Origin of the sequence: Myxococcus sp. CA033 (genome assembly GCF_013336625.1) — a bacterium.
GTDB lineage: Bacteria > Myxococcota > Myxococcia > Myxococcales > Myxococcaceae > Myxococcus > Myxococcus llanfairpwllgwyngyllgogerychwyrndrobwllllantysiliogogogochensis.
This window is the reverse complement of the sequence record NZ_JABUMU010000001.1, coordinates 572378-803063: the sequence shown is the minus strand read 5'-3', so window position 1 is coordinate 803063 and position 230686 is coordinate 572378. Positions and strand designations below refer to the sequence as shown.

The following is a 230686-nucleotide window of genomic DNA, read 5'->3' as shown; positions in this document are numbered from 1 at the left end:
GCTGCGGCTGGAGCGGGAGGAGCTGGACCTGGCCGCGCTCACGCGGGAGCTGGTGCCGCGCTACGCGGAGGAGCTGTCGCGAGCGGGGTGCTCGTTGCGGCTGGAGGCGCCGGGGCCCGCGACGGGCAGTTGGGACCGGCTGCGTGTCGAGCAGGTGCTCCAGAACCTGCTGTCCAACGCCATCAAGTATGGCCGGGGCCACCCCATCGAGGTGAGCGTGGGCGCGGACGCGGAGCGCGCCTGGCTGTCCGTGCGGGACGAGGGCGTGGGCATCGCCCTGGAGGCGCAGCCGCGCCTGTTCCATCGCTTCGAGCGGCTGGCCAGCGAGCGGCACTACGGCGGCCTGGGGCTGGGCCTGTGGATTGTCCGGCAGATTGTCGACGCCATGGGCGGGCGCATCCTCGTGCGCAGCGCGCCCGGTCAGGGCTCCACCTTCACGGTGGAGCTGCCGCGCCAGCCGCCGGAATGAGGTGCGAGCGCGCGCCCGAGGACACCACCCAGAGCTGATGGGAGGTGCGGGTGATGGCCACGTGCAGGCGGCGGCGGGACTCGTCATCCACGGGCCAGGCGCGCGCGGTGACGTCCGGGAGGATGACGTAGTCGAACTCCAGGCCCTTCACGCTGCCCACGTCCGTGACGTCCACGCCGGGCTCGAAGGAGAACTCACCGTCCTTCACCCGGCGCGCCCACGCCTGGTCCGCGACGACGCGATAGACGGCGTCGGCCGACTCGGGGCTGCTGGCGATGACGCCCACGGAGGCATGGGGCTCGCGTGAGACGAGGTCCCTCAGGGCCTCGCCGACGAAGAGTTGGGCCTGGGCCTCGACGGGGAAGTGGTGGAAGCCCACCGGCGCGCCCGCGCGGGGCGGCTGCGCGGTCGACTCCGCCGGAGCCTGGGTGCCGAGCACCTGTCGCGCCAGCTCGACGACGGACGCCGGACAGCGGTAGGAGACCTGCAGCCGGCAGGTGGACGCGTCGCGGATGCCCAGTTCGTCGAGCGCCTCGGGCCAGCCCGCGAAGCCCGCCTCGGTCTGCTGCATCTCATCGCCCGCGAGCGTGCAACTGCGGCCCTTGCCCAGCAGCTTGCGCACGACGAACAGCTCGAAGAGGGAGAAGTCCTCCGCCTCGTCCAGGACCATGTGGGCCAGTCGCTCCAGGCCGAGCGGACCCTGCTGGGCCTTGAGGAACATGAGGATGGGCAGGTCCTCCAGGTCCACCGTGCCGGCCAGGGCGTAGGGCGTGTCGTCCTCGAGCGCCTTGCCGTCCACGGTGATGAGTCGCTCCGGGTCGGTGATGTCCTTGAGCTCCTTCTCCAGCGGTGTGGAGCGCTGCAGGCGCGTGTGCTCCAGCACCTCGTCGATGACGGTGCGCGGCAGTTCGCCCTTCGCCTTGTTCACCACGTCTTCGACGAAGTGCCGGTCCAGGTACGCGTCCGCCAGGCGCCGGTGCAGCCGCTCCAGCGTGGTGCCCGCCTGTGTCTTGGGCGCGCCGATGCGGCCGAGCAGCAGTCGCCGCAGCGCGGGGTGGCGCTTGAAGCGCGACACGAGCGGCGGTGTCTCAGGGCTCAGCTTGATGCCCGGCAGATTGAACGCGGAGCGCGCCGTGGCCAGGAGCCAGTGGTCCAGCGTATCCACCGAGACGCGGCCCAGGCCCAGGGGCGCGAGCAGTCGGCGCGACAGTCGGGCCAGGCCCTCTTCGGGGACGATGAGCTTCATCCGCGCCTGCGGGTACTTCGCCGGGTCGTCGAAGGCAATCTTCGCCAGCCGGTGCAGGGCCACCGTCGTCTTCCCACTGCCCGCGCTGCCCAGCACCAGCAGCGGGTGCGAGGCGTCCACGCTGACGGCCTCGTACTGCTCGGCGTCCAGGAGGGCGGTGACACCGAAGGCATCCTCCGCGCGCCGTGCGCCCTTGCCCGTCCCCAGGGCTCCGGGCCGAGCGGCCGACCCCGCGCCACCCGCTCGCAGCGCGGTGACGTCTCGGCCCACGCCATGCCACGTGCCGTCCTGCGCGCGCTCCAGCACGAGGGCGCCGGAGATGATGCGCGTCAGCACTCCTCGCTCGATGACGACGAGGCGGCGCACCTCGACGGTGCCCTCGGCCAGCCGCTCGCCGAACTGTTCCTCGTACGCGTCGCCCTCCTCGTACGAATAGAAGACGCGGGCGATGGGGGCGAAGCGCCAGTCGATGACGCGCACTCCGGCGCTCACATCCGCGAAGGTGGTGCGCCCGAGCAGATAGTCGCGCGGACCGGCGTCGCCAGCCAGGCGCAGGTGCGCGAAGTAGGGGGCCTGGGCGTCCGGGAGCTGCGCGCTCTCCTGCCGGTCCAGCAGGGCCCGCGTCTGGTCCATCTGGAAGAAGAGGTGGGGAAGGTCGGCCTCGGCCGCGCTCGCCGCCTCGTCGCGGAGCGCCTGGAGCTGCGCGACGAGCCCCCGGTCCTCCTGCGCCCGTCCGGCCTTGCGACGCGCGGCCTCCAGCGTCGCCTGGACGCGCGTCAGCAGCGCCTCCTCCTCGGCGATGATGGCCCGGACGTCTTCGGAGAGGTGTCCCTGCGCATGCGTCATGGGCGCCAAGGTGAACCGCGCGAAGGGGCACGTCAACCCGTTGGTTTTCCTGGCGGAAGTGCTACTTTGAATGGCGGTCGGAAGGAGTGGGCATGCGGCGCTTCAACCCTCGCCTGGCGCTGCTGGTGCTGGCCTTCCTGTCGTGCGCGTCCGCCAGTCCGCGCACCGTCCTCCACCAGAAACAGTCGCCCTATACGCTCGTCGCGGTGACGCAGGACGCGGAGGGCCGGCGCTACCTCCAATTCGACGAGTCGGGCGCGCTCCAGAGTGTCGTGTGGCCGGGGCAGCCGTTGAAGCTGGAGCTGGGCTACACGCGCATGGCCATGGTGGGGCTGGCCTTCGTCCCCCGTCCCCAGCGCATCCTCGTCGTCGGGCTGGGCGGAGGCGCCATGCCCATGTTCCTGCGCGCGGTGCTGCCCGAGGCGCACATCGACGTGGTGGACATCGACCCGGATGTGGTGGACGTGGCGCGGCGTTTCTTCGGCTTCACCGAGGACGCGCGACTGAAGGCGCATGTGGCGGACGGCCGGGCCTTCATCGAGGCGAAGCGCCCCGCGTATGACCTCGTCTTCCTGGACGCGTACGGCCCCGACAGCATCCCCGAGCACCTGGGCACGGTGGAGTTTCTCGCCGCGGTGCGCGCGCGTCTGACGGCGCGTGGGGTGGTGGTGGGCAACGTCTGGGAGGACCCGCCCAATCCGCTCTTCTCCTCCATGCTGCGCACGTGGCAGGCGGGCTTCCGCCAGCTCTACACCTTCGAGGTGGAGGACCACGCCAACCGCATCTTCGTGGGTGTGCCGTCCGCCGAAAAGCAGTCACGCGAGGCCCTGGCGTCCCGCGCCCAGAAGCTGGAGCGGGAGCGAGGCGTGCCCTTCGACTTGAGCGCGATGGTGCTGGAAGGCTTCGCCGACGTCACCGGGCGCAAGGAATTGTCAGGACAGGTGTTGAAGGACAAACGCCAGGCGCCCCCGGCTCCGGCCCCCTGACGCGCGGAGGGGAGCCCGTCGATTGCGCTCTGATGATGCGCGCGGGATAGACTCCTGTCGCCTCACGGCGTGTCGTGTACCCGTTTCGTTTCGGAGGATGCGATGTCCCCGTCTCACGTCGGGCCGCCCGCGCTGTCGCGTCGGGGCCTGCTCAAACGAGGGGTGTTCGGAGGCGCGCTGCTCGCGCTGGGGGGCAGCGGAGTCCTCGTCCTGCGGGAAGGGCTGTCATTGCCCCTGCCCGAGGAAGGGCTGCTCGTCCTCGGGCCGCGCGAGTACGCCACGTTCCAGGCCCTGGCCCGCCGTGCGTTCCAGCCGCGTGAAGGCTGGCCAGACGCGGACACGGTGCGCGTGGCCTTCCTGGCGGACAGGCTGCTCGCGCGGGGAGACCCCTCCATCGCGCGGGAGGTCCGGGACGTGCTGGGAATCTTCGACAACGCGCTGGCGGGGCTGCTCTTCGCGGGTGGTGTCACGCCCTTCTCGCGGCTGGCTCCCGAGGCGCAGGACGCCGTGCTGGAGGACTGGCGGACGTCGAGGCTGGTGTTTCGTCGCGGCGCCTTTCACGCGCTGCGCTCGCTGGCCCATGCCGCTTATTACTCACATCCGGCGGCCATCGCGGCCACGGGTTATGTGGTGCCACAGGGCTTCCATGTCGCGGACGCTCCGGTGTGGCGGGGGCCTGGAGACGGCTCCTTCGCGGGCAGCGGAGGGTCCACGCCATGAGCGGCCGCATCAGGACGGGAGACGAGCTGACCGAGGACCAGACGCTCACGTGTGATGTCTGCGTGGTGGGCAGCGGCGCGGGCGGCGGGGTGCTCGGGCTGGAGCTGGCGAAGCGCGGGCTGGACGTGGTGATGCTGGAGGAGGGCGGCTACCACACGCGTCGCGACTTCGACCTGAACGAGGCGAAGGCGTACTCGACCTTCTACCAGGAGGCTGGAAACCGGGCGACGGATGACCTGTCCATCGGCATCTTCCAGGGGCGCACCGTGGGCGGGGGCACCGCCATCAACTGGTGCGCCTGCTTCCGCACGCCGCCGGAAATCCTCGAGCGCTGGCGCGACACGCACGGGGTGAAGGGCCTGGATGCCGCCACGCTCGCGCCGCACTGGGACTGGCTGGAAGAGCGGCTGAACATCCGCGAATGGCCCATTGAGCAGTCCAATCGCAACAACCGGATTCTGTGGGAGGGATTGGGCGCGCTGGGCTACAGCCGGGGCACGGTGAAGCGCAACGTCCGCTCGTGCGCGTCGCTGGGCGCGTGTGGCCTGGGCTGCCCCACCAACGCCAAGCAGTCCATGCTGGTGACGCTCATCCCGGAGGCGGTGGAGAAGGGGATGCGGCTGTTCGCCAATGTCAGCGCGCGGCGACTGGAGACCCAGGGCGGGCGCGTGGTGGCCGTCCACGCGGAGGTGCTCAATCCGGGCACGGACCGACCCTCCGGCAAGCGGCTCACCGTGAAAGCGAAGGTGACGGCCGTGTGCGGCGGCGCCATCAACTCCCCGGGCTTGTTGCTGCGCAGCGGACTCACCGGCCGGGGCCGCGTGGGCAAGCGCCTCTTCCTGCACCCGGTGGTCGTCTCCAATGCCCACTTCCGGGAGCCCGTGGAGGCGTATACCGGCGCGCCGCTCACCGTGTACTCGCGGCAGTTCATCGACCGGGGGCAGGGCAGGCTGGGGTGGCTCTTGGAGGTGCCTCCGCTGCTTCCCATCCTGAGCTCTCTGGCGTTGACCGGCCTGGGCCCGGCGCACCAGGACCAGATGGCGCGGCTGCCGTATGCCAATGCGCTCATCTCCATCTGTCTGGATGGCGTACATCCGGGCGACGAGGGCGGCACGGTGGCCCTGCGCGGCGAGGGGGAGTACACGCGCTTCAAGGTGAACTACCCGCTCAACGACTTTCACTGGGAAGCCTTTCGCGAGGCCCTCAAGGTGTCCGCGCGCATCCAGTTCGCCGCTGGTGCCGAGCAGGTGTCGAGTCCACACTCGCGGCCCGTGGTGATGCGCAGCGAGAAGGACCTCGGCTTGCTGGACGACGCGCCCTATGGCCCGCTCCAGCTCTCGGTCCTCAGCGCGCACCAGATGGGCGGTTGCTCCATGGGCGGCAGCCCGGAGACGAGCGTGGTGGACAGCACGCTGCGCTATTGGGACGCGGACAACCTCTTCGTCGTGGATGGCTCCGTCTTCCCCACCGCGCTGGGTGTCAACCCCATGGAGTCCATCCTCGGCGTCGCCCACTGGGGAAGTCAGCACGTGGCCGCGGCTGTGTAACAGTTCATGACGGAACGATGATGGTGTTCATGCCATCAGTTGGTCTATGGAGCACTCGTTGTCTCCCAGGCGCGCATGCCTGTCCTTGCGCGCCGTCCCCCACGAGTCCATTTCATATGAGCTCCCAGATTCTGTCTCGGTCTTCTCCGCGTGCTCGGAGGATGACGGCGGCCGTCGTCGTCCTTTCCGCCGTGCTTGGCGCCTGTTCGACGCTGCCGCAGCGTGGCCAGGTCGTGATGCGCGACGTGTCCTTCCCGCTGCGGGATTTCCGCATGCCCTCGGGGCTGCGCGTGGTGGTGGAGCAGGACACGCGCGCGCCGGTGGTGGCGGTGGTGGCCCTGGTGGGCACGGGCGGCTCCAGCGACCCGGTGGGCAAGGAAGGCCTGGCGCACGTCGTGGAGCACCTGGCGTTCCGCTCGCGTCACGCGGGGAGCCCGTCGGTGTGGACGCGCCTGGAGGACGTGGGCGCCGGCCAGTTCAATGCCTTCACCAGCCTGGACCACACGCTCTACCAGACGCTGGCGCCCAAGGAGTCGCTGGCCGCGCTGCTGAAGATGGAGGGGCAGCGGATGTCCGCTCCGCTCGCCGGTGTCACGCCGGAGGTCTTCGCGGTGGAGCGCGAGGTGGTGCGCAACGAGCTGCGCCAGCGCAACGAGACGGGCTACGTGGGCCAGGTCTTCAGCTGGATGCACGCCGCCGCCTATCCGGCGGAGCACCCGTACTCGCGGCCCATCATCGGCACGCACGAGTCGCTCACGGCGCTCGCCCTGGCGGACGCCCAGCGCTTCGCGCGCAACCACTACCGTCCGGACAACATCACCCTGGTCATCGCCGGGGACGTGGACCTGGCCGCCGTGGAGGCGGTGCTGATGCAGAACCTGCCCCCCGCGTGGGTGGGCACTGGCGCGCCGCTGGCCGTGGGCACTCGCATGCCGCAGGTGACGGAGCCTCCGCTGAAGGCCGCCTCGCCGTCGATTCCGGAGTTCAAGGCATCCGTCGGCTCGCCCGAGCTGTACCTGTCCTGGGTGTTGCCGCGCTCCTTCGACGAGGCCAGCGCCATCCATGACTTCGTCCGGGTGAACCTGAACCGGAACCTGCAGGGGGCCATGCGCAATGACGGCGACATCGCCGGCATCGGCACGCAGGTGGTGGCTGGCACGCGCTCGTCGCTGCTGGTGGTTCGCGTGGCGCTCACCACGGGAGAGCACCCGCGCAAGTCCGCGGACAAGGTGCTGGACCAGGTCCACGAGACGTGGACGCAGACCATCAATGCCGGAGCGGTGCTCGGCCGCGAGTTCGACTTCCAGTCCATGCGCCGCAACGTCATCACCGGCATGGTGCTGGAGTCCGAGGACCTGATGGCGCGCACCGTCCGCCGCGCGGAGTTGACGCACTTCATGCTCGATGTGCGCGGCTACACCCGCTCGCAGATGGCGCTGATGACCATCGATGGCGGCAAGGTGACGGACTTCGCCTACAAGTGGCTCCAGCGAGACAGGGCTCGCATCATCCTGGTGCGGCCGGGTGAGAGCGCTGGCGTCTCGGTGGTGGCGCCCCCGCCCCTGCCGGTGGAGTACTCCACCCTGACGGCCGAGCAGCGCATCACCCCGTCCATGCTGACGGCCCTGTCCGCGCCCGTGCAGACGCTGAAGCTCGACAACGGCATGGAGGTGCTGCTCGCGCCGAGGCCGGGGCTGCCCGTGGTGCGGGTGGGCGCGGTGCTGGGCGGTGGCTCCACGTACGGTGCCCGTGCGGGCGCGGCGGCGCTGGCCGACTACGGCTCCTTCCGCGAGTCGTGGTTCGAGGGCCATGCCAGCCACTGGGGCCTGCACGTGTGGGACTCCATGCGCAGGGACCACCAGCGCATCGAGGTGTCGGGCACCGCCGGCAACGTCGGCAACATGCTGGCGATGCTGTCCGAGCAGCTGTCCACCACGAGGACCTCTCTGGACGCGGTGAAGTACCTGCAGGAGCAGGTGGTGCCGTGGCGCCGCGCGGTGGATGCGCACCCGGAAGTCCGGGCGGAGCGCGAGCTGATGAAGGCCCTCTACGGGGCGCACGCCTACTCACGGGACGCCACGGGTGAGGAGATGGCGCAGGTGACCTGGGACGAGGTCCAGTCCTGGATTGGGGATGTGTACCGCCCCGCCAACACGGTGGTGGTCATCGCCGGTGAGTTCGACGTGAAGACGGTGGAGCCCCTGGTGCGCGAGTACCTGGGCGGCTGGAAGCACGGGCCGGCCACGGCGGTGAGCGTGCCCGCGGCGCCGTCGCTGCCCGAGCCCTCCGCGAAGGCTCGCACGCTCGTCACGCCCCGCCCGGGTGCGAGCCAGGGCCACCTGCAGCTGGCCTGCCGGTTGCCTACGGCCACCCCCGAGGCGGAGGCGCGCTATTCGCTGATGGCGGAGCTGGTGTCGGCGTATGCGTTCAACGAGCTGCGCTCGCAGCAGGGTGCCTCCTACGGCTTCAGCGCGAGTACGTGGCTGGCCCGCGGCGGCGCCTCCCACCTGGTGGTGGAGGGCGTGGTGGACGCGCAGCGCATGGCGGAGGGAGCGAAGTCCGTGCAGGCCATGCTCTCCAACTTCGCCACGAACGTGGACGAGCGGGAGCTTTCGCGGGCCCGCACGCGGCTGCTCGCGAGGCAGGCGGTGTCGTACATCTCCTCGGAGGCATGGGTGCAGGCGCTGCTGGACGCGCGCGTGCGCGGCTTCCCGCCGGAGTCGCTGGCACAGCGTCCCGCCCATCTCCAGGCCGTGACGTCCGCCGCGCTGAAGCAGGAGTTCGACGGTTGCTTGAAGCGGCTGGTGGTCGGGGTGGTCGCCGACGAGGGCCAGGCCCGCACCGCGCTCCAGGCGCTGTCGGTGCCGTAATTGCCTGGCTGCTCCCTTGCCTGGCGCGCGGTCGGCCAGGCGAGGGGGCCGTGCGGCGCGTCCTTCCGCTCCGGCGCTGACTACCTTGCCCCGACGGAGCATCCGTCGAGGAGGAGGGCAGGCATGCGGTGGCAGGGAGGACGTCGCAGCTCCAATGTGGAAGACCGGCGGGGCAGTGGAATCGGACGTCCGCTGGCGGTGGGCGGTGGTGCCGCCTCGCTGGTGGTGGCGCTGCTGGTGATGCTGCTGGGAGGAGACCCGTCGGTCATCTCCTCGACCAACTCCGGGGGCGGCCAGGGGACCTCTCGCGACTACGGCACGGGAGGCTCGGGTGTGCCCGAGGACCCGCGTCAGGCGGAGCTCAAGGACTTCGTGTCCGTCATCCTCGCGGACACGGAGGACACGTGGCCGGGCCTGTTGGAGCCGCGAGGCGTGAGCTACGTGGACCCCCGGCTGGTGCTCTTCTCCGGTGCGGTGCGGTCCGCATGCGGGCTCCAGGAGAGCGCGGTGGGGCCGTTCTACTGCCCGCCGGACCAGCGCGTGTATCTGGACCTCGACTTCTTCGACGAACTGGACCGTCGCTTCGGCGCGCCGGGTGACTTCGCCCAGGCCTACGTGGTGGCGCACGAGGTGGGCCACCACGTGCAGAACCTGCTGGGCATCTCCGAGCAGGTGCAGGCCGCACGGCGCAGGGCCTCTCCCGAGGACGCCAACGCGCTGTCGGTGCTCCAGGAGCTCCAGGCGGACTGCTTCGCCGGCATCTGGGCCCACCATGCACAGAAGGAGCGCCAGGTGCTGGAGGCGGGGGACGTGGAGGAGGGGCTGGGCGCGGCGACCGCCATTGGCGACGACACGCTCCAGCGTCGTACCCGGGGCTACGTCGTCCCCGAGTCCTTCACCCACGGCTCCTCGGAGCAACGCGTCTCGTGGTTCAAGCGAGGCCTGTCGCAGGGCACCCTGGAGGCGTGTGACACGTTCTCCGAGGCGTCCACGCCGTCGCGCCGTCGTCGCTGACTCACCGGGACGATTGGCGTCCAGACCCCTTCCCGCGCTTGAATGGCCCCCCCGTGGAACGGATCCGCGGCCAGCGATGTCGGAGGGGGCGTGCCTTCAATTCAAGCCAGATGGTCCGCGGGACTGCTCCTGGGCCTGCTGTTGGCCGCTCCAGCGGAGGCCCGCTTCGGCAAGCGCTCCAAGCCGAGCGAGTCGACGTCGGACACCCACGAGGCCACCGCCATCGGCAAGGAAGACGATGCCGATGACGACGACAAGGACTCCGACTCCGACTCCGACGATGAGTCCTCCGACTCGGGGAGCGACGACTCGCTGGATGACCTGGGCAACGAGGTGGTGGGGAGCGTGGTGGGGTGGATGCTCCAGGGCATGGTCCATGCGATTGCCAACACGGGCACCCACCTGAACCAGCAGGTCGACGCGAACCTTCCTCCGGGCGTGGCCACCACCGAGCTGAGCACGGAGCGTCGGCACGCGGTGCCGGTGTCCTTCCGCATGGGCGCGCAGAACCTGCTCTGGCGGGGTGACGCGAAGGGCGCCGACATGTTCGTGGGGTTGGAGTTTCGCCGCTTCGGCGTGGAGGGCCACGTGCTGCGGCTGTCGTTGCCCACCGATGACGGGACGGAGGGGAGGGACAGGCTCACGCTGGTGGAGGCGCACGTGACGCATGCGTTCCTCGTGCGCGAGCACCTGCGGCTGCGCGCGGAGGCCGGCGTGAGCACGGCGTATGCGCCGGATGTGATGCTCGTCGGACCCAGCGTGGGGGGGTCCTTCGAGGCCTGCGTGCTGGGCCCCCTGGACCTGGAAGCGCGCACGCAGCTCACGCCGTGGCCATACCTCCAGCTCGACGGCACGGTGGGGCTGGCCCTGCACCTGGGGAGCCTCATGCTGCGAGGCGGCTGGCGAGGCGTGTACCTGGATGACCAGGGCACGGTCGACGGCGTGGCCCACCAGGACCGGCTCCATGGTCCGTACCTGGGCGCGGGCCTCACCTTCTAGCGACGTCCCTTCACCTTCCACCAGAGCATTCCGAGGAAGCCTTCCGGCGGTGGCTCTGGCGGGAGCAGTGACTCCTCGTCGTCGCTGCGCGGCCTCGGTGGCGGCGAGTCACGGCGCGGCGACGGTGAGGGCAGGGGCTCCGTGCTGTGAAGCCCTCGCGAGGCGCGGTCCAGTGCCTCCGAGAAGGATCGCCTTGTCACGTCTCGTGCCTCGATACGCTCGGGGCCGGAGACGCGCTCCAGGGCGCGGACCCGGAGGACGCCATCAGCGCCTTCGACACGGCGAAGGCCACCGACGCGTCCGATGGGTCCCCGGGGTTTTCGTCCGTGATGCATGCCGGACCTCTCGCGGATGGAGCGGAGTCGTGTGGCTCAGGGCTGGCCTTCGGCGGAGAGGGCCGTCTTGCGCGGGATGAACTCCTCGCGGCGCAGCAGCAGCCTCGCGTCGTTCTTGGGGAGGATGCGCAGCTGGAAGCGCCGCTGGTAGGAGTCCCCGGAGGAGAAGACGCCCTTGTCGCTCACCAGCAGCAGCGCGGTGGGGACGGACAGCTTGGGCGCGCGGTGCCCGTAGAAATGCACCACGACGTGGTAGGGGCCGGGGGCCACCTTGCGCGCGTGGTACAGCTCCGGGCCCAGGCCATCGGTGATGTCCCAGTAGAGCTGGCCACCCAGCCGGGTCTCCTTGTGCTGGTAGAAGCAGCGCTCGCCGTTGGGTTCGATGACCCACAGGTCGATGTCCGTCATGTCCGAGTTCCAGTGGGTGGTGAGCTGGTAGTCGATGGGCGTGGGGGACATGCCGCCGTACCAGACCGTGCTGGCCTCCTGGATTTCGCCAATGCGCGTCTTCAGCACGGACGCGAAGGACTCCGCGCGGGGATGTCGTGCCAGCGCGGAGAGCAGGCGCCCGTAGTGATACGCCGCGACCAGACGCAGCTCCACGGGGTGTCGCCACTGGCCTCCCGCGAGGACGATTTCGTAGTTGCGCGCGGCGTCGGCGTAGCGCCCGGAGGCATCCAGCGCGAGGGCTTCCTCCAGGAAGGCCTGTCCCTCGAAGGGGCGGTTGAGGCGGACGTGCTCGAACAGCTCCGCCGCGGCGGGGAACTGTCCCATGGCCAGCAGGCCGTAGCCGACCAGACGCAGGGCCTCCGCGTCCTTGGGCCTGAGCTCCACGGGCGAGGACAGGGCGCGCAGCGCGCCCCCGGTGTCTCCGGCGAAGGCGCGCTGGCGAGCGATGCCTTCGTACAGCGTCACGTCGTCGCGGTTCTCACGGCGTGCCTTGCGGTAGGCCAGCTCCGCCGTGAGCCGGGGCTCTCCACCCGCGTAGGGCTCGTCCCGCAGGGGCTGACGCTTCATCAGGGGCGCCAGGGCGGAGCGATGCTCCGTCAGGGACCGCACCACGGCGAGCCCGGACTTGGGCACAGCGTCCATGCCGAGGCCCTGGAGCTTGTCCTTGCGCTGGTCCTGCTCGCGCTTGCGCAGCGTCTCCAGCGCATCCAGCTCCACGCTCTCGTTCTGGATGGCGAAGCGCTCGTAGTCCGCCGTGGACTCGAGCACGAGCATGGACGCGCGCGCGTTGGCCAGCCGGTAGTGCTGACTGAGCGCCACCACCATCCGGTCCAGTCGCACGTCGTCCAGGGATACCATCCGGGTGACGAAGAGGTCGGCCCAGGCGCGCGGCGCGAAGGTGCTGTTGTCTTCGGTGGACAGTGGCACGCTGAGCGTCTGCTCCACGTCGCCCGCGCGTGTCGCCACCACCAGCTCCGGGGTGCCCTTCTCCGGCAGCCGTCCGGCCACCAGCAGCTCCTGGCCGGGGAACACGAGGTGGGGCCGTCCCGCGACGACCAGGTCCTTCACGGCGGCGCCCTTCACCTCCACGCGGGTGAGGACCACGGACATGGCGCGGTGGGCCTTCGCCGCGGCATCCACCTGTGCGCCGGAGAGCACCGTCACGCTCCGGCCACCGCTGGCCCGGGAGAGCGCGTCGAATAGCTCCGTGTTCACCGCCGACTCGCCGAAGCGGTACGTCACCCAGCGCAGGGCCTCCGTGCTGCCGTGGCGGGAGATGAGGGACTCGATGGTGCTCTGGCCCCAGGTGACGTTGCCGTCCGACAGGAGGAAGGCCGTCACGCGCTCGCCGGGCTTCGCCGGCTTGAGCCACTCACCGGCGGCCCGGTCCAGCTCCGTCAGCATGCCATCCACGTGGGAGGCGCCTTCCAGGTAGACACGCTCCAGCTCGGAGAACGTCTCCTGGCGCCGGGCGGAGTCATTGGTCCGCCAGCCCGTTCCGTGCAGCCACCGGGGCCGCACGTCGAAGAGGAGGACGGCGTACTCCTTCAGCGTGGAGTCCTTCTCCAGGAGCGCGCGAAGGGTGGCGGCCTGGAGCGCCCAGGCGTTGCCGTCCTCCGTGGCCAGCGACGTGTCCACCACGAGCACGGCGCGACCGGTGGGCGGCCCCTCCGCTTCCGACGTCAGGCGCGCGGGCAGGCGCACGCGGGCATGGAACGCGTGACCCGGAAGGCCCGCATCGTCCCGGCCCACCAGGACATCCGCTTCGGCGTTCTTCGGCGTGAGGGCCACCGACAGCGCGCCGTCGCCCGTGAGCTTGGGCAAATCGTAGGTACGCCACGCGCCCAGCTCCCGGGGCTTCTCCTTCGTGTCGGGTGCCACCAGCACGTCTTGCGTGTGACGCGGGTCCACGTGAACGCGCGCGGACACCTGGAGGTCCTTGCCCGCGCCGACGGGCAGGGGCCACGTGTAGCGCAGGCGCTGGCCGTCATGGAGCAGCGTCTGCTCATAGGCGATGACCACGCGCTTCAGGGAGCGGGGCGGCAGCGGGAAGACGCGCGCGCTGAAGGTGGAAGCCCCGGCCCACTCCAGCAGCGCCGGGTCGACGTTGTTGCGGACGATGTCCTCGTAGACCTCGCGCGCGCGCTTCTGCTCGACGACCCGGGCCTCCTGGGGGGCGCCCCACGAGCGCTTGGCACCCGGAGGGCTGGGGGGCGCGGCGGCGGTCAGTTGCTCCACGTTCGAGGTGCCGTCGCCCAGGGGCGGCAGCAGGTCCGACGACTGGAAGAGGGACGGGGCATTCACCGCCACGGAGCCTGAGTAGAGCGCGAAGCCCGCCACGGACGCGCCTCCGGGCAGCGGGTAGTAGAAGGTGCCTTCCAGGCTGTGGTTCGTGTCGTTCTCGAAGAGGTGGTCCACCACCGTGCGCGCGCGGGCGCCCTGGATGTACGTCACCACCCGAATCGCACGCGTCTTCAGCGGCTGATAGCGGCCGGACTCGTCGCGCACCAGCACCTTGGCGGCGCGAGGCGCGGTGTCCACCTTGGGCAGCACGGGGGTCGGCAGGTTCGCGGCGGGCTCCGGGCCATCCTTCATCCGCTTCGCTGGCGAGCCCGGAGCTCCTCCTCCCGCTCTATCCGGACCGCCCTTGATGATCTGGATGACCTCCCTCCGGCGCATGTCCATTTCGCCCGCCGACGAGGCGGCCCTGGCGGCTTCTTCCATGGCGGCATCAGCCGGTCGAGGGGGCGAGGCGGAGGGCGCGGGCGGTGGAGGTGGAGGCGGTATGTCCCCGTGGGGTGCGTCCCGCTCCGCCTCGACCGCCGGGAGACCTTCCACCGGCTCCAGCTCCCCCGTGGGGCTCGGGACACCCTGAGCAGACGCCTGGGCATTCTGGAGCAGCTGCTCCAGGTCCTGCTCACTGAGGGTCCGCGGGTCCGCAACGGCATCGCGAAGCTCCGCGACGTCCACCTCTCCGAGGTCGGGAACGCCGGCGACGGTGACAGGCACCGCGAGGCCCGCCTTGAGGAAGCTCTCGGGGGCGACCGGTTGCTTCGGCGCGGCGGCCACGGGAGGTGCCGTCGAGCCCCGGTCACATCCGGCGATGGCAAGGGACAGCAACAGCACGGCGGTAGAGAGGCGCGTGAGGTGCATTCCGGGGGACGTTAGCCCAAGACGAAGCGCTCCGTGCATGCCCCCAGGGAGGAGGCCCTCAGTCCAGATAACCCCAGCGGTCTTCCTCGAAGACATAGAAGGGACGTCCGAAGGGAATCCGGTCCGTCCAGCCGAGCACGTGTCGCCCGTTGCTCACGTCGTACGTGAAGCTGAAATGGGGCCCGCCGTGTTTCGCCGGGGGCAGCTCGGGGAGGAACTCGGGAACGAGCTCCGCGAGGGTCTGGGGCAGCTGGCCATGTCGCGCCTGGAAGGCCCGGCAGGCCGTGATGAGGCGTTCGGCGTTGCGCTGGGCTCGCTCGCTCCCCGCGCGGTCAGGTCGCAGGACGACGAACACGGTCACCGCCAGGGCCGCCGCGTTCTGGACGAGCCGGCTGGCGCTGTCGCGGAACTGGCGAAGGGTCCTGCCGAGATACCTGGCCATGCATCCTCCCGATGGCCTCGCATCATCGCTCAGGTCCGCGCCGACCTGGGCCGACACTGCCTATCTTTCACGGAGAGACAGGAGGCCGTGATGCCAGACATCGACGAGCGACAGCGAGGAAGCGAGCCCTTGGGGGATTGGAGGGACCGCGAGTCAGGCTATGAGGACGAGGTGCCCGGCCATACACCCGGCGTGGCCGAGGGAGACGACGACGCGGCACCCCATCGCGCGCACCCTTTTCCAGACCCGGACAAGACACCCGGCTGCGCGGAAGGTTGACCGCTCGGTGGTCCCCGACGGCGCATGAGTCGCTTGGATTTGCCGTGCCAGCCTGACAATGTCCGCGCGAATTCATTCGCGACGAGGGCGCGCTGACATGGGGACGGAAGTTCAGCCAGTGCAGGAAGCGGAAAAGGTGGCGCCCGCTTCGGGAGGCCCCTCCCCCCAGGTTGACGTAGCCGCCGCCGAAAAGGTGTCCGTCGGGACGCGTCTGCTCGCGGTGCTGGGAGGGTGGCACGTCCGGCTGGGCCTGACGTTCCTCTGGTTCGCGCTGCTGTTCGCGGCCTTCCAGCCCGGACTGCTGTCCAGCGACTCACTCGACATGCTGTACCAGGGGCGAACGGGGAATTATTCGGACTGGCATTCGCCCTTCTTCGCCTTCGTCCTGGGCAAGACCTTCCTGCTGACCGGCTCGACGTGGCTGGTGCTCGCCTTCCAACTGGTGGGACTGGCGCTGGGCCCGCTCCTGTTGCTCGGGGGCCTGACCGGGCGACGAGGGCTGGCCGCGCTCGCGTTGCTGGTCGTCTACTGGTTCATTCCCAGCAACTGGGCGGTGGGAGTGACGCTCTGGAAGGACACGTTCAACGGGGTGGCCCTGCTGTGGGCGGTGGTGTTTCTCGCCTGGAGGCGACCCGGCTGGGCCTTTGCCTTCATGGTCGCGGCGACGTTGACGCGCCACAACGCCATCACCGCCAGCATGCTGCTGGTGCCCATGGTGGTGGCGCGCGTGCCCTTGCTGATGAAGGGCAGGGTGCGGCCGGTGCTCGCCAGCGTGGGACTCCTCGCGGTGCTGGCCTCGGCGCCAGGCATCCTCAATCGCGCCGTGGACGCGAAGAAGGACTGGATTGGGGGCGCGCTGTTGGTGTTCGACGTGGTGGGCGTCTACGCGCATGAGCCCGCGGCGATGGAGGGCTCGCCGCTCGTGGCGTTGTGGAAGTGGGATGCGACGCGGATTGCCCATATCTACCATCGGCGCTCGTTGGCCCCGATTCTGTGGGGAGACCCTGAGCGGGGCGCCATCTCCGTGGGGGCGTTCCGCGCGGCGAAGGAGCCCCTGACGCGGGAGTGGCTGCGGGTCGTGCGTGCCTACCCGGGTGCCTATCTGCGGCATCGCTGGGCGGCCTATGTCGCGAACCTCGGCATGGAGGACTTCGCCGGGAACTACTACCGGGAGGAGGGGGGCTTCTTCCAGAGCATCGACAAGAACGACCTGGGCCTGACGCTGCGCAAGCACACGCTGCTTCATCGGGGCTGGGCGGCCATGCGGGCTGCCTGTCCCGATATCTTCATCCGCGGCGGGTCCTGGCTGGTGCTGACCGTGGCGCTGGCCGTCGTGGGCTGGCGGCGTCGCGCGCGCGACGGCGGGTTGATGTTCTGCGTGGCCGCGTCCGGAGTCACCTACGCGCTGGCGTATTTCCCCGTCAGCGTGAGCGCGGAGTTCCGCTTCTACTTCTGGACAGTCATCGCCACGTTCGCCGCCGGGGCCTTGTGGCTGGCCCAGCCTCCGTCGCGCCAGACGTGACGGCGTGTGTGGGGCTTCGGGACGACTTCCCAGGGAGACCCGGACTCGCAGTGTCGCGCCCTGCGGGGGCAGTGGTCCCGACTGAATAGCCGGGAGGGGGCCCCGTCAGACTGTACAGAACGCGGCGCAACCCGCTGCGAAGGAGGTCGTCATGTACAGCAAGCTGATGCGAGTCCTGGTGGTGTGCTCCCTCACGGTGGCTTCTCCTGTCCTCGCGCAGTCGGTGCATGGTGCCTCCCCTGTCACGACCCCGGGCGTCACCGAGTGGGTTCGCGACCAGCGCCTGGATTCGCGTTCGAACTCGGAGCGTGCGCGGATGGAGCGCGACCGGGCGGAGCGGGAGCGGCAGGCGCGGCTGGAGCGCGACCGGGCGGAGCGGGAGCGGCAGGCGCGGCTGGAGCGCGAGCGGGTGCAGCGCGAGCGTGAGCGGCAGGCCCGGGTGGAGCGTGAGCGCATCGAACGTGAGCGGGCTCGAATCGAGCGCGAGCGTCTGGTTCGGCTGGAGCGTGAGCGGGCGGAGCGCGAGCGTCAGGCGCGGGTGGAGCGGGAGCGCCGTGAGCGGGCGGAGTGCGCGCGCTACGGGCATGCGCGCTGCGGCGCATACTCCCGGCATGGTTAGGTGGCACCGCGTCATGAAGACCGAGGGTTGAAGTCACGAGCCCTCGGTTGACGCACGGAAGGAGCAGGCGTCTGCTTGCCCCATGTCAGACCCTGCTTCTTCCGCGCCAGTGCAACTCGCCGATGCCCGCCCGGTGGACACCTCCGAGCGGGTGACGCTGCTGGATGCGCTGCGCGGGTTCGCCCTGTGCGGCGTCTTCGTTTCCAATAGCGTCTCCTGGTTCAGTGGTCGGGTGATGATGCCCCGAGAGCAGGCGCAGGCCCTGGCGGCGCCGCTCCTCGAGACGGTGGCCACGGGCCTCTACCAGTTCTTCGTGAACCAGAAGTTCGTGACGCTGTTCTCGTTCCTCTTCGGCCTGGGCTTCAGCATCCAGCTCGCCCGAGCCGAGGCGCGAGGCTCCTCGATTGTCCGGCTCTATGCGCGACGCCTGCTGGTGCTGCTCGCGATAGGGCTGACGCACCAGTATGCCATCTGGTGCGGAGACATCCTCCACACCTACGCGATGGTGGGCTTCGCGCTGCTGTTGTTCCGGAACCGCTCCAACACGACGGTGCTCATCTGGGCCGTGGCGTTGATGGCGGTGGTGCCGCTGTTGATTCCGGCCCTGGAGCGCTTCGTCCCCATCTGGCTGCACGGCGCGGAGGCGGCGGGCGAGGCGGCGAAGGCGGCGCGAGCCTTGGAGACGGCGTCGCGCACGAGGCTGTTGGAGGCACTCTCCAGCGACTCGTTCTGGACGGCGCTCGTGGGCACCGCCCGCTTCAACAACGAGTCCTACCTTCGCATCAACCGGCTCGTCTGGATGAGCCTCATCCTGGGGCGGTTCCTCTTCGGACTGCTCGCGGGGCGCCTCCTGTTGCTCCAGGACCTGGACGGCAATCGCCGCCTGCACCACCGGCTGTTGTTCTGGGGATTGTTCCTGGGCGTGATTGGCAATGGGCTGGGCCTGGTCCTCTGGCGGCTGCGCGCGATGGGAATGGGCGACTTCGTGAGCCGCGACTGGATGATGGTGCTGACGGTGGTCCAGGAGCTGGGCTGCTTGACGCTGGCCGCGGCCTACGTCGCCCTGTTCGCGCTGCTGTCCCGCCGTGGCTGGGTTCAGCGCGTCTTCAACGTGCTGATGCCCGTGGGCCGGATGGCGCTCTCGAACTACCTGCTGCAGTCGGTGGTGAGCGTCTGGGTCTACAACGGCTGGGGTCTGGGGCTCATCGGAAAGCTGCCACCTTCACGGAGCATCCTGCTGGCACTGGGCATCTTCGCGGTGCAGATTGTCCTCAGCCACCTCTGGCTGGCCCGCTTCCGCTTCGGTCCCGCCGAGTGGCTGTGGCGCTCGCTCACCTATGGTCGGGCCCAGCCCATGCGACTGCCCGCGGGGCACGGCGAGGTGGGGGCGGCGCCTTCTTGAGCGGACCGGGTGGGACTCGGGGCATTCGGGGCGGGTGGAGACATGCTGCTATCGTGTCGGGGCCACCCGTCCTCCCGTCGCCACAGCCAGGCCCGCTCCATGAGAGACGCTCACCCGCGACGCTGCCGGAGCCCGTGACACATCTCATCGTCCCGGCGGCAGGGGGGCTTCTGGCGGGGCGGTTACGGAGAGGTGCGGTGGAGGGCGTGGTGACGCGAGGCGCTTTCCTGGCGCGTCCGGGAGTTCCCGGCGTGCCCTGACGTGGAGGTCGTGCCATGACGCTGCGAACGCGAGACGTGGTGCTGCTGCTGTCTGTCGTGGGGCTCGTTGCGTGTGGAGGCTCGGTGGAGGGGCCTTCCTCGCCTCCGCCCGAATCGCCGGGAGTCATTGAGGCCGCCGTCGTGCCACCCTGCACGGGGACCAATGCGTGGGCCACGATGGGGCATGACGCACGTCGCTCCTTCACCTCGGATGGTTGTGCGTGGCATCCCTTGCGCAAGCTCTGGGAGTTCGCGCCCACCGCGGGGACGGGGCGCTCCGTGCAAGGCGTGGAGCGGGCGGTGGCGGACACCGACGGCGTCTACCTGGCATGGAATTCCAATCCCAACTACGTCGGCTCTGGTGGCAGCCCCGCCCTGGAGAAAATCGCCCCGGCAACGGGCGCCAGCGTGTGGAGCGTCGACCGGCAGCTCAATGACAACCGGGGACATTGGCCCTCCTTCTTCGCGTATGAAAAGCTTGTCGGCGGCGGTGTCTATGAGGCACGCGACGGTGTCGTCCGCAACGACGACGGTATCCGGACCTGGAGCAAGCAGTTCGGCGCCAATTACTACTCGGGTGGCACCACACCGTACGCGGAACAGGAGCAGGCGAACAACGACAGCTGGGGCCAGTCGCTGTCGGACGGCACGCGCCTGTGGGTCTACAACCAGCTCCACTACCACGGCCCCAAGCTGGGCCTGCGCTCGCTGGACAAGCGTGGCAACCTGCTGCTCGAGCTGAACACCTACGGTTACTACGGCGGCACGCGCGTCTTTCCGCAGCACCAGTGGGACACGGCGGAAGACCGCCTGGGCTCCATCGCCACCGACAACGGCTTCATCTACCTGGCCGCCATCTACAACTTCCAGTGCTCCACGAACTGCGACGCGAACGAGCCCCGTCCCTTCGCCTCGGGCCTGTTCGGCTGGGACCTGGCCACGGGGACGCCTCGCTGGCCTCGAGTCGCGCTGGAGCCCGCCAGCAACATCAGCGTGTCGGGCAATCGCATCTACCTGCTGGAGCGCGACCTGGGCACTGGCACGGTGACGTTCAACATCCGCAACGCGGGCTACAATGGCGCGAGTCTCTTCCGGTCCCCGCCGTTTCCCAGCTCGCAAGTCACCGGCTATCAGGCGCCCGTGCTGGTGGCGGGCCGGGCCATCGTCGCCGCGCAGGAGAGCTCCGGTCCCAACGCCGGCACCGTGCTCTATTCCTTCGATGCCCTCTCCGGTGGCACGCCGCTGACGGCGACTCTTCCGGGCGTCTACGATGTCATCGTTCCCTACTACGGACGTGACCTCCTGGATTTTTCCACGACGCCCTTCGCGGGCAAGCGCAGCACCTCCATCTCCGCGGCCTCGGGGACGAAGGATGCGTCCGGTGTGAGCATCCCCACGCTCGTCATCACCTCGCGTATGGGTTTGCACGTCGTCGCCGTCTCGACGCTCTCCTCGCTGTGGAGCGCCACCAAGCTGGCCCTGGTGGGGACGTCGGATGGCGGCTCGCTCAGGGACCCTGTCATCGTGAAGGACCGGGTCTATGTGGTGGACCGGAACAAGGTATACGCCCTGGGGCTGTAGCCGAGGCGATGTCGCCCGGACGGATGAGAGGAAGCACGATGCGACGGTGGGTGTTGCTGGTGTTCTGTGTCTCCACGCGCGTGTGGGCGCAGGACTATCGGGCTTGCAAGGAGCTGTTCGTGTCCCCGCTGGCGGCGAAGGTCGGGACGACGAACTCCAGTGGCGCGTCCTGGGACGAGGGCTCCGCGCCGGACCCGGAGCTGTCGGCGATGGCCGTCGACGTCGAGGGGGCTTCGCCCACCGTCATCGGTCCGAAGCAGGAGGACGCCGGCACCCTGCTGTGGAACAGCCTCTTCCTGGAAGAGACGCGTTCGGGAGCGTGGCTGCCCGTGGGAGTGGGCGGCTCGCTGAGCCTGCTGCTCACCGACTCGGACGAGGGCATGTCGGACTTCATCGGGGCCTTCACCGTCACGGTGCCGGAGTCGCTCGCGAGCGCGGGCATGGCGTTCCTCACGGTGCCCTCCAGTGGCGCGCAGCAGGTGCCGCTCGCGCTGCGCATCTCCGCCTCCGATGGCAAGCGGCCGTGCGCGGGGCTGGAGAAGGCGGGGCCGGCCCGCTACGAGCTGCCCACGCCTTCGTTCACCGCGCGGGTGGACTCGGCCCTGTTGGAGAAGCTTCGCGGGGCCCAGCGCTGCAAGGCCGGGAGCACCCAGGCCGAGTGCAAGGCGGAGAGCTACGAGGTGCTCTACACGCAGGAGTTGCTCAAGGACACCTGGGTGACGCTGGTGTCCGGGGGGCCGTTCGACGGCAACCCGGGCAAGGTCTTCGCCGTGGCGCTGGGCATCGAGCCCGCGCGTCGACAGGTGGCGCACGTGGGGCGCTGTGACGCGGTGAAGAAGGCGCCCTCGCTGGGTGACGCGCTGGTCTGCCAGTTGGGCACCAAGGGAACGGTCATCTCCGTGGAGAAGGGCAAGGCCCGGACGCGGCCCGCCACCGCTCGGGAGCTGGAGGCGTTGAAGGACGACGCGCCAGCGCCTGCTCCCGCGCAGTGATGTCTTCGAGGTGAGTGCCGGACACGACGGCCGGAGCGAGTGGCTCCGGTCGTCAACGCTCCGTCAGGGTTCAGACGGGCTTCAGGCTTGTGGCCGCATCGTGGCGAGCACCGCGCCGATGCCGATGAGCGCGATGCCTGACAGTCGCTCGCGCCAGACGAGGGCGCGTGGTGAGCTGGACACCCGTCCGCCCGCGACACCCAGCCAGGCGTAGACGGCGAGCACGGGCACCTCCACCACGATGCAGGAGATTCCGTACACGGCGAACTGCAAGCCCGCCCGTGGGCCCGGGTGGATGAACTGCGGAAGCAGCGAGCCGAAGAACAGGATGGACTTGGGGTTGGCGAGTTGTTTGGCGAACCCCTGCACGAAGGCCCCGCGCCACAGGGGTGGCTTCGGACGCTGCTCCAGCGTGAGAGCGTGCTTCGCGGCGAGCAGCGTCCTCACGCCGAGGTAGACGAGGTAGGCCGCGCCCGCATAGCGGATGCCGTAGAAGGCGAAGGGGGAGGCGGCCAGCGCCGCGCCCAGGCCGGCGACGGAGATGAGGAAGTACACGGCATTGCCCGCCTGGATGCCCAGCGCGGCGCTCATTCCCGTGCGAAAGCCTCGCGACATCGCTTGGGAGACCACCAGCAACACGGCGGGGCCCGGGGTGATGGCGAAGAGGGTCATGGTCAGCGTGAAGGTGGCCCAGAGGGTGAGGTCCATGGAGTGGCCGCGTGACCGGAAGACGCTCCGGCCCGGACGAGGCCACCCTACGGACGGGACGGTGTCACGGCAAATGACGCGTGCGTGACGCCCGAAGGGCGGGCTCCACGGTGACACAGGGCCGGCATGCCACCGTCCTTGAAGCGGCGTCGGAATGACGACGTTTCACGGAGTGTCATCCACGGATGACCTGAATCGCCGCGGCGAAATCCCGGCGTTGAATCAAGCCGCACTCATGGTCTGCTCCGGCTTCGGATGAGGCCTGGGCTCGTCATGAGGAGCGTCACACGTGAAGAAGACGTACGTTGGGAGCTGTCACTGTGGGGCGGTCCGTTATGAAGCGGACGTCGACCTGAGCCAGGGCACCTACAAGTGCAACTGTTCCATCTGCACCAAGGCGCGGCTGTGGCACGCCATCATCGGGCCGGAGGACTTCCGTCTCCTGGCCGGTGAGTCCTCGCTCTCCGAGTACCAGTTCCACACCAAGCAGCTCCATCACCTGTTCTGCAAGCACTGCGGCGTTCATTCCTTCGGCTGGGGTGACGACGCGGACCTGGGGAAGTTCTACACCATCAAGGTCAACTGCCTCGACGACGTGGACCTCGACGAGCTGCTGCGCTCCCCCATCACCTACGTCAACAAACGGGACAACGACTTCAAGAAGCCGCCGGCCGAGGTCCGTCACCTCTGAACCTGCTGGCTCGAACGGAACGCTGCGCATGAAGCTCTATGACGAACTGGCGGAGTGGTGGCCCCTGGTCTCTCCTCCGAGCGACTACGAAGAGGAGGCGTCCGAGTACCGCCGCTTGCTTCGTGCCGGCGCGACGGGCCCCTTGGTGACGGTGCTGGAGCTGGGCAGTGGTGGTGGCAACAACGCCAGCTTCCTCAAGCGCGACTTCCGGCTCACGCTGGTGGAGCCCTCGGAGGGCATGCGCAAGCACAGCCGCGAGCTCAATCCCGAGTGCGAACATCTGCCCGGTGACATGCGGACCGTGCGCCTGGGTCGCGAGTTCGACGCCGTGTTCATCCATGACGCCGTCGAATACATGACGACGGAGACGGACCTGCGCTCGGCGCTGGAGACGGCGGCGATGCACCTGCGCCCAGGTGGAGTCGTCCTGGTGGCGCCGGATGCGACGCAGGAGAGCTTCGTGCCGGGCTCGAGCACGGAAGGGGGCGACGAGCCCGAGGCTCCGGGCCGGGGCTCGCGCTCCCTGCGCTACCTCATGTGGACGCTGCCGCCGAAGCCGGGGAGCAACACTTCGGAGACCCACTTCGCGATGTTGCTGAAGGAGCGTGACGGCAGCGTCCGCTCCGTCCACGACGTGCACCTGAATGGCCTCTTTTCGAGGGCGACGTGGCTGCGCCTCTTCGACGAGGTGGGGCTCGACGCCTGCCTGGAGACGCGCACCCTGGAGGGCGCGCCGTACGACACCTTCGTCGCCGTGAAGCGTCGCGAGTCGCGCGAGGCCTCGTCCTCGCCCGGAGTTGGCTCACGGCGCGGGACGTGAGGACGGGGGCATGAAGACCTCTTCGTCGTAGCGAAGCCGGAAGGTACGTCGAGAGAACTTCCAGTGTCCGTCCTGCTTCACGAACTGGTCGGAGTAGGTGCCGACAATCCTCCGGTCCAGCCCGGTTTGTTTGAAGCGCAGGACTTCGTCCAGGGTAGACCTCGCGGTGGCTCGCTCCGGGCTCTCGACGTGGACGACGATGGGGGTCACGCTCTGGACCCGCAGGTCGATTCTCTCGGCATTGCCGGCCATGCCCTTTCGGATGGCGTCGCGTCCCTCGAACGTCCAACCCAGCGGCGGGGGAGCGAGGACCTCCCACACCGCGTCCTTCGCGAACATCTCCTCCGTCGCGGCCCAGTCCTGGTGATTCGCCGCGTCCGCGAAGCGCTCGATGAGCGAGCGCAGGGCGAGGTGGTCGATGGGGTACGCCTCGACATTCGAGACGCCCGCGGTGGCGATGCGCGAGGACATGGCCGAGCCCTCGTGGGTGCTCGCGCAGCCGAGCAGGGTGAGCAACGACGCCGCGAGCGGCGCGAGTTTGTGCGTGTGCATGGAGAGTGTCCTCGGGTCGGTGCGAAAGCCCCGGGGTGGAGCGCGAGGGTGACCCGGACCTCGCGATATCGGGGCAGGCACGGCGGAATATGTGAGGGGGCATCGATTCGGTCGAACGCGTTGTTCCCGTCAGATTGTTAAGGCAGGCTGAATCGATGCCGAGCCCGCTCGTCGAGACCCGACATCTGCTCCTGCTCTCCGCGCTCGAAGAGGTGGGCAGCCTCAACGCGGCCGCACGCAAGCTGCACCTGTCCCCATCGGCGCTCAGCCAGCAGCTCCGGGAGCTGGAGGACCGGCTCGGAGGCGCGCTGTTTCATCGGCAGTGGAGGCGCCTGGTCCTGACGGCGGCGGGCCAGCGGCTCACGGAGGCCGCGCGCTCCGTGCTGGGGGAACTCACGCGCGCCGAGGCCGAGACGCGCGAACTCCTGCGCGGCGCGAGTGGCACGCTGCGAGTGGCGACGGTGTGTCTCCAGTCCTATCGCTGGCTTCCGGAGCTACTGAAGTCCTTCTCGCGGGACTGGCCCGGGACGGAAGTCACTGTGGTGACGGAGGCGGGGGTGGCGCCCGCCGAGTGGTTGCTCGCGCGCAAGCTCGATGTTGCGCTCGTGGCGGGGGAGGTCCGAAAGAGCCCCCGCATCCGCATGGAGCCGCTGTTCCGGGACGAACTCGTCGCGCTGGTGGGACGGGAGCACCCCTGGGCTTCCTCGCGTCAGCGGCAGATCGACGTGCGGACCTTCGCGGACCAGCACCTGTGGCTCGATGAGGGCGCGCTCCGAGCCGATGCACCCCTGGGGAGAGCGCTCGCGAAGGCGGGGGGCCTCTCGCCTCGCAAGGTGACGCTCATCCCGATGACGGGGGGCCTCCCTGTCGAGATGGTGCGTGCGAACCTGGGGGTCACCGTGCTGCCTCGGTGGGCCGTGGCGCCCCAACTGGACGATGGCGGCTTGCGGGCCTTCCGTATCGGCCCGCGTGGGCTCTGGCTGGACTGGGCCGTGGCCACCCGGGAGGGAGAAACGGAGCCCGCGCTCACCGCTTTCGTGGCGGCCCTGCGCGCGCACCACCCGGGGCCTCGGGGCCGGCAGATCCACCGGCGGTGATACATGGCTGAGACAAGTCACTGAAATCACGAGAAAGTGAAACCTTCTCGCAACACGGAACTCCCTCGTGGCGATAATCCCGAAGCGCGCCGTTCACGCTCTCCATCGGGATCCCCCACCATGGCCTCCAAGATCAGCGACCCGCCTCGTCCACTCCCTACCGCGACGACGCGAACCCCGGCCGCGAAGGCTCCCCAGCCCTCGGAGACGAACAAGGTCAAGACGCCCGACCTGAAGTGGAACAAGGACTGCTTCGAGCCGGGCAACGCCCAGCCGCTGCCGCTCCCCAAGCCCCCGGTGTCGCTGCCCCTGCCGCTGCCCAAGCCTCCGTCGCAGCTGCCGACGGACCCGAAGCCGCTGCCGCTGCCCCAGTTGCCGACGGACCCGAAGCCGCTGCCGACGGACCCGAAGCCACTGCCGCTGCCTCAGTTGCCGACGGACCCGAAGCCGCTGCCGCTGCCCCAGTTGCCGACGGATCCGAAGCCGCTGCCCACGGACCCGAAGCCGCTGCCGCTGCCCCAGTTGCCGACGGACCCGAAGCCTCTGCCGACGGACCCGCAGCTGCCGACGGACCCGAAGCCTCTGCCGCTTCCCGAGCCCGGCCCCGTGGAGCCCACGCCCGAGCCGAAGCCCGAGCCCTCCATCACCGACTCGGACCCGATGACGCACATCGCGTACCTCGCCTCGGACGAGCTCCAGGGCCGGGACAGCCCGTCGGCGGGACTCGACGCGGCCTCCGCGTACGTTCAGGCGCACGTCGAGAAGTACGGCCTCGTCGGCCCCAACTCGAACAACGCGGAGAACCCCTTCCAGCAGAAGTTCGACGTGTTCTCCTTCGTCGGCAAGCCGGAGACGTCGGCGACGGGTGACGCCGGGGAGCACGACCACGCGGCGCACAAGGAGTTCGGCCACCAGCTCTTCCAGGAGGGGTTCTACCTGGAGGACGGGATGCCCCGCGAGACGCTGGAGATGCTCAACAAGAAGTACGAGAGCACGATGAAGGCGGAAGGGCAGCCGCTCGCGCCCGCTCGCAGCGGAGACCTGCGCAGCGTCGAGGAGCTGCGCGCGCTGGCCACGGCGTCTGGCCAGGCGGTGAACACGATGGCGCTGCTGCCCGGCACCGGGCCGCACAAGGACGAGGTCATCGTGGTGATGGCCCACCTGGACCACGTGGGCACGGACCGTCGCGGCAACGTCCACAACGGCGCGGACGACAACGCGTCTGGCAGCGCGGTGCTGATGGCGGCGGTGCCGGAGCTGGCCGAGGCGCAGAAGCGCGGCGAACTGGACCGCTCCATCCTCTTCATCTGGACGGGCGCCGAGGAGAAGGGGCTGGTCGGCTCGCAGTACTTCGTCGACCACCCGATTCCGGGGCTGAGCACGGAGCAGATCTCCGGCGTCGTCAACGTGGACATGGTGGGTCGCTGGGATGACCAGCGCCTGTCCGTCGTGGACACCGACCGCAGGGGCCAGGCGAACTACTTCCGCGACGTGGTGGACCAGGCCAACGCGCAGCTCGCGGACCCGTTCGACCGCATCAACCGCGACATCAACGTGTACCGCGACCGCCAGGACGGCGCCGTCTTCGGCCGCAAGGGCGAGGACGTCCTCTTCCTCTTCGAGGGCCTGTCCAATCCCAAGGGTGGCGGCGACCTCATCCCCGAGTACCATGAGCCCGAGGACGACATCGACCTCATCCTCCGCGACAACGGCGGCGAGAAGCCGCGCCGGGTCAAGGACCTGATGGTCAACGTCATCGAGCTGGCCGCCAACCGCACCACCGCCAAGGAGTAGCGCCCGCTCGGGCGTGAAGGCGCCGGCCTCGAAGTCCTCGGGGCCCGGCGCACACTCCAGGGGGCTTGTTCCCAGGCCATCACCCGCCGAGACTCGAAGCCATGTCCGCAGGTACTCCTCCGCCGCGTCCGTGGTTCGCCTTCTCCGTCGACCTGTCCCCCGCGACGGCGCGTGAGCGCCTTCCAGGTCTCCCCTCCGCGCCCACGTTGCCTGATGGCGAGCCGGCCGAGGCGCTGGACGTGGACGTCGTCTACGACGTGCCCTCGCTGGCCTGGGGCGGCAAGGTGGCCCGGCTGGTGGACGCCCCGGGCAAGACGCTCCCCGGGCTGCTGCGGCGCGTTTCGCCGGAGACGTGGGACGCCGTGAGTCGCCTGGAGTCGGTGCTCGCCGAGGCCACCGCGTCGCGGCCCGTCAAGGTGCGCACCGCCACCGGCGCCGTGCTCTCCGCCCACGCCTTCACCGCTCCGGCGCGAAGCGGCCCTCCCGCCACGGGCCCCATCAGCGAGGCCTTCCTCGTCACCGTGGCCCTGGCCGCCGAGCGCACCGGCCTCCCCGCCGACTACGTGGAGCGCCTCCAGGCCGAGGCCCACATCGTGGGAACGCTCCAACAGGCGAAGGCGGACGCACGCTCCGTCCCAGGCCCGTCCGCGAAGAAGCCTTGATCGCAACTTTCTGGAAAAAGGCGGGGCGATGACGCAACCCGGTGTCGCCTCCGACCGACCATAGCTCTACCAGGGCCTCACTCCGTTCCTCCCCTGGGCGGCCCAAGGATGCCTTCCGCATGACGACGCTGCGACCCACTGCTCGTGCCAGCACCCCGTCCCCCGCCACGGTCGCCACGGCGGACGCCGCGCCCACCAACGTCGTGGCGCCCAAGGGGGGCAGCTGGAACCGCTCCACCGCTCGCGAGGTCCCCATCGCCGAACTCCAGGCGAAGTTCGGCTGGACCGAGCAGAGCTGGGAGACCGGGCTGCTGAAGGCGGCGGATGCGGCGGGTACCAAGACGCGCGGTGGCAACGGCCAGGTGTCCGCAGCGGAAATCCAGGCCTACCTCTCCGCGCCCACGGACGGTAAATACCTCACTTCCACGGCGCTCCAGCAGGGTCGCTCCGCGGTGGAGGCGAAGGTCGCCAAGGGCGGCGGCACGCCCGTGGACGTCGACGCTTTCGACACCAAGTGGCAGGACGGGCTCGCCAAGCGCGCCGACCTCCTGGGTGGCAACAGCGATGGCAAGGTCAGCCAGGATGAGCTGGCGGCCTACATCCAGAAGTCCAAGGCCAACCAGGTGGACGGCACGCGGTGGGTGCCGGACCAGCAGATGGCCGTCATCCAGAGCCGCGTCGCCGAGTCCGCCGGAGAGGTAGACCCGCTGCGTCCCACGGGCGGCGAGGGCAAGGGGATGGAGCTGGTGAAGCAGTACTCGCGACTGACGCTGGATGAGGGGAAGAACCTCCCCACCTTCGTGAGCTACATGCTGTCCGCCGCCGACATCAAGGAGACGCCCGCCGAGGTGAACCGCACGAAGAGCTCCTTCGTGAGGGACCCGCTGCTGGGCGCCAACGGCGTCTCGGACTCCGACTACGACCACACGGGCTTCGACCGTGGGCACATGAAGCCCGCCGATGACTCTCCCAACCAGGAGGCGATGAACGAGAGTCACCAGATGACCAACATCGCCCCCCAGTACGGCAACCACAATCAGCAGGTGTGGAAGACGCTGGAGCAGGCCGTGACGGGTCTGGTGAAGGAGACCGGGGGCAAGGCGCACATCATGACCGGCAACCTGTTCCTGGACGCGGACGGCAAGCCGCTGCCTCAGGAGTCGGTGCAGACGACGGGCGCCAAGGACCGCAAGATTGGCGTGCCCACGCACAACTTCAAGACGGTGCTGCTGGAGCTGCCCAACGGCAACGTGACGATGTTCGCGTACATGGTGCCCAACGTGAAGGACGGGCCCTCGAAGAAGGACGCCATCATCCCGCTGCTGGAGTCCTCGCGCGTGCCGGTGGACCAGCTCGAGAAGCTGCTGGGTCAGGACCTGTACGCGCAGCTTCCCAAGAGCGTGCAGGCGAAGCTGGAGAAGGACACGTCGGCCCCTGGCGCCTTCCAGCTCCAGGGCAGCAAGTACGAGTCCGCCACGCTGCTCACGAAGCGGTAGTCCCTCCCGAGCACCGGGCCCTCTCTCACGGGCCCAGTGGCGCGCTGTCTCCGCCCTCAGGGCGCGGGCAGTGAGATGTAGTGCCTGCCCAGCTCGTTCAGGACGCCGGGCGCGCCCAGGAGGCTCGCGAAGCACGGGTCATGGGTCCACCGTCCGGTGAACCACGCGTAGCGGAACACGTCCGCCCGGCGCTCGCAGACGGCCACCATCTCCGTCATCTGCGCCTTCGCCTTGGCGACCGAGTCAATCTGCGCGCCATCCTGTTGCTGGTGGCAGTTGGCGAACTCGGTGACCCAGAACGGTTTGCCGTACTTCGTGAGCCGGTTGAGCTGGCCGTCGAGTCCGTAGTCGTACCAGTGGAACGCCAGGTAATCGATGCGGGGCTCACGGTTGGCGTTCTCCGCGCGGTAGGCGGCGTAGAACGCATCCAGCCAGACCACCGGGTCCGAGTACCCCGACATCGTTCCCCAGTTCATCGCCGGGCCCACCAGCTTCACGCCCGTGTTGGCGGCGACGCTCTCGTACCGGGGCCACAGCCGCGCGGCGGCCTGCGGCGACATGTTCGCCTGATCCGTCAGGTTGGGCTCGTTGAGCAGCAGCAGGTATTCGATGTGGGGATTGTCCCGGAGCATCGTCTCGGTGCCCGCGGCGTCGAATTCGCCGTTCCAGAGCATCGGGATGAAGTCCATGCCGTAGCGGGTGCGGAAGTCCGTGGGCACGTTGGTATGGGGACGGGGGCTCCAGTTGTACCACCAGCTCACGCCCGGAGAGACGGCCGCCAGGTCCTCGGGCGTCGCCAGGTCGAAGGCGATGCCGCGCTTGGCGCTCTTGATGAGCGGAGGCGTCTGGGTGCCCGCATCGTCCGTGGAAGGGCGGCCGGGTTTGATGGGGTCCGCCGGGTCGCAACCCAGGAGCAGGAACAACGCGATGTAGGATGGCGCGAGCCAGCGTCTCATGTGCCGTCACCTCCGCCCGCGAGGGCGCGTGGAGACGGTCATCCTAGTGCGAGGAATGGCGCGGTGCGGCTCTTCGATGACGCGGCGACCTGGGCGGGTGTGCCGGCCGCGACGATGTGGCCGCCTTCATCCCCGGCGCCGGGCCCCAGGTCGATGACCCAGTCGCTCGCGACGACGACGCGCATGTCGTGCTCCACGAGGATGACGGTGTTGCCCGCCTCGACGAGTCCATCCAACTGCGCCATGAGCTTGTCCACGTCCGCGGGGTGCAGGCCGGTGGTGGGCTCATCCAGGACGTAGAGGGTGTGGCCTCGCTGGGTGCGTTGCAGCTCCGTGGCCAGCTTGATGCGCTGGGCCTCGCCGCCGGACAGCTCCGTCGCGGGCTGGCCCAGGCGCAGGTAGCCCAGGCCCACCTCGCGCAGGACGCCCAACGCGCGCTGCACGTGGGGCTCCTCGGTGAAGAACGCATGGGCGGTGTCCACCGTCATGCCCAGCACGTCGGCGATGTTCTTCCCCCGGTAGCGAATCTCCAGCGTCTTCGCGTTGTAGCGGGCTCCATGGCAGGTGGGGCAGGGCGCATAGACGCTGGGCAGGAACAGCAGCTCCACGCTCACGAAGCCCTCGCCCTCGCACGTCTCACAGCGGCCCTTGGCCACGTTGAACGAGAAGCGCCCGACGTCGTACTTGCGAGACCTCGCGGCCGGCGTCGCGGCGAAGAGCTTGCGGACGTGGTCGAACAGGCCCGTGTACGTCGCGAGGTTGGAGCGTGGCGTGCGGCCAATCGGCTTCTGGTCCACCCGCACCATCCGGTGGATGTCCTCCAGTCCCTCGGTGATCTTCCCGCCCGTGGTCAGGACGAGGGTGCGCTCCAGCGGCTCGCCGTCCTCCTCTTCCTCGGGAGGCTCGTGGCCCAGGTGCGCGGCCACCAGCTCTACCAACACCTGACTCACCAGGCTCGACTTGCCGGAGCCGGAGATGCCCGTCACGGTGGTGAAGACGCCCAGCGGAAAGTCGGCGCTCAGCCCCTGCAGGTTGTTGCGGGAGACGCTTCGCAGGCGCAGCCACCCCTTGGGAGTGCGCGGGGGGCGGGGACGAGAGGGCTCGGCTCCGAAGAGGTAGCGCCGCGTCTGGGACGCCTCCACGCCCTTGAGCCCGTCCAACGGACCGCTGTAGAGGACCTCTCCGCCTTGCTCTCCGGCGGCCGGGCCCACGTCGATGACCCAGTCCGCGTGGCGGATGACGTCCATCTCGTGCTCCACCACGAAGAGCGAGTTGCCGGAGCCCTTCAGCGCGTCGAGCGCCCTGAGCAGCGCCTGGGTGTCCGCGGGGTGCAGGCCCGCGGAGGGCTCGTCCAGCACGTACACCACGCCAAACAGGTTGGAGCGCACCTGGGTGGCCAGCCTGAGCCGCTGCAGCTCACCCGGGGAGAGCGTGGGCGTGCCGCGCTCCAGTGAGAGATAGCCAAGGCCCAGCTCCAGCAGGACGTGCAGTCGCTCCACCAGGTCCTTCGCGATGCGCTCCGTGACGAGCGCCTTCTCGGGGTGCTCTCGCGTGAGCTTCTTCAGGGGCGACGCCGTCCCCTCCGCGTAGGGCTGGAGCAGGGTGGCGACACGCTTGAGCGGCAGGCGCGACAGCTCTCCGTAATCCAATCCCGCGAAGGTGACGGACAGGGACTCAGGGCGCAGCCGCTTGCCGTGGCAGACGCGACACTCGCCGCTCTCCATGTAGCGCGACACCCGCTTCTTGATGAGCGGGCTCTGCGTCGTGGCGAAGGTCTGCAACACGTAGCGCCGGGCGCCGGTGAAGGTCCCCATGTAGCTGGGCGCCGTCTTGCGCTTGAGCGCCTGACGCGTCTCCGCGGGAGTGAAGCCCGCGTACACCGGGACGGTGGGCTGCTCGTCCGTGAAGAGAATCCAGTCGCGGTCCTTCTTGGGCAGGTCCCTCCAGGGCGTGTCCACGTCGTAGCCAAGCGACACCAGGATGTCGCGCAGGTTCTGCCCGTGCCACGCGGGCGGCCACCCGGCGATGGCTCGCTCCCGGATGGTGAGCGAGTCGTCCGGCACCAGGGTCCGCTCCGTCACCTCGTAGACGCGGCCCAGGCCGTGGCAGTTCGGGCACGCTCCCGCCGGAGTGTTCGGGGAGAAGGCATCGGAGTCGAGATGCGGCTGATGCGGCGGGTAGGTGCCGGCGCGCGAGTACAACAGGCGCAGGGAGTTCGACAGCGTCGTCACGCTGCCCACCGACGAGCGTGTCGTGGGGGCGCCCCGGTGTTGCTGAAGCGCGACTGCGGGGGGAAGACCCTCGATCGAGTCCACCTCGGGGATGCCTGCCTGGTCGATGAGGCGCCGAGCGTACGGGGCCACGGACTCGAAGTAGCGCCGCTGGGCCTCCGCGTAGAGCGTCCCGAATGCCAGGGAGGACTTGCCGGAGCCGGAGACGCCCGTGAAGACGACCAGCGCGTCGCGGGGCAGGTCCACGTCCACGTGCTTCAGGTTGTGCTCGCGGGCACCCCGGACGCGGACGAAGCCCGTCCGGGTGTCACCGGACGGTCCTGCGAGGTGAAGACGGCGGGGTCGGCTCATGAGGGACGCTCCTCCGGGCGTCCTACCGAATCTGGTGCCGGGAGGCGCGGAGGAACAGGCTCCGACCGACGGAGCCCGTGCTCGAGTCTCTGCGCGGGCCGCCGGGAACGTGCGCCCTAGCCATGCCGGGGGCGGTCGACGGCGTTCCTCCACCGCCCTATCACCCAGCGGACAAAGATGGCGCCCAGCGCCAGGGCTCCCGAGGCCATGACCGCGCGGATAGGCATGAAGATGAGGGCGATGGCGGCCTGGGCATCCTCGCCCACATGGCTCCAGACCAGAGTCTGTCCGGCGAGGAGCAGCACGGGCGCGCTGACGGCGCCGGTGAGAAGCCCCCAGGTCACCGGAGGAGTCCTGGGCACTCCGTAGGCAACGACGACACCCACGGTGACGAAGCAGACCAGCGGGACGGCGACATACGGGGCGAGCATGAACATGGCGCCCTGGTTCTGAGGACCGATGTCCGAGAAGAGGCGGGCCAGCTCCGCGCCCAGTGGATTGACGATGACGCTGAAGAGCGCGGCGGCGGCCAGTGCGAGCAGCGATTTCATGGGTCCCCCTTCTTCCTTCGGGCGACAGCCACCGTACCGGGCTCCCATGAATTCCGTTGGGAACTAATCGAGCCTCGGTCAATCACTCCCTGTTATCGATGACGCCGGGGAGGAGGGCGCTCGTGGGGCCACGGCTCCTGACGGAGCCGCCTGCCGTCAGTCGAGCAGCTGCATCAGGTCCGCGCGGGTGATGGCGCCGCCACCGGAGGCTCCACCCAGCGCGGACTCGAACAGCGCGCGCTTCTTGTCCTGGAGCGTGAGGATCTTCTCCTCCACCGTGCCCTGGGACACCAGCCGGTACACCATGACGGGGCGCTGCTGGCCGATGCGATGCGCGCGGTCCGCGGCCTGGTTCTCCACGGAGGGATTCCACCACGGGTCCACCAGGAACACGTGGTCCGCCGCCGTGAGATTCAAGCCCGTGGCGCCCGCCTTGAGCGAGATGAGCATCACCGGCGGACCCTTGGGGTCCTGGAAGGACTCCGCCACGGCGCCGCGATTGGACGTGCTTCCGTCCAGTCGGATGAAGCCGATGTCCGCTTCTTTCAGCGCCGGCTCGATGAGGTCCAGCATGGACGTCCACTGCGAGAAGACGAGCGCCTTGTGTCCGTCCTCCACCGCCGTGCCGAGCGCCTCCAGGAGCGCCTGGACCTTGGACGACGTCTTCGCGTGTTGCCCCGGGACGAGCGCGGGATGACACGCGGCCTGACGCAGCCGCAGCAGGGCCTCCAGCGCCTTGAGCACGCTGCCGCCCGCCTCCAACTGGGACACCACCTCCTCGCGGGTGGCGGAGTACACCGCGTCGTAGACGGCGCGCTCGTGCTCGCTGAGCGTGACGTGACGCACGGACTCCGTGCGCGGAGGAAGCTCCGGGGCCACGTCCCGCTTGAGCCTGCGCAGCACGAACGGACGGATGCGCGCGCGCAGTCGCTCGGCGGCGCCCTTGTGGTTGTCACCGACGGGACGGGCCCAGCGCTCCTCGAACTCCTTGCGCCCGCCGAGCAGTCCCTGGTTGGTGAAGTGCATCAGGCTCCAGAGCTCCTCGAGCCGGTTCTCGATGGGCGTGCCGCTGAGCGCCAGGCGGAAGGTCGCCTCCAGCCCGTACGCCGCGCGAGCCACCTGGCTGTCGGGATTCTTGATGGCCTGGGCCTCGTCGAGCACGACCATGTCCCACGTCTTCGCGCCGAGGACTTCCGCGTCCAGCCGCATCAGCGCGTAGGTGGTGAGCGTCACGTCGGCCGTCTCGTCCAGCGAGCGTCCGGGGCCGTGGTACACGGACACCTTCAACGAGGGACGGAAGCGCTTCACCTCCGCGTGCCAGTTGGGGAGCACGCTGGTGGGCGCGACGACGAGCGTGCCCTTGCCCACCATGCAGATGGTCTGCAGCGTCTTGCCCAGACCCATGTCGTCCGCGAGCACGCCGCCCAGGCCCGCCTGACGCAAGAACGTGAGCCAGCTCACGCCCTGGAGCTGGTAGGGCCGCAGCGTTGCGGTGAGGTCCGCCGGGAGCCTCGGGTCGGGGAGCTTCTCGAAGCCCTGCACCAAGGGCGCCAGCCGCTCCAGGCCGGGTGGGGACGGGTGCTCCAGCGCCTCGCACAGGTCCGTGAGCTGGGGGATGGCGTGGTTGGCGAGCCGTCCATCCGAGCCGCGCGCCGCCAAGAGGTCCGTCACTCGCTGGCCATGTGACTTCAGCCACGCGGTGGGAAGCGGCGCCCAGCCACCACCCTGCAGCGGCACCAGGCCGAGTCCTTCTTCCCACGCCTTCATCACCGCGCCCGCGTCCACCGTGCGCGGCGCATCCGGTCCCGCGCCCTCCACCTGGAAGTCGAACGAGAAGTCCACGCGTGGGGCACCCGCCTCGGTGGTCCCCGCCTTCACGTCGAGCATGGGGCGCAGCTTCACGTCGGGGCTGACGAAGCGCGCCGCATCTCCGGTGAGCCCACCCCGCCAGCGCCGCAGCTTGTCGGCGAGCTGCAAGGCCTCCTGGCCCTGCACCGTCACCCGGCGACCGGGGACCATGTTCAGCTCGTCGCGCAGGCCGTGGATGAGCTGCTGCTCCGCGGGCTCGTTGCGCACGGGCACCGCGCCGGTGAGGTACACCATGCGCCCGTTGTCGATGCGCACCGTGGGCGGTGAGCCGTACACGAGCGTGGGCAGCACGGAGAGCCCCGTGCCAAGCGGGTCCAGCTCCAGCGAGATTCGCGGCTTGAGCGTGCGGTCGATGCGCGGCAGCCGCTGGCTCTTCACGTCCACGGGCAGACGCCGCGCCATCTCCGGCAGCACCTTGCCGGTGAGGTCGCCCATCTGGTCGGGCGAGAAGACGCGCTCCTGGGGCAGGTTCTCCCATCGCGAGCCGGTGAGCGACTGCTCGCCCATGCGGAAGAGGATGCCACCGCCCACCGCCACGCCGGGGCTGACGACTTCGGTGGCGCGTGGGTCGCGGTCCACCTTCAGCACTGTCTGCTCGCCCCGGTCCTCCACGGTGACGCGAGGCAGGAGCAGCTCGCTGGATATCGAAACCAGGTTACCGTCGAAGAGCACCGTGCGCGCGGGCTCCAGCGCGCGCAGCAGCGCCTCCAGTCGCTCGGGTGGCAGGGCGCCGCGCGTGGGCTTCGCGAGCAGTGCGTCAGCGACGCGGTCGCACGGCTCCACCTGGATGCGAGCGGCCTCCACGGGGTTCGTCAGCAGCGAGGAGAGGCTGCGCGCCAGGAGTCGGGCCGTGTTGTCGGGCCGGACCACCAGGCGCTCGAGCTGGAGGCCCCCGTCCACGCGCTTGAAGCGGTACACCATCCGCTCCGGCTTGGGCGCTGTGCCGGGACGCGGGGCGGAGGGGGCTGTTGCGCGCGTGGGCGCGGAAACGGGTGGACGCGCGGGCGCGGCGGGGCGGGCTGGCGCGGCCTTCTGCGAGGAGTGGTGGAGGAAGAGGGCGGCGGCGACCACATGCTCACAGGGGTCCACCTTCCCCTTGCAGTCGCACTCCCAGATTTCGTCCTCGGGATAGAGGACGGTCGTCACTGGCGCGGGACGGCCGGTGGCGCGCACGCGCAGCACCGTCTCCTCTTCACCGACGGACTGCACCGAGACGGCGCCAGCACGAGCGAGGCCCATGCCGGCGGACCAGGTCTCCTGGCGCGCTTCCTCCTGGATGGCTTCGAGCAGGTCGGCGGTCGCGGACATACGAGGACCGCCTCCCTAGCTCCGTTGGAGGACCCGGCGCAATGCTCGCCTGCGCCGGGCCTGTAGGCGCGTGGCTACGGGTAGGTGTCCAGGTACGCGCGGTGGCTGTTGGAGAACTCGAAGTTGGTGAACTTGTCCCAGTTGATGGACCAGGTCATCAGGCCCTTGAAGCCGGGGTAGCCCGCGGTGTTGCGCAGGACGTACGTGCCTCCGAAGGACTGGCCCTTGAGGAGGTAGTCGAGCGCCTTGTGTACGTTGGCCGGAGTGGTGTACCCGCCGCCCGCCGCCTGCGGGGAGGAGGGCAGGCCGATGAGAATCTGGTCGGGCCGGAGCGCGGGGAACATCGCGCTGGCGTTGCCGCCGACGGGGAAGCCTCGCAGGAGCATCTCCGCCATCGCGACATGGAAGTCCGGCGTGCTCTGCGCGTAGGCCCGGCCGTCGAGCGCGGTGACAGTCCCGGTGTTGTAGTGCTGCACGTGCAGGTACGTCAGTCTGTCGCGCAGCGCGTGGATGACGGGCAGGTACGCGCCCCAGGGGCCGCCGTATGCGGCCATGCCACCCTGCACATAGGCCGTCTCCGGCGCCATGGTCAGGATGAAGCCGGAGCCATTCTGGTTGAGCAACTGGCGCGTGGCCTGGATGAGGTTGGAGTTGCGCGGCGTGGTGGGATTGCGGAAGTCGGTGTCTCCGCCATTGAGCGACAGCGAGCTGCCCTCCAGGTCCAGGTCGAACCCGTCGAAGCCGTAGGTGTCGATGAGGCCCTGCATGGTGGTGACGAAGTTCTGCCGGGCGGCGGCGTCATCCAGGTGCACCGTGCCATTGGCTCCGCCGATGGAGATGAGCACCTTGCGCCCCTGGCTCTTGAGCAGGGCGACGTCCGCCTTGAAGTCCGCGACGCTGGAGTTGTACGGCGTGAAGGCCATGTTGCCGGAGCCGGCGCCGCCCACGGGCTCGGCGAACGCGACCTGGATGACGTTGAACTTCGCGGAGATGTCGCGCAGCCGGATGTTCGTCGACCCGTTGTCGAAGTTGTGCCAGTAGCCGACCAGAATCTTGTTCCCCACCGGCTGCGTGCCCGTCGTCGTCGCGGAGATGCTGTTGCTCGCGGTGGAGCGGTTGCCCGCCGCATCGCGGGCCTTCACGGTGAAGGTGTACGTCGTGTTCGCGGCCAGCCCCGTCACCGTGACGCTGGTGGCACCGGCGGTGGTGACGGACGCGGACGCGCCTCCATTGACGAACACCTCGTAGCCGGTGACACCCACGTTGTCCGTGGACGCGCCCCAGGACAGCGACACGCTGCTGCTGCTCACGCTGGTGGAGGCGAGGTTGGCGGGAGTGGAGGGCGCCACCGTGTCGTTCGCCGGGCGGGGTGACGTCGTCACGCTGTGCGCGGTGCTCGCGGAGGAGCGGTTGCCTGCGGCATCACGGGCCTTCACGGTGAAGGTGTACGTGGTGTTCTCCGCGAGGCCCGTCACGGTGACGATGGTGGCACCGGACGTGGACGCGGACGCGGCGGCGCCGCCGTTGGTGAAGACCTCGTAACCGGTGACGCCCACGTTGTCCGTGGATGTGCCCCAGGACAGCGACACGCTGTCGAAGGTCTTCGCCGTGGACGTGAGCGAAGGTGGCGTGGAAGGGGCCTGGGTGTCGGGTGGTGGATTCCCCGTACGCTCCAGCCACAGGGCCAGGACGTTGGGGGGCTCCCAGCCCACGAGGGAGAAATGGGACTGACGGCAGTCGTAGGCCTTGCCTCCATAGGAGGCGATGTCGCCCACGGTGTACTGCGTATTGGGGGCCCAGGCCCCTCGGTCCGCCGCGAAGGCGGAAGCGGGAAGCAGGGTGCTGAGCAGGGTGACGAAGGCCACCAGGGCGATGAGTGCCGCCCGGGGGAGGTGTCCTGGAAGCTGCATGGAGTCTGCCTTTCGGCTGGGAGAGAACGAAGAGAGCGGACCGCCCCATTTTTCGGGTCAATCCCTTCTTTTCGTTCTCTTCCCTCACGCCGCGCGGGGCCTCGTGGTTATCCCTGAGGCGTGAGGGGCTTGCCGGCTTCCTGGAGGTGGTCCCGCATGCGCGCGTTGGCGTCCTTCTGCTCGGGTGTGGGCCCGGTGTCGAAGTCCGACAGCTCGTACACGCGGCGCAGCTCCAGTTCGACTTCGCCGCGCCCGTCGATGGAGGGCCAGCGCTTCAGCCACTCGATGGCTTCTTCCTTCGACCGCACGTCAATCATGGTGAAGCCCGCGATGAGTTCCTTCGTCTCCGCGAAGGGCCCGTCCAACACCCGGGGCTGCCCGCCCGAGAACTTCACGCGCGCACCCTGGGCGCTCGGATGGAGTCCCTCACCGGCGACGAGGATGCCGGCCTTCATCAGCTCCTCGTTGTATTTCCCCATCGCCGCGAGCAGTGCCGCGTCCGGCACCTCACCGGCCTCCGTGCTCGCGTCGGCCTTGCGCAGAATCAAGAATCGCATCGTCGTCGGTTCCCTCGTGGCGGGACGGTGGGGCTGTCGGGCCTTCCGTCTCGGGTGGTGCTGGAAGAACGAACGGACGTTGGTGAAATCGACACGCGCTGGCGCCCCTCGCTTCAGGGGAGGGATGCGCTCCTCGCCACCGGACCGGGCGAGCGACCGGCTCCATGATTTCTGGCGCCGCACGCCCCAATTTCCAGAGAAGGACGCGGGGCGGCCTGTCATTTCACGGGGTTGAAGGCGGCGCACAGAAAATTAAAAGGCCGTGTCGATCTCCCGCGAGCCTGTTCGACGAAGAAGTAGAGCCCGGGACAACGGGCACGAACGAACCTCGGGAACCCGAAGGAGTACGACATGCGATTCATGGTGCTGGTCAAGGCGACGAAGGACTCGGAAGCCGGAAAGATGCCGGACGAGAAGCTGCTGACCGCGATGGGGAAGTACAACGAGGAGCTGGTGAAGGCGGGGGTGCTGCTCGCGGGCGAGGGACTCCACCCCAGCGCCAGGGGTGCGCGGGTGCGCTTCTCTGGAACGAGCCGGACCGTGGTGGATGGCCCCTTCACGGAGACGAAGGAGCTGGTGGCCGGCTTCTGGCTGTTCCAGGTGAAGTCGAAGGAAGAGGCCATCGAGTGGGTGAAGCGCTGCCCGAACCCGATGTACGGCGAATCGGAGATTGAAATCCGCCAGGTCTTCGAGATGGAGGACTTCGGTGCCGAGCTCACGCCCGAGCTGCGTGCGCAGGATGCGCGTCTGCGTGAGCAGGCCGCGAAGAGCTAGGCACCCCGCACCGCTTCCCCACACCCCCGCTGGACACGCACGAGGCCCCACTTTGATGGGGGCTCATGCGAGACATTCTATTCCCCGGTGTGAATGGCATGGTCCGTGCCGCCGGGAAAGCCTGTCGCGAGAGCCCTCGGCTTGAGCGATGGATGTGTTTTAAATCATTGATGCCACTCCGTCAGGTCTTGTATGGCCATGGAGGGGAGACGTGTGTCTGGAGGGGTTCGCGTGCGTGTGTATTCCGCGGCGTGCTCATTCCCTCGCCGTGGCGTTCTCGAGGAATTCCTCCCAGCGCTGACGAGAGCGAACGCGCGCGGTGAGTGATTCATTTTCGCGGGTGCGTATTCCCGCGAGTCTGTTTGTTCCTGATTGCGTGTCGCATGTGGTGGGTTTGAGAGGCAATGTCAGACCCCTGATGCACAACGCACGTGGCTCATTCATCTCCATGCGGTTCTTGAATTGTGAGGGTTCAGAATGTCCCCGTCATTTCATCAGGGTTCCGGGTCGCTGACTCAGGTCCTGGAGCAGATTCGTCGTTGCGCGGCGAGTGTCACGCGGTATCCGCTCGACATCCTCACGGCGGAGGCCCAGCTCGAGGATGAGCTGGGTATCGACTCGGTGAAGCTCGCTGAGATTGCCGCGGTCGTCGCGCGGGAGTTCAACCTCGCGGCCGACCGACTGCCGCGCGGAGCGAAGGCGCGCACGCTGGGCGCCATCTCCGAGCGCGTGGTGGAGTTGCTGGCGGAAGGGGCGCCCGCGTCGGTCGTCGCGCCGATTCCACCAGTGGCCACTGCTCCCGTCGCGGCGCCCGCTCCCGTTGCTGTCTCTCCTCGGGTGGTTTCCCCCGCGCCCAGGGAGTCGTCGGACCTAGAGTCCCAGGTGCGGTCCGTGTTCGCGCGGGTGACGCGCTATCCGGTGGAGTTGTTGACCTTGGAGGCGGACCTGGAGGACGAGCTCGGCATCGACTCCGTCAAGCAGGCGGAGGTGCTGGCCGTGCTCGTCAAGGAGCTGGGGCTGGAGGTGGGCCCCAAGCCCTCCCAGCGACTGCGGACGCTCTCCGCCATCTGCGAGGCGATTCGTGCGTCGCGAGGGACGGTGACCGCTCCTCGTCACCCGGTAGAGGAGTCCGTGCGGGCCTCGCCGCCGCCTGTCGTGGCTCGGCTTCCGTTCGAGGGGAAGGTCGCGCTCATCACGGGCTCGGGCAAGGGCATTGGCAAGGTGGTCGCCATGCGGCTGGCCAGCGCGGGGGCGACGGTGGTCGTGAACTCGTTCCACTCCCGGGACGAAGGGGAGCGGACGGCCCAGGAGATTGTCGCGGCGGGAGGCAAGGCGCTGCACCTGTGGGGGTCCGTCGCGCAGGAGGAGCACCTGGAGCGGTTGTTCTCCTCCATCGAGGAGCGGCTCGGTGGATTGGACTTCCTGGTGTGCAACGCGTCCAACGGCCTGATTGGACCGTTCGACCGGATTGCGCCGCGCGACTGGGACAAGGCGTTCCGCACGTGCGTCACCGGCACCTACGAGTGCGCCATGCGGGCGCGTCCGCTGATGGCGCGGCGAGGAGGCGGGGCCATCGTCACGATGTCCACGTCCATGTCCCAGCGGTACATGCATGACCTGGGCTGCCAGGGCGTGGTGAAGGCGGGCGTCGAGTCCCTCACGCGCTACCTGGCCGCGGAGCTGGCGCCCGAGGGCATTCGCACCAACTGCGTGTCGGCGGGGCCGGTGCACGGTGAGCTGCTGGGAATGTTCCCCAACGCCCCTGGCCGCGTCTCGCGCTGGGAGGCGGCGACGCCCGGCGGGCAGCTCTGCACGGCGGACGACGTGGCCGACGTGACGGAGCTTTTGCTCGGACCGAAGACGCAGCGGGTGAACGGGGCCATCTGGGTGGTGGACGGCGGGCTCTCCGGCACGGTGGACGGCCTGTTGCCCGTCGGCCGGCAGCCCTCCAACGGACACGATGTACGGGCGCTGCTCGCCCTCGACTCCTGAACACCTTCGACGGGGAGAACGCCATGGGTTACTTCGCTGTCCCGTACGTCATCCACTTCGATGACACGATGGCCTACGGGAGCCATCACTTCCTCACCAACTTCAAGTTCCAGTGCGCGGGGCGCGAGCACCTGCTGTTCAGCCCGCACTTCTTCGAGGTGCCCGAGTTCCGTCGGGACTTCGACCGGGTGCTCCTGCTCACGTACGAGGGGTACTCGCGCAACCTCGCGCCCGCGAACCTGGGTGACAGGTTGGTGGTGCTGACCTCGTTCGAGGAGCGGGGCGAGGTGTCGGTCCGCTTCTGCTTCCGGACGTTGAAGCAGGACGGCACGCCCGTGGCCTGCGGCTACCAAACGGTGCTCTGCGCCGACAAGGAGACCGGAGCCCTGTGCCCGTTCCCTGAATCGTTTCGTCCGTGCTTCGAGTCGCTGGCTGGCATGTTCGAGCCCGCAGCGGCGATGAGCTTCCGTGAGCGCGCGCTCAAGGGAGGCTCCGCCATCGCGGAGCTGTTCTCGGAAGGCGTCCGGGGGCTGGCGAAGCAGTTGCTCGCGGACGCGGCCACGTTGGGGGCGGCCCGCCTGGTGGATATCGCGCCAGCAACTCCAGAAGGTTGGAAGGAAGCGCCGACGTTGGGGCTCCTCGCTGGACCGGTCACGGTGGGTGCGGCCCGCTCGATGGACGTCGCGCTGGCGTCCCATGGGGCTGCTCCGACGGCTCGGACGGAAGTGCCGACGGCGGGGCTCCGCACTGGTCAGGCCGCGTCAGGCTCTGTCCGCCCGATGGACGTTGCGCTGGCGCCTCATGGGGCTGCTCCGGCGGCTCGGAAGGAAGCGCCGACGCTGGGGCTCCTCACTGGCTCGGCCGCGTCGGGCTCTGTCCGCTCGATGGACGTCGCACTGGCATCCGAGAGGTTCGCTACAGAGGGGCGGAAGGAAGTGCCGCCCTTGACGCTCCCCACGGGGGCCACCGCGTTCCTCTTCGCCGGGCAGGGCTCCTTCGAGCCTGGGTTGTTCGCTCGACTGAGGCTCTTGCAGCCGGAGCTGCGCGACGAACTCGCGGCGGTTGAGGAGGCGGCGAGGCGTCACGGGTTCGACGCGGGGCCCCTGCTCGCGGCGCGCGACGCGGACGAGGTGCGGCGTGCGCTGGAGAAATCGCCCCGGTTGGACCAGCTCGGCATCTTCCTGGCGGGGGTGCTCGGTGCCCGGTGGCTGATGCGCGAGGGGCGGAGCCCCGACATCTTCGTCGGGCACAGCTTCGGGGAGATTGCCGCGATGACCGCGGCCGGAGCGCTGGACCTGCGTGGGGGCGCGGAGGTGGTGTGTCTGCGCAGCCAGGCGCTCCAGATGGTGTCGGACGACCTGGGCACGCTCGCCGCTCTCGCGCTGGGAGAGGCGGAGACCGCGCGCGCCATCAGCGATTGTGGTGCGGCCGGGCTGGTCATCGCGGGACGCAACCACGCGAAGCAGACCGTCGTGGCGGGGGCTCGCGCGGAACTCGAGCGACTTCGGTCCTGGTTGGAGCAGCAGGGTCAGGGGTTCACCTTCGTCGTCAGTCGGTATCCGTTCCACCATCCAGGGCTACGGCTCGCGGCGGAGGCATTTCGCACCGCGCTCGCACGCGTCGCGATGAAGGCGCCCCGCGGGCCCATCTATTCGCCGATTGAGCGACGTGTGTATGCGGGCGCACCGGGCGAGCTGGCGGAGGCCCTCGCGTCACATCTGATGCATCCGTTCGACTTCCTGGGCGCGGTGGAGTGGTTGTCGCGCTCGGGCTGCACCCGCTTCCTGGACTGCGGAACGGAGGGGCGACTGGCGCGCATCGTTCAGCGCATCCTGCCCTCGGCATCCGTCACCGAGGTCAGCGCTATTTCCGGAATGCTGCCTTCCGAGGGGGCTCCCGTGGAGCAGGCAGGTGCTCGGGGTCAGGCGCTGATGCCTCTCTCGGAGGCTGCTGCCATGGGGCAAGCCCATGCAGGTGGAGAGGCGCGGATGCCTCCTTCGGAGGGGACTCCTGTGGAGCAGGCTGGTCGTCGTGGCGAGGCGCTGATGCCACCCTCGGGGGCTGCTCCCTCGGCGCAGACCCGTGCGCGAGGTGAGGCGCGGATGCCTCCCTCGGAGGTTGCTGCCATGGAACAGGCCCAAGGGCGCGGCGAGGCCGCAGGGGAAGACCCGGCGATTGCCATCGTCTCCCTCGGGTGTTTGTTCCCAGGCGGCGCGACGGACCCGGAGGCGTACTGGCGCAACATCCGGCAGGGCGTGAGTGGCATCGTCGATCCGGGCGCCAACGAGCCTTCCTTGATGACGGACTTCGTCGGACCCACGGGGACGCCGGACCGAGCCTACACACTGCTCACGGGCGCGGTTCGAGACGCTGACCTGGTGGCACCGCGAGGCATCGATTCGGTGCGCTTCCAGCGGTACGTCCGGGAACAGAAGCTCCTGGCCATCGCGCTCGCACAGGGGATGGTGGGGCTGGAGGAGTTCGCCGCGCGCTCACCCGCACGCATCCAGTGCCTGCTCGGCTCCACAGCGGAAGGGTCCTCCGAGTACGACGCGGCACTCAGCCTGGAAGCGGGCGAGTCCCTTCTCCGCGCGAAGGGGATGCTGGGGCCGGACCTCGCGTTGCTGGCGCAGGCGGCTCGCTCGGTGATGGGCGTGACGGCCCGGTCCTCCGAACTCGCGCCACATCCGACCCTCCAGACGGTGGTGACGGATGTGGTCGGGCGCGGAGTCTCCACGGTGTTGCTCGATGCCGCGTGTGCATCATCGCTCTACGCCATCGCGCTGGGGATGAAGTCGCTTCAGCAAGGGGATGCGGACCTCGTCCTCGCCGGTGGCGTCTTCTCGCCGGGACCCGGCAACAGCTGCCTCTTCTCCCAGTTCAATGGACTCTCCGCGACGGGGAGCCGCCCATTCGACGAGCGCGCGGATGGCGTCATCTTCGGCGAAGGCGCGGGCGTGGTGGGCCTGATGCGTCTGTCGGATGCGCTCTCGGCGGGACTCCAGGTCCGCGCCATCGTCCGGGGCACGGGGCTCTCCAGTGATGGTCGCAGCAGCTCCGCGAACGTCCCGCGCGTCGAGGGACAGGTGGCGGCGATGACCGCCTGCTACACGACGGCCGACATCGACCCCGCGACCATCCAGTACCTGGAGGCACACGGCACGGCCACGCCAGCGGGTGACGCCACCGAGCTGAAGTCGATTGCGCGCGTCTTCGGAGGCAAGCGCCAGGGCATCCAGCTCGCCAGCGTCAAGGCGCTGATTGGCCATGTGGGCTGGGCGGCGGGAGCGGCCTCGGTCATCAAGCTGTGCAAGGCGCTGGAACATCGACTCATCCCCAGGCAGGCGAACTTCGAGCGACCCGGCGCGGAGCTGCGCGCACTGGGCCCCGACTTCGAGGTGAGCCTGAGTGAGAAGCCCTGGCCGGAGAACGGAGCGCATCCGCGCCGCGCCGCCACGAATGGCTTCGGCTTCGGGGGAACGAACGCGCATCTGGTGCTCGAGGAGTACCGAAGCGGGCCCGTCGTCCCGAGGTTCCCTGCGCGTGCTGGCAAGCGGAGCGAGCTGGTGGTGGTGGCCGCCGAAGGAGTGTTCCCGGACTCGAACGGCGTGGCGCGAGTCGGTGTGCCATCCGAGGTTGGTACTCGCTTCAACGGAGGGGATTTCCGTCTGCCGTCGTCAGTGCGGCTGTTGCCGGATATCTCCGAAGACATGGACCTGACGCAGGCGCTCGCGCTCACCGCGGCCAGCGCGCTCGTCCAGAAACTGGCGGGCTTCGATGGGCTGCGCACGGGAACGGCCATCGTGCTGGGGCTTGAAGGAAAGACCCGGCGAGGGGTGGAAGCCATTCAGCGCGTGCTGGCCGCCTCCACGCGCCGCAAGCTGCGAGAGCGTGTCCTCCAGGCTCCCGGGCAGGCCGCGTTGCTACCGTTGGCGGAGCGCTTCCATGACGTGGTGACGGGAACGCTGCGTCCCTCGGGGCCCTACACGCTGCAAGGGATGATGGCGAACGTCACGCCGGGACGGGTGGCGGGGGCGCTGGACGTCAAGGGGCCCAACTTCGTGGTGGATGCCGGAGGCGCTTCATTGGCCGCCGCGTTGAAGGCCGCGCGCGGAGTGCTGGAGACGGGCTTCGAGCTGGTGCTCGTGGGCGGCGCGCACGTCCTTCGGCCTGGGGCTGTCGCCAGTGGGTCCCAGCCAGAGGAGGGCCTGACGTTGCTCGCGGTGACCACCGCCGAGAAGGCCGCCCAGCGAGGGCTCAAGGTGTTGTGCCGCCTCCGGATGTCGGAGGCCACGGACTCGAGAGAAGATGCAGGCCAGTCGTTGCCACCGCATTCGGCACGAGAGGCCCTGGCGGTCCTGCGCGCCGTGCAGACAGCCGCGGAGGGACGCCCCACCACGCTGCGCTTCCATCCCGAAGCCGCGAGCGGTGCCCGCCTGGAGCTTCAGCTCCTTCCGGAAGCGTCCATCCACCCCGTGGAGTCCAAAGCCGAGGCGCATCTGCCTCTGGCACAACCGCCCCCGAAGCCTGGTGAGGTGGCGACTGACGAGTCGACGAGTGGTTTCGACCACAGCGCGCCGATTGGGTACTACACGCCAGTGCTCGTCGAGCAGCAGGTCCGGTCGACGCGGCCCGTGCGGCTCGAAGGGCGTCGGGTCCTCTTCATCGCTGGGGACGAAGCGCAGGCTCACGAGTTGGAGGCGCAGGCGCGCCGACTGTGTGGGCCCGAGTACTTCGTGCTCTTCGCGGGCGCCTCGGAAGCAACGGGGCGGGTTCGCGGCATCGACCTGACACGCGAAGAGACGGCCGACGCGGCACTGGAAGCGCTGGGTTTCTCGCCCCAGCTCATCCTCGCGGTCAGTCGAATCGAGCCGGACGCGAGCGAGGCCGAGGTGGTCTCCGACACGGCGCTGAGCCATGAGGCGCTGGAGTTGCTCTTCCTCGCGGCGCGGCGCTCCTACGAAGGACTCCTCGCCGGTGAGGTGGAACTCGCGAGCCTGTGCGTGGGAGGCGTGGGCCCTCGGCGTGTCCTGCACCCGGTGACGGGACTGTTCGCGGGAATGCTCAAGTCGATTGCTCGCGAGGTGCCGGCGCGAAACGTCCGGGCCATCGCCACCTCCCAGAGAACGTTGCCGGAAGCCCTGGCGCAGGCCCTGTCCGAACTGGTCTCGGACGCAGAGGGCGGTCCGTCGGTGGAGGTCTGCTTCGACGGCGTGACTCGCTGTGTCCGGAGACTCCGTCCGTCGGCCACGCCCGCGAAGGGCGCTTCCACGCTCGATGCCAGCTCCGTGGTCCTGCTGACTGGCGGCGGGCGAGGTGTCACGGCGGTGCTCGCCGGAGCGCTCTTGAAGCGGTACGGATGCACGGTGGTGCTCCTGGGACGAAGCGACCCGGAGGCCGCTCCCGAGCGAGTGCTCCACGCCTTGGAGGAACAGCTCCCCGTCGTGGAGCGGGAGTTCTACGCCTCGGAGCTCGCGGCGAAGCCGGGCACGCGGATGCCTGAGCTGCGAGCGCGCTTCGAACGGCACCTCGCGGTCCGGGAGCTGCGCTCCACCCTGGTGGGCCTCGCGCGGCTGCCAGGCCGGATGGTCTACCGCGTCGCGGACGTCACGAGTCCCGGCGACGTCGCGCGGGTGATGGACGAACTCACGCGAGAGCACGGGCGTCTGGACTTGGTGGTCCATGGGGCGGGTACGCAGACGTCCAAGAAGCTGAACCGTCGGCGCCTCGCGGAGCTGCGGACGAACCTGGACACCAAGCTGCTCGGGCTCCGCAACCTGCACGCCGCCTGCGCGAGCCGCTTCGCGCGTCCCGTGCCGTTCCATGTCCTCACGTCCGCATTCAGCTTCATCGGCAATGACGGACAGGCGGACTACGGAGCGGCGAACGAGGCCCTGGACCGGCTGTGTGCCTGGTCCAGCGACGCCCATCCCGACGTGCCCTGGTGCAGCGTGGGGTGGCTGGCCTGGGATGGCATCGGAATGACCCGAGGCTCCGAGTACCGCGTGCTAGGCGCCAGCCGGAGGCTGCGTGGGATTCGCGCGGAGGAGGGCGAGGCACTGTTCCTCCAACTCCTCGAAGGCCCCCTGCGTGAGTCCATCCACGTGCAGCTCACAGAGAGCGAGCGTTCCTACTACGGCCTGGAGTTGCTGCCCGCGGAGCCCCTGCCGGCGACGGAGCCGTCCGCCGTGCTGAAGGACCTCATGGTCGATGCCGCGAGCGTGCCATGCCTGGAGGACCATCTGGTCCGAGGCACGCCCACGCTGCCCGGAGCCTGGGCGTTGGACTTGATGCTGCGGGCCGCGTTGGGAGACGGACGACCGGAGCTGCGCACCGTCACCATCGAGGATGTGAGGTTCTCCCGCTTCATCCGCGTGAAGCCCGGTGGACATCAGGCCCTGCGGGCCGAGTGCACCCAGCTCACCGACGAGCCCGGTCGTCACTGCGTGCGAGTGAAGCTGCTGGGCGACATCGTCCATGCCTCAGGCGTGGTGCTCGAACGAGACCTCGTCTTCGCGCAAGCCCGCTTCACACTGTCGGCCCAGCCGCCCCGAGGCACCCCGGGGCTCGATGCGGCGACACCCTCGGGGCGTGGGCTGTCCGCGGAGGATCCCCACTGCGCGCGGGGAGGGCCCATCGAGCTGTCGAAGATGTTCGACTGCCTGGAGGACATCCGCCTGGAGCGCTCGGCGCGCTTCGCGAGCGTGGGGCTGCCAGCGCGGCGAGAAGACGCGGGGACCGCTGTGCCCGCGCTCGTCCTGGACGCGGCGCTGCGCCTGAGCGCGATGCACGTGGATGGTGTGTCGAGCGCCGTCTTCGCGCCCATCCAGTTCGAACGAGCCACCTTCGACCGGGGACTGGTGGGCAAGACGGATGCACCGCTGCGACTGTCATTGAAGGCGCTGAGTCCCCGGCTGGACGGGGACATCCTCCAATGCGGCACCGTCGCGGCGGTCGACGAGGCGGGACGACTGCGAATGCTGCTCGAGGGCGGCCTCGCGCGTCCCATGGCTTGAACCCTCTCTCCATCGGGTGAACACAATGCACTCCACCGCACTTTCGACGGCGACCCTGCCCATCGATGACCCCAAGCCGCTTCGCGCGGAGCTTCGCCGGGTGATGCCTCCCGAGTCCTTCGAGCCTCAGCCCCACCGGGGCGTCATCGCACTGGCGCTGGTGCCGGTGATGATGGCCCTGATGGGGCTGTTGGGCTGGGGCGGCCTTCCCTGGTGGCTCTGTCTGCCGCTCTCGTTCCTGCTCGGGCAGATGGTCACCACCGTGGGGCTGGCCGCGCACGAGGCGCTGCACCACGCTGTCTTTCGCAGCCGGCGCTGGGAGGAGGTGCTCGGGTGGGCGGGCTTCAGCCCGTTCCTCGTCACGCCCGGCAACTGGCGCGCCTGGCACGTCCAGGCGCACCACAGCGCCGCGAACATCCACCAGAGGGATCCGGACATCCTCCCGCGTCAGCAGGACCTGGACACCCAGCGGTTCGCGCGCCTGTTCCACGCGATTTCACCGGGCTCGGGCACCTGGGTCAGCTACATCAGCTTCGGCCTGTTCTTCACCGCGCAGGGACAGGCGTTCCTGTGGCACCACATCAACCAGCCCCAGCTCCAGCACGTGCGCATGAATCGCACGAAGGAGCGGCTCCTCACAGTGCTCGTGACAGGGGGTTGGTTCGCGCTGGGCTGGGCCATGGGGCCGCGAGGGGCGCTGTTCGCGCTCGTCATTCCCCTCATCGTCGCCAACGTCACGCTGATGATCTACATCGCCACCAACCACTGGCTGCTGCCGGCGTCCGAGGACCGCGACAACCCCTTCGTGAACACCGCCAGCGTGGAGACGCACCCGGTGATGAACTGGGCCCATCTCAACTTCAGCTATCACCAGGAGCACCACATCTTCCCGGCCATGAGCCCGCGCTTCGCACCGCTGTTGCGTCAGCGACTGCGGGAACTCCATCCGGGAGCCTCCGCCGTCTTCCCCCACGTCCACGCCTTGCGCACCCTGTACTCGCGCCCGGCGCTCTATTCGCCCACCGAGGGGACGATGCTCGTGGGCAGGGACGGAACGCCCGCGGTGAGCACGGACGAGCTTCGAAGGCGGCTCGAAGCCCCCCGGGGTGTCGCGTCGTGAGCCGCGATACCCTGGTATCTCCGATACAATAGAATCGCGAGATACGATTTGCCGGTCCGGGAGTGGGGGGCGTTGACGGGCTTTGACTCGGGGCTGCCCTTTTCGCGCAACCAGACGGACAGCAGGACTCGATTGTTGGCGTCGGGGTCCTTGGACTCGCCGGAGCCCCTTGCCTGGGGCGCCCGGCGAGGTCGAGTTCACCATCCCTCGAAATCTGTCCACGACTCCGCCCCCCGCAGCCGGCATGGGAGGGCACTTGCCTGCCCGGTCGGGTGCTGGCCTGCTGGCATGCGAAAATCATCGCGAGGGAAGCGACGGCCCCGCGCACCAGGCATCCGAGGGCCCAGCCTCCTCTGGCTCACACGTGGGAGATGCACCACATGGCAGGACTGTTCGACCCCCTGGAACTCCGTGAGAATGTCGTCGCGCGCAACCGAATCTGGCTCGCGCCGCTCACGAACCAGCAGAGCCACGCCGATGGCACGCTGTCGGATGCTGAACTCCACTTCCTGTCCCTGCGCGCGGACGGAGGCTTCGGGCTGGTGGAGACGTGCGCGGCGCATGTGGAGCAGGACGGCAAGGCATGGCCCGGCGAGCTGGGAGTTCACGACGATGCGATGTTGCCGGGCCTGCGCCGTCTGGCCGCGCGGATCCACCAAGGGGGCGCGCTCCTGTCCGCGCAGCTCTTCCACGGAGGACTGCGCGCGGACCCCGCCGTCAGCGGGCTGGAGCGCTGGAGCGCGAGCGCGCACACCGACGCGGCGGACCGGTGCCGGGAGGGAACCGAAGAGGACATCCAGGGCGCCATCCGTGCCTTCGCGAACGCGGCGAGCCGCTGTGCCCAGGCGGGCTTCGACGGCGTGGAACTCCACGGCGCGCATGGCTATCTGCTGTCGCAGTTCCTGAGCACCGTCTACAACCGACGTGAGGACCGCTGGGGCGGCTCTCTGGAGAATCGCTCGCGACTCATCCGCGAGACGGTGGCCGCCGTCCGGCGCGCGGTGCCCGAGCGCGTGCTCGCCGTCCGGCTGTCGCCCGAGGACTTCGGGCAGGCCAAGGGCCTGGACCTGGATGAGACGCTGGAGGTCGCGCGGATGCTCGCGGACGGCGGCATGGACGTCCTCCACCTGTCGCTCTGGCGCTCGGCGCTCAACACGAACAAGCGGCCTCAGGAGCACGCGACGGCGCTCTTCCGCGCGGCGGTGCCCTCGCGGGTGAAGATTGTCGTGGCGGGCGCCATCTGGACGAAGGAGGACGCCGAGGCGCAACTGGCGCTCGGCGCGGACGCAGTGGCCCTCGGCCGCTCCGCCATCGCCAACCACGACTGGCCCGAGCGCGTCCGGCGGGGCGATGCCATCCAACGCCCACCCTTCCCTGGAGCCGTGTTGCGTGCGGAGGGCGCGTCAGCGGGCTTCGTCGACTACCTGCGCGGCTGGAAGAACTTCGTCGTCCCCTGAGGGCGGCACCGTCCGGGAGCGCACGGGACGGGGCTCAGGAGGGGCCGGGTCACCTGGAACCCAGCACTTTTGTGGCCTTGTTACTTTAAATATGTGACGAGGACGTGCGTCTTAATGCGCGTCCGACACCTTGAGGGTGTGGGGCTCAACTTCTCACCACTTCTTTTCGGGACCCTCGTCATGAAAAGCCGCACCCAGATGATGCTGTGCTCTCTGTCCTTTGCGCTCGTTGCTTCTCCGGCCCTGGCTGGCGAGACCTTCCAGATGCAGGATGACTCCGCTCAGGAGGGTTACTCCGAGGAAGGTTATGCCAGCGAGGAGTCGGCGGCGGACGACTCTGGGGGCGGCAAGGGCTTCGCGCTGGGACTGAGCTTGGGGTACGGCGCGCCCTACGGCGAGCTGGGCTCGGTTCAAGCGGACGACGACGATACCAACAAGGTGAGTGACCTGGTCACGGGCGTCATCCCGATTCAGTTGGAGGCCGGTTACTTCTTCAACCCCAACGTATACCTGGGCGCGACCTTCCAGTACGGCATCGCGAGCTTCAATGACGAGAACGCCAATTGCGAGGACCAGGGCGCCGTCAGCGTGAGCTGCAGCGCGAGCCAGCTCCGCCTGGGCGTCAACGTGGCCTATCACTTCAATGTCACGCCCAAGATCGACCCCTGGGTGAGCGTGGGTGTCGGCTATGAGTTCCTCAACACGGCCGTCAAGGGCGAGCAGGATGGTGAGTCCATCACCGCCAAGCTCTCCGTGAAGGGCTTCGAGTTCGTCGCCGCCCAGGTGGGCCTTGACTACCGCATCTCCCCCAAGTTCTCGGTGGGTCCGTTCGCGACCGTGACCGCGGGCCAGTACTCCTCCACCTCGGTGTCCATTGACTCGAGCGTGGAAATCCCTGGCAGCGACGAGCTCGATGAGACCGAGGATTTTGAGACGAAGAAGATCCACGGCTTCATCTACGGCGGCGTCCGCGCGCAGTACCGCTTCTAGTCGTCAGGTGTGAGACGTCGGGCCGGGACTCACCGGCCCGACGTTCCCCTGTTCGGGACGCGGCCTCAGATGTACTCGTCGAGCCAGTCGAACATGCGGTGATTGGCGACGGCCTGAGCGCCCTCCTGGCAGTGCAACAGTCCGGTGTCCTCCTCCGTGAAGAGCAGGTAGTCCTTGGGGCACGTCAGCGCGTCGTAGAGCTGCTTCGCCTGTCCCCCCGAGTACGCCTCCGCGGTGCCGTCCATGACGAGCGTGCGGCAGCGGATGCGGTGGACCACGGGCTCGTTGTTGAACTCCCGCAGCTTGAAGAGCAGGTCCGACGGTGAGCTGGCGCCGTGCTTGGACATGGCGTCGCGCATGTACCAGCGGTACAGGAACACCTGCGACATGAGCTCGTAGAGGGCCGCGTCGAACGCCGCCGGGTCCGTGTCGAGCAGCTTCATGATTTCAGGGAAGTAGCCGTTGAACTGGTCGAACTGCGACTGGCCCCAGTTGAGGACGCCCGGGTTGGGGATGAGAATCTTGAGGCGCCGCTCGAACGCCGCCGCGCGTGGCACCAGCGCTCCGCCCATGCTCCAGCCCAGCAGCGCGAGCCTCCGGGAGTCCACGCCGGAGATGCGCACGGCGAAGTTGATGACGGGGGTGATGACCTTTTCCCAGTCGGGACGGAACGGCAGGTGTTGCTCCCGGATGGCCATGCCCTGTCCTGGCGCATGGACGATGAGGCAGTGGTAGCCCCGCTCCAGGGCGGCATCAATCACATACTTGGACTCCTCCGGCCACGCGTCGCGTCCCTGCTGGAAGATGAGCAGTGGCGCGGGCCCCCGCGTATGGGGGGCGCGGAAGAAGTAGCCGGGGAGGGTGGTGTTCTCGTAGGGAATCCGCACGGGAGTCGCCGGAATCCGCAGCAGCGTCAGCGCCTTGTCGTAGGCGTCCACGGACTTCCGCCCCGTGGCCAGCACGCTGGGGTGACCCGGCTCCGGGTGGTGAATCAGCGCGGCGCGGTAGTAATTGGCCGCGCGCAGGTAGGCGTGGCCCGCGCTGCGGGAGTGGTGGCGGGCGAGGCTCGCATCCCCCATGGCCCTCAGGCGGTCCGCCGTGCTCACCCACTCGGTGGGCCAGCTCCATTCGTCCTCGGGGTGGATGCGGCTCGCGGTGTCCAGCACCTCTCCGATATCCGCCTGGGCGCTGTAAGTCGCGGCCAGGAAATGCAGGAGCTGGTTCTCCATGACGGGGTCCGACAGCAATCCCAGCTCATACCAGGGCCGCGAGGGCTCCTGGGCGCCGGGGGCCGGGGCCGCGCCGGGTGAGGGTGCCGCGAGTGAGGATGGCGCGCGCATGAGCGCGAGACCTCCGGTGAGACCCAGGCTCGCGTGGAGCAGGGAACGGCGATTCAGGGTGAAACCCATGGTGTGCTGCCTCCTGATGAGGGATTGAAGGCTCGAACACCGCGGGTCTTTATTTCTGTCATCGCGGCCTTCAAATCACAGACACCGAGAGGGCCAGGCCTGCTGAAGACAGACGAAGGGCCGCGCGCCTGAAGCACGAGAGGGCAAGGCCGGGCGTCAGGTCTCGCGCGTGCCCGGCGAACCGCGGGCACACCGAGAGCCTCGTGCAGAAGCACGTACGAAACCGGGAAGGACACGGGGGGCCCGTGCCTTCCGAGGATGGGTCAATCGTCTGATTGAATCGTGCGATTGGTTCGCGTGATTGTCAAGGGGAGTGGCGCTTCGCGCGGGCCGGGCTCACTTCCATGCGCCCGAGGCCGCGGCCTGCGCGGCGTAGGTCTCGAAGGACTTGGGCGCGTGGCCGGTGACGGCGCGCACGGTGTCGGTGGGCGTGGCGTCGCCTCTCTTGAGCAGGGCGCCATACGCCTTGATTTCGCCCTGGATGGCCTCGTCGGGTCGGCCCAGGGCCCGCTGCTCGGAGAGATAGGTGTCGGCGTCTCCGGCGAAGCGCACCTGTCGTCCGGCGGCGCGGCCGATGATGGCCGAGGCTTCGCCAAAGCTCAGCGCGCGAGGTCCGCTCACGTCGTAGCTCTGGCCTTCGTGGCCGTCCTTCGTCAGCGCCACGGTCACCACGGCGGCGATGTCGTCGGCGTCGACGAAGGCCTGCTTCGTCTCCCCGACGGGGAGGGTGATGCGTCCGGCGAGGACCGCGGGCTTGAAGAAGCCCTCGTCGAAGTTCTGGTTGAACCAGTCCGGGCGGACGAGGGTCCAGTCCACGCCCGAGCCGCGCACCAGGCGCTCGGCGGACATGAGGCGCTCGTCTCCCATGATTTCGATGCCCTGACTCGACAGCAGGACGATGCGGCGGATGCCCTTGGACACGGCCAGGGACACGAAGGCGGGGTCGATGGGTTGCTCGTGTGGCGCCATGAGGTACATGCGCGACGCCGGGCCCACGGCCTGTTCCCAGGTGCCGGGGTCCTTCCAGTCGAAGCGCACGTCCGCGTGTCTCGACGCGGCCCTTACCGAGTGACCTTGTGATTGGAGGAGCCGGGTGACGCGTCGTCCGGTGGTCCCGCTCGCGCCCAGGATGAGGATGCTCGAAGTGGTCATGGCGCGACGCAAACACGCGCACCTCACCCGGCTGGGGAAAATGCTCGGCGTCCGTGCGGATACTCAACACGTCCCGAGCATTCCCGGCGCCGGAGTGTTCGCTGTCCGTCGTCGCGCCAGCCTCACGCAAGTGCCCGGAGGCTGGCGCCAGGCGTCAACTACGGCGTGGTGAACTGTTTCAGCCAGTCCAGGTTGGTCCGCAGCGACCAGGGCGCGGAGCCGGTGCGCCAGGTCGAGTCGAGGAACAGCCCGGTGCAGCCTCCCGAGCGCATGTAGCAGTGGTCCGCGTTGAGGTCGCCGAGCTGGATGTCCTTGATGATGTACCAGCCGCTGTTGTTGCTCGCGAAGCAGGACGTCGCCAGGGGGCAGGACTGGCCCGTCGTCTCCGTGTTTTGAGAGCGGACGGAGGACTCGGTGGGGCCGACGAAGATGTCCTGCTCGCCGTTCACGATGCGCAGGCGGCTGCTCGGCAGCGCCCGGTTGCCATTGGCCACGCAGGAGCGCAGGTTGTAGATGGAGTATTGGACGCCGGCGCCCAGTCCATACGCGGCCTGGACTCGCGAGTCATGGTTCTTGGCGAGGATGGCCATGATGGAGCCCTGGCTGAAGCCCGCCACGACGATGCCCTTGGAGCAGTCCGCCTTGGCGCGAGCACACAGCGTGCCGACGGCGCTGGTGGCCCGGCTCCCGTCATAGATGCACTTGGAGCGGGTGGTCATCGACGAGCAGGTGCCGAACGTCGCGTTGTCGTACTCCACGGTGGCGGCGACATAGCCGCGCGACGCCATCTCCTCCACGGCGGCCAGCGCCGAGGAGTGCTCGTACGGCTCCGTGGTGCCCACCGTGTAGATGAACACCGGGTACTTGCCCGAGGCCGACGGCTCCTGGCCGCGCAGGTTGTACGTGGAACTGCACAGCGACGTGCCGCCGCCCCGGTATGTCGCCGTGAAGCTGCTCAGGGACTGCGCTCCTGCGGTGGTCGTCCAGGCCAGGGTCAGGAGCAATCCGAGACGGAAGGTCAGCTCTCTCTGATTCATGACTTCTCCTCGTGGGTGACGTGGGACTTCATGCCCGGGGCATGAGGCACCCGGACCGACGTGAGCCGACGCTGCATTCACAGGCGGCCCCGTTCTCACGATTAAGACTCCGAGGATGTCTTCTCGTCTATCTGATTTTTCGTACTGTTAGGTTTTTCCTCGTTTTGTTCCGCGACGCGAAACATGGTTGTCATTGTTTCGCGGGGCGGAATGTCATTCGAGGTGTTCAAGCTCCAAGGGGGCAGGGCCCACGGCGATGGCGAGGAACTCCGGGAGGCTGTCGAACTCCCGGGACAGGGTGGTTCCGCACCGCGGACAGAAGGGGAAGGTGGCGCGGCCGCCGTTGGCACTCCAGGCAGTGACATAGGGAAGGCGCGATGGGCGGGGAGTCATGATAGACGCGGCGCCCCATGTCTCCTGTGCTCTTGTCTTTGTCGTTGTTTTTCACCCTGGGGCAGGCTCCCGAATCACCCCCGGCGGAGCGGCCCTTCCAGGCGCGACTCTCCTTTCTCGCGGGTGACGAGGATGTCGACACCGCGGGCTCGTCCGCCCTGTGGAACGCGGCGCTGGACGCACACACTCCCGAGCTGACCTCGGGTCTGCGCGCCGAGGCGGCGCTGTCGTTCTTCCTCTCGTCGAGTGGTGCCAGTCGGGGGGCCACCTTCGTGGACAATGGCAGTGCCTTCCGCCTGCGCTACCGGCCTTCCAGTTGGGCCGCCGATGAAGGCCTGGCGCTGGGGGTCTATCCGCTGAGCTCCATCCGGCTGTACCTGGGCTCGACGTACCCCGTGACGTGGGGGCGGGAGGCCTTCCCGCGCCGCCCGGGGAGCGAGCCGGCGCTGGAGCTACGGCTCGCGCGGCGGCAGTGGGGCGTGTTCGCGGCGCTCAAATCGGCGGTCGTCAACGAGGTGCTGGGGGACTCGGGGCGCTACTACGCGCTGCTCGCGGGTGGCTTCGTGGACGTGTCGCCCCAACTCCAGTTGGAGCTGAAGGGCATGTCCTGGAACCAGGGGGAGAATCCGACCGCCGCGGCGAGCGGGGCGGAGCTTCCCATGACCATGAGGGGAGCCTCACTTCGGGCCTTGTGGCACCACGGCGAGCCCATCGGGAGCAACGTGGACCTGTCGCTCTATCGAGGCGACCCTGTCTTCTTTGAACGGTTCTTCACGGCCGGGACGTATTCCGCCGGGTTCGCCGCCTCGGTCTCCCTGGAAGGCAGCCTGGTGTCGCAGGACCTCCTGGATCCGGAGGTGTGGCCGGCTCAGCGGCGTCGTACCCAGAGCGCCAGCGCCGCGGCCCTGGAGGTTCGGGTGCGGCACGACTTCCTGCGGGTGTACGGACTGGCCTACTACCGGACTCCGAGCTTCATTCAACTGGACGCTCCGTGGGTCTTCCCGAACGAGGCCTTTCGTCGCTCCGCGAAGCCCCGGGCGGAAGTCTCGGGTTCGCTGGGCGCCGACTACCACCTCGAGCGCTGGGGCCTGACGCCAGGATTCCTTGCCCGGCTCACGCTGCCCGCGGTGCTCAATGCAGGGGGACTCCTGGGGCCGAGCCAGTCCAATCATCTGCTGCTCCGAGGGCCCCATCAGATAAGCGTCCTCCCGGCAGGCGAGGACCGGATGACGGTGCTGACGTTGAAGGCCACGACCCGGTGGGACCTGGGCTCGCTGGCGGGCGTCGTGGCGGAGGTCTCCTACGCGAATGACCCGAACAAGGTGGAGTTCACCGACGACGTGACCGGCGTGGCGGTGCCTGTCTTCAAGGATGCGAGCACCTTCGGAGCGACGGTGATGCTCCAGGCTCGTTACTGAGCGAGGCGAGTGTTTGCGCGGTGTTCTGGAAATCCAGACGAGATGAACACCGCGCTCTCGGGTCGCGAGAAATACTTTCCTGGTGATTGATACATGTGACTGGGTGGGTGTTTCACTCGGGTTCCGTGGCCCTGGATGTGTGCCTCATGTTCCTCTGTGAGACATGCGTACCCTTCTGTGCATGCTCATCGCGGTTCCCTTGTTGGCGGGTTGTGGTGGTGACGACGGCGAGTCGTGTGGTGATAACGAGTCGCCCGAGACGTACAAGTCGGCCAAGCGGGTGCACTGTTCTGGCACCAGCGACGCGGACGTGGCGTGTTGTGGCTATATGGGCGACACGTGCAACTACACGCTGTGTCGCAAGAGTGTCTGTGGGGACTGGACCGAGGAGTCCTGGACCTGCCACTGAGCGCAAAGGCTCTCAGGCGCAGCCGGCTTCAAACCCGGGGGGAGTAAACAGGCTCATCCCTGTCGTGTGTCACGCGGGGATGAACCCCGCGCTCCCCTCGGGTGTCCCGACTCGCGAGGAGCGGGACGTCTGCCCGGGTGCAGCGCGGGGTCCTGAGACAGCCTTCAGTTGCGACGCTTGGTCGCGAGGAACTCCGCGGCCCAACGCTTCACGGTGTCCGCCGCGTCGGCGCCCTCGGCCGGGCGCAGGGTGGGGAGGATGGACGGTGCGGAAGGGCCCTCTTCACCCTGGGGGCCCACGGACTGCGTCTGGCCCTTCTTGCGGACCCACACGCGGGGACCGCTCGGAGCGGGAGTCGCGGTGCTCGCGGGGGTCGCCGCCGAGCTGTCCGAGCGACGACGGCGAGACAGGATGACATCCGGAATGGAGTGGGGCGCGGCGTGCTCGACCCAGGCGGCATGGAGCCGACCGGTGGCCACCATCTGCCGACGCTTCTGGTAGTGCGCCGAGCAGTAGCCGAGCGTGCGGACGGGCTGTCGACAACCGATGACGGCGCAGGCGACAGGCTGCTCGACGACGGCCTGCACCTGGGGGGGAGGCTGTGGCGCGGGGGCCTTGCGCTGCTGTACGGGCGGGGCGGAGTAGGGCTGGCCGCTCAGTCGCTCGGACAGGCGGCGCATGGCCGTCATCAGCGGGGCGAACGACTCCTGCACGGCGCCGTGCACGATGGCCTGGAAGGCCTCATCCAGTGACGGCGTCGCCGAGGAAGCGCCGCGCGCGGGAAGAGAGCGAGGGGTTCGGGGGGAGGGGGTGACGCGACGGGCTCTGGGCATGTGGAGCCCGGCGTAGCACGGCTCAGGTTGTTCGACCATCCGTGAATCCAACCCCCGCCCCCTGGGGGGTTGTCCGGGCGAGGAGCCAGGCTGATTTCAGGATGCGTCGTGGATGCGTTCACCCCGTGGAGCGAGCTGTGTGTCCGCTCCAGGTCAGGGTTGAGCAGGCGGGTTGCTGACGACATGCGTCGAGCCCCCCGCGCTAGCTGGCCTGCTTTTCCCCGGGGGCCGTGAGGTTCCACGACTCCTGGAGCGACTGGGGGATGCGGAAGGATACCCGGCTGCCACCCGTCTCGGAGGAGTGCAGCCCCTCCAGCAGTTCGCGAGACAGGGAGGCGGAGATCTTCGCCGCGAGGCCCGATTGGTCCTGCGCCTCGTCCGACAGGGAGAACATCCACCGCATCGGCCCCAGCAGATGGCGCGTCCAGTCCGACTTCTCCAGCCCGACGGCGTCGGCCACCGCCTCGCTGCACAGCTCACGCATCATCGCCACCGCGATGCCGTCCATCATCGTGCCGGGGATGCGCGTCTTCAAATAGTCGACGAGCGCCTTGGTCAGCGCGACCCCCTCCACCGAGGGTTTCACCTGACGCTGCTGGATGGCCTCCCAGAGTTGCTGGGCATCTTCCAGGTCTCGGGGCAACAGCGTGGGGTGGATGCCCAGGAAGTGCCCAATCACTCGCCAGCAGTGGAAGTAGGCGTCCTCTTCCTGCGGGGTGAAGTCGAGCTGGAGCCGGGTCAGGACCCGGGGGACCAGGGCCAGCGTCAAGAGCGTCGCGACATGGTCCTCCTGATTGGCCGGAGTCCCCCACTCGGACGCCTGCCACCTGGCATCTCCGCCGACGTGGTAGCGGATGGTGGCATGCAGCAGGCGGATCTTCTGCGCCGTGCGCACCCCGAAGCCCTTCGGCCCCAAGCCACCCTCGCCCATGACATCCAGGACGAATTGCGCCGTCTCGATGATGCGACGATGCACGTGCTTGTCGATACCGCCCGTCCAGGTCAGCACCTTGGCCGCCTTGGCCCAGGCGTAGCAACAGGGCAGGGACCACGTGAAATAGGCCAGGGTCATCTGCATGCCATAGCGCTGGAAGAGCCGCTGGCCCAGAAGGACCTTCTCCGCATCGGCCCACTCGGGCCAGTCATCCGTCTGATTCAGGTACGACTCCACGGCGTCTGGCATCTCCCCTGGAACGAGGTGCACATTCGACTGGATGCTCTGGAGGATGCGGTTGACGGTCGCCACCTCGTTGTTGGCGAAGACCTCCTGGATGACCGCGTCCGCCACGGGCTCGCCCATGAAACGAAAGGGTTCGAGCACCTCATCTGTCCAGCGGCCACGGGATGCGGAATTTGAAGACATGGGGGCTTCAGTGAATCCAGGCACGAGAATGGGATTGCCCATCCCGGTGCTCAGGGATGGGCAAACGAGCGTCCCACGTTGTCCCCGCGAGTGTCGAGGCACGAGGGTCGTCGGCCGTCGGCGTGGTTGCCCCGCCCGGAGCCCGAGCCCACGCACGTCGTGCGCTCCATGGGAGGCAGTGTGCGGCGACTACCGCGTGAGGTTCACGTTGTACGAGCCGTCGCCCGACGTGGCGGTGCCCGTCACCGTGGTGGTGCCGACCTTGCGGCGCACCTTGCCGGTGCCGTCGTCCTCGATTTCACCGGCGAGGGTCAGGTTGAGGGTGACCTCGCCCTCCAGGTCACCGGTCATCTGGAAGGGGCCCGTGAGCGCGCCGGAGAAGGTGCCGTTGGGGATGTTGCGAAGCTGGAGGTTCAGCTCCGGCTGGGTCGCCGTATCGGTGGTCGACGCGTAGGTGATGTTCACCGGCTCCTCGTCTTCGCCCACGACAATCTCGCCGTCGGAGTAGGTGGCCATTCCCACGCGCAGTCGCATCCCCTTGTTGTTGGAGGCCCCCTGGTCCACCTGTCCGGAGATGAGGAGCGTCCCGGACACGTTGCCGGGTGCTGACTGGGCCGGGATGTTGGCGCTCGAAGCGGCGTTGAAGCCGGCGAAGCCGAGCTGCAGGGCTTTGCTGACGGACTCATCGAGTCCCAGGTATGCGCGTCGGGCCTGTTCGTCGGAGCTCACCTCGTCATCACCACAGGCTGTCAGGCCAGCGGACATGAAGAGAGTGAATGCGACAGTGGTCACGACACGAGAGATGAATGGGTTCATTCCGTCTGTCTAATCCAGACACCTCACGCTATACCACTCGCTCCGCGATACGAATAAAGCGGGGCCCTGTGTGTGGCCGAACGGCGGTACGGAGGGTCCATTTCCGTGTACAGCCTCAGGGATGAGGACGCATGTCTCAGGGCCAGTGGCAGCGGATGCTCTTGGCATCAGTGCAACGCGCCATCGAGCGAAGCCTGACACCTGATGATAGGGACGACGTCTATTGGCGCGGCGAGGTACACGAACAGCCGCGACAGCCGTATCCGGACACCGCGAGGCAAGCTGTGGCACCTCGCCGGTGGTGAACCCGCTGCTCATCAGGAAACACCGCGGCCTGACCCATGTCGGTGGTCATGCCGATGCGCCCCCTGGGAGCCCCCGTGCGTGCTGTTCGAGGAGAGGGCCTTCCTATCTCGTCTCGCGCCCCGTCCTGTCCCGTTCTAGAGAACCGTCCATGTCCCTGCCGCTGCCGCCCTACCTTCAGGCTGCCCCCATCGCCGGCCTGCCCGTCGCCCACCGCTGGGGTCCGGGCGAGGCGATGTCGGCCTTCGGTAGCACCCACCGCACGGTCGAGGGCCACCTCGCGCATCTGTCCTTCCGGGCCCTCCTGGGCTTGGCCGCCGCGTTAGGCGAATGGATGCACCGCCGCTTCGAGCACCTTCACGACGACCACGAGATGCGGCTGGCGGTTGAGGCCATGTGGGCCGCGTCCATCGACATCCGCTACTTGAAGGTGGACGCGATGCAGTTCCCGCAGGACACGGCCAGCGCCATCCACGGGCCACTGCAGGCGCTCAAGTGGGAGTTCGTGAACGCCGCCGACATCTACGGCGAACTCGATTTCGGGCTTGTGCGCTACCTCCGCGGCGACGCCAACCTCGTCAACTTCACGCTTCCGGACAACAAGGCCTTCCAGGCCTGGTTCAAGGCGGTGCTGCCGCGCCTGGCGCCACTGTCCGCCCCGTCGGCCCGCGATGCGGCCCACGGCGACCCGGACGACGCCTCCGACGGACAGGCCGGCACGGACCCTCTGCTGTGGGGAACGCCAGTGCCCCGCGAGGCCTTCGCCCCGGCTTTTCCGCTGGCCACGGCCGACCGCGTCGCGCTCATCGACACGCTGCTCGCCTCCGTGTCCGCCACGCCCAACCCGTTCCTGCGCACACCGGCGGAACTGGCGGCGGCCGGTTTCCACGGTGCCCCCTACCGCTACACGGGCCCGTGAGGATGCCGGCACGGCGCGCGCCCACCGACGAGGCGGGCAGCGCGCAGCCACGCCTGCGATTCCTGTGGGACGAGTGGCATGTCACCGCGCACTTCCTCGACATCGACGACGCCCTGCTCGCGCGGGTGGTGCCGCTGTGCCCGCGGCCCCAGCAGGCGCTGATGCTGCCTGGGGGACGGGCGCTGGACCTTCCCGGCTCGGTGGGGATGCACTCAAGGGGAGCGGTACCTGCGCGGCCCCTCCGTGTTCTGCCAGCCCACGTCGCGCCGGAGGCCCGAGAGAGCGCGGTGCAGCAGATCGAGCGGCAGATACCCCTCCAGCACCACGTGGCTCCAGCCAACGCCGCCCGAGGGGGCACGCTGAGGGCACATGGGGGGAGGAAAAAGAAAAGCCCAGCAACCCCTAAGGATTGCTGGGCTCTCAATGGCGAGGAGTACGGGACTTGAACCCGTGGCCTCCGGCGTGACAGGCCGGCGTTCTAACCAACTGAACTAACTCCCCATAACCTTGGGCGGAACAGGGATTGAACCTGTGACCCTCGCCTTGTAAGGGCGACGCTCTGCCGCTGAGCTATCCGCCCGCAGGCGTGTTCCGCGTTGCGACGAGCGGGCTTTTATAAGTGGCTCACTCCACTGTCAAGCACCTGTTTCGAAGACCCAGGATCTTCCGTCACCGGCCGCGCGGAGCGTGAAAACGCTCGTGCGGCCGGTGACTTAGGGGCCTAGGGGACGGGCGCGACGTCCACTGTGCCCAGGTTCTCCGGGGCCACGCCGTTGGCTGAGCCGCCCTCGCCAGGATTGGGTTGCCAGTCGCCGTAGCAGTACGGGCCGGTGCCCACCCGGAAGCGCCACAGGTAGCCGTGGTTCAGGGCGGCGTTCACCGGAAGGTCCGCCTTGTACTCGTCGTCGTTGCCGCCATCGCTCTGAACCGTGCCAGCCACCCAGGTCCAGGCCGGGCTCACACCCGGGTCCTGTGTCTTGGGGCCGTGGCCCAGCTCCGCCGACAGGGTGGTGGCCGGAGGAGGGGCGTTGGTGACGCCGTCCTCGTAGATGAATCCGTACATGGTTCGGTTGCCGCTCAAATCACTGAGCTTCAGCGGCCACTGGAGCCGGCAGTAGTCGATGCCGGCGTGGTTTCCGACGGTGAGGGCGTGTTGCTGGCCCAGCGTGTAGCCCCCCACGTCGCTGCCGTCCTTGTCGCAATAGGTCCACGTGGAGCCATCCGTGCTGTAGCGCAGGCTCACGGCGCGACTCGTCGTGTAGGCCGGACGCAGCTCGGTGGTGAATTCATCCGTGTCCGCCTCACCCGAGGCCTCTCCGGCGTACGTCGCCGGCTTCCAGGTGAACGACGCCGAGGTGGTGGAGGCGTCCACGTCCGCGTTGCCCAGGCCGACCTGCACCTGAAGCCCCGTGCCCGCACCGGGGCCGTTGGTGACTCCGGGGATGCGCACGCGGCCCGTCACCGTGACGGCATCGCCGCTGCCCACCGTCGTCCCGCTCACGCTCTGCAGCCGGCAGACGCCCGTGGCCGCCGCCTGCACCGTCAACGTGCCCGCGTCCGCGATGTCGAAGTCGTCATCCGTCCCGTCCGCATCGCAGTACACGTAGGGGCCGGTGCCAAGCTTCACGCGGTAGGCGAACCGGAAGCTGCCCGCCGTGCCTGGGTTGGGCAGGGTGGCCCGGTACTCGTCGTTCTGGGTGTTGCCCGTGTCGGCGCCATGTGTCGCGGCCGTCCACTGCCAGCCTCCGCTCGTGTGGGCGCTGCCGGCCGGCCCGTAGCCCAGCTCCGCGACGATGCCCGCACCGGCGCCCGCGCCCGGCGTCACGCCGGCCTCGTGCACCTGGACCGCGATGACCTTCGAGGCTGCCTCACCAATGGTGTAGGCCTCGACAGGGGGCGCGGCTTGCGTCTCACCGCCCAGGCGGCACCAGTCCACCTGCGGCGGCACCACCGCGGCCACCGTCAGGACCGACGCCTGCGCCGTCTGGTAGCCGTTGGCGCTGCCGTCCCGGTCGCAATAGGCCCAGGCCCCGGTCTGATACCGGAAGCGCACGGCCACCGCGTAGGTGCCCTCCGTGGCGGGCGCCGTCAGCGACGTCTCATAGGCGTCCTGCGCTCCGCTGTCCGTCTCGCCCGAGAAGCTCGCGGCCTTCCAGTTCCAGCCCGTCCCCGTCGCCGGGTCCGAACTCGCCGGGCCATACCCCACTTCCGAGGTGATTCCCGCGCCCGCCGCGCCGCTGGTGACGTCCGTCACCGTCGTCACGAGCACCTTGCCGTGCACCACCTGCGTGGCGCCGCCCGGCGTCGCGCTCAACGTGGCCGGACCCACCAACTGGCACGCGTCCACGGCCACGGGCTTCACTTCCAGGCCACCGGCCTGGGCGAGCGTGAAGCCGTTGCCGAGGCCGTCCGCGTCGCAGTAGCGGTACGCGCCTCCATTCACGTTGAAGCGGATGGCGAACTTGTAGCGGCCCACCGTCCCCGGGTTGGGCAGGGCGGCCTTCCACTCGTCGTTGCTCCCGCCTCCGCCTGACTCGCGGTTGAAGCTCGCGCCCGTGGAGGTCCACTGCCAGCTCGCCGTCTCCGGCGCGTCCGCCTCCGGGCCGTAGCCCACCTGTCCCTGGATGCCCGTGCCCGCGCCCGTGCCCGGCGTGACACCCTCCATGTAGACCTGGGCATAGATTTCCTTCGTCGCCTGGCCCACGCGGTACACCTCGCTTGGCGGAGGCTCGATGGCCTCACCGCCGAGCTTGCACCAGCCGATGGAGATGTCCTGCGCCGCGCTCACGGTGAGCGTGCCCATCTTCGTCGGGTCGAAGCCCGTGGGGCCGCCGCTGTTGCCGTCCGAGTCGCACAGCAGATACGCACCGTCGTTCACCTTGAAGCGGTAGGCGAAGCGGTAGCTGCCCAGCGTGCCCGGGTTGGGCAGTGTGGCCTCGAACTGGTCGTTGTTGCCGACCTCGTCCTTGTACGCAGCCGTCGTCGTCCAGTTCCACTGCGCCGACGTGGCGGGGTCCTCCGCTGCGGGCCCCCAGCCCACCTGGCCCACGAGTCCCGTGCCCGCGCCGGCGCCGCTCGTCACGCCCTGCACGAACACCTGCGCCACCACCTTGCGGTTGGCCACCGCGTCCGTCGCATACGTCACCGTCTCCGGCGTGTCGTTCCCATTCGTGCCCAGCTTGCAGTAGCCGATGACCTTGGGGACCACCACTTCGCCCGCGACCGTGAGCTGGCCGAGCTGCGCGAGCTCGAAGTCCTGGCCGCCGTCATCCACGCCGTTGCCGTCGCAGACCCGGATGGGACCGCCGTTGGCGCTGAAGCGCACCGCATAGCGGTAGTCGCCATTGAGGCCGGGGTTGGGCAGCGTGCCCTTCCACTCGTCGTTGACCTCGAAGTTGTCCTTGGCCCAGGCCAGCGGCGTGGCCCAGTTCCACAAGGGAGAGGTGCGTGGGTCCTCCCCCGCGGGACCCCAGCCGAGCTGGCCGGAGATGCCCGGGCCCGCGCCCACCTTGTCCGTCACGCCCGGCATGTGGACCTGGGCGAAGACCGTCTTGAGTCCCGACGTCTGCGTGGTCTGGTAGTTGATGACCTCGGGGGCCTTCTGGTCCTCGCCAATCTTGCACCAGCTCACGGGCGGCTTCGGCGCCTCGGTGCCCACGGTGAGCGTGCCCAGCTTCGCCAGGCTGAAGGTCAGCTCGCCCTCGACGCTGTCGTTGACGCCGTCCGCGTCGCACACGCGCCAGGCGTTCTCACTGATGCTGAAGCGGAAGGCGAGCTTGTACGTGCCCACCGTGCCCGGGTTGGGCAGGTCCGCTTCCCACTCGTCGTTGTTGCCGTGCTCGGCCTTGTAGACGGCGGGGACCCACGTCCACGCGGCGGAGTTTCGAGGGTCCGAGTCCACCGGCCCCATGCCCAACTGCGCGACCAGTCCCGAGCCCGCGCCGGCGCCCTGGGTGATGCCCGCCGCGTACACCTGGCCCGCAACCTTGATCAGCGTCGAGTCCGTGGGGCGGTAGAACAGCTCCGGGTTGGCGCGGTTCCCGTCGGGACCCAGCTTGCAGTAGTCCACGCGCGGCCGGGTGATGAACACGCGGCGCAGCATGTCCTCCGTCACGCCGTTGGCGGTGCCATCGCCATCCGCCATCACCCACGTCTTCCCGCCGTCGATGGAGAAGCGGATGGTGATGACCCACTCGCGGCTCTCTCCGCCGATGGCCGGCTGCAACAGCACGTTGCCCTTGTAGATGTCCGCTTCACCGCTGTCGGAGTCGCCCTCGTACGTGGCCTCCTCCCAGGTGTAGCTCTCCGTCTTGAGCAGCTCGCCGTTCGCCGGAGCAAAGCCCACCTGCGCGCGCACGCCGCCGCCCTGACCCACGCCTCGGGTGAGGCCGGCCACGGTGATGGCGCCTCGCACCAGCACGCCCACCGGCTGCCCGCCGCTCACCGCGTCGGTGTTGCCGTTGATGATTTCGGCCTGGTCGATGTTCGCTGTCGGGGGCCCCTCGTAGAGGAAGCCCTTCACCAGCACGCCATAGGCGCCGTCCGGGTTCACCACGCGCACATCCACCTGCGCGGTGCTCGCGGAAGGGGAGTAGCCGTAGATGCGGAAGGCGTTGACCACGACGACGCGCAGGGCTTCCTGGTTGCCGAGGTAGAGCTTCGCGCCCGGCTCGAAGCCGGAGCCATAGACGTTGATGAGCGTGTTGCCCGCGATGGGGCCACCGGTGGGGGTGATTTCCCTCACGGTGGGCGGGGTGAGCGAGGGGGGCTGGCCGCCCTCCGGGTCATCACCACAGGCCACGACGAGCAACGACAACACGAGAAGAAGGGACCGCGGACAACGCGACGACATCGGCCATCACCCCTTGACGCCGCCAGCGGTCAACCCGCCGACGAGGTGCTTCTGGAGAGCGAAGAACAACGCCATGACCGGCGCGGAGACAATCAACGCGCAGGCGGCGAACTTGCCCCATTCCACCTTGTACTCGCCCACGTACCGCTGGAGGGCGACGGGCAGGGTGAAGCGGGTCGGGTCATTGATCAGCGTGGCGGCGAGGACGAACTCGTTCCACGCCGTCATGAAGGAGAACAGCGCCGTCACGGCCAGCGCGGGGCGGGCCAGCGGCAATACCACCTTGATGAACACCTGGAAGGGCGAGGCTCCGTCCATCACCGCCGCTTCCTCCAACTCGCGCGGCAGCGTGTCGAAGTAGCCCTTCAGCATCCAGATACAGAAGGGCAGGGCGGTGGTGGCGTACACCAGCACCAGCCCGGTGAGGCTGTCGAGCAGCCGCAGCTTCTGGAGGATGCCGTAGATGGGCACCAGCATCAGCGTCGCCGGGAACATCTGGGTGACGAGCAGGGCCTGCATGCCGCCCTCCTTGCCCGGGAACTTGAAGCGCGACAGCGCATAGGCCGCCGTCACCGCGAGCGTCAGCCCCACCACCGTCGTGGCGCCGGAGACGATGAAGCTCGACAGCACCTGCCGGCCGAACACCCAGCGCCCCTGCGCATCCGAGCCGAGCAGCACGTCCCGGAAGTGGTCGAACGTCACCGCGTCCGGGAACGGGTTGGCGGTGAGCGACAGGCCGTCCGACGGCGACAGCGCCATCTTCACCACCCACAGCACCGGGTAGAGCGTCACCATGCACATCAGGCTCAGCCCCATGTGGATGACGGCCATCTTCAAGCCGGAGGGCTTCTTCATGACGCCTCCTCGGGCTTCATCAGGCGCCGGGTGAAGACGGACCAGCCCATCAGCACCACGAAGATGAGGACCGAGTACGCCGCCGCGAAGCCGTACTGCTCATTGCGCTGGAAGGCCCAGCGGAACGCCTCCGACACCAGGATGTCCGTGGCGCCGCCCGGCTCGCCTCCGGACACCAGGTAGATGATGTTGAACATGTTGAACGTCCACACGCTGCCCAGGATGACGGCGGGCAACATCGCGGGCTTGAGCAGGGGCAGGGTGATGCGCCGGAACTGCGTCCACTTGCTCGCCCCGTCCACCTCCGCCGCCTCGTACAACTCCGGGGGGATGGACTGCAGCGCGCCCAGCGCCACCACCATCATGAACGGGAATCCCAGCCACGTGTTGGTCGCCACGTTGGCCGCGAAGGCCGTGGAGAAGCGGGTGAACCAGCTCACCGGCTCCAGGCCCAGCGCGACGAGCAGGCCGTTGATGGCGCCGAACTGCCGGTGGAACATCCCCTTCCACATCAGCGCGGTGATGTAGTTGGGCACCGCCCACGGGATGATGAGCAGCACCCGGTACATGCCCCGCATCTTGAGCAGCGGGTCCTTGAGCACCAGCGCCAGCCCCAGGCCGATGCTCACGTGCAGCACCACGTTCACCACCGCCCACAAGAGCGTCACCGCGAGCGTGAAGTAGAACGAGAGCGGCTCGGTGATGCTGTAGCCACGGCTGGCCAGGATGTCGACGAAGTTGGCCAGGCCCACGAAGGTGTACTGCCCCGCGTCGTGGTGGAACAGCGACAGCGACAGGCCCACCACGAAGGGGATGAACACCAGCACCAGCAGACCCGCCGCCGCGGGCGCGACATACGCCACCGCGCGCGACACATCCGGATAGCGCTGACGGAATGTCTGGCTCTGTGCCGGCCGCCGCAGCACCCACGCCGTGCCTCCGCCCAGGACCATCACTCCGGCGAGACCCAGCCAGGGCATGGGGCTGGCGTCGGGCGGGCGCTCCCGGTGCAGTGCCCGGTAGCGACGGTCCGCGAGTGCACCCGCGTCCTCGGGCCGGGTTCCGCCCTGGAGCACCGCGCGCAACGTCAGCTTCATCGGCTCCCACACGCGGGCCATCTCCAGCGTGTTGGGCATGGGCGTGGCGTCCTTCGCCGCCTCGCGGAAGGAGGAGATGAGCGTGTCGTCCTTCACTTCCTGGAGCTGGTACGCGGCCACGTCCGCCGGAATCTGCCGGCCCACCGTGGTGCGCACCCGCGACGCCTCGCCCAGCGACAGGAAGCGCGCCAGCTCGTGCGCCCGCGCGGCCTGCTCCGTGCGCGAGGAGACGAACGCCGCCTCCACGCCGAGGAAGGGCTTCATCGGCGTGCCTGTCTCGCTCACCGTGGGCAGCGCCACCACGCGGTACTGAACGGACGGTGCGATTTCTCCCGCGAACCAGGGGCCGCTGATGGTCATCGCCACGCGGCCGTCGTTGAAGAGCGTCTTCACCAGCGCGCCAGACACCTCCTGGGGCATCATCCGCTCGTCCTGGAGCCGCTTCACGAAGGCCAGCGAGCGCGCCATCCCCGGCGTGTCGAAGCTCGCGCGGCCCGTGGCGTCGAAGAGCGGCCCGTCGAAGCCGAAAAGGAATGGCGCGTGGAAGTAGAAGTCTCCGCTCTCGTACGCCAGCCCGAAGCGCCCCTCTTCGGGCTTCGACAGGGTGGGCAGGAGCGCCAGCAGCTCCGCGGTGGTGGCGGGCGGGCGCGGCACCAGCTTCGTATTCACATAGAGCGCCAGCGACTTGAGCGACATCGGATAGCCGTACACCTGGCCATCCACCTCCAGCGCCTCCACCGTGTTGGCGAAGTAGTCGGCCCGGACGAGGGTCGCCGTCGTGGGCGCCAGCAGGTTCTGTCCCTGGAAGTTGCGCAGCCGCTCGTGGTTGAAGATGAAGACGTCGGGCCCCGCGCCGTGGGGAATGGCGTTGGTCAGCTTGGCCGCGTAGGCGTCATAGGGCAGGGCGAGCATGTCCACCCGCACGCCCGTCTTCTCGGTGAAGAGGCTGGTCGCCTGGAGGAGCGCGGCCTCTTCGCCACCCCGGTACGCGTGCCACAGCTTGAGGGGTGCTGTCTGGGGCTCCGCCGCGTGCGCGCTCCACGCCGTCGCGAGCAGCACCAGCGCCAGCAGCCTCTTCAAGACGCCACCTCGAGCGACTCGCGGTCCACCGGGTGGCGCAGGGCCACGGACCCATCCTCGGTGAAGACGTGCAGCGCGTCCGCCACCGGCGACAACGACACCCTGTCCCCCACCGAGACCTGGGAGCCCTTGTCGAAGCGCGCGGCCACCAGGCCCGCCTCCGTGCTGACGAAGGCATAGCCGTCGAAGCCCAGCCGCTCCACCGCGTCCACCGTGCCCGTCAGGGGCCCCAGCGCCGCCACGCGCAGGTCCTGGGGCCGCAGGCCCACCAGGAGGTTCGTCGCACCCGGGGCGAGGTCCGAGGGGGACAGCAGCGTGAAGCCCTTGCCCACCAGGTTCGCGCCGTCGCGTCGGGCCTCCAGGAAGTTCATCGCGGGCGAGCCGAGGAAGCCCGCGACGAAGCGGTTCGCCGGGCGGTTGTAGAGCTCCAACGGCGGCCCCACCTGCTGCAACACGCCCGCGTTGAAGACCGCCACCCGGGTGGCCAGCGTCATCGCCTCCACCTGGTCGTGGGTGACGTAGATCATCGTCGCGCCCAGCCGGCGGTGCAGCCGCGCCAGCTCCCCGCGCATCTGCACGCGCAGGGCGGTGTCCAGGTTGGACAGGGGCTCGTCGAAGAGGAAGACCTTCGGGCGCCGGACGATGGCTCGCCCCATGGCCACCCGCTGACGTTGTCCACCCGACAGCGCCTTGGGCTTGCGCTCCAGCAGGTGGCCCAGCTCCAGCATCGTCGCGACTTCAGCCACCCGGGAGGCGATCTCCGCCGGGGGGAACTTCCTCAGCGTCAGGCCAAAGGCCAGGTTCTCCCGCACCGTCATGTGCGGGTAGAGCGCGTACGACTGGAACACCATCGCCACGTCGCGATCCCTCGGGGGCACGTCGTTGACGCGCGCCCCGCCGATCCGCACCTCGCCCGAGTCCACCTGCTCCAGCCCCGCGATGAGCCGCAGGAGTGTCGTCTTTCCACAACCCGACGGCCCCACCATGACCAGGAACTCGCCCTGTCCCACCTGAAGGTCCACGCCCTTCACGATGAGGTTCGGGCCAAACGACTTCTTGATTCCGCTCAAGGTGACTTCGGACAAGACGCGCTCGAAAATGAGGGGAGAGAACGGCGGGGCACATTACCCGGAGCGTCGCGCTTTCCCCAAACCTCGCCGGTTGGGCGCGGTGCGTTATTCTCGCGCCGGGCCATCCGGAAGTTTCCGGGGTCCGTAGAGGGACAACTGGGGTGGCCGCCTTGTCAGCCCCAGAAGGCGCTTGTTATGGAAGCTGACATCCGGTCCGTCGAGGTCTACCCCACCGTATGAGCACTCCCCGTTGGTCCCTCTCGAGGGGCGCGACCCTGGTCGCTTTTCTGTTCGCCGTCGGTTGCAGCGAGAGCGACTACGTCCGGCTCTACCACAGCGAGGCCCGCGCCCCGAGCTACACCGTCGAGGACGTCGAGTCGATGAAGCACATGGGCGCGACGTTCACCGACCAGGGGGTCAACTTCGCCCTCTACTCGGAGAACGCGACGCGGCTGGAGCTGCTCCTGTTCGATGATCCGGAGAGCAACCGGCCCTCGCGCACCTATGAGCTGACGCGCTACGGGGACGTGTGGAACGTCTACGTGGAGGGCGTGGGCCTGGGGCAGCACTACGGCTTCCGGGCCTGGGGTCCCAACTGGGAGTTCGATCAACGCTGGTTCCCCGGCTCCATCCACGGCTTCCGCGCGGACGCGGACGTGGACGGCAACCGCTTCAACCCGAACAAGCTGCTGACGGACCCCTACTCGAAGGCGCTGCACCGGGACCACGACTGGAGCAAGGGCAGCACCGCCAGCGGGCCGGCGCGCACGGAGGTGACGTACGCGGCCTCCGCCAAGAGCGTCCTCGTCCAGAGCGACTACCAGTGGGGCGACGGGGAGCGGCAGTGGCGGGACAACCGCCAGAACGAGCAGTGGGCGGGACACAAGTGGCAGGACCTCATCGTCTACGAGGTCCACGCCAAGGGCTTCACCGCGGACCCCGCCAGCGGCGTGCGCTTCCCCGGCACCTACCGGGGCCTGGGCGAGAAGGCCGACTACTTCAAGGACCTGGGCATCACCGCCGTGGAACTGCTCCCCATCCACGAGAAGCCGCTGGACGGCGGGTACTGGGGCTACCAGACCATCAACTTCTTCGCGCCCGAGCTGTCCTACGCCGCCTTCAAGCGGCCGAACGAGGTCGTCGACGAGTTCAAGTGGATGGTGGAGGAGCTGCACAAGCGCGACATCGAGGTCATCGTCGACGTCGTCTACAACCACACCGGCGAGGGCGGCCTCTGGCGCGAGAAGCTGGAGTCGGACGACGTGCTGCCCGGTGAGCCGCTGGACTCGTTGGACCCGGCGGAGGTCGCCGGCGTGTACTCGTTCCGCGGCATCGACAATCAGGCGTACTACGGGCTCAACGGGGACCGGCGCACGTACTGGAACAACACGGGCGTGGGCAACCAGACGCGGCCCAACCACCGCCCCATGCGCAAGCTCATCATCGACAGCCTGCGCTTCTATGTCGAAGAGCTGCACGTGGATGGCTTCCGCTTCGACCTGGCGCCGATCCTGGGCGAGAGGGATCAGGACTACAACCGCTGGGACGACCCGAAGAACACGGTGCTTCAGGAGATCGTCGATGACCCGGTGCTCCAGCGCTACAACACGCGCATCATCGCGGAGCCCTGGAGCGCGGGCGGCTGGTACTGCATGCCCATGGGCGAGTTCCCCAACTCGCTCACCCAGCCCGGCAACGGCTGGTACGAGTGGAACGGCCGCTTCCGCGACTGGTGGCGCGCGTTCATCAACCGCGACGACTGGAAGCTCAACTCCAACGAGGGCTCGCTGTGCGGCAGGCCGGGCTCCGCGGACGGCGCCTTCCTGATGTACGGCAGCAAGGAGTGGTACTCGCGCAACGGCCGGCGCCCATACCACTCGATGAACTTCATCACCGTGCACGACGGCTTCACGATGTATGACTTGTTCACGTACGAGGTGAAGCAGAACAAGTGCGGCCCGCTCAACCCGGTGTGCTGCGACACGCCCAACAGCCCCTTCTGCGACAAGGTGAGCGGCGAGGACCACAACCGCTCGCGCAACTGGGGCCCGGTGGGTGACACGCGCGGGGAGAGCATGCGCCGGCAGATGATGCGCAACGCCTTCATGGCGATGATGATCAGCCACGGCACGCCCATGATTCTGGGCGGCGACGAGTGGATGCGCACGCAGTTGGGCAACAACAACGCCTACTCCACGCGCGCGGACAACCCCTTCAACTGGTACCAGTGGGGCGCCTACCTGGCGCGCGACGAGCGGCACCGGATGTACGAGTTCGTCAAGGCCGCCATCCGCCTGCGCAAGGAGCACGCCTACGCCTTTGCGCCGCCCGACTACGAGAAGGGCTCGCCCCTGGTGTGGAAGAGCGCCCAGAACACCGAGGAGGTGGGCTGGGACACCAAGCAGTTGATGATGCACTACCCCGACACGTCGTTCGGCCCGGAGCTGGTGGTGCTCATCAACATGGAGCCGCGCGCGGTGGAGTTCACCCTGCCGCCGGGGCGCCAGTGGAAGCGGCTCATCGACACCCAGGCGTACTTCGACAGTCCCGAGTACCTGTCCGCCACGGGCCTGGAGCCCCGTGTCACCGGCAACTCCTGGCTGGACGCGCCGTCCCCCGTGACGGGGGTGACCTACGGGGTGCCCGAGCGCACCATCGTCGTCCTGCGCGCGGAGTAGGGGCAGGCAGGCGAGGTGCGCTATAAGCGGGGCCCGTCCATGCGAGTCCTGCCAGCGCGCCTCGGCGCCCTCCTGCTGCTCTTCATCCCGCTCGTCACCCTGGCCGACGCGTCGAGAGATCGCTTCGGCGCCGCGGGTTACTTCCGCATCATGACCCGCCCGGATTTCTCGGGCGGCTCCGGCCAGCTCGGGTACTACTGGCTGTACGGCCGGCTCCTCAACGAGAGCCCCTACGGCGAGCTGAACCTGAGGCTGGACGTGCTCCAGTCCGCGCCGGGAACCGACGAGGCCTGGGCGGAGGTGCACACGCGCTTCTCCGGCACCTCGTTCCGCTCCGCGGACCCGGGCAACGGCTCCTTCGTCAACTTCCGCGCGGACTACCTGTTCGTGCGCGCCGGCAACATCCTGCTCGACAGGGTGACATGGCAGCTCGGCACGCTCGAGGACCGCTGGAATGACTTGCACATCTACGACCAGCGACCGGCGACGCTGCTCTGGGACACCGTGGGCCTGTCCGGCACGTACCAGGGAGACCGCTACGACGTACTGCTGGCGGTGGGTGACAGCGGCTACACGCTGCGGCCCCAGAAGTACAACACGGTGCTCACCGGTGCCGCGTCCTTCCGCTACCGCCTGATTCCGGGGCACCTGGAGCTGGGGGTGCGCGGGCAGCTCGGCTACGAGCCAGACGTGCGGGGCAATCGCAACGCGCTCTACGCGTCGCCCAACACCAACTACGAAGACTACGTGCGGCGCGAGGTGGTGCAGCGCTACTTCGAGCAGAACCCGGGTCAGGCGGACTACGAGGTGGGCAACCTGACTCCGCGCAGCGCGCTGTCGTACCGGGCCATGGGCTACGTGGGCTTCGGCAACCTGGGGCCGCTCATCTGGGACAACCTGTACCTCACCTTCGAGCGCAAGCACCCGGACCAGTCCTACACGGAGCGCGTCCGCGACAGGGAGTTCTCGGTCTTCATCGCGGACCAGACCGACGAGCGCTACGAGGCGGCGCTGGGCAACGAGGCCTACATCAAGCTCATCCCCGACAAGCTGGAGGCCCTGTGGGGCGTCTGGGTGGGGTACGCGTTCAACGAGGACAACGCCATCAAGCCCGGCGACGACGACCGCCTCATCGCGTCCACGGTGCTGCGGCTCCAGTACTTCCTCACCGAGCGCGTCCATCTCCTCGTGGAGACGAGCATCGCCACGGAGCGCAGCAAGAACGGCAACCTGTATCGCAACCACGTGGACTCGGTGTTCACCAACTCCGGGGGCGTGCCGGACTCGCGCGGCCTGGAGTACGGCGACAGCGACACGCGCAACACGTGGCAGGGCAAGGTGGGTGTCGTCCTCAATCCAACGGGACGAGGCATCTACGCGCGCCCCAGCTTGCGGCTGCTGTATGGCTTGCAGCACTCCTCGCAGCACGCGGCGTTCGGCAACTCCTTCGTGGATAGCCTGGACCAGTACAACACGTACATCGGCCCCGAGCGCCACTGGCACTCGGTGGTCGCCATCGAGGCCGAAGGATGGTTCTGAGACAGCGGTGGGTGGTCGTCCTCTTCCTGGCGCTCATGGCGTCGGGCTGCCTGAAGCGGCAGGGGCCGCCGGTGCTGGCGCCCGAGGGCACCGTGGTGGCGGTGGCCTATATCCGGGACGACGCGCAGCGACGCGGCACCGTGGCGCAGGTCCCCGAAGGCGTCCGTCAGCGCGTTCTGGAGGCGCTGGCCAAACGCAACCTCCAGGTGCAGGAGGTGCCCTACGAGCGGTACGCCACTGACTTCGCGAAGGTGACGGATTCGCAGCGCCGCTTCGCGATGCTCAAGGCTCAGGCCCCGGAGGCTCCGCTGCTGCTGCTGGTGGAGACGCGGGTGTCGTTCTTCGGCCAGGTGGGTGGGCGCTTCTCCTGGGACGTGTATGTGAAGACGACGGCGAACCGCGCCACGTCCACGCTGGAGCCGACCAGTGATTTGCAGGACTACGGCGCCGCGCTCCAGTTCGACCAGCAGCGCGAGGACGACGCGCAGAACGAGGTGTCCCGGCAGATTTCGGGGCAGGCCGCCGCGCTGTTCGACTCGTTCCTCGCCTCGCCCATGCTGGTGCCGAACACGGAAGGGGGCCCTGGCGTGGTGCCCGGCCTGGACGCGCCGGCAGGCGAGGGAATCGAGCCGGGCAAGAGCACGCCGACGGAGCTTCCGCCTCCCGGGCCCGAGGCCCCTCCCGTGCCGCCTCCCTCTCCCGCGCCGTACAGGGGCCTGTGGACGCCTCCGGCCGGAGACGCCATCTACTTCGTGATGGTGGACCGCTTCTCCAACGGGGACGCGGGCAATGACGGGACGGTGGATGCGAAGGACGCGCAGGCCTTTCACGGCGGAGACCTGCGGGGTGTCATCGACCGACTGGACGGGCTGAAGTCGCTCGGTGTCCGCACGGTGTGGCTTTCACCCGTCTTCCAGATGCGGACGGAGAAGTTCTACGGCTATGGCGCCTTTCACGGGTACTGGGTGGAGGACTTCGGGCGGGTGGAGCCGCGCTTCGGTGACGAGGCCCTGCTGACGCGGCTGTCGGACGAGCTGCGCCGCCGGGACATGCGGCTGGTGCTGGACGTGGTGCTCAACCACGTGGGCCCGGAGACGCGGCTCACGCGCGAGAAGCCCGAGTGGTTCCACGGCCTGGGGCCCATCGACAACTGGAATGACTCGCGCGAGCTGGTGATGCGCGACGTGCACGGGCTGCCGGACCTGGCGGTGGAGCAGGAGGCGGTCTACGCGCACCTGCTGTCGAAGTCGCTGAAGTGGGTGGACGCGGTGAAGCCCGCGGGCTTCCGCCTGGACGCCGTCAAGCACCTGCCGATGGACTTCTGGGCCCGCTACAACGACGACCTGCGCGCGCACGCGGGCAACGACTTCCTCCTCCTGGGTGAGCTGCTGGACGGCGACCCGGTGCTGCTGTCGCGGGTGATGAAGGAGGGCCGCTTCGGGACGATGTTCGACTTCCCGCTGGCCTTCGCGCTGGTGGATGTCTTCTGTCGGGGCCGCTCGCCGGCGCATCTGGGCGCGGTCCTCTTCAACGACCGGCTGAACCCGGCGCCCGGCTCCCTGGTGACGCTGCTGGACAACCACGATTTGCCCCGCGTCATGAGCGAGTGCGGCGGCGACGTGGAGAAGGTGAAGCGGGCGCTGGCGGTGCAGCTCACCGCGCGGGGTGTGCCGGCGCTGACGTACGGCATCGAGGAGGGGCTCACCGGCGCGAAGGAGCCGGAGAATCGGGGCGACATGCGCTTCACGCCGGACCACCCGCTGCGTGCGTGGATTGGTCGGCTGTTGGAAGCGCGGCGGGGCAGTGAGGCCCTCCAGCGTGGCGAGACCTTGGTGCTCGCCGCCCGGGAGGACCTCTTCGCCTATGCCCGTGTGACTCCCGACGAAGCCGTGTTCATCGGCATCAACTCCGGGACGAAGCCCCGGGATGTGTTCCTGCCGGAGGCGCTGGGCGAGGCGGGCCAGGGCGTGGACCCGCTGACGGGCTCGCAGGGCATGCTGGGGCGGCTCGCCGAGTCCGCGTATTTCCACGTCACGAATCCGCCCGGTCAGGTGACGCTGCGTCGGCTGAAGCCGCGCACGCCGGGTGGTTTCGCGGCGCTCGCCCAGCAGGCGCGGGCCTGGTCGCGCGGCGAAGGCGAGCGGCGCACCGTGGTGCTCGCGACGGGCGGTGCGTCCGTGCGCGTGGTGGGCGGCGGGCCGGAGCTGGGCGGGTGGAAGGCCGAGCGCTCGCTGCGCCCCGAGGCCGGCGCGGTGACACTGTCGCTGCCCGTGGGGGGCGTCTTCGAGTACAAGCTCGTCCGCGACGACGGCCCGGGGAAGTTCTCCTGGGAAGCGGGACCCAACCGTCTGCTCTACGTTCCCCAGTCGGATGAGTCCGACGTCGCGAGCCAGGAGCCCCTTCGCGTGGAAGTGGCCTGGGAGCAGCGCCCCGCTGCCGCGGCACCGTGGTCCCTCATCCGTCCCATCCTTCTCCGCTCCCGACCGGAGCTTTGACCCAGAGCCCGAAGTGAACGACCGACTCCTCCGCGCCGCACGCCGCCAGCCCACCGACACCACGCCCGTGTGGCTCATGCGTCAGGCGGGCCGCTACCTGCCCGAGTACCGGGCCATCCGCGGCAACATCGCCTTCCTGGACCTGTGCAAGCACCCGGACCTGGCCGCCGAAGTGACGGTGCAGCCGGTGACACGGCTGGGCGTGGACGCGGCCATCATCTTCTCCGACATCCTGATTCCCGTGGAGGCGATGGGAATCACGCTGGAGCTGGGGGACAAGGGCCCGCACTTCCCGGAGCCCGTGCGCACCGCGGCGGACATCGACAGGCTGGGCGTGCCGGACCCGGTGGAGGGCACGGGCTTCGTGGCGGAGGCCATCCGCCGCACGCGCAAGGCGCTCAATGACTCCGTGCCCGTCATCGGCTTCGCGGGCGCGCCCTTCACGCTGGCCGCGTACATGGTGGAGGGCGGCGGCTCCAAGAGCTACATCCTCATCAAGCGGCTGATGTTCGAGCAGCCCGCACTCGCGCACCGCCTGTTCGGCAAGCTCACCGACACGCTCATCCCCTACCTCAAGATGCAGGTGGAGGCGGGCGCGAGCATCGTCCAGATTTTCGACTCGTGGGGCGGTGAGCTGTCGCCGTGGGACTACGAGCGCTTCTGTCTGCCCTACCTGACGCGCATGGTGTCCGAGCTGAAGGCCACCGGCGTGCCCGTCATCGTGTTCGGCGTGGGCATGTCCACGCACCTGCCGCTGCTCCAGCGCACCGGCGCGGACGTGGTGGGCCTGGACTGGACGCTGCCCATGGACGAGGGCCGGCGCGTGCTGGGGCCGGACATCGCCGTCCAGGGCAATCTGGACCCGCTGCACCTGTTCCTTCCGCGTGAGGAATTGGATGGGCGCGTCAAAGACATCCTCCTGCGCGCGGGCCCCGTGGGGCACATCTTCAACCTGGGCCACGGCATCCTCCCGCCCACGGACCCCGAGGCCGCGAAGTTCGCCGTGGAGGCCGTGCACCGCCACGGCTTCGCGCTTCGTCAGGGAACGCTGACGCCGTAAAGCTTCAGGGCCGCTGCGCGCCGTCTGGGAATGCGCGCGGCCCGACGTAACCTTTCACGCCACACGGAGCTCGACTCTTGTGGCGTGAAAGGTCTCTGCGCGAGGCATTGAGCGGTGCGTCATCCCCGCAATGTCTTTGTTTGGTTTTGGGCACGAGCATTGCTCCCTCGCCGGCCGCAGCCCGCCATTCATTCACTCATCTCGATTCTGACCTCTTCGACCCGGACCGGTGCGGCTGAACCCGCGGCACCACGAGGAGCGTATGCAACATCGTCACTCACACCCCCGAACCACCCTTGGCTCAGCCATCACCTTGTTGGCCCTGATGGCCTTCACCTGGAGCGGCACCGCCCAGGCGCAGACCTTCACCCACGGCGTCGCGGACGGCTTCGTGCTGCCCACCGAGCCGGTGTCGCCCAGCACGGGCATGCTCAACTACATCGCGGCGAACTACACCTTCCCCGGCTCGCGTGCCTTCGACGACACGAGCATCGACCGGTGGTTCGCCACCACCTTCACCAACCTGCGTCGCAATGGCCCCATCTGTGGCGCCACCCTGCGCATGTCGGTGCGCAACCTGGGCAGCAATGACTCCATGGGTCTGCTGTTCATGGGCCCCGCGGGCACGCAGGTCGCCACCGGCTTTGGCGACTCCCTGACGAACCTGGGCATCGCCTTTGGCGCCACGGGCACCATCAACCTCAACCTGGCGGCGCTCCCCGGCGCGGTCAACCTCATCCCCACCCTCAACGCGCAGGGTTTCGTGGATGTCATCGTCCAGGACGACTCCGCGGTGGACTTCGTCTCGCTCACCATCACCCAGTGCCGCGTGGACGTGTACTCCAAGGACAACGGCAGCGACTTCGGCCTCACGCCGACGGTGGACCCCATCTGGATCAGCCCCGACATCCGCGTCTGCCAGACGGCCGGCTGCGTGGGCCACCAGAACCCGGAGTTCGGCCAGACGAACTTCGTCTACGTGACGCTGCGCAACAACGGTCCGCTCGTGCCCCCGGGCAACCCGGCGAGTGGCACGCTGCTCGTCTATTACACCGGCTCCGGTGGCGCGGCCGTGTGGCCCACGGACTGGGCGCCCATTGGCACCATCGCCGTCAGCATCCCCGCGGGCGCCACGCAGGAGTTCATGGTGCCCTGGACGGGCGTGCCGGCGCCGGGCCACTACTGCCTGCTGTCGCGGTGGGTGTCGACGCAGGACCCGATGACGCTGGTGGAGGTTGCGGGCTCCAACACGCTCAACAACACGCGTTGGAACAACAACCTGGCGTGGAAGAACATCAACGTGGTGAACCTGACGCCGTTCGCGCCCGCGAGCGAGTACGACTTCCGTCTGCGCAACCTGCTGCGTGACGCCCACGGCACGGCGGCCCTGGAGGTTCGCATTCCGGACCGCACCGGCGGCCCGTCCTTCCTGGAGCGCGGCCAGCTCTTCCTGACCCTGCCCGAGGAGCTGTGGGCGCGCTGGCAGCACCAGGGCACGGGCTTCGAGGTGGTGGGCGAGCGCCAGGTGCGCATCGTCAACCCGAACGGCGCGCGGCTGGAGGGCCTGATTCTGGACCCGAACGGCGCTCACCATGTCGGCGTGCGCTTCGTCGCGCAGGTGACTGATGCGGACCAGGGCAAGTTCGCGGTGGACCTGGTCCAGCACTCGGCCAGCGAGGAGAAGCCGGACAAGGTCGAAGAGGCGGGTGGCGTGCGCTTCGACATCACCGTGGGTCCGCAGTCGGACACCGGCGCGGGCACCAACGCGAAGAAGTAGGTGAACGGGGCCCGGCCCCGTGAGTAGCAGGACGAGGGGGTGGAGGTGCCCGTCATGGGTCCTTCGCCCCCTCGCTCTATTGGGGGCCGGACGCGCCTCGCGACAAGTGCTCGCGGATTGACTCTTGAGTCAATCGCGGGTTGACGCGGCGCATCACCGCCCGTTAGATGGGCCTCACTCGTCGTCGCAGGAGGGTGAGGCACACATGGCAAGCGAGAAGCGTAACGGTCACCGCAGGGTGGCCATCGTCCGCGGCCTGCGGACCCCATTCGTCAAGGCGGGCACTGTCTTCGCCGGGCTCACCGCGTTGGACCTGGGCCGCATGGTGGTCCAGGAGCTGGTGCAGCGCTCGGACCTGGACCCGAACGTCATCGACCAGTTGGTGTTCGGCACGGTGATTCCGTCGCTGACCGCGCCGTCCATCGCCCGCGAAGTCGTCATCGCCGCGGGCCTGCCGATGAAGATTGAAGCGGCGACGGTGACGAAGGCCTGCGCGACGTCCATCCAGGCGATGACGACGGCGGCCAACTCGATTGCGGTGGGCGAGGTGGACGTGGCCATCGCCGGCGGCACCGAGGCGATGTCGGACGCACCCGTGTTCACCAGCCGGCCCCTGGCGCATGCGCTGGCGGCGGCCTCCAAGGGGCGCTCGCTGCCAGAGAAGCTCAGGCCCTTCCAGAAGCTCAAGGCGACAGATCTGGTGCCGGTGCCGCCCGCCATCGCCGAGTACTCCACGGGCCTGTCCATGGGCGAGAGCGCGGAGAAGATGGCCAAGGAGAACGGCATCTCCCGCGACGAGCAGGACCGGATTGCATGGGCGTCGCACCGCAACGCGGCGGCGGCCTGGAAGGACGGGCGCTTCGACAACGAGGTGATGCACGTCTCGGTGCCGCCCCAGTACGAGCAGACGGTGACTCGCGACAACATCATCCGCGAGGACTCCTCGCTGGAGGCGCTGGGCAAGCTCAAGCCGGTGTTCGACCGCAAGTATGGCACCGTCACCGCGGGCAACGCGTCGCCGCTCACGGATGGCGCCGCCGCGCTGCTGTTGATGAGCGAGGAGCGGGCGAGGGCGTTGGGGTACGAGCCGCTGGGCTACCTGCGCTCGCACGCGTACGCGGCCACGGACCCGGGAGACCAGCTGTTGCAGGGGCCGGTGTACGCGGTGCCCACGGCGCTCAAGCGCGCGGGAATGAAGCTTTCGGACATCGACCTGGTGGAGATGCACGAGGCCTTCGCCGCGCAGGTGGGCAGCAACCTCCAGGCGCTCGCGTCCAAGGCGTTCGCGAAGAAGGCGGGCTGGAGCGAGCCGGTGGGGGAGATTGACCGCGAGCGGCTCAACGTCACGGGCGGCTCCATCGCCATTGGCCATCCCTTCGGGGCCACGGGGGCGCGCATCGTCACGCAGGCCCTCAACGAGCTGAAGCGTCGGAACAAGAACACGGTGATGTGCACCGTCTGCGCCGCCGGCGGCCTGGGCGCCGTGGTGGTCCTGGAGCGTGCGTGATGGCCATCAAGCTTGAAGAGCTGGAGGCGAAGCAGGGCTTCTCCCTCACCGTGGAGGACGGCGTCGCCGTCGTCTCGTTCGATTTGCCGGACTCGGCCGTCAACACGCTGTCCCCCGAGGTGGGCGCGGCCTTCACGCTCCTGCTGGAGGAGGTGGAGCGCGAGGCCCAGGTGAAGGCGGTGGTCTTCATCTCCGGCAAGAAGGACAGTTTCGTCGCCGGGGCGAAGATCGACTACCTGCAGACGCTCAAGACGGCGGAGGACGCCACCGCCATGAGCCAGCAGGGGCAGGTGGGCTTCGACCGGCTGGAGGCGTTCCCCAAGCCCGTTGTCGCGGCCATCCACGGCGCGTGTCTGGGCGGAGGCCTGGAGTGGGCGCTGGCGTGCCACTACCGCATCGCCACGGACAGCCCCAGGACGACGCTCGGCCTGCCGGAGGTGCAGCTCGGCTTGATTCCGGGCGCCGGCGGCACGCAGCGGCTGCCCGCGCTCATCGGTGTGCAGGCGGCGCTGGACCTCATCCTCACCGGGAAGAGCGTCAAGCCGTCCAAGGCGAAGAAGCTGGGCATCGTCGACGAGGTGGTGCCCACGCCCATCCTCCGCGCCATCGCGCTCCAGCGCGCCCGGGAGCTGGCCGCGGGCACGCTTACGCCCGAGCGCGCGCACGGCCAGGGCTTCAAGGCGGTGGGGCAGAAGAAGGGCGTCGCGGGCTTCTTCCAGGGACTTGCGAACAAGGAGCTGTGGGCGGAGGTCGCCCTGGAGGACAACCCGCTGGGCCGCAAGGTCCTCTTCGACCAGGCGCGCAAGCAGCTGAGGAAGAAGACGCGCGGCAAGTACCCGGCGCCGGAGAAGGCGTTGCAAGTCATTCGCGTGGGCCTGGAGTCCGGGCGCAAGGCGGGCCTGGAGGCGGAGGCGAAGGCGTTCGGCGAGCTGGTGATGTCGGACGTGTCGAAGCGGCTGGTGGAGGTCTTCTTCGCGACCACGGCGCTGAAGAAGGAGAACGGCACGGCGGACGCCAGCGTGAAGCCGCGCGAGGTGAAGAAGGTGGCCGTGCTGGGCGGCGGGCTGATGGGTGGAGGCATCGCCTACGTGGCCGGTGTGCTCCAGGGCGCGCAGGTGCGGGTGAAGGACAAGGACGACGCGGGGGCCAGCCGCGCGATGAAGCAGGTGCAGGGCATCCTGGACGAGCGGGTGAAGCGGCGCTCGCTCACCTGGCGCGAGGCGGCGGCGAAGCAGGCGCGGATTACGGCCGGCACCGACTACAGCGGCTTCAAGGCGGCGGACCTGGTCATCGAGGCGGTGTTCGAGGACCTGAAGCTCAAGCACCGCATGCTCGCGGAGGTGGAGGCCGTCACCGGCCCCGACGCCATCTTCGCGTCCAACACCTCCAGCATCCCGATTACCGAGCTGGCCAAGGGCAGCCAGCGGCCCGCGCAGGTCATCGGCATGCATTACTTCAGCCCGGTCAACAAGATGCCGCTGCTGGAGATCATCACCCACGCGGGCACCGCGGACTGGGTGACGGCCACCTGCGTGGAGGTAGGGCGCAAGCAGGGCAAGACGGTCATCGTCGTGAACGACGGTCCGGGCTTCTACACCTCGCGCATCCTCGCGCCGTACATGAACGAGGCCGCGCACCTGCTGGCCGAGGGCGCGGACATCGCCGCGCTGGACAAGGCGCTGGTGGAGTTCGGCTTCCCGGTGGGGCCGATGACGCTGTTGGACGAGGTGGGCATCGACGTGGCCCACAAGGTGGGGCCCATCATGGAGGCGGCCTTCGGCAAGCGCATGGCGGCGCCGAAGTCGCTGGATGGCGTGGTGGCCGATGGCCGGCTGGGCCGCAAGAGCCAGAAGGGCTTCTACCTCTACGAGAACGGCAAGAAGAAGGAGGTGGACCCCACCGTCTACGGGCTCCTGCCGCACGGCAAGGAGCGCAAGTCGTTCGATGCCTCGGAGATGGCGGAGCGACTGGTGTTCCAGATGGTGAACGAGGCCATCCGCTGCCTGGGTGAAGGCATCCTGCGCAGCGCGCGCGACGGCGACGTGGGCGCCATCTTCGGCCTGGGCTTCCCGCCGTTCCTCGGGGGCCCGTTCCACTTCGCTGACAGCAAGGGGCCCGCGGAGTTGCTGCGGAAGCTGGAGCACTACCAGGACAAGCTCGGTGAGCGCTTCACGCCCGCGCCGCTCCTGGTGGAGATGGTGAAGGCAGGCAAGACGTTCTACCCGCGCTGAGCGCGAGGTGACCGGGGTGGGGGGCGCGACTTCCCACCCCGGTGCTTGACCGGGGCGGTGTTCTAGGAACAGCCTGCCGCCCGCATGGCCCGCTCCGCGTCCCGCACCATCGCCCTGGTTGTCCTCGTCGCAGTCCTGCTCTGCGGCGCAGCCGCGGCGGCGGGGGCGTGGCGCTACTTCCACAAGAATCCGCAGAACCCCGTCGTCCGGTTGGACGAGTACGTCACCATGGGTTGGGTGGCGTGGGATTCGAGCTGGTACATGCGGATTGCCCAGGAGGGCTACCAGTACACGCCGGGCGAGCAGAGCTCGGTGGCCTTCTTCCCGCTCTATCCGCTGGTCATCCGCGCGGTGGAGACACTGGGGCCCAACGTCTATCAGGCAGGGGTGCTGATAACCCTGCTGTGTGGCCCGCTGGCGCTGCTCATGTTCACGCGCTGGGCGAAGCTGCTGACGGATGACGACACGGCGCTGAAGGCCGGGCTGTTGATGGCGCTGTATCCCTTCACCATGTACTTCTACGGCGCCATGTACTCGGACGCGCTGTTCGTCCTGCTGGTGGTGTCGTCCTTCCTGCTCCTGGAGAAGGGGCACCTGGCTCCGGCGGTGCTGGTGGCGGCCGTGGCCACGGCGGCGCGGCCGGTGGCGCCCGCGGTGGTGCTGGGGCTGCTCGTGCGGCGGCTGGAGTGGAAACACGCGCGGGGCGAGAAGTGGGGCGTGGTGGACTTCATGCCGGTGCTCTCGGGCCTGGGCTTCGGTTGCTACATGCTCTACCTGTGGCACCAGTTCGGAGACCCGCTCGCCTTCGTGAAGGTGCAGGGCGCGGCGGGCTGGTCGCAGCAACCCGGCTGGCACACGTGGCTCAAGGTGGGCTGGTTCGAGCGCGTGGTGCTCAACCCCACCGACAAGCGCGAGGCCTTCCGACTGGCCGCGCACGCGTTCTTCACCTTCCTGGCGCTCGCGTTGGTGTGGCCCACGCGCAAGCTTTTGGGGTGGGGCTACGCGGTGTATGTGCTGGCGATTGTCGGCCTGCCTGCATGGTCCACGAAGGACTTCATGGGCATGGGGCGGTATCTGCTGTCCTCGTTCCCGGTCTTCCTCACGGGCGCGCTCTTGTTGAGGCAGCGGCCGCGCGTGCTTCAAGGGGCGCTCGCGGTGGGCGCGGTGTCGCTGCTCGTCCTGTCGTGGGCCTTTGGCGCGGACTACTACATCTCATGAGCACGCTCCTCGAGCAGGCCCTCGCGCTGTACGCCGGACTCCCCGCCGCCGAGCGTTTCCATGTGCATGCGCGGGCGTCCTCCGCGCCGCTGCTCGCGGTGGCCGAGCGGGTGTCGGGTGGCATCGTGGCGGACATCGGCTGTGGACACGGCCTGCTCTCCGCGCTGCTGGCGTTGGCGGAGCCGAGTCGCACGGTGCACGGTGTGGACCCGGACCCCCGAAAGGTGACGTGGGCGCGCGAGGCGCTGTCGGGGTTGCCGCAAGTGAAGCTCGCGGAGGGGACGGTGGAGGACGTGCTGGCCCCCGCGCTGCCGCGCGCGTGTGACACGGCGGTGGTGTGTGACGTGCTCTACCTGCTGCCCGACGCGAAGTGGCCCGCGTTCCTTCGCACGGTGCATGGCCTGCTCAAGCCGGGAGGACGCTTCCTGTTGAAGGAGGTGGAAGGGGACGGCTCCTGGAAGCACCGCAAGGCGCTGGCGCAGGAGTGGGTGATGGTGTCGCTGCTGCGGCGCACGAAGGCGAGCGGTGGAATGGTGCTCAAGCCTCGCGCGGAGATGATGGCCCTGCTCCAGGACGCGGGCTTCACCGTGCGCGAGGTGGTGGACCTGGGGCGCGGCTACACGACGCCTCACGTGCTGTACGTCGCGGAGGCGAGTGCTCCGTAGGTCGTGCCGTGACGACGCGAGGCGGCCGCCTTCTGTCGTGCGCCAGGCGAGCGACGCGAACGTTGTGCCGCGATTCAATGCGGGCCGAACTCGGTCGTGCGCGCCATGGCGCCGAGGCGAGTGACGCGAGGCGGGTTGCCTTCGCTCGTGTGCTCTACGCCGCGGAGGCGAGCGTCCCGTAGCTGTGGAGCTGGATGCCTCGCTCGTCGAGGCGCGCCCTCACGCGAGGACTGGTGAGCGCCGCCAGCTCCGCCTGCCAGCCATAACGCCACGCCGGGTCCTCTGGCACCTGCGGCGCGCCCTCACCGGGATGGCAGCCCAGCTCGAAGTCACCCGAGGGCAGGGCGTCCAGCGCGGCGAGCAGCGCGGCCTCGTCCAGTCGCCCCGCCTCGAAGACGCCTCCCGCGCTCACCCGTCGCACGCCTTGGGGCGCACGAGGCGCGGTGCGCGCCAGCACCGTCAACAGCGTCGTCTTCAGCGCGGGCCCAGGCGTTCGCAGCCACGACACGCGGGGCAGGGCGTCCGGCCAGCGCACGGGGAGCTTCTCGCGCGCGGCCAGTGACTCCACGAGCGGCCGGATGCCCGGCAGCACATGCAGGTGCTGGTGCCCGTCCAGATGGTCCACCGCCACGCCCAGCTCGCGCGCTCGCTGAAGCTGCGCGTCAAGCTCCAGCGCCACTTCCTCGCGTCGCACCTTCCCCAGGAGCCAGTCCCGCGCGAAGTCCGCCCAGCTCCCCCGCAGCCTGCCTCCAGGGGCCACCGTGCTCACCGCCTCCGCGGGCGCGGCCGGAGCCAGCCGCGTGGACAGCGCCAGGTGCAGCCCCACCGCGAGCCCCTGCGCCTTCGCGCGGGAAGCGGCCTCGCTGGCCGTGGGCCCCATGGCCAGCAACGTGGCACTGGTGACGATGCCCTCGCGGTGCGCTCGGAGGATGCCCGCGTCCAGCGACGGGTGCAGCCCCAGGTCGTCCGCATTCACCACCAGGCGCGTGGGGCGCGAAGTCACGGCCCGCTCAGCCCCGCGCCGTACGGCCGCCCGAGGACACCGTGCGCAGCGGCTGCACCGACGGAGGCAGGCGCACCGGCTGCGTGGGCGGCGTCGGCGTGCGCGTCTCCGGGTACAGCTTCACCAGCTCCTTCACCATCTTCACGATGACCGAGGGTGAGGCCAGCGTGGACACGCCACGGGTGCGCGGGAAGTAGTCCACGCCCATCTGGAACACGCGGAAGCCCTTGCGAATGGCCTTCACCACCAGCTCCGCGTCGATGAACGAGCCCTGGCTCTTGAGCTCCATCGACTCCAGCACCCGGCGGTGCATCACCTTGAAGCTGAAGTTGACGTCCTTGATCTGGATGTCGAACAGCGCCCGGATGAGCATGTTGTAGACGAACGAGTAGACGATGCGCTTGGGCCCCTCGCTCGTGCGGTCGAACCGGAAGGCGCAAATCATGTCCGCCTCCAGGTACTCCAGCAGGTGCAGCGAGCGCTCCAGCTCCCGCAGGTCCCACGGCAGGTCGATGTCCGAGTAGACGACGATGTCCTTCGTCGACGCCGCGAGGCCCGTGCGCATCGCCCCGCCCAACTTCAGATTCACCGGATGGGTGATGACCCGCAGCTGCGGAATCCGCTGCGCCATGGCCTCCGCCAGCTCCTGCGTCCGGTCCGTCGACGCGTCGTTGACGACGATGATTTCAAAGTCGTCCGTCAGTTGCGGCAGCACCTCCATGGCCCTCCCCACCGCCCGTTCGACGTAGTCCTCCTCGTTCCAGGCGGGAAGGAAGAGGCTGATGCTGGGGTACTTGGCCACGGAGGACCTCGGGGTACGGGGGGACTGCTCGGGCGGTTCGGTACCAAGCCCTGGGTCCTAAATCAATCATGGGGCTCCCACCCGAGAGCACCTGTGTGGTACCGTGGAGTTACCATTTTCCGGGGATACTGTGACCCTCAGGCCCTGCACCTTGTTGGTGGTGGACGAAGCGGAGTCAACCCTGGCCCGGCTGGCGCGGGCGCTCGGGCCGGAGGACTTCTGCCTCCGGCTGGCCTCCCCAGGGCCCGAGGTAGGCCGGCTGGCGCGAGAGGTGGACCTGGTGGTGTGGGTCGCCCGCTCGGCTGGCGAGCCGTCATCCCTGGAGTGGCTCGACAAGTTGCTGGCCCTGGAAGGACCGCCAGGTCCCCCCGTCGTGCTCCTGGCGGACAGGGAAACCCGGGGCGTCTGGTTGGGTGCGCTCGCCCAGGGAATTGAGGTCGTCTTTGACCCATGGGATGCGGAAGAACTGCGGGCCCGGGTGGAAAAAAGCCTGCGGACCCAGGCCCGGCTGACCCAGCTATCCAACCAGGTGGGTGAGCTGCAGCGGCTGTCCTCGACGGACGGGCTGACGGGGGTCCACAACCACCGCCATTTCCAGGAGCGGCTGCGCGAGGAGTTCCGCCGGGCACAGCGTTACGACGACCCGCTGGCACTCATCCTGTTGGACCTGGACCACTTCAAGCAGGTGAACGACAGGCACGGCCATACCGCGGGGGACGGAGTGCTCCGGGAGGTGGCCGCCGCCCTCCAGCGCAGCGTGCGCGAGACGGACCTGGTGGCTCGGTACGGGGGCGAGGAGTTCGCTGTCCTGCTGCCTCGCACCCACCTGACGGGTGCCCTGTCCGTCGCGGAGCGTGTCCGCCGGGATTTGGCGACCCTGCGGGTAGGGCCGGATGGAGCACTTCTGGTGACGGCCTCGCTGGGCGTCTCCAGTTTTCCCCACCGCACCGTCCTCAGCCCCGAGCAGCTGCTGCTCACCGCCGACGAGGCCCTCTACCGGGCCAAGGACGAGGGGAGGGATCGCATCTGTCTCCACTCTCAAATGTCCCTCTTGCCGCCCTCCTCCTCGCAGGGCGACTGACCTGGGTCAAAGACCCTGGGTTGGTATTGACCCATGAATAGGGGATGAGTCTAAGATGACCCCGGCCCTCGATTGTCGGGGAGTCGAATCATCTCGTGATTCCATGGGTTTGCAGTGCCCCACCGGCTGGCAAACGCATTGCAAATGTCATGGGACGGAAAGAATCCCATGGGACCCCTCGCCGCACAGCTCCCGAAGCCCGAAGCCGCCCCGCGCGGCCGGCTGCTGCTCGTGGACGACGAGGAGAACATCCTCAAGTCCATCCGCCGGGTGCTGCGTCGGGGTGACTGGGATATCGAAACCGCGACGGACGCCGAGCAGGCGCTGAGGACGGTGGAGGAGTTCCGTCCCGAGGTCGTCATCTCCGACTTCCGCATGCCGGGGATGAACGGGGTGGAGTTCCTGACGCGGGTGAAGCAGCAGGAGCCGCGCGCCCAGCGCATCATGCTCACCGGGCAAGCGGACCAGCAGGCCATTGAAGAGGCCATCAACCGCTCCGAAATCTTCCGCTTCATCTCCAAGCCCTGGAACGACAGCCACCTGGTGCTGACGGTGAAGAGCGCGTTCGAGCAGTACGCGCTGCAGGCGGAGAACGAGCGGCTGTACCGGGTGACGCAGGCGCAGAACGCGGAGCTGAAGCTGCTCAACGCGGACCTGGAGGAACGCGTCGCGCAGCGCACGCGGATGCTCAGCCAGGCCAAGCGCGAGTGGGAGCTGTCGTTCGACTGCATGGAGACGCCGCTGTGTGTCGTCCGCGGTCGCGACTTCGCGGTGCGGCGGGCGAACCTGGCGTACGCGCATGTGGCCGGGCGCTCCATCGAACAGATTCCGTCGGACGTCGCCTGCTATCGCTACCTCTTCGGCCGCAACGAGCCGTGCACGGGCTGCCCGCTGCCGGCGGCGATGGAGAGTGGCAAGGGCGCGCGCGGTGAGGTGCAGCAGGGGGGCAGGACGTACGTGGTGGCCGCGTACCCCATGGCCGGGGATGAGCGGGTGGTGTGCACGTATCGCGACGTCACCGAGGAGCAGGCGATGACGCGCCGGCTCATCGAGACGGAGAAGATGGCGGCGGTGGGGCAGCTGGCGGGGGGCGTGGCGCATGAAATCAACAATCCGCTGGGCGGCATCCTGGCGTTCGCGCAGCTCATGTCGCGCGACGCGGGCCGTGACGACGCGGACCTGGAATCGCTGGGACTGATTGAAGAGAGCGCGCTGCGCTGCAAGCGCATCGTCGAGAGCCTGCTGAAGTTCAGCCGGCACAGCCGCGTGGAGGACCGGCGGCTGTTCGACCTGTCGCGCTGCGTGGAGGACGCCGCGGTGCTCTTCCGCGCGCAAATCAAGGCCACGCCTCGCGCGGAGCTGTCCCTGGGTTTGAAGGAAGGGCTCCCCAAGGTGTACGGGGACCCCGGCACGCTCGCGCAGGTGGTGCTCAACCTGCTCCAGAATGGCCTTCAGGCGCTGCCCCGGCGCGAAGGAAAGCTGACGCTGGAGACGGGCCGCGAGGGAGACCGCTGCTTCTTCGCGGTGTCCGACACCGGCTGCGGAATCGAGGAGCGGCACCTGCCGCGCATCTTCGAGCCCTCCTTCACCACCAAACCCCCCGGTGAGGGCACCGGGCTGGGTCTGTCCATCGCGTACCGCATCGTCCAGGACCACGGGGGCAGCTTCCACGTCGACACCCAGGTGGGCGCCGGCTCCCGTTTCACCGTCTTCCTGCCCATTCCCCTGCAGCTCGAGAGGTTGCCGTGAACCAAGTCAAGCGCGCCAAAGTCCTCGTCGTGGATGACGACTCCGTCGTCCTCAAGGCCGTGACGCAGATTCTCCAGCGCGAGGGCCACCCGGTGGTGGCCATTGATGACGCGGTGGAAGGTCTGACGGCGGCCAAGGACCCGTCCATCGACGTCGTCGTCCTCGACATCAAGATGCCGAACCTGTCCGGCATGGACCTGCTCCGCGGAATCAAGGCGGACCGTCCGGACGTGGAGGTCATCATGATGACGGCCTTCGCCACCGTGGAGACGGCGGTGGAGGCGGTGAAGGCGGGGGCGTACGACTACCTCACCAAGCCCTTCGAGAACATCGACGAGGTGAGCCTCACGGTGGCCAAGGCGGCCGAGCGCAAGGCGCTCAAGGACCGCACCCGCGCGCTGGAAGAGGCGCTCACCGTGCGCAGCCAGTTCGAGGACCTCATCGGCCAGTCGCCGCAGATGCGCTCGGTCTTCAAGCTGGTGGAGACCGTCAGCCACTCCACCGCCACGGTGCTCATCCAGGGCGAGAGCGGCACGGGCAAGGAGCTGGTGGCGCGCGCCATCCACTACCGCAGCTCGCGCAAGGACAAGCCCTTCGTCGCCGTCAACTGCTCGGCGCTCACGGAGACGCTGCTGGAGAGCGAGCTGTTCGGCCACATCAAGGGCAGCTTCACCGGCGCCACGGGCAACAAGAAGGGCCTGTTTGAAGCGGCCGACGGCGGCACCATCTTCCTGGATGAGATTGGCGATGTGCCTCCCGCCACCCAGGTGCGCCTCTTGCGCGTGCTGCAGGAGGGTGAAGTCAAGCGCGTGGGCGCCAACGAGCCCGTCAAGGTGGACGTGCGCGTCATCGCCGCCACCCACGTGGACCTGTCCCGCGCCAAGGAGCAGGGCAAGTTCCGCGAGGACCTCTTTTATCGCCTCAACGTCATCACCATCGACCTGCCGCCCCTGCGCGACAGGCCGCAGGACGTGCCGCTGCTCGCGCACCACTTCCTGAAGCTGTACGCCTCCAAGGCGGACAAGAAGGTGGCGGGCATCTCCCCGCGCGCCATGGAGGCCCTCACCTGCAACCGGTGGACGGGCAACGTGCGCGAGCTGGAGAACGTCATCGAGCGCGCGGTGGTGCTCACCAGCAACGAGGTCATCGACGTGGAGGACCTGCCGCCCGGCTTCCAGTCGGCGCCGCAGGCCGACTCGGCGGTGGAGGTCTTCTCGCTGGCGCACCTGCCGTACGCCCAGGCCAAGCGCCTGGCGATGCGCGCCTTCGAGCGCCGCTACCTGTCCGCGCTCCTGGAGAAGAACAACCAGAACGTCTCCAGCGCCGCGCGCGCCGCGGGCGTGGACCGCTCCAACTTCCGCCGCCTGCTCAAGCAGTACGAAGTCGCCGGCCGCTCCATGAAGCCGCGCGTCCTCAAGGACGACGACGTCGACGGAGTGGAGACGTTGGAAGCAGCCTCCTAGTTCATCCCTCCTCGCCAGGCTCGCGGACTCGCTCCGCGAGCTGGCGTTGGATGGCTTCGTAGCGCTCGGCCAGCTCCGCCTCGTGCCCGTTGCGGGTGGGGGTGTAGAAGCTCCGGGCGCGCAGGGCCTCGGGCAGGTAGTCCTCCGGGACGTAGTTGCCCTCGAAGTTGTGCGGGTACTTGTAGCCGCCCCCGTAGCCCAGGGACTTCATCAGCTTCGTGGGCGCGTTGCGCAGGTGCAGGGGCACCGGCAGCGCGCCCTCCTTCGTCACGGCCTCGCGCACGGCGGTGTACGCGGCGATGACCGCGTTCGACTTGGGCGCCAGCGCCAGGTACGTCACGGCCTGGGTGAGGGGCAGGGTGCCCTCCGGCAGGCCCACGAACTGGAAGGCTCGCAGCGCGTCCACCGCCACGCTCAACGCGCGTGGGTCCGCGTTGCCGATGTCCTCCGAGGCGAAGATGACCATGCGCCGGAGGACGAAGATGGGGTCCTCGCCCGCCTCCAGCATGCGCACCATCCAGTACAGCGCGCCGTCCACGTCGCTGCCGCGCATGGATTTGATGAAGGCGCTGATGACGTTGTAGTGCTCCTCGCCGCCCTTGTCGTAGAGCAGCGTCTTCTGCTGGAGGGCCTCCTCGGCGACCTTGCGGTCCACCTTCTCTCCGCCGTGGGCCGCGGCCACCTCCAGGCCGGTGAGGGCCTTGCGGGCGTCTCCGCCGGCCGTGCTCGCGAGGAAGCTCAGCGCCTCGTCCTCCACCACCACCTTGCCGCCCAGGCCGCGTGCGTCCGCGACGGCCCGGCGCAGCAGCGGCACCAGCTCCTCCTCCTCCAGGCCGCGCAGGGTGACGACGCGGCAGCGGGACAGGAGCGCGGCGTTGACCTCGAACGACGGGTTCTCCGTGGTGGCGCCGATGAGCGTCACGGTGCCCTTCTCCACGTGGGGCAACAGGGCGTCCTGCTGCGACTTGTTGAAGCGGTGGATTTCGTCGATGAACAAGAAGGTGCGCTGGCGATGCAGGTTCCACCGCTCCTGGGCGCGGGCCACCGTCTCGCGGATGTCCTTCACGCCGGCGAGGACGGCGGACACCGAGTCGAAGGCGGCGCCGGTGGAGCGGGCCACCAGCCCCGCGAGCGTCGTCTTGCCGGTGCCCGGAGGCCCCCAGAGGATGAGGCTGGGGACCTGGTCGCTCTCGATGGCCCGGCGCAGGAAGCGGCCCTCTCCGGTGATGTGCTCCTGGCCGACGAACTCGTCGAGGGCGCGTGGACGCATCCGCTCCGCGAGCGGGGCCCGACGGGCCTGCTCCTTCTGGCCGGCATGTTCGAAGAGGTCCATGGAAGCTCCAAACCTAGCGCCCCGAAGGGCTCCTCGCCGGGGCGTCTGTCCGATGGGAGAGCCCTTGCGCAAATCAGGGGAGCGCCCGGGTGCCCGCCTGGATTAAAAAGCCTCCCGCGTGCAGACCCTCGTCATCGTCGCGAAGAAGGACAACCCGGAGGCGGTGGCGCTGGCGGCCCGTATCCGCGAGCACTACCCGCATCTCACCGTGCTGGGGGACCGCTCCCTGGCCCATGTCCTGGGGTGGCCTCGGGTGGAGGACCGGGAGCTGGCGGCCCGAGCGGACCTGACGGTGGTGCTGGGAGGTGACGGCACCCTCATCTACGCGGCGCGGCTCCTGGGAGGGCGCGGCGTCCCCATCCTGGGCGTCAACCTGGGCAGCCTGGGCTTCATGACGGAGGTTCCCGTGGAGGAGCTGTTCTCCACGCTGGAGGAGGTGCAGGCCGGCCGCTTCCAGGTGGACTCGCGCATGAAGCTGACGTGCCGGCTCATCCGCAACGGCAGCGTGCTCATCGAGGACGAAATCCTCAACGACGTGGTCATCAACAAGGGCGCCCTGGCGCGCATCGCCGACCACGAGACGTCCATCGATGGGGTGCCCATCACCACGTACAAGGCGGACGGCGTCATCCTCGCCACGCCCACGGGCTCCACGGCCTACTCGCTGTCGGCCGGTGGCCCCATCGTCCACCCGTCGGTGGACTGCACGGTGCTGTCGCCCATCTGCTCGCACGCGCTCACCCAGCGCTCCATCGTCGTGCCGGCGGACCGGACCATCCGAATCACGCTGCGCAGCGAGACGGCGGACACGTACCTCACGCTGGATGGGCAGACGGGCCACGGCCTGCAGGGCGGCGACTGCATCGAGGTGGTGCGCTCCGCCAACCGCGTCAACCTGGTGCGAAACCCCCGCGTGGCCTACTTCTCCATCCTTCGCCAGAAGCTCCACTGGGGCGAGCGCTGAAGGGCCTCCGCGCCACGTGTTCCTGATTCTCTCGAAGGTGCTGGACCTCTTCCTGGCACCGCTCACCTGGGCGTTGCTGCTCCTGCTCGTCAGCGGCCTTGTTCGCCGCGGGCCCCGGCTCTCCCGAGGGCTCGCCGCCGCGGGACTGCTGGTGCTCTACCTCTTCTCCACCGAGGCGGTGTCCACGCTCCTGACGTACGCGGCGGAGTCGGGCGCACAAGACACGTCCGTGCCGGGCGTGACGTACGACGCCGTCATCGTCCTGGGCGGAGGGTTGGACCCGTCCGCCACGGAGCGCTCGGGCCGCATCGAGTTCAACGCCGCGTCGGAGCGCGTGCTGAAGGGCTTCGAACTCGTGCGCGAGGGGCGCGCGAGTCACGTCTTCATCTCGGGAGGCTCGTTGGACCCGCGTCCCCAGGCGGTGGTGGAGGCGGACGTGCTGTCGCGCCTGCTCCAGGAATGGGGCGTGCCCTCGGAGCGCATCGTCACCGAGGGCAGGAGCCGGAACACGCGGGAGAACGCGCTGGAGTCCGAGCGCATCATTCGCGAGCGGGGCTGGAAGCGGCTGCTGCTGGTGACGAGCGCGGCGCACATGCCTCGCGCCGCGGGCTGCTTCGCCGCGGTGGGCCTGCGGCCGGACACGCTGCCGGTGGACGCGCGGATGCCGGCCACGCGCCCGGGGCGATTGAGCTGGGTGCCTCGGGCGTCCTCCTTGTCGCAGAGCACCGACGTGCTGCGCGAGCTGGCGGGGCGAATCGTGTATCGGCTGCGAGGGTGGACGACGCCGTGACGGTGGCGTCGTCGTCCTGAGGGCTCAGCTCGCCGCGCGGTGCAGGGGCAGGTCTTCCACGGGCGCGGTGCGCAGGACGGCGTCCTCTCGCAGCCAGGCGAGCGTCGTCAGCCGGTCCTCGTCGAGGATGCGCTGGGTGGTGATGCGGTCCGGGTAGCAGCGCATGAACATGTTCGTGAAGTGCGAGCCGTAGTGGATGTACTCGTCGGGCCCGGGCGTCATCAGGGGGCGGACGCACGCCTCGAAGTGGGGCTCGTGGAAGTAGGCCATCGCGAAGCGCTCGCGCGTGTTGAGCGCCACCTTGTGCGGCGTCGACAGGAGATATCCCCGCGTGAGGAACTGGAGGATGTCGCCCGGGAACACCGTCAGGACATCGGGCACGGGCTTCACGAAGGTCCACGGCTCGTCGTGCTCGTACATGCCCGCGGAGCTCTCACCTGGCAGCCAGTTGCGGCGGCGCTTCTCTCCCTCGACGGGCGGGCGGATGTAGAGCCCTCCCACGTCGTCCTGCGCGGCGATGACCAGCAGCCCGTAGTCGGTGTGCGCGCCGATGCCGCGCGTCGCCGTGGCGGAGCGGGCGGGGAAGCGCAGCACGCGCATGTGGTGCCAGCCATCCCGCGTCAGCGCCGTGAGGGCGCCCACCTCCAGCCCCAGGCCCAGCGCGACCAGTCGCAACAGGCGCTCTCCCGTGGAGCCGAGCTCGTCGGTGTGGTCCTTCATGTCGCGGCGGTACGTCTCGTCCGGCCAGGGCGCGGGGCCATGGCAGGGCCAGCGCGCCTGCACGCGCGCATCCGTGAGGGGCACGTCCTTGCAGACGGTGAAGATCTCCGAGTAGTCCGCCTCGCCCGCCGTCAGCTCCTCGCCGGAGGCGACGTAGCCGCTGTACGTCGAATCACTCACGCACCGGGCCTTGTCCTCCAGGGGTTGGCGGAAGAAGCGGCGGCTCGACTCGAAGGCGCGTTGGGCCTTCTCCGACTGGGCCTCACTCATCCGGAGCTGGAAGATGCCGTCGCGTCGCCAGGCTCGAATCAGGGTGAGCCCGAGCGCGACGTCGGACTCGCTTCCACTCACGGATTGCGGCAATTGAAACGTCTCCAACTCGGCCATGGGAACTCCCGCGTGGGGGTGGTGGGGAGCTCTCCCGGGCCGGGTTTGTCTCGTCGGAGATGAAGGGGTGCTCCGCCGGCGCGCGAGTGGAGCAATCCCTCGCGTTCATTGCCAGACACGGGGCGAAATGCACCCAGGTTTCAAGCGGTCGGATTGTCTGAAACTGGATGCGAGGGCGTGCGAATTCCAGCCAGGGCTATTTCAGCGGAGGTGCGGGTCTGCGCGCATCCGGGGCGAGCGCGCTTCCGCCCAGGCGGGTGATGCGGCCTTCGGGCTTCGCGCGTGGCGCGGGCTTGCCTGACTTGAACGCGTCCGCGAGCACGTCCAGCGGCGAGCGTCCGTCCTTCAGCGCGGGCGTGGTGGGCTGGCCCTTGAGCACGTCGTAGCCATCCTTGCCGCTGGTGAGGAAGCTCAGCGTGGCGAGCCGGTACGTGGCCTCGGCGTCCAGCGGCTTGCCGTGGACCTTCACGTCCACCACGCGCGCTCCGGCGGGCTTGCGCGGGTCGAACGTGAAGCGCATGCCGGAGACCTGGAGGAAGCGGCCCGGCCTCGAGTCCTCGCGAGCCAGGCTGACGCCATTCTCCAGGGCCGCGCGCAGCGTGGCGCCTCGGAGCTCCACCACCACGAGCTCGTCCGTGTAGGGCATCAGCGAGTGCAAATCCCGGCGCGTCATGACACCCGCGGGCAGCACGGTGTCCGCGCGCAGCGCGCCCCCGTTGACGACGGCCACGTCCGCGCCCGCGGCCTCGCGGAAGGCGTCCGCGACGAATGAGCCCAGGTTCGTCTCCCGCGTGCGCACCTGCGTGCTACGCGCGTCCAGGGCCACCGGCGTGCGGCCCACGGGCTCCGCCAGCCGGGCGAACAGCGGCCCGTAGGCCTTCATCGCCTCGTTGAACTCCGCGTCCTCCGGCACCTTCTTCGTGACGGGAATCCGCGTCCAGGACACCTTGCGCACCGTGCCCGTCGCGGGGTCCACGTCCAGCGAGAGCCGGCCCAGCTCCACGGCCTCCGCGGGCACCTTGAAGATGGGCGTGCCCGTGGTGCGGTCCGCCGCGCCCACGTGGTCATGCCCGCCCAGAATCACGTCCACCTTCACGCACTTCGCCAACTGCCGGTCCTGCTCCAGCGGCAGGTGCGTCAGCCCCACGACGACCTTGGCCCCGGCCTCGCGCAGCTTCGCCACCGCGTCCTTCGCCGCCGCGCAGATGTCGCCAAACTGGGTGTCCGGTCCCGCCTTCGTCGAGGTCTTCGTCTCGGTCAGCACCACGCCGAACAGGCCCACGGGGATGCCCCCCAGCTCGCGGACCTCGTAGGCCTTCACGCCCTCGAACAGCGCGCCCGTCTTCGCGTCCGTCACGTTGGCGCCCAGCCACGGGAAGCGCGACTGGCGGATGCGCTCGCGCAGCACGTCGTCGCCGAAGTCGAACTCGTGGTTGCCCAGCACCGCGACATCCAGGCCCAGCGCGTTCCACGCATCCACCATGTGCCGGCCCTTGAGCTGCTTGCCGTCCACGTCGAGCAGCGACTCCACCGACGGTGACAGCGTGTCGCCTCCCAACAGCGTCAGCACATGCGGAGCAGGGGACTCCTTCAGCACCTGCTTGCGCAGCGTGGCCACCCGCGCCAGCCCTCCCCGGTCGCCATGCTCCTGGGGCTGAACCTGGTACACGTCCGCCAGGTGGAGGAACGTCAGTCGCGTCGTGCCCTTGGGCGCCGTGGGGACGGCGGCCCGCGAGTGGCTCGGAGTCAGTGCCAGGAACAGCGCGAGCGGCAGGAGCAGGGCCCCACGTCGGGCCAGCGCTGTCGAGGTCGTCATCGCGAGTCGTTCTCCAGGGGCGCCCGCACGGCGCCGGGGCTCGCGGAAGTAGCGCACTCACGAGGCGAAGGCGAGCACCCCCGCCTTCAAGCCCCGTCTTGATTCGACGTCATCCCTGGAAAACGTGAAACGCTGCTGCGGCGTGTCATGACCGAAAGTTACAGGAATCACACGTAGGCGGTTTGCTCGCACTTCACTGCGGTTGCTAGGACCCGCCTTGACCACAAGAGGAGGTTGTCACCATGCGACACAACGTGTTGAGCGCGTTGCTGCTGGCCGGTTTGTTCGGCTGCGGCGAGGCCGCGCTCGAGAAGCAACAGGGCTCCGGTCAGGAGACAGCGCAGGTCGTCCAGCAGCTCACGTCATCGACGCGGCCGGGCATGGGAGCCACTGTCTATTCGGGTGGTACGACGTTCCGCACCTGGGCGCCGCTGGCCAGTCGCGTCTTCGTGGCGGGCGACTTCAGCAGTTGGGGTTGGGTGGAGCTGGGCAACGAGTTCAACGGCAACTTCTCCGCCGACGTCGCGGGCGCGGTGAAGGGGCAGAAGTACAAGTTCGTGACGCGCAACCAGTGGGGCAGCGACGCGTGGCGCGCGGACCCGCGCTCGGCGTGGCAGGAGAACTCCACGGGCGCCAGCATCATCTATGACCACGGCGAGTACTGGTGGAACGCGCAGCAGTTCAGCACGCCGGCCTTCAACGACATGGTCATCTACGAGATGCACGTGGGCACGTTCCACGACTCTCCGGGCTTCGGGCCGGGCAACTGGAACAGCGCCATCGCCAAGCTCGACTACCTGCGAGACTTGGGCGTCAACATGGTGAAGGTGATGCCGGCGTATGAGTTCGCCGGGGACTTCTCCTGGGGCTACAACGCGGCCTTCCCGTTCGCGCCGGAGAGCGCGTACGGCTCGCCCAACGACATGAAGCACTTCGTGGACGAGGCGCACTACCGGGGCATCGGCGTCATCTTCGACGTGGTGCACAACCACTACGGGCCCAGTGACCTGCCCATGTGGTGCTTCAGCGGCGACTGCCTGGGCAACGGCGGCGAGTACTTCTTCACCGACAACCGCAAGGTGACGCCGTGGGGCGACACGCGTCCGGACTACGGCCGTCCCGAGGTGCGTGCGTACATCCGCGACTCGATGATGAACCTGCTGGACAACTTCCGCGCGGATGGTCTGCGCTGGGACGCCACGAAGTACATGCGCACGATTGACGGCTCGGGTGACATCCCGTCGGCGTGGCAGGTGTTCCGTTCCATCAACCGCGAAATCAACGCGAACAAGCCCTGGAAGATTTCCATCGCCGAGGACTTCGGCGGCGGTGACTCCATCACCAACGATGCGACGAGCGACTTCGCGGGCGGCGCGGGCTTCGACGCGCAGTGGACGGCGGAGTTCGTGCACCCCCTGCGCACGGCGGCCATCGAGCAGAACGACGCCAACCGGAACATGCTCGCGGTGCGTGACGCGATTACCCAGCGCTTCAGCGGCCGCTCTCACGCGCGCGTCATCTACACGGAGAGCCACGACGAGGTGGCCAACGGCCATGCGCGCGTGCCGGAGGAAATCTGGCCGGGCAACGCGGGGAGCTGGGCGGCGAAGAAGCGCTCCACGCTCGTCGCGGGGATTACGTTCACCTCGCCGGGCATCCCGATGATGTTCCAGGGGCAGGAGTTCCTGGAGGATGGCTACTTCGCGGACGGGGACCCGCTGGACTGGGGCAAGCTGACCCCCTATGGCGGCATCAAGACGCTGTACCGCGACCTCATCCGCCTGCGCCGCAACTGGAACAACAACACGCGCGGCCTGCGCGGTGGCAACGTCAACGTCCACCACGTCAACAACACCAACAAGGTGCTCGCGTATCACCGCTGGGACAGCGGTGGCGGAGGGGATGACGTCGTCATCGTCGCCAACTTCAGCGGCACCTCCTACTCCAGCTACAACATCGGCTTCCCCCGGGCGGGGACGTGGTACCTGCGCTTCAACAGCGACTGGAACGGGTACTCGTCCGACTTCGGCAACACCCCGTCGGCGAACACCTCCACGAACAGCGGCGCCAAGGACGGCATGGCCCAAAACGCGAACTTCGCCATTGGCCCGTACTCGCTGCTCATCTTCTCGCAGTAACGGGTGACTGGGACGTGGGCGCCCGTTGCCTCACCGGGCGGGCGCCCGGTCCTCAGACGGTGTAGCGACGGCCTTGCTGCAGCGGCTCGATGACGCTGGCCGCGGTGTCGAAGTCGTCGGGGTAGTGGATGAGGCGCATGCGCGCGCGCAGTCCTTCGGGCAGCGCGGCGAGCTTTTCGTAGGGCGTGTGCACGCCGTAGTTCGTCTCGTGGATGACCAGGTCCGCGCGTGACAGCCAGTCGATGAGGCCCTCGTCGAAGGCGGTGTCCGCGCTGTAGCCCAGGCAGCGGCCTCCCGCGTGGATGCGCAGCGCGGTGGTGGGCACGTGGTGGTACGTCATCCGGGCTTCGATGAGGAAGGGCCCGTGCCGCACGGCCGACTCGGTGGAGAGCGGCGTGTGCTCGAAGTAGTCCTCGAAGTGCTTCGGGTTGGGAGGCTCTCCCCGCTTCTCGATGAGGCACTCCATGCCCGCGGCCAGGTGGCCCTCCCAGAGCCGTTCGGCCACGTCCGGATGGGTGAGCAGCTCCAGCTTCTTCTTGAGCACGAAGAAGGAGAAGTAGCCCAGGCCCTCCAGGCCGGAGGCGTGGTCCGCGTGCAGGTGCGTGAGGGCCACGGCGCTGACGCGGTCCACGTCGAGCGGGACGCCGGAGGACAGGGCCGCCTCGCGCATCATCTTCCGGATGGGGTGCGGACAGTCCACGAGGAGCACCTGGTCCTCCGCCTCCACCGCCAGACACGAGGAATAGTAGAGGGCGGAGAAGGCGTCACCGACGCCCAGGGGAGTGAAGGACAGGCTCATGGCTGGCTCCGGAGGGACGGGTCGAGTCGCTCGCGCAGCTTCGCCGCGACCGAGGGAGGACAGAAGGCCGAAACGTCCTCGCCCCGGGCGACGCGCTGCTTGAGGCCGCTGCTGCTCACCTCGGCGAGGTGGGCCTCGGCGGGGAGGAAGAGGGTGGAGATTTCGGGGGCGAGCGCGCGGTTGTTCTGGGCGAGCTCCGTCTCGAACTGCGCATCGGTGGCCCCGCGCACGCCGCGCAGGAGCACGCTTGCGCCGATGGCCCGCGCGTAGTCGACGATGAGGCCTTGCGTCCACGCCACCGTGACGTTGGGGTGCATGGCCACGGCCTCGCGCACCAGCGCCATGCGCTCGTCCTGGGAGAGCAGGGTGTTCTTGGCGGGGTTGATGGCCACCACGACGACGACGTGGCCGAACAATCGCGCGGCCTGTCGCACGACGGACAGGTGTCCCGCCGTGACGGGGTCGAAGCTGCCCGCATAGACGGCGATGGTCACGACGACACCTCGGGTGTCCCGGGCGTTGGCTCCCGGGACGGGTGGAAGGCGAGTGCCACGTAGAGCGTTCCCGCGAGGCAGAGCAGCGCGGACAGGGCGAAGTGTCCGGGGTAGCCCAGGGCCTGCGCGCTGAAGCCGCTGACGGCCGCCGCCGCGCCGGTGGCGAGCACCACCAGCGAGGCCTGCACGGTGTAGTCGGTGGCGGCGTGCTCGGGCCTGCATGCGTCCATCATCGCGGTGAAGACGGTGGCGGTGGCCATGCCGCTGGCCACGTGCTCCACGGCGCACACGGCGGTGAGCCAGGGCAGCGACGAGGGGAAGCTGGCGACGAGCGCGTACAGCAGCACCGCCGTGGCCTGGATGACGCCGAAGAGCAGCAGCGCCCTGCGCCGTCCGAGCTTCACCACGAGGCTGCCGCCGATGAGCGCGCCCAGGAGCCCCGCCGTGAAGCCCACGCCTCCCAGCAGCCACGCGATGTCCGTCAGTGTCAGGCCCCGGTCCACCAGGAAGGTGCGCAGCATGCCCGTGGCCAGCGCCTCGCCCGCCTTGTAGACGACGAGCAGGATGAGCCACGTCGCGGCGCCCGGGCGTCGCCACCACCATTCGAGGCCCAGGCTCGCGCGGGGGGCGGGCACGGTGGGCGGCTCGCGGTAGAGGGCCACGGGCACGGTGGCGACGAGCAACGTCAGGCCGAGGGCCAGGAGCGTGGGGCGCCAGCCCGCCTTGTCGAACACGGCGAGCATGACGCCGCCGCCCAGAATCATGCCCACGCGATAGGCGGCCACCTGGATGCCGTTGCCCCAGCCGCGCTCGGAGGGCGAAAGCAGTGTCACCGCGAGCCCATCGGTCGCCACGTCCTGTGTCGCCGCCAGCAGGTTGACGCCGAGCACCGCCGCGAGCAGCAGGCGCGTGTCCACCGTGGAGTCGGGCAGGGCGAGCGACAGCAACAGGCCCGCGCTGAGGCACTGCAACGGGAGGATGTAGCCGCGACGCAGCCCCCAGCGCGCGGAGCCATGCCGGTCCATGAAGGGGGCCCAGAGGAACTTCAGGGCCCATGGCAGCGCGAGCAGATGGGCCAGGCCGATGGCCGGAAGCGACAGGCCCTGGTGGCGCAGCAGCACCGGGAGCGCCTGTGTGAAGAAGCCGAACGGCAGGCCCTGCGAGAGATAGAGGCTCGAGAGGAGGCCCAGCTTCGTGGAGGTCTTCATGCGCCCTCCCTCGCCGCAGAGGTGTCCAGGAGGCCCGCGGCCATGTGCTTCACGGTGCTCGCGGCGGAGCCCGCCGGCACCAGGCCGGGAGAGCTGGCCGAGAGGACGAAGTAGCCCTGCACCGCCGCGAAGAGTCCCGCCGCCAGCGCCCGCGCCTTGCGCTTTCCCACCAGCATCGCCACCAGCGACTCGAGCTGCTCCAGGTCCGCGCGCACCACCTGCTCGTAGGCGGCGCGGACCTCCGGCTGACGAATCGCCTCCGCGCTGATGGTGACCCAGCCCGCCACCGCGCTCGTGTCCGCGTCCGCGCCCGTCGCGAGGAAGGCGTCCAGGAAGGCGTCGATACGGCCGCGCGCATCGTCGGCTCCAAGCCGCTCGAAGCGCTTCGCCACCCGCTCCCGCGCGCGCGCCGCGAGCTGCTGCACCAGCACGAGCAGAATCTCCTGCTTGTCGCTGAAGTGGTAGTGCACCAGCCCCGGACTCAGGCCCGCCGCCTTCGCGATTTCGTTGACGGAGGCCCGCTCATAGCCGCGCTCCGACATGACCCGCAGCAGGCCCGAGACGATTTGCTGTCGGCGCTCCTCGGTGTTGGACGGACGGGGCATGATGGCCTTGTTTATTGGTTGTGTGACCAACTTATAAACAGGCGGAGTCGTGGTGTCAATCGCTCCTGGGGCGGCGGGGGGAGGTCAGCCCTGGGGGCCGAGGTCCGGGTGGGTCGTGCTGACGGCGGTCCTCCGTCCCGAGACGAGGGCCTCGATTCCGACGGCGACGAGCCCCGGTACCTCCAGCGTGGGCAGGTGGCTGACGGCGGGCAGCCTCATGACGTGGAACCACGGATGGGTGGCGGCGAAGGCCACCTGGGTCTCCAGGTAGTCGTGCGTGTCCGGCTGCGAGTACAGGTGCAGCGTCGGCGTCGCGGGGCTCAGTCCGGCGAGTGCGCGAAGCGGTGAGCCCTCCCGCGAGTAGGCGGCGGCGATTTCGCGCGCGGCCCGGGCCCACATCTCCTCGGAGAACTCGAGCATGTCCTCATGGACGGCGCGCAGGACGTCCTTGTTCTCCACGCCCCGGGTCCACTGCTGGAACAGCTCGTCGCGCGTGCGTCCCCAGCGCTCCGACATCAGGCCCCGAAGCGTCGCCAGGAAGGGCGGGGGCGGCTCGGTGACAATCCAGTCCAGCACCACGAGCTGGGGGATTCGCTCCGCGCCCAGCTCGCGCCGCAGCTCCAGCGCCAGGAAGCCCGCATGGGAGATGGCCACCGGCACCACCTGCCGCGCGCCGCTGGCGTCAATCACGGCGAGCAGGTCCTCGAGCACGGTGTCGCTGTCGAAGTCTTCGTCACCGTGTTCGGATTCTCCGTGGCCGCGCAGGTCCACGCAGAGCACCCGGTGTCGCTCGGCACAGAGGGTGACGAGAGGACTGAAGATGTCGCGGCGGGTGCACCAGCCGGGAATGAAGAGCAGCGTGAGCGCTCCCTGGCCGACGTCGTCGTAGCGAATGCGGGCACCACCGGTGGAGCGCACCTCGGGCATGTCTCCCCCTGTCGAACGAGGCTTCTTTCCTCAGGTGGACATGCGCCGGGGGCGTGGCAGCAGGCGGGCGGGGAAGGGATGGAGGCCCGGGCCGCTCGGACTTGCCGGGGCGTCCCGTCAGAACGTCAGCAGCGTCGTCACCTTGTCGCGCCCCAGGCGCTGGGGGCCCTCGAGGAAGTCGAGGCTGATGAGGAAGCTGAAGCCCACCAGCTCTCCGCCCAGTCGCTTCACCAGCTTCGCGGTGGCCTCCGCCGTGCCACCGGTGGCGAGCACGTCATCCACCACCAGCACGCGCTCGCCCTGGAGGATGGCGTCCTCGTGCATCTCCACGCCATCCGCGCCGTACTCCAACGAGTAGCGCTCCACGATGGAGCGGTGGGGCAGCTTGCCCGGCTTGCGCGCCGGGACGAAGCCCGAGCCCAGCGCGAGGGCGATGGGCGCTCCGAGGAGGAAGCCGCGGGCCTCCACGCCGACGACCTTGGTGATGTGCTGGCCCCGGAACGGCGCGGCCATGGCGTTGATGACCCGGCCGAACAGGCGCGGGTCCGCGAGCACGGGGGTGATGTCCTTGAAGACGATGCCCGGCTTGGGGAAGTCCGGCACGTCGCGCAGGCGGGCATTCAGGTCTGCGACGAGGGTGGTGTCGGTGATGCTCGCGGCGGGCAGGCTCATTCGAAGACCTCCGGGTTGACGCAGTGGGGTGGCCGCCGTCCCTCCAGCGCGGCCAGCAGGTTGTCCACCGCCATGGAGGCCATGCGCCCCCGCGTCGCATGTGACGCGCTGGCGATGTGCGGCGCCAGCAGGACGTTGGGCAGGGTCATCAGCGGGCTGTCCGGGGGAAGGGGCTCGGGCTCCGTCACGTCCAGGGCCGCGCCTCCCAGCCTTCCCTCGCGAAGGGCCTCGACGAGGGCGTCCTGGTCGATGACTCCGCCTCGCGCCGTGTTGACGAGCAGCGCCCCCGGCTTCATCGCCGCCAGCTCCGCGCGTCCCACCCAGTGCTTCGTCGCGGGAGTCAACGGGACATGCAGGGTGAGGATGTCCGCTTCGGCCAGGAGCGTGGCCTTGTCCACCTGGCGGGCGCCCGTCTGGGCCTCCAGCGCCGGTTTTGGCTCGCGGCTGACGTACAGGATGCGCATCCCGAAGCCCCGGGCCCGCCGGGCCACCGCCGAGCCGATGGCCCCCGGGCCGACGATACCCAGGGTGGCGCCGTACACATCCGTCCCCAGGAGGAGGGTGGGGCTCCAGGTCTTCCACTTGCCCGCTCGGACGAAGGCGTCCGCCTCCGCCACGCGCCGGGCCAGCCCCAGAATCAGGGCGAAGGCGAAGTCCGCGGAGGTCTCCGTGAGGGCGCCTGGGGTATTTCCCACCGCCACGCGCCGCCCGGTGCAGGCGGGAACGTCGATATTGTCGTAGCCCACGGCCACGTTGCTGACCGCCCGGAGGTTCGGGGCGCAGTCAAGCAGGCGAGCGTCCACCCGGTCCGTCAGCAAGGTGACGAGCCCCTCGCAGAGGGCCGCCTGGGCCATCAAAGTGTCACGGGAAGGTGGCAGTTCCTCCTCCCAGACGGACAGGTCCACGAGCCTGCTCAGTCGGCCGAGGGCCTCTCCAGGGAGCTGGCGGGTCACGAAGACACGGGGGCGGACGGTCCGGGCCATGGCGAGCGTTGATGGTCTCATAGCCTGATGTCGGTGGCTGCTTCCGCTGGCCGACTCATCCACATTTCCCGCGAGCGGGAGCCCTCTTGCTGTGCTAGTGGCAGGGGTTCCCCGGCGCTTAGGAGCCAGGGGCCTGTGCCAGCCGTGCAATCCACCGCCGACATCCGAGACGCCCTCCCTCCTCAGGACACCCAGTGGCTCAGGGCCCTGAAGGCTGAAGTCCAACCCACCATCTTCAAGAAGGGCCGAGAGGTGGCGGAGTCCCGCCGCGTCTTCGGGCTCCAACGTGAAGGGGACCACATCCGCGCGCAGGTCGCCTCCTCCACGGGCGAGCGCTATGAAGTCGTGCTCGCGCTCGGAGATGGTCGAGCCACGTCCACCTGCACGTGTCAGTCGTGGAACGTCGATGGTCCCCACTGCAAGCATGTGGTGGCCGCCGCGCTCATCTATGCCGCGCGTTTCCGGCCGCCTCCCCGGCCCCAGCCGGTGGTCGCCGCGCCTGTCGAACCCACCGCGCCCAACGGCAACAACGAGGTGGTGGACAACGAGGTCCCCGTGGAGCCGGAAGGCCCCGTGGTGGACGCCGTCAACCTGCCCGCGCTCGCGAAGGTGGAGAGCTGGCTGGGCCTGTCCTCGCAGCCGGACTATGAGTTCTTCTACCGGCTGACGGCGGCGAACACGAACTCGGGCAGTCGCCAGTGGGTCGTGGACGTGCGTCGGCAGGACGCGCAGACCAAGGGGCCCATCCACGTCAAGCGGACCCTCCAGACGGGGGGGCGCATCTCCCCCGCCGACGAGCGCGTCTTCATGGCGTTGTCGCGCCACGAGCATCGCTACGACTCGCGCATCGTCCTGTCGGACGAGGAGTTGAGCGAGGCGATGGACCTGCTGCGCCAGCGGCGGGTCATCTACCGGGGCACGGCGCTCATCAACACGGAAGTGCCCATCCGTCCGCAGATTCGCCTGGAGTCCCGGCCGGACGGCGCCACGGCGCGCATCGAGCTGCTCTTCCCGGACGGGCTGAGCTACTCGCTCAAGGACGTCATCATCCTGTCGGGCCGGCGCACCTGGGTCATCCAGGCGCAGAACCTCCACCCCGTGGAGCCCGACTTCCCGCCCCGGCTGCTGCGCAAGTGGCTGCTGGAGCCCAGCATGTCCTTCCCCTCGGGACAGTTGGACCGGGTGCTGACGTTCTTCGCCGCGCACCTGCCGCGCTTCCGCATGTCGTTGAAGGCGGACGACATCGAGGTGGATGAGGCGGTGGAGCCGCACTTCGTGCTGACGCTCGAGGGCACTCCGGAGCGCGTGAAGGCGCAACTGGCCGCGCGTTACGGGCAGACGACGGCGCCGGTGTCTCCCACGGCCACGCACCTGGGCTACGCCAGTGGCGTGGGTGGGGACAGCCGCAAGCTGTACCGTCGTCGCGAGGACCTGGAGCGAGCCGCGGGCAAGCTGCTGTTGGACCAGGGCCTGCGCTTCGAGCCGCAGGCGCAGGTGTTCGACGCGACGGGCGACGTGGCGCTGGAGTTCTGGGCGCGAGGGCTCGCCTCGCTGCCGGCGGAGTGGGAGCGCTTCGGCGTGCAGGCGCCCAAGGTGCGGCTGCGCCCGAAGCTCAAGCCGCGCATCCGCGTGGGCATGAGCGGCGTGCAGTGGTTCGACCTGGACGCCGAGTTCGTCACGGACGACCAGGCGGTGGACCTGGGCGCGGTGCGCATGTGGCTGGACTCCGGCCGCAAGTTCGTGCCGCTGAAGGACGGCTCGTTCGCTGAAGCGGACCCGGTCGAAATCAAGCGCGTGGCGGACCTGCTGGAGGAGGCGGGTGCGCTGCCGGGCCGGTCCCGCACGCGGCTGCCGTTGCACCAGGCGGTGGCGTTGGACCTGCTCGCGGACCTGGGTGAGTTCACCGAGGTGGAGGCGAAGGCCCGGCAGGCGATGCTGGAGCTGCGCGAGACGGCGGGGGTTCCGAAGGTCGCGGTGCCCGACGGGCTCCACGCCACGCTCCGGCACTACCAGGAGGCGGGCCTGTCCTGGCTCTGGTTCCTGCGCCGCCATGGCCTGTCCGGAATCCTCGCGGACGACATGGGCTTGGGCAAGACGGTGCAGTCGCTCAGCCTCCTGCAGAAGATGGCGAACGAAGAGGGGCGCAAGCCGTCGCTCGTCGTGGCGCCCACGAGCGTGCTCGCCAACTGGGAGCGCGAGGCGGAGCGTTTCACCCCGGGCCTCAAGGCCATGGTGTGGCACGGGCAGGACCGCAAGGAGCGCGCCGAGGACCTGAAGGGCATGGACCTGGTCCTCACGTCCTACGCGCTGGTGCGAAGAGACCTGGACCAGCTGTCCCAGGTGGGCTTCCGCTTCGTGATTCTGGACGAGGCGCAGAACATCAAGAACGCGGACAGCGCCACGGCGCAGGCGTGCAAGTCGCTTCCGAGCGACACGCGACTGGCGCTCACGGGTACGCCGCTGGAGAACCGGCTGTCGGAGCTGTGGAGCATCTTCGACTTCCTCATGCCGGGCTTCCTCGGCAGCGCGGACAGCTTCAGCGACAGGTACGAGCAGCCCATCCAGGTGGCGAACGACGCCTCCGCGAGGGACAGGCTGCGCCGGCGCATCCAACCCTTCATCCTGCGTCGCCTGAAGACGGAGGTGGCCAAGGACCTGCCGCCGAAGACGGAGAGCGTCGCCTGGTGCGAGATGGAGCCGGGTCAGGCCGCCCTCTATCGCGAGGTGATGGAGGAGAGCCGCCGCAAGGTCAGCGAGAGCATCGAGAAGGTCGGCTTCAAGCGCAGCCGCGTGTCGATTCTCGCCGCGCTCATGCGGCTGCGGCAGGTGTGTTGTGATCCGCGCCTGCTCAAGATGCCCCCGGGCACGTTGTTGCCGCCCAGCGCGAAGGTCGAGCGCTTCATGGAGCTGGTGGAGGACCTGGTGGCGGAAGGCCACCGGGCCCTGGTGTTCAGCCAGTTCACGGAGATGCTGGAGCTGCTCAAGCAGGAGGCGGACAAGAAGGGCCTGCGCTACCTCTACCTGGACGGTCGCACCAAGGACCGCATGGGCAAGGTGGACGAGTACAACCGCCCGGACGGACCGCCCCTGTTCTTCATCTCCTTGAAGGCGGGTGGCACCGGCCTCAACCTCACCGCGGCCGACTACGTCATCCACTTCGACCCGTGGTGGAACCCGGCCGTGGAAGACCAGGCCACGGACCGTACGCACCGCATCGGTCAGACGCGCGCCGTCATCAGCTACAAGCTGATTACCCGCGGCACGGTGGAGGAGAAGATTCTCTCCCTCCAGCGTCGCAAGCGAGACCTCGCCGCCGGAGTGCTCGGTGGAGAGGGTGACGAGATGGCGAGGACCCTCACCGAGCAGGACATCCAGGAGCTCTTCACCGAGAGCCAGTCCTGAGACGGAGGGGAGGGTTGGGGTTCCAACGGAACTCCGCCCTCCCCCCGCCCGCCATCCGTGCGGCTGACCAGAACGCCTGTGCAGTGTCAGTGGGACCTGCTAGGGTGTTCAGTGCCAGGGCCGTCGTACGGACATTGGAGGGCGCGCGTGCTGCTGGGTCTGCGGATTTCGAACGTGGCGGTGATCGAGGAGGTGGAGGTGGCGTTCGGAGCCGGCCTCACCGTCCTCACGGGTGAGACAGGTGCGGGCAAGTCCATCCTCGTGGATTCATTGGGCTTGCTGCTGGGAGGCAGGGCGGACGCGGATGTCATCCGCGCCGGCTGCGAGGAGGCGTCCGTGGAGGGCGTCTTCGCACGCACGCCGGTGCTGGGCGCGCGCCTGGAGGAGCTGGGCCTTCCAGACTTGGGCGAGGAGGTGCTGGTGCGTCGCGTGTTGGGGCGCACCGGAAGGGGCAAGGTCTACGTCAACGGCGCCCTCGTCACGGTGGGGGTGCTGGCCAAGCTGACGCGGGGGGCGGTGGACCTCGCGGGGCAGCACGAGCACGTCAGCCTCTTCGACTCGGGCCTGCACCGGGTGCTCCTCGACAGGTACGGGGAGGTGGAGGTGGCGCTGGCGTCCTACTTCGGGGAGTACTCCGCGCTGCGGGAGGTGGACGCGCGCATGGAGGCCCTGGGTGGGGACGAGGCGAAGGTGCGGGAGCGCGCGGAGTTCCTGCGCTTCCAGCTCGACGAAATCGCGCGCATCGACCCGGAGTCGGGCGAGGACGTGAAGCTGGACGTCGAGCGCAAGCGCCTGTCGAGCGCGGAGAAGCTCAAGCGCCTGGGGGCGGAGGCGGAGCTCCTCGTGGCGGGGGAAGAGGCCTCGGCGCTGGAGACGGTGGGCCGCGCCCTGGGGCTGGTGCACGACGCGGTGAAGTTCGACGCGACGCTGTCGCCGGTGGCGCAGTCGCTGAGCACGGCCCTGTCGGAGCTGGAGGAGGCGCAGCGGCGGCTCAACCGGTACGTGGAGGGGCTGGAGTCGGACCCGACGCGGCTGGCGGACGTGGACGAGCGGCTGGATGGCCTCAAGCGGCTGTGCCGCAAGCACGGCGCCACGCTGGACGGCGTGCTGAAGAAGCGCGGCGAAATCGAGGCGGAGCTGGGCACGCTGGAGAACCGCCAGGAAGTGCTCGAGGAGCTGGCCACGGAGCGGCGCAAGGTGGAGGAGCGCGCGCGCAAGGCGGCCCGGGTGCTGTCGAAGGCCCGGACGACGAGCGCTGTGGAGTTCTCCGCGCAGGTGCGCGAGGGCCTGGGGCACCTGGCCATGGGCAAGGCGGCCTTCGAGGTGCGCGTGACGCCCGGGGAAACGCTGCGTCCGGATGGCGCGGACGAGGTGGAGTTCTTCTTCAGCGCGAACCCCGGTGAGCCGGCGCGGCCCCTGGCGAAGGTGGCCTCGGGTGGTGAGGCGAGCCGGTTGCTGTTGGCCCTGAAGCGGGCCCTGGCGGGCAGCGACGCGTGTGGCTGCTACGTGCTGGACGAGGCCGACGCGGGCGTCAGCGGCGCGATTGCGGACGTGGTGGGGCGGATGATCAAGGAGGTGAGCGGTCACCGTCAGGTGCTCTGCATCACCCATCTGCCCCAGGTGGCGGCCTACGCGGACGCCCACCTGCTCATCCGCAAGGCGGTGAAGGCGGAGCGAACCGTCTCCCAGGTGACTGTTCTGGCGGCGGGCGCGGACCGCACGCGGGAGCTGGCCCGGATGATGTCCGGCGTGGAGGTCACGCGGGAGGCGCTGGGGGCGGCGGAGGCCCTGGTGCGCTCGGCCCACCGTTCCCTGGGGGCACCGAGGACCCGGCGGGAGTCCGGACCCGAGGGAGGACCCCGTGGCCGCCTCCGAAGATTGGCTTGACGCGCTGCAAGGTCATCCGTGTCCTTGCCCCATCGGTGGGTCTCACATAGCATCATTGGTGTGTCCAACACCGCAGGGCTGACCGCGGCCTCCCGCCTCAAAGTCGTTTCCGCTGGCCTGACGGACGTCGGGCGGAAGCGCAACCACAACGAGGACAGTTTCCTCATCGACGATGAGCTGCAGCTCTACGTCGTGGCGGATGGAATGGGCGGCCATGCCGGCGGCGGTACCGCGTCGCGCATCGCCGTCGAGACCATCGACAAGGAGCTCCGGCGGGCTCGGGAGGGAAAGGACAATCCGTTCCTGTCCGTGCCCAACCTCCAGGACTCACCGATACCGGAGGCCCTGCGCACGGCCGTGGAGAAGGCGTGTCTCGCCATCTACACGGCGGCGCAGGAAGACCCACGGCTGTCCGGCATGGGCACCACGGTGATTTCCCTCGTGGTGCGCGATGAGCACGCCTTCTTCGCCCACGTGGGTGACAGCCGCGCGTACCTCATCCGGGGCGACCTCATCCAGCAGATCTCCGAGGACCACTCGCTGGTCAACGAGCAGATCAAGGCGGGGATGATCACGCCGGAGGAGGCCAAGCACTCCCGCTACAAGAACATCATCACCCGCTCCGTGGGCTTCGAAGAGGAAGTCCAGGTGGACGTGATGGGGCTCGTCTCCGAGCCCGGCGACGTGTTCCTGCTGTGTTCGGACGGCCTGGCCAACATGCTTGAGGACCGCGAAATCCACGAGGTCGTGGCCCAGGCGCAGAGCTTCGAGGACGTGCCCAAGCGCCTCGTCGACTTCGCCAACGAGCGTGGTGGCGACGACAACATCACCGTCATCGTGGTGCGGGTCGCCCCCTGAGGCACCCGGCCCCGTGGCCGACAAACACCTCGTCAGGTCACTGTTGACCTTGACACTCTTGGAAACTGAATGGTAGCTGCCCAAACGTTTCCAACCCTGGCAGACGTCGCCGGGAGACGAAGCAGGCGGGGTGTGGCGGTGGGGGGAGGTGTTGGGCGACACGGAGCGACTTAGCTTCTGGCGCCGGATGTCCCACGCAAGCAGGGAGCTGTCCCGTGGCGAAAAAGTCCTTCACGTTGATGGTGATCCCGGACCATGACGCGCCGGTGAAGCGGTACACCATCCAACGCTCGTTCCTGATGCAGGTGGGGATGGGGTTGATGCTGGTGGTGGGACTGAGCGCGGGTGCGAGCATCCACTACTTTCAGGTGGCGGCGGACGCCTCCGAGAACCGCATCCTCCGCGAGGAGAACCTGACGCTGCGCTCGCAGCTCAAGTCGGTGCGGGAGCGAATCGAGCACATCGGCTCCACGTTGGACCGGGTGGAGCGGTTCGACCAGAAGCTCCGGGCGATGACGCTGCTGTCGGACCCGCAGCGCAACCTGGCCATGGGCCCCACGGAGCCGGAAGCGGGCACCCAGGTTCCGACGACGGACACCCAGTTCACCCAGCTGACCACCACCGAGACGCCCAAGCTGCTGATGGGCCGGTTGGACAAGCTGAGCGCGGAGGCCACCCGTCAGGAGCAGAGCCTCCAGGAGCTGCAGGCGTACTTCCAGGACCAGAAGTCGCTGCTCGCCTCCACGCCGTCCGTCTGGCCCGCGCGCGGCTGGGTGACGAGCGACTTTGGCCAGCGAGTGGACCCGTACACCGCCGACCGCGTCATGCACGCGGGTCTCGACATCGCCGCGCCCCATGGCAAGGAAGTCTTCTCGCCGTCGGACGGCACGGTGGTGTTCGCGGGCCTGGAGGGCGGCTACGGAAACGTCATCGTCGTGGACCACGGCTACGGCATCAAGACGCGCTACGGCCACCTGGCGAAGATGCTGGTGAAGGCGGGAGACCGCGTGAAGCGCGGCTCGCTCATCGCCGCGGTCGGCAACACGGGCCGCTCCACCGGACCGCATCTGCACTACGAGGTCCGCGTCAACGGCATCCCCCAGAACCCGCGCAAGTTCATCCTCGAGGAGTAGTCCTCGGAGTGCGCGGTGCCTCCCGGGCCTGGCTCGGGAGGGTGGTCGCAGGCGCGGGACCCAGGGACGTCGGGCCTTCTGGCTCGCCCCTGGGACGCAAAGCCCCCCTGGCCTTCCTCAACGAGAGAGCGTGGCGGGCCCTGGGATGGATGCGTCCAGCCGGAGCCGTCGCTGCTGGAGTCCATCGGCGCGTCCGCTGCGCTGCATGACGTGGGCGCGCTCCAGTTCGGCCCAGAGCAGCGGGCCCAGCACCTGCCAGTGCGAGGGCGAGTCCACCGTCACCTCCAGCAGGCTCACCGTCCAGCTCGGGGCGTCCGTGTCGGGAGTGCCCTCGGGGAGTACCCGGCGCACGTCGCGTGAAAGGCGCTCGTGGGTGGGGCCAGCCAGGTCCGCGCTCACGGTGAGCTGAGAGGTGGGCACCAGCAGCGCGGCGAAGGCGTCCGGGTGCAGGCGAATCACCTTGGCGCCCGGGTACTGCGCGGCGAGCGACTCCACGGTGGCGCGCAGAATCGCGTCGCCAATGGCGAAGCCGAAGCGGGCGTTGAGGGAAATCATCTCCTTCACGTCCGCGATGACGGCGCCCACGCGCCAGCCGTCATGGTGCGCATGCGTGGACAGGTCGTACTCCTCCTTCAGGAGACTCCCCTGGGTGAGGGCGGGGACCTGGAGCGCGCCCGTCTTCGGGTCCGGGTGGCCGCGACGGGCCTGCTCGGCCTGGAGGAGCACCTCGACGGCGGCCTGCACGGGCGCCTGGGGGCTGCGGGTCAGCACCCAGGGGTGGAGGGCGATGAGGGCGGTGGCGGTGGCGTCGTCGAGCGGATAGGGCATCTGACTGGCTTCTCTAGCGCGTCGCGAGGCCCCGCGCAGGGGCTTCCCGTCAGCGCAGCCGGTGGGCCGTCACCGTCACCTCATCCCGGTCATGGTAGAGCTGCCGGACGGTGAGGCCCTCCCAGCCGCCCTCCTCGACGAGCGTGTGGCGCACGCGCAGGAGGACCGGGTTCTTGTCCTTCATGGGCAGCTTGATGTTGGCCACCAGGTGGCTTGCCCAGCCCCGGCGCCCCCACTTGGCGAGCAGCTGGGCCACCTCCAGCGGACGCCACGCCATGTCGCAGAAGAGCCAGTCTGCGGGCTCCTCGGGGGCATAGGAGAAGGCGCTCTCCTGGATGTGCTTCACCCGGCCATTCGAGGCCAACTCGGGCATCAGGTTCGCCGGGTCCACCGCCACCACCTTCGCGCCCCGGGCCACCAGTCGCTGCGTCCAACCCCCGGGCGCCGCGCCCAGGTCCACGCAGACGTCGCCGCGCCCCGGCTCGAAGGCCAGGCCATCCAGCGCTTCCTCCAACTTCATGGCGGCGCGCGAGGGGGATTCGACCTCCCGGCGCATGCGTCGTCGCCCTCCGGGGGCCAGGGACAGGGCTTCGCGCGCGGAGACCGCGCCCACGGCCGTCACGCCGTCGGGTGCCACGCACAGCGTCACCAGCCGGGCGCCGGACTCCCGCGCCCGCGCCGCGTCGTCGAGCAGCCGCTCCGAGGGCAGCCGCGTGCGCACCGCCGCCTCCAGCGCCTCCGCCACGGCCGCCAGCGTGTTGCCCCGAGGGCTGTCGGGCGTGAAGGACTGGAGGACCCAGGGGGCCGTCCCCGGCAGGGAGACGATGGCCCGGGCCGCCGCGTCCGCCTGGACGTCGGGCGTTCCCGGAGGCAGCGAGGCGACCACCCGCCAGGCGGCGCGGGCGAAGGCGGGAGCGAGGCCCGGCTGCGAGTCGCTCTCCACCAGGGCCTCTCCAAGCAGGCGAGGGGCCATGCCCGCCCAGGCCAGCTCCTCGAAGAGGTGGGGCTCGAACCCGGCCCGGCAGGTCCACAGCCAGCGTCCCACCTGGGGCGGCTGCGTCTGTGCGGGCATGGGGGGAACGCGCGCCCTCGGGGGGGCGGGGGGAGGGGGCGGCGCGGTGCGTGCAGGGGCCGACCCACCCTGGGTGGGGGCGGGCTTGCGGTGGGCGGGCGGCGCCGGGCGGCCGGGGCGACGAGGGGACTTCGAGGGGGCGCCCCGGGCAGGCCGGCGGCGGGGATTTCGCGGAGGGGACATTGCGTGGGCTCCGTTCCGCTTTACTCTGAACCGATGCGCGCTGGGCAACCGGCCGAGAGGAAGTTTCAAGAGGCGCGCGTGGTTTCCCACCAAGCCTCCCTTACATCTCCAGGGATTTCCCTTCACTCGCCGCCGTCCTTCGAGGATTCTCCGGCCGCGAGAGAGTCAACGAATGATCGAATGGACGCTGAAGAAGCTCATCGGGACCAAGAATGAGCGCGAGCTCAAGAAGGCCCGCGAGAAGGTCATCCGCATCAACGAGCTGGAGAGCCGGATGCGGGCCCTCAAGGACGAGGACTTTCCTGCCGAGACGGCTCGGCTGAAGCAGGAGATTCAGAACGGGAGGCCGCTCGACAGCATGCTCTTCGAGGCCTTCGCGCTCATCCGTGAAGGCGCGCGCCGCGAAATCGGCCAGCGTCACTATGACGTCCAGCTCATCGGCGGCATGTTCCTGCACGAGGGGTGCATCGCGGAGATGCGCACCGGTGAAGGCAAGACGCTGACGGCCACCTTGCCCTGCTACCTCAACGCCCTGTCCGGGCGCGGGGTGCACGTGGTGACGGTGAACGACTACCTCGCCCGCCGCGACGCGGAGTGGATGGGGCGCGTCTACAAGTTCATGGGCATGACGACGGGCTGCGTGCTCCACGAGCTGTCGGACAAGCAGCGCCAGGAAGCCTACCGCTCGGACATCACCTACGGGCAGAACAACGAGTTCGGCTTCGACTACCTGCGCGACAACATGAAGTTCCGCCTGCAGGACTACGTCCAGCGCGAGTTGAACTACGCGATTGTGGACGAGGTGGACTCCATCCTCATCGACGAGGCCCGCACCCCGCTCATCATCTCCGGTCCCACCGAGGACAGCACGGACAAGTACTACCGGGTGGACCAGGTCATCCCCGGCCTCGTCCCGGACCAGGACTTCACCCTGGACGAGAAGCACCGCTCGGTGTCCCTGACGGATGACGGCATCGAGAAGCTGCAGAAGCGGCTGAGCGTGTCCAACCTCTACGACCCGGGCGAAATCGAGACGCTCCACCACGTGGAGCAGGGCCTGCGCGCGCACACGCTCTACAAGCGCGACAAGGACTACGTGGTGAAGGACGGCGAGGTCGTCATCGTCGACGAGTTCACCGGCCGCCAGATGCCGGGCCGCCGCTGGTCCGATGGCCTCCACCAGGCGATTGAGGCCAAGGAGGGCGTGAAGATCGAGAACGAGAACCAGACGCTGGCGACCATCTCGTTCCAGAACTACTTCCGCATGTACACCAAGCTGTCCGGCATGACGGGCACCGCGGACACGGAGGCGGAGGAGTTCGCGAAGATCTACAACCTGGACGTCCGCGTCATCCCGACCAACCGCACCAACGTCCGCAAGGACCAGCAGGACGTGGTCTACAAGACGGAGCGCGAGAAGTTCGAGGCGGTGGCCGCGCAGATTGAAGAGCTGCACAAGAACGGTCAGCCGGTGCTGGTGGGCACGGTGTCCATCGCCAAGAGCGAGGTGGTCGCCAACTTCCTGAAGAAGCGTGGCGTCCCCCACAACGTCCTCAACGCCAAGCAGCACCAGCGCGAGGCGGACATCGTCGCGCAGGCGGGCCGCAAGGGCGCCGTCACCATCTCCACCAACATGGCCGGCCGTGGAACGGACATCCTCCTGGGTGGCAACGCGGAGGTGCTCGCCAAGGCCTCCGTGGGCCCCCCGCCGGAGGCCCCCGCGCCGCTGCCGCCCCCGGTGGATGGCGCCGCGCCGCAGGTGGACCCGATGGTCGCCTACCAGCAGGAGCTGGCGGACTGGGAGCAGCGGCTCGTCGCCGCCCAGGCCCGGCTGGAGACGGAGACGAAGCAGGAGCGCGAGGAGGTGATGGCGGCCGGCGGCCTGTTCATCATCGGCACCGAGCGCCACGAGTCGCGCCGCGTGGACAACCAGCTGCGCGGCCGCGCCGGTCGCCAGGGTGACCCGGGCGCCAGCCGGTTCTTCCTCTCGCTCGAGGATGACCTGATGCGCATCTTCGGCTCGGAGCGCATCCAGGGACTCATGGAGCGGCTGGGCATGGAGGAGGGCGAGGTCATCGAGCACATCTGGCTGTCCCGCGCGATTGAAGGGGCCCAGAAGCGTGTCGAGGGACACAACTTCGACATCCGCAAGAACCTGCTCGAGTACGACGACGTGATGAACCAGCAGCGGCGCACCATCTACAAGCTGCGTCGTCAGGTGCTGGCCGCGGGCGCGGGCGTCCCCCTGGTGGAGTTCACCGAGGACCCGAAGACGCGCGTGAAGAGCCGCTCCGAGCGGATGGTGAGCTGGGCGGACTTCAAGGAGATGGTCCTGGACGCGCTGGAGGACGTCATCGTCTCCACCGTGGACACGTACGCGCCCACCAAGGGCTCGGACGGGTGGGACCTGGACGCCTTGTCGAAGAACGTGAAGGAGACGTTCGACCTGGAGATGGGCTTCGAGGGCGTGGGCAACCGCGACGAACTCCAGGACCACATCTACAAGGCGGCGGAGAAGGTCTTCCGCACGCGCGACGAGGAGTTCGGCGAGAACTTCCTGCGCTTCCTCCAGTACAACTACCTGGCGACCATCGACCGGCTCTGGAAGGAGCACCTGCTGGGCATGGACCACCTGCGCCAGGGCATCGGCCTGCGTGGCTACGGCCAGAAGGACCCGAAGCAGGAGTACAAGCGCGAGGGCTACCAGGGCTTCATCCAGACCCTGTCCGCCATCAAGGCGCAGTTCGTCTCGCAGCTCATGCGCGTGCAGCCCCGTTCCGCCACCAGCGCGGAGGAAGAGGCCGTCCGCATCCAGCGCCAGCTGGCCCAGCAGCAGCGCAAGGCGGTGGAAGGCCGTGGCACGGCGGAGGGCAAGCTGGACGAGGCCTCCGTGGCCGCGGCGGCCCGTACGCCGGCCGCCCAGCAAGGCCCCCGCGTGGGCCGCAATGACCCCTGCCCCTGCGGCAGCGGTCGCAAGTACAAGAAGTGCCACGGCGCGGCGGAAGCCAGCGTCTAGGCGCCTCGTCGCGGGATGTCAGAAGTAGGGCGCCGGCGCGGCGCCGTCCGGGGTTGTCGGACGGCGGGCCGCGCCGGTCCTCTTTCTGGCGCTCGGCCCGTCCCCGGGGCCCTGGAAAGGGGGCCAGGAGGGCAGGGAGGCGAGCACGAGCCTTCTTCCCGCCACGGGCGGTGAAGCGAAGCTTGCGCCGCCGGGAAGGGTTCTGTTAAGGACCCCCCGCCTCGTAGTCTGGGGCCGGGGGTGTTGACCCCGAGTCGTACCCACTTCACACACGCCCGTGCCGGTCGCCGGTGCTCCCGTGAGTGGAGGACTTCTCCGAAAGGAGGGCCCTCGCTCCCGGCAGTCACGGCCGGAGCAACACCCGGGTGTGGCGGAATAACCGGAGAAACACCATGTCGATCGACACGCAGGAAACGCAGACGCAGCAGCAGGCCATGGCCGCCGCCGGCGGCATCACGATGCGGCAGCTCCTGGAGGCCGGCGTCCACTTCGGCCACCAGACGAAGCGCTGGAACCCGAAGATGAAGCCCTACATCTTCGGTGCCCGCAACGGCATCTACATCATCGACCTGCAGAAGACGGTCTCCATGGCCCGCTCGGCGTTCCGCTTCGTGGCGGACGTGACGGCCCGTGGCGGCACGGTGCTCTTCGTCGGCACCAAGAAGCAGGCGCAGGACGTCATCCGCGAGGAGGCCGCGCGCGCCGGTCAGTACTTCGTCACCAGCCGCTGGCTGGGTGGCACGCTGACCAACTTCAAGACCATCAAGCAGGGCATCGACCGGCTGAAGACGCTGGAGAAGATGGCCGAGGATGGGACGTTCGAGCGCCTGCCCAAGAAGGAAGTCGCCTCGCTGGAGCGCGAGCGCGAGAAGCTCGAGAAGAACCTGGGCGGCGTGAAGGAGATGTCGAAGCTGCCCCGCTGCGTCTTCATCATCGACCCGAAGAAGGAGCACATCGCCATCCACGAGTCGACCCGCCTGGGCATCCCCGTGATTGGCCTGGTCGACACGAACTGCGATCCCGACGGCATCGACTTCGTGATTCCCGGCAACGACGACGCCATCCGCTCCATCAAGCTCTTCACGTCGAAGATCGCCGAGGCCTGCATCGAGGGCGCCGCCCGTTACCGCGCCTCTGGCGCGGCGGAGCGCGACGAGCAGGAGGAGCGCGAGGGCCGTGATGACCGCCGTGACCGCGACGACCGCCGTGGCCCGCGCCGTGACAACCGGGATCGCCGGGGTGGCGACCACCGCGGTGGTGGTGACCGTGGCGGCGAGCGCCGGGGTCCTCTCGTGGAGATGAAGGGCGCGCCGGCCGTGGCCGAGCAGCCCGCGGCCGAGCAGCCCGCGGCGGCCGAGGGTGGCGAGGCGGCGAAGGAGTAGTCGCCTCTCGCTGTACTCCAGTGTTCGTGGCGGCCGGGTGGCGCATCAGAATGCCTGCGACCCGGCCGTCCTTGTTTTTCGCTGTAGCCGTATCCCTTGAAACCGGATGCTCCGCCCGGCGCCTGGCGCCCTCGTGACGGTGGAGACAGGAGACGAACATGGCCGAAATCACGGCCCAGATGGTGAAGGACCTGCGCGAGCGGACCAGCGCGCCCATGATGGACTGCAAGAAGGCGCTCACGGAGACGGGCGGCGACTTCGCGAAGGCCGAGGAGTGGCTGCGCAAGAAGGGCATCTCCAAGGCGGCGGGCAAGGAAGGTCGCGTCGCGGCCGAGGGCCTCGTCGGCACGTACGTCCACGGCGGCCGCATTGGCGTGCTGGTGGAGGTCAACTGCGAGACGGACTTCGTCGCCCGCAACCCTGACTTCCAGGACCTGGTGAAGGAAGTGGCGATGCAGATCGCCGCGACCGGCCCCAAGTTCGTCCGTCGCGAGGAAGTCCCCACGGACAACATGGAGAAGGAGCGCGAGATTCAGCGCGACCTGCTCAAGCAGCAGGGCAAGCCCGAGGCGATGCTGGACAAGATCCTCGTCGGGAAGATGGAGAAGTACTACGAGCAGGTCTGCCTCGTGGACCAGCTCTGGGTGAAGGACGACAAGAAGAAGGTCGGTGACATGATCACCGAGCGCGCCGCGAAGATTGGCGAGAAGGTCTCCGTGCGCCGCTTCGTCCGCTTCGAGGTGGGTGAGGGCATCGAGAAGAAGAAGGACGACCTCGCCGCCGAAGTCGCCAAGACGCTGCAGGGCTGAGCCCCCTCGCGGCCCTTTCAGGGGCCGTGAAATGGTTCGAGCAGGGCCCTGAGGGCCGCGCGCTCCGTACCCCTGATGGGGGGCGGGGGACGCGGCCCTCGCCTTTGCGGGCCTTTCCAGCCCCTCCAGGCGATTGGCATCTGACGGTGTGAGCAGGGGTGTCCGACTCGGGCGTTGATATGGCGCCAGACGGGGGATAGAAGCGGACGCGCATGTCCTCCGACACGACCCAACCGCTCCGCTTCAAGCGCATCCTCCTCAAGCTCTCGGGTGAGGCCCTGATGGGAGAAGGGAAGTACGGCATCCACCCACCCACCCTCAGTGGCATCGCGGATGAGGTCATCAAGCTGGCGGCGGCCGGCGTGGAGGTGGCCCTCGTCATTGGCGGAGGCAACATCTTCCGCGGGGTGGCGGGCGCGACGGAGGGGATGGACCGGGCCAGCGCCGACTACATGGGGATGCTGGCCACGTGCATCAACTCCATGGCCATGCAGGACGCGCTGGAGAAGAAGGGCATGCACACGCGCGTGCTGTCGGCCATCAAGATGGAGCAGATCGCCGAGCCCTACATCCGCCGGCGCGCGGTGCGCCACCTGGAGAAGGGGCGGGTGGTGATTTTCGCGGCGGGCACGGGCAATCCGTACTTCACGACGGACACGGCCGCGTCGCTGCGCGCCATGGAAATCAACGCCCAGGTCATCCTCAAGGCGACGAAGGTGGACGGCATCTACAACGCGGATCCGAAGAAGGACCCGACGGCGCGCCGCTACCGCTCGCTGACGTACATGGACGTGTTGAAGCAGAACCTCAACGTGATGGACTCCACGGCCATCTCGCTGTGCATGGACAACAAGCTGCCCATCATCGTCTTCGACCTCACCGTGCCGGGAAACATCCAGCGCGCGGTGCTGGGAGGCGGAGAGATTGGTACCGTCGTGGGCGGCAGCGAGACGGTCTGGGCCTGACCGCTCGCATTCATCCCGACTCGTGTTCAAGGAGAGCTCGCATATGAGCGGTGACATCGTCGTCGAATTGAAGGGCCGTATCGACAAGTCCCTCGAGGACCTCAAGCGGGAGCTGACCAAGGTGCGCACCGGGCGCGCCAGCACCGCCATCCTCGACAACATCCGGGTGGACTACTACGGCACGCCCACCCCGCTGTCCGGCGTGGCCAGCGTCAGCGCCCCGGAGCCCCGGCTCATCATCATCAAGCCGTGGGAGAAGACTGTCCTGAAGGAAATCGAGAAGGCTCTTCGCGAGGCCAACCTCGGCATCAACCCGATGAATGACGGGGAGATGATTCGCCTGCCCTTCCCGCCGCTCACCGAGGAGCGCCGCAAGGACATCGCCAAGCAGGTGAAGACGAAGGGTGAGGACCACAAGGTCGCCATCCGCAACATCCGCCGTGACGCCAACGAGGCGCTCAAGGTGCAGTTGAAGGACAAGAAGATCACCGAGGACGACCACAAGCGCATCTCCGAGAAGGTCCAGAAGGAGACCGACGGCGGCGTGGCCCAGGTGGATGAGATCATCAAGAAGAAGGAGAAGGAGGTCATGGAGGTCTGATGGCCTTCGTGCTCCTGGCCGAACCCGCCGCCCTGGTGGCGGGTGTGCTGCGCCGGTTCCTCGAGGGAGCCGGCCACGAAGTGACGTGGGTGACCAGCTCCGACGAGGCTCTGCGAGTCGTGCGAGAGCGGCCACCCGCGGTTGTTCTTGCCGCTGGGCTGGGGTCGCTGGAAGGAGAGGCGATGTGCCGGAGCCTGCGTGCGCAGGGGCTCCAGGTTCCGATGCTGCTGGTGTACCCGCCGGATGAAGAGCGGGCCGACGAGCGCGCCGCCCAGGCCGGTGCGGACGGCAGCCTGGTGGGCCCTCTCAAGCGCGCCACCGTCCTGACGTGCGTCTCGCTGCTGCTGCAACTCGAGGAAGCCCGGCGCGCCTCCGGGGTGGCCTCCGCGCCCGTGCCGCCACCGCCATCGCTCGCGCCGGTGGAGCCCGAGGCCCGGCGCGTCACCCGTCCAGAGCCGTCTGCATCCACGGGCGGCACGTCGGCGGACTTCGAGTTCCTCAAGCGGCTGATGCTGATGGAGGTGAAGCGCAGCCGTCGCTACCGCTATCCCATCGCCCTGCTGATGGTGGAGGTGGACCGCTTCACGGAGCGGTCCGCGGCGCTGTCACCCACGGCGAGGCGGGGCGCGCTGGCGGAGACGCTGGGCCTGCTGGTGGAGGGCGTGCGCGACATCGACGTGGCCGTGCCCTTCGCGGACAGCCGCTTCGTCGTCTTCCTTCCGCACACGCCCCGCTCGGGCGCGCGGGTGGTGGCCGAGCGCCTGCGAGAGAAGCTGAAGGCCGTGCAATCCCTGCCCGCGGGCACCGCATCCGTGGGCGTGGCGGTGTCGGAGCCTCCCGCCGGCAACAAGAGCGCGCCGCCGGGCGCCACCGGCCAGCAGGTCAGCTTCGGCGGTCTGCTGAAGGACGCGGGAGACGCGCTGCGACGCGCGCAGGCGGCGGGTGGTGACTGGGTGGAAGTGGCCAGCGATGCCGCCAGCCGCACTCAGGACGGGTAGATGAAGTCCACGTCGCTGATGTCGTGCACGACGTCGGCGACGAAGCGGAACAACTCCAGGCCGCGCGCCTTGTCGTCCTGCCAGGTGCCGCTGGCTTCGTCGTAGTTGAAGTGGATGCCCTGGCCTCGCCCCGCCACCCAGATCTGCTTCACGGCGCGCTGGGTGTTGACGATGCACTTCTCCCGGGAGCGGGCGGTGAGGGTGAGCATGTCACCCGTGCTCTCCGCCTCCAGGAGGTCTGGATCAATGGCGTCCGCGGCGGCAAGCATCCGCTTGAAGACCATGGCCACGAGCTGGTTGTAGCGGGCTTCTTCCATCATGGCCGCACGGGCCTCACTGAATGACGTCAAGCACCTGCTGGCCAGGGGCCGCGTAGAACAGGAACTTGAAGTGCGGCGACGTCTCGCTCTCGACGCGCTCCAGGGCGATGACGGTGCCCGGGTGAACGGACTTGGGGAAGGACTGCATCCCCGTCAGGTGCGCCGCCAGGGCGCCCATGGACGGCTGGTGGCCGACCAGGACGAGGTTCTCATCCGCGTGCTCGGCCAGCACCGGCTCCACCGCGCCCACCGGCATGTCCGGCAACAGGCAGCGATGCGCCCGCAGCAGCCCTTCGTGTTTCGTCACGAAGGACAGAATCTGCGACGTCTGGACCGTGCGAACCAGCGGGCTGGTCAGGATGAGGCCGATGGGGCCCATGCGCTCGGACAACGATGCGAAGTGCGCGGCGGTGTTCGCCCGTGCCTTCGCTGTGAGCGCGCGCGCCTCGTCACCGAGACCCTCGGGGATCTCAGCGTCCGCATCGCCGTGCCTAACCAGGAAAATCCTCAAAGTCCCTCCACCGGTACGACAGGACCGCGGTTCGTACATGACCGCAGCCGGGTTGGTCAAAGGTAATGCGGCGATTGTTCAGTGGCCGCAACAACCTCGGCATGACAGACAGGAGTTGGCCGCCCTCCTCCGCACGCGTCCGCGCAGCATACACGCGGGGACTGACGTGCCGTGTCTCTCTGGAAGGAGTCTGGATGCGCAAGGCGCTGTGGGTCCTGGCGGGGCTGTTGGCCTTCTCGGGCTGTAAGAAGGATGGGGCCACGGGTAGCGATGCACCCGGGGTGGCGGATGGTGGTGGTGTCGCCGGCCTGGTGGCCGAGGAGGCGACCGGCGCGGGGCCCTATGTGGTGACGCCCGAGAAGCTGACCGCCTACGTGGCCTACCAGCGGCGGATGCTGGAGGTGTACGGCTCCCAGGTGAAGGGACTCCAGGGGTTGGGCGCGCTGGTGGATGCGGGCACTCCGGAGGCGATGGCGGAAGTCCGCGCGGGCCTCAAGGTGGTGGAGGCGAAGGCCAAGGCGGAGTCGGAGGCGCGCACGCAGGCGGGGCTGAGCGTGAGCGACGTCAACGGCCTGGCCGAAGTCGTCACGGCCGTCATCAGTCAACGGCAGCTCGGGCGCACGCTCCAGTACGAGGAGGAGCTTCGGAAGCTGGAGGAACTCCAGGAGAAGCTGCCGCCCGAGCAGCGTCAGGAGCTGGCGGCGCAGGTGGCCTCCATGCGCCACCAGGTGGAGTCGTTCCAGAAGCTGACGGATGTGCGGCGTGAGTACGGCGACGCCAACGTGGACGTGGTCCTCACGCGCGAGGACGAGCTGATGAAGAACTACCAGGAGATGCTGCGGGTCTTCACCGGCACGCGCCGATGAAGACCCGGGAAGGCGTGCACCTCAGACGCGCTTGAGGTGCGGTGCCTTCTTGAGCAGCTGCGCCAGGTAGAGGTCGGCGACCTTCTCCATCACCGTGTTGCCGCGCAGGCGCTGGTTCAGGTTGACGAAGTCCACCTGGTCCAGCCGCTGGTCCTGGTTGTAGCAGGAGAACACCCACGTCTCCTTGCCGGTGCGCGGGTCCACGTGCCGCTGGAGGCACTGGGCGCAGATCTCCTTCATCATGCACTGCATCGGCGAGTTGATGGAGCCGATGGCCTCGTGGTCCGGCTTCAGGTACGGCTGGAGCACCTTGTGCCGGGCCTCGGCCACCGCGCGCATCATCCGGTCCGAGCCGATGGCGATGATGCGGTCCACTTCCGACAGCGGGATGAGGCCGGGCGTGGCGAGCTTGCCCTCGGCGTACGCCACCATCGCCTGCACCACGTTGCCCCGGAAGGCGGCGTCCTGCGGGCGGCGCGGCTCAATCAAGTCGCCGCTGTCCACGGACCACACAATCTGGTCCGTGCCGGCCTCGATTTCGTCGTGCTTGAAGGAGTCCGACTTGAGGCGGTAGGCGGCGAAGTAGACGACGCGGCAACCCGCCGCCTTGAGCGAGCGGGCGATGGAGAAGAGCACCGCGTTGCCCAGGCCACCGCCCACGAGCACCACCGTCTCGTTGTGGGCAATCTCGGTGGGCGCGCCGGTGGGGCCCATCAGCACCACGGACTCGCCCGGGGTGAGCGCGGAGCACAGGCGCGACGAGGAGCCCATCTCCAGGACGATGGTGCCCATCAGTCCCTTCTCCTTGTCCACCCACGCGCCGGTGAGGGCCAGGCCCTCCATGGTGAGGCGCATGCCGTCGACGACGGGCGCGTTCCGCTCGAAGTTCTGGAGCCGGTAGAACTGGCCGGGCTGGAAGTGGCTGGCCGCGAAGGGCGCCTTCACCACCACCTCCACAATCGTCGGCGTCAGGCGGGTGACGGACACCACGGTGGCGTTGAACGCGGCGTCCAGCTTCGCGAAGTGCGCGGCGCGCAGTTCCTCGCGACGGGCCTGGGCGACCTCGTCGTCGAAGTCGAGCGACGCCACTTCCTTCGCGTACAGGCGCGCCACTTCCGAGTAGCCATCCTTCGCGCTGGCCATGGCCTTCACCACGTTGCCCGCGTACGTCGGGTGGTTGTCTCCGTAGAAGGAGATGAAGCGCCCGTCCTTCGCATATGACGTGAAGAAGCCCACCTTGGAGTCCAGGTCCTCGCTGGCCTCCACGGGCTCCAGCGTGAAGCCCTGCTCACCGTCCACCAGGGAGTAGCCCTGGAAGTAGTCGCCGCCCTCGTCGAGCTTGAAGGTGCCCGGGTACTCGCGCTCGTACGTGACGTTGGGCGAGGTGCCGGCGGCCACGCACACGGTGCGCGCGGGCAGCTCGAAAAACTGGCCGCTGCCCTTGAGCTTGCCGTCCACCGTCACCATGCGCTCGAATCGCAGCGCTCGCACCGCGCCCGTCTCGTCCTGCAGCGCCTCCACCGGGCTCATGCGCTCGATGAAGCGGATGCCCTCCTCCAGCGCCTTGGACACTTCCTCGTGGTTGAGGCGGTAGGCGGGGGACTCGGTGAGGCCGCGGCGGTAGGCCAGGCTGACGCCGCCCCACGCTCGCACCAGCTTGATGAAGTCCGGCGTGCGGCCCTCCGCCTTCGCCTGCTCGCGCTCGGCGCGCACCGCGCGGCCGTGCTCCAGGAAGGTCTGGTAGGTGGCGCGCTCCTCGGCGTCCAGCTTCGCGAGGATGGCCTCGTCGCCCAGCTCCGCGGAGAGCTTCTCGTGGCGGGCGAGCGCCTTCTCCACCTGCACCGGGTAGTACGCCATCAGCTCCGTGGCGGTGTCGACGCCGGTGAGGCCGCCGCCGATGACGATGGCGGGCAGCTGCACCTGGAGGTTCGCCAGCGAGTCCTTCTTGAAGGCGCCCGTGAGCTGGAGCGCCATGAGGAAGTCGCTCGCCTTGCGGATGCCCCGGATGAGGTTGTTCTTCATCCCGATGATGGTGGGACGTCCGGCGCCCGCGGCGATGGCGATGTGGTCGAAGCCCAGCTCCCACGCGTCCTCGATGGTGAGCGTGCCACCGAAGCGCACGCCACCGTGGATGCGGAAGCCGTCCCGCCGCGCCAGCGTCAGGTGGATGAGCGTGAGGAAGTTCTTGTCCCAACGCACGGTGATTCCGTACTCGGACACGCCGCCGAAGCCCTCCAGCACGCGCTCATCCAATTCGCGCGTGAGCGAACGCCAGTCGCGGATGGGCTTGAGGGCGTGGCCATTGCGGCCGGCCAGCTCGTCGGAGAACGGCTCGATCTTCAGGCCGTCCATGCCCGTGACGCCGAAGCCCTCGTTGAGCAGGTAGTGCGACAGCGTGTAGCCGGCGGGCCCCAGGCCCACCACCAGCACGTTGCGACCCACGTAGGGCAGCGCGTACGGACGGCGGATGTTGAGCGGGTTCCAGCGCGTGAGCAGCCCGTAGATTTCAAAGCCCCAGGGCAGGTCCAGCACGTCCGTCAGCGCGGCCGTCTCCGCCAGCGGGATGTTCACCGGCTCCTGCTTCTGGAAGATGCACGCCTTCATGCAGTCATTGCAGATGCGGTGGCCGGTGCCGGGGCACATCGGGTTGTCGAGCGTGATGACCGCCAGCGCCGCGAGCGAGTTGCCCTCGCGCTTGAGCAGGTGCGCCTCGGAGATGCGCTCGTCGAGCGGACAGCCCGTGAGGGGGATGCCCAGCGGGTTCTTCTTGTAGCTGTGGCCCTCGGCCACCTTGTCCTTCGCGGGGAAGCCCGTGGAGCAGGAGTCCTTCTGGCGCTCGTGGCAGAGCACGCAGTAGTCCACCTCGTTCATCACGTCGCGCGCGGTGCCGCGGCGGTCGGTGAGCTTGAAGCCGTCGCGGTGGCGAAGGTGGTGCGGGAGTCCTTCGGTGGCCTCGGGAAGAGCGGCGTCCGGGCGCTGGAGCTGCACGAGCTGGTCGAACACCAGCGGCTTGGGCACGCGGTGGGTGGGCCAGGTGTGGAACTGCTCCTTGGTCTCCGGGTGCAGCGCGCGCGCGTACGTCCAGCGGTCCGCCAGCGACAGCAGCGCGCGGACGGACTGCAGCTCCGCGGCATCATCGCCCTGGGTGACGAGGCTGGAGCCGAAGGCCTCTCGGCCCTCCGGTGTGGCCGTCAGCGAGGTGCGCAGCGCCGACCAGCGGGCGCGCAGGGCCTCCGCCTTCGCCTGCTCCTCCGCGGGCAGGTTGCCGGAGAACAGCCGCTCCAGTTCCATGAGCGTGAGGACGGACTCGGCGAGGCCGCGCTCGAAGTCGCCCAGGGAGAGCGCCTCCGGGAAGCCGAGCTGGAGCAGCAGCCGCATGCGCCCATCCAGCGACGGGAACTCGGCCAGCGCCGGACGGTCCGGCGCGCCCTTCTTGAAGACGCGGCGGGTGATGAACTCGCGCTTGAAGTCGAAGAGGGGCAGCTCTCCCTTCAACTGGCCCATCTGCCGCTCCAGCTCCTGGTCGACTCGGAAGAGCCGGGAGACGAAGCGCGACGTGTGCCGGGCCACCCGCACCAACAGGTCCGACTCGGCGGGGCCGGTGAGGCTGGTACCGCCGGACTGGCGGTAGGCGTCGAAGGCCTTGAAGAGCTCGGGCTCGTCCTCGGCGAGCTGCGCGTCGAAGCTCTTGGCCAGCCGGCGCAGTCCGCGCGGGCGGTAGAGGTCTTCGAAGGTGAAGCCCGGCAGACCCAGTTGAAGGGCGGGGCCAGGGTCGGAGGGCAGGTCGGTCAGGGCGCGCATATCACTGAAGGTGTAGGAGGAACCCGGAGCAACGGCTCGCGTGCGGGGCCTATTTCGCGGTGAGCCGCCCGGAAAGCAAGCGGCCTCGCGACGCCGCGTGAAAGCAGGCGATGGGAGGGAGTGGCTCTGCTGGAGTTGTAACGCGGGAGCCCGACGCCGGCCTCCCTGTCGGCCCGGGCCCCGGGGGCAGGAGCTCCGTCCCGGGGTGCGACGGCACACCGCGCCATGTGTTGAGGTGCCCGCACAGGGGGGCGGCTGTGTGCCGACCCGGCTGGATTTCCTCTGGAGCAGCACCCGGAGGCGGCCCCTGACGCCCTGTCGGCCACTCTCCTGGCGAGGAAGGGGGCCCTTCGCCGTGTCGCGGGAGCCCCGTGGGTGGCGCGCCGGTCCACGGCGCTGCCGCTGTCACCGGGTATCGATACCCGGCAGCGAGGTGGGTAGCGCCCTTCCTTGCCCGGGGGCGGGCAGGGCGACGTGCTCCAGGCGGCGGCGGAGCTTGAACAGCCCCCAGAACATGCGGGCCGCGTCCAGGCCGGGGATGACCTTGGAGCCACCGAAGTCCTCCCAGTCGATGGGGACCTCGAGACAGCGGGCCCCCTGTCGCTGGAGCAGGGCCAGGAGCTCCACGTCGAGCAGCCAGCGCTCCTCGCGCAGCACGTCCAACAGCGGGCGCAGCACCGAGGCTCTCATGAGCTTCACGCCGCATTGCGTGTCGTAGAAGCGCAGGCCGAAGTGCAGGTCCGTCAGGGTGGCGAAGATGCGGCCCTGGAGGTGGCGGTGGAGATTGCGCACCACGCGGCGGCCAGCCATGAGGATGCGGGAGCCCGCCAGCACGTCCACGCCCTCGGCGTCGGGAGTGTCGGTCAGCCGCACCAGTCGGAAGAGCTCCTCGGCGTTGATGGCCCCGTCCGCGTCCAGGAAGGCGAGCCAGGTGGCTCCAGGAGAAGCGTGGCGCCAGCCGAGGCGGATGGCGGAGCCCTTGCCGCCATTGCGGGGCGCGGCGACATACGTGAACCGGTGGGGCGAACTCGCGGCCGACAGTCGGGCCTGGGCCGCCTCGATGCTGGCTTGCTGAAGCGAGGCGTGCTCGGGCGCGCTGCCATCATCCGCGACGATGAACTCCACCCGGGGCGTCGGCTGGAGCAGGGCGACGCGGGTGAGCGACTCCACGAAGCGAGGCAGTCGCTGCCCCTCGTTGTAGGCGGGGATGACGACGCTGATGGAGGGCGCTTCCACGCGCCGGGTTTGAGCACGGTGGGGGAGGGGCGTCAATGCGAGCGCGCGAGGCCCTCGATGCCTCGGCGCGTGGGGTGCTCGTCAGGTGCGGTTCCCCGGGGCTGGGTGGCCTGACGGCACGAGCGGCGAGGGGGCGTGCCTGCCTCCTGCGTTTTCGAAAGTTCGGACGTGGGGATGCAGGTGCCCAACCGTGTCGTCGACCTGCCGGGCGGAGCGACGGCCAGAGGCGTCCGTCGCGCCGGGTTCTCGGCAGGGGTCGGCGCCCTCGCTACCGCCGCTTCGGACGTCGCGGCTTGGAGGTGTTGGGTCCACGAGGTGGCTTCTCGGGCGGGGACGAGGGCTTCTTCTTCGCCGGGACGCCAGCCGGAGTGGGGGGCGACTGCACCTGCCGAGGCTCCGTCTCGTTCTTGGGAGACCGGGGCTTGGGGAGCACGGCCGCGGCTCCTGTCGATGTCGACGGAGACGCTTCGCCGTGAGCTGCTCCTCGCGCACCGTGGCTCCGCGCAGCGGGGCTCGCCTTCGTCGCGGGGGGCGTCGGTCGCGACTGCTCCGCCTGGGGGCGAGCAGGGCCGGTTGAACTCTCGGCGCGCGGCCGGGGTGCATGCCGCGCGGTCGGGGGCTGTTCCGTGCGCGCCAGTTCCTTCGTCGCCTGCGGAGAAGGGGAGCGCCGTGCTTCCAGCGAGGGCTCGGCGGCTCGTGCCTGAATCGCGCTCGACGAATCACTGGCCTGACGGGCGCGCAGTTGCTCCACCTCGCGGCGCAGGCGGACGACCTCGGCGGAGAGCTGGGCGTACGAATCGCGCACATGTCCGTTGAAGACGCGCTGTCGACCCAGGGCCTCGTTGATGAACACCTGGCACGACTTGCGGAAGGCCCACTTGGCCACCACCACGAGCTGACCCACGCCACCCCGGTGCGTCTGCAGCGGCAACGCGCGCGTGGCGTCGGCGTTCTCTTCCAGTGCGTGCAGGTTGAAGGTCAGTGGCTCCACTCGGGGCTCCACGCCTTCGGCGGGCACCTCCACCGCTTCGGAAGTGGGCAGGCCTCGCGTTCGCAGGCGCTCTTCGATGCGGGTCAGCAGCTCCCGCGCCGGAATGTCGCGTCCCAGCAGCTTCATCGATGCTTCTCCTCGAGGATGCGTTGCAGCTCGTCCCGATAGGCGGCCACCACCTGCGGCCACCCTTGTTTCTTCACGTACGCCAGACCGCTAGCGCCCAGCGCGCTTCGCGCCTCGCCCACTTCGCGCAGTCCCTGGATGAACGAATCCAGGTCCGTATACGCGCGGCCCGCGCCACTGCGTTGTACCTGTCCCACCAGCACGTCCGAGCGCCCGTTCACCAACACCGGCGTGCCCTGCGCGAAGGACTCCAGCGTGAGCAGCGACAGGCTCTCGTAGCGAGAGGGCACCACCACCGCCAGGGCACCGGCCAGTGCGTCGTGCTTGTCCTGCTCGGGGATGCGTCCCAGGTAGCGCACGCCATCGCCCTCCAGCGGCATGTGCGCGTCACCCGCGAGCACCAGGTCCGGCGCGTCCGCGTACCGCTGCTTCAAGGCCTGGTGGAACTGGAGCAGCTCGGGCACACCCTTGCCCGGCTCTTGCCGGCCCACGTAGAGCAGGTAGTCGCGGTGCACGCCGTGCTTCTCGCGGAAGCGAGCCCCATCGGCGGCCGGCCGCTCCACGCCCACGCCCACCACGCGAGTCCTCGCATGGCCCGGGAAGTACTTCTCGATGATGGTCAGCTCCTCCGGCGTCAGGCAGAGCAGCGCGCGAGGGAGCTCGAAGACGTCACGGTACGCATCGAACCGGATGGGCGCTTCGTCATGCGTGGTCGGAACCAGCAGCGCGCGGTCCGCCACCAGGGGCATGCCCCACACCGTCGGCGCGTAGAGGTACGTAAAGAACAGGTAGCCGTCGTACGCGTTTCGCGTGTCGGCCAGATGGCGCAGAAGCCCCGGAGCCAGCGGGCCCTGCTCGGCAATCCACTGCTCTTCGCGCAGCCGCTCGTTGCTCTTGTCGAAGAGCTTTCGCGACAGCCCGTTGAAGCCTCGGATGTTGCGCACCCGCGTCACGGGGAAGCGCAGCACGTCCACGCCGCGCACCGTGTCCGGCCCCGCCGGGAAGTCGTTCTCCCAGGAGAGGTGGTTCTTCGCGCACGTGGTCAGCACCGTCAGGTCCCAGTGCGGAGTGAGGCGCTCGGCCACCTGCGCGGCCAGCATCTCCGCGCCTCCCGTCACCTCGCCATAGCGCTGCACGACTACCGCCACCCGAGGCCGCTTCGGAGGCGCACGACGGGGACGCGGCGCGGGCAGGGACGAACCCAGCGCATCCGACAGCGCCCTCTGCACGGACGCGGCGGAGAAGTGCTCCAGCCTGCGTCGCTGACCGGCGATGACGGGTTCGCGAAGCGACAGGTCCTCGCTCAGGTCCACCGCCAGCTCCGCGAGGAACGCGAAGCGCTTCTGGTCGAACGCGATGCCCGCGCCGCCCAGCGTCTCCGGCACCGCCGCGGCGGCGTACGCCAGCACGGGCACGTCCGACGCCATGGCCTCGATGAGCGGGACGCCGAAGCCCTCGTGCTCGCTCATCGAAACGAACACGGATGCGGAGCGGTACGCGGCCACCAGCTCCGCGTGGCTCAGCCGGCCCAGGAAGCTCACGCCGCTCAAGCCCCGCGCCTCGCGCTTCAGCGAGCGGAAGTAGCGACTGCCCGGCTCGTACCCGCCCACCATCAACAAGCGCGCCTGGGGGCGCAGTCGCAGCACCTCTCGGTGCAGGGCGATGAGGTCCTCGAAGCGCTTGTGCGGCATCACCCGGCTGACGCCGAGCAACACGGGACCGGGGCCCGACAGCTTGCTCAGCAGCTTCGCGTCCGCGCGCTCGGGACCGAAGCGCTCCGGTTCGATGAGCAGCGGCACCGTGTGGACGTTGCGGTAGCCCGCGACGCGCAGCTCGGCGGAGTTGTAGTCCGACACGCCGATGGCCACGTCGACGAAGGGCGCCATCGCCGCGAGCTGGGCGCGGCCGGCCACCAGCGCGTTCTCCAGCGACAGTCCCGAGTAGAAGCGCGCGGGGCTGATGTTGTGGAACACGAGGCCGCGCCGACACGGCAGGTGCATGAGCCGGCTGCTCAGCGGAGAGGCGATGCCGTGGTGATAGAGCACCAGGTCGCCCGGCTCCGGCTTCAACGTCGAGGCGGGACTGGCCAGGCCCTCCAACCCCGCGCCGACTTCATCCGCGTACAGGCCGCCCCACACACCCAGCCGGCGCAGGAGGAGCTGCAGGTGCAACGCGGCCTGCCCGGTGGCGTCGCCGGGCACGAAGCTCGCTATCAGCTGGTGAATCGCCATGCGCGCCCTGCCTATCACAGGGGCGTGGTATGAGGCGCACCGTGTCCACCGGCCCCATCGCTTTCGACGCGACGCTCTGGGATGAGCCCACCACCGGAATCGGCCTCTACACCCGCTGTCTCGCGGGCGCGCTGGAGGCCAAGGGTGTGCGGTTGGAGAAGCTGGGCGCGCGGGGCTCGGGCGACCATCCGAGGGGGGCCAGCGGCCGCACCGCCTGGACGCTCGCCCGACTCCCTCGGGTGCTGGAGCGCTCGAAGCCCGCGCTGTACCACGCCCTGGGCAACTTCAATCTCCCCCTGACGCGGATAGCCGGCACGGCCTACGTGCTCACGGTGCTGGACCTGATTCCGCTCATCATGCCGGACACCGTCTCGGCGAAGTTCCGCTGGCAGTTCCGGCTGTGGCTGTCACGCAGCCTGATGCTGGCCGACCGGGTGGTGTGCATCAGCGAGCGCACGCGGCAGGACCTGCTGGAGCGCTTCCCGGAAGTGGAGTCGCGCGCCGTGGTGGTGCCCATCGGCGTGGACCATGTCCACGCGCCCGTGCTGGACGCGACGAGCGTGGACTTCCTGCGCGCCCTCGCCCTGCCCAAGGACTTCGTCCTCTACGCGGGCTCGCTCGACGTGCGCAAGAACGTGGACCTGGTGCTGGACGCGATGGAGCGACTGAAGGCGCAGGGGCGGCCCGCGTCGCTCGTGCTGGCGGGACAGAGCTGGTTCGGCTCGGGGCGCGTGGAGTCACGCATCGCGCGGCTGCGCTCGGAGGGGCTCGATATCCGCCCGCTCGGCTATCAGTCCGAGCCGGTGTTCTACGAGCTGATGCGGCGCGCGGCCTTGTTCGTGTTCCCCTCGCGCTACGAGGGCTTCGGCCTGCCCCCGCTGGAGGCGATGCGGCTGGGAACTCCGGCCATCGTCTCGACGGCGGGCTCGCTCCCGGAGGTCTGCGGCAGCGCGGCCCTGGCGGTGAGTCCGGACGACGCGGAGGGGCTCGCGGAGGCCATCCATCGGCTGCTGCGCTCACCCGGAGAGCGCGGTGCCCTCGCCGAGAAGGGCCGGGCCCGGGCCGCGGAGTTCACCTGGGAACGGACGGCGGAAGGAACGCTGGCGGTGTATGAGGCCGCGCTCCGACGCTGAGGGTTGGAGCCTCGCCGTCGGAGCCTCGGCGGCGAATCGAGAGTGGAGGATGCGGATGCGAAAGCTCGTGTGGAGTGGTCTCGTGCTGAGCGGTCTTCTGGTCGGGTGCGCCAGCGCTCCGGCGAAGCAGGACCCCGCGGAGCCGCAGGTGGAGCAGGACGTGGCGGCCTCGCCCGACGCGGAGTCCGCGGCCCCGTCGCCCGGTGAAGAGGCGAAGCCGGCCGAGGCGCTGCCCATCCTGGTGAGGGCCAACCCCCAACCCAAGGACCCCATCAACATCGAGGGGGCGAGGGTGGACGGCAACATCCTGACGCTCAACGTCTCGCACGGCGGTGGTTGCGCGGAGCACTCGTACACGCTGGCCTGGGACGGCACGTTCCAGCAGAAGTCTGGCGCTGCGCCCGTGGCCAATTTGGTGATGATTCACGACGCCAACGGAGACCGGTGCAAGGCCATGAAGTTCGCCGAGCTCCGGTATGACTTGAGCACCGTCTCCCAGACCTGGGCCGCGCAGCCCGGCAAGGACTCCGGCACGGTGGAGCTGGCTCTGCCCGGCCTGTCCGCGCCGGTGAGCTACTCGTTCTGAGCCCCATCGAGAACCTGGACGCGACATGAAGCTATCGGAGGCCCTGGCCGTACTGGAGCGCAGCTTCAGCGGCCTGGAGGAAGGAGCCCCTCGGCTCGTCGAGGCGGAGGATGACCGCTTCGCCTTGCGGCCGAGCGCGGTGTGGCTTGAGTACCGCTGGTACGTGCGCGCGGGCGGAATGGCGGAGGTGTTCCTCAAGTCCGAGCGCGTCCGCGCAGGAGTCCGCTTCCACGCGGAGGCCACGGTGCTGCGGGTTCATCTGCTCGGCGCTTCGTCGGAGCTGTCGGAGCGCGCGGCGCAACTGCTCGTCGGAGGGCGCCCCGCGCCGGAGCGGCTCATGGGACTGTTCGGCGACGATGGTGTGCGCCGCGAGGTGGTCGCCTTCGGACGTACGAGCGTCACCGTGGAGCACTGGGACACGCCCGGCCCGCGCCCTGTCCTGGCCGAGGCGCGCTTCCGTGCGCTCGCGGAGCGCCTGGCGGACCCGGCCTCGACGCCGGAGGAGCGCCACGAGGCGGTGCAGCGCCTCGCCGACGAGCGCAGCCCTCGCGTGGTGGAGGTGCTGCTGGAGCTGCTCTCGCGTCAGTCCTCGCTGATGGCGCTGCGCGTGTTGTCCGAGTGGGGCGAGGAGCGCTCCAGGGCGCCTCTCCTGCGCGCCCTGGACGCGGTGCGCCCCGACAACCCCGCGGACTTGTGGACGCTCACCGCCCTGGTGCGGCGGCTGGATGCGTGGACGCACGTGAAGCGCTGACGGAGGCCACGGTGATGCCCTCCGCGATGAGGTCTTCACGCAGGCGCGTCAGCACCTTGCCCAATAGATTCAGTCCCCTCCACTTGGAGGGGTCCTGGATGTTGGGATTGTCCATGCTCAACCCCACACCCCAGATGCGGTCCATGGGACTGGCTTCCACCAGCTCCGTACCAGCCGTGGCCAGCAGGGCCTCCAGCAGCGAGGCGTTCTGGGTGAACTTCGCGCGATTGCCCTCATGGACGACGCGCTCCCGCTCACGCTCCCACGTGGCGGCATCGAAGTTCCGCACCTTGCGACCCAGCGCCTTCTGCGCCTTGGGCGCCGAGGTCTTCAGGATGCTGGCGAGCACCTCCATGTCACCGAAGACGCGCGCCTTGCCCGCCATCATGTACTGCTCCGTGCAGCCGTAGTGGACCCCGTCCACCACGAACTCGGAGCGGTGCCACTGCGAGAAGGGCGACTCCTCTTTCCAGAAAAAGGTGAACCTGCCCTGCCGCTGAGTGCCAGCCATCGCGAGCCTCCTGGTTGGTGTTGATTGTACACCAACGTTCGGGGCGCGAGGCCCTGACAAGCGCCATGCGGTCATCCAGCCGCTGGACGGGAGGCGCCCCAGGCGAGGCACCTCCCGTGCAGGGCGATTCAGCCCTGGGCTCGGGCGGCGCCCGGAACCTTGGGGCCGAGCACGTCGCGCAGCGCGTCCGTCACCGTCAGCTTCGGCGTCCATCCCAGCGCGCGCAGCTTGTCCGGAGCCCCGATGAGGCTGGGGATGTCGGAGGGACGCAGGCGCGCGGGGTCCAGCTCGATGCGCGCATTGACGCCCGCGAGCGACAGCATCTCCTCCAGCAGGCTGCGGATGGTCCGCCCCTCGCCGCTGCAGATGTTGTACGCCTGCCCGGGCTCGCCCTTCACGAGCAGCAGCCGGTAGGCCTCCACCACGTCACGCACGTGGGAGAAGTCGCGCACCGCGTCCAGGTTGCCCGTGCGCAACACCGGGTCCACCGTGCCCAGGCCAATCGCTCGAATCTGCGAGGCGAAGGAGGGCACGACGAACGTCGGGTCCTGACCTGCGCCCAGGTGGTTGAAGGGCCGGGCCATCATGACTTCCAGCCCGTAGCTGCGGTGGAACTGCACACCCGCCAGCTCCGCCGCGGACTTGGAGGCCGCGTAGGGGCTCAAGGGCACCGCGGGGGTGTCCTCGGTGGCGCGCGTGCCTTCGGGCACCGGGCCGTACACCTCACCCGAGCCCACGAGGACGACGCGCGTCTTCGGCGCGTTCTCCCGCAGCGCCGTCAACAGATGCACCACCCCCATGGTGTTCACCGCGAACACGCGCGAGGGGTTGTGGTGGCTCTTGGCCACCGAGCTGAAGCCCGCGAGGTGGATGACGCCGTCCGGCTTCGCCTCGGCCACGGCGGCCTTCACCGCGGCCTCGTTGGCCACGTCGAAGTGCAGGGCGCTGCTGCTGACGCCCTCACCGCGCGGCCCGTGCGCTTCAACCACCTCGTCACCGGCGGCGCGCAGAAGCGCGCACAGATGCCTGCCGACGAACCCATCCGCTCCCGTGACGAGAACCCGCATCTACCGCTGCCCCGCCTTCACGCGCTCCAGGTCCGCGTCGACCATCATCTCCACCAGCTGCTTGAAGCGCACCTTCGGCTCCCAGCCCAGCTTGGCCTTGGCCTTCGCCGGGTCGCCGATGAGCAGGTCCACCTCGGCCGGGCGCACGAAGGCCGGGTCGGTGAAGACGAACTTCTGGTAGTCCAGCCCCACGCGGCCGAAGGCGATCTCCACCAGCTCGCGCACCGTGTGCGTCTCGTTGGTGGCCACCACGTAGTCCTCGGCCTGGTCCTGCTGGAGCATCAGCCACATGGCTTCCACGTAGTCGCCCGCGAAGCCCCAGTCGCGCTTGGCGTCCAGGTTGCCCATGGGCAGCTTCTCCTGGAGGCCCAGCTTGATGCGCGCCACGTTGTACGTGACTTTGCGCGTGACGAACTCGAGGCCACGGCGCGGAGACTCGTGGTTGAAGAGGATGCCGCTCACCGCGAACAGGCCGAAGGACTCCCGGTAGTTCACGGTGATGTGGTGGCCGTACGCCTTGGCCACGCCGTACGGGCTGCGCGGATAGAAGGGCGTGTCCTCCGTCTGGGGGACCTCCAGCACCTTGCCGAACATCTCGCTCGAAGACGCCTGGTAGAAGCGCACCTGGGGCCGCGTGTGGCGGATGGCCTCCAGCATCTTCGTCACGCCCAGCGCGGTGAACTCACCGGTGAGCACCGGCTGGTTCCAGCTGGTGGGGACGAAGGACTGGGCCGCGAGGTTGTAGACCTCGTCCGGCTTGACCAGATTGAGCAGCGCCGCGAGCGAGAACTGGTCCAGCAGGTCTCCCTGGTGGAGCTGAATCTTGCCGTGCAGGTGCTGGATGCGCTCGAACTTCTCTTCCGACGAGCGGCGCACCATGCCGTGCACCTCGTAGCCCTTCGACAGAAGAAGCTCCGCCAGATAGCTGCCGTCCTGCCCCGTGATGCCAGTAATGAGTGCGCGCTTGGTCGCCATGGTCTTTTTCGCTGTTGGCTGGAAGACGCACTTTGTACCTGACGCGGTTGCCCGGAGCCAACCGTTCCCTCTGGCTTCGTACTTGAAAGGCACACCCCTCGTGCGAAGTTAGGGAGGACCCACCTGCCTGGAGCCTTGGTCATGCGTCACCCTCTCGTCTTCGCCCTGGCGGCTGTCGTCGCCGGCTCCGTTGCCTCCGCTCAATCCACCCAACCCTTGCAGGTCCCCGCCTTCCGGGAGACGACGCCCGGGCCCGCCGCGACAGGCGGTCTCATCCAGGACGTCGCTGTCTGGGTAGGGTCGCCCGTCGCGGGGCAGGGGGATGCGGGCATCGGGCTGCTGCTCACGGCCTATGACAATCAGAACTCCGGCCTCTCCACCTTCGGGTTGGATGGTCAACAACTGGAGCAGGAGCAGGATGGACCCACGGTGAGCGTCGCGGTCCGGGATGGCTTCCGGCTGGGGCCGTCGACGCGTTCCCTGGCGGTGACGGCGAACACCGTCGTCGGGTTGTCGGCCTACGTCGTGGATGGTTTCCAGACGACGAATCGGGTGCAGCGGATTGGCGTGGGGCCGTTCGTCGCCAACAGCACGACGTTCAACACCGTGGCGCTCTATCGCAGCCCCGGCACCGGTCGCTTCTTCGTGTTCGCGGGGACCGCGGACGGCTCCCTGCAGCAGTTCGAGTTGTCCGGAGAGGATGGCGGGTTGTCCTCCACGCTGGTGCGTCCGGCCATCGACGTGGGAGGCCCCATCACCGGGCTGGTCGCCGATGAGGAGCTGGGCTTCGTCTACGTCGTGCAGGCTGGCGAGGCCATCTGGCGCTACAACGCGGAGCCCAACGGCGGTACCAGCCGCGTCCTGGTGGCGTCCCTGTCGGCGACGGGCAGCAACCTGTCCAGCACCGTCAACCGCCTGGCGCTGTACCGCGCGGCCAACGCGGAGGGTTACCTGCTGGCGGCGGACACGGGCGCGGGCACGTTCGCCGTGTTGGATCGCCGCACGTATGCCTTCCTGGGTTCGTTCCGTGTGACAGCGGGGGATGGAGGCCTCGACGCGGTGGAGGCGCCGCGCGCGCTGGCGGTGTCGGCGCTGCCGATGGGGCTGGAGTTCCCCCAGGGACTCTTCGTCGCGCAGGACTCCAACAATGGCGGCACGGACAACCTGAAGCTGCTGCGGTGGGAGGCCGTGGCCGCGGCCTTCACGCCGCCGCTGCGCGTGGACACCCGGCCGTCGACGGGCGACGGTGGCACCGACGCGGGTTCGGATGGCGGCTCGGATGGGGGCGGAATCGGAGGGGGCGGCGGGCGCCCCTCGCCGGGCGGTGGCGGTATCGACCTCGACAACGACACGTCTGGCTGCACGTGTGCCTCCGCCTCCGTGCCCGGTAGTGTGCTCCTCGGCCTGCTGGCCCTGGGGTTGTCGGTGCGCCGACGCCGCGAGCGCTGAAGCGCGTTGCCATGGGGCGCGGGGCACGATGAAGTGCGGTCGCTCATGCGTTCCTCGCGTCCCTTCCTCCTCGCGCTCGTGACTTGTGCCGCCGCCTGCGCCGGCACCCAGCCCTCCGCGCCTGTCTCCTCGCTTCCCGCTTCACCAGTGCGCATCACCCTGGTGGGCCTCAACGACTTCCACGGGCAGGTGGAGCCGCACCGCGCGCGGCTCGCGGATGGTCGGACGGTGGAGGAGGGCGGCGCCGCCACCCTCGCCGCGTATGTCGCGCGGCTGCGCGAGGACAACCCTGGAGGCGTGCTGCTCCTGGATGGTGGCGACCTCTTCCAGGGCACGCTGGCGTCCAACCTCACCGAGGGCGCCATCGTCGTCGACGTGTACAACCACCTGGGGTTCACGGCGGCGGCCATCGGCAACCACGAGTTCGACTACGGGCCCGTGGGGCCCGCGCCCATGGCCTCGGGCTCTGGTGAGGACCCGCTCGGCGCCCTCAAGGCGCGCGTGAAGCAGGCGCGCTTTCCGTTCCTGTCCGCCAACCTCCGCGACGCGACGACAGGGAAGACTCCCGCGTGGCTGGGCAACGACGGCACGCACATCGTCGTGGTGAAGGGCCTTCGCGTCGGCGTGCTGGGCCTCACCACCGAGTCGACCCCGAGCGTCACCAATCCGGCCAACGTCGCCTCGCTGCGCTTCGCGCCCCTGGCGTCCTCGGCGCTCGAGGCCTCACGCTCCCTGCGTGAGCGCGGCGCGGACGTGGTGGTGGCGGTGGCGCACGCGGGCGGCCAGTGCTCCGACATGCGCAACCCCCGGGACACGTCGAGCTGCGACAGGGGCGACGCGGAGATTCTCGACATGCTGGCCGCGCTGCCCCAGGGCACGCTGGACGCGGTGGTGGCGGGGCACACGCACCAGACGATGGGCCACTTCTTCGACGGAGTGCCCATCATCGAGACGACGGGACAGGCCCGCTCGCTGGGCGTGGTGGAACTCTTCGTGGACCCCGTGCGCCGCCGCGTGGACCCGTCACTCACTCGCATCCAGGCCGCCATTCCCCTGTGCACCCAGGTGGAAGCGACTCATGGCGGCTGTGATGCACGGCGCCTGCGCGAGCGCGCCGAGGTGAAGCTCGCGCCCGCGGTCTTCCTGGGCACCCCGATGCAGCCGGATGCGGAAGTGACGCGGCTGCTCGCGCCCACGCTGGCGGAGGTCGATGCGTCCCAGGGACGTGCGTCGGGCGTCTCCTGTGCCTCGCCCCTGGCGCGCGGCTTCACGGAGGAGGGCGCCCTGGGCAACCTCATCGCGGATGCGCTGCGCGAGGCGGCCGGCGCGGACGCCGCGGTGATGAACCCCGGAGGCATCCGGGCCGACCTGCCAGGTGGGACGCTGTCCTTCGGCCACGTCTACCAGGCGCTGCCCTTCGACAACACGGTGGCCGTGCTCACGCTCACCGGCGCCGAGCTGCGGCACCTGCTGGAGCTGGCCCATGGGGTGGAGCGCGGCGCGGTGTTCGCCGTGTCGGGACTGGAGCTGACGCTGGCCCGCTGCCCCGGGCCCGGTCGGCTACAGGGTGTCACGCTGGAGGGCGGCAAGCCGCTCGTGCCAGAGCAGCGCTACCGTGTGGCGGTGCCGGACTTCCTCGCCCGGGGTGGTGACGGCGTGGACGGCGTGACGCGGCCGTTGCCTCCCGAGCGCACCGAACTCTCCCCGGTCCGGGGAATGGACCTGCGCCAGGCGCTGATCTCCTACGGCCGTTCCCACGGGGGCGTCCTGCCCACGCCCGCGCTGGGGCGCGTGCGCTACAGCGGTGTCGCACAGGTGTGTCCCACAGCGTCTCGCTGAGAGAACCTGGGCTGAAAATTCGACCGCGAGCTGATCCGCTGGCGGTGAATGGGGCCGCCAACCCTTGGAAAGATCAGCGGAAACGCTCCCGGGCCGATTTTTCGGCCTGGGATCAGTTTTCAACGGAAGGAAGAGTCCTTACTCTAGGGCTCGCGAGTGCCCGTGCCGAGGTGGCCCCGTCATCAGGGACTGCGTGCGAGGGCCTCCGAGAGCGGAGGGACTGACATGCTCTACAAAGTGACCCCGATGATGCCGCCGCCGCCGGACAAGGCGAAGCCGCGTGAGCCGGGGCAGGCCCAGCCGCGCAAGCGGCGCAAGTCCGCCGTCTACGACGCGGATGGCCACGAGGTGCTCATCTCGTTGATGTGCATCAAGTGTCGCACCCTGAAGCCCCTGGCCCAGTTCGGCCTGCGGAAGATGGCGGACGGCGCCATCCGCAACCAGCCCTGGTGCCGGACGTGCCGCTCGGGCGCGGGCACCAAGAAGCCCAAGGCTGGCAAGGGCGAGGCCACCGCCGCGCCCACCGAGGCCGCGCCGGTGCTCCAGGTCGTAGAGCGCGCCGCTCCCAAGGCCACCGCCGAGGTCGCCGAGCCCGCAACGCCCGCGCGGGGCTGAAGGCTCTTCGCTCCGAAGTCACCCCTCCGGGTCGACCATGTCCTGGCCGACCTGAAGGGACGTTTTCGAGTCCCTCGTCACGACAGTCGCAGGCCCGCCGGCAGCGTGTCGCCGAGCGCGCGTGCTTCATCCGCGGCTTCCAACGCCACCACTTCGCGCACCATGCGCACCCACGTCTCCGACGCCTGCGCGGCGACGAGCGCCTGCGCCGCGCGCTCGCGCAGGGCCGGGTCCACGTCTCGCGTGCGGTCTCCCGTGAGGCGGGCGAGCTGCGCGGCGGCGAACGGCGCGCCGTCAATCTTCCGCAAGTCGAGCTCCAGCAGCAGCGTGAGCCACGCCTCCGCGGTCTCCACGTCCACCACCTTGTGGCCGCTGCCGTAGAGGGGCACGCGTGCGCCCAGGCGGCCCAGCGCCCAGGCCCACGGCCCGCCAGATTTTGCCTCGGCCTTCAGCCGCTCGGCGATCCACCGCCCCACCTCCGCCTTGTCCGAGGGCGACAGGTGCTCCAGTGAGGCCGCCGTGCGCACCATCTCCTCCAACCCCTCGGGTTGGATTCCCTTGAGCTTGCCGGAAGGCGGCGCGCCAGGGGGCACCTTCCTCGCGAGGTGCGGCTGGAGGTAGACGTAGAGCTTCTGCTGCTGCGCCTCGTTGAGTCCGCCGGCGATGCGGCGCCACATCACCCAGAACTCCGTCCACACCGCCTTGTCCGAGTGGTGCTGCACCAGCGCGTCGAAGAGGCTGAAGGTCTGCTCCGCGCGCCAGCCGTCCAGCGGGTAGCCGAAGCCCGGGCGCAGGGTGAAGCCCGCGAGGCTGTAGAAGACGCGCTCGTGGTCCTCGCTGCGACGGCGCTTGCTGGCGCCCGCGTACAGGGTGCTCCACATCTCGCGCAGCACCGGCACGCGCCACGTGTCGCGAGGCCCCAGTGCCTTCTCCAGCGTGCGCGAGAGCTGCTTCACGTCCTTGGAGCCCAGCGGCAGCGGCTTGTTGCCGTAGACGCGCTCGATGTTGTCCTTCGCCTCGGCGAAGCGCGCGGGCATGGACTCGGTGACGGTCAGCTCGTGGGAGCCGCCGGTGCCGCGCAGCTCGAACTCCAGGCGCCACCGCTCGTCCGCGACGTCGGAGACGCAGTACAGCTCCAGCGTGCCAATCTCCGTCAGCGCCGCCTGGAGGTGCACCGGCACGTCCGCGACTTTTCCCGCCGCGCCCTTGAGCAGCGTGTGGATGGGCGGCAGGGGCTTCAAGTCCTCCGCCAGCGGCACCAGGTCCCCAGGCTTGTCGATGCGGTCGCTCGTCGTCGAGTAGAGCTGGAACTGCACGGGCCGGCCGAGCGTGAGGGTGAAGGGGCGCTCACCCAGGTCGACCTTCTGGCCCTCCTCGAAGCCTCGGGGAATGAGGCAGAGGGCGGGCTGCTCCGCGCTGTCCGCCGCGCGCTGCAGGCCCACGTAATACGCGCGCGCCGCGCCACCGCCGATGCGCAGGCCGTGACCACGCCGCACCAGCCCGTAGTACGCCGCGCCCCGCGCCACGGCCAGCTCCAGCGATTCGTGGCGCAAGAGGGAGATGGTCGGCGCGTCCGGCCACCACGCGGACACGGCCTCCACCAGTCGCTGCGAAATCCAGGGCGAGTTGAAGACGCCGCCGTTGAGGAGGATGGCGTCGGGGCGGGGGAGGGCGCCCTCGAAGGCAGGCGTCTCTCCCAGGGCCGCGAAGCCCGCCGCCGCGTGCTGCGCGAGGAAGGCCGCCAGGTGCCGTGTCACCGCCGCGTCCTGCACGTACGGCAGGCCCAGCTCCTGGAGCGCCATGCGCGCGGCGCGGCGAGGCCGCTCCGTGGGTGGGGTGCGCGGGAAGAAGCCGTCCAGCACCAGCGCGTGGGCCTCCTCGCGCGTCAGCTCGGACGACAGCGTTCCTCCCAGCAGTCGGCTGCCCTCGCCCGCGAGCGACACGCCGTACTTCTCCGGTGGCGCCTTGCCCAGCAGCGCTTCCTTCGCGGTGCGCGCGGCCTGAATCGCCTGCGTCCACTGCGTAGCGGACAGGCGGCGTCCGTCCGTCAGGAGCTTCTCCTCGACGCGCCGGGCCAGCGCGGCGTCCATGTTGTCGCCCCCCAGCATCAGGTGGTCACCCACCGCGAGGCGCCGCAGCATGGGGCCTTCGGGCGATACTCCCGCGTGCACCAGCGTGAAGTCCGTGGTGCCGCCACCCACGTCCACCACCAGCACCAGCCGGACGTGCGCGAGCGTCTGCTCCAGCTCCGCGCGGTGGCGCGCGGTGTAGTCGTAGAAGGCGGCCTGGGGCTCCTCGAGCAGGGTGAACTTCTCGAGCCCCGCCTTGCGCGCGGCGCTCACCGTGAGGGCGCGCGCGGCCTCGTCGAAGGAGGCGGGGACGGTGATGACCACCTCCTGCTTCGACAGGGGCTCATCCGGGTGCGTGAAGTCCCAGGCGCGCGCCAGGTGCGTCAGGAGCAGGGCGCTGGCGTCGACGGGGGACAGCTTCTGGACGTCGGCCGGAGCGCCCCAGGGGAGGATGGGCGCGGAGCGGTCCACGCCCGGGTGACACAGCCAGCTCTTGGCGCTGGCCACCAGTCGCCCCGGCACGCGAGCACCCTGCCAGCGCGCAAGCTCCCCCACCACCCACGGACCGCCGTCATCGCCCCAGGGAAGCCGGAGGGACTCGGCGCTCAGCTCGTGCCCCGCCGGCACGTACACGGTGGAGGGAAGCAGCGCGCGCGGCGCCACCTCCCCCTGACGGACCAGCTGAGGGACGGGGAAGTCCTCCACGGGCGCGCTCGCGCCCCGGGCGGGGTCCACGGACGCCACCGCGCAGTGGGTGGTGCCCAGGTCGATGCCAACGATTCGCATACACCTCCGTTTGCCGGCCGGCGTTCTACTCCTTCATGCGGACGTTGAGCTCCAGCTTCCAGCGTCCGGCGCCACCTTTCTCCAGGCACCGCAGCTCCAGCGTCCCCACCTCCGTCACCGCGGCCTGCAGGTTGACGGGGGTCAGGTCGCCAAAGGCCGAGGCCTGTCCGGGCATGGTGGTCTCGATGGGGGCCAGCTCCTCCATCTCCCCCTTCGCCAGCTCGTCCGCCACGTCATCCACCATGACGCCGACCTTGTCGTCGCGCCGCATGGAGGAGGAGAAGAAGCGGAAGCTGGTGGGCTCGCCGGTGACGAGGCCGAACTCCTGCGGCGGCACATCCGCCTGCGTGCCTTCCTCCATGCCGAAGGGCGCCACGCACAGCGCCTTCACCGGAGGCTCGAAGCCGGGCACCGCGGGCATCGCCGACTCCACGCCCACGTAGTACGCGCGCGCCGTGCCACCGCGGATGCGCAGGCCGTTGCCCTGGCGCACCCAGCCGTAATACGCCGCGCCGCGCGCCACCGCGAGGTCCAGGTCCGCGCCCTCCAGCTCCTTGGCGGGCTCCCCCCCGTCCGCCTTCAGCCACATGTTGAGCACCTCCATGACGCGCTCCTTGAGAGGGCCCGCCTTGAAGACGCCACCGTTGAAGAGCACCGCCGTCGGGTGGAGGAAGGACTTGTCGCCCACTTCCACCGGCGCGTCGTGGCTGGCCGCCAGCGCCTGGGCCTGCCGCGTGAGGAAGGCCGCCAGATGCCGCGAGACGCCCGGGTCCTGCGCGTAGGGCAGCGCCATCTGCGCCAGGCCCATGCGCCGCGCGGTGCGGGGCAGCTCCGCCAGGGGTGTCACGGGGAAGAAGCCGTCGGTGAGGACGCGGTCCAGCTCCTCGCGCGTCAGCTCCGTGCGCAGCGTGCCGCCGATGAGCGACGAGCCCCGGCCGGGGATGGAGATGGGCACCTTGTCCAGCGAGGTGTCACCGTACAGCGTCTCCTTCGCCTGCCGGCAGCCGTGGGTGAGGGCGTTGAACTGCCACGGGTCCAGCTTCTTGCCGTCGGCCGCCAGGCGCTGGTTGAGCGTGTGCGCCAGCGCCAGGTCCATGTTGTCGCCACCCAACAGGATGTGGTCGCCCACCGCCACGCGCAGCAGCTCCACCTCGCCACCGCTGTCTCGCACGGTGATGACGGAGAAGTCGGAGGTGCCGCCGCCCACGTCCACCACGAGAATGACCTCGCCGGGCTTCACCTGCTGCCGGAAGTTCTCCCCCATCGCCTCCAGCCACGCGTACAGCGCGGCCTGCGGCTCCTCGAGCAGGGTGAGGTGTTCGATTCCCGCCGCCTTCGCGGCCTCCAGCGTCAGCTCGCGCGCCGCCGCATCGAAGGACGCGGGGACGGTGACGATGACGTCCTGGGTGGCCAGCGCGTTGCCGGACTCGTCATCTCCCTGGGCGAAGGTCGTGTCCCACGCCTCCTTGAGGTGGCGCAGGAAGCGCGCGGACGCGTCCAGCGGGGACACGCGCTGCACGTCCTCCGGGGCCTGCCACGGCAACAGCGCCGAGCGCCGGTCCACGCCGGGGTGGGACAGCCAGCTCTTGGGGGAGGAGACCAGCCGGGTGGGGACCTTGGCTCCGTGGGAGCGGGCGAACTCTCCGATGATGGAGGTGGCGTCCTTGTTCCACGGCAGGGCGAGGCTGCCCTGGGGAAACTCCTGGGCGGAGGGCAGATAGAGGAAGGAGGGCAGCAGCGGGCGCGCTTCCAGCGTGCCGGGCGCGGTCAGCTGGGGGATTGGCAACATCGACTGCGCGCGTCCCCGGGCCTTGCTGTCCTCGAGGTTGAAGTACGACACCGCGGAGTGCGTGGTGCCAAGGTCGATGCCGATGGAATAGCGGGCCATATCGGGCTTGAACTCCTTGAGGGCTCCCTTTTGTCCGGTCTGCGCGTCCGCTGAGCGACGCTCAGGCGAGCTCGACTTCCGCTGGAGCGAGCACTCGCGGGTCCATGGCGGGGCTCACGACCGGAAACTTCACCTCCGACGTCACCCACCCGTGGTGGCGCAGCGTGCCGGTGTGCGGAGGCTGGCCCGTCACGTTGCCGATGAGGCGGATGCGCTGGGCATCGAAGGACACGGGCACGGTGACCTGGTCCCCCTCCGACTGGGGGAGCACCGCCTGGAGCGTGAAGTACTGGCCCATCACCTTGCGGCACCCTTCATGGACGGTGCGGCAGGCGGCGCCCACCTCGGCGTCCGAGAAGGCGGCCACGTTCTCCTGGAGGAAGTCCACCAGCCGACCTTCCCGCTGGAGCATGGCCAGCAGCGCCAGGGCGCTGGCGTGCTCGCGCTCGGGCGGCAGGGCAGGGGGGGGCGGGGGGGCCTTCTCCACCGTGGGGGTGGGGGACGGGGTCTCGGAAGGCAGGAGGTTCAGCTGCCCGGCGTCGTAGGCCCGGCTGGCGGGCAGCACGGCGCGAGCGAAGTCGCCGGACACGAGGCAGCGCCAGAAGCAGAGCCAGGCGAGCCAGAAGCGCGCGAAGAACGACAGCGAGGCAGACGGGTCAGTCATCGACTCCGGATAACAAAGCCCGCCTGCTTTGCAATTCGGCAGTTGCCCGAAATGCCCCCAAATGCAAAGGGCCTCACGGTTTCCCGTGAGGCCCTTCGTTTTCAACATGGTGGAGGTGGACGGGATCGAACCGACGACCTTCGCATTGCGAACGCGACGCTCTCCCAACTGAGCTACACCCCCATTACGGGCCCTGCGCGCTGCGCCCCGGCGTTTGGGCCGCCGAGGTGAACGGGCTAGTACCGGACCCCTTTCTTGCTGTCAAGCGCAAGCCTTCGCAACGCATCCGTGCGATTGACGTGCCGCGCAGCGGATGCCATAAAAACCCTTCTTCTCAGGCGTACCCTTCCCGCCCGGTGTCCCTCCCCCCGGTAATGTCTACCTCCCCTTCAAAGACGTTGAGCCCGGCCGAGCTCGCGAAGCTCGAACACGCGTTCGCTTCAGACCCTTCGTCCGCCGCCTATAAGCCCTTGGCCGAAGCGTACCTGAGCATGGGTCGCTTCATGGAGGCGATGGTCGTCTGCAAGAAGGGCGTGAAGGCGCATCCCAACGCCGCGGACCCGCGCGTCCTCCTGGCCCGTGTCTATGCCGACCAGGGCAAGGACAAGAAGGCCCTGGAAGAAGCGCTCGGCGCGCTCCAGGTCCAACCCGAGGACAAGGCCGCGCTGCGGCTGGCTGGCGCCATCCAGCTCAAGACGGGTGAAGCCGAGCCCGGCAAGGCGAACCTCCTCAAGGCCTACAGCGTGGATCCGGGAGACCCGGACACCGTCACGCTGCTGCAGCAGCACAAAATCGAGCCGCCGCGCCCCGCCGCGCCCGCGCCGGTCGTCGCGCCGCCGGTGCTGACTCCGTCCGCCACCCAGCAGTCCGCGTCGGCCCTCTCCAACGTCGCCGCCACGGCGGGCGCGGAGGCGCAGGCTTCCGTCGCGCCCACGCCGAGGCCCCCGTCGACTCCGCGCCCTCCTGCGGGCCCTTCCGCCCCGGTGCGCAACGAGGCGCCCCAGCGCGCCACCCCCCAACGCCGCCCGCAGCAGGTGGTGGTGGAAGAGGTGGACGACGAGGATGACGACTCGCCCCGGCATCGCGGCGGTGGGCGTGCCTCCAGTGGACGCGGCAAGCTGGTGACGCTGGCGCTGCTGGTGGCCATCCCGGTGTTCGCCGGTGGCTACGGCTGGTACACGGCGCACACCCGGAAGATCTCCCGCGAGCTGAAGAAGCACCTGGAAGGCTCCGCGGAGCTCCTCAAGCGCGACTCCTTCGACAGCTACAAGAAGGCGTGCGAGGAGGCCGACAAGGCGCTGGAGGTGAACTCCGACTCCGGTCTGGCCCATGGTTACCTGGCGTACGCCTACGCCATCCGCTGGGGTGAGCACGGCGGTGGTGACGATGCACGCCGTCGCGCCGAGGAGCATCTGGCCGCGGGCATGAAGGCGGGCGACGTCAGCTCGCACCTCATCGCGGCCGAGGCGCTCGTCCAGACGTACGGCGGCAAGGGCAAGGACGCGCTGGGCAAGCTGGAGGAGAAGGTGCGGGCCCTGGACTCACAGGGACGCTCCAGCTCGCTCCTGTACCTGACGCTGGGCCTCATCCAGATGAACGCGGGCGACCTGGACCGCGCGCGGGACACCCTGGAGCGCGCGCAGACGCTCGCTCCGGACGACCCGCGCGTCTACTCCGGCCTGGGCGCCGTCTACCGCCGGCTGGGCCAGGACAACACCGCCTGGAAGAACTACGACCTCGCGCTGCGCTACGCGAAGGACCACCCCGAGTCGCTCCTGGGCCGCTCCCTGCTGATGCTGGAGCAGGATGAGCCCAACTTCGGCCTGGTCCAGACGATGCTCAAGAAGCTGCTGGAGGCGGAGCCGCCGCCGTCGCCCCGTCAGCTGGCCGCCGCGCATCTGGCGCGCTCGCTGCTGGTCAGCCGCGTGTCCGCCGAACTGCCGGAGCTGAAGCCGGACGTGCAGCAGAAGCTGGTGGAGGCCACCGCGGTGCCGCTGGAGAAGGACAAGGCGCGCGCGGAGATGCTCAAGAGCGAGGAGACGGGCTTCTCGCTCGACAAGCAGAACCCGGAGCTGCACCTCATCAAGGGCCGCCGGCTCCTGACGGAAGGCAACTTCGAGCAGGCCGCCGAGGAGATTCGCAAGGCCATCCGCGTGGACTCCTCGCGCGCCCAGTTCCACGTCGAGCTGGCCAAGGCCCTCATGGGCAAGCAGGGTGGCGAGAAGGAAGCCGCCGAGGCGCTCCAGACCGCCCTCAAGACGATGGGCGACAGCCCCAAGCTGGTGGTCATGCTGGGCAACGCCCTGCGCCGCCAGGGCAAGCTGGATGACGCCCTGACGCAGTACCAGCGCGCCGTGAAGGACCCGAAGGCGAAGAACCCCGAGGCCCGCCTGGCCATGGGCACCATCTACCGGGAGCGCTCCGACTGGCCCAAGGCCCAGGAGCAGTTGGAGAAGGCGAGCCAGGAGTTCGTCGGTCAGCCCGAGCGGTCGGCCGTGGCGCTCACCGAGCTGGCGCGCGTCTTCCAGGGCAAGGGCGACGCGGCGAAGGCGGACGAGACGTACCAGCGCGCGCTCAACGCCGACGAGGGCTTCACCCCGGCGTACTACTACTACGCCACGCTGCTCTCGAAGGACGCCAAGCAGACCCCGAAGGCGAAGATGCTGGCGCAGGAGTACCTCAAGCGCGAGCCGAGCGGTGAGCACGCCAACGCCGCTCGCTCCCTCTCCGGAGGGTGAGCGGGGTCCGACTCCGTCGCCGGGGTCGGACAAGCGGGGCTGATGCGCGCGGGCAGCACGGCGCGCATCGTGCCCGCGGGCCTGGGTTGATGTGGCCCGGGCCCGAGGCTATGCCCCAGGTGTTTGCCTTCCCACGATTGTCAGGACACGAAGACGCGGACCCGGGCCCCCCAAGGGTGCCGGGCGGGCGGCCGTTCGCGGGCGCCCTGTCGCGGTGACGTGTCCTTGCCCACCCCCGGGTGGTGCTTGTATGGGAGGGCCGTCAACGCGTCGGCAGTGCCCCTGTCACGCCCTCCCCTGGAGTCCGCTTGAGCGCGCGTGCAGAGTCCATGTCGACGACCGCGTCCGACCTGATCTCCCTGATGAAGCCGAGGCTGTCGAGCCTCGTCCTCATCACCACCGCGGGTGGCATGTGGCTGGCGCCTGGACCGCTGGCCACGGGAAATGCCCTGGTGACGTTGCTGGCCACGGCCGGCACGGTGGGCGCGGCCAACGCGCTCAACTGCTACTGGGAGCGTCACAGCGACCGGTTCATGGCCCGCACGCAGAACCGGCCACTGCCCTCCGGGCGGATGGAGCCGGCGGTGGCGCTGTGGTTCGGCATCTCCCTGGCGGCGGTGTCCCTGCCTGCGCTCGCGCTGGGGGCCAACGTGCTGACGGCGGCCCTGGGCCTGCTGGCGCTGCTCAGCTACGTGCTGGCGTACACGCCGCTCAAGGCGCGCACCTCGGCGGCCATGCTGGTGGGCGCGGTGCCGGGCGCGCTGCCTCCGCTCATGGGCTGGACGGCGGTGACGGACCGGCTGGACGCGGGCGGCTTCTCGCTCTTCGCCATCCTCTTCCTGTGGCAGATGCCGCACTTCATCGCCATCGCCCTGTTCCGCAAGGAGGAGTACGCGGCGGCGGGTCTCAAGTCGGTGCCCCTGGAGCGCGGGGACGAGTCCAGCCGCGCCCAGATTGTCCTCTACCTGGTGGCGCTGGTGCCGATGACGCTGTTGCCCTTCCAACTGCACATCGCCGGCTCCTGGTACCTGGCGGCGGCGGTGGCGCTGGGCCTGAGCTTCCTGGGCCTGGGAGCGTGGGGGTTCTTCCGCCGACTCGGGAAGCCCTGGGCGCGGCAGGCGTTCTTCTTCTCGTTGATCTACCTTACCGGACTGTTCGCGGCGCTGAGCCTGGACCGCGTTCCGCGCGGCTAGCGCGCGGGTGCCGGCGGGACACACCGCCCCATGCCTGATACCTCGGTCTCCACCCCTCCGGTTCCGCTGCTCCACCTCGAGGGGCTGACCCGACGTTTCAAGGGCCGCGTCGCCGTGGACGGTTTGACGCTGTCCGTGCGGCCCGGCGAAATCCTGGGCCTCCTGGGCCCCAATGGCGCGGGCAAGTCCACCACCTTCCAGATTCTGGCGGGCCTGCTGGCCCCGGACTCGGGTCAGGTGCGCTTCGCGGGGCGGGAGCTGTCGCTCAGCGACCCGGCCCTGCGCCGGCAGATGGGCATCATCTTCCAGCGCGGCAGCCTGGATGACCTGCTCACCGCGCGGGAGAACCTGATGCTCGGGGCCCGGCTGTACGGGCTGACCGGGGAGCGGGCGCGCGAGCGGGTGGAGTCGATGCTCACGCTCATCGGCCTCGCGGACCGGGGTGATGAGCGCGTGGGCACGTGGTCCGGTGGCATGCGCCGCAGGCTGGAGCTGGCGCGAGCGCTGGTGCATCAGCCGCGCGTGGTGCTGATGGACGAGCCCACGCAGGGCCTGGACGAGGCGGCCTTCCGCACCTTCTGGGCGCACCTGAAGCGGCTGCGCGACGCGGAGGGCATCACCGTGCTGCTGACCACGCACCGGGCCGACGAGGCGGAGGTGTGTGACCGGCTGGCGGTGCTCGACGCGGGCAGGCTGGTGGCGTGCGACACGCCGGCCGCGCTGGCCTCGCGCATGGGTGGGGACATCCTCACCGTGGAGGCGGCCGACCCCGAGACGCTGGCGCGCGAGGTGCGCGAGAAGCTGGGCGTGGACGCGAAGGTGGTGGAGGGGAAGGTGCAGGTGGAGGCCCGGCAGGGGCATGCGCTGGTGCCTCGGCTGGTGGAGGCCTTTCCGGCAGGCAGGTTGTCGTCCGTCTCGTTGCGCCGGCCCACGCTGGCGGACGTGTTCCTCCAGCTCACCGGGCGCGCGCTGGGCGCCGATGTGCCGGCCGCGGAGCCCGCGCCGAGGAAACGCCGATGACCGCCGAGATTTCCACCGCGCAACCCCCCGTGACAGCCGTCGCTCCGGCGCCGTCCCTTCCTGGGACGCTCGCGTTGCAGTGGGCGACGGTGCGCGTGCTGATGGCGCGCGACGTGGTGCGCTTCTTCCGTCAGCCCAGCCGCGTCGTGGGCGCGTTGGCGCAGCCCATCCTGTTCTGGTTCGTCATCGGCTCGGGCTTCGCCGGCTCGTTCCGCGTCGAGGGCGCGCAGGGGCTCGGCTACCAGCAGTTCTTCTTCCCGGGCGTCGTCACCATGGTGCTGCTGTTCAGTGCCATCTTCGCGACGATTACCGTCATCGAGGACCGGCGCGAGGGCTTCCTCCAGGCGGTGCTCGCCGGGCCGGGCTCGCGGCTGGCGGTGGTGCTGGGCAAGGCGCTGGGCTCGTCTGCCATCGCGCTGATGCAGGCGTCGCTGTTCTTGCTGCTGGCGCCGCTGGCGGGCGTGAGCGCGGCCACCGTCAACCTGCCGCTGCTGTTCTCGGTGATGGTGCTGTCGGCGCTGGCGCTGACGGGCATGGGCATGTCGCTGGCGTGGTGGGTGCGCTCAAGCGCGGGCTACCACGCGGTGATGAGCATCGTGCTGCTGCCCATGTGGGTGCTGTCCGGGGCGATGTTCCCGCTCAAGGGCGCGGGGACGTGGTTGTCGTGGGTGATGGTGCTCAACCCCATGCGCTTCTCCGTGGAGGGCGTGCGTCGGGCGCTCTACGGCGCGGAGGCGTCGGTGGTGGTGGGCTCGCCCATGTCGGGGACGGGGCTGGAGGTGCCGGTGCTGCTCGCGTTCGCGACGGTGTTCGTCGGACTGGCCGCGGTGAGCGTCAGCCGTCGCGAATAGCGCGGACGCGCCGTTGGACAGGTCGGCGTCCTTTGACTACGAGGGGACGCGGACGATGAACTGGTTCACCGAGGAGATTGCACGATGACGCTGCGCACGCTCGGCCTGTCGATGCTGGGAGCCGCGGGGCTGCTGGCCCTGCCCGCTTGCAAGAAGGAGGAGGCTCCCGCCACTCCGCCACCTACCACCCAGGCACCGCCTCCCTCGGCGGCCCGCGCGACGGAGCCTGGCGCCGAGCACGCGGCGACGCCGATTCAGGCGGACAAGGACCCGGGGAACGAACAGGGGAAGGTCGCCGTGCCCGCGGGCAACGGTGCGGTGAAGGGGACTGTGACGTTCACCGGCACGCCTCCCGCCGCGGCCGACCTGCCGCCGAACACCGACCCGGCTTGCGATGGGCGCGGCTCGAAGGACGAGGCGGTGCTGGTGAAGGACGGCAAGCTCCAGAACGTGCTGGTGCGCGTGAAGGGGACCGTGGCCGGGGCTCCGGCCGCGCCGAGTGCTCCGGTGGTGGTGGACCAGACGAAGTGCACCTATGTGCCTCGCGTCCAGGGCGCGGTGGCGGGGCAATCGGTCGTCTTCAAGAACAGCGACGGCACGCTGCACAACGTGCGCGGCGTGGTGGGGACGAAGGCGGCCTTCAACGTCGCGCAGCCGCCCTCGGGCGCGCCGGTCCAGAAGCCCGTGCCTCCGGCGGATGACGTGTTGAAGCTCAAGTGCGACGTGCACCCGTGGATGACCGCGTTCGTGGTGAGCAACCCGAACCCGTACTTCGCCACGACGGGCGCGGATGGCGCCTTCGCGCTTCAGGGGCTGCCCGCGGGCACGTACACCGTGGAGGCGTGGCACGAGACGCTCGGGACGAAGACGACCGAAGTCACGGTGAAGGACGGTGCTCCGGCCGAGGTCTCCTTCGCGTTCTCCTCCGAGGACACGTCCGCGAAGAAGTAGACCCGCGCCTGTCTCCGCGATGCGGGACTGAATCCAGGCCCGTGTCGCGTGCCGCCGAGGAAGCCGCGAAGAAGTAGACCCGCGCCTGTCTTCGCGATGCGCGCCTGAATCCGGGCCCGTGTCGCGTGCCGCCGGGGATGCCTCCGCGAAGAAGTAGACCCGCGCCTGTCTCCGCGATGCGGGACTGAATCCAGGCCCGTGTCGCGTGCCGCCGGGGAAGCCGCGAAGAAAGAGCCCCGTGCCTTCGAGCGGGGAGCCACTCCCCTGGGTCTACCTACGCCGCCGGCCGCTCGATGGCGTCCGGTGGCCCCGCCTTCTTCACCGTGAAGCCCACGCGCGCGCCGCCGCCTTCGCGATTCTCCGCGAACGTCTCTCCGCCGTGTGCCCGGGCAATGCGCTGCACCAGCGCGAGCCCCAGGCCCAGCGAGCCCGCCTCGCGCGCTTCGCCACCCCGGTCCTTCCGGTAGAAGGGCTGGAAGATGCGAGTCTCCTCGCCCGGCTGGAGTCCTGGACCCCGGTCCTCGACGCAGAACGCGAGGTGCTCTCCCTGCTCCTGTACCCGCAGCTTCTCCACGCCCCCCCCATGCCGCCGGGCGTTGTCGAGGAGGTTGGCCAACGCGCGCCCCAACAGCGTCGCGTCTCCCACCAGCCCCGTCTCCGGCGCATCCACGTCGAGCATCTCCAGCGCGAGCCCCGCGCGCTCCATCGCCTGGGTCGCGAGCGTGCGCCCATCCAGAACGCGAGGCGTGAGCTGACCGAAGTCCAGCCGTGAGCTTGCGAGCAGCTCGCCCACCAACGCGTCCAGCTCCACCACCTCGCGGTCCACCTGGTCCAGCGTCTTGGGATTGCCACCGCCGTCGCGCAGCAGCTCCGTCAGCACGCGCAGCCGAGCCAGGGGTGTGCGCAGCTCATGGGACACCGCCGCGAGCAGCTCCCGCTGGTCCGCCACCTGTTTCTCGATGCGCCCCGCCATGTGGTTGAAGGCGACGGCGAGCACGGTGAACTCCCCCGTCGCATGCGGGAGGACCTCCGCGCGCGCGTTGAGCCGTCCCGCGCCCAGCGCCTCGGTGGCCTGCACCAGCGCATCCACGGGCTTGGCGAGCCTTCGCGCCATCTTCCCGGACGCCATCCAAAGCATGAGACACGCCGCGAGCAACGGCAGCATCACCTTCAACGGAGTCTTGCCGCGCGCCAGCCCGTTGCAGACGCGCACCTGTCCCAGGGTCGTGCCCGCGCGCACGACGGGGAGGGTGAACTCAGCGTGTTTGCACAACCCACCCGCCAGCACGAGCAGCTTGCCGCTCGCGTCCGTCACCTCCACTTCGATGTCCAGGTCCTTCGCGAAGGACTGCGCCAGGGCGTCTCGCCGCGCGGGCTCGCTCCACACCTCCTCGAAGCGGTGGCTCGCGAAGTCCTTCAGCCGCATCATCTCCTGCTTCCACGTGTTGCCACCCACCAGGCTGAACACCGTGGCCACCACGACGCCCGTCATGATGATGCTCAGGCCGAACCACAGGAACAGCCGCCGATGCAGGCGTGAGCGCACGAAGTGCCCGAGCCGGCTCATGCCCCAGTAGTGGTGCCGCCAGTGCGCGCGCTGCTGGCGCTTCCAGTGGAGATGCGCGCGGCGGTGATGTGCCTCCCACGCTTCCAGGGGGTTGGAGAACGGACCTCGGCGGCGGTCCTTCGCCTCCTTGCCATCGTCCTTGTCGGCCTGGGTCCACTCTCCCTGGGGCGGGCACGCGCCTTCGCGTTCCCCCTGCAGCCACCGCGCGATGGCGTCGGGGTCGTCCGACTCCGGACCCCAGGAGGGTTCGCACGGGTCCTTCTGATTCCAGGGCCCTCGGCCTCGCTTGCCGTCGCGGCGGCCCATCAGAGTCCCTCTTTGGCGAAGACGTAGCCCACGCCGCGCACCGTCTTGATGAGCCGGGAGCCCACGTCGCCCAGCTTCTGGCGCAGATGCGAGATGTGCACGTCCACCGTGCGCTCGCCCACCACCGTGTCGCTGCGGCCCGCTTCACCCAGCAGCGCGTCGCGGGGGATGACCCGCCCGGCCCGGCGCACCAGCGCCACCAGCAGGTCGAACTCCAGCCCCGTGAGGTCCACCAGCTTTCCTTCCGCGCGCACCTCGCGCCCGGCGACGTCGATGGACAACCCTCCCGCCTCCAGTCGGTCCGCCACCGACGAGGGCTGCGAGCGGCGCAGCACCGCGCGCAGGCGGGCCAGCAGCTCACGCGGACTGAAGGGCTTGGGGAGGTAGTCGTCCGCGCCCAGCTCCAGCCCCACCACGCGGTCCGTCTCATCGCCCTTCGCGGTGAGCATGACGACGGGAATGCGGCTCTTGGCGCGGATGCGCTTGCACACCTCCAGGCCGTCCATGCCCGGCATCATCACGTCGAGCAGCACCGCGTCGTAGGCGCTGGCCTCCAGCGCCGCGAGCCCTCGACCACCGTCGGCGGCATGGGTGACGTTGACGCCGTTTTGCCCCAGGTACTGCGCGAGCAGTTCGTAGAGGCGGGAATCATCGTCGATGAGCAGGACACGTGTGGACATGGACGGAGTGGAGTCTAGCGCGGCCCCGGCGCGGGGGCCTGGGCCGTTGAGGAAGACGGCGACTCGGGCTGCGCGGGGGCGGCCGAGTGGAACGTGGGCGAGTTGCCCCAGGGCCCTCGAGAATCCCAGCGCTCCGCCCACCCGCCAGCATGGCAGTGGCGGCGGTGGCGGGCGATGCTGGCGAAGCCGGAGGCATAGCCTCCGAGGGTGCCCAGGGCGAGCAGGACGATGAGCAGGCGACGGCGCATGGCGGAGTTCCTCTGACGTTTGTTCGGGGAAGGGGAGCGGCTCACACCATCCGCTGGTCGTCGCCGCGAAAGCCGCCACGCCCGCCGCAGTGACGCCCGTGCCAGCCCGGGCCGCCGCGCCAGCCATGGCCCCAGCCGTGCTCGAGCATGTCCGCCAGCTCGCGCCGCTGGCGCGCATCCAGCGCTTCATGCACCTGCGAGAGCGCGCCCTGGAGTGAGCGACGGGCGTTCTCCAGCGCCACGTCGTGCCGCGTGAACAGCTCGCGCAGCGCGGCGCCATCGAAGTGCTCGCCGCGCAGCGCGTTGCCCAGGGCCGAACGGCTGGGGCCCACCTCATCGCGCAGCTTGTCGAAGGCCTCCGTCACCTCCTCGGTGGCCTGGATGATGACCTTCTCCTGACCGGGGGACGTCTCCAGCCGCTCGAACAGCCAGCGCAGCCTCATCCGCCAGCCAAACCGGCTGCCGCGCCTGTGAGCGTGGTGATGCCAGCGACGACCACCCTTCACCGTGTAGACGAGGCCGGCGAGGCACGCGGTACCCAACAAGAATCCGAACATGGGTCCTGCTCCTTCAAGAGTGCGGGCCCGAAGTAGGGCGCGCACCGGGTTTGATGGGCAGGAAGGTAGAAAACGGGTGTGAAGGGCGCGCCGGAGCCGCATGAAGAAACGTGAAGGGCCCGGTGCGGGTTCGGCGTGTTCGGGATGAAGAGGCGAATGTGGCCTGTTCATCTCCCGAGCGATTTTCAGCCTCTCGGATTGTCCTCTGGTCGACGGCCGCCTGCCCGCTGGGCGGAGGTCGGGTGGACAAAGGAAACCGGGAGGTAGATTGTCGCGGCAGTGTCGGAGCGATGTCCGCCCCGCACTGGTGGTCCGGCTGGTCCCGGGTCGCCGTCTAGCAGAAAGAAGAAGGTCACATGGCAATCGGTACTGTGAAGTGGTTCAACGACGCCAAGGGTTTCGGCTTCATCGCTCAAGAGGGCGGCGAAGACGTGTTCTGCCACCACACGGCCATCAATATGGATGGCTTCCGCACCCTCCAGGAGGGTCAGCGGGTGGAGTTCGAGGTGACCCGTGGCCCCAAGGGGCTGCAGGCCCAGAACGTTCGCGCTTACAACGGCTAGCGTCATTCCTGGCCACCCTTGAGTGAGCCCGAGGCCCGGTCTTCCCATAGGGAAGGCTGGGCCTTCGTCTTTGGTGCGAACAGGCCCGTCGAGCAGGCGAGCGCCCGTGCGGGCCACGTCGGGACTCGCCCCCTTCCTTACCTTCATGGCTGAGCGCGGCGCACCCGCCGCCTGACGCCCGAGGGCGAAGGAGACCGAGGCATGGGGGATACCAGCGTGAAGAAGGTGGAGAGCCGGCACTCGCCCCGGGGAGACATGGGGCAGAAGTACCTGGCCTCCGGCGTACGAGTGTCCATGCGGCTGTGGGAGGACGAGCCACCCGGGGAGCCCCGGCCCGCGTCCCCTCGCGACTATGAGACGGTGGGCTTCGTGCTGAAGGGCCGCGCGGAGCTGCACCTGGAGGGGCAGGTCATCCTGCTCAACCCCGGTGACTCGTGGCTCGTGCCGCGAGGCTCCAGCCACACGTACAAGATTCTCGAGACGTTCTCCGCGGTGGAGGCCACCAGTCCTCCCGCGGCGGTGCATGGCCGTGACGAGGGCGCGGAGAAGGAGAAGAAGCCCGCGAAGGCCTGAGGGGTTTCGCGAGGTCGGGAGTCGACGGGGTCGCCACTCGCGATGGAGGCGGGCGGTGACCCCGTCGATGCCAGCTCAGGTGTCGCGAAGGGGCGGAAGCCTGGCGCGGGTCCACATCTCGCGAAGTCGTGCGCGGAGCGCCTCGGGTGTTTCGGTCAGCAGCCGCGCGAAGTCCGCGGTCGCATCCCCCAACAGCTCGGGCTCCCGGTCGCGCACGAAGCCCGTGGCGGCCTGGACGAGCCATGAGGCCGACTCCTCCCTCTGCCCGCACTCCAGCTCCAGGATGCCCAACTGGAGGCGGGTTTCAGTGGAGACGCGCCGTTTGCCAAGCTTCTCCCGGAGGGCGAGCGCCTTGAGGTACCACGTCCGTGCTGCCTCGAACTCCCGCTGCTCCCGGGCGAGCCCCCCGAGCCGGTGGCAGACCATGGCCGCGTGGTCCTCGCTTCCCAGCTTCTCGTCGAGGGCGAGCGCCTGGAGGAACCACGTCTGGGCCGCCGCGAAGTCCTTCCGCCTCCGGGCATTCGCCCCGAGCCGGAAGTAGCCGCTCGCCACGTCCCGCTGGTGGCCCCGCTTCTCGTCGATGGCGAGCGCCTTGCGGTACCACGCCTCGGTCTCCTCGAAGTCCTGCCGCTCCCGAGCAACTCTCCCGAGCTTGGTGCATGTTCGAGCCACCGCGTTCTCGTCACCCTGCTTCTCCTGGCTCGCGAGCGCCTTCAGGTACCAGGATTGAGCCGCCTCGAAGTCCTCCCGGTTGAGGGCGACCCTTCCCAGGTCGGAACAGGTGTTGGCCGCGTCGTGCACGTACTCGTGTTTCTCTTCGAGGGCGAGCACCTTGAGGAGCCACGTCTCGGCCGCCGCGAAGTCCTCCCGGTCCTCCGTCACCGTCGCGAGCTGCTCGCAGGTATGGAGCACCGCGTCCTCGTCGCCTTGCTTCTCCCGGATGGCGAGCAGCGGGAGGTACCACGCCTCGGCCGCCGCGAAGTTCCGCCGCGCACGGGCCAGGGTGGCGAGCCGCGAATACAGGGTGGCCATGCCGCGCTCATCGCCCAGGCGCTGGTAGAGGGCGAGTGCCTTGCGGTAGCACGTCTGGGCGGCCTCGAAGTTCCTCCGCTTGCTCGCGACGATGCCGAGCTGGGTATAGCTGATGGCCGCGTCGTGCTCGTCGCCCAGTCTCTCCTCGATGGCCACCGACTTGCGGTACCACGCCTCGGCCGCTTCGAAGTTCCGCTGCTCGTGGGCGAGCCTCCCCAGTTGATAGGCGGTGCCCGCGAGGGTGCGCTCCTCGCCCCGCAGCTCATCCAGGGCGAGCGATTTGAGGAACCACGCCTCGGCGACCTCGAGGTCTCTCTGCGCCCAGACCACCCTCCCGAGTTGGTGGCAGTACGTGGCGGTGCTGGCCTCGTCGCCCTCCGCTTCCACGAGGGCGAGCGCCTTGAGGTACCACGTCTCCGCCTCCTCGAAGTCCTTCTGTGCTTCGGCGACCTCCGCGAGCAGTTTGTAGGTGGCGTCGTCGTAGGCGTTGCCCTGTTTCTCCTCGAGGGCCAGTGCCTTGCGGAACCAGATCTCGGCCGCGTCGAGGTCTTTCCTCGACCGTGCCACCTTCCCAATCTGGTAGTAGGCGTAGACGGTGCTGTGCAGCTCGCTTGTCTTCTCGAGGATGCCGAGCTGTTTGAGGTACCACGCCTCGGCCGCTTCGAAGTCCTTGCGCTTCCGGGCCAGGTCCCCGAGCAGGTAGTAGGTGCTCTCGGCGAGGGACTCGTCGCCCCGCGCTTGCGCGTCGGCGAGGGCCTTGAGGTACCAGGCCTCCGCCGCCTCGTAGTCCCGACGGTCCTCGGCGGTGCTCCCGAGCGAATGGTAGAAGTCGGCCGTGCCTTGCGCTCCGTTGCAAGAGCGCTCCTTGCGGTGCCACGTCTCGGCCGCCCCGAAGTCCCGCCGCTTCTCCGCGAGCCTGGAGAGGGAGCCATAAAGACTGCCCTCTCCGCGCTTGTCTCCCCGAGCCACTCTGATGGCGAGCGACTTGAGGTACCACGCCTCGGCCGCCACGAAGTCGCACAGCTTCTCGGCGACGCCGCCGAGCCAGAAGCAGGTCTGGTCCAGGCCGTCCGTGTCGGGGTTCTGCTCCTCGATGGCGAGCGCCTTGAGGAGCCAGGTCTCGGCCTCCTTGAAGTCCTCCTTCTCCTTCGAGATATCCGCGAGCAGGTGGTAGAGGCGGCCGTTGTCGTTCGCGTGGCCTTGCTTCTCTTCGAGCGCCAGCGCCTTGAGATACCAGGCCTTGGCTGCGTCGAGGTCTCGTTGCTCCAGGGCGGCATCTCCGAACTGGTGGTAGGTCGCCACGGTACTTGCTTCGCCGTCTGGCTTTCCCTCGACTGCGAACTCCTTGCGAAACCACGTCTCGGCCGCCTCGAAGTCACTCCGCTTCTCCGCGAGCCTCCCGAGCTGATGGCAGGTCCTCGCGGTGCCGTACGCGTCGCCCTGCCTTTCCAGGAGGGCGACTGACTTGCGGAACCATTGCTCGGACGCCTCGAAGTTCTCGCGCACCCGGGCAAGCTTTCCGAGCTGGTGACAGGTGTTGCCGGCGCTGAGTTCGTTGCCCTGCTTCTCTTCGAGGACGAGCGCCTGGAGGAACAACGTCTTGGCCGCATCGAGCCGACTGCGCGCGTGGGCGAGCCTCCCGAGCAGATGGAGGGCGACCGCCATCCCCGCCTCATCGCGTTCGGAGGCCCATTCCAGCAGGTCCTTGGACAGCCGCTCAGCCTCGGCGAGGTCGCCCAGGTTCAGGGCATGGCGGGTGAGCGCCTGGGTCAGCGTCGAGCGCATCGCCGCCAACCCGTGCGCCTTGGCGAGCTCCAAGGCATGGTGGAAGTTGGCGCCGTGGACGAAGAAGGGGTCGCGTTGCTCGTCGAGCGACCAGGGTTTGACCTGGCTTGCGACCTGCCCCATCCGTTCGACGAACGCCCGCTCCCAGTCCTCCCGGTTCTCACCGGCGCGTGTTCGCAAGTACCGGGTGAGGACGGGCTGGAGCGCATGGACGCCCGGCTTGTGTGGGGACACCAGCCCCGCGATGGCGAGGAGCCCGAAGAGCCGCTCGACCTGTTCGGAGTCGCGGCCCCCGGGGACCGACGCCCCCATCCGGACGATGTCCGCGGACTCCGCGAAGCGCTCATGCAGGCCGAGCGGCACGAGCAGCGAGCGCAGGTCCTCGGGCAGCCTCGCGGTGAAGAGTCGCAGCGTGGCCACCACCTTCGCGAGGGATGCGTCCCCATCGAGTCCCGGCCCGGCGCTCGCCTCACGCAGGGTCTTCAAGAGGACCGCTGCTTCCGGGTCCTCCAGGTGGGGCAGGGCCATCCGCATCATCAACGGATGGCCCTCCATTGCCTCCATCAGTGCGACTTCGTCCGGGGTCCTCTGGTCCGGTGTCCCGACGGGGGCGCGAAGAAGGGTGGATCGAAAGCGCCATCGCTCCTCTTCCGGCAGGCCATCCAGGCGGATTCGGGTGACGCGCGACTCGTCGAGCCACTTCTCTTCATCGTGGCTGATGATGAGCACCCGGGTCTTGCCGCCCCGCAGTTGCTCCAGGAACCGCTTGAGCCACGCCCGGTCCTCGGCGGGAAGCAACCCTCGCGTGGACTCGAACTGGTCCCAGACCACGACGTGTGGCTTGCGCTTCAACTGCCGCGACACGATGACCTTGGCGCCCATCGGTTGCGACAGTGCGTCGTGGTCCTGGAACTCCACCACGAACGGGTTGATGACGTGCTCGGCGCTGCGGATGTCGCTGAAGTCGAACCAGAACGCCTTCTCGCGGAGCTTCTCCTTCGTCGACAGCCCGTGCAAGAAGGCGCGGACCAGCGTGGTCTTGCCGATACCCGCAGGTCCGTGAACGAGAATGCCCACTGGGGACTGGCGCATCGCGCGCCACAGCTCGCTGAGTGGGTTCTTTCGGCTGTGCAATGAGAGGAGGCTCACGCCGACATTCGCCTCGTCGTTTTCAGTCATCAATGGCGGGTATTTCAACCCGATGGCATCTGTATGGGGAGTACAGCGTGTCCCAGAGCGCCTTGCGGCGCAAGGCCGCGCCACTTCAAGGTCCGTCAACTCCGAGGCTGGATGGGGGCTCGGGAGCGTCGCCCCCAGGCGACGAAGAGCGAGAGGCCGACGAGCAGGAAGTTGAAGGGTGTATTCGCGGCCTCTCCGCGTGAGAGGTGGAAGAGGATGGCGGAGGCCTGGAGCGCCGCGCAGCCCAGCGCGGCGAGGACTGTCAGGCCCGGTTTGATTCGAGTGAGCGACGGCAGGACGACGCCAATCCCGCCGAGCAGGTCGAACAGAGCGGTTGCATACAGGAACGCCACCGGAACCTGACCTGCCCACGGAATCATCGCGGCGAGCGCTGCGACTGGCGTCAGGAGCTTCCAGAGGCCGGTGCCGGCGAAGAGGATTCCCAGGAGTGCCTGAACGAGCCACAGACTGGCGGGGAGCGTCTTGGATGGACTCGTGCTGCCGGTGATCGCCGTGGTCATGGAATTCCTCGGGTTCTGCTCTGGTGCTACCAATCGCGCTCCCAGCCCACGACGCGGGGATGGGCATCGCGGTTGAAGAAGACCTGGAGACGTCCCCCCAGAAGGTAGAACGGCAAGGGCTCGTACTCCCATGTAACGGTGGGGCCCGACGAGGGCACACTGATGCTGGAGGGGAGTCCAAGGACTCGCTCGACTTCGGCCTGTGTGCGCCCTTCCAGCGCCGCTTGCCGTGCCCGTTCCACCAGTGCATCCACCCGCGCCGAGTTGATGGGCTCCAGCACTGCTGCCTGCATCCAGGGGTTGACGAGGATGATGAGTCCCACGAGTCCCCACGCGAAGCGCAGCTCGCGCAGCTTTCGGTCGCGCAGCCACGTCAGCAGGATGAGGTAGCCCACCGCGAAGCCGGAAGGGCAGAACCCGAAGAGGAAGATCCCGGTGAGCGGCACATCACGATAGAAGGATGCCAGTGAAGTCATGCGTGTCGCTCGTCTCCGATGAAATTCGTGCCTCCGGCGCTGGCGCCGTGAAGCCTAGCAGAGCGCGCTTCCAGTGCCTCTTGTGGGGCGGAGGCGAGAGCCGCTCAGGATGGCGCGAGGCATGCTCCAGGACAAACAGGAACCCGCCCGGGCGTGCGTGTCCGGGCGGGGGCGTCTGATGGCCCTACGGCGACCGGCGAATGCGCCTGACGCCGCCGTGGTTCGAGCACCTGCCCTGGGCCCCGTCGCGGCCGTTGCCGCATACCTGGTAGGAACTGGCCACGTCGCCGTCACAACAACGGACCTCGCACGTGCGCCATCCTGGAACGCACGCACGACCCACAAGGCATGACGACGCGGCTCCACGACTCTCATGGCCTCCTCCACTTCGTTCCGCGTCTGCAGGGTCCTGAATTTCAGACGCAGATAGGAATACGCCCCGGTGTCTGTGAATTAAGCGCCGTCGTACTTGGGGCGGGGTCCGAGTTGGCCAGTGGTCGTTTGCCGTTGATTCCAGATGGAATCATCCCATGCCGCCACGAGAACCCCTCGGTCGAATGCGAGCACCGCGAACGGACGTCCGAGGCCGCGCCGGGCCGCAGGGCCCCCGTGCATTGCTGGGGCCTGTCCGTGCTTCCACCTTCATCCAGGGCGTGCGACGCGAGGCCCCAGGGCGGAGGCGCGGCACATGGCGGGCGCACGGACGTTCGGACACGGGCTCGAAAGGCTGCCTGCCCCGAGGCTCGTGGCGGCCCACGACTTCCACCGGAGCCGCTGGTGGTTGCGCCAGTCACTCTGGTGGATGCCCATCGTGGGCGCGCTGCTGGGCGGCCTCATGGGCGTGGTGCTGGTGCGGCCTCCTTCGGGGCTCTCGCCCGTTTTGCGGGGCGTGGCGTGGGATGCCTCTGTGGTCGAAGCCCGGACCATGCTCTCCACGGTGCTGGGCATCGTCCTGACCTCGCTGAGTGTCGTGCTGTCGCTGTCCATGATCGTGGTCCAGAACGCCGCCGCGCAGTACTCGCCACGCTTGCTGCGCATGTACCTGCGGGGCCCGGGCATCCGCTTCATCATTCCCATCTTCATCTCCACGAGCATCTTCTGCCTCGTGGCGACGGAGATGCTGGGGTTCACGCCCACCGATGGACGGTATCCGCGGCCCGCGCTCGGCATGGCCATGGTGCTGCTCATCCTCTGTGAGGCGGCGCTGGTGTTCCATGTCCTCAACACCTTCCAGTTGATGCGCGTGGAGAACATCGTCCGGCAGATCCGCCAGGATGCGTTGGACGGCGCCCGCGCGCTGGCGCGGCGCCGGAGGCACGACGTGGAGCCGCCCCAGCCGGCGCGGACGTCCTCTCAAGACACCGTCGTGTTCCGGGCTCACGGACAAGGCTTTGTCGTGGACGTGGACGGGGCCTCGCTCTTGTCGTGGGCCGAGGCGCGGGGACTCGAGGTGCATGTGGACGTGGCCATCGGCGAGCCCGTGACGTGGGGCGCGGTGCTGGGGCGGGTGGCGCCAGGACGGCCCGAGGTCTTCCCTCATCTGGAGAAGGCCATCCTGCTGGGCCGCTGGCGCGAGCAGGGCTCGGATGTGGCGCTGTGCATGCGGCAGCTCGTGGACATGGCCGTCAAGGCTCTCTCACCCGCCGTCAACGACCCCTATACGGCCCTGGAGGTGGTGGATCAGCTCACCTTCCTGCTGTGCGCGCTGGAGCCGATGCGACTGGGGCCGCGCGTGCTCGCGGATTCCTCGGGGCGCCCACGGGTGTTCCTCCGCGCGGCCACGTTCCGCGACTACCTGTCGCTCGCCACCCGGCAGATCCTCCGCTACGGCGCTGGCGAGCCCATGGTGGTGCTCCGCCTGCAGCGCCTGGCGGGAGAGGTCGGCCAGCGCGCCACGACGGAGGAGACGCGGCAGGCGGTGCGGGACGCCCTGCACCTCATCCAGGCCGAGGCGGAGCGTGCCCAGGTGGGCATGCCGGACCTCCCGGAAGTCCGACGCCATGGTGTGGCGATGGAGCGCTTGATGGAAGGGGGCGGCATGCCTCCGGTTCCGATGCTCGCCTTCTAGTCCCTCGGGTGGGTGGCGGACGGCTCAGGGCCGTACGTCTTCCCCGAGTCGACGCAGGGCGCTGGCCAGGTCCGCGCCCATGGCGAGCACCTGGGCCCGTGTGTCCGGGAGGTCCTGGCCCGTGCGGGAACCGGAGACGTCGAGGGAGAGGCGCGCGCTGGCGGACTGGGAGCCGCACCGCACCTCGAGTTGTCCCTGGAGTCCGAGCTGGAGGGCGCCATTCACGGGCCGGGAGCCGCTGCCTCCGTTGAATCTCATCATGGACGTGCAGCCGCGTTCAGGAGGAAGCGGGCAGGAGCCCTCGTTGATGGTGAAGGTGGTCTCGCTCGTCATCGTCGCGAGGATGCCGGTGCCACAGTTCATGTCGTTGAGATGGACATGCACCCTGCTGCGGACGCTGTGGGTGGCGTCGATTCGGACGACATCCCGGATGGGGGTGAAGTCCGTGCGACCATTCAGCTCGGTGCCCAGGGTCCCCGTGACGTCATACGTGCCCGTGACGTTGGGACGATGGTCGGGCTGGTTGTCGTCCGGAGGTTCCACGTACCCCGGCTCCTCCGGGGACTTGGAATCACTCTCACCACACGCACTGAGTGCCAGCAGGGCAACCGCCATCAAGAGGCGCGAACGCAGCATCTGGGCTCCCTTTCAAGGGGACGAAACGCGAGACATCACTGCCGGCCTTGCTGCCCCGCGTTCAGGGAACCCCGGAGGTCTATTTCCCGCGCAACGAAAGTTGCAGGTGTGCCCATGCCCGGCCACCCGTTCGTTCCGTGCTGACGTCGCGGGGGGCCGACTGTTAGAGCGCTGATGCATGCGAATCGCCATCTCCGGGACTCATCGCGCGGGGAAGTCCACCCTCATCGAGGAGTTGTCCGACCTCCTCCCCACCTACGTGACGGTGGATGAGCCGTACCACCAGATGGAGGAGGAGGGGTACGCGTTCGCGGAGACCCCGTCGGTCGAGGATTTCGAAGCGCAGCTCGCGCGCTCCATCGACAACCTGGAGGAGGGCACCCGCGACGTGTTGTTCGACCGATGTCCGGTGGACTTCATCGGATACCTGTTGGCCCACGAGGACAGCGACGCGTTCGACCTCGATGCGTGGCTCCCGCGCGTACGCGGCGCGCTCCAGAAGTTGGATTTGATCGTCCTCGTCGGCATCGAGCGCCCGGACCGGGTCTCGCTCTCCGCCTCGGACGACAAGGCGCTGCGTCTGGCTGTCGACGAGAAGTTGAAGGACCTCCTCCTCGAGGATGCTCACGGCTTCGAAGTGGAGGTGCTCGAGGTCGAAGGTTCTCCGAGAGCGCGTGCGAAACAGGTGCTCGCGCACCTCTCTGAAGCAGATTGATAATGAGACGCTCCTGTTGACTGACGCATGTGACCTGCCGTTAAAGTGTCGCTCGCAGGGGCCGAAGAGAGCGCTGACGTGGTCAAGGTGGAGTGGTTGCGATGCGTCGTGAAGGCGGCCCTGCTGAGGGGCGGCCCTGCCCGTGCTGACTCCGATGTGCCTGGCTGGGGAACAACGACGTCCGGGCGTGCCCCGTCAGACGTGTTGAGTCCCCCCAAGAACCTCCTCGTGGCGGGTGGCCCAGGAGTCTGTCCTTGACCCACGGACTTCCTCGGAACTCCCCGGAGTAGTTCGCATCCCCTGGGCAGCCCCTGACGCGAGAGCTCGTCGGCTCGCTCCGGGTCCGTCGCCGTTTCACGCATTTCTCCTCCTTCGCCAGAACTCCATGCTCTTGCCTCAATCACAAGCGCGGCTCGCGCTCATTCTCTTGTTTTGTCTGGGCCTCCTGCCACTCGAAGAAGCCCATGCCGCCTGTATCGACGGGGAGACGGTTTCCTGTTCGTCCGGCGCGTGTCAGGGAACCCGAATCTGTGAAGGAACCGCCTACGGGCCCTGCACCTATTCAGTGGAGTCCACCACCCCGTGCTCTGTCTGCGGGCGCAACGGGAAGCTCCAATGTAGTGCCACGGGAAGCACCATCCCCGGCTCCTGCACCGCGTTGCGGGACGAACTCTGTAACAGCTGCGACGACGACGGCGATGGCGCCGTGGACGAGGGCCTGTCGGGGCTGTCGTGCACCATGGCCAATGGCTGCGGTGGCGTCAGCGTGTGCGCGTCGGGGGCGAGCACCTGTGCCTGGACCGCGGGCAGCACGAAGGCCTGTGACTGGTGCGGGCCGAGCGGCCGCTCCGTCTGTGGGCAGGACGGCTCCGTTGGACCGTGTCAGCCCGTGTCTCCCTCTCGCGAGGTCGAGTGCAACCGCTGTGACGACAACAAGGACGGCATCCCCGACGGGGCCACGGGCAACGCGGAGTCCTGCAACGGGCAGGACGACGACTGTGACGGTGCCATCGATGAGGGGAGCAGCGGCATCGAGGGGGATGTGTGCCAGGTGGATGTCGTGCAGGCCTGCTGCGAGCCCACGACGTGCCAGGCCCAGGGCAAGAACTGCGGCGCCCTCGCGGATGGCTGTGGAGGGACGCTGAACTGCGGCACCTGCCCGAGCGGCCAGTCCTGTGGCGCTGGAGGGGTGGCCAACGTCTGCGCGTGTACCCCCATTCCGCAGGCTACCGCGTGCAACGGCAAGTGCGGCCTGGTGCCCAACGGGTGTAACGGCTCGTGGAATTGCGGCGGCTGCGCCGGCACGCAAACGTGTGGAGGAGGTGGCACGCCGAACGTCTGCGGCTGCACCGCACTCCCGCAGTCCACCGTCTGTGCCGGAAAGAACTGCGGCACGGTGTCCGACGGCTGCGGTGGCTCCTACTCCTGTGGCGGCTCCTGCTCGGGCGCCAACACCTGTGGCGGTGGCGGTACGCCCAACGTCTGCGGTTGCGCTGTCTACGAGGACGCCTGCGACGGCAGGGAGTGCGGAACCGCGAGCAATGGCTGCGGTGGGACGGTGAACTGCGGCAGTTGCTCGGGAGGTGCCTACTGCCGAGCGGGTGTCTGCACGGGCGGCTCCGAACCCATGAAATCAGAGCAGCGGCGATGAGGCGCACTTCGGACGTCGTCTCTCGGGACCTCCAGGACATCGACATGACATCAGAGCCACTTCAGAAGAAGGATGGTCGGGCGAAGCGCGCCCTTTCGCTGTGCATGCTGGGCCTCTATGGCGCGAGCCTTCTCGGGTCGTGTGGCCCCATTCCGGGCAGCGGCGAGGGACTGACCGAGGCCGAGGTCTCGGAGAACCGCCTGAGCGGGGATGAGCGGCTGCTGCCGCCCGTGGGAACGGTGGTGGACACCAATGCCCTGGCCGGGCTCGCCGCGGGTGCCACCGAGGGAACGTTCTCGGTCACCCCGGATGGCGCGGCGACCTACCGTCTGCCCTTGTGGGTGCCTCCGGGCCGCGCGGGGATGCAGCCGGAGCTCGCGCTCAGCTACCACAGCCGCTCCGGGATGGGGCTGGCTGGGATGGGCTTCACGCTGACAGGGACGCTCTCCCGCATCACCCGTTGTCGCAAGACGCTGGCGCAGGACAGCGCGGTGGCGCAGGTGCGCTTCGACGCGACGGATGCGCTGTGTCTGGACGGCGCCCGGCTCATCCACCTCAACCCCGAGACGACGCAGTACGGCGCCAGCGGGAGCGTGTACCGCACCGAGGTCGACACCTTCGCCCGGGTGATGCTCTCCACCAGCACCCCGAATGGTCCGCCGGATTACTTCGAGGTGCGTCAAAAGGACGGGCGCATCTTCACCTACGGCGCCGTGCTGGCGGGGATGCGGGTCCTCCCCACCCAGGCGCTGCCCGCGGGCGTGAGCACGGCGAACCTCCAGGCGGTGCGCTACGCCTGGGCCCTGTCCGAGGTGAAGGACAGGCAAGGCAACTACCTGCGGCTCGGCTACGACCTGCTGGGCGACCAGGAGACGGGCTACGAGCAGCGGTTGAAGAACATCGAGTACACGGGCTCCTACACGGACGCGACCGTGGCCGCGCGTCTGCGTCGCGTGGAGTTCCACTACGAGCCGGGGGACCTGGATGAGTCCTACGTGGCGGGCTTCAAGATGCGCTCGGCCTCGCGCCTGGACCACATCGACATGTTCGCGCCGGACGTGCCTGTCTCCCAGTGGGAGTCGGGTCCGAGCACCCTCTGGCGCAGGTACACGCTCGAGTACCGCAACGACAGTGTCTCCGGGCGGAGCCTGCTCAAGTCCGTGCAGGAGTGTGACGGCCGGAACGCGTGCAAGGAGAAGACGTCGTTCGACTGGGAGCTGGGCTCCGAGCAGTTCCTCACCCTCAACACGGGCATCGCGGACGTCGCGGCCAACAGCGACGTCCCCGACACGTCGAGCACCCTCCATTACAAGGCCCGCGATTTCTGGAACGTGCACGTCGCGGACGTCAACGGAGACGGAAAGGACGACCTGCTCTACCGCTTCATGCGGTTCTCCTCCACGGCCGGCTACTTCCCGGCGGAGTGGCGTCTGAGGTTGAGCACCGGCTCGGGGTTCGGCGGCTACACCACGGTCAACCTGCCCAGCTCGCAGGTCGGTGACTCGCAGGATGACCTTTCGGCCGTCGACATGGACATGGACGGAAAGACGGACATCGTCGCCCTCAACCGGACCGACTGCGACAACAACATCAGCGGCCACTTCCAGGTCTACCGCTACAACGGCTCCAACTTCACGCCCGCCGTCTTGGACGGCCATGAGACGTATGCGGTGTGCGGCACGTCGACCGCGACCGTGAAGCCCCCGGGCCTCCAGGTGGCCGACCTCAGTGGTGACGGCCTGCCGGACCTGCTCCGCTCGTGGCGCCCCAGCAATGCGAGCACGAGCGTCCCGACGGAGTGGGCCTGGCGGCTCAACCAGTTGGGCATCACTGGCAGCCTGGGCTTCCCTGGCTACACCGCCATCGGCGCGCGCTCCGGCATGGACCATTCCGGCTTCGTGGCCGACGTGGACGGCGACGGCGCCGCCGAGGTGCTGCTGCGCAAGCCGAACAGCCTCCCCACCACCCAGTCACGCAGCCCGGATGGGTTCGCCGGGTACTACACCGCGGTGGGCATCAACCCGGATGGCAGCCGGCGCGAGACGGAGACGACGCTGACGGCCCTGCCCTGGGACTACGAGTTCAGCGGGCCCTTCCACTACCGCGACATGTGGATGGTGGACGTGACCGGCGATGGGCTGCCGGATGCGCTCACGCTTCACAAGGAACGTCAGCCGCATGACGGCGTCCCGCGCGAACTCCGGTTGGCCATCAACAACGGCAGTGGCTTCCTGCCTCCGCAGACGCTCTCCATTCCCGCGGGGGCCATGCCTGGCCCCTCGCAGTGGGGAGCGGTGGGGCGCTTCGTCGACAGCGGCGTGCGCCTCCTCGACTACAACATGGATGGGCGTCAAGACCTGCTGCTGACGGACAGTTACAATGACCGGGGCACCATCCGGACGAACCTCACCGTGCTGTTGTCGACGGGCGCTGGCTTCACCTCGAAGGTGCTGACCGGCCTGCCGGTGGGGATGTCCACGGGGCAGGGCTTCACCTCACCCCTGGGCTCCACCACGGATCTGGAAGGGGCCGGCTGGGGGCAGAAGCTCACGCGGGTGGGCGACATCAACGGTGACGGCCTGCAGGACATCATCCAGGTCGTCGGGAACGTCTTCACGAGCCAGCTCGTGGTGCACCTGCGCCAGGGCCTCAAGCCGGACCTGCTCCGCCGGGTCACGGATGGCAATGGCAAGTGGGCCTCCTTCGAGCACCGCGCGCTGGGGAACTCTCCGGGCCACTTCACGGCGGGCGGGTGCACCTATCCCCAGTACTGCGGGGTGCGGGGCATGTGGGCCGTCAATGCGTACATGACGGACAACGGGCTCGACGGCCCGGATGCCTTCTTCCACTGGTCCATCCTCGCCTACGAGGGGGCTCGCACGGACCTCCGCGGCCGTGGCTGGCTGGGGTTCTCCCGCCGCACCGTCACCGACCAGATAACGAGCAAGGTGACGACGACGGTCTATGACAACACCACTCGCACTGGCACGCTGTACCTGCACGCGTTCCTCCCCAAGCAGGAAGAGGTCGCCACGCCCCTGACGGGACGCACCCATACCGTCACCAGCACCTTCACCCGCGAGCCGCGCATCGCTCCGGAAGGGCGCACCCGGTTCCTCTGTCCCTCGGTGACGACCCTCTCCGAGAAGGACGGAATCTTCGGCACCGTGTCGTGGAAGCTCCAGTCCCAGGACTGCGACGGCTACGGCAATGCCACGCGGCTCTTCACCGTCGTGCGCACGGATGAGAACGCCGTCGAGGGCACCTGGACGGAGCGCGTCCTGGAGGTGGAGAACCATCCATCCACCTGGGTACTGGGCCTCACCCGGCGGGAGACGGACACGTCCTACACTCCAGCCTCGACCCGCCATCCCGGCGGACAGCAAGCCACCCGCGCCACGACGTACCAGTACTGCCCCGGAGCTTCCTGCCCGGAGTCCAATGCCCTGTGGCGCGTCACCCAGGAGCCAGAGGGCACCGCGGACACGAAGCTCTTCACCACGTACTCACGCGACCTCACCGGCCAGGTGACGTCCATCGAGACGTCGGACACGCAAGGGGTGCTGCCGCGTCTGGAGCAGATCTCCTACGAGGGCCTCGAGAAGATCTTCCCCACGGTCATCATCAACGCCGCCGGGCACCGCACCGACGTCGCTCATCACCCGGGGTTGGGAGTGGTGGCGCTCACCGAGGACCCCAACGGGGTGAGGGTGCGCAACGCGTATGACGGCTTTGGCCGCCTTCGGATGGAGACGGCTCCCTACCGGGAGGGAGGAGCTTCTGGGGGTGCCACGGTTTGGATGGAGTACCACCGTGAGGCGCCGGGAACCCGCATCACGGTCCAGCGGGACGGCAGTCCCTCCCTGACTCACAGGCTGGACCGCTGGGACCGGGAGATCTACACCCTCGTCCAGGCCGCCGACGGCTCCTGGAGTCGCGCGACGATGGCCTATGACTTCTTCGGCCGCACCTTGCGCATCACGCAGCCACGGTACGACCGCGAAGCCGAGAAGGCCACGACCTTCACCTACGACAACCTGGGGCGGAAGCTGAAGCAGACGAACCCGGACGGCTCCTTCCGGGAGTGGGTCCACGAGTGGCGCACCACGACTGTCTATGACGAGAAGCGGAACAAGACCTACGTCAACCGCAACCCGCTGGGGCAGGTGGTGCATGTGAGCGAGCTGCGGGAGCCATCCGCTCCCTGGCTGGTGACCGAGTATCTCCACGGGCCGTTCGGCGTGCTGGACTCGACGAAGGACCCGAGCGGCGCCGTCACGGTGATGGAGTACGACGTGCGGGGGCGTCGCACGAAGCTGCTGGAGCCCAAGCTGGGCGCGCTCATCACCCTCTACGACGCCTACAGCGATGTCCGTGAGGAGACGGACGCGGCGGGCGTCCTGACGCGCTATGCCCATGACACCCTGGGGCGCGAGGTGTTCATCCGGAACCCGGATGGCCAGACGCACCTGTTCTGGGACACCGCTCCCCAGGGCAAGGGGGTATTGGCCAAGGCGGAGAACGACCGGAACACCGTGGCGACCGCGGATGACGTCGTCACGACCTATTCCTACGACACGCTGGGGCGCTTCACGCAGGAGTCGCTGTCGCTCAATGGCGCGACGTACCCCGTCGACCAGAGCTACGACGGGTACGGGCGTCTGGACAAGACCTGGTATCCGACGGGCCCCGGTGGCACCCGTCTGGCCGTCCAGCAGACGTATACGGCCACGGGTTACCCCGAGTCCGTGCGAGACGCGGCCACCAGCGCCGAGTACTGGCGCGTGAAGGACCGGGATGCCGCTGGCCGCCTGCTCGTCGAGGCGCGGGGAGGCAATGTCCTCACCAGTTGGAACCGCTACGACGGCCAGGGGCGCCTGCGCTTCATCGAGTCCCGCAAGGCGGCCGGACAGCTCGTCCAGTCGCTGGCGTACAGCTACAACGCGGATGACAGCCTGCGCAGCCGTCACGACAACCTGAACCAGGTGACGGAGTCGTTCCAGTACGACGGCGTGGACCGCCTGACGCGTTGGACGGTGCAGGCGGGCTGCGACAACACCGTCACCAACTACGGCTACGACGACCTGGGCAACCTCAACGCCAGGCGGGTGGTCCGCAATGGCACACAGACCGAGCAGCTCTACTTCCAGTACGGGGCCCTCACCGCGTCACGGCATGCCATCACCGGCGTGAGCACGGACCCTGCCTTCGGCACACTGGCTGAGACGTTCAGCTACGACACCGGGGGGAACCAGACCCAGGCGAACGAGCCCGCGACGGGGCGCTTCCGCAACATCACCTATACCGCCTTCAACCTGCCCTCGACGCTGGTGACGCAGCAGGGAACGCTGACGTTCACCTACGACGCGCTCCAGCGCCGCACGCTCAAGCAGCACAGCAACGGGGACTCCACCCTCTATGTGGCGGGAGGCCTCTACGAGAAGCGCAAGAAGGCGGGCGTCGAGTCGCACGTCTTCCAGGTGATGGCCAGTGGGAAGGCGGTGGCGCAGGTGACGCTGGCCGCGAGCGGCGGCGCCACGCCTGTCACCACGTACCTGCTGCACGACCACCTGGGCTCGGTGGAGACGGTGACGAACGACGCAGGCAACGTGCTGGAGCAGCGCAAGTACCAACCCTTCGGGGCGCAGGGCCGGGCGGACGACCCGACGCTGGCGCCGGCCTCCACCGCCAGCGACGTGCGTCTGGGCTTCACCAGCCACGAGTGGGACGACGAGGCGGGGCTGGTCAACATGAAGGGGCGGCTCTACGACCCGAGGGTGGGGCGCTTCCTGACGCCCGACCCGGTGGTCAAGGCGCCCTATTCCAGCCAGGCGTTCAACCGCTACAGCTACGGCTTCAACAACCCCCTGCGCTACGTCGACCTCAGCGGGTTCACGCCCACCGAGTCCTCGAGTGTCGTGGGCACCTGGCATACGGCGGACGGCGAACTGATGGAGATCTGCGGCTCGGCGAACCCCGGTGACTGCGGCGCTCCCAGCGTGGGAACGGGGACTGGTGACGGAGTCGGACAGGGTGACAGCACTCCTTCGGCCGTCGCGGGTGGGGCCGACCAGAACGGCAGCATGGAGACGGGCTACGTCGAGTCCTCGTGCAAGTACTGCGTGGGAGATGGTCGCGGCCTGTTCGCGATGAACGACCAGCAGATGGATTCGCTCCAGGGATGGCTGCGGGAGACCAAATGGTCCTACGTCCCCTTCGTGGGGCTCGGCACCACGTCGCTCAACCTGATGCTGTCGTTGATGCGAGGCGACAATGATGAGCTGGCCAGTGATGTGACTCAGGTGGTCATCTCACTTGCCTCCGCGAAGGTGGTGGGGTTCGCGTTCAAGACCGCGGCACCCATCGTCACCTCGGCGACCCGCAGTTTGATCAACAGGGCGGGGCTCGCCCTCGCCCCGAGATTCCCGCTCGGAGGCTGCTTCGTCGCGGGGACTCCCGTCCTCACCGCGGAGGGACTGAGGCCCATCGAGGAAGTCCTGGCGGGAGACTGGGTGTGGGCCTGGAACGAGAAGACGAAGGAGCCGGGCTGGCACCGGGTGACGAGGACCTTCATCAAGCCGGAGAGGGTGGTGCTCCGCGTCGTCCTGGAAGCACCTGATGGCACTCGTGAAGAGCTCGGAGTGACGGCGGAGCATCCGTTCGGCGTCGCCGGCCAGGGCTGGACGGAGGCACAGGACCTCCGCGCCGGGGATGAGGTCGAAAGCGCCACGGGACAGCTCCTGCGCGTCCTCTCCGTCGCGACGTCCGCCGAGCAGCAGGTCGTCTTCAACTTCGAGGTGGAGTTCGCCCACACGTACTTCGTCGGGGAGTTCTCCTCGTGGGTCCACAACAACTCGGTGAGCGGGCTGGCCGTGAAGGAAGCCGTGTCCTTCACCTACGGCGAGCTGCGCAAGGCGGGCCTGCACCTCACCGACCGGATGTCCGGAAACCAGTTCGTGAAGCTGGTCAAAGACATCCAGAAGGACGGCATCAAGGACAAGCTCATCAACTTCGTCAAAATCGCGAACGAGAACTACGTCGTGCTCGGAAACAACCGGTTGCAAGCCGCGCGAAAGCTGGGCCTCGCCGATGAGTTGATCTTCAAGGAGGTGCAGCTGCCGTTCCGAGGGTTCAAGACGGAGGATGATGTCATCGAGGCCGCCGCCGATTTCCTGAGCGGAGGCTGAGACAGCAGGACTCCGTGAGGGTGGTGCCCCGGGTGGAGCGGGTGCCACCGCACAGGCCCTGCCGGCGGCGGAATGCCGGCAGGGCCTGTGTCCCTTCGAGTCTGGCGGAGCGTGGGCCCGCTCACTCCATGACCATCGCCTCTGGATTGGCGATGGTCTTCAGCATGGGCCCGCTGGGGCCGCCGTTGCGGATGCACTCATTCGAGTATTGCGTGACGATGTTGAGGCAGCCATCTGGCGGATTGCCCCACTGGAGGACGGAGTCCATCCACGCCGGACCGTTCGTCGACGTGTAGGTGCCCAGCGGCTGCCAGGGGATGATGACGGGGCGATCCCACCCAATCCACGGCGTGCCTCTTCCTGTTTCGTCGCTCAGGAGCTCGCCGTTGAAGAGTGTCTTGTACACATGCGAGCCGGTGTCCGGATAGGCGCCGTGTGAACCAAAGGCCACATAGGTCTCGGGATGGAAGTTCAAGAGGCCCAGCGCTTTGTCTCCATAGACGAAGAGCTGCCCTTCGGCATGCTGGGCCATGAAGACATGGGTCGGTCTCCCGTCGACGAAGCGCACGGTGACGTGCTCCCAGTCGCCCACGTGGTTGCCGAAGGTCGAGAACTTCCCGAGGCAGGAATGCACGGCATTGTAGAAGCCCACGCAGACGCGCTTGCCTCCGTTGTAGGGGTAGAACATCCAATAGACGACGTCGGTGGTCTGGGTTGCGCCTCCCGCCTGGGTGCGAGGGATGATCTGCGCATACATCGGCACGTGGGTCGTCGGGTCCGGACGCTGGCCGTGCAGGAACGCGGGGTCCGTACAGGAGGCGCAGCCCAGTGGCTCGCGGGTCTCCATGAAGTACCCGACAGGCGTCACGTTCGCGAGGAAGAACTCGGCGGAGGACGGCCAGTAGTATTCGTCTGGATGGAGCCAGACCAGGGGCGCGTACTGGAGGACGGTGAGGTCATCGACCGGGGCACCCTGGAGTTCGGCGTTGGCGAGGGCGCTCTTGTTGAGGGCCCAGAAGAGACTGGCATTGGCGGCGCCATAGCCGACCTGGCCCACCATGGATGAGGCGGTCAGGGACCGGTGGTCCGTGGCATTGGCCTGGAAGACAGTGCCGTCGCGATAGGCACTCGAGCCCCTGTCGTCCCACAGCCAGGCAGGGCTTGCGGGCAGGACATACTCACTGCGGACACACCGGATGAGCTGGGTGGACGGCTTGTCATAGCCCAGGGTGGCCACCGAGCCGAGGCAGGTATAGCCAGGAGCGGGCCTGGGGTGCCAGAAGCTGGCATCGTGAGAGCCGCGGGTGTGTTTGTCATCCCAGACGAGGTCATAGTCGATGGGAGGCGCCAGCACGTCCCCCTCACCGGAGACCACGAAGGTCATCCGAGGCGGTGAGCCATGGGAGGGCATGGCCACGTCGCCCAGGGAGTAGTGGCCCGGGAACCGGTCGAGCCTGGGACGCCAGACGGAGATGTTGTCGTGCGCTCCGGTGTTGTGGTCGTCGTAGACCCAATCGAAGTGGGTCTCTGCCTGGACCGAGAGGCGCAGCGGGTAGCGGAGCCGGGCCTTGTCGGAGCGCAGGGTGAAGTCGGCCGTCTGCCCGGCCTGGGTCGTCGCGGCGACGAGCTTGTAGCTGCCGGGCTGGAGGTCATAGGCGATGCGCGCGCGTGAGCCGCCAAGGGGGTCGTTCGCCTCGGCGAGCACGTTTCCGCTGGAGTCGAGGAGGTAGAGGTAGGGGCCGGCGTTGTTGGCTTCGAGGTCGAAGGTGACGATGTCGGGCGGGCCGGAGTGCTCGACGAGGAACTGACGGTTGGCGGGACTGGTTCGGCTCTGGCCTCCGGAAGAGAGCCACTGGCCATGGAGGATGTTGTTGTTGCGGGAGGTGGTGGACTCGACGACGAGGCTGGAGGTGACGGCGTTGAGGAGGCTGCCGGTGAGGTCCGTGTCCTGGGTGAGGACGATGCGCTGGCCGGAGAAACCCGAGTCCGCGTAGAGGGTGACCTGGAAGCCATCGGGCACCTTGAGGGAGCGGAGGGTGTCATTGCCCAGCGTGAGCTGGTTGATGTCATACCGGCCCGCGCGCAGGGATTGACGGACTCCTCCGAAGTTGTGCTGGGAATAGACGGACACGGGGGCTTCCACCTTGATGCTGGAGGCCCGTTTGTCCCAACCATTGCCCGTCAGGAGGGTGTCGGAGGTGAAGGTGATGGAGCTGCCGGAGAAGCGCGAGTGCTCGTAGAGGGTGACGGCCCAGCCCCTGGGGACGTGGACGGAGCTGATGGTGTCGTTGCCGACGGTGAGCTGGTGCTGGTCATACCAGCCGGGCTGGAGCGCCTGGGCGGAGGGCTCGGCGCCACCGGAGGGGTAGACGCGTGCGACAGGCGTCCAGGCGACAGGTGGAGCGGCGTAGAAGAGGGGGAGGGCGCCGCCGAGCGCGGGGTCGGCGCCGAGTGGAGCCGTCCAGCCGCAGTAGCCGCCGCCAGTGATGGAGACGACCTGGTCGACGAAGCTGTAGGACGCGGCGCCCAGCTGGCTGAAGCCACTCGTCACGAAGTAGTCGGCGGGCAGCTTGAACGGGGTGCCGCGCAAGTCGACGTTGGCCCTGCCGGAGCCGCCCCAGTCACAGGACATGGCGGTGGCGTAGGGCATGGTGGAGATGTTGGCCTGGCCATTGTGTGAGAGCGCGCCGGTGGACGTCGCGAACCGCCGGTCGGACGTATCGACCTCGAGCGTGACGGGGTTGATGCGCAGCTTGGAGAAGACGGTGCGGACGTTGCTGCCGGGGGCCGCGCCACCCGCGGTGTATTGAGAGAAGTTGGAGTGGAGGCCATGCTCGGGGAGCGGGAGATACTCGGTGGGAGTGCCGGCCATGTCGTGGCACCAGGCCTTCCAGGGCCGGGCGGCGTCCCCCATGAGGTGAAGGGTGTACTCACCATCTCCGGCCTGGGGCCTGGCGTTCTTGATTTCCCGGCAGGACTTCTCGCGCAGCGGGGCCAGCTGTTGCTGGAGGACGGGCAGGGCCTCTGTCTCCCCGGGCAGGGATTCGGAGTGCCCGTCCGACTCGATGCCTTCGCCCTGGCAACCCGTGGAGAGCGCGAGGAGTCCCCCGAGGAGCACTGCGCGCCATGCCGCGGATTTCAATGAAACACCCAGACTCATGTCGTGAACCCTTCGCTTGATTCAAGGCGGGGGTGGACGCAGGTCGTGGTCACCCCTTCTTGAATGAGGACTGCCCACGAGCGGGGTCCTCGAAGGATGCCGCGCGGTGGGGGCCGCGAGGAGGCTCGAGGGGGTTACTCCGTGGGTGGAGTGCGTCGTCTCCGGGCTGGAGACGGCGAAGGGTTTTCGCGTGTGATTCCCGGGGATTTATCCGGCGCGCCCTTTCGGAGGGAGGCACAGGCGGAGAACCCGCATCACGTCCTGACCCAGGAGGGTCATAAGCGGCCCGTTCGGTCAGGGCTGAAGTGTTTCTGGAGTAGAAAAGTACGCCAGTCGCGACTTTTGAAGATTCGCGGTTTTCCTGAGACAGTCGAGGGGCCGGCTCACGCGTGGGTGGCCCGGTCATCCCGTCATCGTGGAGACATCATGAAACTGCTATCGAAGTCCCTGTTCGCAGGAGTCGCGGCGCTCGTGTTGGCCCCGCTGTCCGCGTCGGCCCTGCCTCCGGACTGTTCCCAGGACCGTTGCAATGAGAGCACGCCGTGCTGGCTGGTCTGTGCCATTCCCTGGAGCATGCAGGTCGTCACCTGTGAGGAGTGGGTGACCGAGTGGGAGTACGGCACCTGTGGCGGCGCGGCCCTGGGGACCGAGGAGGACGAGCTGTCGTCGTCGGAGTCGTCGCGTGATGACGCCGCGCTCGTGGCCCCCATCTGCGCGCCGCCGATGCTGGCTGCTCGGGCCGTGACGCTGTAGCGCCGGTTCATCCTGAGCGGTCGAGTCCATCACTCGCATGCTGGCGGGTGATGGACTCCCGTCAAGGCTTCCGGCGACTCAGGGCTCCCTGCCTCGCCTGGCGGATCGCGGTGTTTGATTTCAGAGAAACAAGAAGCCTCGGCGGTGCTTCGGTCCGTCCTCGGAAGGTGCCTTGTTCCGCGGCGGGTCGGATGACGAACAGCCAGGTGCTCCGCGGCACGGGGAGGAATCCAGCTCAAGAGGACCATCGTAAGGGCTCGTGAAATCAATCCGGTACATCCTTCGGGAGAGCCCATGCCCCTTATCAGGAAGCCGCACCCGTTCCTCGCCGCGCTCGCTACCGCGCTCTTCCTCACGGCCTGTGGTGACGACGACGACCCGAATCCGACTCCCGGCACGGGGCTGGATGGCGCGCCGGAACCGGTCATGGTGGGAGAGGTCATCGCCCTGACCGCATCGGACACGCTCGTGTCCTTCAATCGCGCGACCCCCGATGTCCTGGTGGGCTCCATCGCAGTAACGGGCCTGGACGCAGGGGAGTCGCTCTTGGGCATCGACTACCGTCCCGCCGACTCGCAACTGTATGGCCTCACCAGCGGGGCGCGAATCGTCACCCTCGCCCCGGACACCGGCATCGCCACCGTGAAGGCCACGCTGTCCGCCATGACAGGGGACGACAATCCGTTCACGGGCCTCGTCGGCACCGACTTCGCCGTGGACTTCAATCCGGTGGCGGACCGCCTGCGCGTGGTGAGTGACAGCGGGCAGAACCTGCGCATCAATGTCGACACCGGCGACACCATCACGGATGTCGCCATCAATGGCGGCAATGGCGGCGCGCAGGTCAGCGGTGCGGCCTACACCAACTCCTTCGCGGAGACCGCCACCACCCGCCTCTTCGTGCTGGATGCGGCGACCGACACTGTCTACCTCCAGGATCCGCCGAACAACGGCACACTCTCCGCGCCGGTTGCATTGGGCGTGGATGCCTCGGGGGTGAATGGCTATGACATCGATGCGCGGACCAACGTCGGTTATGCCGCGCTGACGGTGGGCGGTACGCAGCGCCTGTATCGCATCACTCCGGAGAATACTTCGGCCCCCGCCACGGAAGTCGCGGCCATCGGCTCGACGGAGCCCCTCAAGGGGCTGGCCCTGAAGCAGGAGTCGGGCGCCACGGTCTACGGTCTCACCACCGACAACCAGCTCGTGCGTGCCGCCGTCTCAGCGCCCAACACGCTGACGGCAACGGTGGCGCTGACGGGGGTGCCAGCAGGGGAGACGTTGCTCGGCATCGACCTGCGCCCGGCGGACCGGACGATGTATGCCCTGTCGTCCGCCGGGAAGCTCTACACGGTGGACACGCAGACAGGCGCGGTCACCGCGAAGGCCACCCTGAACGCGGACCCCGCCGACACCACGGAACCCTTCACCGCGCTGTCGGGGACTCAGTTCGTCATCGACTTCAATCCCGTGGCGGACCGTTTGCGCGTGGTGAGCGACACGGGGCAGAACCTGCGCATCAACGTCGACACGGGTGCGACAACCACGGACGGCGCCATCAACCGGACGCCGGGTGCCGTCGTCTTCGGTGTGGCGTACACGAACAGCGTCATGGGTGCGACGACGACGACGTTGTTCGACCTGGAGCGCAACAGCAACGTGCTGACTCAGCAGGTGCCCCCCAACGATGGCACGCTGGTGAACGTGGGTGCGCTGGGCGTGACGTTTGTCGGCGCGACGGGGTTTGATATCGCTGGCGGCGACAACGGGCTGCCGCTGGCGGCGGGCCGCACGGCGGCCAGTGGTCCCTATGTGCTGTATCAGGTGAATCTGCTGACGGGCGCCGCGACGTTCTTTCCGCGCACCGCCACGACCGCGGAACAGGCGGCCATCGGTGGGGCTTCCGGTCCGGAGCTGCGGGACATCGCCATCGTGTACTGACGCAGGCACCTGAAGGATGGGAGCGCCGCCATTCCCTGCCTTGCGCGCAGGGGTGGCGGCGCATCCGCGTGGAGAGGTACGCACCTCGCCCTTCCCGGTCGGTCTCGTAGTGCGCGCCGCTGTCCACCGAGGCCCGCCGAGCCGTGGAGAATCCGGGATGGGCTTCAGTCCGCTCCGCGCTTGCCAGACACCGCGCTCCGCACGGGCTGCTCCGGTACCGAGGGGCCTTCCACGGCGTCTGTTCCCGATACCTGCGCCGTGGCGCGCGCCTCCCTGCGCTTGCGCCAGTAGAGGAACACAGGCACGCCCGCGCCGAGCAGCAGCGTGCCCTTGAGCGCGTTGAGGGGATTGGAAGCAGTGGACCCCACCACGACGTAGAGCGCCGCCGCGATGAAGAGCAGGGGCGTGACGGGATGGCCGGGCACCCGGTACGTCACGCGGGGCACCTGTCCCTGACGCTCCCGGGCCCGGTAGACGAAGAGCGTGGCGGCCGTGGCGCCGAAGACAAGCCAGTCCGCGAAGACGACGTAGTCGAGCAACTCGCCGTAGGTCCCCGTGCTCGTGAGGAGGATGGCCCAGACCGCCTGGAAGACGATGGCCGCCGAGGGCGTGTGGTAGCGCGGATGCAGGCGCGCCATCCACGGGAAGAACAGCCCATCCGCCGCCATCGCCTGATAGACGCGGGGCGACACGAGGATGACGAGGTTGAGGAACCCGAAGGTGGAGAGCGCCACGCCCGCCGTGATGAAGGTGCGGCCCGTGGGCCCCAACAGGAGCCCGAGCGCATCCGCCGCGGGAGCGTTGCTCGCGGCCAGCCCCTCCGCGCCGAGCGTGCGCAGGTAGGTGAGGTTCGCGAGCAGGTACACCGTCACCACGCCGATGACGCCCCAGAGGAGCGCGCGGGGCAGGTTGCGCTCCGGATTCACCAGCTCCTCGGCCACGAAGTTGGTCTGTTGCCAGCCGCCGTAGCTGAAGAGGACGGGAACCAGCGCGGCGCCGAGAGCCAGCACGATGGAGTCCGGAGGCGAGGGGGGCGTAGTATTCCCCACCGAGGGAGAGGCCCCCGCGAGCAGCAGTCCCGCGCCCACGAGCACCGCGAGCGCCACCAGCTTGAGCACCGTGAAGACGTTCTGCGTGAGCGCCCCGGGCCGCACGCCGAAGTAGTTGATGCCGGAGAGCAGCACGATGGCGCCGACGGCGAGCGGAAACCGGTAGCCGTCCGCGAGGCCCGTCAGCGCCACCGTGTAGTTGGCGAAGGTCACCGCCACCGCGGCGATGGCGCCGGTGGCGATCATCAGCAGCATTCCCCAGGCATTGAGGAAGGCGGGCAGCTCGCCAAAGGCATCTCGCAGGTAGACGTAGCTGCCGCCCGCCTTGGGGATTCGCTGTCCCAGCTCGCCGTAGATGAAGGCGCCGATGAGCGCCACGCCACCGCCGAGCAGCCAGGCCCCCAGCGTGAGAGCGGGGGTGTGCACGCGCTGGGCGACGATGGAGGGGTTGAGGAAGATGCCCGAGCCGATGATGCCGCCGATGACGAGCATCACCCCCGAGAACAGGCCCACCCGCCGCGAATAGCCTCCGCCCGGCGTGCCTGACGGAACTCCAGCTTCATGCTCGAGAGGAGGGCTCATGGCCGCCGAGCATAGTCCGAGGGCGGACGCCGACCAGAGTCAGGCGCGTGAGAGCCATGCCCAAAGCCGCTGCGCGGGAATCGCTGGAACGCGAAAGAGGGCCGGTGGACGACCCGGCCCTCCTCCGCGATGGACTCACGACAGGTGTCGCTACCTGTGGTCCTCGTAGAACTCCTTCAGCTCCTGCTCCGCGCTCTCCAGGTTCTCGGTCGCCTTGTCGATTTTCTTCTGGAGGGCGCGGTCCTCGGCCGCCAGCTCGTTGATGCGCTGGTGGACGTAGTCCATGCGCTCCTCATCCGGCAGGGACTGGCTCGCCTCTTCGAGGTAGCTGCCCAGCTCCTGGTGGAGGGCGGCCTGCTGCTGCGCCATCTCCTGGAGGGCCTCGCGGATGAAGCGGGCCCGCGACTGCGCCACCGGCTCGCTGAAGAGGGGATTGGTGCCGTTGATGCAACCGCCGATGAACTTCACGACCTTGATTGCGGCGTTGGCCTTGCGGACCCCGGAGACCACCGGGTTGTTCAAGAACCGCTTGCCCATGTCGTACCCGGCCTTCACGCCCGAGACGACCTTGGGACCGCCGACCTGCACGCCCGCGGCGATGGCGATGGGCGCACCCACGCTGACCGCGTTGCCGACCGCGTCCCCCGTGGGAACGTTCTTCTCCTCGGTCCCCGTCGGGTCCACCAGGTCCAGCGGACGGTTGCTCACGTAGCTGTAGAGGTTGCACTCGACGGGACTGGCGCGGCACTTCTCCAGGTCCTCGAGGAACAGCGGGTCCGGAGTGGTGAAGCGATTGATGCGGGCGTCGTAGTCGCGGACCCCCATGCGCACGAAGCCCAGGTCCGCGTCGTAGGCCTTCTCCACGTAGTCCAGCGCCGCCGAGCCCGTGGGGTGTGTCGCCCGGTCACCGAACGGCGAGGCCACCCGCTGCGTCCCGTCCGCATCCGCCATCACCGTGCCACGGCGGTCGGTGGACAGCAGGCGGAAGGCGCCATTCTCCAACGCGCCCACCAACTGCGCATCCACGCGCACCGGCTGGGTGAGTCCCGCGCCATCCAGATACGCGCCGCCCTCCAGATATGCCGCGAGCGGTGCCCCGGACGCATCACGCTTCAACAGGCGCTCTCCGTCCTCGTCGTACACGAAGCTCCAGCTCTGGGCGCCCTTCTGCGCGGAGGCCACCTGGCCGTCCGGCCCATAGGTGAGGCTCAGGTCGTCCCGGGCCACCGTGCGGCCCAGACCGTCCCGCGTGTACGTCACGCCACCGACCACCCACGTGTTCGCGCCCGTGACGAGGTTGCGAGTCCCCGAGGCATCGGAGATGAACGTGGACAGGCCCAGCGCGTCGAAGCCGTAGTCATACGCATGCTGCGCGTCCTGGGCCGAGGCCAGGAAGCCCTGGGGTGAATAGCCGTACTGCCGCGCGAGCGTCGTGCCACCGAAGCCCATCACCTCGCTGTCGGTGAGCCCGCGAGCATTCAGCTTCCAGGCGATGGAGGAGCTCCAGGCCGGCGTGGTGTGCGCGAGGCTGGTGCGCTGCCGGGTGAGGACGTCGTAGCCCAGCGACACCGACGTGCCGCCACCGAAGTCCACCATCGCCGTCTTGCCCAGGGCGTTGTACTGCACGCTCGCCCAGGGCTGACCGTTGCGCGTCAGTGCGCTCATCCGGCCCCAGGCATCCCAGACGTAGCCGAGCGACGTGGTGGACAGGACGCCGCCACCCGCGTCCTTCACGCGCGTGACTTCCTGCCGCACCTCTCCGCTCTCCGCGTACGTCAGCTCGCTCTCCACCGTGCGCCAGCCGGTGAGGCTGAGCGTCGACTTCGTCAACGTGCCGTCCGTCCGGTACTCCATCCGCTTCGTGTACCCGTCACCCGACGTCGCGGTGAGCAGGCCCGGCACGCTCGTGTTGGCGGGAGCCGCCGGCGAGGCACCGTCGTAGTAGAGCTGGTACGACTTCACGCCCCCCGTGCTCGTGTGGGTGATGCCGGTGCGGCGGCCTATGCCGTCGTACTGGTAGCCCTCGCTGCGCATCAGCGTGTTGCTCGGCGTGCGGAAGCGCTTCGCGGACACGAGCCAGGTCCCGGGGGCGTACTCGAAGTCCACGTTCGCCACGCCATCGCGCTCCACGCGTTCGACGCGACCATAGGCGTCGTAGGACAGCCGGTGCCCCTGGTTGTCCGGCATCGTCACGCCCCGCAGGCGCCCCAGCGCGTCGTAGGTGTAGGAATAGGCGAAGCCGAGCTCATCCTCGTACCGCGTCATCCGCTTCGCCGCGTCCAGGAACTGCCGACGCGTCTGCGTGCTGTTCTCCTGGGTCTCCACGACGAGCCGTCCCCCCGACAGCGCCCAGGACGTGGCCAGGGTCTGCTGGACGTCGACGTGGTGGCGCAGCACCTTCTCCACGTCGTAGCCGAAGACGGCTGTGCGCACGCTCGACGTCTGCTCGATGCCACCCAGCAGCGTGGCGTAGTCCAGGGCCGCCATGTCGGCGTTGGCCGGCAGGTTGGGACGCACGTACCGCGTCTTCTCCCGCTGCTGGCGGCTGTGCAGCGTCAGGCCGTCCACCACCCAGCCTTCGGGGACCAGGCGCGTCCTGGCCACGTCTTCCCCGGCGGCGGTGGAGTACTCCTCCGTGTAGCGCCGGGCATTGCCGCCAGCGTCCACCAGCGCCGTCGCGGCGATTCCGGCAGGGCGGGTGGCGGTGGCGAACCGGTAGCTGAGCGTCTCGTTGGGGTTCACCTCGCTCGCGGCGCCCAGGGCGTCCCACCGCTTCGCCAGTCGCTCCATCCCGTCGTAGCGGAAGCGCTCCACATGGGTGCTCGCGCCACGTCGGGTGGTCATCGTCAGGAGTCCGTCATGCAGCGGGTGACGCTCGGTGACCTCCAGCGCCACGCCGTCCGGCTGGGTCACCTTGGAGAGCAGCAGGCGGCCCGGGGTGTACTCGAACGACGTGCTGCCCCGGCCCGGCTCGCTCACCGTCTTCACGGTGAAGTCCGGCCAGTAGCTCACCGTCTGGAGCGGCATGGCGCCCTGCGGCCCCTGGGCGACGACGCTCTGCACGAGCCCCACGGTGTTGCGGGTGATGACACCCTGGTACGAGAAGTTCAGCGAGGACTGCGGATGCGTGCCCGCATACGTCAAGGTGGCGGGCAGGCAGTGCAGGTGCTTGACGAGCGCCGGCAGGCTGGCGCGTCCCAGCGTGGTGGTGAGGGTGCCCCACGGGGTGGCGCGCACCTGCTGCTGCGGGCACAGACCGTCGAAGGCGACCGTCTTCGTGGACTCGGTGAGCGTCACCGCCGGCAGGCTCGCGTCGCGGAAGCCCTGCCCCTCTTCCTTCAAGCGCTTGAACGTGACGCCCTGGTGCGTGGCGTCCTCGTACTCGCGGAAGGAGACCTCGCGGACCTGGGGCGTGAGCGCGTCCGTCCGCGTGTCGGAGAGCAGCAGGCCGGCGAAGTCATCTCCATTGAGGAAGTTGACCGCGTGGCTCTCCTGCGGCGCGGTGCGCACGACGCTGTCGAAGCCGACGAGGAAGCCACCCTGCGAGTGGTAGTTGGCGCCGAAGTACTGGTAGGCGTAGGTGATGGTGTCGTAGCCCGAGGACGCCGACGTCAGCGACGCCAGCACGGGCTGGCGGAAGCGGGCCCCGGGGGCGGCGGGCAGGCGCGTGTACGTGAAGCCCAGCAGGGTGCCCTTGCCGTCGTCCGCCGACTTGAGCAGGCCTGTCTCCGGGCCATCCAGCGACGTGCTGTAGGCATCCGAGCCCTTCGTCACGGTGAGGCTGGTGTTGCCGCTGCCCGCGAAGTCGCCCTGAGTCAAAGCGCTCGTCGTCCCGTTGAAGAAGGTGAGCGCGGGGACGGTGACCTCGCGGAACTCGCTGCCGTTGTTGACGAAGAGCAGGGCCAGGCCCGCCTTCGACAACAGCACGTCCGACATGCCGTCGCGATTCACGTCGACGAACATGGCCGAGTACGTCGCGAGCTGCGCCAGGCTGGTGCCGTTCTTCGTCAGCACGGGGAACAGCTTGCTGGACGCCGAGTCGAAGGCGTACCTGCCGGTTCCTGGCCACACATGCAGCCCGTTGGAGAGGCGCGCGACGATGTCTGGGATGCTGTCGCCGTTCATGTCATGCACCCACGTCGCCGTCGCCGACACGCTCGGCGTCAACGTGCCGTTGAGGGTGGCACCGAACTGCGTACCAGGCGCCGCGCTGCTCGTATTGGGACGCACCTGGAAGCCGCCCGGGACGACGCGGATGAAGTCCGGCTGCTGGTCGCTGTCCAGGTCCACGAAGCGGGTGTGCGGGCCCAACTGCCACGCGCCCGTCAGGGACTGCTGGGACAGCAGCGTGCCTGCGCGGTCACACACGCGGATGTCCGTGGTGGAGCCGCTGGTGTTGGTGATGGCCACGACTTCGGGCTTGAGCTGGTTGGGCCGCAGACGGGCCAGCAGACGCGGCTCGTTGCTCACGTGGGCCGTGGGACGGCACACGGACTGCGTGCCGGCGTTGGCGGGAGGCAGGGCCTCGGCGCGGAAGCCGGAGTCCTCCTGGACGTAGAGCATCTGGGCCTGGGCATGCTCGAAGTCGAGCCGTCCATCCTCATCCTCGTCCAACAGCGAGGCGCGCCAGGGCTGGATGGCGTCCTGGCCCGCGGTGGCGAGCGTCGCGTCCAGCTTCGTCACCCGGCTGAAGGTGGCGGTGGCGAGCGCGTCCGCGGACGTGTGGTAGGTGTAGCGGGCCGTGGGCGCCACCGTCACGTCGGGCGCGGTGCCGTAGCTCTGGTCCACCTGGGACAGGTAGAAGGCCACGCCGTCCACGGGCTCCGTGTAGGCGAGCTGGTACTGCCACCGCGCCTCGAAGAGGCCCGTGCTCGCGCTCTTCGCCTTCACCGACAGGGTGGACACGCGGCGGTCCAACCGCAGCTTCTTGCTCGAGCGGAAGTCGTCCACTGGCTTCGCCAGCGTCGCGTAGCCCAGGTCCACCTGGTACTGGAAGTCCGTGCCGGTGCCGCCGTACCGCACCGTCTTCAGGAAGAGGCGGCCCGTCGCATTGGCCTCGTAGGTGAAGTGCGTCTTGCGGCCCGTTGCGCTCACCACCTCGCGCAGGGACCAGGAGTAGGTACCCTTCACGGTGTTCACCTGCGCCGAGCCCGCGACTCCACCCGCGCCATCACCGAAGCTCCAGACGCTGCCGTCGGGGTGATAGGCGGTGAGGCCCGTGGCGGACTGCTCCACGCGCATGGCGGGGTTCATGTCGGCGGGGTACCAGGCACCATCGGCGCCGAGGACGAGCCGTCCCCAGGGGCTGGTGAGCTCGTCCGTCGCGTAGTCCAGGTCGCCACGAACACGCCACCGGCGAATCTCCAGCCGCGTCTGCCAGCCATGTCCCCACTCCGACTGGCCAGCATCGGAGGAGTAGGTGGGGAAGGGCGAGCCGAGCACCTCGCCCCGGTCCTTCGGAACGGCGAAGGGGGAGGCGAGCGCGAAGCCACCGCGCGCCACATCCGCCGCGCCGAAGGCCGTCTGCGCATAGGTGCCGATGAGGGAGCCCCGCTGCGGAGCGGCGAGCTGGGGCGGTTGAATCTTGGCGTCCGTGAAGCCGGCGGGCTGCGCGAGCGCGAGAGGGGAGACGAGCAGGGCGGTGCCGCCCAGCATCCTTCGGAAGAGGGATAGCGGTTTCATGTTCCTACCTGATGGGTGAAGTACGAAAGAGAGAGGCGCTGCGAGATGGCTGGGGAGGGCGGAGCGCGGGGCGTTCCCCACGTCGCTCCACCCTCCCCGTTGAACGGGAGCTGACTACTGGCAGACGGTGACGCCGGAGACCGGCGTCGCGAGCTCCAGCACGTCCACCTTCATCGTGATGACCAGCGCGGAGGCCTCGGCGAACAGCGCGGGTGGCACGTTGCCCAGCCGGATGTTGAAGGTGCCGAAGGGCGACAGGCCATTGCCGGCGATGGTCGCGAACGGCTGCTGCAGGTCCTGGGCGAAGAGGGTCAGCACCTCGATGTCATTGCCGAACAACAGGTGCGGAGCCCCCACGAGGAAGTCCTGGTTGAGCATCACGTAGTTCTTGATGCCCGCCGTGGAGGGATACGACAGCACGTCGCCCCACCGCACGGGCACCGTCAGGCCCGCCTGGGAGTCGGACGCGTTGGTGCTGCTGAAGGGACGGACCACCTGGACGCCCAGGTTCTTGATGATGGGCATGTGGTGCTGGCAGAGCAGCGCGCCACCCTGGCCTCCCACGCTGTACAGGTCATCCGGCGTGAGGGTGATGCTCACTTCGCCCGTGCCCAAGAGGAGCGTGTTCCACAGCGTCTCCGAGCGCTCCGGGTTCGCCGCGTGCCACTGGGTGGGCATGTTGAACGCGGGGTTGGGGAAGGCGAAGGCGAGCGCCACGTCCTTGGGCAGCTTGTCGGTGATGCGTGCCTGGGCCAGGGCGCCCTCGACAGCGGTGACGGCCGCGAGCGCCTTGTCGGCGAGCACCGTGAAGTCGTCGGACCAGTTCGCCTGCAACAGCGCGTTGATGTCCGCGTTCGTCTTCAAGCCCACGAGCGAGCTGGGGTGGCGCAGGTCCAGCGTCGGGTAGAGGTACTCGGTGACGAGCCCCGTCAGCGCGCGCGACTTGTCACGCAGCTCCTCGCCATCCAGGTTGCGCAGGCGCCACAGCGGCAGGAGGCGCAGCAGCCGTGCCTGGTTGGCGCCCATCGTCAGGTCATCCGCCAGGGACTGGATGTCGAGCAGTTGGAGTTCGATGGCGCGCTCCACGGTGCGCAGTTGCACCAGTCGCTCCAGCCGGGCGAGCTCCTGGGTGGCGAAGGAGACGAAGAGCGCGCTGAAGATGTCCGGCATGCCGCTCATCTGGCAGCCCGGACACTCCACGCTGTACTGCTGGAGCAACCGGGACTCGGCGGTGACGCGCAGGGCCTCCAGCTCGCTGCTCGTCACGCGCCCCTGTTCCACGTAGGCGGGCGTCGCCCCGCGCAGCTCGGTCATCACCGTGGCCATGGCCTTGCCCAGCGCCCGGGCGGCTTCGCCGGTGGGCATGAGGCGCACGCTCTTCACCGTGAGCCGGTGCGACAGGTCGTCCGCGCAGGAGCCCACGTCGTTCACCACCAGGAAGTAGTCGGTGTCCGCCTCCACGACGACGCCCGTGTGGGGCGACTGGAGCACCTGTACGTCGCGGATGTGGTTGCGGCCGGTGCCTCCCGGCGTCATCGCCACCAGCAGCAGGCTGCCCACCGGCGCGCTCGGAAAGGGCGTGTTCGGCAGGCGCAGGCCCATGGAGAAGCTGGCGGTGCTGCGCTGCTCGCTGCCGGACTGCTGGTCGAACGTCCCTTCGATGCCCGTGGAGTTGTTCACGCAGGCCTCGGCCGACACGTACGCCGTCGTCCCGTTGCCGAAGAACTCCGCGCCGGCCTCTGTCTTGACGCCCGCGCACAGCCGGGTCTCCACGGAGCTCTTCGAGAACATGGACAGGTTCGCGCTCTCCGCTTCGTAGCCACTGCCGGAGAAGGTGACAGTGTAGCCCCCGGGTCCCGTGAGGGCCTGGCCGTTGCCCAGGTTGATGGCGGACGGCGTGCCGCTCGAGGGATGGGGCAGCATCGCTCCGGAGATGGCGCAGCTCGGCGTATACTCTCCAGACACCTCGAAGTTCAGCAGTTCGCCGCGCAGCGCGGGGATGCCGAAGGCCTGGGGACCGCCGACGCCGCCCGGCCCCGGCTGACGCACCGCGAGCGAGAGGATGTTGAACGTCCCACCCGGCGACCAACGGGCCTCATCCGCGCCGATGCTGAGCACCTGCACCGGGCCGCGCTGGATGTCCGTGCCCAGGTTCGGCGACTCGTTCTCCAGCGTGGTGTTGAACGCCGCCGCGAAGTCGCTGAACTGCATCCGCTGTATCTCCAGGTTGTCCTGGAGCCCGACGAGGTCCGCGTTGAGCGAATAGAACTCGTTGAGTTTGCGCGCCAGCGTGGTCCGCACCGTCTTCTGGTTGGCGGCGTTGGCCACCTCGCCGAGCACCTCGTTGATGAGCGCGGCGCGATGCTGGGTGAACTCGTTCAGCGCCGTCGTGAGCGCGCTCTTGCGCGTGGCCACCACGTCGTTGATGAAGTTGGACTTGTACTCCTCGATGCCCGTCTTCAGCGTGTCGCGCGTGGTGCTGACGAAGAAGCCGGACTTGGCGTAGCTGCTGGAATACGCATCCGCCTTCTCCACCAGTTGTGCCCAGCGGGCCAGCGGAGGAGGCGCGCCAGCGGCGCCGCTCTTGAGCAGGGCGGGGCTGTACGTCGTCTCGCCCGTGGCGGAGAGGACCGCCTGGGTGAAGGTGACGTGGTTCGAGTGCAGCAGGCCGAACACCGAGACCCAGCCCGCGTGGTCCTCGCCGGCCGTGTTCAGCTTGTTGGCCGCTGAAATCGCCGCCTGGAGGGTGGTGGCCTCCGGCACGGCGCCGAAGAGGGCCCACAGCTCCCCCGTCTCGGTGTCCACGGTGCCCGCCGCGCAGCCCTTGAAGCGGCAGCCCAGGTCATGCAGGTAGCTGAAGTCCTCCATGCGCTGGAACAGACCGCTGAAGCCATCACCCAAAAGCATCAGCAGGGGAGGGCCGCTCATCGCCGGAGTCCCCGTCAGGGTGGCCTTGAGCACCGCCTGGTCCACGAGCAGCCCCGCATTGAGCGGCTGGGCGTGCAGGGGCAGCCCGTTCACGTTCAAGAGGGCGTTCTCGTAGGCGACCTTCCAGAACATGCCGAACGTCTCGCTGAGCTGCTTCATCAGCGTCGGGCTGTTGAGGGCCCCGGGGAACATCTGCGCCTGCTGCACCGCGTACCAGTCGCTGATGGACTTCAGGTGGGTGCGCACGTCGTCCGCGTTGGGGACCTTGCGCTGGAGCGTGTCGTTCGGGACGTCATCGCGGCGGATGTCGGAGAGGGTCCGCTCGTACAGCTTCAGCCACATGGCGTGGTACTTCTCGCGGTACACGTCACCCTGGCAGACGCCCGCGGGCACCGCCGCGACCTGCGAAGCCAGGCCCACGCAATAGGCCGCCTGCGAGCGCGCGGAGATACCGGGGACGTGGGACGAGGACAGTCGGGTGCAGAGGTCCATCGACGCGTTGAGCGCCGTCAGGCTCGTACCGCAACCGGGCGTGGACGGCGGGATGAAGCCCGCGCTGCAGTTCGTGTTGGCGGCCGGGTCGGACAGGTACAGGCCGCGGATGAACTGCACCTGCGCGGGCGTCAGTTGGTGTCCATGGAGTTCGAAGAGCAGCTTCAGCCGGGAGACGACCTCCGTGCGGAGCTGCGCGCCACCGGCTCCGGCCGGGAGACCCGAGGCGAGCCCCTGCTGCACCAGACAGTCGTACTTTGCGGTGACCTGCACGGCGGTGGAGGCGGCGGTGAGCGTCAGGTGGTCACACGTGCGGCAGAGCGGCTGCTGCACATAGAGCGGCGAGGGCTCGTAGTTCTTCGGCGTCATCGCCGCCCACTTCGCGGCCGCCGCGAGCTTCACGGAGTTCAGCGAGGTGTCCGCGGGGTGGAACAGCGGGTTCGCGTTGCAGGCGGTGGCCACGTCATTGCCGAAGTTGTTGTGACGGCACGTGGGGTAGATGGGCTTGGACGGGTCCGGGCACGGGTGGTTGCCCGTGGACGCACCACAGGCCGGGTCCGCCTTGGCGATGTACGTGGGCCACAGGGTCAGCGTGAAGGTGCACGAGCCGGAGTTGACCTCCCGCTCGGTGGCCCCCTGGACTGACTGGATGACGACGAGGTTGCGGTCCGCGAGCGGCAGGCTGTTGCGCTTCGCGTTCGCCGCGGCCAGGCACTGGGTGGCGCAGTTGAAGCGGGTGACGTCCGTGCAGAGCTCCACGTCGGGCGTGTGCGGCTTGGGCCTGCACTCCTGTTCCGTGTACGCGGTGCAGGAAGTGACTGTCTGGCTGAAGTTCGTCGTCGCGCGGCCCTGGACGCCGAACTGGGGCAGCCGGCACGTCGGGTAGTCGTAGCAGGTCATCGTCTCGAAGCCGGTGGACGGGCCACAGGTGACGTTGGTTCCGGACTTGTTGCAGTCCAGCCCGTACTGCCACGGCACCGCGCAGATGTTGGACGGGTCTCCGGCGGAGGCCCAGGCCAGCCGCGTGTCATCACACGCGCCATTGAGGGACTGTGAGGCCTCCGACAGCGCCTCCACGTCGTTCAACTCCTCCTCGGTGGCCTCGCCGCAGGCCACCAGCGCACAGAGGACTGCGAGACACCACGGGCTCGACGGACGCATGAAACACACTCCTCCCGTGGAGCACCCGCGTGTGCGCGGCTCCCGGGTCTCCGGGCGCTTCCAGGGCGCCCTCTGTCAGGGACTGCGATGGGAACCGCGCGGGCCCAGGCTCTGACGGGAGCGAGGGCCCTCGGCGGGGTCGTGAAGGCTGTCAGCGATGGGAACGGAGCCCGCGCCGGATATTCCCGGGGATTATTCCGCTCCCGGTGCTCCCGGGCTCAGCGTCGAATCTGGCCCACGGGTCAACGGGTCCAGGTCTTCGTCACTTCCGCCACGGGTTGCGCCGTGCCGCGGCATGGGGCAGGGAAGGAACCATGCACAGTCCCATTCTCGCTCCCGTCGTCGCGCTCGTGTCCTGGTCCATGGTCATGTGGGCCTGGATGTACGCCACGCGCTTGCCGGCCATGTTCAAGGTCAACATGAAACCCGACCCGTATGCACCGCGCGGCGAGCAGATGAGTCAGCTGCCGGCCCAGGTGCGCTGGAAGGCCGACAACTACAACCACCTGATGGAGCAGCCCACCATCTTCTACGCCATCACCCTGGCCCTGGCGCTGCTGGGCGAAGGAACAGGCCTCAACCTGATACTGGCCTGGAGCTACGTGGGCCTGCGCGTGGTGCACAGCCTGTTGCAGGCGCTCATCAACAAGATCGAGCTGCGCTTCTTGCTCTTCGTGCTGTCGTCACTGGCGTTGGTCGGACTGACGTTCAGGGCGGCCATGGCCGTGCTCTGAGCAGGTCATCGCGGGGCAGGCCCCAGTCCGGCTCCCAGCGCGAGGGTCACCACCTCGGCGATGGCGACCTTCTCGAGCAGCTCGACCTTTGGAATGCCGGGGATGTTTCCCAGCACCCTCGCGGCCCGGAGCGACGCGAACCCATGGCACAGGGACAAGGCGGCGATGGCCCGGGCGACGATGGCGTCGGGCGGCAGCCCCGGGTTGCCCTCGGCCACCACCTCGAACAGCGTCAGCAGGGAGCGGTCGGACGCCTCGTGGACGGACGCGAAGCGCACCCGGTCCTCGATTTCGGGGAGGAACATGATGCGGTAGTGCGAAGCGTGCTCCTTCGCGAAGGAGAGATACGCGGTGGCGATTCCCGTCAGCTTGCCCGCCACGGTGGGCTCACTCGCCACGGCCCGTGCGACGCGCTCCGCGAGCAGGTCGTAGCCCTCGGTGGCCAGCGCCGCCAGGAGGGACTGCTTGTCCGGGAAGTGGTGGTAGGGCGCTCCGGGAGACACGCCTGCGGCCCGCGCGAGGACCTGGATGGTCAGCCCCGTGACGTCGCCTTCCCGCAGGAACTGGATGGCCGCGTCCAACAGCGCCCGGCGCAGATCCAGGTGGTGATAGCCGCGAGGCTTCGCGGCTTTCTTGGCCGTCTTGGCTGCCGGCTGACGCGTCTTCGGTGTGCTCACCACGTGACTCCCATCTTCTTCGTGGGGAGCATAGGCCGCGACAATACGAGTCGTCAGTCCCGCCGTGCCGTCAGGTCGAGCGTCGACTCCTTCTGGATGTGCCCGATGCCGACCTTCATATAGGCGGCGAAGTCCTCCTCGACGAAGTCCTTGAGGATGCCCTCGGTGGGCCACCCATTGCCCCGGAAGCGATAGGTCCAGGTCAAGTGAGTCCCCGTCGCTGTCGGCGCGAAGCGGAACTCGCCCACCGCGTACTGGACGGCGCGCCGTGCCTCGTTGGTGAAGTTCCAGACGACGTACTGGAACCGACGGCCCTCCTCGACGACGAGCAGCTCCTCGAGGGAGGTGTTCCCATCGCGCAGCACCACGCGCCGGCGCGCTCCAGGGCTGCCCCAGGAGGCGGAGAGGACATCGGTCCGCTCGATGCCGGCGAGCTTCTCGGTTCCCAGCAGGATGCGCTCCAGCGGGACATTCACCAGCCAGGGCAACAGCACCTCTGGAGGCGCGGCGATGTCGGTCTCGACCGTGTGCGCGATGAACGGCGCCTCCGGCTCCACGGTGGGGGCCGGCGTCGAGCGGTGCAGCGTGTCCCGCTCCGTGACGGAAGTCCCCGACGCATAGCCGATGGGCGTCGCGCACGCGCTCAGGAACACACCACAGGCAAGGGACAGCAGGGTGACGGCAGGTGTCGCGATCCGCGGCATGGCTGTTCTCCTGGAACGACGAATCTAAAAGATATTTAGATGTGAAGGCATGGATTGTCAAGGTGACCCCGGTCGTCCCGGTGGCGCCGCGCGTCGGGAGCCCGTCATGGAGGTGTGGAGGGGTGGGGTGCCGGAAGGGCAGGCCTTATTCGAGTGGCGCCCTCATGAAAGTCTTTGTCGCGAGATTGTAAGTCATGGGGTCGGGCCAGGGGGTGCGCACGACGTTTGGGGGCGCCCTGTGATGCGGGATGAAAGTAGTTTCGAGGGATTTGGCTTTGAGTGCGTTAATGGCAGGACAGCAACACCGGCTCACTCCATGAGGTGGGCTCTCTTCATCACCCGGGGGTGGGATGTGGCGTGCGACTCGCGCATGAGGGCCTGGATTCGCTTCGTGGGGAGTGGGGCGGGCTTGCTGCGTCCGAGGATGCTGGAGGCCCTGGGCGCGGCGGGCATCGACCTGGTGTGCGGGGACGCAGCTCCTTCGGGACTGGGGGTGCTCGTCTTCGATGAGGTGGACGCGCTGACGCTGGACGCTGTGCGGGCCAGTCGGCTGAGCCTGTCGACGCGGGTGCTGGCGGTGGCCACGACGGCCCAAGGACTCGCGGGTGGGGCTTGCTGGCGCCTGCTTCAAGAAGGGGCCTCGGACGTGCTCTCCTGGGAGGGCTCGCACGACGCGGTGGCGGAGATTTCCGCCCGACTGGAGCGCTGGCACGAGGTGGAGCGCCTCATCAAGTCACCCGAGGTGCAGCGGCGGCTGGTGGGGCGTTCCCCCGCATGGCTGCCGGTGCTGCGGCAGCTCGTCGAGGTGGCCACCTTCACGGATGCCTCGGTGCTGCTGCTCGGGGAGAGCGGGACGGGCAAGGAAGAGGTGGCGCGCCTCATCCATGAACTGGACCGGCGTCCGGACAAGGGGGAGCTGGTGACGCTGGACTGCACGACGGTGGTGCCGGAGCTGTCGGGCAGCGAGTTCTTCGGTCACGAGCGTGGCGCCTTCACGGGCGCGGCGAACCTCCGGGACGGAGCCTTCGCCCTGGCCCATGGGGGGACATTGTTCCTGGACGAGGTGGGGGAACTCCCCCTGGCCCTCCAGGCCCAGTTGCTGCGCGTGGTGCAGGAGCGCCTGTACAAGCGCGTGGGCTCCAACACCTGGCAGCACACGGACTTCCGGCTGGTCTGCGCCACCAATCGCGACCTGTCCGAGGAGGTCACCCAGGGCGCCTTCCGCCGCGACTTCTTCCACCGCATCCAGAGCTGGGTGTGCCGGCTTCCGCCCCTGCGCGAGCGCCCCGAGGACATCCTCCCGCTGGCCCAGCACTTCCTCCGGGCGATGCGGCCCGATGTCGAGCTGGAGCTGGACCCGCATGTGCGTGAGTTCCTCCTCAAGCGCGACTACCCGGGGAACATCCGTGAGCTGCGCCAGCTCATCGGCCGCATCTGCAAGAGGCACGTCGGCTCCGGGCCCATCACCGTGGGGGACATCCCTCCCGACGAGCTGCCCTCCGTCGAGGGACTTGGGGTGTGGTGCGATGCCTCGTTCGAGCAGGCCATCCAGCGCGCGTTGATGCTGGGGATGGGACTCAAGGAGATTGGCCGGAGCGCCTCCGACACGGCGGTTCGCCTGGTGCTCGAGGAGGAGCAGGGCAACGTCCAGCGCGCGGCCCGGCGGCTGGGCGTCACGGACCGCGCGCTCCAGCTCCGACGGGCGCAGCGCGAGCCGTCGTAGCCCGCCCCGAGCACCGACGCCTGGGGCTCAGCAGCACCGCTGCCGGAGGTCCGCGGGCTTCCAGGGGTCCTGGGCCTCGTCCTCCATGGTGGGAGCCGCCGTCGCCCAGCGAGACACCCGCCCCACCGGACGTGAACGGCGCCGGCCCATCAATCGCAGCAGGTTGCCGCCCAGCACGAGCTGTTCGTCTCGCGCCGACAGCTCCAGCGCGCGCACCTTGGCCAGCTCCACGCCCGGATGCAGCCAGGGACCGTCCGAGCCGAAGAGCAGCTTGTGCGCGCCGGCCCGCGCCACCGCCTCCACCAGGAGGTCGAAGCGGCGCACCCCCGCGGTGTCGGCGTGGACATTGGGCAGCCTCACCAGGAGGTCCAGCAGCGCGCGCTGGGCCCGCCAGTCGTCGGCGAAGCTGCCCAGGTGCGGGATGATGAAGCTCACCTCGGGGTACTCGGTGGCAATCAGCTCCACGCCGGAGACTTCTCCCATCACGTCGTAGAGGACGGGCAGGCCGAAGGCCCGGGCCACTTCACATACCTCGCGGGTGATGCGCGCGTCATGGCGGTGGACCTTGATGCCGCGGAAGCCGTGGCGCCGCACGGCCTCCTGGACGCGCTCGAAGACCTGTCCGCGCTCTCTGGCGGCATGGACGAAGACGAAGCCGTAGAAACGCTCCGGGTGGTGCTTCACCAGGCGCGCCACCTGCCGGTTCGCGGTCTCGTAGTCGGAATGGAAGGCGGCCAGCAGCACCGTGCGGGAGATTCCCGCGGCGGATGCGCGCCGCAGGTAATGGTGGAGCGGCGCGGCCGTGTCCCAGGGACCGGTGAGCCCGTCTCCCTGCCCCGCGTGACAATGACAGTCGATGATGAGCATGCCTCAAGTCCCGAACCGCGCGTCGGAGCGCCGTGGAGGGGCGAGCCCCAAGGCCCTGGCGGCCTGGACTCCCCAGTCGCTTGGGGGGAGCAGCCCCTGGAGGGAGGGAAGGCCGCGCCCGTCGGACTCCTCGATGGCCTCCGGGTCGGCCCCCGTGTCACGCAGCCGGCCCGCGGGCACGACCCCCGAGCGTGTGAGCGCGCGGCGAAGGGCTCGTTTCGCCCTCGCGCGCGCGGCCGGGCTGTTGGGCATGAGGGGGCCGAACCAGACGGTGATGGGCTTGGAGAGCCGCCCACCCCGGCGCGTGAAGCCCAGTTCGTAGAGGGCGGTCAGGCGCTGGCGCCAGTGCGTCTGGAAATTGTCTGTCTCCCCCACATGGAGCGGGTGCCCGTCCTCCTCCACGACGTACACCCCGCCTCCAGCGGGAAGCTGGGTGAAAGGGTAGCGCTCCATCCTCGACCTGGACCACGCGATGCGCGGCGGGGAGACGAGGACCTCCTGTGCGTCGGGCGCTGGGGGCTCGTCGTCGGGCTCAGCAGGAACGGGCAGGTCCTCCGGCGAAGGTTCATCGAAGGGCACTGGCGTGGAAGGGGGCGGTGTGTCGTCGCCGGGCTCGGTGTCCCACGGCGGCGGGGGTGGCGCGGCGGCACCGGAGGACGCGGCGTCCCTCGGCGGTGGTGGGGTGTTCCCCGGTGTCGCGGGTGGAGGTTCGACCGCGCGCGGCGTGAGCACGGCGTACGTGGCGGGCCGTCCCAGCAGCCGCCAGGGGCGAATGCGGGGCCATCGCCTCGTCCCGGCGGGCTTCCACGTCCTCACGCCACGCCCCTGCCTCGGAGGGGCGGGCCTTGGACCCGTCCGCCGCGCGGTGCCTCTCGCATTCGTGCTGGCGCGAACCGCCCGCGTCTGGCGCCTTGGGGGCTGACGGGAGGAGCGCCGGACGTGAGCCTCGTCTTCGCCCATCCCCTCGGACTCCTGCTCGTCCTCGCCTTCGTACCATTCATTCATGACGTGTCCTCCTCTCCTCCGTGGTCTCCGGTGGAGGGCCTCCGTCAGCCTCTCCACCGCGCGATTCCTCTCCGGTGCGCGCCGTGCCTGGATCGACGCGGTGACGTCGGGCACGGCGGTGAGCCCCGTCACCGCCTCTTCTGGAGGGCCAGCCGGTTGCGCAGGTGGACCGAGGGCGGCACGTCTCGTTCGGACATGCGCTGCGGGTCGGTGTGCACCACCGTCAGGTCCACGCCCGTCACGGCCCGGTACGCGTGGATGTAGCCCTGAATCTCCGGCCGCCAGTAGCGCGCCCAGTTGGCTGCCTGGCTCGGGTCGTTGGACACGCTCCAGCCGCCGTAGCGCACGGAGAGCAGGATTTGCTCTCCGAAGACTCCCAGGTCGTGGAAGTGCACGGAGCTGACGTCCGTCCAGCCCTGGAGCGACTTCATCGCGTCCACCCGGTCCATCCACGGCTCCGGATAGGGCACCATCACCCGCCCGCCGAGGAACTCACGCATCTCCGGGCGCGACAGCATCCACTGCTGGATGAGCATCTCCTGGCGCGAGGTGGCGGGCAGGTCTCCGAACTGGTTGTGGGCGCCCTGCGCCAGCACGTAGTGCGTCTCCTTGAGCGCGTTGAGAATCGGGAAGCCATCCGACACCACGGTGGTGTCGTCGTCCTTGCGGAAGAACTGCACGCACAGGTGAAGCAGGTTGTGGAAGGACTCGAGGAACTTCGAGCGCCGGTCCGCGGTGCGAATCCCAGCCACCGCCCTGCCGTGCAGCGTGAAGCCATATTCGTGCGCATACTCGCACGCGCGACGCACGACGCTCAGCCGCCGCTGCTCGTCCTGGAAGTAGCCCCACAGCATGTTGTTGAGGGGGCGCAGCGGGTCGATCTCCAGGTTCGCCAGCGGGTCCCGCTCTCCGGGGCCGCGCACGTTCTGGAAGCGCTGGCTGATGTGATTCACCGCCTGGACCAGCATTCCCTCCTCGTGCCAGTAGTTCCAGATGAGCTCCAGCAGCGGCGGCTGGCTCAGCTTCTTCTGGAGGACGCCGTAGGAGTCCGCGAGCTCCGCCTCCGTGAGCCCCGGGGGCACGATGACCGGCACTTCGGGGAACTTGTTGCGGATGATGGCCAGATACGGGAGCGCCACATCCTCGCTCCCGTTCACGTCCACCAGGTAGTCGGTCCACAGCGTGTTGAAGTCCTTGGGAAGGGCACGCCCCAGCCGGCCGCTCTCCTCATCTGCCTTCAGGCCGTCGAGCAGCTTCGAGAAGTCCGCCAGCACGCCCGTGCGCAGCATCAAGAAGCACTCCGTCAGGGAGCGCAGCTTCCGATAGGCATCCACCCCCGAGATTCGGGGGCGGGGCATGGGAGACTGGGACTGGAGCGACTCGTGGGACTGGGGCGAGCCCGTCCCGTAGAGGTGGTCCTCGACGAACTGGCTGTACTCGTTGAAGGAGATTCCGTTGGTGCTCTTGCGAATCACCATCCAGAGGATGGCGTCGCTCGTGAACGGATGCTGGGTGCGTTGCAGCCCCACCGGGACGACGCCGTCGTGGGGGTGGTGCGTCGCGAACGGTTTGAGTTCGTTGAGGGTGTCGCGCACCACCTGCCGGACATCCGGGGCTCCCCCCGCATGAGCGAGGACGCGCTGGCGGGCGTCATGGATGGACACGGGGTCGTCGTTCGTGTCCCGCGTGTACTCCCGCAGCGTGACGCGGACCGTGAGCTCGCGCTCCTGCGTCGTCGGAGGAATCGTCCAGGTCGTCGAGGCTTCGACGTCCTGGCCGGTGGTCCGCACCTGCCGGGGCGTGACGGTGCCTTCGTCCACGCTCCATTCGTAGACGCGGTGGGCGACCTCGGGATTGGGTGAGTCGGCGGATGCCGTCAACGTCACCTGGGCACCCGAGGGGCCGGGCGTGACGGTGGTGCGTGAGGCGACGAGGGTGACGCGAGCCATGATTCTTCCTCCAAAGCTAGGTGACGGAGTTCCGCGGCAACGTGGGGACCCTGAGCGCGGAGGCCAGGGCCCGTGACTTGGAGCGAGAGGCGCACGTCTCCGATGCGTCGAGCGTGCCGCGCAGTGCCCAGTACTTGAGAAGCTCGGCCAGGACCTGGCTCTCCTCCTCGGGAGAGATGACGCCATCGGCCCTGGCCTGCCCGATGACGGCGAACACCAGTGAGGGTGACGCCTCCCGGATGCCCGAGCGTCGCTCGCGCCACGTCCGGTAGAGCGCGCCGAGCCGCGCCGGCTGCCGCTCTTGCGTCTTCAGGACCTCCGCCAGCGAGTGGCCGCGCAGGGAGGCGGGACGGTGCTCCATGAGGAACCGTGCGAAGCGCGGCAGGCTGGCCTCGAGCGCATCGAGCACCTGGCGGTACTGCCTGGACAGCCCCCTCACGGGATAGAACTCCTCCCACAGGTGGGAGAGCCGTGCCCACTGCGGATGGGGGAACAGGTGCGCTCCCAGCGCGCAGCTCAGCTTCACGCGAATCCATGGGACGGGGTGTGGGTCGTCCACGTCGAGCCGGAACACGAACGGCCTGGGCAGGCTCACCACCCCCATCAGCCCCATCGTGGACGTGACGCCCAGGCGAGCCACCGACCAGGCGTCGGCGACGACCTCCGACATCCACCGCTCCCACAGGCTCCAGGCCAGCGCGTCGCCGGAGCCTTCCCGCGCGATGTCCTGGAGGGCCCCGCGCAATGACGCCACCAGGTCCAGCAGCGCGGCGCCCTGGTGGCCCACCTCGTGGAAGAGCGAGGAGGCGAGGCTGCTGCCAATCATCCGTTCGCGAGGGATGCGGATGATGGCGGCCGGGTTCGGTCCGCCGCCGGGCAGCCGTGTGCGGGCGCGCCGGATGGCGGCTCCCGGGCCTCGGGCGAGGTAGCAGATGACGGGGGGAACTTCGTAGTAGCCGGGCAGCGCCAGCGCGTCCCGGGAGAGCACGTCCAGCCCCGCCAGCCAGACGCCGTTCTCCGCCTCGCTGCGCTGGCTCAACGCCTCGCTGAAGATGTCGAAGTGCGACAGCACCACGTTGAACCGCAGCCGCAGGAAGGTGAAGCGCCGCTGTGCCTCGGCGGGGGTGGCCCTTCGACCTTCGGGGCCCTCCATCCAGGCGATGTATCGGTGAAGCTGGGTCCGCAGCTCACGGCGCCCCTGGATGAGGTAGCGCTCCACCGCGGCCTGCGCCTCCATCGAGAGCGTGGCGGCGGGAACCATCGTCTCCGACATGGCGAAGGACTTGATGCGCTCGAGCCGGGTGAGCAGCGCGCGGGCCTCCTGCGACAGCATCCAGGAGGCGAAGGAGCTGGCGGACATGATGGCTCAGGCCCCGTACAGGACGATGGTGTTGCCCTTGCGCACCCAGCGGCCGGTGGTGCCGGCGCTGCTCGCGGCGCGCGCCGGGACAAGGCCAGGGGCGAAGCGTTGCAGGGCCTGCTGGACGGCCGCGCCCGCCACCTGCTGGGGCGAGCCACCCGGTGCCGCGGAGAGCGCCGCCTTGGAGGCATCCGCGGCGAGCCGGACGAACTGCTTGGCCACCTCGAACTCGCTGTCCTCCTGGCTCAGCCCCTCCAGCTCCAGCCCGAAGGCCTGCCCGGCCCGCTGGGCCAGCTTGCCGCCCACGATGCCACCAATGCCCGGGGCCACCAGGTTGCCGAGCGCGCGGCCCACCATCGGCAGGCCCTCCCGGGCCGCTTTCTTGAGCAGACCTCCGAGCTTCTGGCCCAGCGGGCTGTCCACGGCCTTGCGAAGGGCGCTGCCCGCCCGCTTGATGAGGTTGCCGAGGAACTGCTCCAGCTCCTGGTCGTTGCTGACCTCCAACAACTCCGCGGCGAGCTCGTTCAGCTCAGTCTCGTTGAAGACCTCGCCCCATGGGCCCTCGGCATTGAACTCGAACTCGAACGACTCACCTTCCAGCTCCTGGTACGTACGATCCACGTCATGCATGGGTCTGGTCCTCGTGTGATGGGCCCGGCTGTGTGGCCACCGGTTGAGCGGGACCTAGCAGCGGCTGTGCCAACCCATTCGAGGGCCGCGCTCCTTGGAGCGAGTGGTGACGCGAGCGAAGCGCGCTTCGGCGGCGGGACGTGGACGAGGAATCTGGCGAACCGTGCTTCGGTGCGCCCGCTGGCGGTCGCTATCCCGCACGGTGCGCCCGCCGCTGACTCGATTCGTCTTGCCTCGCGGCCCTATCGCTCAGAGCGCGGCGAAGACATCGCCGAGCGTGGCGAGCATCGACTCCGAGCTCCGCACGCGGAACGTCGACTCGGTGACGCGCGCCGCCTCGATGCGGTCGACGCGGAGCATTCGCACCGCGCCGCGCAGGTGGTCCCAGACGAGCAGGAACCATGCGGGCCAGCTGAGCAGCAGGTAGTGCGGCTCCACGATGCGCACCGTGCTCATGTCGTTCGAGCGGTAGGTCAACTCCAGCGCGCGTTGCTCGAAGAACGACTCATGGATGGGACGGAGCACCGCGAGGCTGGGGGCCTTCCACGTCGCGGCGACGTTCCGCGAGCTGGGGCCGACCAGAATCCTCCGGCGCAGCCCGCTCACCCGGGTGCGCTCCTCCGGTGGAAACGAGGCGGAGAGCTTCTGCCGCAAGCCCTTGAGCGTGGAGAGCAGCAGGGGTGAGCCCAGTTGCTCCGCGAGCGCCAGCGCGAGCATGAGGTCGAGGACCTCCCGGGTGTCGAGCTGAACGCGCCCCAGCCCCGTTCGTGGCGGCACGCGTACGCCGCCGCCTCGCCCCGCGTCGGACTCGATGGGGACACCCCGGGCCGCGAGCCGGGACAGGTCTCTGCGGATGGTCCGCACGCAGACGCCCAATTCCTCCGCCAGTTCTGGTGCGGTCCACGATGGGCGTGAGGCGAGGAGGCCGAGGACGCGGTCCAGGCGGTCGATGACGGGTTCGCGTTTCAAACGTGACTCATTCTGTCACCTTTAGAGGGGATGGTCACTGTGTCGCGAACGAACGCGGCCCCGGACACGAGAGACCCATGACCTTCATGCGCGGAATGAGCACCATCAACCTCTGGGCGGACGACCTCCGGGCGGCGACCCGCTGGTACTCGGAGTTGCTGGGCGTGGAGCCCTACTTCAGCAGCGAGGCCGCCGGGCGCGGCCCCGGTTACGTCGAGTACCGCATCGGCGACTATCAGCACGAGCTGGGCATCATCGACCGACGGTTCGCGCCCCCGGGAATCGCCACGAGCCGGGGTGGGGCGGTCGTCTACTGGCACGTCGATGACGTCGCTGGAGCGCTCTCACGACTGCTCGCGCAGGGGGCCGAGCTCCTCGAGGGCGTCACCGAGCGGGGCCCAGGCTTCGTCACGGCGTCGGTCATCGACCCCTTCGGCAACGTGCTGGGTGTCATGTTCAATCGGCACTACCTGGACGTCCTCGGAGCCCGCGATGCCGCGCGCTGACCGAGGAGCCGTCGCCGAGGCCCCGGTGAGGGCGTTTCGCGGTGTGGCGGAGTTCGAGGCGTGGCTGGAGGAGAACGGCGGCGCGCCCGCGGGGGTCTGGTTGAAGCTGGCCAAGAAGGGGACGGGCATCACCTCGCTGACGGACGACGAGGCGGTCGACGTGGGGCTCTGCTTCGGCTGGATATCGGGCCTGCGGAAGTCCCTCGATGACCGCTTCTATCTCCAGAAGTACGTGCCGCGCCGGCCGCGCAGCCGGTGGTCCCGCGTGAATGTGCGGAAGGTGGAGGCGCTGCTCGCCGAGGGCCGGATGCGACCGGCGGGGCTCGCCGAAGTCGAAGCCGCCCAGGCCGATGGGCGCTGGGCCGCTGCCTACGAGTCGCAGCGGAACGCCACCGTCCCCAGCGACCTGACGGCCGCGTTGTCCGCGAACCCCCAGGCCGCGCGAGCCTTCGAGGCGCTCGGGAAGACCCGGCGGTATGCCCTCATCCTGGAGATCGTGACGACGCGCACGGAGACGGGCCGTACGAAGCAGGTGCGGCGCATCGTCGACTCGCTCGGTTCCGAAGACCCTTGAGTCGTCTACACGCCCCCCGGGAGTTGCCGCACCCCCGGGAGGTCCATGTCCGCGATGAAGAGCCGGTGGCGCTTCCCCTCCCGACCCGCCTCCATGCCGTCAGGCAACGTGGCGATTATCTGCCCAGGGAGAAGCTCCCTCCCCAGGCGCCGTAGGAGAGCGTGGTGATGCCGTTGCGAGTGGTGCCCGTGTAGCTGCTCTGTCCCGGTTGGATGGTGACGACCACCGTGCCTCCCGTGGCGGGAATCACTCCCGCATGCACCCCGGCCGCGCAGGCATCCGAGTCATCGGTATAGAGGTCCGTGCCCCACACGACTCCTCCACTCACGGCCGGGCAACCGCACCGGATCTGCGTCCCGTTCTGCCCACGGTAGGACGTGAAGTTGTAGCTGGAGCAGCTCTGCGCCGGTGGAAGCTGGAAAGAGAAGCTCCCACCCCAGGCGCCATAGGAGAGCGTGGTGATGCCGTTGCGAGTGGTGCCCGTGTAGCTGCTCTGTCCCGGTTGGATGACGACGACCACTGTTCCTCCGGTGGCGGGAATCGCGCCCGCATGCACCGCGGCGGCGCAGGCATTCGAGTCGTCGGTATAGAGGTCCGTGCCCCACACGACGCCCCCGCTTACGGCAGGGCAGCTGCATCGAATCTGCGTCCCGTTCTGCCCACGGTAGGACATGAAGTTGTAGCTGGAGCAGCTCGGGACCGTGCCTCCGTAGAGGGCGTCCAGCGCGGTGTTGTCGGAGCTGGTCCACTCGCCAGTCTCGGTGGAACGGAAGCAGGAGTTCATGACGGAGCCGCCGACGACGGCCGTGGTCGGAGTCCCGGGGATGTGGATGGCGCCCACGCCCGCGTCTCCCTCGTCCCCGCCAGCGCCGCAGCTGATGCTGCGATTGTAGTAGTCCGAGTGGCGGAAGCCGACCGCGTGGCCCAGTTCGTGGGTGATGACGTGCTCGTTCACGTCGGCGCTGTAGTCGTTCAGGCCGGTGCCGATGTTGATGATGCCGTAGGGCAGCCCGCCCGAGGGGAAGCCGGCGGAGCCTCCGGTCCCAGACGTGGTCTGCGCGGTGATGTTCGCGGTGCAGCCGGTGGCCGGTCCGCGCGCGAAGGTGATTCGCAGCCCCCGCTCATTGTAGTTGGCGATGGCCAGGTCGAGCCCCTGGCTCAGCATGGGGTAGCTGTCGAAGGTGGCGGTGGAGTTGACGCAAATCCTGGTCACGCTCGAACCGACGAGGTTGGTCGTGCGGTACTGCTCCGCGCTCTCCAGGGGCGCCTGAAGCATCTCCCGGGACGCCTCGAGCGTCACATGCGCGTCACGGCCCACATACACGGCGTCGTCGGCGACCAGGATGTCGTCGGCCGGAAAGCCGGCCTCCAGCAGGTTGGAGATGATCTCCTCGTTCTCTGCCTGCGGGTCCGGGCCGCAGCCGACCAGCAACGCGCCACAGCTCACCACGAGGACTGCCGCTTTCTTGAACATGGGGGCTCGTTTCGCTGACAGCGGGGGATGCGCCGTCCGCCTGACAGGCCAGGCGACACGGCGCTACGGCCCACCAAGCATTTCCCTGTTCAAGGTCGGCAATGTCGTGAAAGCCTGACTGACTGTTGATGTCTGGATGGATCGCGAGGCGAATGCCTCTCCGCCCTGACGCGGGTCATCCGGACTCGGAGCGCGGAACGTCGGACTCGGGGCTGTCCCTGTCTATCGCAGCCAGAGGCGCATGGATGCGATGGTGAAGCCAACGAGGCCTGGACGCTCCATCCGCGCGAAGTAGGATTCGCGCATGCTCAAGGTCTACGGCTTCGCCCGAGTGAACAAGATGGCCCGCGGCAAGACCCGAGACCTGCGCGTGCTGTGGGCGCTGGAGGAGATGGGGCTGCCGTACGAGGTCGTGGGGATGGATCATCCGAGGCACGACCTCGATGCACCCGCGTATCGCGCGCTCAATCCGTTCGGACAGATTCCGGTCATCGACGACGACGGCGTGGTCGTCACCGAGTCGGGCGCAATCCTGCTCTACCTCGCGCGCAAGAGCGGCAAGCTGATGCCGCGCGACCTCGCCGGCGAAGCGCAGGTGCTGCGCTGGTGCGTCGCGGCGCTGAACACGATTGAAGTCCCGCTCCTGACCGCGTGGTTCGTCGACCTGAACGGCGGCAAGGGCACCCAGGGAAGCGATGCGCTTCACCGGTGGGGGGCCATGCGCCTGAAGCAGCTCGACGGCTGGCTTGCGGGCAGGGAGTTCATCGCGACCGACGAGTTCACCGTCGCGGACCTCTTGATGACGCATGTGCTGGGCGCCGGCATCGACGAGAGTGTCGTCAAGGACCATCCCAATGTGCTCGCCTTCCAGCGGCGCTGCATCGCGCGCCCAGCCTGGAAGAAGGTGTTCGACGCCTACTGCGACCGCGTCGAAGCGGGCTGAGAGCGGGCAAGCCAGGGCCCCACGCGTGCCCCCAAGGGCAGGTATGCCGGATTCAGGTCGCCCAACGCCATGTCGGTTCTCGCGAGGAGGCGCGGTTCATCCCGCGTGAAGAGAGCCTAGCTCGACAGCTCGCCTCCCGAGGCCTGGGGGCGTTCACGCCTTCACGCGGCTGAACTCCATCACCCAGTTGGTCTCCCAGCTCTGGCCCTCGTCGGGAGAGAAGGCCTGCTCCCAGCGAGCGGTGTCCTGGCCCAGTCGGGTCCAGGTGAAGCGCACACGGATGGCGCGGCCCTCGAACGTGTCGTTCGTCTCGAACACGCCCACGTCACCCGAGAAGCAGCCCAGCACGGGTGGGTCGATGGTGTGGTTCCGGTTGTCCACCCAGGTGATGGACCACTGCTTCGTCGCGGGGTTGTAGACCCGGAGCGCCAGGCCCACGAAGCCGGGCCAGAACTCGCTGCGATAGGTCTCCTGATTGCCGAGCCCGCCCGGCAGGGGATGCTCCTCGGCGGTGGCCTCGAACGCGACCCACTCGGTGCATCCCTTCAACCGCTCCTTGATCCGACGGTTGTGCACCCGCCAGGTTCCCATGAGGAAGTCGAAGTCTGCCGCCCCGTCGTTCTGTCCCTGTGTCCGCACGCAAGCTTCTCCGTTCAGGATATCGAGGCCCCACCTCGGGGCCACTGAACGCGCACGGTAGAGAGCATATAGGGCGAACCCCGCCCTGATTCGGACAGGCCCTGACTTACTCCTTCCGGGAGGTCTTGCGCCGCGTGAGCCGCGCCTCGAGCCCGGCGAGCATGGCCTCGAGCCCGAACTCGAATTCCTTCTCGATGTCGTGTCGGGCGAGGACGGCCACCAGCTCATGGACGCGGGGGAAGTCCTGCTTGCTGAGCTGCTCGTAGGCGGGCCGGGACTCCTCCTCGGGTCGGGTCGGCGAGTAGCCCGCGACAGTGTGGCCGACGACGAAGGCCACCATCACCTGCAAGGTGCAGAGGGCCTCATCGGCACTGAAGCCCGCCTTCCGGAGCAACTCGAGCGCCGCTTCGACGTGGATGATGGACGCAGGCGTGACGGCGGGGCGCGTCGCGAAGAGCGGCAGCGTGTGCGGATGAGCGCGGAGCACGAGCCTCAAGGCCCGCGCGTTGTCTCGGAGGGCGACCTGCCAGGTCGCCGCCTTCGTCGCCGCGGGCATCTCGGCGAGGACGATTTCGAACAGGCCGTCGAGGATGGCCGCCTTGTTGGCGACGTGGTTGTAGAGGGACATCGCCTCCACGCCCAGCTCCTGCCCGACACGCCGCATGGAGATCGCCTCGAGCCCTTCGCTATCAACGACGCCCAGTGCCGCCCGCAGGATGCGCTCTCTCGAAAGGGGTTCGCGTTTGGTGGACTGTCTCATGGCTTCCTTGACAGACTTACGACATAAGCTTACGTTGTAAGTCAATCATGTGGATTCGAGAGCGAGCGGTCGAGGAAGCCACTCCGTTGCCCCACGGCGCCACGCAGTCGGATGAGGTTCGCCTGCGCCAGTGGGTTGAACATCTCGCGATTCCCCGGCACCTCTTCGCGAACGCCCGGAACAATGCCTGGGTGCGTGACGAGCTCGGGGCGGCCTTCGAGCGCTACGGCCTGTCGGTGCGAATCCAGGGTCGATATCGGAACGTCGTGGCGCTGCCTCGACACGCGAAGGGCAGGCCGGTGACGTTCGTGGCGGCCCACTACGACAGCGTTCCGGATTGCCCCGGTGCCGATGACAATGCGAGCGGCCTGGCGGTGATGCTGGAGTGTGCGCGGGTCCTCGCGCAATCCGACGCGGGCCCGCACGTGGGCTTCATCGGGTTCAACGCGGAGGAGGATGGGCTGTTGGGCAGCCGTGACTTCGTCGCCCATGGACTGCCGGCGCTTCCCTGCCAGCTGGGCATGGCGCACGTGCTTGAGATGGTCGGCTTTCGCAAACGCTCAGGCCCGGTCCAGGCGCTGCCGTTTCCGTGGGTCCCCCAGAGCCTCAGGGCGCCCGACTTCCTCGGGCTCGTGGGGAAGGGTCGCTCCAACGCCATCATGGACCGCGCCGTCAACTCGACCGAGTCGCCAGGGCTGCGGTTGATGACGGCGAAGACGTGGGGACCGCTCCACGTCCTGCTGCCCGACCTGATGCGCAGTGACCACTTCCCGTTCTGGACCGCTGGGAAGCCCGCTGTGCTCTGGACCGATACCGGGAACTTTCGCAACCCGCACTACCACTGCTCGACGGATACGCCGGACACCCTCGACTACGGCTTCATGCGAGAGGTGTCCGTGCTGCTCAACGCGGTGGTCTCCAAGGGAGTCGTCTGACCTTCGCGCCGCGCGCAAGCAAACCCTTGCGCGCGGGCGTCCCTGGGACTCGCTCCGTCAGGGCTTCCCGGCGGCCTCGGCGGGGCAGCCAGCCGTCGCGGTGTCGCGCTGGATGCGTCCGAGCGCGGGAGCCGCCAGCGGCTTGCCCCGGGTCTTCCAGTGCTCCACGAGCGCGTCGCGCAGCGTCAGCGCCTGACGCTCACCCAGGTCGATGCTCCCGGGCGCCAGCGTCTTGAGCACGTCCTCCAGCCCCCCACCGCCGCGCGCCAGGAAGTCCGGCATGGCCACGCGGAATCGCTTGTTGGCCGGGAGCGCCTTCCCATTCGGCAGGGTGACGGAGGTGAGCCGCGAGGCCCCGTTGCACAGCTCCACCCGCACCTTCAGCCCCGACACCTGGAGGACGCCCTTGCGCCCAAAGCCGGCCTCCAGCAGCTTGCGCAGCTCCGCCGCCGAGACGGTGATGACGGCGAGGGTGTTGTCGAAGGGAAGCACCTCGTAGAACGCGCCGTAGGTGAGCTCGCCGGCCGGCAGGTCCGCGCGCAGCCCGCCGCTGTTGATTACCGCCACGTCCGTCGCGGAGACCTCGCGCAGCGCGTCCGCCAGCACGTTGCCGAGCGTGCTCTCCGCGTCATAGTTGCGGGTGAGCGCGGTGGGAACACGCACGCCCAGCGAGCGCTTCTGCTCCTGCTCCACGCGAGCGAACGCCGCGGTGAGCTGTGACTCCATCGCCGCGTCGGCCACCACCGGGCGCCCCCGGAAGGTGGCGGGGACCAGCTCCAGGCTCTTCGCCGCCTTCAGCTTCCGCTCGTCACACGTGCCCAGCGTCGCGTCCATGCGCGCGCACACGGGGATGGAGCCCTGAAGCACGGTCTGCTCGGGGAGCACTTTGCGCGTCACCGGGTCCACGAAGAGCTCCACGAGCCCGAACGCGCGGCCCCGGCCCGACGTCTCGATGACCGGCGTGCCGCGAATGAAGTGGCCCACGGGCTGGTGTGTGTGCCCGGCCACCACCGCATCCAACGTCCCCTCGGGCAGGTTCTCCAGCAGCTCCACGATCTCGCTGTCCCCGCGGTCGCACGAGGAGGCGTCGCGAGGGTCGTCCTGGCGCTTGCACACCGCCCCCGCGTGCGCCACCGCCACCACCACTTCGGCCCCGCGCGCGCGCAGGGCCTGGGCCGCGGCGAGCGCCGACTGAGCCAGGGGCGCGAAGCGCAGGCTCGCCACATTCACGGGATTGGTCACCTGCGGGGTGTGGGGCGTGGCCAGGCCGAGGATGCCGATGCGCACCCCGCGCCGCTCCACCAGCCGCATGCCCTCGTTGCCGAGCCAGGTGGGAATCGCGCCCGTCTGGCTGTCGGTGACGTTGACCCCGAGCACCGGGAAGCGCGCCTGGGCGATGCGCGCCTTGAGCGCGCCGAACGGGTCATCCCCGTCGAGCGCCACCGAGCGGGGCCCCACGGGCCCGTAGTCGAACTCGTGGTTGCCGAGCGCCGAGGCGTCATACGCGAGCGTGTTCATCGCGCTGATGACCACCTCGCCCTCGGTGAGGTTGGAGGCGAGGGTGCCCTGGAAGAGGTCGCCTCCGTCCAGCAGCAGCACGCCGTCCGGATTCTCCGCCCGAAGGATGGACACGTAGCCCGCGAGCGTCGCCAGGCCGCCCTGGTCCACCCCGGTGCCGTCGGGCAGCGTGGCGCGGGAGGGCATCACCCAGCCGTGCAAGTCGTTGGTCCCCACCACGGTGATGCGCAGGGGGGCCGGCGCGGCTTTCACCTCGCTCGGGGGCGCGGGCGCCACCGGAGCGGCCTCCGGCACGGGCGGAGTGGACGAGGCGCAGGCGGCGAGGAGGGCGGACAGCAGCCCGAGGCGGAAGGGACGGATGGCGGAAGTCACACGCCCGTCTAGAACGGTGTCCCCGCCGGATTCAAGGGCCCTCGCTTCCGAAGCAAGACTTCCGGAAGCGAGGGCCCCAAGTGCGCGGGTGTGGCTAGTTGCGCACGCGCAGCAGCAGCTCGGCCTGCATCGGGCTGCGGCGGCTGGTCGCCGTGCCGAAGCGGTTGTTCGTGGGGCGGTACTGCTCCTGAACGAAGGTGACGTCGCTGTTGTTCAGGACGTTGAACATGATGAGCGTGAGCTCCATCTTGGTCTCCTGCGTCTTCACGATGCGGTTCAGGTCGTAGCGGGCCTGGACATCGAACATGAACTGGCTCGGCTGGCGCAGCTCGGAGATGGCCGCCGGGTCATTGAAGTCCGGCAGGCCGGTGTTGGTGTTGTAGGAGTGGCCGGTGCCGCGCTCCGAACGAGACACGCGCTGCCGGTCGACCGTGCCCTCGGTGAACATCCACATGGGCGCGCCGGTGCGGTAGTTGAACCGCACGCCGAAATCGAGACCGAACCGCGTGGTGTACCCGATGGCGCCCTTGATGGTGTGGCGGATGTCCTCGGGGGACGGACCCTCGAAGAAGCGCTTGAAGCGCGGGTTCACCCCGTAGCCGTCGAAGTAGTCGCCCACCGTGCCGTTGCTGTAGGCAAGGGTGTAGCTGGCGAGCAGATCCCACGGGCCCGTCTTGCCCTGCGCCCACAGGTCCATGCCCTTGTAGTCGCGCCAGGCGTCATCCGGGTTGTGGATCTTCACGATGGTGTGATTCACGCCGTCCACGTAGCCGACCACGCGCGAGCCGGACGGATCCCAGATGCGGTTCATCTCCTCGTCCACCCACATGTTGGCGTACTTGCGGTAGGTGAGGTCGACGCCGATGACGGAGCCCTCGGTGATGGCGTGGTGCAGGCCGAGCGCGAGCTCGTCCACGTGCGGCGGCGTGTGGCTCGTCTTGTCGAAGTAGCGGCCAGAAGCGCCACCCGACACGCTGCACTGGGGGTTGCCGACGGTGTCCGGCGCACAGTCCGCGAAGGCGCCACCGGCGAAGGTGGACCGCACCGTGGTCAGCTCCGGGTTGGCGTGCTGCGCGATGAAGACGTCGCCCACTTCGTTGGAGCGGCCGTAGTGCACCTTGACCAGCGTGCTGCGGTTGCCGAACAAGTCGTAGGTGGCCGACAGACGCGGGCCCACGCCCACCAGGTTGGTGATGAACTGGTTGTCGTCGCCATACAGACGGCCCACGTCCGCGCGGAGGCCCGCGACCAGCGTGAGGTAGCGGTTGACGTTCCAGCGGTCCTGGAGGAAGGCGCTGGAGATGAGGGTGCCCGCCTCGGTGGTCAGCGGGGCCTGCGCGCCGTCGGTGTTGTAGAAGTCCAGGCGCTCGTTGCAGAACTGGAAGGTCGACGGGTCCTCGGGGTTGCACTCGCCGTTGCGGTCATTGAAGCGCTGGTTGCCAATCACCTGCGTGGTCTTGTCGCCGCTCAGGTAGCTGAACTGCAGACCCGCCTTCATCTGGTGGTTCTTGAGCTTGAAGAGCAGCGTCGGGTCGAACTGGTAGCGCATGCGCTTCTCAGTGACCAGGTTGCCCACTTCGTTGCGCAGCGCGCCGGCGTTCCGGTACGTGACGCTGTTGTAGGTGTGGGAAATCTCCTGCGAGTCCTCGTCGATGGGGCCCTGCCAGATGTCCTTGAAGGTGGTGCCCGTCTGGAGCTGGAAGAGGACGTTGTCGGAGATGCTGCGGTCGTAGTTGACGATGGCGAAGAAGCCGCCGCGGTCGATCTGCGTCTCCGCCTCCGGGGCGGCGAACGTCGAGGCGACCTGGTTGGTGATGGTGTTGTTGTCGTAGTTGAACGCCAGGGACAGGCGGTCCTTCGGCGTGGGCTGCCAGGTGAGCTTCAGGCGGGCCAGGCGCGTCTGCGTGTCCGTCGTGCGGCTCTCCTCACCCAGCGGCGTGTCGCGCTGGGAGAAGTTCCACTGGCCGGAGACGTAGAACCACAGCTTGTCCTTGATGATGGGGCCGCCCACGCCCACCAGGGGGCTGTAGAAGGCCGTCTCGGACAGCGGCACCTCGTTCTGCGTGTAGTTGGCCACGTTGGGGTTCTGGTTGGCCGCGCCCCGGTACTTCGCGTTGGCCCACGCCGGCGAGAGAATCATCGTCACGTCGTAGGTGAACTTGTTGGAGCCGCTCTTGCTGACGACGTTCTGGATGAGGCCCAGCGAGTTGTACTGGGCGTCCAGACCGCCGGTCATGACCTCGAAGTTCTCCACCGCGTAGAAGCTCATCGGCGAGCTGATGCTGCCGTCCACCACGTCGGACGTGTCCATGCCGTCGATGAAGAACTTGCCGTAGCGCGACAGGCCGGCGCGCAGGCTGGGCGCGTTGCCGTTGCCCACGCCCGCCACCAGCTGGGGCATGGCCTGCACCTGCGTGAAGACGGGCGAGGTGGCCGCCTTCTCCGCGTTCATCACCGCGCCCATCTGCGCGGAGTCCGGGTTGATGATGGGGTTGACCTTCTCGACGATTTCGTAGGTGGCCACCGCCGTCTGCTCGGTGAACACCTCCAGCTTCACGTCCACCTGCGAGGCCTGGCCGAGCAGGACGGTGATGCCCGTCTTCTTGATGGGGGCGAAGCCCGGGACGTTGACCTCCAGGGTGTAGTTCTCGCCCGGGGGCAGGGTGTCGAACTCGAAGCGGCCGTCCTCGCCGCTGGTGCGCGACTGGGGCTGCAGCAGCGCCGGGCCCGTCACGGTGAGGGGCACCTCGGCGAGCGGGGCGCCCGTCGGGTCATAGACGTAGCCGGCCATGCGGCCGTAGTTCTGGCCCGCGGCGAGGGCGGGCACGGGGAGGGCCGCGACGAGCGCGAGCAGCAGCGCGAGCGCGCCGCCGCCCCGGAAGAAAGGCGTCTTCATGGAAGGGCTCTGGGAAGAAAGGGTGGCGCTCACAGGGTGCTCCCCACGACGAAGAGCACGCCGGCGTACCGGGTGACGGTGGAGAGGTTGAGCTCGGTCTCCGCGCAGGTGTCGACGCACAGGCCGGTGTAGCTGGAGGCGGGCTTCGCCGCGGTCGCGGTGAAGGTGCGCAGGCGCACCACTGGCGACCAGCCTTCCTCGCCGGGGAGGGCCGAGAACAGGTACACGGGCGTCTCCGTGGTGGGCGCGCCCGTCGGCGGGCTCACCAGGACGCCGTCCATCACCCGCACGTTGCCGGTCTCATCCACCTGCACGGGACCGCCGTCCAGGTAGGCCAGCTGCAGGCCGCGGTACCAGCCGCCCTGGGCGGTGAACTCGGAGCCCGTGCGCAGGGGGTTGAGCTGCGCGGACACGTCGATGATGGCGCGCAGGGCGAGCGTCGTCTCTTCCTCGGCGGCGCCACCGAAGGCACCCTTGGTGAGCGAGGCCACGTCCTTGATGGAGTTGCACTGCTCGGCGCCCGTGCCCGTCCAGCGCGCCACCTTCATCAGGGGCAGCACGGGGGGCGTGGTGTTGCCGGTAACGGTCAGCGGTAGCGCCGCGAAGAGGGGCCACTGCACCGTCTCCGGGTAGCTGTCGAGACGGAAGTCAAAGTCCGCCTTGCCCGTCTTGCAGCCGTCCGCGAAGTCGTACGAGGTGGCGACCACCCTGCTCGCGGGCAGGAACGGACGCCCGGTCTCGTCCACGGGGACGCCCGAGTTGGTGAGCACGCCGCGGTCATCCTTGCGCTCGGTCGCGACCTGTCCCAGGTTGTAGAAGGGCACGTTGGTGCCCCTCACCCGGGCCGCCGCCGGCCGGTAGATGCCGCTGGTGGGCCTGAACTTGGAGTCGAGGTTCGTGGCGTCGATGACTCCCTGATACTTGTCACCGACCTCCTCGTTCGACTCACCACACGCCACCGCACTCAGGGCTGCCGCGAGCCCGAGTACGCACTTCATTTTTGTCTGCACGGAAAAAACCTCTGGGGATGGGACGAGGTGGCGGCCCTCTAGCACGAGTCTCACGTCCTCAGGTATCAGTTGAGTGGCGTCCTCGTGACAGACCCCCGTTCTGCTGGCGCAGCACGATTACATCCCGAGGACTCTTCCCCAGCTTGTGGTATGCCCTGCCCCGGCATGTTCGCGCAGCAGACCGACCCTCCCTCGCGCATCCTCGGCTTTGCCGCCTTCTCGATTGCCGTGCACGTCGGCATCGTGGCGGTGCTGATGTTGCTGGTGAAGCCCATCGCCCTCGAGGCGGAGCAGCCCATCGAGGTGGTGCTCAACCTCGTCAAGGCCCCGCCTCCGCCGCCTCCGCCGCCCCCACCGGCGCCGAGCAGGACGACGCCCCGTCAGGTGGAGAAGAAGCCCCGGACGGAGCTCCGCACTCCCGTGGAGGTCAAACCCGTCCCCGTGGAGGCGCCCGTCGAGCCGGAGCCCGCGGAGCCGGAGCCCGAGGCGCCCCCCGAAGAGGGCGGTGTCGAGGGAGGTGTGGCCGGCGGGGTAGCGGGTGGGGTTGTCGGAGGAGTAGTGGGAGGCGTCGTGGGCGGGGTGGTGGGTGGAACGGGCCCCGCCGAGCCGGTGAAGCCCAAGAACGTGCCGCCCTTCGTCATCCAGCGTGACGTGGTGCGCCAGACGTCGCCGCGCCTGTCGGAGGTGTTCAAGCAGTCCCACCGCGGTCAGACGCTGCAGGGCATCTACAAGGTGTGCGTCTCCACCAGCGGCAGCGTGTACGAAGTGACGCCGGTGAAGTCCGTGCCTGGCGCGGACGAGGACATCATCCAGGGACTCAAGGCGGGCTGGGAGTACAAGCCCCAGAAGGTCCCAGTGTGCTTCCTCTACAACATCCCTATCACCATCCAGTAGGTACGCGCCTGCCTCCGGCCCGCCGCGAAGCCTCGCGGAGCCGGAGGCGTTGCTCGGGGCGGCTTCAGCGCTTCAGCGCGTAGGCCGCGTCGTGAGCCGAGGGACGTCGGTGCCGGTCCGCTCACCGTCCGGAGGGCCGTGACGGGGTGTTGGCCATGACGTGATGTGCACGGCACGCCGCCGTGACGGGTGCATGCGACGGTTCCTGCTCAGGTGATCGCCATGCAGACCGAATCGCACCCCTCGACTTCGCCTCTTTCGCCGGTGGACCCACTCCTCGGCCAGGTGCTCCACGAGCGCTTCCGGGTGCTGGCGCCGCTGGGGGCCGGGGGAATGGGCCGGGTGTATCGCGCCCTCCAGCTCCCGCTCGAACGGATGGTGGCGCTCAAGGTGCTGAGCCCCACGTTCCCCTTCGCGAACGACCCGGAGTTCCAGCGGCGCTTCTTCCTGGAGGCCAGCGTCACGGCGAAGCTTCGCCACCCGAACACCGTCACCCTCATCGACTACGGGAAGACGGATGACGGGACCTTCTACATCGCCATGGAGTACCTGGAGGGGCGCACGCTGGCGGAGCACCTCACCGCCGGGCCGCTGCCCTGGCCGCGCGCGGTGGACATCGCCCAACAGGTGTGTCGGTCCCTGCGCGAGGCACACCGTCTGGGAGTGGTGCACCGCGACCTGAAGCCCGCCAATGTGATGCTGTTGGCGGAGGAGGGGAGCGCGGAGCGCGACCACGTGAAGGTGCTCGACTTCGGACTGGTGAAGCCCTTCGTCGTGGAGGGCGCCAGCCACCTGTCGGTGCCTGACATCACCCAGGTGGGAACCTTCCTGGGCTCGCCGACGTACATGGCCCCGGAGCAGGCGCGCAACCTGGCGGACGCGCGCAGCGACGTCTACGCGCTCGGGGTGGTGCTGTACCAGATGCTCATGGGGCGGCCGCCCTTCCTGATGCAGGACCCGCTGGAACTCATCTTCGCGCACCACAAGGAGGTCCCACCGCGCTTCCAGGTGGTGCGCCCGGACGTGGCCATTCCCGCGTCCGTGGAGACTGTCGTGCGCCGCTGTCTGGAGAAACAGCCCGCGCACCGCTACGAGTCGATGGAGGCGCTCCTGGAGGCATTGCGCGGAGCAGCGGGTCCGGGCACGGCCATCTCGCTGGATACCGGCCCTGGAGAGGCGGTGACCGGGCCTGTCGGCATGTCCCTCGCGCCATCGATGCGGTCCACCACGAGCGGTGTTCAGGGCACCCTGGTCCTGGACATCATCCTGGACGAGTCCTCCGTGCTCAGTCCGGACTCTCCGCGTCCGGGCTTCCGCCGAAGGGCGCTCAGGATGGGAGCGGGCCTGGGCGTGTTGCTCGTCTGCGGAGCTGGCGCCTATCTGCTCGGGGCCCGCCGTCCGCGAGCGCCCGTGGAGTCGCCGCCGTTGGTCGCGGTGTCCTCGCCTTCCGAATCGGTGCGGCAGGCGCCACCCTCCGTGACGGCGCCAGTTGCGCCTCGCCCCGTGCGCTTCCACATCTCCAGTCAGCCGGAGGGGGCGCGTGTCTTCTGGAAGGGAGTGGAGCGGGGCACCACGCCGTTCGTGTTGGAGGTGCCACCCGACGCGGGCGGCATGGCCACCGCGGAGGTGACGTTCGTGCGGGAGGGGTATCGCTCGGACCGGATGCTCGCCGGGGGCTCGGGTGAGGTGCTCTTGAGTCAGCGGCTGCAGCGTGAGCGCGGCGGACGCTCGTCGTCCCCGGGTACGTCCTCTGCCAGCGCGGAGGGCTCGGGGAGCTCCGAGTGGATGTCAGGAGCGTCCCTGAGCGCGCCCATGCCCCTGGATGTCCCCGGGGCCGCGAAGCCCATGGCGGAGCAGCCAGGCGCGGTGGCCGAAGGCACGCTCCAGGTTTCGGCTCCCACGGGGCCCATCCAACTGCCGGAGAACGCGAAGCCCCCCGTGGAACATGCGGGCAACCTCCAGCCGGAGTTCCCCCAACATGCGCGTGCCGCGGGGCGCGAGGGACTGGTCGTCCTCAAACTGGTCGTCACGGAGCGCGGCGAGGTGCGCGACGTCTCCGTGATGCGAGGTGAAGAGCCCTTCGTGTCCGCCGCGATGCGCGCGGTGAGCACCTGGCGCTACCAGCCCGCGTTGCTCGAGGGTCGGCCTGTCGCCGTCTACCGCGTGGTGAAGGTGCCTTTCCGTCTGCGGCCCTGACGCCCGCGCGAAGGGGACCCGCGCGGGCTCCTCTCTCCACGGAGATGCTGGGAGGTGCCTTTTCGCCCCGCGTGCGCCCAGGCGAGTTGGCGCTTCATCTGGGCCACCTTGATGCAGCCTGACCGCATCTCCAGGCGGGGGACGCGGACACTATGCCGAGGCTCCCACCGCCTCGCTGTAGTAGGTTTCCCTGAATGGTACGTACTTCAGTGCTGATGCTTATCGGGTTCCTTGTCTTCGCCTCCACCGATGCCCCGGCCGCGCCTCCTGCCGCTGGCGCCGCGAAGTCCATCGAGGAAGCCTCGAAGCGTTTGGAGAATGCGCGCGCGGCCCTGACGACGGCCGTTCAGCGAATCGAACAGGAGCCGCCGCGCGGCGCAGACCTCGACGCCGCCCTCGCGGCGGTGGAAGCGCTGAAAGAGGCGCTCAATGCGGGAGCGAGCTTCGAGACGGAAGATCTCGAATACGCCAAGAGCGTCCTCGCCGCGCGGAAGCAGCTCCGGACCGACCGCGAGTACGTCGATGAGCGGCGGGCGAAGGTCCACATCCACGATTACCGCCGGCGCATCGACAGCGCGCTCGCGCCCCTGAACGAGCGCATGTCGAAGCTCGGTCAGGGCGACCCGGGCTCCAAGGCGATGGACGAGGCGCGTGCCGCGGTGGACGTGCTCGAGAAGCTGACGGAGGAGGGCCGGCCCCTGAAGAGCCAGGACCCGAAGTTCTCCTCGTACCTCACCGACGTCGAAGCGACCGTCGCCCGTCACAGGAAGACGCTCGATGAGCGGTGGCTGCAACTGTCGGCTCAGAAACAGCGCGGCCTCCTGGATGCGAGCCGCAAGTCACTGGCGAGCGCGCTCGCCGACCTGGGAAAGGCCTGGTCGGACGAGAAGTTCACGGCCGCCGACAAGGCGACGGCCGCGCTGCAGAAGCAGCTCGAGGAGGGCAAGCCGCTCGAGGTGCAAGACAAGGCGTACCGCGCGGACGCGGACAAGGCTCGCGCCGAGGTCACCCAGGCCCGGCGCCAGATGGATGAGTCCGTGGTGCAGGCAGGTGTCTCGCGGGTGAAGGTGGAGCTGGAGCCCGCCCATGAAGAGCTCCGCGCGTCCGCCAAGGCGCTCCGGGTGAAGCGGCCCACGCCCGAGCAGCTCGCCGAGGCCAAGACGGCGGCGTTCGTCGGCCGGAAGCTGGTGGACAAGTACGAGCCCCAGGCGGCGAGGAGTCAGGCCATCGGTCAGTACCTCGCCGAGGTGAAGAACACGCTCGTCGAGGTGGAGGTGGTGCTCCAGGTCCGCACCCTCGATGCGGCTCGCGCCGAAGTCATGCAGGCCCTGCGCAACATCGAGAAGCGGGCCGCGACCGCCGAGCAGTTCGAGGAGGCGAAGACGGCACTGGTCGTCCTGGAGAAGACGCTGGAGACGGTCCACGCGAAGAACCCCGCCATCAGCCCAGCCGCCGCCGACGCGCGCCAGTTGCTCAGGGATGGGCGGGCGACGATGGAGCGGCGCCGGTACGAGGTCGACCTGCAGCAGCAGCGCGTGAAGGTCGACGAGGCGCGGAAGAACGCGGCGGCGCTGGTCATCCAGATTCAGAAGGAGACGCCGTCGCCGGCGCAGCTCCAGGAGGCGGAGAACGCGGTCAAGCAGATTGGCGCGGTGCTGGAGGTGGGTGCCCCGTTCGTCAAGAAGGACCGCGACTACGCGCTGTACGCGAAGGAGACCAAGGAGCGCATGGCGGACCTGGGCGAGCGCATCAACCGGCGGAAGATCGTCCTGGCCGCGGCGGATGCTCGCGTCCAGCTTGCTTCCCGGCTGACCACGACGAAGGAGAAGCTCGAAGCCGCGAAGGGCATCTCATCGACCGACGGCGACGTGGAGACCGCCTCGAAGAGCGTGGATGAGGTCATGCAGATGTTCGAGGCGAACGCGGCGTTGGAGCGGCAGGACGCGGGCTACGCGGCGTCCGCGGAGCGGGCTCGCGCCGAGTGGCTGAAGCTGGTCGAGGCCCTCGAGTTCGCGAAGCAGGCGCGGGCGCTGCGTCGGTTGACGGGTGAGGCCCTGGGCGTCGCCAGCAAGGCGTCGGAAGCGGCCGCGTCCTCCACGGACCTGCGCAAGAAGAAGGAGCTGTACGCGAGCGCGCTGGAGAAGCTCACGGCCTGCCAGGACGAGGGGGCCAGGATGGTGAAGGAGAACGCCAGCCTCGCCACGGTCGACGTGCTCGTGGGCGGCACTCCCACCCAGCCCCAGGAGGTGATGGCTCAGTGCGCCCAGAAGGCGGAGGCGCTGCAGGCGCCCCAGAAGAGGGCGGACGTGGAGCTTCGGTTCCAGGATGGCCAGAGGAAGGCCTACGACTCGGCGAAGTCGCTGCTCTCCAAGGGACGCAAGAACGAGGCGCTCTCGCAGCTCAATGACTGCATCGCGGAGGGGCGAATCCTGGAGAACCGATACCCCGACTTCAAGGAGCAGAAGTTCGACATCGGCGGCGCCAGCATGAGCATGCTCGAGCTGATTCAGGTCTGCGCCAAGGAACGCAAAGCGCTGCAGCCCGCCCCCTGACGCGCCGGTGCATCAGGTGACAGACGTGTGAGGTCCTGGGGTGGCCGAGCCGCGCGTGCCTATGCTCCGCGCGGCTCACCTGGGAGGGCAGGGCGGCGGCGGCGAACAGGGGTGTGCCATTCCCCGTTCCACGAGGCCATCGCCAATGCTCCGTTCCCTCAAGTCGCTCCGGTGGGTGTCTGTCTTTCTGCTGGCCGCCTGTGGTTCCTCCGACCTGCCCGCGGGTGAGGCGCCGCCCGCCGTCGACACCGTGGAGCAGGGGGTGCTCTTCCCTCCGCCCACGCCGTCGAGTGGCAACGTCCTGGACAGCACCACGTTCCTGGGCAGCGTGGCGCTCCCCGGCGCGGTGCAGACGTCCTTCACCACGCCCCTCCAGTACTACTCCTTCGCCATCAACGTCGCGGCCGGCTCGAGCGCGAAGCTGGAGGTGACGCACCTGGGCAGCAGCATGTCCCTGGACACGGGGCTCTTCGTTTACGGCCCCAGGGATGCCAGCGGCAGCTACGGCACCACCGTGCGGGCCCAGGACGATGACGCGGGTTATGGCCAGCTCAGCAAGGTGGCCTCCGTCACCTTCGCCCAGGGCGGCGAGTATCTCGTCGTGGTCAGCAGCGGTGAGGGCGCGGGCAAGCGTTTCCGCCTCCAGCTCGACTGTCTCAGCGGCAACTGCGAGCCGGTGGACCCGTCCGTCTACGCCACGTGTGACCAGTCCCGGGTGGGTCCCCGCGTCGAGGACTGCATGGCCCACTGGGACGCGGAGGGCCTGCCCGTCAACGAGGCCTTCGCCCTGTGCTTCGGCGCGGATGACGCGCACGCGCTCTACGAGGGCGCATGTGCTCCGTCGGCCTCCTCCAAACCCGTCTGGTGCGCGGGCGGCGAGGCCACGTGGACGCAGCGGATGTGGCCGGTCTGCGTGTCCGACTACACGGTCGCCTATGGGCTGTATTCCGTGTCGCTGGGCTCACGGCCGGTGAGCACGGGCCTGCAGTCCAAGCTGTCGGCGGCCAACGCGGCCTGTGGCACCTCCTCCGCGTGCTACGGCGAACTGCGTGGCTACTCCTTCCCCTGGAGCCACTCGACTCCCGCGAGCCTGGACAAGGTCGCCGAGGCCGTTTCCCTGACGGAGCAGAGCAATGCGCTGTTCGGCGCGCGCCTGGCGAATACGACCTACGCGCAGTTCGCGCAGTCGCGGCTGCTCTCCAGGCTGTCTTCCCTGCATCCGGCCCTGGGCCAGGAGTACAGCAACGGCTCCGAGGCGGTGCAGGTGACGGGCTGGCACTACAGCCGGGAGATGTGGCCGGACGCCTGCATGATCTGGGAGCTGTATGTCATCTACTTCCCGGAGTCGCGCGGCGTCCTGGTGTTCGAGCAGGACTACGCCCGGGACTGCTGACGTCCGTGGTGACAGCCTTCGTCCGGGGTGGCCCTCGTCGCTGGAGGGTCCCCGGCCGAGGATTCTCTGTCGCCGTGGCCGCCGCGCGCGGGCCCGCGAGCGCCCTCATTTGACAATGTACGATTCGGATCGTACTTTGTCGTCGCCATCCTGATGTGGTGGGTGATTGCCTTTGATTCGCCATGGCGTCCCCGAAGGGGGGGCGGTCGGGGTGGTGTGTCGTATTGATGGAGTATCGCGGGCCTGCCGCCTTGCCTGGACTGTTCCGGGGAGGGATGGCAGCGCATTCCTCTCGATCTGGAGTGTCAGCCATGACGAAGTTGATGAGAATCCTGAGCATTGTCCCGATGGTCCTCGCGCTGGCCCTGTTGCCGGCGTGCGAGACGACTGTCTCGGGCTCGACGACCATGACGTACAATCCGAGCACTGGGAAGTTCGAGGGCACGGCGACAGTCACGGTGACCATCAAGAAGAAGTCCCTCAGGGCGGGCGCCGTTGCTGGAGGCGCCTCGGGCCTGGAGATGGCCCTCGCTGGCATTGGCGGGGCGGCTCCGACGCTCACGAGTCCCTTCATGAACGTGGCGGTGCTCGGCTCGCGCGGCGAACAGCTGGGCGCGGCCCCGTTCGAAGTGGTTCAGACCGAGGCGGGCACGTACGCGTTCAGGGATCCGGAAGCGGTGGATGCGTGGCTGGCTCAGCTCGGGGAAGCCGCGTCCGTTGTGATGGCTTTCGATATGACCGGTGATGGCAACCCCTTCCAGGCCACGGTGTACAGTGAAGGCGTGAGCCTGGGCTCGGACATCATCGGCGAGTAGCGCGAGTCTTTCCGTTCTCGTGCCATGCGTGGGACGTGCCGCTCTCTTGGGGGCACGGTCCACCGTGGGTCATTCGCATCCCACTGGAACGTCAGCGGTTGGGCTTGTTCGTCGGAGGAGGGCGGGGCTTCAGCCCGCAATCACTCGCAAGCATAGAGAGGGCCGGTGGCGACGTTGGAGACTTCCTGTGCAGCCGTCACCACGCGGTAGCGGAACCGGATGGAATAGCCCGGCGGGTTCCCGGACGTCGGCGTGACGCAGGACTCACTATACGTGGCGCTGCCATCTCCCCAGGGGGAGTTGAGGACCTCGCCGTCGAAGTACATCGTCCGCGACCACTGGCTCCGGTAAAGCGGGCTGCCACCCGTGGAGCCGCCAATGCACGTGATGTCAGTGGAGGTGCTCGAGCAGGAGATGGAGGCGGTGGGAGCGACCAGAGCGGCGTGACTGTCTTCGAGTGTGGGCAGTCCAGCGCCTTCCTGTTGGGGGGCGCCCTCACCACAGGCCATCAGCAGGCTCGTGGCCATCAGCGAAATGATGCGCAAGGTGCTCTTCATGGGAGTGCCCTCGTAAAGTGGTGGGTGCATGCAATTCATAACATGCCGCGCTCCTTTCAGGGACGCGCCCAAGGTCTTCCCTGGCGGCCCCGCATGGGCCCCCTTGCCATTGCAATCCAAGGCAACCTAGGTTCGAGGTCGCGGTTCTTCCCCTTGGAGGCATTCAATGAAAAGGCTGCTCTTGGGCGTTGTGCTTGCGGTTCCCGCGTTCGTGGGCCTCGGAACGTCCACCTATGCCCCGAAGGCCGAGGCGGCTCCAGCCCAGAGCTGTGAGTGGGATTACTTCTCGGATGACACCTATTCGGAGATGGTGGGCAACGAGACCCAGACATGCAGCGGGCGGCGGTACCTCTCGGGCGTCCGGACGTCGTACTCCCGGCTGGTGTACTGCTTCCCCTGTTGAGGGAGCGGGCCCCGCGGTGTCCCACGCGGCGGTTTCATCCCCCGTGAAGGGCGGCCCGTTCTGGGAGGAAGAGGAGTGGACCCTCCTCCTCCCAGGTCGTTTCCCGGGCGCGTGAGCCGCTCAGCAGCCCACGCCGCCCTGGCAGTACGGGACGACGCCCAGCTCGGCCTGCACGCCGCCCAGGGGCGAGAAGCCGAAGTTCCACGGGCTGGCGCCCGCGCCCCACATCAGGCCCGTCAGCGTCACCCCGTTGCCATTGAGGAAGTACACGGGGGAGCCGCTGTCACCGCCAGCGCCGTTCTGCGTGGCGCTGGTCGCGATGTAGTTGCAGTAGAACGTGTGTGGCGTACCGCCCGAATTCACCGTGGCGCACGCCCACTGGATGGTGCCGCTGGTGGTGCCCGTGGTGCGGCCCGTCTTGAACACCGTCTGTCCCTGGGAGGGGTACAGCACCTTCCCCGTCACTTCCGGCCAGGCGGAGATGTTCAGGTCGAACGCGCCCGGCGTCTGCACGACGTAGGTGGCGATGGCCGCTTCCCCGCGGAAGAAGGCGCTGTCGCTCGAGCGGCAGATGCGCCCCGCCGGGCAGCTTCCTCCGCTGGCGTAGCCGGGGTCCGTCGTCTCCGTCCCCACCAGCCACGGCGCCACCGCCTGGTACGCGGGCGTTGACTCCACCCCGCCCTGGACCTGGGTGCAGTGCGAGTTGCTCACGAAGCCCAGCGTTCCGCCCTGGAGCGCGGGGAAGCCGAGCGTGCAGTACTTGCCCGGCGTCTCTATCTGCAGTCCGCCCCCCACCGGTGTCCATCCGCTCTGCACGTTGGTGGGGTTGATGGGCCCCCACTCGACGATGTCCACCGCGTCCCGAGCCACCGCCAGGCGCGCGATGGCCCGCTCGACGATGGCCCGCGCCTCGGCCTTCTCGACGCCAATGGCCACCCGGTTCGACTTCTCGTCCACGTCCGTGAAGACGGTGCCCGGCAGCGCGAGGACGTCCGGTGTGAGTCGCTCCTGCAGGGCCTTGAGCTGGGAGAACGTCCGCGTGGCGGGCTGTGTGACGACGCCCGCCTGGGGAATCCTCTCCGCGCCGAACACGGAGGCGATGGCCCGGCGCGCGGCCGGCGCCGCGGTGGCATTCACCAGGCGCACCACGAGCCGCCCCTTCTCATCGTGATACATGCCGCCGAAGCCCGGCACCTCGCGCTCCACCTCAAGCAGCGCTTCATCCAGCGTCCGGGGACGCGCGGCTCCACTGGCGGGCTCCGCGAGCACTCCCACGGGGCCTTGCGCGGGCCCTCCGGCCCACACTGCTTCACTCCAGCCTCCCAGACACAGCGAGGCACTCCCCACCACGACACGAAGAATCGCTTGCTGGCGCATGACGTTCGCCCCCCATGACATCGAGTGATTCCCGGCCAGTCACGGCGGACACATGCCGGGCCCTGCGGACTGGCACTCCATCACTTCATGCGGAGGACTTGAAGTCGTATTGCGGCTTTTTCTTGAATTTCCTGGCGAAGTCGTCAGGTCGTCATCCCAATCCAGGCGCGTGCATCCGGCAGATGCGTGGAGAGACCGAACGCTCGCGTGAAGGTCATCGTGATGCGAGACAGGTCACCGAAGGTGGACTCCAAGCAGGACATCCTCGGTGAGCGAGTTCGCACCCTGGGATTCCACGAGACGCCGCTCCGGGCGGTCATCGCGGACAACCTGCCCTGAGTCGTGGGCTGACCTCGCGCACCGGGTGTTAGCGTGCCGGCATGCCCACGCGCCTGCACCTCTCGCGGCTCGGCCTTGTGACTGCAATGACCGTGGGCTGTGGCTCTCAGGAATATGCCCGCCCTCCTGGCGGCGACGCCGTCGGACACATCACGGTTGTCCGTCCCGCTGAGCGCTTGACCCTCGCTCCCGGCGTGCCGGTGTCCATCGAGTGGGTGTCGACCGTCGCGGGGGCGACCACGGTGGACCTGCTCGCCGACGCGGATGGCGATCCGGAGACGACTTCGGATCAGATTCCGCTCGTGCTCGGCACCGCGGCGGCCACGGCGCTGACGGTCTTCGACTGGCGGACCGCCGACGTGCCGTTGGGCCGGTATCGCGTGCTCGCGCGCATGCATGACCGGAAGGGTACGCACGTCAGCATGGCGCCCGGCGTCGTGGAGATCGTCGAGCCGCTCCTCAAGGTGGAGAACCTCGAGGAAGGCGAACGGCTAGTGAAGGGGGATGCGTGCACCCCCAGGCGCCGACCTCACCTGGGGATGCCTCATTCCTACGAAGCGCCGAGGAAGCTCACAGCTCGTTGAAGATCATGAGCCCTCGGGAGGATTCGGCGGTGTAGACGTAGCCGTCGCCCGGGACGCGCACGCCGAAGAGGCCCTCGAAGAGGCTGTCACCCCGGAGCGGGTCCGTCTCGCGGAAGACGTGGTGGTGTGCCACCTGGCGAAGCTGGGTGGGGTTTGAGACATCCAGCACGCGCAAGCCCTCCTGGTACCACGCGACGTAGAGCAGGTTGCCGCGCAGGATGAGGTTGTGCATGGAGGTGACACGTCGCATCTTGAAGGTGCCAATCTTCACGATGTTCGCCGGGTCGGTGACGTCGAGCGCGCGCACGTGAGAGGCATTGAACTCACCGCCCTCGAAGGCGATGGTCTTCCCCCCGAAGGTGCCTACCGCGTTGTGGTGGGAGAAGCCATTGGGAATGATGTAGCGGCCCACCTCGCGGATGTCGTCGAGGTTGGCGAGGTCGAAGAGGGCATAGCCGTCGCTGGAGTCGCTGATGTACAGGCGCCCCTCGTAGACGAAGGAGTCGTGGGGACCCCCTGGGATGACGGTGCGCAGCACCGGGTCAAGTGGGTGGGTGAGGTCGTAGATGAAGGTGCCAGAGATGGGGACCATGGCGTAGAGGAAGTTGCCGTCGACGAGCACCGTGTGCGCGCCTCCGTCTCCGCCCGTGGACAGGCTGCGCACGAAGAGGGGCTCGGCGGGCTGGGAGATGTCATAGACGACGACGCCCGAGTCATTGCTCGCGACGTAGAGCGCGTTGTCCTTGGCCCACACGCCATTCCAGAAGTTGTCCCCAGGCAGGCTGATGGAGGCGGTGCGCACGGGGTTGCGCGGGTTGCTCACGTTGAAAACGGTGAGTCCACCCAACTGGTCCTGGTGGGGCATGGAGACGACGTAGGCGTGCCCCTTGGTGACGTAGATGTCCACGGCCAGGCCCGTGGAGACGCGGTGCTCGGACAACAGCGCGAGCCCGCCCGAGGACTCGGGCTCGGCCTCCTGTTTGACGACGCGGTGGGCCTCGAAGGTGCCGCCCTGGGTGAACTGGCCTCGGCGGCAAGATGCGAAGCAGCCGGTGAGGATGTTGGGGGCCTTCGTCTCGCAGCCCGTCAGGTTCATGACGGTGCCGGTTCGCGGCACCTGGCCCTGCAGCACAAAGCGGTCTCCCTCCATGACGAGCTTGAGAACGGGCTGGTCATACAGGGTGCTGGTGCCGCCGTCGTCGCGAAGCAGGAACCCCGTCGAGGAAGGGACGATGCGGGTGCCGCCATCCGGCAGCGCGCGCTCTCCCCGGAGCTCGACCTGGTAGATACCCTCCTGGGCCAGCGCGCCGAGCGACTGCGTCTCACACTGGGACAGGTCGAAAAGGTCGGCGCGGTCGAGTTCGTTGCAGATGGTGGGAGAGACGTTCCGGGGGTCGAACTTGCAGTCGGCCAGGATGCCCTTGTCCTCGACGTCCCCATGCTCCTCGAGCGGTACGTAGGTGCCATCCCAGACATAGGGACCGGCATCCACGCCCGCATCCGGTCCCGCGTCCGGGTTCTCATTGGGGCCCGCGTCCGGTCCAGCGTCCGGGGTCTCATTGGGGCCTGCATCGCTGCCCGCGTCCCGGCCCGCGTCGGGGGTGGATGGGGAGGGTGGGTCCTCGTCGCAACCCATCAGCGGCGAGAGACACAAGGTCGAAAGAATGAGCCCTAGGGTACGAAGGGAGCGTGTCAAGGAGGGACCTCGGAGGTAGGGGGGACTCCATGTGGCGTGTGGAGTGTGCCTGCCAACGGGGGGCTCAGGTCGTCGTACTTCCGGGGCGTGCGGGTCCTTGCTCCACGAGGGGAACTCAGGACTGGTGGCCGTCCAATCCCGGGTTTCCGGACACCCTGGTCGCTGATTTGCATCGCAACCGTCCCGCCCTCCGGAGCACGGACTCACGGAGGCTGGCGGGAACGGCCTCCTATCCCGGGAGGACACCCGCGCAGGTGCGCGTCGGCCCGTAGGGACTCAGGCCGCGCGCTCCTCGCGCACCGTGAAGTAGGCATGGCGTCCGGTGCCACAGCCGGAGCATGTCCACTTCGCCAGGACGAGGTGCTGCTCTCCGAGGACGACCTCCTCCAGCTTCGGTGCCCCGGCACCGGCCACGCCGCACGCGCAGCGCACTCCGGACAGCCGCGCGTGCAGCTCGCCCACGGTGGCGAGCGACATGGCCTGAGCGGGGCTGTCCCCTTCGACAGAGGCGAATTTGCGCGAGAACGCCCGCTTGCGCTTTCGCGCCCGCACGTCCCGGAGGAACGCGCGCGGCCCGTCACCCATGAACATGAGGAGCCCGCCCAGCGCGAGGCCCCCCAGCCCCATGGCCACGCCGAACCAGGTGAACCCGGACTGGCCTCGGCCTTGGTTGCCGTGAGTCGTGCCGAGCGTCACCTGGTAGCCGGCGTGGGTCTCCATCCGCTTCAGGGCTTCCAGGTGCGCCATGAACCGGGCGGGCTCCACCGCGTCCGCGAGGCTGTGGTAGCGGTACTCGAGGAAGAGCACGTTGTCGCTGTCCTCCGTCCAGAACCGGTAGTCGAGTGCGCTGGCGGGTCCTTGGACGGTGTCCCGTTGGTGCCTGATGCGCATGGAGTGGAGCGACTCGAAGCGGATGCGTTGCAGCACATTCACCGGGTGCATGATGGCCAGGGGCATGGTGCGCTGGCCGATGCGCGGTCGGGTGAGGTAGCGGGTGATGGTGGATGCGGTGAATTCGCGCTGCTGCTCCAACCAGAAGGACTCGATGACGTAGCGCTCCACCAGGGTGATGACGTTGCGCTCCGGGTCGTCCT

General features: G+C 68.8%; 166 protein-coding genes and 3 tRNA genes (2 of these 169 cut by a window edge). 87 read left to right on the top strand and 82 right to left on the bottom strand.

All coding sequences use genetic code 11. The annotated features are described in order from the left end of the window. Positions 1 to 469, top strand: partial view of a PAS domain-containing sensor histidine kinase gene (locus HUA78_RS03080; protein WP_174453230.1) — the final stretch only. The gene continues 1235 nt to the left of window position 1, outside the view; only the last 469 of its 1704 coding nucleotides appear in the window; the start codon falls outside the window, past its left edge; the stop codon is at positions 467 to 469. Here HUA78_RS03080 and HUA78_RS03075 read toward each other — a convergent pair. Continuing rightward, on the bottom strand, positions 435 to 2561 hold the full coding sequence (locus HUA78_RS03075) for an ATP-binding domain-containing protein (RefSeq protein WP_174475624.1): 2127 nt from the start codon (positions 2559 to 2561) through the stop codon (positions 435 to 437). The genes HUA78_RS03080 and HUA78_RS03075 overlap by 35 nt on opposite strands. A 92-nt stretch (positions 2562 to 2653) precedes the next feature. Here HUA78_RS03075 and HUA78_RS03070 point away from each other — a divergent pair, with 92 nt between their 5' ends. The 6 genes from HUA78_RS03070 to HUA78_RS03045 all read left to right on the top strand — a co-directional run bounded on the left by HUA78_RS03070 (position 2654) and on the right by HUA78_RS03045 (position 10697). Continuing rightward, a complete protein-coding gene (locus tag HUA78_RS03070) occupies positions 2654 to 3547 on the top strand; it encodes a spermidine synthase (RefSeq protein WP_174467206.1) in 894 nt (297 codons plus the stop codon). 102 nt (positions 3548 to 3649) lie between these two features. Next, entirely contained in the window at positions 3650 to 4267 is a 618-nt protein-coding gene (locus tag HUA78_RS03065) for a gluconate 2-dehydrogenase subunit 3 family protein (protein WP_174475623.1), read from the top strand. Further along, positions 4264 to 5814 (top strand): GMC family oxidoreductase, encoded by a 1551-nt coding sequence (locus HUA78_RS03060; protein WP_174475622.1) that lies wholly within the window; start codon positions 4264 to 4266, stop codon positions 5812 to 5814. The genes HUA78_RS03065 and HUA78_RS03060 overlap by 4 nt, the downstream gene beginning before the upstream one ends. Positions 5815 to 5930: 116 nt before the next feature. Next, positions 5931 to 8684, top strand: a complete 2754-nt coding sequence (locus HUA78_RS03055; protein WP_174475621.1) for a pitrilysin family protein — start codon at positions 5931 to 5933, stop codon at positions 8682 to 8684. Positions 8685 to 8807: 123 nt separating this feature from the next. Then, on the top strand, positions 8808 to 9698 hold the full coding sequence (locus tag HUA78_RS03050; protein ID WP_174475620.1) for a neutral zinc metallopeptidase: 891 nt from the start codon (positions 8808 to 8810) through the stop codon (positions 9696 to 9698). A 90-nt stretch (positions 9699 to 9788) separates the two neighbouring features. Continuing rightward, positions 9789 to 10697 carry a hypothetical protein gene (locus tag HUA78_RS03045; RefSeq protein WP_174475619.1) on the top strand — a complete coding sequence of 303 codons (909 nt, stop codon included), beginning with the start codon at positions 9789 to 9791 and terminating at the stop codon, positions 10695 to 10697. 371 nt (positions 10698 to 11068) lie between these two features. Here the strand turns inward: HUA78_RS03045 and HUA78_RS03040 are convergent, their stop codons facing one another. Together HUA78_RS03040 and HUA78_RS03035 are read right to left on the bottom strand one after the other, a co-directional pair. Beyond that, complete coding sequence (locus HUA78_RS03040; protein ID WP_174475618.1) at positions 11069 to 14635, bottom strand: hypothetical protein; 3567 nt, start codon at positions 14633 to 14635, stop codon at positions 11069 to 11071. Between the two features lie 58 nt (positions 14636 to 14693). After that, positions 14694 to 15077, bottom strand: a complete 384-nt coding sequence (locus HUA78_RS03035) for a hypothetical protein (RefSeq protein WP_174475617.1) — start codon at positions 15075 to 15077, stop codon at positions 14694 to 14696. Positions 15078 to 15167: 90 nt separating this feature from the next. On the opposite strand from HUA78_RS03035, the gene HUA78_RS03030 reads away from it, so the two are divergent. From HUA78_RS03030 to HUA78_RS03005, 6 genes are all read left to right on the top strand, one after another. After that, positions 15168 to 15356 (top strand): hypothetical protein, encoded by a 189-nt coding sequence (locus tag HUA78_RS03030; RefSeq protein ID WP_141646908.1) that lies wholly within the window; start codon positions 15168 to 15170, stop codon positions 15354 to 15356. 97 nt (positions 15357 to 15453) lie between these two features. Further along, the gene (locus tag HUA78_RS03025; RefSeq protein WP_174475616.1) at positions 15454 to 16878 is read left to right on the top strand and encodes a hypothetical protein; all 1425 of its coding nucleotides are present in this window, start codon (positions 15454 to 15456) and stop codon (positions 16876 to 16878) included. A 151-nt stretch (positions 16879 to 17029) separates the two neighbouring features. Next, positions 17030 to 17497 (top strand): ATP-dependent DNA helicase, encoded by a 468-nt coding sequence (locus HUA78_RS03020; RefSeq protein WP_141646910.1) that lies wholly within the window; start codon positions 17030 to 17032, stop codon positions 17495 to 17497. Positions 17498 to 17579: 82 nt separating this feature from the next. Continuing rightward, positions 17580 to 18899, top strand: a complete 1320-nt coding sequence (locus HUA78_RS03015; RefSeq protein ID WP_174475615.1) for a DUF418 domain-containing protein — start codon at positions 17580 to 17582, stop codon at positions 18897 to 18899. A 275-nt stretch (positions 18900 to 19174) separates the two neighbouring features. Further along, positions 19175 to 20740 carry a hypothetical protein gene (locus HUA78_RS03010; protein WP_174475614.1) on the top strand — a complete coding sequence of 522 codons (1566 nt, stop codon included), beginning with the start codon at positions 19175 to 19177 and terminating at the stop codon, positions 20738 to 20740. A 38-nt stretch (positions 20741 to 20778) separates the two neighbouring features. Then, positions 20779 to 21732, top strand: coding sequence for a hypothetical protein (locus HUA78_RS03005; RefSeq protein ID WP_174475613.1), 954 nt, complete (start codon positions 20779 to 20781; stop codon positions 21730 to 21732). An 81-nt stretch (positions 21733 to 21813) separates the two neighbouring features. On the opposite strand, the gene HUA78_RS03000 is transcribed toward HUA78_RS03005, so the two are convergent. Beyond that, positions 21814 to 22440: a LysE family translocator gene (locus HUA78_RS03000; RefSeq protein WP_141641013.1), complete on the bottom strand. Its 627-nt coding sequence runs from the start codon at positions 22438 to 22440 to the stop codon at positions 21814 to 21816. Between the two features lie 289 nt (positions 22441 to 22729). Here HUA78_RS03000 and HUA78_RS02995 point away from each other — a divergent pair, with 289 nt between their 5' ends. Then, on the top strand, positions 22730 to 23131 hold the full coding sequence (locus tag HUA78_RS02995; RefSeq protein WP_141641014.1) for a GFA family protein: 402 nt from the start codon (positions 22730 to 22732) through the stop codon (positions 23129 to 23131). Positions 23132 to 23159: 28 nt separating this feature from the next. Then, positions 23160 to 23951 carry a trans-aconitate 2-methyltransferase gene (locus tag HUA78_RS02990; protein WP_174475612.1) on the top strand — a complete coding sequence of 264 codons (792 nt, stop codon included), beginning with the start codon at positions 23160 to 23162 and terminating at the stop codon, positions 23949 to 23951. Here the strand turns inward: HUA78_RS02990 and HUA78_RS02985 are convergent. After that, positions 23934 to 24503 carry a nuclear transport factor 2 family protein gene (locus HUA78_RS02985; protein WP_174467630.1) on the bottom strand — a complete coding sequence of 190 codons (570 nt, stop codon included), beginning with the start codon at positions 24501 to 24503 and terminating at the stop codon, positions 23934 to 23936. The two genes, HUA78_RS02990 and HUA78_RS02985, sit on opposite strands and share 18 nt — an antisense overlap. A gap of 155 nt (positions 24504 to 24658) precedes the next feature. Between HUA78_RS02985 and HUA78_RS02980 the strand changes: the two genes are divergently transcribed. The 4 genes from HUA78_RS02980 (at position 24659) to HUA78_RS02965 (ending at position 29552) form a co-directional block, all read left to right on the top strand. Next, a complete protein-coding gene (locus HUA78_RS02980) occupies positions 24659 to 25600 on the top strand; it encodes a LysR family transcriptional regulator (protein WP_174453245.1) in 942 nt (313 codons plus the stop codon). Between the two features lie 120 nt (positions 25601 to 25720). Continuing rightward, the gene (locus HUA78_RS02975) at positions 25721 to 27394 is read left to right on the top strand and encodes a M28 family metallopeptidase (RefSeq protein ID WP_254623530.1); all 1674 of its coding nucleotides are present in this window, start codon (positions 25721 to 25723) and stop codon (positions 27392 to 27394) included. Positions 27395 to 27495: 101 nt separating this feature from the next. Then, positions 27496 to 28056, top strand: coding sequence for a gamma-glutamylcyclotransferase (locus HUA78_RS02970; protein ID WP_174475611.1), 561 nt, complete (start codon positions 27496 to 27498; stop codon positions 28054 to 28056). 119 nt (positions 28057 to 28175) lie between these two features. Beyond that, on the top strand, positions 28176 to 29552 hold the full coding sequence (locus HUA78_RS02965) for a DNA/RNA non-specific endonuclease (protein ID WP_174461410.1): 1377 nt from the start codon (positions 28176 to 28178) through the stop codon (positions 29550 to 29552). A gap of 56 nt (positions 29553 to 29608) precedes the next feature. Here the strand turns inward: HUA78_RS02965 and HUA78_RS02960 are convergent, their stop codons facing one another. From HUA78_RS02960 to HUA78_RS02935, 6 genes are all read right to left on the bottom strand, one after another. After that, a complete protein-coding gene (locus tag HUA78_RS02960; RefSeq protein ID WP_174475610.1) occupies positions 29609 to 30508 on the bottom strand; it encodes a glycosyl hydrolase in 900 nt (299 codons plus the stop codon). Between the two features lie 38 nt (positions 30509 to 30546). Next, entirely contained in the window at positions 30547 to 33090 is a 2544-nt protein-coding gene (gene uvrA / locus HUA78_RS02955) for an excinuclease ABC subunit UvrA (RefSeq protein ID WP_174453249.1), read from the bottom strand. A 116-nt stretch (positions 33091 to 33206) separates the two neighbouring features. Further along, positions 33207 to 33641, bottom strand: a complete 435-nt coding sequence (locus HUA78_RS02950) for a hypothetical protein (protein ID WP_174475609.1) — start codon at positions 33639 to 33641, stop codon at positions 33207 to 33209. Positions 33642 to 33797: 156 nt separating this feature from the next. Next, positions 33798 to 36818: a DEAD/DEAH box helicase gene (locus HUA78_RS02945; protein WP_174453251.1), complete on the bottom strand. Its 3021-nt coding sequence runs from the start codon at positions 36816 to 36818 to the stop codon at positions 33798 to 33800. Between the two features lie 74 nt (positions 36819 to 36892). Next, positions 36893 to 38728: a fibronectin type III domain-containing protein gene (locus HUA78_RS02940; protein ID WP_174475608.1), complete on the bottom strand. Its 1836-nt coding sequence runs from the start codon at positions 38726 to 38728 to the stop codon at positions 36893 to 36895. Between the two features lie 107 nt (positions 38729 to 38835). After that, positions 38836 to 39285 carry a YciI family protein gene (locus tag HUA78_RS02935; RefSeq protein WP_174461405.1) on the bottom strand — a complete coding sequence of 150 codons (450 nt, stop codon included), beginning with the start codon at positions 39283 to 39285 and terminating at the stop codon, positions 38836 to 38838. A gap of 351 nt (positions 39286 to 39636) precedes the next feature. Between HUA78_RS02935 and HUA78_RS02930 the strand changes: the two genes are divergently transcribed. From HUA78_RS02930 to HUA78_RS02910, 4 genes are all read left to right on the top strand, one after another. Continuing rightward, positions 39637 to 40059 carry a YciI family protein gene (locus HUA78_RS02930; RefSeq protein ID WP_174453254.1) on the top strand — a complete coding sequence of 141 codons (423 nt, stop codon included), beginning with the start codon at positions 39637 to 39639 and terminating at the stop codon, positions 40057 to 40059. 477 nt (positions 40060 to 40536) lie between these two features. Next, positions 40537 to 42051, top strand: a complete 1515-nt coding sequence (locus HUA78_RS02925; protein WP_174453255.1) for an SDR family NAD(P)-dependent oxidoreductase — start codon at positions 40537 to 40539, stop codon at positions 42049 to 42051. Positions 42052 to 42074: 23 nt separating this feature from the next. After that, positions 42075 to 49067 carry a type I polyketide synthase gene (locus HUA78_RS02915; protein ID WP_254623529.1) on the top strand — a complete coding sequence of 2331 codons (6993 nt, stop codon included), beginning with the start codon at positions 42075 to 42077 and terminating at the stop codon, positions 49065 to 49067. Positions 49068 to 49092: 25 nt separating this feature from the next. After that, positions 49093 to 50187, top strand: a complete 1095-nt coding sequence (locus HUA78_RS02910) for a fatty acid desaturase (RefSeq protein ID WP_174453256.1) — start codon at positions 49093 to 49095, stop codon at positions 50185 to 50187. On the opposite strand, the gene HUA78_RS47630 is transcribed toward HUA78_RS02910, so the two are convergent. Beyond that, positions 50079 to 50309: a DUF6766 family protein gene (locus HUA78_RS47630; protein ID WP_371745509.1), complete on the bottom strand. Its 231-nt coding sequence runs from the start codon at positions 50307 to 50309 to the stop codon at positions 50079 to 50081. The genes HUA78_RS02910 and HUA78_RS47630 overlap by 109 nt on opposite strands. A 258-nt stretch (positions 50310 to 50567) precedes the next feature. Between HUA78_RS47630 and HUA78_RS02905 the strand changes: the two genes are divergently transcribed. Both HUA78_RS02905 and HUA78_RS02900 read left to right on the top strand, forming a co-directional pair. Further along, positions 50568 to 51644 (top strand): NADH:flavin oxidoreductase, encoded by a 1077-nt coding sequence (locus tag HUA78_RS02905; protein WP_141641031.1) that lies wholly within the window; start codon positions 50568 to 50570, stop codon positions 51642 to 51644. Positions 51645 to 51824: 180 nt separating this feature from the next. Further along, a complete protein-coding gene (locus HUA78_RS02900) occupies positions 51825 to 52634 on the top strand; it encodes an outer membrane beta-barrel protein (protein ID WP_174461403.1) in 810 nt (269 codons plus the stop codon). A 65-nt stretch (positions 52635 to 52699) separates the two neighbouring features. Here the strand turns inward: HUA78_RS02900 and HUA78_RS02895 are convergent, their stop codons facing one another. The 3 genes from HUA78_RS02895 to HUA78_RS02885 form a co-directional block, all read right to left on the bottom strand. Further along, the gene (locus tag HUA78_RS02895) at positions 52700 to 54043 is read right to left on the bottom strand and encodes a S9 family peptidase (protein ID WP_174461402.1); all 1344 of its coding nucleotides are present in this window, start codon (positions 54041 to 54043) and stop codon (positions 52700 to 52702) included. 336 nt (positions 54044 to 54379) lie between these two features. Then, a complete protein-coding gene (locus HUA78_RS02890; RefSeq protein ID WP_174453259.1) occupies positions 54380 to 55195 on the bottom strand; it encodes an NAD(P)H-binding protein in 816 nt (271 codons plus the stop codon). A gap of 158 nt (positions 55196 to 55353) precedes the next feature. Continuing rightward, a complete protein-coding gene (locus HUA78_RS02885) occupies positions 55354 to 56232 on the bottom strand; it encodes a S9 family peptidase (RefSeq protein WP_174461400.1) in 879 nt (292 codons plus the stop codon). Positions 56233 to 56642: 410 nt separating this feature from the next. Between HUA78_RS02885 and HUA78_RS02880 the strand changes: the two genes are divergently transcribed. Continuing rightward, positions 56643 to 58043 carry a hypothetical protein gene (locus HUA78_RS02880; RefSeq protein ID WP_174475607.1) on the top strand — a complete coding sequence of 467 codons (1401 nt, stop codon included), beginning with the start codon at positions 56643 to 56645 and terminating at the stop codon, positions 58041 to 58043. A 163-nt stretch (positions 58044 to 58206) separates the two neighbouring features. After that, complete coding sequence (locus HUA78_RS02875; protein ID WP_174453262.1) at positions 58207 to 58452, top strand: hypothetical protein; 246 nt, start codon at positions 58207 to 58209, stop codon at positions 58450 to 58452. Positions 58453 to 58616: 164 nt separating this feature from the next. On the opposite strand, the gene HUA78_RS02870 is transcribed toward HUA78_RS02875, so the two are convergent. The 3 genes from HUA78_RS02870 to HUA78_RS02860 form a co-directional block, all read right to left on the bottom strand. Then, positions 58617 to 59285: a cell wall protein gene (locus HUA78_RS02870; RefSeq protein WP_254614258.1), complete on the bottom strand. Its 669-nt coding sequence runs from the start codon at positions 59283 to 59285 to the stop codon at positions 58617 to 58619. Positions 59286 to 59487: 202 nt separating this feature from the next. Next, entirely contained in the window at positions 59488 to 60585 is a 1098-nt protein-coding gene (locus HUA78_RS02865) for an oxygenase MpaB family protein (RefSeq protein WP_254623528.1), read from the bottom strand. Between the two features lie 252 nt (positions 60586 to 60837). Further along, positions 60838 to 61413 (bottom strand): hypothetical protein, encoded by a 576-nt coding sequence (locus HUA78_RS02860; RefSeq protein ID WP_174461397.1) that lies wholly within the window; start codon positions 61411 to 61413, stop codon positions 60838 to 60840. A gap of 505 nt (positions 61414 to 61918) precedes the next feature. On the opposite strand from HUA78_RS02860, the gene HUA78_RS02855 reads away from it, so the two are divergent. Then, positions 61919 to 62686: a hypothetical protein gene (locus tag HUA78_RS02855; RefSeq protein ID WP_174461396.1), complete on the top strand. Its 768-nt coding sequence runs from the start codon at positions 61919 to 61921 to the stop codon at positions 62684 to 62686. 212 nt (positions 62687 to 62898) lie between these two features. Here the strand turns inward: HUA78_RS02855 and HUA78_RS02850 are convergent, their stop codons facing one another. The 7 genes from HUA78_RS02850 to HUA78_RS02820 all read right to left on the bottom strand — a co-directional run bounded on the left by HUA78_RS02850 (position 62899) and on the right by HUA78_RS02820 (position 71655). Continuing rightward, complete coding sequence (locus HUA78_RS02850) at positions 62899 to 63057, bottom strand: hypothetical protein (protein WP_174461395.1); 159 nt, start codon at positions 63055 to 63057, stop codon at positions 62899 to 62901. 53 nt (positions 63058 to 63110) lie between these two features. Further along, a tRNA-Asp gene (locus tag HUA78_RS02845) sits at positions 63111 to 63187 on the bottom strand. A 7-nt stretch (positions 63188 to 63194) separates the two neighbouring features. Further along, positions 63195 to 63266 (bottom strand) — tRNA-Val (locus tag HUA78_RS02840). 141 nt (positions 63267 to 63407) lie between these two features. Then, positions 63408 to 67505: an IPT/TIG domain-containing protein gene (locus HUA78_RS02835; RefSeq protein WP_371745477.1), complete on the bottom strand. Its 4098-nt coding sequence runs from the start codon at positions 67503 to 67505 to the stop codon at positions 63408 to 63410. Between the two features lie 39 nt (positions 67506 to 67544). Further along, positions 67545 to 68393 carry a sugar ABC transporter permease gene (locus HUA78_RS02830; RefSeq protein WP_141641038.1) on the bottom strand — a complete coding sequence of 283 codons (849 nt, stop codon included), beginning with the start codon at positions 68391 to 68393 and terminating at the stop codon, positions 67545 to 67547. Further along, entirely contained in the window at positions 68390 to 70570 is a 2181-nt protein-coding gene (locus tag HUA78_RS02825) for an extracellular solute-binding protein (RefSeq protein ID WP_174475605.1), read from the bottom strand. Before HUA78_RS02825 ends, HUA78_RS02830 begins: the two co-directional genes overlap by 4 nt. After that, positions 70567 to 71655 (bottom strand): ABC transporter ATP-binding protein, encoded by a 1089-nt coding sequence (locus HUA78_RS02820; protein ID WP_174475604.1) that lies wholly within the window; start codon positions 71653 to 71655, stop codon positions 70567 to 70569. Before HUA78_RS02820 ends, HUA78_RS02825 begins: the two co-directional genes overlap by 4 nt. A 221-nt stretch (positions 71656 to 71876) precedes the next feature. Here HUA78_RS02820 and HUA78_RS02815 point away from each other — a divergent pair, with 221 nt between their 5' ends. The 9 genes from HUA78_RS02815 (at position 71877) to HUA78_RS02775 (ending at position 86810) form a co-directional block, all read left to right on the top strand. Then, positions 71877 to 74318, top strand: a complete 2442-nt coding sequence (locus tag HUA78_RS02815) for a glycogen-debranching protein (protein WP_174453307.1) — start codon at positions 71877 to 71879, stop codon at positions 74316 to 74318. A 39-nt stretch (positions 74319 to 74357) separates the two neighbouring features. Beyond that, on the top strand, positions 74358 to 75857 hold the full coding sequence (locus HUA78_RS02810; RefSeq protein ID WP_174475603.1) for a hypothetical protein: 1500 nt from the start codon (positions 74358 to 74360) through the stop codon (positions 75855 to 75857). Then, entirely contained in the window at positions 75848 to 78352 is a 2505-nt protein-coding gene (locus tag HUA78_RS02805) for an alpha-amylase family glycosyl hydrolase (RefSeq protein ID WP_174475602.1), read from the top strand. Before HUA78_RS02810 ends, HUA78_RS02805 begins: the two co-directional genes overlap by 10 nt. 13 nt (positions 78353 to 78365) lie before the next feature. Then, positions 78366 to 79412 (top strand): uroporphyrinogen decarboxylase, encoded by a 1047-nt coding sequence (gene hemE, locus HUA78_RS02800; protein ID WP_174465923.1) that lies wholly within the window; start codon positions 78366 to 78368, stop codon positions 79410 to 79412. Positions 79413 to 79737: 325 nt separating this feature from the next. Beyond that, the gene (locus tag HUA78_RS02795) at positions 79738 to 81189 is read left to right on the top strand and encodes a hypothetical protein (protein ID WP_254614256.1); all 1452 of its coding nucleotides are present in this window, start codon (positions 79738 to 79740) and stop codon (positions 81187 to 81189) included. A gap of 205 nt (positions 81190 to 81394) precedes the next feature. After that, on the top strand, positions 81395 to 82696 hold the full coding sequence (gene fadI, locus HUA78_RS02790; protein WP_174475600.1) for an acetyl-CoA C-acyltransferase FadI: 1302 nt from the start codon (positions 81395 to 81397) through the stop codon (positions 82694 to 82696). Continuing rightward, complete coding sequence (gene fadJ / locus HUA78_RS02785) at positions 82696 to 84927, top strand: fatty acid oxidation complex subunit alpha FadJ (protein WP_174453312.1); 2232 nt, start codon at positions 82696 to 82698, stop codon at positions 84925 to 84927. The genes fadI and fadJ overlap by 1 nt, the downstream gene beginning before the upstream one ends. Before the next feature lie 84 nt (positions 84928 to 85011). Then, complete coding sequence (locus tag HUA78_RS02780) at positions 85012 to 86145, top strand: mannosyltransferase family protein (RefSeq protein ID WP_174453313.1); 1134 nt, start codon at positions 85012 to 85014, stop codon at positions 86143 to 86145. Next, positions 86142 to 86810 carry a class I SAM-dependent methyltransferase gene (locus tag HUA78_RS02775; protein WP_174475599.1) on the top strand — a complete coding sequence of 223 codons (669 nt, stop codon included), beginning with the start codon at positions 86142 to 86144 and terminating at the stop codon, positions 86808 to 86810. Before HUA78_RS02780 ends, HUA78_RS02775 begins: the two co-directional genes overlap by 4 nt. 154 nt (positions 86811 to 86964) lie before the next feature. Here the strand turns inward: HUA78_RS02775 and HUA78_RS02770 are convergent, their stop codons facing one another. Continuing rightward, a complete protein-coding gene (locus tag HUA78_RS02770) occupies positions 86965 to 87813 on the bottom strand; it encodes a ChbG/HpnK family deacetylase (protein WP_174461387.1) in 849 nt (282 codons plus the stop codon). 7 nt (positions 87814 to 87820) lie between these two features. Continuing rightward, positions 87821 to 88615, bottom strand: coding sequence for a glycosyltransferase family 2 protein (locus HUA78_RS02765; RefSeq protein WP_174453316.1), 795 nt, complete (start codon positions 88613 to 88615; stop codon positions 87821 to 87823). A 130-nt stretch (positions 88616 to 88745) separates the two neighbouring features. On the opposite strand from HUA78_RS02765, the gene HUA78_RS02760 reads away from it, so the two are divergent. From HUA78_RS02760 to HUA78_RS02750, 3 genes are all read left to right on the top strand, one after another. Beyond that, positions 88746 to 89696 carry a diguanylate cyclase gene (locus HUA78_RS02760; protein ID WP_371745476.1) on the top strand — a complete coding sequence of 317 codons (951 nt, stop codon included), beginning with the start codon at positions 88746 to 88748 and terminating at the stop codon, positions 89694 to 89696. Between the two features lie 168 nt (positions 89697 to 89864). Beyond that, positions 89865 to 91445, top strand: coding sequence for an ATP-binding protein (locus HUA78_RS02755; protein ID WP_141641053.1), 1581 nt, complete (start codon positions 89865 to 89867; stop codon positions 91443 to 91445). Next, positions 91442 to 92908 (top strand): sigma-54 dependent transcriptional regulator, encoded by a 1467-nt coding sequence (locus tag HUA78_RS02750; RefSeq protein ID WP_141641054.1) that lies wholly within the window; start codon positions 91442 to 91444, stop codon positions 92906 to 92908. Before HUA78_RS02755 ends, HUA78_RS02750 begins: the two co-directional genes overlap by 4 nt. Position 92909: 1 nt before the next feature. On the opposite strand, the gene HUA78_RS02745 is transcribed toward HUA78_RS02750, so the two are convergent. After that, the gene (locus HUA78_RS02745; protein ID WP_174475598.1) at positions 92910 to 94241 is read right to left on the bottom strand and encodes a replication-associated recombination protein A; all 1332 of its coding nucleotides are present in this window, start codon (positions 94239 to 94241) and stop codon (positions 92910 to 92912) included. Between the two features lie 118 nt (positions 94242 to 94359). Here HUA78_RS02745 and HUA78_RS02740 point away from each other — a divergent pair, with 118 nt between their 5' ends. Next, the gene (locus HUA78_RS02740) at positions 94360 to 95205 is read left to right on the top strand and encodes an NAD(+)/NADH kinase (protein WP_174453318.1); all 846 of its coding nucleotides are present in this window, start codon (positions 94360 to 94362) and stop codon (positions 95203 to 95205) included. A 16-nt stretch (positions 95206 to 95221) separates the two neighbouring features. Then, entirely contained in the window at positions 95222 to 95995 is a 774-nt protein-coding gene (locus tag HUA78_RS02735) for a YdcF family protein (protein ID WP_174453319.1), read from the top strand. 24 nt (positions 95996 to 96019) lie between these two features. On the opposite strand, the gene HUA78_RS02730 is transcribed toward HUA78_RS02735, so the two are convergent. Both HUA78_RS02730 and HUA78_RS02725 read right to left on the bottom strand, forming a co-directional pair. Further along, positions 96020 to 97102, bottom strand: a complete 1083-nt coding sequence (locus HUA78_RS02730; RefSeq protein WP_174475597.1) for an isopenicillin N synthase family oxygenase — start codon at positions 97100 to 97102, stop codon at positions 96020 to 96022. Between the two features lie 196 nt (positions 97103 to 97298). Next, positions 97299 to 98918: a bifunctional UDP-sugar hydrolase/5'-nucleotidase gene (locus tag HUA78_RS02725; RefSeq protein ID WP_174475596.1), complete on the bottom strand. Its 1620-nt coding sequence runs from the start codon at positions 98916 to 98918 to the stop codon at positions 97299 to 97301. A 242-nt stretch (positions 98919 to 99160) separates the two neighbouring features. Between HUA78_RS02725 and HUA78_RS02720 the strand changes: the two genes are divergently transcribed. Then, a complete protein-coding gene (locus HUA78_RS02720; protein ID WP_174453322.1) occupies positions 99161 to 101056 on the top strand; it encodes an alpha-amylase family glycosyl hydrolase in 1896 nt (631 codons plus the stop codon). Between the two features lie 52 nt (positions 101057 to 101108). Here HUA78_RS02720 and HUA78_RS02715 read toward each other — a convergent pair whose 3' ends face one another. The 7 genes from HUA78_RS02715 to HUA78_RS02685 form a co-directional block, all read right to left on the bottom strand. Beyond that, positions 101109 to 101855 carry an MBL fold metallo-hydrolase gene (locus tag HUA78_RS02715; RefSeq protein ID WP_174453323.1) on the bottom strand — a complete coding sequence of 249 codons (747 nt, stop codon included), beginning with the start codon at positions 101853 to 101855 and terminating at the stop codon, positions 101109 to 101111. Beyond that, positions 101852 to 102349, bottom strand: a complete 498-nt coding sequence (coaD, locus tag HUA78_RS02710; RefSeq protein WP_141641062.1) for a pantetheine-phosphate adenylyltransferase — start codon at positions 102347 to 102349, stop codon at positions 101852 to 101854. Before coaD ends, HUA78_RS02715 begins: the two co-directional genes overlap by 4 nt. Then, positions 102346 to 103557 (bottom strand): MFS transporter, encoded by a 1212-nt coding sequence (locus HUA78_RS02705; protein WP_174475595.1) that lies wholly within the window; start codon positions 103555 to 103557, stop codon positions 102346 to 102348. Before HUA78_RS02705 ends, coaD begins: the two co-directional genes overlap by 4 nt. Beyond that, complete coding sequence (locus tag HUA78_RS02700) at positions 103554 to 104162, bottom strand: TetR/AcrR family transcriptional regulator (protein WP_174475594.1); 609 nt, start codon at positions 104160 to 104162, stop codon at positions 103554 to 103556. Before HUA78_RS02700 ends, HUA78_RS02705 begins: the two co-directional genes overlap by 4 nt. Before the next feature lie 84 nt (positions 104163 to 104246). Then, positions 104247 to 105089: an alpha/beta fold hydrolase gene (locus HUA78_RS02695; RefSeq protein ID WP_174453326.1), complete on the bottom strand. Its 843-nt coding sequence runs from the start codon at positions 105087 to 105089 to the stop codon at positions 104247 to 104249. 117 nt (positions 105090 to 105206) lie between these two features. Continuing rightward, positions 105207 to 105761, bottom strand: a complete 555-nt coding sequence (locus HUA78_RS02690; protein WP_141641066.1) for an adenine phosphoribosyltransferase — start codon at positions 105759 to 105761, stop codon at positions 105207 to 105209. Next, complete coding sequence (locus tag HUA78_RS02685; RefSeq protein ID WP_174461379.1) at positions 105758 to 106744, bottom strand: D-glycerate dehydrogenase; 987 nt, start codon at positions 106742 to 106744, stop codon at positions 105758 to 105760. Before HUA78_RS02685 ends, HUA78_RS02690 begins: the two co-directional genes overlap by 4 nt. 135 nt (positions 106745 to 106879) lie before the next feature. Between HUA78_RS02685 and HUA78_RS02680 the strand changes: the two genes are divergently transcribed. From HUA78_RS02680 to HUA78_RS02665, 4 genes are all read left to right on the top strand, one after another. Then, the gene (locus HUA78_RS02680) at positions 106880 to 110146 is read left to right on the top strand and encodes an SNF2-related protein (protein ID WP_371745475.1); all 3267 of its coding nucleotides are present in this window, start codon (positions 106880 to 106882) and stop codon (positions 110144 to 110146) included. A gap of 147 nt (positions 110147 to 110293) precedes the next feature. Continuing rightward, positions 110294 to 112033 (top strand): DNA repair protein RecN, encoded by a 1740-nt coding sequence (recN, locus tag HUA78_RS02675; protein WP_141641068.1) that lies wholly within the window; start codon positions 110294 to 110296, stop codon positions 112031 to 112033. Positions 112034 to 112093: 60 nt separating this feature from the next. Further along, positions 112094 to 112891 (top strand): Stp1/IreP family PP2C-type Ser/Thr phosphatase, encoded by a 798-nt coding sequence (locus HUA78_RS02670; RefSeq protein ID WP_141641069.1) that lies wholly within the window; start codon positions 112094 to 112096, stop codon positions 112889 to 112891. Positions 112892 to 113106: 215 nt separating this feature from the next. Next, a complete protein-coding gene (locus HUA78_RS02665) occupies positions 113107 to 114024 on the top strand; it encodes a M23 family metallopeptidase (protein ID WP_141641070.1) in 918 nt (305 codons plus the stop codon). A gap of 117 nt (positions 114025 to 114141) precedes the next feature. On the opposite strand, the gene HUA78_RS02660 is transcribed toward HUA78_RS02665, so the two are convergent. Further along, a complete protein-coding gene (locus HUA78_RS02660; protein WP_174453328.1) occupies positions 114142 to 114852 on the bottom strand; it encodes a diguanylate cyclase in 711 nt (236 codons plus the stop codon). 49 nt (positions 114853 to 114901) lie between these two features. Then, positions 114902 to 115924, bottom strand: a complete 1023-nt coding sequence (gene rlmM, locus HUA78_RS02655; RefSeq protein ID WP_174475593.1) for a 23S rRNA (cytidine(2498)-2'-O)-methyltransferase RlmM — start codon at positions 115922 to 115924, stop codon at positions 114902 to 114904. A 355-nt stretch (positions 115925 to 116279) separates the two neighbouring features. Here rlmM and secA point away from each other — a divergent pair, with 355 nt between their 5' ends. From secA to HUA78_RS02625, 6 genes are all read left to right on the top strand, one after another. Then, complete coding sequence (gene secA / locus HUA78_RS02650; RefSeq protein WP_174453330.1) at positions 116280 to 119123, top strand: preprotein translocase subunit SecA; 2844 nt, start codon at positions 116280 to 116282, stop codon at positions 119121 to 119123. Positions 119124 to 119515: 392 nt separating this feature from the next. After that, complete coding sequence (gene rpsB / locus HUA78_RS02645; RefSeq protein ID WP_141645589.1) at positions 119516 to 120505, top strand: 30S ribosomal protein S2; 990 nt, start codon at positions 119516 to 119518, stop codon at positions 120503 to 120505. Between the two features lie 158 nt (positions 120506 to 120663). After that, complete coding sequence (gene tsf, locus HUA78_RS02640; protein WP_141645588.1) at positions 120664 to 121314, top strand: translation elongation factor Ts; 651 nt, start codon at positions 120664 to 120666, stop codon at positions 121312 to 121314. 212 nt (positions 121315 to 121526) lie between these two features. Continuing rightward, the gene (gene pyrH, locus HUA78_RS02635; RefSeq protein WP_141645587.1) at positions 121527 to 122279 is read left to right on the top strand and encodes a UMP kinase; all 753 of its coding nucleotides are present in this window, start codon (positions 121527 to 121529) and stop codon (positions 122277 to 122279) included. Positions 122280 to 122322: 43 nt separating this feature from the next. After that, positions 122323 to 122880, top strand: a complete 558-nt coding sequence (gene frr / locus HUA78_RS02630; protein ID WP_141645586.1) for a ribosome recycling factor — start codon at positions 122323 to 122325, stop codon at positions 122878 to 122880. Further along, positions 122880 to 123878 carry a diguanylate cyclase gene (locus tag HUA78_RS02625; RefSeq protein WP_141645585.1) on the top strand — a complete coding sequence of 333 codons (999 nt, stop codon included), beginning with the start codon at positions 122880 to 122882 and terminating at the stop codon, positions 123876 to 123878. Before frr ends, HUA78_RS02625 begins: the two co-directional genes overlap by 1 nt. Here the strand turns inward: HUA78_RS02625 and cyaY are convergent. Then, positions 123866 to 124198 carry an iron donor protein CyaY gene (gene cyaY, locus HUA78_RS02620; protein ID WP_141645584.1) on the bottom strand — a complete coding sequence of 111 codons (333 nt, stop codon included), beginning with the start codon at positions 124196 to 124198 and terminating at the stop codon, positions 123866 to 123868. The genes HUA78_RS02625 and cyaY overlap by 13 nt on opposite strands. A gap of 13 nt (positions 124199 to 124211) precedes the next feature. Further along, the gene (locus tag HUA78_RS02615; protein WP_174453334.1) at positions 124212 to 124709 is read right to left on the bottom strand and encodes a histidine phosphatase family protein; all 498 of its coding nucleotides are present in this window, start codon (positions 124707 to 124709) and stop codon (positions 124212 to 124214) included. A 194-nt stretch (positions 124710 to 124903) separates the two neighbouring features. On the opposite strand from HUA78_RS02615, the gene HUA78_RS02610 reads away from it, so the two are divergent. Further along, positions 124904 to 125575, top strand: a complete 672-nt coding sequence (locus HUA78_RS02610) for a hypothetical protein (RefSeq protein WP_174453335.1) — start codon at positions 124904 to 124906, stop codon at positions 125573 to 125575. A gap of 21 nt (positions 125576 to 125596) precedes the next feature. Here the strand turns inward: HUA78_RS02610 and HUA78_RS02605 are convergent, their stop codons facing one another. From HUA78_RS02605 to HUA78_RS02590, 4 genes are all read right to left on the bottom strand, one after another. Then, positions 125597 to 129376: an FAD-dependent oxidoreductase gene (locus HUA78_RS02605; protein WP_174475592.1), complete on the bottom strand. Its 3780-nt coding sequence runs from the start codon at positions 129374 to 129376 to the stop codon at positions 125597 to 125599. 405 nt (positions 129377 to 129781) lie between these two features. Then, positions 129782 to 130612: a glycosyltransferase gene (locus HUA78_RS02600; RefSeq protein WP_174475591.1), complete on the bottom strand. Its 831-nt coding sequence runs from the start codon at positions 130610 to 130612 to the stop codon at positions 129782 to 129784. Positions 130613 to 130880: 268 nt separating this feature from the next. Further along, positions 130881 to 131729 (bottom strand): hypothetical protein, encoded by an 849-nt coding sequence (locus HUA78_RS02595; RefSeq protein ID WP_141645579.1) that lies wholly within the window; start codon positions 131727 to 131729, stop codon positions 130881 to 130883. Continuing rightward, complete coding sequence (locus HUA78_RS02590) at positions 131726 to 133960, bottom strand: glycosyltransferase family 4 protein (protein ID WP_174475590.1); 2235 nt, start codon at positions 133958 to 133960, stop codon at positions 131726 to 131728. Before HUA78_RS02590 ends, HUA78_RS02595 begins: the two co-directional genes overlap by 4 nt. A 29-nt stretch (positions 133961 to 133989) precedes the next feature. Between HUA78_RS02590 and HUA78_RS02585 the strand changes: the two genes are divergently transcribed. From HUA78_RS02585 to HUA78_RS02575, 3 genes are read left to right on the top strand one after another with little or no spacing between them, the layout of a single operon-like run. Continuing rightward, on the top strand, positions 133990 to 135093 hold the full coding sequence (locus tag HUA78_RS02585) for a glycosyltransferase family 1 protein (RefSeq protein ID WP_174475589.1): 1104 nt from the start codon (positions 133990 to 133992) through the stop codon (positions 135091 to 135093). Between the two features lie 55 nt (positions 135094 to 135148). Next, positions 135149 to 135679 carry a hypothetical protein gene (locus HUA78_RS02580; RefSeq protein ID WP_141645576.1) on the top strand — a complete coding sequence of 177 codons (531 nt, stop codon included), beginning with the start codon at positions 135149 to 135151 and terminating at the stop codon, positions 135677 to 135679. A 25-nt stretch (positions 135680 to 135704) separates the two neighbouring features. Next, the gene (locus tag HUA78_RS02575; protein ID WP_141645575.1) at positions 135705 to 136430 is read left to right on the top strand and encodes a hypothetical protein; all 726 of its coding nucleotides are present in this window, start codon (positions 135705 to 135707) and stop codon (positions 136428 to 136430) included. On the opposite strand, the gene HUA78_RS02570 is transcribed toward HUA78_RS02575, so the two are convergent. From HUA78_RS02570 to gmd, 3 genes are all read right to left on the bottom strand, one after another. Continuing rightward, complete coding sequence (locus HUA78_RS02570; protein ID WP_141645574.1) at positions 136381 to 136941, bottom strand: NADAR family protein; 561 nt, start codon at positions 136939 to 136941, stop codon at positions 136381 to 136383. The two genes, HUA78_RS02575 and HUA78_RS02570, sit on opposite strands and share 50 nt — an antisense overlap. A 128-nt stretch (positions 136942 to 137069) precedes the next feature. Then, positions 137070 to 138008, bottom strand: a complete 939-nt coding sequence (locus tag HUA78_RS02565) for a GDP-mannose 4,6-dehydratase (protein ID WP_141645573.1) — start codon at positions 138006 to 138008, stop codon at positions 137070 to 137072. Next, entirely contained in the window at positions 138009 to 138983 is a 975-nt protein-coding gene (gene gmd / locus HUA78_RS02560; RefSeq protein ID WP_141645572.1) for a GDP-mannose 4,6-dehydratase, read from the bottom strand. Positions 138984 to 139124: 141 nt separating this feature from the next. Between gmd and HUA78_RS02555 the strand changes: the two genes are divergently transcribed. The 3 genes from HUA78_RS02555 to HUA78_RS02545 all read left to right on the top strand — a co-directional run bounded on the left by HUA78_RS02555 (position 139125) and on the right by HUA78_RS02545 (position 142886). Continuing rightward, positions 139125 to 140432 carry a myxosortase-dependent phytase-like phosphatase gene (locus HUA78_RS02555; RefSeq protein WP_141645571.1) on the top strand — a complete coding sequence of 436 codons (1308 nt, stop codon included), beginning with the start codon at positions 139125 to 139127 and terminating at the stop codon, positions 140430 to 140432. Positions 140433 to 140477: 45 nt separating this feature from the next. Next, entirely contained in the window at positions 140478 to 142271 is a 1794-nt protein-coding gene (locus HUA78_RS02550) for a bifunctional UDP-sugar hydrolase/5'-nucleotidase (RefSeq protein ID WP_174475588.1), read from the top strand. Positions 142272 to 142496: 225 nt separating this feature from the next. Beyond that, positions 142497 to 142886 carry a hypothetical protein gene (locus HUA78_RS02545; RefSeq protein WP_141645569.1) on the top strand — a complete coding sequence of 130 codons (390 nt, stop codon included), beginning with the start codon at positions 142497 to 142499 and terminating at the stop codon, positions 142884 to 142886. Positions 142887 to 142963: 77 nt separating this feature from the next. Here the strand turns inward: HUA78_RS02545 and HUA78_RS02540 are convergent, their stop codons facing one another. The 4 genes from HUA78_RS02540 to HUA78_RS02525 form a co-directional block, all read right to left on the bottom strand. Then, positions 142964 to 145741 (bottom strand): Hsp70 family protein, encoded by a 2778-nt coding sequence (locus HUA78_RS02540; RefSeq protein ID WP_174453346.1) that lies wholly within the window; start codon positions 145739 to 145741, stop codon positions 142964 to 142966. 25 nt (positions 145742 to 145766) lie between these two features. Next, positions 145767 to 147629 carry an Hsp70 family protein gene (locus HUA78_RS02535; RefSeq protein WP_174475587.1) on the bottom strand — a complete coding sequence of 621 codons (1863 nt, stop codon included), beginning with the start codon at positions 147627 to 147629 and terminating at the stop codon, positions 145767 to 145769. Between the two features lie 61 nt (positions 147630 to 147690). Next, positions 147691 to 148293 carry a DUF2760 domain-containing protein gene (locus tag HUA78_RS02530; RefSeq protein WP_174461365.1) on the bottom strand — a complete coding sequence of 201 codons (603 nt, stop codon included), beginning with the start codon at positions 148291 to 148293 and terminating at the stop codon, positions 147691 to 147693. A 107-nt stretch (positions 148294 to 148400) separates the two neighbouring features. Continuing rightward, a tRNA-Ala gene (locus HUA78_RS02525) sits at positions 148401 to 148476 on the bottom strand. 308 nt (positions 148477 to 148784) lie between these two features. Between HUA78_RS02525 and HUA78_RS02520 the strand changes: the two genes are divergently transcribed. From HUA78_RS02520 to HUA78_RS02500, 5 genes are all read left to right on the top strand, one after another. After that, positions 148785 to 151031, top strand: a complete 2247-nt coding sequence (locus tag HUA78_RS02520; RefSeq protein WP_174475586.1) for a tetratricopeptide repeat protein — start codon at positions 148785 to 148787, stop codon at positions 151029 to 151031. A gap of 308 nt (positions 151032 to 151339) precedes the next feature. After that, positions 151340 to 152224: a heme o synthase gene (gene cyoE / locus HUA78_RS02515; RefSeq protein ID WP_141642756.1), complete on the top strand. Its 885-nt coding sequence runs from the start codon at positions 151340 to 151342 to the stop codon at positions 152222 to 152224. Between the two features lie 30 nt (positions 152225 to 152254). Continuing rightward, the gene (locus tag HUA78_RS02510) at positions 152255 to 153244 is read left to right on the top strand and encodes an ABC transporter ATP-binding protein (RefSeq protein ID WP_174453350.1); all 990 of its coding nucleotides are present in this window, start codon (positions 152255 to 152257) and stop codon (positions 153242 to 153244) included. After that, positions 153241 to 154095 (top strand): ABC transporter permease, encoded by an 855-nt coding sequence (locus tag HUA78_RS02505; RefSeq protein WP_141642754.1) that lies wholly within the window; start codon positions 153241 to 153243, stop codon positions 154093 to 154095. Before HUA78_RS02510 ends, HUA78_RS02505 begins: the two co-directional genes overlap by 4 nt. An 84-nt stretch (positions 154096 to 154179) precedes the next feature. Next, positions 154180 to 155046 carry a carboxypeptidase regulatory-like domain-containing protein gene (locus HUA78_RS02500; RefSeq protein ID WP_174475585.1) on the top strand — a complete coding sequence of 289 codons (867 nt, stop codon included), beginning with the start codon at positions 154180 to 154182 and terminating at the stop codon, positions 155044 to 155046. Positions 155047 to 155320: 274 nt separating this feature from the next. Here the strand turns inward: HUA78_RS02500 and HUA78_RS02495 are convergent, their stop codons facing one another. The 4 genes from HUA78_RS02495 to HUA78_RS02480 are packed head-to-tail and all read right to left on the bottom strand — an operon-like array spanning position 155321 to position 158404. After that, positions 155321 to 156919 carry an ATP-binding protein gene (locus tag HUA78_RS02495; RefSeq protein ID WP_254623527.1) on the bottom strand — a complete coding sequence of 533 codons (1599 nt, stop codon included), beginning with the start codon at positions 156917 to 156919 and terminating at the stop codon, positions 155321 to 155323. Then, entirely contained in the window at positions 156919 to 157599 is a 681-nt protein-coding gene (locus HUA78_RS02490) for a response regulator transcription factor (RefSeq protein WP_141642752.1), read from the bottom strand. Before HUA78_RS02490 ends, HUA78_RS02495 begins: the two co-directional genes overlap by 1 nt. 14 nt (positions 157600 to 157613) lie before the next feature. Continuing rightward, positions 157614 to 157847, bottom strand: a complete 234-nt coding sequence (locus tag HUA78_RS02485) for a hypothetical protein (protein WP_141642751.1) — start codon at positions 157845 to 157847, stop codon at positions 157614 to 157616. Between the two features lie 41 nt (positions 157848 to 157888). Next, positions 157889 to 158404, bottom strand: a complete 516-nt coding sequence (locus tag HUA78_RS02480) for a periplasmic heavy metal sensor (protein WP_174475584.1) — start codon at positions 158402 to 158404, stop codon at positions 157889 to 157891. Between the two features lie 356 nt (positions 158405 to 158760). Between HUA78_RS02480 and HUA78_RS02475 the strand changes: the two genes are divergently transcribed. After that, positions 158761 to 158967, top strand: a complete 207-nt coding sequence (locus HUA78_RS02475) for a cold-shock protein (RefSeq protein WP_141642749.1) — start codon at positions 158761 to 158763, stop codon at positions 158965 to 158967. A 201-nt stretch (positions 158968 to 159168) separates the two neighbouring features. Next, positions 159169 to 159540 (top strand): cupin domain-containing protein, encoded by a 372-nt coding sequence (locus HUA78_RS02470; protein WP_141642748.1) that lies wholly within the window; start codon positions 159169 to 159171, stop codon positions 159538 to 159540. Positions 159541 to 159615: 75 nt separating this feature from the next. On the opposite strand, the gene HUA78_RS02465 is transcribed toward HUA78_RS02470, so the two are convergent. The 3 genes from HUA78_RS02465 to HUA78_RS02455 form a co-directional block, all read right to left on the bottom strand. Next, positions 159616 to 163536, bottom strand: coding sequence for a tetratricopeptide repeat protein (locus tag HUA78_RS02465; protein ID WP_217442325.1), 3921 nt, complete (start codon positions 163534 to 163536; stop codon positions 159616 to 159618). 95 nt (positions 163537 to 163631) lie between these two features. After that, entirely contained in the window at positions 163632 to 164057 is a 426-nt protein-coding gene (locus tag HUA78_RS02460; protein WP_174475582.1) for a DoxX family protein, read from the bottom strand. A gap of 26 nt (positions 164058 to 164083) precedes the next feature. Then, positions 164084 to 164533 carry a hypothetical protein gene (locus HUA78_RS02455; protein WP_141642745.1) on the bottom strand — a complete coding sequence of 150 codons (450 nt, stop codon included), beginning with the start codon at positions 164531 to 164533 and terminating at the stop codon, positions 164084 to 164086. A gap of 688 nt (positions 164534 to 165221) precedes the next feature. Here HUA78_RS02455 and HUA78_RS02450 point away from each other — a divergent pair. Continuing rightward, positions 165222 to 166601, top strand: a complete 1380-nt coding sequence (locus tag HUA78_RS02450) for a DUF2254 domain-containing protein (RefSeq protein ID WP_174475581.1) — start codon at positions 165222 to 165224, stop codon at positions 166599 to 166601. 24 nt (positions 166602 to 166625) lie between these two features. Here the strand turns inward: HUA78_RS02450 and HUA78_RS02445 are convergent, their stop codons facing one another. Continuing rightward, positions 166626 to 167237, bottom strand: coding sequence for a hypothetical protein (locus HUA78_RS02445; RefSeq protein ID WP_174475580.1), 612 nt, complete (start codon positions 167235 to 167237; stop codon positions 166626 to 166628). Positions 167238 to 167415: 178 nt separating this feature from the next. Here HUA78_RS02445 and HUA78_RS02440 point away from each other — a divergent pair, with 178 nt between their 5' ends. The 3 genes from HUA78_RS02440 (at position 167416) to HUA78_RS02430 (ending at position 176790) form a co-directional block, all read left to right on the top strand. After that, positions 167416 to 167952 carry an AAA family ATPase gene (locus HUA78_RS02440; RefSeq protein ID WP_141642742.1) on the top strand — a complete coding sequence of 179 codons (537 nt, stop codon included), beginning with the start codon at positions 167416 to 167418 and terminating at the stop codon, positions 167950 to 167952. A gap of 658 nt (positions 167953 to 168610) precedes the next feature. Beyond that, positions 168611 to 169603, top strand: a complete 993-nt coding sequence (locus HUA78_RS02435) for a hypothetical protein (RefSeq protein ID WP_174453357.1) — start codon at positions 168611 to 168613, stop codon at positions 169601 to 169603. A gap of 44 nt (positions 169604 to 169647) precedes the next feature. Then, positions 169648 to 176790 (top strand): FG-GAP-like repeat-containing protein, encoded by a 7143-nt coding sequence (locus tag HUA78_RS02430; RefSeq protein WP_174475579.1) that lies wholly within the window; start codon positions 169648 to 169650, stop codon positions 176788 to 176790. Positions 176791 to 176911: 121 nt separating this feature from the next. Here the strand turns inward: HUA78_RS02430 and HUA78_RS02425 are convergent, their stop codons facing one another. Next, positions 176912 to 179950: a Vps62-related protein gene (locus tag HUA78_RS02425; protein ID WP_217442324.1), complete on the bottom strand. Its 3039-nt coding sequence runs from the start codon at positions 179948 to 179950 to the stop codon at positions 176912 to 176914. Between the two features lie 426 nt (positions 179951 to 180376). Between HUA78_RS02425 and HUA78_RS02420 the strand changes: the two genes are divergently transcribed. Both HUA78_RS02420 and HUA78_RS02415 read left to right on the top strand, forming a co-directional pair. Then, the gene (locus HUA78_RS02420) at positions 180377 to 180703 is read left to right on the top strand and encodes a hypothetical protein (protein ID WP_141642738.1); all 327 of its coding nucleotides are present in this window, start codon (positions 180377 to 180379) and stop codon (positions 180701 to 180703) included. Positions 180704 to 180997: 294 nt separating this feature from the next. Further along, positions 180998 to 182647 (top strand): DUF4394 domain-containing protein, encoded by a 1650-nt coding sequence (locus HUA78_RS02415; protein WP_174475577.1) that lies wholly within the window; start codon positions 180998 to 181000, stop codon positions 182645 to 182647. Between the two features lie 164 nt (positions 182648 to 182811). Here HUA78_RS02415 and HUA78_RS02410 read toward each other — a convergent pair whose 3' ends face one another. The 3 genes from HUA78_RS02410 to HUA78_RS02400 form a co-directional block, all read right to left on the bottom strand. Then, entirely contained in the window at positions 182812 to 184278 is a 1467-nt protein-coding gene (locus HUA78_RS02410) for an APC family permease (RefSeq protein WP_174475576.1), read from the bottom strand. 150 nt (positions 184279 to 184428) lie between these two features. Next, complete coding sequence (locus HUA78_RS02405; protein ID WP_174475575.1) at positions 184429 to 189960, bottom strand: RHS repeat-associated core domain-containing protein; 5532 nt, start codon at positions 189958 to 189960, stop codon at positions 184429 to 184431. Between the two features lie 114 nt (positions 189961 to 190074). Continuing rightward, positions 190075 to 194541: a hypothetical protein gene (locus tag HUA78_RS02400; RefSeq protein WP_174475574.1), complete on the bottom strand. Its 4467-nt coding sequence runs from the start codon at positions 194539 to 194541 to the stop codon at positions 190075 to 190077. A gap of 314 nt (positions 194542 to 194855) precedes the next feature. Between HUA78_RS02400 and HUA78_RS02395 the strand changes: the two genes are divergently transcribed. After that, on the top strand, positions 194856 to 195275 hold the full coding sequence (locus HUA78_RS02395; protein ID WP_174461348.1) for an MAPEG family protein: 420 nt from the start codon (positions 194856 to 194858) through the stop codon (positions 195273 to 195275). Positions 195276 to 195280: 5 nt separating this feature from the next. On the opposite strand, the gene HUA78_RS02390 is transcribed toward HUA78_RS02395, so the two are convergent. After that, a complete protein-coding gene (locus HUA78_RS02390; protein ID WP_174453365.1) occupies positions 195281 to 195952 on the bottom strand; it encodes a TetR/AcrR family transcriptional regulator in 672 nt (223 codons plus the stop codon). A gap of 53 nt (positions 195953 to 196005) precedes the next feature. Further along, positions 196006 to 196656, bottom strand: a complete 651-nt coding sequence (locus tag HUA78_RS02385; protein WP_174453366.1) for an SRPBCC family protein — start codon at positions 196654 to 196656, stop codon at positions 196006 to 196008. 316 nt (positions 196657 to 196972) lie between these two features. Between HUA78_RS02385 and HUA78_RS02380 the strand changes: the two genes are divergently transcribed. After that, positions 196973 to 198379 carry a sigma-54 dependent transcriptional regulator gene (locus HUA78_RS02380; protein ID WP_254623526.1) on the top strand — a complete coding sequence of 469 codons (1407 nt, stop codon included), beginning with the start codon at positions 196973 to 196975 and terminating at the stop codon, positions 198377 to 198379. Positions 198380 to 198406: 27 nt separating this feature from the next. On the opposite strand, the gene HUA78_RS02375 is transcribed toward HUA78_RS02380, so the two are convergent. The 6 genes from HUA78_RS02375 to HUA78_RS02350 all read right to left on the bottom strand — a co-directional run bounded on the left by HUA78_RS02375 (position 198407) and on the right by HUA78_RS02350 (position 205159). Further along, a complete protein-coding gene (locus tag HUA78_RS02375; protein ID WP_174453367.1) occupies positions 198407 to 199246 on the bottom strand; it encodes an amidohydrolase family protein in 840 nt (279 codons plus the stop codon). Between the two features lie 3 nt (positions 199247 to 199249). Beyond that, complete coding sequence (locus HUA78_RS45875) at positions 199250 to 200062, bottom strand: hypothetical protein (RefSeq protein ID WP_217442323.1); 813 nt, start codon at positions 200060 to 200062, stop codon at positions 199250 to 199252. A gap of 317 nt (positions 200063 to 200379) precedes the next feature. After that, the gene (locus HUA78_RS02365; RefSeq protein WP_174475573.1) at positions 200380 to 202200 is read right to left on the bottom strand and encodes a hypothetical protein; all 1821 of its coding nucleotides are present in this window, start codon (positions 202198 to 202200) and stop codon (positions 200380 to 200382) included. 16 nt (positions 202201 to 202216) lie between these two features. Further along, the gene (locus tag HUA78_RS02360) at positions 202217 to 203560 is read right to left on the bottom strand and encodes a hypothetical protein (protein WP_174453370.1); all 1344 of its coding nucleotides are present in this window, start codon (positions 203558 to 203560) and stop codon (positions 202217 to 202219) included. Between the two features lie 6 nt (positions 203561 to 203566). Then, positions 203567 to 204190, bottom strand: coding sequence for a hypothetical protein (locus HUA78_RS02355; RefSeq protein ID WP_174464788.1), 624 nt, complete (start codon positions 204188 to 204190; stop codon positions 203567 to 203569). Between the two features lie 249 nt (positions 204191 to 204439). Further along, on the bottom strand, positions 204440 to 205159 hold the full coding sequence (locus HUA78_RS02350) for a YafY family protein (protein ID WP_174475572.1): 720 nt from the start codon (positions 205157 to 205159) through the stop codon (positions 204440 to 204442). 77 nt (positions 205160 to 205236) lie between these two features. Between HUA78_RS02350 and HUA78_RS02345 the strand changes: the two genes are divergently transcribed. Together HUA78_RS02345 and HUA78_RS02340 are read left to right on the top strand one after the other, a co-directional pair. Beyond that, positions 205237 to 205665 (top strand): VOC family protein, encoded by a 429-nt coding sequence (locus HUA78_RS02345; RefSeq protein WP_141642729.1) that lies wholly within the window; start codon positions 205237 to 205239, stop codon positions 205663 to 205665. Then, positions 205652 to 206239: a YdeI family protein gene (locus tag HUA78_RS02340; protein WP_174475571.1), complete on the top strand. Its 588-nt coding sequence runs from the start codon at positions 205652 to 205654 to the stop codon at positions 206237 to 206239. The genes HUA78_RS02345 and HUA78_RS02340 overlap by 14 nt, the downstream gene beginning before the upstream one ends. A gap of 115 nt (positions 206240 to 206354) precedes the next feature. Here HUA78_RS02340 and HUA78_RS47425 read toward each other — a convergent pair whose 3' ends face one another. Further along, complete coding sequence (locus tag HUA78_RS47425) at positions 206355 to 207713, bottom strand: M57 family metalloprotease (protein WP_174461342.1); 1359 nt, start codon at positions 207711 to 207713, stop codon at positions 206355 to 206357. A 304-nt stretch (positions 207714 to 208017) separates the two neighbouring features. Between HUA78_RS47425 and HUA78_RS02330 the strand changes: the two genes are divergently transcribed. Beyond that, a complete protein-coding gene (locus HUA78_RS02330; RefSeq protein ID WP_174475570.1) occupies positions 208018 to 208656 on the top strand; it encodes a glutathione S-transferase family protein in 639 nt (212 codons plus the stop codon). Positions 208657 to 208809: 153 nt separating this feature from the next. Here the strand turns inward: HUA78_RS02330 and HUA78_RS02325 are convergent, their stop codons facing one another. Both HUA78_RS02325 and HUA78_RS02320 read right to left on the bottom strand, forming a co-directional pair. Beyond that, positions 208810 to 209295, bottom strand: coding sequence for a hypothetical protein (locus HUA78_RS02325; RefSeq protein WP_371745474.1), 486 nt, complete (start codon positions 209293 to 209295; stop codon positions 208810 to 208812). Positions 209296 to 209401: 106 nt separating this feature from the next. Continuing rightward, on the bottom strand, positions 209402 to 210055 hold the full coding sequence (locus HUA78_RS02320; RefSeq protein WP_174464784.1) for a TetR/AcrR family transcriptional regulator C-terminal domain-containing protein: 654 nt from the start codon (positions 210053 to 210055) through the stop codon (positions 209402 to 209404). Positions 210056 to 210102: 47 nt separating this feature from the next. Between HUA78_RS02320 and HUA78_RS02315 the strand changes: the two genes are divergently transcribed. Continuing rightward, positions 210103 to 210990 (top strand): M28 family peptidase, encoded by an 888-nt coding sequence (locus tag HUA78_RS02315; RefSeq protein WP_174475569.1) that lies wholly within the window; start codon positions 210103 to 210105, stop codon positions 210988 to 210990. A 57-nt stretch (positions 210991 to 211047) separates the two neighbouring features. On the opposite strand, the gene HUA78_RS02310 is transcribed toward HUA78_RS02315, so the two are convergent. The 3 genes from HUA78_RS02310 to HUA78_RS02300 all read right to left on the bottom strand — a co-directional run bounded on the left by HUA78_RS02310 (position 211048) and on the right by HUA78_RS02300 (position 216774). Next, the gene (locus tag HUA78_RS02310; protein WP_174464782.1) at positions 211048 to 212880 is read right to left on the bottom strand and encodes a 5'-nucleotidase C-terminal domain-containing protein; all 1833 of its coding nucleotides are present in this window, start codon (positions 212878 to 212880) and stop codon (positions 211048 to 211050) included. Positions 212881 to 212974: 94 nt separating this feature from the next. Continuing rightward, positions 212975 to 215776, bottom strand: coding sequence for a TonB-dependent receptor (locus HUA78_RS02305; RefSeq protein ID WP_174475568.1), 2802 nt, complete (start codon positions 215774 to 215776; stop codon positions 212975 to 212977). Between the two features lie 29 nt (positions 215777 to 215805). Next, a complete protein-coding gene (locus HUA78_RS02300) occupies positions 215806 to 216774 on the bottom strand; it encodes a hypothetical protein (protein ID WP_174453380.1) in 969 nt (322 codons plus the stop codon). A 177-nt stretch (positions 216775 to 216951) separates the two neighbouring features. Here HUA78_RS02300 and HUA78_RS02295 point away from each other — a divergent pair, with 177 nt between their 5' ends. The 5 genes from HUA78_RS02295 to HUA78_RS02275 all read left to right on the top strand — a co-directional run bounded on the left by HUA78_RS02295 (position 216952) and on the right by HUA78_RS02275 (position 224636). Next, positions 216952 to 217680, top strand: a complete 729-nt coding sequence (locus HUA78_RS02295) for a PaxA (protein ID WP_174453381.1) — start codon at positions 216952 to 216954, stop codon at positions 217678 to 217680. Positions 217681 to 217902: 222 nt separating this feature from the next. Beyond that, positions 217903 to 219876: a TonB family protein gene (locus HUA78_RS02290; RefSeq protein WP_174475566.1), complete on the top strand. Its 1974-nt coding sequence runs from the start codon at positions 217903 to 217905 to the stop codon at positions 219874 to 219876. A gap of 194 nt (positions 219877 to 220070) precedes the next feature. Next, complete coding sequence (locus tag HUA78_RS02285; RefSeq protein ID WP_174475565.1) at positions 220071 to 222428, top strand: hypothetical protein; 2358 nt, start codon at positions 220071 to 220073, stop codon at positions 222426 to 222428. Positions 222429 to 222573: 145 nt separating this feature from the next. Further along, positions 222574 to 223821 carry a hypothetical protein gene (locus HUA78_RS02280; protein ID WP_174475564.1) on the top strand — a complete coding sequence of 416 codons (1248 nt, stop codon included), beginning with the start codon at positions 222574 to 222576 and terminating at the stop codon, positions 223819 to 223821. 311 nt (positions 223822 to 224132) lie between these two features. After that, positions 224133 to 224636, top strand: coding sequence for a hypothetical protein (locus HUA78_RS02275; protein ID WP_174475563.1), 504 nt, complete (start codon positions 224133 to 224135; stop codon positions 224634 to 224636). Between the two features lie 140 nt (positions 224637 to 224776). Here HUA78_RS02275 and HUA78_RS02270 read toward each other — a convergent pair whose 3' ends face one another. Beyond that, the gene (locus tag HUA78_RS02270) at positions 224777 to 225193 is read right to left on the bottom strand and encodes a hypothetical protein (protein WP_174475562.1); all 417 of its coding nucleotides are present in this window, start codon (positions 225191 to 225193) and stop codon (positions 224777 to 224779) included. A gap of 166 nt (positions 225194 to 225359) precedes the next feature. Here HUA78_RS02270 and HUA78_RS02265 point away from each other — a divergent pair, with 166 nt between their 5' ends. Then, positions 225360 to 225596, top strand: a complete 237-nt coding sequence (locus HUA78_RS02265; protein WP_174453387.1) for a DUF6289 family protein — start codon at positions 225360 to 225362, stop codon at positions 225594 to 225596. A gap of 120 nt (positions 225597 to 225716) precedes the next feature. Here the strand turns inward: HUA78_RS02265 and HUA78_RS02260 are convergent, their stop codons facing one another. Continuing rightward, a complete protein-coding gene (locus HUA78_RS02260; RefSeq protein WP_174475561.1) occupies positions 225717 to 226973 on the bottom strand; it encodes a hypothetical protein in 1257 nt (418 codons plus the stop codon). A gap of 207 nt (positions 226974 to 227180) precedes the next feature. Here HUA78_RS02260 and HUA78_RS47200 point away from each other — a divergent pair, with 207 nt between their 5' ends. Beyond that, the gene (locus HUA78_RS47200) at positions 227181 to 227312 is read left to right on the top strand and encodes a hypothetical protein (RefSeq protein ID WP_256433092.1); all 132 of its coding nucleotides are present in this window, start codon (positions 227181 to 227183) and stop codon (positions 227310 to 227312) included. 41 nt (positions 227313 to 227353) lie between these two features. Further along, the gene (locus tag HUA78_RS02255) at positions 227354 to 227896 is read left to right on the top strand and encodes a hypothetical protein (RefSeq protein ID WP_174475560.1); all 543 of its coding nucleotides are present in this window, start codon (positions 227354 to 227356) and stop codon (positions 227894 to 227896) included. Here HUA78_RS02255 and HUA78_RS02250 read toward each other — a convergent pair. Next, a complete protein-coding gene (locus HUA78_RS02250) occupies positions 227883 to 229532 on the bottom strand; it encodes an LVIVD repeat-containing protein (RefSeq protein ID WP_174475559.1) in 1650 nt (549 codons plus the stop codon). The two genes, HUA78_RS02255 and HUA78_RS02250, sit on opposite strands and share 14 nt — an antisense overlap. A gap of 336 nt (positions 229533 to 229868) precedes the next feature. Beyond that, positions 229869 to 230686, bottom strand: partial view of a DUF3857 domain-containing protein gene (locus HUA78_RS02245; RefSeq protein WP_174475558.1) — the 3' portion only. Its footprint extends 1531 nt past the window's final position; 818 of the gene's 2349 nt are visible here — the last part of the coding sequence; the start codon falls outside the window, past its right edge; its stop codon occupies positions 229869 to 229871.

Bases quoted from the DNA above. Each gene is read 5' to 3' on its own strand.
- HUA78_RS02895 (WP_174461402.1), bottom strand. From the start codon at position 54,043: ATGGGTTTCACCCTGAATCGCCGTTCCCTGCTCCACGCGAGCCTGGGT.
- HUA78_RS02415 (WP_174475577.1), top strand. From the start codon at position 180,998: ATGCCCCTTATCAGGAAGCCGCACCCGTTCCTCGCCGCGCTCGCTACC.
- HUA78_RS02660 (WP_174453328.1), bottom strand. From the start codon at position 114,852: ATGCCCTATCCGCTCGACGACGCCACCGCCACCGCCCTCATCGCCCTC.
- HUA78_RS03005 (WP_174475613.1), top strand. From the start codon at position 20,779: ATGCGACGGTGGGTGTTGCTGGTGTTCTGTGTCTCCACGCGCGTGTGG.
- HUA78_RS03015 (WP_174475615.1), top strand. From the start codon at position 17,580: ATGTCAGACCCTGCTTCTTCCGCGCCAGTGCAACTCGCCGATGCCCGC.
- HUA78_RS02755 (WP_141641053.1), top strand. From the start codon at position 89,865: ATGGGACCCCTCGCCGCACAGCTCCCGAAGCCCGAAGCCGCCCCGCGC.
- HUA78_RS02830 (WP_141641038.1), bottom strand. From the start codon at position 68,393: ATGAAGAAGCCCTCCGGCTTGAAGATGGCCGTCATCCACATGGGGCTG.
- HUA78_RS02970 (WP_174475611.1), top strand. From the start codon at position 27,496: ATGTCCGCAGGTACTCCTCCGCCGCGTCCGTGGTTCGCCTTCTCCGTC.
- HUA78_RS02475 (WP_141642749.1), top strand. From the start codon at position 158,761: ATGGCAATCGGTACTGTGAAGTGGTTCAACGACGCCAAGGGTTTCGGC.
- HUA78_RS02725 (WP_174475596.1), bottom strand. From the start codon at position 98,918: ATGACGACCTCGACAGCGCTGGCCCGACGTGGGGCCCTGCTCCTGCCG.
- HUA78_RS02795 (WP_254614256.1), top strand. From the start codon at position 79,738: ATGGCCTTCACCTGGAGCGGCACCGCCCAGGCGCAGACCTTCACCCAC.
- HUA78_RS02500 (WP_174475585.1), top strand. From the start codon at position 154,180: ATGACGCTGCGCACGCTCGGCCTGTCGATGCTGGGAGCCGCGGGGCTG.
- HUA78_RS02455 (WP_141642745.1), bottom strand. From the start codon at position 164,533: ATGACTTCACTGGCATCCTTCTATCGTGATGTGCCGCTCACCGGGATC.
- HUA78_RS03055 (WP_174475621.1), top strand. From the start codon at position 5,931: ATGAGCTCCCAGATTCTGTCTCGGTCTTCTCCGCGTGCTCGGAGGATG.
- HUA78_RS02950 (WP_174475609.1), bottom strand. From the start codon at position 33,641: ATGAAATCGCTGCTCGCACTGGCCGCCGCCGCGCTCTTCAGCGTCATC.
- HUA78_RS02625 (WP_141645585.1), top strand. From the start codon at position 122,880: ATGGCCTTCGTGCTCCTGGCCGAACCCGCCGCCCTGGTGGCGGGTGTG.
- HUA78_RS02925 (WP_174453255.1), top strand. From the start codon at position 40,537: ATGTCCCCGTCATTTCATCAGGGTTCCGGGTCGCTGACTCAGGTCCTG.
- HUA78_RS02720 (WP_174453322.1), top strand. From the start codon at position 99,161: ATGCGACACAACGTGTTGAGCGCGTTGCTGCTGGCCGGTTTGTTCGGC.
- HUA78_RS03010 (WP_174475614.1), top strand. From the start codon at position 19,175: ATGACGCTGCGAACGCGAGACGTGGTGCTGCTGCTGTCTGTCGTGGGG.
- HUA78_RS02385 (WP_174453366.1), bottom strand. From the start codon at position 196,656: ATGCCGCGGATCGCGACACCTGCCGTCACCCTGCTGTCCCTTGCCTGT.
- HUA78_RS02530 (WP_174461365.1), bottom strand. From the start codon at position 148,293: ATGACTGACCCGTCTGCCTCGCTGTCGTTCTTCGCGCGCTTCTGGCTC.
- HUA78_RS02255 (WP_174475560.1), top strand. From the start codon at position 227,354: ATGCCCACGCGCCTGCACCTCTCGCGGCTCGGCCTTGTGACTGCAATG.
- tsf (WP_141645588.1), top strand. From the start codon at position 120,664: ATGGCCGAAATCACGGCCCAGATGGTGAAGGACCTGCGCGAGCGGACC.
- HUA78_RS02410 (WP_174475576.1), bottom strand. From the start codon at position 184,278: ATGAGCCCTCCTCTCGAGCATGAAGCTGGAGTTCCGTCAGGCACGCCG.
- HUA78_RS02405 (WP_174475575.1), bottom strand. From the start codon at position 189,960: ATGAAACCGCTATCCCTCTTCCGAAGGATGCTGGGCGGCACCGCCCTG.
- HUA78_RS02380 (WP_254623526.1), top strand. From the start codon at position 196,973: ATGAGGTGGGCTCTCTTCATCACCCGGGGGTGGGATGTGGCGTGCGAC.
- HUA78_RS02395 (WP_174461348.1), top strand. From the start codon at position 194,856: ATGCACAGTCCCATTCTCGCTCCCGTCGTCGCGCTCGTGTCCTGGTCC.
- HUA78_RS02505 (WP_141642754.1), top strand. From the start codon at position 153,241: ATGACCGCCGAGATTTCCACCGCGCAACCCCCCGTGACAGCCGTCGCT.
- HUA78_RS02275 (WP_174475563.1), top strand. From the start codon at position 224,133: ATGACGAAGTTGATGAGAATCCTGAGCATTGTCCCGATGGTCCTCGCG.
- HUA78_RS02565 (WP_141645573.1), bottom strand. From the start codon at position 138,008: ATGCGGGTTCTCGTCACGGGAGCGGATGGGTTCGTCGGCAGGCATCTG.
- HUA78_RS03060 (WP_174475622.1), top strand. From the start codon at position 4,264: ATGAGCGGCCGCATCAGGACGGGAGACGAGCTGACCGAGGACCAGACG.
- HUA78_RS02305 (WP_174475568.1), bottom strand. From the start codon at position 215,776: ATGAAGACGCCTTTCTTCCGGGGCGGCGGCGCGCTCGCGCTGCTGCTC.
- HUA78_RS02270 (WP_174475562.1), bottom strand. From the start codon at position 225,193: ATGAAGAGCACCTTGCGCATCATTTCGCTGATGGCCACGAGCCTGCTG.
- HUA78_RS02450 (WP_174475581.1), top strand. From the start codon at position 165,222: ATGGCGGGCGCACGGACGTTCGGACACGGGCTCGAAAGGCTGCCTGCC.
- HUA78_RS02360 (WP_174453370.1), bottom strand. From the start codon at position 203,560: ATGTCCGCCAGCTCCTTCGCCTCCTGGATGCTGTCGCAGGAGGCCCGC.
- HUA78_RS02400 (WP_174475574.1), bottom strand. From the start codon at position 194,541: ATGCGTCCGTCGAGCCCGTGGTGTCTCGCAGTCCTCTGTGCGCTGGTG.
- HUA78_RS02460 (WP_174475582.1), bottom strand. From the start codon at position 164,057: ATGACCACGGCGATCACCGGCAGCACGAGTCCATCCAAGACGCTCCCC.
- HUA78_RS02805 (WP_174475602.1), top strand. From the start codon at position 75,848: ATGGTTCTGAGACAGCGGTGGGTGGTCGTCCTCTTCCTGGCGCTCATG.
- HUA78_RS02520 (WP_174475586.1), top strand. From the start codon at position 148,785: ATGGGTCGCTTCATGGAGGCGATGGTCGTCTGCAAGAAGGGCGTGAAG.
- HUA78_RS02485 (WP_141642751.1), bottom strand. From the start codon at position 157,847: ATGCGCCGTCGCCTGCTCATCGTCCTGCTCGCCCTGGGCACCCTCGGA.
- HUA78_RS02250 (WP_174475559.1), bottom strand. From the start codon at position 229,532: ATGGGTTGCGACGAGGACCCACCCTCCCCATCCACCCCCGACGCGGGC.
- HUA78_RS02420 (WP_141642738.1), top strand. From the start codon at position 180,377: ATGAAACTGCTATCGAAGTCCCTGTTCGCAGGAGTCGCGGCGCTCGTG.
- HUA78_RS03030 (WP_141646908.1), top strand. From the start codon at position 15,168: ATGCCAGACATCGACGAGCGACAGCGAGGAAGCGAGCCCTTGGGGGAT.
- HUA78_RS02265 (WP_174453387.1), top strand. From the start codon at position 225,360: ATGAAAAGGCTGCTCTTGGGCGTTGTGCTTGCGGTTCCCGCGTTCGTG.
- HUA78_RS03070 (WP_174467206.1), top strand. From the start codon at position 2,654: ATGCGGCGCTTCAACCCTCGCCTGGCGCTGCTGGTGCTGGCCTTCCTG.
- HUA78_RS02535 (WP_174475587.1), bottom strand. From the start codon at position 147,629: ATGGCCCGCTATTCCATCGGCATCGACCTTGGCACCACGCACTCCGCG.
- HUA78_RS02295 (WP_174453381.1), top strand. From the start codon at position 216,952: ATGTTCGCGCAGCAGACCGACCCTCCCTCGCGCATCCTCGGCTTTGCC.
- HUA78_RS02690 (WP_141641066.1), bottom strand. From the start codon at position 105,761: ATGAGCCTGCCCGCCGCGAGCATCACCGACACCACCCTCGTCGCAGAC.
- HUA78_RS02900 (WP_174461403.1), top strand. From the start codon at position 51,825: ATGAAAAGCCGCACCCAGATGATGCTGTGCTCTCTGTCCTTTGCGCTC.
- HUA78_RS02555 (WP_141645571.1), top strand. From the start codon at position 139,125: ATGCGTCACCCTCTCGTCTTCGCCCTGGCGGCTGTCGTCGCCGGCTCC.
- HUA78_RS02860 (WP_174461397.1), bottom strand. From the start codon at position 61,413: ATGTCCGCTGGCCTGACAGCCTGTGGTGATGACGAGGTGAGCTCCGAC.
- HUA78_RS02575 (WP_141645575.1), top strand. From the start codon at position 135,705: ATGAAGCTATCGGAGGCCCTGGCCGTACTGGAGCGCAGCTTCAGCGGC.
- HUA78_RS02345 (WP_141642729.1), top strand. From the start codon at position 205,237: ATGACCTTCATGCGCGGAATGAGCACCATCAACCTCTGGGCGGACGAC.
- HUA78_RS02430 (WP_174475579.1), top strand. From the start codon at position 169,648: ATGACATCAGAGCCACTTCAGAAGAAGGATGGTCGGGCGAAGCGCGCC.
- HUA78_RS02810 (WP_174475603.1), top strand. From the start codon at position 74,358: ATGCGAGTCCTGCCAGCGCGCCTCGGCGCCCTCCTGCTGCTCTTCATC.
- HUA78_RS02775 (WP_174475599.1), top strand. From the start codon at position 86,142: ATGAGCACGCTCCTCGAGCAGGCCCTCGCGCTGTACGCCGGACTCCCC.
- HUA78_RS02965 (WP_174461410.1), top strand. From the start codon at position 28,176: ATGACGACGCTGCGACCCACTGCTCGTGCCAGCACCCCGTCCCCCGCC.
- HUA78_RS02315 (WP_174475569.1), top strand. From the start codon at position 210,103: ATGTGGATTCGAGAGCGAGCGGTCGAGGAAGCCACTCCGTTGCCCCAC.
- rpsB (WP_141645589.1), top strand. From the start codon at position 119,516: ATGTCGATCGACACGCAGGAAACGCAGACGCAGCAGCAGGCCATGGCC.
- HUA78_RS02365 (WP_174475573.1), bottom strand. From the start codon at position 202,200: ATGGCTCGCGTCACCCTCGTCGCCTCACGCACCACCGTCACGCCCGGC.
- HUA78_RS02940 (WP_174475608.1), bottom strand. From the start codon at position 38,728: ATGCAGCTTCCAGGACACCTCCCCCGGGCGGCACTCATCGCCCTGGTG.
- HUA78_RS03050 (WP_174475620.1), top strand. From the start codon at position 8,808: ATGCGGTGGCAGGGAGGACGTCGCAGCTCCAATGTGGAAGACCGGCGG.
- HUA78_RS02945 (WP_174453251.1), bottom strand. From the start codon at position 36,818: ATGTCCGCGACCGCCGACCTGCTCGAAGCCATCCAGGAGGAAGCGCGC.
- HUA78_RS02875 (WP_174453262.1), top strand. From the start codon at position 58,207: ATGCGTACCCTTCTGTGCATGCTCATCGCGGTTCCCTTGTTGGCGGGT.
- HUA78_RS02915 (WP_254623529.1), top strand. From the start codon at position 42,075: ATGGGTTACTTCGCTGTCCCGTACGTCATCCACTTCGATGACACGATG.
- HUA78_RS02975 (WP_254623530.1), top strand. From the start codon at position 25,721: ATGGCCTCCAAGATCAGCGACCCGCCTCGTCCACTCCCTACCGCGACG.
- HUA78_RS02990 (WP_174475612.1), top strand. From the start codon at position 23,160: ATGAAGCTCTATGACGAACTGGCGGAGTGGTGGCCCCTGGTCTCTCCT.
- HUA78_RS02425 (WP_217442324.1), bottom strand. From the start codon at position 179,950: ATGAGTCTGGGTGTTTCATTGAAATCCGCGGCATGGCGCGCAGTGCTC.
- HUA78_RS02490 (WP_141642752.1), bottom strand. From the start codon at position 157,599: ATGTCCACACGTGTCCTGCTCATCGACGATGATTCCCGCCTCTACGAA.
- HUA78_RS02855 (WP_174461396.1), top strand. From the start codon at position 61,919: ATGTCCCTGCCGCTGCCGCCCTACCTTCAGGCTGCCCCCATCGCCGGC.
- HUA78_RS02330 (WP_174475570.1), top strand. From the start codon at position 208,018: ATGCTCAAGGTCTACGGCTTCGCCCGAGTGAACAAGATGGCCCGCGGC.
- HUA78_RS03020 (WP_141646910.1), top strand. From the start codon at position 17,030: ATGTACAGCAAGCTGATGCGAGTCCTGGTGGTGTGCTCCCTCACGGTG.
- fadJ (WP_174453312.1), top strand. From the start codon at position 82,696: ATGGCCATCAAGCTTGAAGAGCTGGAGGCGAAGCAGGGCTTCTCCCTC.
- HUA78_RS47425 (WP_174461342.1), bottom strand. From the start codon at position 207,713: ATGTTCAAGAAAGCGGCAGTCCTCGTGGTGAGCTGTGGCGCGTTGCTG.
- HUA78_RS03035 (WP_174475617.1), bottom strand. From the start codon at position 15,077: ATGGCCAGGTATCTCGGCAGGACCCTTCGCCAGTTCCGCGACAGCGCC.
- cyaY (WP_141645584.1), bottom strand. From the start codon at position 124,198: ATGATGGAAGAAGCCCGCTACAACCAGCTCGTGGCCATGGTCTTCAAG.
- HUA78_RS02465 (WP_217442325.1), bottom strand. From the start codon at position 163,536: ATGACTGAAAACGACGAGGCGAATGTCGGCGTGAGCCTCCTCTCATTG.
- HUA78_RS02980 (WP_174453245.1), top strand. From the start codon at position 24,659: ATGCCGAGCCCGCTCGTCGAGACCCGACATCTGCTCCTGCTCTCCGCG.
- HUA78_RS02730 (WP_174475597.1), bottom strand. From the start codon at position 97,102: ATGGCCGAGTTGGAGACGTTTCAATTGCCGCAATCCGTGAGTGGAAGC.
- HUA78_RS02280 (WP_174475564.1), top strand. From the start codon at position 222,574: ATGCTCCGTTCCCTCAAGTCGCTCCGGTGGGTGTCTGTCTTTCTGCTG.
- HUA78_RS02880 (WP_174475607.1), top strand. From the start codon at position 56,643: ATGTCTCCTGTGCTCTTGTCTTTGTCGTTGTTTTTCACCCTGGGGCAG.
- HUA78_RS02580 (WP_141645576.1), top strand. From the start codon at position 135,149: ATGCGAAAGCTCGTGTGGAGTGGTCTCGTGCTGAGCGGTCTTCTGGTC.
- HUA78_RS02340 (WP_174475571.1), top strand. From the start codon at position 205,652: ATGCCGCGCGCTGACCGAGGAGCCGTCGCCGAGGCCCCGGTGAGGGCG.
- pyrH (WP_141645587.1), top strand. From the start codon at position 121,527: ATGTCCTCCGACACGACCCAACCGCTCCGCTTCAAGCGCATCCTCCTC.
- HUA78_RS02300 (WP_174453380.1), bottom strand. From the start codon at position 216,774: ATGAAGTGCGTACTCGGGCTCGCGGCAGCCCTGAGTGCGGTGGCGTGT.
- HUA78_RS02355 (WP_174464788.1), bottom strand. From the start codon at position 204,190: ATGCATGACGTGGATCGTACGTACCAGGAGCTGGAAGGTGAGTCGTTC.
- HUA78_RS02985 (WP_174467630.1), bottom strand. From the start codon at position 24,503: ATGCACACGCACAAACTCGCGCCGCTCGCGGCGTCGTTGCTCACCCTG.
- HUA78_RS02590 (WP_174475590.1), bottom strand. From the start codon at position 133,960: ATGGCGATTCACCAGCTGATAGCGAGCTTCGTGCCCGGCGACGCCACC.
- HUA78_RS02905 (WP_141641031.1), top strand. From the start codon at position 50,568: ATGGCAGGACTGTTCGACCCCCTGGAACTCCGTGAGAATGTCGTCGCG.
- HUA78_RS02930 (WP_174453254.1), top strand. From the start codon at position 39,637: ATGCGATTCATGGTGCTGGTCAAGGCGACGAAGGACTCGGAAGCCGGA.
- HUA78_RS02910 (WP_174453256.1), top strand. From the start codon at position 49,093: ATGCACTCCACCGCACTTTCGACGGCGACCCTGCCCATCGATGACCCC.
- HUA78_RS02285 (WP_174475565.1), top strand. From the start codon at position 220,071: ATGGTACGTACTTCAGTGCTGATGCTTATCGGGTTCCTTGTCTTCGCC.
- HUA78_RS02935 (WP_174461405.1), bottom strand. From the start codon at position 39,285: ATGCGATTCTTGATTCTGCGCAAGGCCGACGCGAGCACGGAGGCCGGT.
- HUA78_RS02260 (WP_174475561.1), bottom strand. From the start codon at position 226,973: ATGCGCCAGCAAGCGATTCTTCGTGTCGTGGTGGGGAGTGCCTCGCTG.
- HUA78_RS02320 (WP_174464784.1), bottom strand. From the start codon at position 210,055: ATGAGACAGTCCACCAAACGCGAACCCCTTTCGAGAGAGCGCATCCTG.
- HUA78_RS02570 (WP_141645574.1), bottom strand. From the start codon at position 136,941: ATGGCTGGCACTCAGCGGCAGGGCAGGTTCACCTTTTTCTGGAAAGAG.
- gmd (WP_141645572.1), bottom strand. From the start codon at position 138,983: ATGGCGACCAAGCGCGCACTCATTACTGGCATCACGGGGCAGGACGGC.
- HUA78_RS02445 (WP_174475580.1), bottom strand. From the start codon at position 167,237: ATGCTGCGTTCGCGCCTCTTGATGGCGGTTGCCCTGCTGGCACTCAGT.
- HUA78_RS02870 (WP_254614258.1), bottom strand. From the start codon at position 59,285: ATGCCCAGAGCCCGTCGCGTCACCCCCTCCCCCCGAACCCCTCGCTCT.
- HUA78_RS02550 (WP_174475588.1), top strand. From the start codon at position 140,478: ATGCGTTCCTCGCGTCCCTTCCTCCTCGCGCTCGTGACTTGTGCCGCC.
- rlmM (WP_174475593.1), bottom strand. From the start codon at position 115,924: ATGCCCGCACAGACGCAGCCGCCCCAGGTGGGACGCTGGCTGTGGACC.
- HUA78_RS02470 (WP_141642748.1), top strand. From the start codon at position 159,169: ATGGGGGATACCAGCGTGAAGAAGGTGGAGAGCCGGCACTCGCCCCGG.
- HUA78_RS02705 (WP_174475595.1), bottom strand. From the start codon at position 103,557: ATGAAGACCTCCACGAAGCTGGGCCTCCTCTCGAGCCTCTATCTCTCG.
- HUA78_RS02850 (WP_174461395.1), bottom strand. From the start codon at position 63,057: ATGTGCCCTCAGCGTGCCCCCTCGGGCGGCGTTGGCTGGAGCCACGTG.
- secA (WP_174453330.1), top strand. From the start codon at position 116,280: ATGATCGAATGGACGCTGAAGAAGCTCATCGGGACCAAGAATGAGCGC.
- HUA78_RS02715 (WP_174453323.1), bottom strand. From the start codon at position 101,855: ATGAGCCTGTCCTTCACTCCCCTGGGCGTCGGTGACGCCTTCTCCGCC.
- HUA78_RS02960 (WP_174475610.1), bottom strand. From the start codon at position 30,508: ATGAGACGCTGGCTCGCGCCATCCTACATCGCGTTGTTCCTGCTCCTG.
- HUA78_RS02595 (WP_141645579.1), bottom strand. From the start codon at position 131,729: ATGAAGCTGCTGGGACGCGACATTCCGGCGCGGGAGCTGCTGACCCGC.
- fadI (WP_174475600.1), top strand. From the start codon at position 81,395: ATGGCAAGCGAGAAGCGTAACGGTCACCGCAGGGTGGCCATCGTCCGC.
- HUA78_RS03000 (WP_141641013.1), bottom strand. From the start codon at position 22,440: ATGGACCTCACCCTCTGGGCCACCTTCACGCTGACCATGACCCTCTTC.
- HUA78_RS02685 (WP_174461379.1), bottom strand. From the start codon at position 106,744: ATGGCCCGGACCGTCCGCCCCCGTGTCTTCGTGACCCGCCAGCTCCCT.
- HUA78_RS02815 (WP_174453307.1), top strand. From the start codon at position 71,877: ATGAGCACTCCCCGTTGGTCCCTCTCGAGGGGCGCGACCCTGGTCGCT.
- HUA78_RS02610 (WP_174453335.1), top strand. From the start codon at position 124,904: ATGCGCAAGGCGCTGTGGGTCCTGGCGGGGCTGTTGGCCTTCTCGGGC.
- HUA78_RS02510 (WP_174453350.1), top strand. From the start codon at position 152,255: ATGCCTGATACCTCGGTCTCCACCCCTCCGGTTCCGCTGCTCCACCTC.
- HUA78_RS02585 (WP_174475589.1), top strand. From the start codon at position 133,990: ATGAGGCGCACCGTGTCCACCGGCCCCATCGCTTTCGACGCGACGCTC.
- uvrA (WP_174453249.1), bottom strand. From the start codon at position 33,090: ATGAGCCGACCCCGCCGTCTTCACCTCGCAGGACCGTCCGGTGACACC.
- HUA78_RS02700 (WP_174475594.1), bottom strand. From the start codon at position 104,162: ATGCCCCGTCCGTCCAACACCGAGGAGCGCCGACAGCAAATCGTCTCG.
- HUA78_RS02440 (WP_141642742.1), top strand. From the start codon at position 167,416: ATGCGAATCGCCATCTCCGGGACTCATCGCGCGGGGAAGTCCACCCTC.
- HUA78_RS02540 (WP_174453346.1), bottom strand. From the start codon at position 145,741: ATGCGAATCGTTGGCATCGACCTGGGCACCACCCACTGCGCGGTGGCG.
- HUA78_RS02745 (WP_174475598.1), bottom strand. From the start codon at position 94,241: ATGGACCTCTTCGAACATGCCGGCCAGAAGGAGCAGGCCCGTCGGGCC.
- HUA78_RS02545 (WP_141645569.1), top strand. From the start codon at position 142,497: ATGCTCTACAAAGTGACCCCGATGATGCCGCCGCCGCCGGACAAGGCG.
- HUA78_RS03065 (WP_174475623.1), top strand. From the start codon at position 3,650: ATGTCCCCGTCTCACGTCGGGCCGCCCGCGCTGTCGCGTCGGGGCCTG.
- HUA78_RS02375 (WP_174453367.1), bottom strand. From the start codon at position 199,246: ATGCTCATCATCGACTGTCATTGTCACGCGGGGCAGGGAGACGGGCTC.
- HUA78_RS02605 (WP_174475592.1), bottom strand. From the start codon at position 129,376: ATGCGCGCCCTGACCGACCTGCCCTCCGACCCTGGCCCCGCCCTTCAA.
- HUA78_RS02780 (WP_174453313.1), top strand. From the start codon at position 85,012: ATGGCCCGCTCCGCGTCCCGCACCATCGCCCTGGTTGTCCTCGTCGCA.
- HUA78_RS02480 (WP_174475584.1), bottom strand. From the start codon at position 158,404: ATGTTCGGATTCTTGTTGGGTACCGCGTGCCTCGCCGGCCTCGTCTAC.
- frr (WP_141645586.1), top strand. From the start codon at position 122,323: ATGAGCGGTGACATCGTCGTCGAATTGAAGGGCCGTATCGACAAGTCC.
- HUA78_RS03075 (WP_174475624.1), bottom strand. From the start codon at position 2,561: ATGACGCATGCGCAGGGACACCTCTCCGAAGACGTCCGGGCCATCATC.
- HUA78_RS02885 (WP_174461400.1), bottom strand. From the start codon at position 56,232: ATGAATCAGAGAGAGCTGACCTTCCGTCTCGGATTGCTCCTGACCCTG.
- HUA78_RS02695 (WP_174453326.1), bottom strand. From the start codon at position 105,089: ATGCCCGAGGTGCGCTCCACCGGTGGTGCCCGCATTCGCTACGACGAC.
- HUA78_RS02865 (WP_254623528.1), bottom strand. From the start codon at position 60,585: ATGGGCGAGCCCGTGGCGGACGCGGTCATCCAGGAGGTCTTCGCCAAC.
- HUA78_RS02495 (WP_254623527.1), bottom strand. From the start codon at position 156,919: ATGGGCCGCCGCGACGGCAAGCGAGGCCGAGGGCCCTGGAATCAGAAG.
- HUA78_RS03025 (WP_174475616.1), top strand. From the start codon at position 15,454: ATGGGGACGGAAGTTCAGCCAGTGCAGGAAGCGGAAAAGGTGGCGCCC.
- HUA78_RS02290 (WP_174475566.1), top strand. From the start codon at position 217,903: ATGCAGACCGAATCGCACCCCTCGACTTCGCCTCTTTCGCCGGTGGAC.
- HUA78_RS02890 (WP_174453259.1), bottom strand. From the start codon at position 55,195: ATGACCACTTCGAGCATCCTCATCCTGGGCGCGAGCGGGACCACCGGA.
- HUA78_RS03040 (WP_174475618.1), bottom strand. From the start codon at position 14,635: ATGCACCTCACGCGCCTCTCTACCGCCGTGCTGTTGCTGTCCCTTGCC.